The organism is Streptomyces actinomycinicus (assembly GCF_016741775.1).
Classification (GTDB): Bacteria; Actinomycetota; Actinomycetes; order Streptomycetales; family Streptomycetaceae; genus Streptomyces; species Streptomyces actinomycinicus.
The window spans coordinates 112,505-343,190 of sequence record NZ_JAERRK010000008.1; the positions used below are offsets into that span (position 1 = coordinate 112,505).

Sequence of the window (230,686 nt, forward strand, 5' to 3'; positions counted from 1 at the left end):
ACCCGGGGTTCTGCCCAGCGCAGGCCACCGCCCACCGGGGACAGCGGGGTGAGCGGGACGGGCTCGCCGCCGGGCTCGTACCGGTACAGCCGCTGGTCGGCGAAGTGCGCGAAGACGATCAGCGGCCCGTCTTCGTGGACCGCTCCGGTCCAGGGCCGGCCGCCGTACTCGATGACCCGGCTGCGCACGTTCCACGGCGCGGGCAGCACCGATTCCTCGACGCCGTCGGCGCGGCGCCGCACCAGGGCCCGGCGGCCGCCCTCGGCGGGCCGTGGCTCGGTCCACCAGATCTCGTCGCCGACGAAGTCCACCCACTCCGGCCGCCCGTCGTGCGCTGCGGCGAGTGCCGCGTCGATGGGCGACGGCCACGATCCGTACGGCGTTCTGTGCACCTCGTCCCCCACTGTCTAGGCCGTCCGCAGGAAGCGGTCCAGGACGCGCACCCCGAAGTGCAGCGCCTCCACGGGCACGCGCTCGTCCACGCCGTGGAACAGCGCCTGGTAGTCGAGGTCCACGGGCAGCTTCAGTGGTGAGAAACCGTACCCGGTGATGCCGAGCCGGGAGAACTGCTTGGCGTCCGTGCCGCCGGACATGCAGTACGGCACCACGTGCCCGCCGGGCGCGAACTCCTCGACGGCGGCCCGCATCTTCGCGAAGACCGGGGCGTCCACCGGTGCCTGCAGGGCCACCTCCCGGTGGGCGAACTCCCACTCCACGTCCGGGCCCGTCAGCGCGTCCAGCGTGGCGCCGAACTCCTCCTCGGTGCCGGGCAGACAGCGTCCGTCGACGTGGGCGACCGCCTCACCGGGGATGACGTTCAGCTTGTAACCGGCGTCCAGCATGGTGGGGTTGGCACTGTTGCGGACGGTCGCCTCGACCAGCCGGGCGGCCGGGCCGAGCTTCTCCAGCAGCCGGTCCACGTGCCCGAAGTCGGGCTCGATGCCGTAGAGGGCGGCGAGTTCGGCGAGGGCGGCCCGCACCGTCGGGGTGAGCCGCAGCGGCCACTCGTGCTCTCCGATGCGGGTGACGGCGGCGGCGAGCCGGGTCACCGCGTTCTCCTTGTTCACCTTGGAGCCGTGCCCGGCCCGGCCGCGAGCGGTGAGCTTGAGCCAGCCGGTGCCGCGCTCGCCGGCGGCGATCGGGTAGATCTCCCGGCCGGCCCCGTCGTGGAAGGTGAAGGCACCGGACTCGCTGATGCCCTCGGTGCAGCCCTCGAAGAGTTCGGGGTGCCGGTCGGCGAGGAACCCCGAGCCGTCCTCGGCGCTGGCCTCCTCGTCCGCGGTGAACGCGACGACGAGGTCACGGCGGGGCCGTACGCCCTGCCGGGCCCAGGCCCGGACGACCGCGAGGATCATCGCGTCCATGTTCTTCATGTCGACGGCCCCGCGCCCCCACACCACCCCGTCCCGGATCTCCCCGGAGAACGGGTGCACGCTCCAGTCGGCGGCCTCGGCCGGGACGACGTCGAGGTGACCGTGGACCAGCAGCGCGTCGGCGGAGGGATCCGTGCCCGCGATCCGGGCGACGACGTTGGTACGGCCCGGCGTGCGCTCCAGCAGCAGGGGCTCCAGGCCCGCCCCGGACAGCCGCTCGGCCACGTACTCGGCGGCGGGCCGTTCCCGGCAGTCGCCGCCGCCCCGGTTGGTGGTGTCGATGCGGATCAGGCCGGAGGTGTACTCCACCACCTCGTCCAGGGCCTGCTGGTCAGCCATACTGCTCCTCCACGGCGGCAGAGACGATCGTGGTGACCGCCTTGAACGTCCTGATCCCGTCGTACATGGTGGCGCTGGTGTACGCCACCTTCCGCTCCCCGGTCCGCGCCACGCCGGGGACGACGGTGGCGGCCTGGGCGAGGTGCTCGGCGTCGAACTCGACGCCGACCGTGAACGGCCCGGCCTGCACCGGCTCGCGCCGCACGGCCAGCTGTGCGGCCTCCTTGGCCGCCGCGCGGATGTCGGCCGCGGTCCGGGCGGGTGTCCGGCACACCGCCGCGTACCGGGAGACATGGTCCTTCACGGCGACCTTCAGGGCCTCGGGCGCATAGCCGAGGGCGTCCTCACAGGCCACGTCGTCGCCGGTGACGAGGACGACGGGAACGCCGTACTCGGCGACGACGTGCGCGTTCAGCAGACCCTCGCTCGCGCGGACGTCGTTCAGCCACACCCCGGTGATCTGGTTGGCGAGGTAGGTGTGGGCGAGGACGCCCTCCATGCCGGCGCCCGCGTGGTAGCCGACGAAGGCGATGCCGTCGACGTCGCCGTGCTGGACGCCCTCCACCATGGACAGCGCCTTGTGCCGGCCGGTGAGCATCTCCACCCGCTCGTCGAGCCGCTCCAGGAGCAGGTTCCGCATGGTCCAGTGGGCCTCGTTGACGAGCACCTGGTCGGCGCCGCCGTCGAAGAAGCCCTCCACGGCGGCGTTCACGTCGGAGGTGAACATCGACCGGCACCGCTCCCACTGCGGTGTCCCCGGCAGCACGTCGGCGGGCCAGGTGACACCCGTGGCCCCCTCCATGTCGGCACTGATGAGGATCTTCATGTTGCTTCACGTTACGCGCCGACCGGGGAACTTCCTATGAGGCGGACAGAAGGGAGAGCGCAATCCCGGACCCCGGCACGGTGCCCGTGTACGCCCGTCCCCGCCCTGTGCCCGCAGGGCGGCCGCCGGCGAGATGCCAGGGGAACATCGCGCAGCGGAGCGACGGGAAACGGAGCAGGCCCAGGGCGCGCGAGCGCCCGGCGCCGCCTGCCCGCGGCCACCGGCAGACGCCGGGGAATGAGCCGCGAGCAACTGCCGGACGGCATCTCAAAACGTTCATTCGAGCATGCGCACCCCGGCTCGCACACCGCTGCGACCGCGACAACGGCGAGAACGAGGGGGGCGCACAACCCCCCGCGATTCGGATTCTGCACATTATCCGACCTTCGCTGAAGCGCTTGCCCTGATCTCACGCTCCGCAGCTAGCTAGGTGCTGAGGCCGCTTCTGGCCCGGGTTCCCGACGAACCCGGCCCTTCGCGCAACGGAAGCGGTCCGGACACCTGCATGTGAGGAGTGGTCATGAAGAAGGCCTACGAGGCACCGACGCTCGTCCGGCTCGGTACCTTCCGGAAGGAGACGGGGCTCCTCGGACGCTCCGGCAACGACCGGCTGATCCTGAGCAAGAACTGACGACCGACGGTCCTTGACCCGACGTCATGACTGAACTGCACGAAAGTGCGGGGACGGGCCCCGGCGACGCGCACTTCGCGGTCTTCACGGACCGTGCGGACGCGACCGCCGTGGCCCGCTCCTTCGCCCGCCCCGGAAGCCGGACCCTCGCGCATGCGTCGGGCCGGCCCTGGCTGGTCGGCCACTGGCACGACGACGAGATCATCACGGCGCACGCCGGCGGCGCCTCCGTCGCCGTGGTCGGCTGCTGCCCGGTCGACGCCGACGAACTGCGGCGCCGCGTCGCACGGCTGGGCGATCTCACGGAACTCGGCGCACTGGCCCGATCCCTTCCCGGCAGTTTCCATCTCGTCGGCGCCCTCGAAGGACGGATCAGAGTCCAGGGCACCGCCTCCGGACTGCGACTCGTCTACCACGCGGAGATCGAGGGCGTACGGGTGGCCACGACCCGCGCCGACACGCTCGCCTCCGCCCTGGACCTGGAACCCGACGCGCAAGAACTGGCCGTGCGGCTGCTGTGGCCCGCACCGTACCCGCTGTTCGAGACGTCGATGTGGCCCGGGATCACCGCCGTTCCTCCGCAGGACGCCGTGATCGTCGCCGCGGACGGGCGCAGCGTACGGCACGCCCGGTGGTGGACACCGCCGGAGCCGGTCCGGCCGCTGTCCGAAGCGGCGCCCCTGATCCGGACGGCACTTCAGGAGGCCGTCGACGCACGCACCCGTCAGGGCGGCGTGGTGAGCTGCGACCTGTCCGGCGGACTGGACTCGACCTCCGTCTGCTTCCTGGCCGACCGCTCTCCCGCCCGAGTCGTGGCCAGTACATGGCCGGGACGCGATCCGGCGGACACCGACCTGCACTGGGCCGAGCGGGCGGTCCGGCACCTCCCGGACGTCGAGCACGTGATCTGGGACGCCGACGCCTCCCCGCTGGTCTATGAGGACCTGCTCACCATCGACGACCTCCTCGACGAGCCGACCATCGGTGTCATGGACCGCTCCCGGGTGCTGCGCCACCTGCCCGGCCTCGCCGCACGCGGCAGCCGGTTGCACCTGACCGGCATCGGCGGCGACCACGTGGCATGGTGCTCCGAGGCGTACTACCACCGGCTGCTGCGCACCCGTCCGCTGTTCGCCCTGCGCCAGTTGCGCGGATTCCGGGCGCTGTGGCAGTGGCCGCTCGGCGGCACGGTCCGGGCACTCGCCGACTCCCGGCCGTACGGCAAGTGGCTCGCCGACGCCGCCGGCCGGCTGCGGGGCCCGTTGCCACCGTCCGTCGCCACGGGGCTCGGCTGGGGCATGGCCCCGCGCCTGTTCGACTGGGTGACCCCCGAGGCCGAAGGGATGGCCCGCCGGGCACTCCTCGATGCCGCCGCGACGGCCTCCCCACTGCACCCGGACCGCGGACTGCACGCCGACCTGGAGCAGATCCGCTCGTGCGCCCGTGTCATCCGGCAGTGGGACCGGATGGCGGCCCGCGCCGGCCTGCCGATGGCCTCTCCCTTCCTCGACGACCGCGTCATCGAGGCGTGTCTCGCCGTGCGTCCGGGCGAGCGCGTCACACCCTGGCGGTACAAGCCAGTCCTCGGTGCCGCGATGCGCGGGGTCGTGCCCGAGGACTGCCTGCGGCGCGCCAACAAGGCCACGGCCTCCATGGACGCCTCCAACGGACTGCGCGAACACCGCGCCGACCTGCTGGCCCTGTGGGAGGACTCACGGCTGGCGGAGCTGGGCCTGGTGGACGGCGCGAAGCTCCGCCGCCTCGCCCTGCGGCCCGCCTCCCGCGGGCTCTCCGAAGCCATCCTCTACTCCACCATCGCCACCGAGGTGTGGTTGCGGGGGCTCGGCCGCAACCGCGCCCGTGTCCCGCAAACCTGACCGCACGCTCCGTCAGACACGTCAGAAAGGCCCTCACATGCCCCTGCGGTTCGGCGACAACGTCTCCACGGCCGAGACCGACTACGGCACCGTGCTGCTCGACGAACGGGCCGGCACCTACTGGGAGTTGAATCCCACCGCCACCCTGGTGGTGCGGACGCTGCTCGACGGTGGCGAGGAAACGGACGCGGCCGCCGCCCTGGCCCGGGAGTTCGACGTGGACCGGGCACAGGCCCGGCTGGACGTCGAGACCCTGGTACGGGAGCTGCGGAACTCGGGGCTCGCCTCGTGACGACGCCCAGCGCGCTGCAGCGCCCCGGCGGCGTACCCCTGTCCCGGCGTCTGGCCGCCCGCCTCGTCCTGCTCCCCGCCGTCGCTCTCGCCCTGCTGCCGCCCCGCCGCATCCGCGTCGTGCTCGGCGTCCTGCGGCGCGGCGCCGGGCCCGCCACCGTCGCGCAGGCCCAGGAGGCGCGCGACGCCCTGTGTGCGGCCAGCCTGCACTGTGCCGGTCCGAAGGGCTGTCTGCCGCGCTCCCTCGGAGCGGCACTGCTGTGCCGTCTCGGCGGAACGTGGCCCACCTGGTGCACCGGTGTACGCGTCGTCCCGCCCTTCACCGCGCATGCCTGGATCGAGGCGGACGGCCGTCCCGTCGGCGAAGGTGTGCCGGAGGGCTACTTCGCCCGGCTGGTGTCCGTCGGCCCGCTGCCACGGCCGACGGACCGATGACCGGCGCGACGGTCGCGCACGACGGCCCGGCCGAGGCCACCGGCGGCGGCAGGTCCACCAAGGCGGCGGTGGCCACGATGTACCGGCTCACCGCCGGGCACCGGAGCGCCGTCGCCCTCGCGACCGTACTGACCCTCGTGGGCTCCGCCCTGGGACTCGCCCAGCCACTCGTCGCCAAGGACGTGGTGGACGCGACCGGCCGCGGACAGGTGGTCTGGCCGCTGCTGGTACTCCTCGGCGTGCTGTTCGCCGTCGAGGCGGCGACGGGGGCCGCGGGACGCTACCTGCTGGAGCGGATGGGCGAAGGAGTCGTACGGCAGCTGCGTCACGGGCTGGTGGGACGGCTGCTCCGGCTGGAGATGCGGGAGTACGGCCGGCACCGCGGAGCAGACCTCGTTTCCCGGGTGACGACCGATACCACCGTGCTCCGGGAGGTCGTGTCGCAGGCCCTGGTGGACCTGGTGACGGGAAGCCTCGTCGCCGCCGGGGCGATCATCCTCATGGCGTGGCTCGACCTGCTGCTGCTGCTTCTGGTCGCCGCCACCGTGGCAGCGGCGGCCGTGGTCGTCGCCTCGCTGCTGACGGGCATCAGATGCGCGTCCGAGCACATGCAGGACTCGGTCGGTGCCATCGCCGCCGATCTGGAGCGCGCCCTCGGTTCCCTGCCGATGGTCCGGGTGCACCGTGCCGAGGAACGCGAGGCGGCGGGTATCGGTGCCCGCGTCGATGCGGCCTACGGCGCGGGGGTGCGCACCGCGAAGCTCGCCTCCGTCATGAGTTCCGCCGTCGAACTCGCCGTCCAGGGCTCGTTCCTCATCGTCCTGGTGGTCGGCGGCCTGCGTGTGGGCGGCCACTCCGGCTCCCTCGGCGACCTCGTCGCCTTCCTGCTGTACGCCTCGTACCTCGTCCTGCCGCTGTCCTCGGTCTTCCGTGCCGTCGGGCTCGTCCAGCGCGGGATGGGCGCCTACCAGCGCATCGACGAGGCGCTGCGCCTGGCTGTCGAGCCCACCGCGCCCCGGACCGCGAGGGGCCGCGCTCCCGCAGCGCGGCCGACCGGGCCGGCCGTCCGCCGCGCACACCCGGCCCTCGCCCTCCACGACGTCCACTTCGCCTACGACGCACGGCGGCCCGTCCTGCGTGGTGTGTCCCTCGCCGTCCCGCACCGGAGGTACGTGGCCCTGGTGGGCCGGTCCGGAGCCGGCAAGAGCACGGTGTTCGCCCTGGTGGCGAGGTTCTACGAGCCGGACGCGGGCACCGTGCTCTTCGACGGACGGCCCGCGACCGAACTCAGCCGCGAGGCATGCCGCCGGAGGATCGCCATCGTCGACCAGAACGCCCACGTCGTCCACGGCACCCTGCGCGACAACATCGCCTACGCCATGCCCGACGCCACCGAAGCGGATGTCCGGCGCGTCATCGAACGGGCGGGACTGGAAGAAGTCGTCGACCGGCTGCCCGGTGGCCTGTCCGCTGTCATCGGTGAACGCGGCAGCACCCTCTCCGGCGGCGAACGCCAGCGCGTCGCCCTCGCCCGTGCCTTGCTGGCCCGCCCCGCGCTGCTCCTGCTGGACGAGCCCACCTCCCACCTCGACGCGATCAATGAAGCGGCACTCACCACCGTCATGAAGGACATCGCCCAGGAGTGCGCCCTGCTCGTCATCGCCCACCGCCTGTCCACGGTGCAGCATGCGGACCACATCGTGGTGCTGCAGGACGGCCGCACCGCCGCGGCCGGTCGCCACGAGGAGTTGCTCGCCGGCAGTTCCCTCTACCGCGAGCTGGCCGCGAGCCAGATGCTCCGGCCGGGTGGACGCCCGGAAACGGCAGCCGGCGGGGCGCGGACGGCCGGAACATGTCGTCGAAGCGGGTCCGCCGCCCGGGACGCGGGCCCGCACGGACCGTCGGCCGGGCCGCCGTGACCGCCCCGGCTTCCGCCCAGGCCTCAGGCAGACACCCCCTCCGGCGGAGAACCGGAGGGGGTGTCTGCGCACGCAGCGACGGGCTCCCGCCGGGGATCCACGTCGCGGTCACGCCCCGGCGAGGACGAACCAGTGGGCCGGCAGGTCGATGCGGGTGCCGTCCTCGAGGTGCTCGGTCTGCGGCAGCACCGTCTCCCCTTCGGCCAGGACCGTCAGGCCGGCCTCGCCGAGCAGGCGCGGGATCTCCTCGTCGGGGGCGTCGGCGGGCTTGAGCCCGTGGTGGAAGACACGCCGGAGCTTGGGTCCCGGGCCGGCCGGCCCGGAGGCGGCGCGCTTGAGGACGTCCCGGGAGCCGGAGGTGAGTTCCACGACGAAGGCACGGCCTTCGCTGCCGATGATCTCGGCCACGGCGGCGGCGACCGCGGGGCGTGCGGCCGGTTCGCTCTGGTGGATGACGGCCCGCATGTAGACGTTGCTGTCGCCGAGCCGCTGGTGCAGGGCCCGTACGGCGCCGGTGTCGGTGAGGTCGAGCTGCTGGAACTCGACGGCGTCGCCGTCGGCGGCCCGGCGGGCGTGCTCGACGGCGGCCTGCGAGAGGTCGACGCCGACGGCGCGGGCGAACCGGGTGGCCAGATAGCGGGTCTGGGTGCCGTTGCCGCAGCCCAGGTCGACTATCGTCCGCCCGGGGTCGGCGTGCGGGAGGAGCAGTTCGCTGTGCGGCGCGGCGGTCAGGGAGGGATCGGCGTCCCAGATGGCGTCGCCCCGGGCGTCGGAGGTTCCGCGCCAGTAACTCTCCCAGTTGCTGCGGTAGTTGTCCGAGACGTTCATGCGATCTCCCCACGGTTCGGTTCCGTGATCGGAATATCGCGGCGGCCGGGACGAGGGCAAGGCCCGGGACGCCGCCTTCATCGGATGTACGGACTCGGGACACCCCGGCGAGGCCACGACCGGTTGCGCGCGCTCCCGGTCAGCGGCTTGAGCCGACGGCCTGTTCGAACCAGACGGTCTTGCGGTGTCCGGTGGCGCTGGCACCCCACTCCCGGGCGAGCCGGGAGACCACGCGCAGCCCGCGGCCGGACTCGTCGAGAGGGCCGGCGGCGAGCATGGCGGGCAGCGCGGGCTCGTCGTCGGTGACCTCGAACAGCAGCGCGTCGGTGCGCACGACCCGCAGTGCGACCCGGTCGCCCCCGGCGTGCCGGACGGCGTTGGTGACCACCTCGCTGACGAGCAGCTCGGCCGTCTCCACGGCGCCCGGCAGACCCCATTCCAGGAGCCTGTCGCGGACCAGCCGGCGGGCCCGGGCCACCTCGCCCGGGTCGGCGTCGAGCAGCCATTCGGCGACGTGTTCGTCGGGGATGCCGTTGAGGCGGGCCATGAGCAGGGCGACGTCGTCCTTGCGTCCGCCACGGGTGTTCAGGGCGCGGATGATCGTGTCGCAGGCGACGTCCATGGAGGCCGCGGGGTGGGCGGCGGACTCGCAGAGCGCGGCCAGCCCCTCGCCGATGTCGGAGCCGCGCACCTCGACCAGCCCGTCGGTGCACAGCACCAGCCGGTCGCCGGGCGCGACCTTGACGCGGACGGCCTCGAAGGGGACGCCGCCGACGCCGATGGGGGCACCGGTGGGCAGATCGAGGAGTTCGCTGCTGCCGTCCTCGGCGCGGACCAGCACGGGCGGGATGTGGCCGGCGTTGGCCAGCTGCAGTTCCCCGCGGATCGGGTCGTAGACGGCGTACAGGCAGGTGGCGAGGTAGTTGTCGCCGAGCCGGCGGGCCAGGTCGTCGAGCTGGCGCAGGAGCCGGGCGGGCGGGGTCTCCATGGCGGCCATGGTCTGTACGGCGGTGCGCAACTGACCCATCATCGCAGCCGAGTTGAGGCCGTGGCCCATGACGTCACCGACGACGAGGGCGGTGCGGGAGCCGGGCAGTTTGATGGTGTCGAACCAGTCGCCGCCGATGCGGCCGAGCCGGGTGCCGGGCAGGTAACGGGTGGCGACGTCGCAGCCGGCCATGCGTGGGCTGACCTGCGGCAGCATGCTGTCCTGCAGGGTGTCGGCGACGTTCTCCTGGTACGTGTACATCCGGGCGTTGTCGAGCACGAGGCCCGCCCGGGCGGCGAGTTCGGCGCCGGTGGTGCGGTCCATGTCGTCGAACTGCGGCCGGTCGGGGCGGCGCATCAGCACCATGAAGCCGAGGACGACGTTGCGCGCCTTGAGCGGGACGATCAGCAGGGACCGGCCGCCGATGAGCGGTCTGAGGTCGCGCTTCTCGAACTCGCCGGCGATGCGGTCCGACAGTTCCCCGGTGACCCGCGGGACGACGACCGGCTCGCCCGTGACCATGCACTTGTAGAACGGTGTGTGTTCGGGGAAGGCGAAGGCCTCCCCGACCGGCACGGTGTCGTCCCAGCGCCCGGGTTCGTCGTTGTGCTCGACCCAGACGCGGAACATCACGGTGCTGGCGTCCGGCGGCCCGTCCGAGAAACCCTCGCCGGCCAGCACGGCGGCGCGCAGATGAGTGCCGGCGAAGTCCGCGAACCGGGGTACGGCGGCGCTGGTGACCTCGCGAATGGTCTCGCTGAGGTCGAGGGAGGAACCGATGCGGGAGCTGACCTCGTTGAGGAACTCCAGCCGTTCGCGGACGGCGGCGTACTCCAGGTCCTGCTCGGCCCCGGACGGGATCACGGGCGCGGCAGCCCGCTGCTGCGGCACCAGGGGCACGGCCGGGGTGCGTCCGGCGCGCCGGGGCACGCCCCAGTACGGGGTGACCGGCACCCGGTCGAACTGGCTGAACTCCAGCACGGGGTAGCCGAGTTCCAGCACCTGGGAGACGATGCGGCCGCTCAGGCCCGGGCCCATGTTGGGCAGGATCTCGGGCAGGTGCCGCTCGAGTTCCTCGGAGGCGGGCAGCTCGGTGTGGCGGGCGAAGCCGGGCGCGATGCGTTCGGCGGTCTCGTCGTCGTAGCCGCGTTCGTCGCGCAGCCGGGTGGCGTCGGCGGCGAGCACCAGCAGCCGGGAGGTGCCCGGGCCGACCAGCGGGTAGGCCCACCACAGCACGTCGAGCCGCTCGTCCCCGGGCGCCGGCCCGGGCGGGGTGAGCCGGGCACGGCCGGCGGTGGCGAAGGCGCTGTGCCCGCCGAGCGAGGCCTCCAGGTCGGGACCGGCCCCGTCGTACTCCTCGTACGCGTCGGGCATGGCGTCGCCGCGCGCGTCGTCGGGCAGGGCGCCCGAGACGGGCAGCAGGTCCGCCGCGGGGTGTCCGACGGCGTCGTCCCGGCCCACCCCGAACAGGCGCCCGGCGCCGCTGCTCCAGTGGGACACCAGGCCCTCGCTGTCGACGACGACCACCGCAAGCGGAATGCGGCCCGCCGCGCTGTCGCCGCGTCCGCGAGGTGTGTCCCGCTCGCTGCCACGGTCCATGGCCCAGGCCCTCTCTCCCCACGGCTGTACGCAAAACGATCTGTGCCGCCCGCCACTACCGTAAGGCGGCGGCCGGTCGCGATGTGTGGCAATTCTGGAATTGGTTTCAGCTGATCGCCCGGTCGCGCGGCCCGGCGCCCCGCTCAGTCCTCGTGCCCGAGCTGCAGGTCCCGCTCCGTGCGGCCACCGCCCGCGACCTGCAGAACCGTGGCGACCGGCGGGTAACCTGCGGCGATGACGGTGTACTCGCCGGACGAGAGGTCGACGAACCGGAACGTTCCGTCGGCTCCGGTGGTGAGGGTGTCGACGACATTGCCGGCGGCGTCGAGGAGGGTCACCCGCGCGTCCTCCACGGGACGTCCGCCGCCGGCCCGCACGGTGCCCTTCAGCACGGCGCCGCCCGCGAGTTCGATGTCCTGCCGGGTCTCCCGGGACGCCTGGACGCTCACCGGGAGCGCGGCGGGCCGGAATGCGGGGGCGCTGGCGGCCAGGGTGTACTCGCCGGCGACCAGCTCGGTGATGACGTAACCGCCCTCGCGCCCGCTGCGGGTGGCGGCGACGACCTCGCCGTGCACGTTGGTCAGGGTGACGGTGGCGTCGCGGACGGGGCTGCCGTCGGCGGTGAGCACGCTGCCGGCGAGCCGTCCGGCGCCGCCGAGGACGACGTCGAGGTCGACGGGGCGTTCGCCGACGGTGACGGACACGGCCTGCGGCTGGTGCCCGCCGGCGGCGGCGATCAGCACGTACGACCCGGAGCCGGGCGTGCTGAGCGCGTACCTGCCGTCGTCGGTGCTGGCGCCCCGCCCGATCTGCTGTCCGGCGACGTCGATGAGGGTGAGTGCCGCGCGCGGCACCACGGTGCCGTCGGGGTGCTGCACCGTGCCGCAGACGGGGATTCCGGCGGGGTACGGCGAACGGGCCTGCGGGATCGGAGCGTTCACGGTCTCGGGCTCCGTTTCTGCGGTGTGGTGGGACACCAGGGGTTTCTCCTTGAGGAAGAAGGCGATGACCAGGCCGAGGACGAGCACCGGGACGAGGTAGAGGAAGATCCGGGGCATCGCGTCGGCGTAGGCGCGGATGTAGGCGTCGCGCAGCGCCGGGGGAAGCGCGTGCACGAGCTGCGGGGTGAGGGAGTCGGGGTCGGGCAGTCCGGTGCCCGCGCGCGGGGGCAGTTCCCGGCGCAGGGAGTCGGTGAGCCGGCCGGCGAAGAGGGTGCCGAAGACGGCGGCGCCGACGCTGCCGCCGATCTGCCGGAAGTAGTTGTTGGCGCTGGTGGCGGTGCCGAGGTCGGCGGGGCGCACGGAGTTCTGCACGGCGAGGACGAGGACGGGCATCACCAGGCCGATGCCGGCGCCGAGCACGGCCATCCAGATGCTGTAGTGCAGCCGGGGCGTGCCGGTCTCCAGCCGGGACAGCAGCCACATGCCGACGGCGGAGACGGCGCCGCCGAGCACGGGGAAGATCTTGTAGCGGCCGGTGTGGCTGATGAGCTGGCCGCCGATGATCGAGGCACCGACGATCCCGGCCATCATGGGGAGCATCAGCAGCCCGGACTCGGTGGCGCTCGCTCCGTCGACCATCTGCAGGAACGTCGGCAGGTAGCTGGCCGCGCCGAACAGGGCGACGCCGATGACGAGGCCGACCAGACCGCTGACGTTGAAGACGGAGTCGCGGAACAGCCGCAGCGGGATGAGGGGTTCGGCGGCGAAGCGCTCGGCGACGAGGAAGAGCACGGTGGCGGCGAGGGCGCCGCCGCCGAGGCCGATGATCTGTCGCGAGTCCCAGGCGTACTCGGTGCCGCCCCAGCTGGTGAGCAGCACCAGGCAGGTGGAGGCGGTGGCGAGGAGCAGCGCGCCGAGCACGTCGAGGCGGGCCCGGATCCGCGGCCGGGGCAGCTTCAGGACGAGGGTGACGACGGCCAGGGTGACCAGGCCGAAGGGGACGTTGACGTAGAAGCACCAGCGCCAGGAGAGGTGGTCGGTGAAGTAGCCGCCGAGCAGCGGTCCGGCGACGGAGGCGAGCCCGAAGGCGGCGCCGATCAGGCCCATGTAGCGGCCGCGTTCCCGCGGCGGCACGATGTCGGCGATGATCGCCTGCACGCCGATCATCAGCCCGCCGGCGCCGACGCCCTGGAGGGCGCGGAAGGCGATCAGCTGGTCCATCGTCCCGGCGCGGCCGGCGAGCGCGGAGCCGAGGACGAAGACGGCGATGGCGAACTGGAAGACGCCCTTGCGGCCCACGAGGTCGCCGAGCTTGCCGTACAGCGGCAGGCCGATGGTGGAGGTGAGCAGGTAGGCCGTGATGGCCCAGGACATCCTGTCCAGGCCGTGCAGTTCGCCGACCACCTTCGGCAGGGCGGTGGCGACGATCATCTGGTCCAGGGCGGCCAGTAGCAGCGCCAGCATCAGCCCGACGAAGACCAGCCGGACCCGGCGGGGCGGGAGCCCGGCGGCCGGTGCGGGCGGGGGCGGCGGAGCGGCGGCGGGCTCGTTCTCGGCGGCCGGTGCCACGGCCGGCTCGTGCTTCACCAGAGTCGTCCCGCCCACGTACCGCTCCCCTCGTCGCAGCTGTCACAATTCCCGCATAAGGCGACAACTGCGAACAACTGCGGCGAGTTACGGCACCGTCCCGGACAGCGCGGAGTTCCACTCGAACCGGTGAAGGGGTCAACCGGAGGTCAACGCCCTTTCACCGGCGGGCCCTTGGGGCTACTTCTCGACCTCGGCGGCGAGGTTGGCGAGCAGGGCGTCGTAGATCCGGCCGAGGCCCTTGGGGGCGAACGTCTTCTCGAAGAAGCCGCCGATGCCGCCGGCGCCCTGCCAGGTGGTGGTGACGACGACCCGGGACCTCCCCTCGCCGGCCGGCGTGACGCGCCAGGTGGTGACCATGGAGGAATTGCGGTCCTTCTCGACCAGTTCGCCGTCGGTGGGCTCACCGACCTCGAGGAGGCAGTCGCGCACCCGCTTGCTGGTGGCCTGGAGCTTCCAGTGGACGAGGGTGCCCTCGCCGTCGCCGCCCTCGCGCACCTCGTACTCGCTGAAGTGCTCGGGCAGCAGCTTCTGCCGGGTGCCGCGGTAGTCGGCGAGGGCGTCGAACACCTTCTCCGCGTCCGCCGCGACGACCCGCTCCGTAGTGGCCTCGACCTGCGCCATTGCGTTCCTCCACGACCTGGTTCCTCGGGGTTGGGGCAAGCCAACCACCCCGGCGCCCGGCCGCCCAAATCGGGGTCCGCACGATCATGGGAACAGATGTTCTATTCTAGGGCCAGCGCTACCGAGGAGGCGTCATGCGCTGGGAGAACCTCGCCGTGGAGCCCGCCGGGCCCGCGGAGTCCGCCGAGCACGGCCGGACCGCCGACGCCGCGCTGTTCGGCGCGGACGCCGTCACCACTCGCACGTTCGACACCCCTGAGTTCCGTGGGATCACCTTCCACGAGGTCCGGGCGCGCTCGGTGCTGAACCGGGTGCCGGGTGCCTCGCGCATGCCGTTCGAATGGACGGTGAACCCCTACCGGGGCTGCTCTCACGCCTGCGTCTACTGTTTCGCCAGGAAGACGCACAGCTACCTGGACCTGGACACGGGCATCGGCTTCGACACCCAGATCGTGGTCAAGGTGAACGCGCCGGAGGTGCTGCGCCGCCAGCTGGCCTCACGGCGCTGGCAGGGCGACCACGTCGCGATGGGCACGAACGTCGACTGCTACCAGCGTGCCGAGGGCCGCTACCGGCTGATGCCGGGCATCATCTCCGCGCTCACCGAGCACGCCAACCCGTTCTCGATCCTGACCAAGGGCACCCTCATCCTGCGCGACCTGGACCTGCTGGTCCGGGCGGCTGGGGTGACGGACATCGGCATCTCGGTCTCGGTCGGCTTCCTGGACACCGGGCTGTGGCGCACGGTGGAGCCGGGCACGCCCGCGCCCGAGCGCCGGCTGGACGTCGTCCGCACCCTCGGGGAGCACGGCATCGGCTGCGGGGTGCTGATGGCGCCGGTGATCCCGTTCCTGAGCGACCACCCGGCCCAACTGCGGGCCACGGTACGTGCGATCGCGGCGGCCGGGGCCACCTCCGTCACCCCGCTGGTGCTGCACCTGCGCCCGGGTGCCCGCGAGTGGTTCACGGCCTGGCTCGGGCAGCACCATCCGCACCTGGTGCGGCGCTACGAGCGGCTGTACGCGGAGGGCGCCTACGCCCCCAAGTGGTACCAGCGCCGGATCACCCGTCAGGTCCACGAGCTGGCGCAGGAGTACGGCATCGGCCCCACGCGCGCGGGGACGGCCCGCCGGATCCGCCCGCCCGAGCCGGCCGAAGCCCCCACCGGGCCCGAACCGGTCCAGCTCAGCCTGATGTGATCACTTCCGTGGGCGTTAGGGGGCATCCCGCGGCCCAATTGGGTCAAGTATCGCTGTAACGCGTTCTTCAGGGCCCCCACTCCGGGACGATCCGGCGAGAACCGTGAGCCTCGCGGTTCGCCGAAACCTCCGTCCCGGGAGGACCTTGATGAGAACACGCGCAGCCGTGCTGTGCGCAGCCGCCGCCGTGGTCGCGGGCTCGGTCACCGCCGTTCCCGTCCGGGCGGCCACCGCCGCCCCCGTGCCGAAGCCCGCCTGGAAGAAGTGCGGCACCAGCGACTACCCCCGGCTCCAGTGCGCCTCCCTGAAGGTGCCGCTGGACCACGCGCATCCGTCCGGCCGGAAGATCACCCTCGCCCTGTCCCGCGTCCCGCACACCGCGAAGACCTCCCTGGGCCCGCTGCTGGTCAACCCGGGCGGGCCCGGCGGCAGCGGGCTGACGCTCGCCGGGCTCGTCGCCTCGGCGCTGCCGAAGAGCGTGGCGTCCCGGTACGACGTCGTCGGCTTCGATCCGCGCGGGGTCGGCGCCAGCAAGCCCGCCCTGACCTGTGCCTCCGGCCACTTCAAGCCGGTACGCCCGGACGCCGTGCCGCGCACCCCCGCGCTGGAACGGGCGAACCTGGAGCGAGTGAAGTCCTTCGCCGCCGCCTGCGGCCGCAAGTACGCCGACGTGCTGCCGTACATCGACACCGTGAGCGCCGCCCGGGACATGGACGCCGTCCGGCAGGCACTGGGCGCGAAGAAGATCAGTTACTTCGGCTACTCGTACGGCACCTACCTCGGCGCGGTCTACGCGAAGCTGTACCCCGAGCGGGTCCGTCGTCTGGTGCTGGACTCGATCGTCGATCCGACCGGGGTCTGGTACGACGACAACCTCGCCCAGGACTACGCCTTCAACGACCGCCACCGCGCGCTGATGGCCTGGATCGCCCGGTACGACGGCACGTACCGGCTCGGCAAGGACCCCCGGCAGGTCGAGGCCCGGTGGTACGCGATGCGGGCCGCCCTGGCGAAGAAGCCGGCCAGGGGCAAGGTCGGCGCCGCCGAGCTGGACGACACCTTCGTCCCCGGCGGCTACTACCACGGCTACTGGCCCTACCTGGCCGCCGCGTTCGCGGCCTGGGTGCACCACAAGGACACCGGGCCGCTGCTGGAGGCGTACCGGAGCTTCGCCGCCGTGGACGGCTCGGGCGACAACGGCTACAGCGTCTACACGGCCGTGCAGTGCCGGGACGCCTCCTGGTCCCGCTCCTGGGACCGGTGGCGCGCGGACACCTGGGAGGCGTACCGGAAGGCGCCTTTCATGACCTGGAACAACACCTGGTACAACGCGCCCTGTGCCTTCTGGCCGACGCCCCCGCGGCAGCCGGTGAACGTGGCCAACGGCAAGCTGCCGCCGGCCCTGCTGTTCCAGGCCACCGACGACGCGGCCACGCCCTACGCGGGCGGCGTGACCGTCCATCAGCTGCTGGCCGGCTCCAGTCTGGTGGTCGAGGAGGGCGGCGGGAACCACGGCATCACCCTGGACGGCAACAAGTGCCTGGACACGTACCTGGCCGCCTATCTGGCCGACGGCACGGTGCCGCGCGGCCGCGGACCGGTCGACGCGGTCTGTGCCAAGTCGCCCGACCCGAAGCCCCTGACCGCGAAGGCGGCGCCGGCGTCGCCCCGCAGCTCGGCCCTGCACGGTCTGCTGGGCTTCGGCCGCTGACCCGTCCGCCGAGGGGGCCCGGCCGAAGGGCCGGGGCGCCACGACCGGCCGCGCCTCGCGGCCTCCGGCCGGCTCGCCCTGCACGAGGGGAGCCGGCCGGACCGTAATCCACGGGCGTCGCCGGGGGCCGGTCCCTAGGATGCCGTCATGGACCGGTCCACCATCCGCATCCGCCCCATGGCCCTGACCGACTGCGAGCGTGTCTCCGAGATCCGGATACGCGGCTGGCAGCAGGCCTACCGGGGGCTGATGCCGCAGGCGTATCTCGACGGGCTCAGCGTCTCGGCGGACGCCGAACGGCGGCGCGCCCGGTTCACCGGTCCGGACGGCTCCGTGACGAACCTGGTCGCCGAGCAGGACGGCACGGTGCTCGGCTGGGCGGCGTACGGCCCGTACCGGGACGGTGACGTGCTCACGGACGACGCCGAGCTGTACGCGGTGTACGTCGACCCGGCCCATCTGGGCTGTGGCATCGGCCGGGCCCTGCTGACCGCCTCGGTCGAGCGGTGCGCGGGACGTCCGCGGATGCTCCTGTGGGTGCTCAGGGAGAACGCCTCGGCCCGCCGCTTCTACGAGCGCGCCGGGTTCCGGTTCGACGGGGCCGAGGAGCCCTTCGAGGCCGGCGGCGTGCCCGTGCCCGAGGTGCGGTACGTGAAGACACCCGTCGGCTGACCTGGCGTCACTTCGGCTGCTGCTGCGGGATCCGCGCCAGCGCGTGCACCGCCGCCTCCGCGAGCGCCGGGTGGGCCAGGGCCTCGTTCAGCACCCGCCGGGCGCGGGCGTCGCCCAGCGCGCCCAGGCCTTCCACGCAGGCGAGCGCGACCCGCCGATAGGGGTCGTGCGGGCGCAGCCGCCGCTCCAGGGTAGTGATCAGCGCGGGCACCGACTCGGGGGCCCGCAGGGCGGCCAGGAGCCGTACCGGGTGCAGGGCGTAGGCGACGCGCAGTTCGTTGGTGGCGAGCGCCGCGGCGGCCCGGGCCGTGCGCGGGTCGCCGAGCCGGGCGAGGGCGTGGGCCGCGGAGGCACAGCGCGGCGGATCGCGGTGGTTGAGCAGCAGCACGAGGGACTCGAAGGCACGCCGGTCGCCCACGAGCCCGAGACGGAAGGCGGCCAGCTCCCTGGCCCACAGGGGCTGTCCGGGTGCGGTGAGCACCTCCGCCAGCTCGTCGTGGTCGCCGGTGGCCAGCAGCCGGTCGAACGCCACCGGGCCGCCCGACTCCTGCCGCAGGCGCTCGGCGAGCGCCCGCTCGGCCTCGTCCCGTTCCGCCCGGGTGTCAGTCACAGCCGAGGGATTTCAGCTGCCGGTGCAGAACGCCGTGCTCGATGAGGCCGAAATGATCCATTTCGGTGATATTGAAGACGACTCTCGCAGCTGGGGCACCGTGCCGGCGCACAGCATCCTCCATTTCGCGCAGGTGTTCTCCATAGTCGGCGGAGAGAACGATGTTGACTTCGTTCGAGATTGCGGCCACGCGAGCCACCCGTTCACCGAACTGGTCGTATCCGGTCGGATCCCAGTAGTGCATCATGTCGTCCGCGAGTTGCCGCACCTGACCGAAATCCTTCGCCGCGATCCTGCTGGCATAGGTGCACAACGCCCGGAACCCGTCGAGATCCGGAGCGAGATCAACCAGTTTCTTCAGAGCGGGAAGCGGATCCCGCCGGTCTGCGGCGGCGAACAGTCGCGAAATGGTCATGGTCGAACGATTCACATTGGGATCGAGCAACAGGGCCCCGAAGAGGGACGGCCGCCAGCCGTCGGGGTTCGCCGTCCAGTGCTCCGCGAGTTGCAGCACCAGATCGGCACCCAGCGAGAACCCGACCAGGACGATCCGTTTCTCCGGATGGTCATGACCGATCCGCCGCACCAGGCCCGCCACCATCTCCACGTGGTCCTTCGCGGGCACCGGTGGCAGATGACCGGCAGAGCGGGGTGCGTAGCCGGCCAGGTTCACGGCGATTCCGTGCGTTTCGTGCGACTCCAGATACCCCTGGTAATCCGTCGCGTCCAGTCCCAGTCCGTGAAAGAACACCGTCACCGTACGCGAATCGGCCACACGTTCCAGGTAGCTCAGCTGTCCGAAACTCTGGTACGTCAAGCTGTCTGAAGGCAGAAGGGTTGCCATGGAATGGGCCACTCTCTTGATGGGGCGGATCGGGAACGCACTGTCGGAGACCTCAGACCATAGTCCAGTACCCGTTCCGCCAGGGCAGGAATCTGATTCTTCAGCCGGAGTCGCGCGGGCGCGCTTCAGCTTCTGCAGCCACGGGTAGAAATGCATCCACCTGAGAGATTCCTGCACGACTCGCCCGCGTCACCGCACTACAACCGCGGGCAGCACTGATGGAACGTCACGATCCATTTCGTCGGGTAGATCCCTGGGGCCGGGGGGAGCGTGCTTCTTTGGAAGGTTCCTTGAGCGAGTCGGAGGCGGCACAGCTGATCTTCGATCACTCGATGTCCCGGAACCGAGTGGGACGCGTCGGGGTGGAGCTGGAGTGGTTCGTCCTCCCGCTGGCCGACCCCGCCCGCCGGGCGGACGGCAGGGAACTGGCCTGCTTCACGTCCCTGTTGCGGGAACCGCTGCCCCACGGCAGCCGGATCTCGTGGGAACCCGGCGGCCAGGTGGAACTGAGCGGAGCCCCTCAGGACTCGCTGGCGCGGTGCGTGGACGCCGTGGCCGCGGACGTCGCCGTGCTGCGGAGCCGGGCGCTCGCCGCGGGACTGCACCTGCTGGGCGCCGGCCTCGACGGCCGGGCGCCCCGGTTCACCGTACCGCTGCCGCGCTACCAGGCCCTGCGCCGCTACTACGCGCGCCACGGGCAGAGCGGGGACACCCTGCTGTGCAACACCGCCTCCGTGCAGGTGAACGTGGAGGCCGGGGACGGCTCGGACGGCTGGCGCGGCCGGTACCGCAGGTGGCTGATCACCAACGCCCTCGGCCCGGTACTGATGGCGATGTTCGCCAACTCGCCGGTACCCGGGGCGCCGGACGGTCAGGGGACCGTGCTCTCGGGCCGGCAGTCGCTGCGTTTCGGGACCGACCCGTTCCGTACCGGGCCGCTGCCCCTGGGCGGTGACCCGCGTGGCACGTGGACCCGGTTCGCCCTCGACGCCAAGGTGGTGGCCGTCCGCCGGTGCGGGCAGGCCCCGCCGGCACCTCCCGACGGCGCGGCCCGTACCGGCGCGGCCCCGGACCCGACGGCCGGCACGGACCCGGACGCGGACCCCGGCGCGGTCTGGGAGCCCGCTCCCTCGGGGCTGTCCCTGCGCCAGTGGCTGCGGGGAGCCGGGCCGCGCGCGGTCCGCTCCGCGGACGTCTTCCTCCATCTGAAGTCCCTGGTGCCGCCGGTGCGCGCCTGCGGACACCTGGAGCTGCGCATGATCGACGCCCAGGACGGCGACGACTGGATCGTGCCCGTGGCCGTCGTGGCGGCGCTCCTGGACGACGAGGGAACCTCCGACGCGGCGGCCTCGCTCGTCCGCGCGCACCGCCTGCACCCCACCCGGCAGTACTGGATCGACGCGGCGCGACGGGGCCTCGGCGACCCGGAACTGGCCGCCCTGGTCCGCACCGTGATGGACCTGGCGCTGCCGGGGCTGCGCCGGCTCGGCGTCTCCCCCGGCCTGTACGGCGCGGTGGCGCGCTTCGCCGAGCACCACACCGCACGCGGGCGCGCCCCCGCGCACGCGCGCCGCGCCGCCTTCCTCCGTCCCCCTGTCCCCGAAGGAGTGACCGGTTCGTGATATCCGCCCGCAAGGAGTCGCTGCGCCAGGCACTGACCGACATGCTCCACCATCAGCAGGGCAATCACGGATGGGCCGTCTTCCACGAAGGCCTGGCGGAGCTGGCCGCGTCGGAGCGGTCGTCGGCGCTGGACGAGGTGCTGTCGGCGGTGTGGCGTGAGCGGCCGTACATCAGTGACGCGCACGCCATCAGTCTGCTCGGCGCCTCGGTGCGGCATCTGCTGCTGCAGGACGGCGCTCCGGCGGGGGTGTTCGACGCCGGCACGCCGCTCAAGGAGCGGGTCACCGTGCTGGCGGACCTGCTGCACGAACGGCACGCCGCCGTCGTACGGCTGATGGACGGACGCTCCAACTCGTACACGGGCGCACGGCGTTTCCTGCTTCCGCAGCTGGTGATCGGTGCGTTCGCCGAGGCGCGCGGTCTGGACCGGGTACGGCTGCTCGACCTGGGCACCAGCATCGGGCTGCTCCCCCGACAGCTGAACAACGAGGTGGTCTTCGACCGCTTCGCCGGTGATCTGCGCTGGCACCCGGCCGCTCCCCCGTTCCGGCACATCCCCCTGGAGTTCGTCTGCGGGGTCGACCGGCCGCCGCTGCCGACGCTGGAGTGGGTGCGCACCTGCCACGGGCCGTCCGACTACTACGAGCAGCGGTTCGAGGAGGTGCTCTGGTCGCTGGACAGGTCGAAGGAGGCCGAGGAGCGGGTGCTGCTGCGCCCGCTGGACCTGCTGGACTCGGCGGCGCTCGCCGGTCTCCTCAAGGCCTTCCGCATCAACGTCGTCACCTGCAACTTCGTGCTCTACCAGTATGCCGAGGAGGTCAGACGGCGCCTGGTCGAGACGGTCATGGGCGCCTTGGCGGTGCCGGGCATGCTGCTGGTCATGGATCCCAGCCACGGGCTCACCCGGATGGGCTGCACCGTGCACGCCTACCGGGACGGAGGCACCGAGCCTCTGCACATCGCCGACGTGTCCGACGCGCACTTCGTGGGGGACGTGCACGTCCGGGCGGGGTTCGGCGCCCTGACGGGCTGACAGGACGGGGGGGGACCGGTGATCCACAGCTCGGTGCTGGTGGAACGGGTGGTCGCGTTCGCGGCCCGGCACAAGGCCGCGGTGACGGTCGTCGGGGGGCTCGTGGGCTCCGCGGTGGGCATCTACAGCGACGAGGCGCGTGCGGTGCTCGCCTGGACGTGGAGCCATGTGATCGCCGGCGGCACGCTGGTGATCCTCGCGGTCACGGCGATCTTCACCGTGGCCTGGTGGACCCGGGGCATCGCCGAGCGCCGGCGCGAACTGCGGCGCGAGGTGGTGCGGAACTTCTTCGACATCCACGCGGACGACTTCGAGGAGGACCTGCCCTCGGACGACGCCGTCATCGGCCGGCAGCTGTGGTACCTCGAGGGCGGCGCCGAATCGCCGGACCTGGTGGTGCTGTTGCACGGTCTGGGGCTGGACGCGGACGACTTCCGCCCCTTCATGAACGTGGCCCGCCAGCACACGGTGGCCATCACCCTGTTCGGGCACAACGCGGACGAGGCCCGGGACGCCCGGTACCGCCCGATCGGCATGGCGCTGCACGCGGACCTCATCAGCGGCGCCATCAACAACCTGCAGCGGCAGTATCCGTACAAGCGGCTGACGCTGGTCGGCTTCTCCGTCGGCTGCGACTTGCTCTTCCGGCTGGCCGAGCTGTGGCGGGACCATCCCGAGCGGCAGCCGAAGATCAGGTCGGTGCTGCTGCTGGACCCGAACATCAACCACTCGACGATGGTCATCTCCAGCAAGGTGGCCCGCCTCAACCCGGAGCAGCCGCTCGCGGAGCTCAAGCGCATCGCGCAGATCCCGGAGGAACTCGTGGAGTTCCAGAACGTCTGCGAGTACCTGCACAAGATCAGCGGCAAGGACCTGAGCCAGGTCCAGCGCTACGCGGCCGACCTGTGGGACTACTGGGAGCCGGACGGCCACTACGACCTGTTCTTCCGGCGCCTGGAGCGCATCCGGGCCGTCAGCGACCTGACCCGCGTGTTCTTCTCGATGCACTTCGAGCAGCGGTTCAACGACGTCGTCGCGCGCGCCCGGCAGCGGGGCATCCGGCAGGTCTTCGACTTGCGGCGGGTGGACCACTTCGAGTTCTGCGAGGACGCCTTCCTCAAGCGGGAGATCGGCGCGCTGCTGCGCGGCCGCTGATCCCGGCGGCCGCGGGAGGCAGATCACAGAGCCGGCTCCGCACGGGGGCTGGCGCGCTCGTTACCCACCGGTTAAGCTCATACGAGCGAGTACCCCTCGCACATCCGCTGGCGACGGTTTGGTGACGCAGCCGCCGCGAGCGAGGTCGGTTCGGTACACCGTGTACCGCAGTACGACCCGGCTTCGGGACAGAGCCGGTCGGAAGTTCCGCCGTTCCCGGGCGTGTGCACGCCCGTGGGACCGGCAGCACCGGGCGTGTGCGCTTGCAGCCCGGCAACACCCGCATTCATTCCGCACCGTGGTGCGCCTTCCGGCGCACCCGGCGCGCTCCTCGTCGTCACCCTCATTCCTGGAGTCCCGCGATGGCCACTCCCCTGTCCGACTCATCTCTGTCCCCGCTCCGGACGATCGCCGTGGTCGGCCTCGGCACCATGGGCACCGGCATCGCCGAGGTCCTCGCCAAGGCCGGCCGTGAGGTGATCGGCATCGACATCAGCGAGGCCCAGGCCGCCCAGGCCCTCGGCACCCTGGAGGCGGCCACCGCCCGTGCCGTGGCCCGCGGCCGGCTCACCGAGCAGGAGCGCGGCGAGGTGCTGGGCCGTGTCCGCACCACCACCGACCTCACCGCGGCCGCCGCCGCCGACCTCGTCATCGAGGTGGCCCCGGAGTCGTACGAGATCAAGCAGCAGATCTTCCGTGAGCTGGACGGCATCGTCCGCCCCGAGACCATCCTCGCGACCGGCACCAACGCGCTGTCCGTGACCCGGCTGGCCGCCGACTCGGCCCGTCCCGAGCGCGTGCTCGGCCTGCACTTCTTCAACCCGGCGCCGGCGATGCGGCTGGTGGAGGTCGTCTCCTCGGTGCTGACCGCGCCGGGGGCCGTCGCCGCCGTCACCGACCTCGCGGTCGAACTGGGCAAGGAGCCGGTCGCGGTCGGCGACCGCCCCGGCTTCGTCGCCGACGGGCTGCTCTTCGGCTACCTCAACCAGGCCGCCGCGATGTACGAGGCGAGGTACGCCTCCCGCGAGGACATCGACGCCGCCATGCGGCTCGGCTGCGGCCTGCCGATGGGCCCGCTCGCCCTGCTGGACCTCATCGGTGTCGACACCGCCCGCCGGGTCCTGGAGGCCATGTACGCCGAGTCCCGGGACCGGCTGCACGCCCCCGCCCCGATCCTCAAGCAGCTCAGCGAGGCCGGCCTGACGGGCCGCAAGGCCGGGCGCGGCTTCTACACCTACGAGGCACCGGGGAGCAGCGCGGTCGTGCCGGACACGCTGACGCCGGCGCAGGGCGGCTCGCAGGCCCCCGGCCGCGAGGTGCGCTCGGTCGGTGTCGCGGGCTCCGGCACCATGGCCTCCGGCATCGCCGAGGTGTTCGCCAAGGCGGGCTACGACGTCGTCCTGGCCGCCCGCAGCGTGGAGAAGGCCCAGGCGGCGAAGGCCAGGATCGGCAAGTCCCTCGCCCGGTCCGTCGACAAGGGACGGCTGACCGCGGAGGCCGCCGCCGGGATCCTGGACCGGGTCGTCCCGGCGGGCTCCTACGACTCCTTCGCCGACGTGGACCTCGCCGTCGAGGCGGTCGCCGAGGACCTGGAGATCAAGCGGCAGCTGTTCGCCACGCTGGACAAGGTGTGCAAGCCGGGCGCGGTCCTGGCCACGACCACCTCGTCCCTGCCCGTGGTGGCCTGCGCCCGCGCCACCTCGCGCCCGCAGGACGTGATCGGCATGCACTTCTTCAACCCGGCGCCGGCCATGAAGCTGGTCGAGGTCGTGCGCACGGTGCTGACCGCCGACGACGTGCACGCGACGGTCCGTGAGGTGTGCGGCCGGATCAAGAAGCACCCGGTCGACTGCGGGGACCGCGCGGGCTTCATCGTGAACGCGCTGCTCTTCCCGTACCTCAACAACGCCATCAAGATGGTCGAGGAGCACTATGCGTCCCTCGACGACATCGACGCGGCCATGAAGCTCGGCGGCGGCTACCCGATGGGGCCGTTCGAACTCCTGGACGTGGTCGGCCTGGACGTCTCGCTGGCCATCGAGAAGGTGCTGCACCGCGAGTTCCGCGACCCGGGACTGGCCCCGGCGCCGCTGCTGGAGCACCTGGTGGCCGCGGGCTGCCTCGGCCGCAAGACCGGCCGCGGCTTCCGCGAGTATGCCCGCCGCTGACGGCGTCGGCGACTGGTTCCGGACGGACGCGGACTGGGGCGGACTGCTCGACCCGGGCGGCTCGCCCCCGCCCGCCCGGCCCGGCGGTCCCCCGCCCTCCGCGGACGGGGGACATCCCGGACCTGCGCATCGAGCTGCGCACATGCAGTACGTTCGGGTCATGTCCCAGCCCGCCAAGTCCTCACGTACACCAGCTACGCCCGACGCGCCGGAAAGTGCCGCAGGCAGTCGCGCCGCCGCCCAGCGGCTCAAGATGCGCCGAGAGCTGGCGGCCGCAGCCATGGAGCTGTTCGCGACCAAGGGGTACGAGGCGACCACCGTCGACGAGATCGCGGCCGCCGCCGGGGTCGCCCGCCGCACCTTCTTCCGTCACTTCCGTTCCAAGGAAGAGGCGATCTTCCCGGACCACGACGACACCCTGGTCCGTGCGGAGGCGGTGCTCAACGCCGCTCCCGCGCACGAGCACCCGCTCGACACGGTGTGCCGCGGCATCAAGGAAGTCATGAGGATGTACGCGGCCCGGCCCGAGATCTCGGTCGCCCGCTACAAGCTCACGCGCGAGGTGCCCACGCTGCGCGAGGCCGAGATCGCCTCCGTGGCCCGCTACGAGCGCCTGTTCACCCGCTATCTGCTCGGCCACTTCGACGAGCACGCGCACGCCGACGACGCCAACGACGACCCGCTGCTGGCCGAGGTCGCCGCCTCGGCCGTGGTCACCGCCCACAACCACGTGCTCCGGCGCTGGCTGCGCGCGGGCGGCCAGGGGGACGTGGAGGCCCAGCTGGACCACGCCTTCGCCATCGTCCGCAAGACCTTCGGCAGCGGCATCGGGGCCGGCCGCGGCCCGGCTGCCGGGGCGTCCGGGGCGAGCGCGCCGGCGACGGTGTCCGCGCACGGCGAGGTGCTGGTCACGGTCGCCCGTACTGACGCCCCGCTGGACGAGGTCATGCGGACCATCGAGGAGGCGCTGAAGGAGCGCTGAGAGCCTCGCCCGCCCTGTGATGACGGCCACCCCTCGGGGTGGCCGTTTTGGCATGCCAGGAGCCGATTTCAAGCGGATTTCAAGGCGCGTTCGATCGATCATCGCTCATTTGTTACGTAAAGATTTCATCTGAGGCCAACTCCTGGCACTCAGTGCCTTGCCACCTGACACGCGGTGTCATACGTTGAAGGAGTCCGGGCGGCCGGCGAGCAGAGACCGTTCGCTCGCCGGCTGTCCCCGCAAGCTCATGGCCTGCGCGCCCGGACGCCTGCGTCACAGGCAACCTCCCGCGCCACAAAGCGCTGCCGAAGCACCACTGAGCCGAACCGACGGCACACCCTCGAAAACCCTCAGCAGCACTCATCGCAGCACCGACGATCCCCCAGCGCCCCTCCCTCAGGGCGCTCACCGCCGGAGGCAACACCGTGACCGTGAAGGACATCCTGGACGCGATCCAGTCGAAGGACGCCACGTCCGCCGACTTCGCCGCCCTGCCGCTCCCCGAGTCGTACCGCGCGATCACCGTGCACAAGGACGAGACGGAGATGTTCGCGGGCCTGCAGACCCGCGACAAGGACCCGCGCAAGTCGATCCACCTGGACGACGTCCCCGTGCCCGAACTGGGCCCGGGCGAGGCCCTGGTGGCCGTCATGGCCTCCTCGGTCAACTACAACTCGGTGTGGACCTCGATCTTCGAGCCACTGTCCACCTTCGGGTTCCTGGAGCGCTACGGCCGCACCAACGAGCTGGCCAAGCGCCACGACCTGCCCTACCACATCATCGGCTCCGACCTCGCGGGCGTCGTCCTGCGCACCGGCCCCGGCGTCAACGCCTGGAAGCCCGGTGACGAGGTCGTCGCCCACTGTCTGTCCGTCGAACTGGAGTCCTCCGACGGCCACAACGACACGATGCTCGACCCGGAGCAGCGCATCTGGGGCTTCGAGACCAACTTCGGCGGCCTCGCCGAGATCGCCCTGGTCAAGTCCAACCAGCTGATGCCGAAGCCGGGCCACCTGAGCTGGGAGGAGGCCGCCGCCCCGGGTCTGGTCAACTCCACCGCGTACCGGCAGCTGGTGTCCCGCAACGGCGCCGGCATGAAGCAGGGCGACAACGTCCTCATCTGGGGCGCGAGCGGCGGCCTCGGCTCCTACGCGACGCAGTTCGCGCTGGCCGGCGGCGCCAACCCGATCTGTGTCGTCTCCAGCGACCAGAAGGCGGACATCTGCCGGTCCATGGGCGCCGAGGCGATCATCGACCGCAACGCCGAGGGCTACAAGTTCTGGAAGGACGAGCAGACCCAGGACCCGAAGGAGTGGAAGCGCTTCGGCAAGCGCATCCGTGAACTCACCGGCGGCGAGGACATCGACATCGTCTTCGAGCACCCGGGCCGCGAGACCTTCGGTGCCTCCGTGTTCGTCACCCGCAAGGGCGGCACGATCACCACCTGCGCCTCGACCTCGGGCTACATGCACGAGTACGACAACCGCTACCTGTGGATGTCGCTGAAGCGCATCATCGGCTCCCACTTCGCGAACTACCGCGAGGCATGGGAGGCCAACCGGCTCATCGCCAAGGGCAAGATCCACCCGACCCTGTCGAAGACCTACTCCCTCGAGGACACCGGCCAGGCGGCCTACGACGTCCACCGCAACCTGCACCAGGGCAAGGTCGGCGTGCTGTGCCTGGCCCCCGAGGAGGGCCTCGGGGTGCGCGACGAGCAGATGCGCGCGAAGCACCTCGACGCGATCAACCGCTTCCGGAACATCTGAGGACACCCGAGGTCATAGATGACTGAGCGTCAGAAGGACCGGCCGTGGCTCATGCGCACGTACGCCGGCCACTCCACGGCGGAGGCGTCCAACGAGCTGTACCGGCGCAACCTCGCCAAGGGCCAGACAGGGCTGTCGGTGGCGTTCGACCTGCCGACCCAGACCGGCTACGACTCCGACCACATCCTCGCCCGCGGCGAGGTCGGCCGGGTCGGGGTGCCCGTCGCGCACCTCGGTGACATGCGCCGGCTGTTCCAGGACATCCCCCTGGAGCAGATGAACACCTCGATGACGATCAACGCCACCGCCATGTGGCTGCTGGCGCTCTACCAGGTCGTCGCCGAGGAGCAGGGCGCGGACATCACCAAGCTCCAGGGCACGACCCAGAACGACATCGTCAAGGAGTACCTCTCCCGCGGGACGCACGTCTTCCCGCCGGGGCCGAGCCTCCGGCTGACGACGGACATGATCGCGTACACGGTCTCCCACATCCCGAAGTGGAACCCGATCAACATCTGCAGCTACCACCTGCAGGAGGCCGGGGCCACGCCGGTGCAGGAGATCGCGTACGCGATGTCCACCGCCATCGCCGTCCTCGACGCCGTGCGCGACTCCGGCCAGGTGCCGCAGGAGCGCATGGGTGACGTGGTCGCCCGCATCTCCTTCTTCGTGAACGCGGGCGTCCGCTTCGTCGAGGAGATGTGCAAGATGCGGGCGTTCGGCCGCATCTGGGACAAGGTCACCCGTGAGCGGTACGGCATCGAGAACCCCAAGCAGCGCCGGTTCCGGTACGGCGTCCAGGTCAACTCGCTCGGCCTGACCGAGGCGCAGCCGGAGAACAACGTCCAGCGGATCGTGCTGGAGATGCTGGCCGTCACCCTCTCCAAGGACGCACGCGCGCGTGCCGTGCAGCTCCCGGCCTGGAACGAGGCGCTGGGCCTGCCCCGGCCCTGGGACCAGCAGTGGTCGCTGCGCATCCAGCAGGTGCTCGCCTACGAGAGCGACCTTCTGGAGTACGAGGACATCTTCGAGGGCTCCAAGGTCATCGAGGCGAAGGTGGACCAGCTGGTCGCGGACGTCCTCGCGGAGATGGACCGCATCCAGGAGATGGGCGGCGCGATGGCCGCCGTGGAGTCCGGCTACCTGAAGTCGCAGCTGGTCTCCTCGCACGCCGAGCGCCGGGCCCGGATCGAGTCCGGCCAGGAGAAGATCGTCGGCGTCAACGTCTTCGAGGGCACCGAGCCGAACCCGCTCACGGCCGACCTGGACACCGCGATCCAGACGGTGGACCCGGCGGTCGAGAACCGGGTCATCGAGTCGCTGCAGCGCTGGCGGGACACCCGCTACCAGCCGCCCTTCAACCACCCGCGTCCCTGCAAGGCGCTGGAGCGGCTGAAGGAGGCGGCCAAGGGCACCGCCAACCTCATGGAGGCCACGCTGGAGTGCGCCCGCGCCGGTGTCACCACCGGCGAGTGGGCGGGCGCCCTGCGCGAGGTGTTCGGCGAGTACCGGGCACCCACGGGAGTCTCCTCGGCACCGGTCGCCGTCCCCGTCGAGGCCGGCTCCGCCCTCGCCGGGGTCCGCGCCAAGGTGGACGCCACCGCCCGCGACCTGGGCTCCGGCAAGCTGCGCTTCCTGGTCGGCAAGCCCGGCCTGGACGGGCACTCCAACGGCGCCGAGCAGATCGCCGTACGGGCCCGTGACGCCGGCTTCGAAGTGGTCTACCAGGGCATCCGGCTGACGCCCGAGCAGATCGTGGACGCCGCCCTCGCCGAGGACGTGCACGCCGTCGGCCTGTCCATCCTCTCCGGCTCGCACGCCCAGCTCGTCCCGGACGTGCTGGAACGCCTCCGTGTGGCCGGTGCCACAGATATACCGGTGATCGCCGGTGGCATCATCCCGAATGGTGACGCCGAGCAGCTCAGGGAAGCCGGAGTGGCCGCGGTCTTCACCCCGAAGGACTTCGACATCACCGGAATCATCGGCCGCATCGTCGACGAGATCCGGAAAGCGAACAAGCTCGACCCCCTGGAGGTCCCCGCATGACCACGCCCGTCAACCGTCTGCGTCCGCGGCGCTCCTGCCTCGCGGTCCCGGGAAGCAACCCCCGCTTCCTGGAGAAGGCGCAGGGCCTCCCCGCCGACCAGGTCTTCCTGGACCTCGAGGACGCGTGCGCCCCGCTCGCCAAGCCCGAGGCGCGGCACACGATCGTCAAGTTCCTCAACGAGGGCGACTGGACCGGCAAGACGCGGGTCGTGCGCGTCAACGACTGGACGACCGAGTGGACGTACCGCGACGTCGTGACGGTGGTCGAGGGCGCCGGCCAGAACCTCGACTGCATCATGCTGCCGAAGGTGCAGACGGCCCAGCAGGTCGTCGCCCTGGACCTGCTGCTCACGCAGATCGAGAAGACGATGGGCTTCGAGGTCGGCAAGATCGGCATCGAGGCGCAGATCGAGAACGCGCAGGGCCTCAACAACGTCAACGAGATCGCGCAGGCCTCTCCGCGCGTGGAGACGATCATCTTCGGCCCGGCCGACTTCATGGCGTCCATCAACATGAAGTCGCTGGTCGTGGGCGAGCAGCCGCCCGGCTACCCGGCGGACGCCTACCACTACATCCTGATGAAGATCCTGATGGCCGCCCGCGCCAACAACCTCCAGGCGATCGACGGTCCCTACCTCCAGATCCGCAACATCGACGGCTACCGCGAGGTCGCCCGGCGCGCCGCGGCCCTGGGCTTCGACGGCAAGTGGGTGCTGCACCCGGGCCAGGTCGAGGCGTCCAACGAGATCTTCTCGCCCTCCCAGGAGGACTACGACCACGCCGAGCTGATCCTGGACGCGTACGACTACTACACCTCCGAGGCGGGCGGCAAGAAGGGCTCCGCGATGCTCGGCGACGAGATGATCGACGAGGCCAGCCGCAAGATGGCCCTGGTCATCTCGGGCAAGGGCCGGGCCGCCGGCATGCAGCGCACGTCGAAGTTCGAGATCCCGGAGGCCTGAGCGCGATGCAGTTCGGACGCACCTACGAGGAGTTCGAGGTCGGGGCGACGTACAAGCACTGGCCGGGCAAGACGGTCACCGAGTACGACGACCACCTGTTCTGTCTCCTCACCATGAATCACCACCCGCTCCACATGGACACGAACTACGCCGAGAAGACGACGGACTTCGGCAAGAACGTGGTGGTCGGGAACTACATCTACTCCCTCCTGCTCGGCATGTCCGTCCCGGACATCTCCGGCAAGGCGATCGCCAACCTGGAGATCGAGTCGCTCAAGCACGTCGCGCCGACCTTCCACGGCGACACGATCTACGGCGAGACGACCGTGCTGGACAAGTGGCCGTCGAAGTCGAAGAACGACCGCGGCATCGTCTACGTCGAGACCAAGGGCTACAAGCAGGACGGCACGCTCGTGTGTGTCTTCCGCCGCAAGGTCATGGTGCCCACCGAGACGTACATCAAGGAGCGCGGCGGCGAGCAGCCGGGCCGCCCGGAACTCAAGCAGCAGGAGAAGTAGGCCATGGCCCGTCTCGCCCAGACCGCCGGTCTGACCGACGTCCAGCAGGAGATCCTCTCCACCGTCCGGGACTTCGTCGACAAGGAGATCATCCCTGTCGCGACCGAGCTGGAGCACCGCGACGAGTACCCGCAGCAGATCGTGGACGGCCTGAAGGAACTCGGCCTGTTCGGTCTGATGATCCCCGAGGAGTACGGGGGCCTGGGCGAGTCGCTGCTCACCTACGCGCTGTGCGTGGAGGAGATCGCCCGCGGCTGGATGTCGGTGTCCGGCATCATCAACACCCACTTCATCGTCGCGTACATGCTCAAGCAGCACGGCACGCAGGAGCAGAAGGACCACTTCCTGCCGAGGATGGCGGCCGGCGACATCCGGGGCGCCTTCTCGATGTCGGAGCCGGGCCTGGGCTCCGATGTGTCGGCCATCACGTCGAAGGCGGTCAAGGACGGCGACGAGTACGTCCTGAACGGCCAGAAGATGTGGCTGACGAACGGCGGTACGTCGTCCTTGGTGGCCGTTCTCGTCCGGAGTGACGAAGGACACCCCGAGGGCACCGCGCCCCACAAGTCGATGACCACCTTCCTGGTCGAGAAGGAGCCGGGCTTCGGCGAGGTCCGCCCGGGCCTCACCATCCCCGGCAAGATCGACAAGATGGGGTACAAGGGCGTCGACACCACCGAGTTGATCATGGACGGCCTGCGGATTCCGGCCGACCGGGTACTCGGAGGGGTGACCGGCCGAGGTTTTTACCAAATGATGGACGGCGTCGAGGTCGGCCGGGTCAATGTGGCGGCGCGTGGCTGCGGTGTGGCCCAGCGCGCCTTCGAGCTGGGCGTGCAGTACGCCCAGCAGCGGCAGACCTTCGGCAAGCCGATCGCCCAGCACCAGGCCATCCAGTTCAAGCTCGCGGAGATGGCCACCAAGGTCGAGGCCGCCCATGCAATGATGGTCAACGCGGCACGCAAAAAGGATTCCGGGGAACGAAACGACCTCGAGGCCGGGATGGCGAAGTACCTCGCCTCCGAGTACTGCAAGGAGGTCGTGGAGGATGCCTTCCGGATCCACGGCGGCTACGGCTTCTCCAAGGAGTACGAGATCGAGCGCCTCTACCGGGAGGCCCCGATGCTGCTCATCGGTGAAGGTACCGCCGAGATCCAGAAAATGATCATCGGGCGCAGGCTGCTCGAAGAGTATCGGTTCCAGGGCTGATTGTTCGGATTCGGGGTGTTTTCTTCGAGAAGAAGATCACACCCCGTATGCGGCCTTCAGCCGCCGACTCGGCAGACTGGCTTGCCCAGTTGCAGCCCGCGCCCGGTACGATCCCGGGAAAGCCGCCGTCCCCCGTCAGAGCGCGGCATCATCCGCTACGAAGGTCATCCATGCCCCACAGCCAAACCTCTGCACCTCGCGACAGCCGAGCCGGCGTACGCCTTGCGCGCGGAGCATCGCCGTGGCTTCTTCCGACCGTCGCCACCGCGGCCCTCAGCCTGGCCCGTGCTCGCCGTTCGGGCGTGGCCAAGGCCGTCGCCGTGCCCGCCACCGCGCTCGCGGCGGGCATGCTGTGGTTCTTCCGCGACCCCGAGCGCGAGATCACCCAGGGCCGGGTCATCTCGCCCGCCGACGGTGTGGTGCAGAGCATCATGCCGTGGAAGGACGGGCGCACCCGCGTCGCGATCTTCATGAGCCCGCTCAACGTCCACGTCAACCGCGCGCCCCTCGCGGGCACGGTGACGTCGGTCGAGCACATCCCCGGCGGCTTTGTTCCGGCTTTCAACAAGGAGAGCGAGAACAACGAGCGCGTAGTCTGGCATTTCGACACCGAACTCGGCGACATCGAGATGATCCAGATCGCCGGCGCGGTGGCCCGCCGCATCGTGCCGTACCTCCCGGAGGGCACGAAGGTCGAGCAGGGCGACCGTATCGGTCTGATCCGGTTCGGCTCGCGTGTCGACCTCTACCTGCCGGAGGGCGTGGAGGTCGCGGTCGAGGTCGGTCAGAAGACCGTGGCTGGGGTGACTCGCATTGACCGTGATTGATCCGGAAACCCAGGCGGGCTGGGTGCCCGAGGCCGATGAGGTGGACGAAGAGGAGGAGATGCCCCTCTCTCTCCGCCTGTCGATAGCGGACACCCTCACCCTGGGCAACGCCACGTGCGGCTTCATGGCGGTGTACTTCACCACCACCGGGATCCTCATCCCGCACCTCACCGGCAGCCAGGAATCCGGCATGGCCCGCCACAGCGCGGCCACGGCGGTCATCCTGATGCTCTGCGCGGCGGTGTTCGACCTGTTCGACGGCCTGGTGGCGCGGAAGCTGCGCTCCTCCCCCATGGGTGCGGAGCTGGACAACCTGTCCGACCTGATCAGCTTCGGCCTCGCGCCGGCCTACTTCGTGCTGGTCTACGGCATGGTCGCGGATGACGCGCACCAGAGAGTGGCGGCGCTCGGGGCAATCGTGGTGCTCCTGGCCGTCGTGCTCCGCCTGGCCCGCTTCTCGTGCGTGACCATGAAGGACGGCATGTTCCAGGGCATGCCCTCGCCGTTCGGCGCGCTGACGGTCGTCTCGATCGTGCTGCTGGAGCTGCCGTTCGTGGCGACGCTGCTGGCGATCCTGGGCACGGCCTGGCTGATGGTGAGCCGGGTCGAGTACCCGAAGCCGCGGGGCCGCCTCGCCGGCGCGATGCTTACCTGGATCGTGCTGTCCATGGGCCTGCTGGCGGCCTGGGCCTTCGACGCGCCCAGCGGACAGCTGCTGCTCCAGACGGGCTGCGCGCTGCAGCTGGTCATGGGCGCGGTGATCCCGCTGTTCGCCACGGCTCGGCGGGTGAACAACTTCCGCGACAACCGTCGTGAGGCTCGGGCGGCGCAGCTGCCGTAGAGCGCTTGAAAGACGAGGGGCCCCTTACCCGGGTTGGGTAAGGGGCCCCTCGCTTGTGCGCCCGCCCTGGGGGCTCCGCCCCCGACCCCCCGCCTTCCCACCCGCCCAGCCGACTCGGCCGGCTGGAAAGGTGCCGCGCAGGGGCCGGTCGGCCAGGGAGGCGCCGCGCCGGGGTTCCGGTCGGCTGGAAAGGTGCCGCGCCAGCGTCCCGGTCGGCCAGGAAGGCGCCGCGCCGGGGCCGGTCGGCTGGACAGGGGTAGCGCTGGGCGGCGCGGTCGGCTGGGCGGGTGCCCTCTCGGCCTGCCGAGTCGGGTGGTGGGTGGGCAATGGGCCGGGGGTCTGGGGGCGGAGCCCCCAGGGGCCTCAGGCCAAGCGGTCCTCAGCGATCCGGGCGGCGACCCGTTCAAGGATCGGTCCGGCGTCCGCGATGCACTTCGCCACGTCCGGCTCGACGGACGTCAGGGGGTAGGCCTGGGCAATGCCGGCCCGGAGCAGTGCCTCCGCCGGGAGGGCAAGCCGGCCGCAGACCGCCACGACGTCCTTGCCCGCGGCCCGCGCCGCCGAGGCCACCCCCGCCGGCGCCTTCCCGTGCAGCGTCTGCTCGTCCAGCGACCCCTCACCGGTGATGACCAGCGAGGCCCGCTCCAGGGCGGGCGCGAAGCCCAGCACGTCCAGCATGACCTCGATGCCGGGCCGGAAGCGGGCACCCAGCAGGAGGGCGCCGTAGCCGATGCCGCCCGCCGCACCCGCGCCCGGGGACGCCGCGTACTCGGCGGCCCGCGGCCCGGCCTCCGCCTCCAGCACCTTCGCGAAGTGGGCCAGCGCCGCGTCCAGCGTCTCTACGTCCTCCGGCGACGCGCCCTTCTGCGGGCCGTACACGGCGGGCGCGCCCTTCGGCCCGGTCAGCGGGTTGTCGACGTCGCTTGCGAGGACCAGCTCGACCGAGGACAGCCGCGGGTCGAGACCGGACAGGTCCGCGCGGGCGAGGTCGGCCAGTCCGCCGCCGCCCGGCGCCACCGGCTCCCCGTCCTCGTTCAGGAACCGGGCGCCCAGCGCGGCCAGCATGCCCGCACCGCCGTCCGTCGTGGCGCTGCCGCCGACGCCGAACACGATGGTGCGCGCGCCCGCGTCCAGCGCGGCGCGCAGGAGTTCCCCGGAGCCGTACGTGGACGCGGTCAGCGGGGCGAAGACACCGGCCGGCAGCCGCTGGAGCCCGCTCGCCTCGGCCATCTCCACGACCGCCGTGCCGTCGCGCAGCGCGAACGCGGCCGTCACCTCCTGGCCGAGCGGTCCGGCGACCCGGACCTCGTGCCGCTCGAAACCGGCCGCGACCGCCGCGTCCACGGTCCCGTCGCCGCCGTCGGCCACGGGCAGCGCCTCGACCTCGAGGTCCGGCACGACCCTGCGCAGCCCGGCCGTCACCCGCTCGGCGACCTGCACGGCCGTCAGCGAGCCCTTGAACTTGTCCGCGGCGATGAGCACCCGACGGGTCTCGTTCACTGCAGCGTCCGCCACCTTGTCTTCCCCTTGCTCTCCGGGCCCCGCACACGTCGGGGCCAGTCGCGCCGCTGTGACCATAACCGCAGGACACCCCCGCCGTCATGCGCCGCCCGAACGGTGGGAAGCCGCGGGGAGCCGGCCGGGCAGAACGGGTACACCCCTGCCATGGGTACCCAGGGCACCGGACCGGACCTCGCCGACCGCATCCTCGGCGGCTGGCTCGGCCGGATCGCGGGCAACATGCTCGGCAAGCCGGTCGAACAGGGCGAGGTGTGGACCCGCGACCGCATCGACCGCTATCTGCGCCGGGCCGCGGCCCTGCCGCTGACCGACTATCTCCCCGAGCCCGCCGACCCGGCCGAGGCCGCCGTGCTGCGCCCGGAGTGGCGCCAGTGCGTGCGCGGCCGGATCCACGGCAGCTGCCGGGACGACGACGTGGACTACGCGATCCTCGGCCTGCACCTGCTGGAGACGCACGGCTTCGGCTTCAGCACCGAGCAGGTCGGCGACCTGTGGCTGCTCAGGCTGCCGTACCTGCAGACGTTCACGGCGGAGCGGGCCGCCTACCGCAACCTGGCGAACGGGATGAAGCCGCCGCTGACGGCGACGTACGACAACCCGTACCAGGAGTGGATCGGCGCGCTGATCCGCGCGGACGTCTACGGCTGGACCTGCCCCGGTGACCCCGTCCGGGCCGCCGGTCTGGCCCGCCGGGACGCGGTGCTGTCGCACACCGGCAACGGCGTCTACGGCGCCATGTGGGCCGCCGCGCTGGTCTCGGCGGCCTTCACCGCCCCGGCCGTGCGGGACGCGCTGCAGGCCGCGCTCGGCGTGATCCCGGCGAGCAGCCGCCTCGCCCGTACCGTCCGCCGGGTCGCGACCCTGCACGAGACGCGGCTGCCCTGGGAGGAGACGCTGGCGACCGTGGCCGCGGAGACCGCCGGACTCGGCTGGATCCACACCGTCCCGAACGCGGCCGTCCTCGTCGCCGGGCTGCTGTACGGCGACGGCGACTTCACCCGGACCATCGCCCTGACCGTGCGCGGTGGTCTGGACACCGACTCCAACGGCGCGACAGCCGGTTCGGTGGCCGGCGTGCTCACCGGCGCGGCCGCCATTCCGGCCCAGTGGCAGGACCCGCTGGAGGACACGGTCCGCAGCGCGGTGTTCGGCTTCGACGGCGTACGGATCAGTGCGCTGGCCGAACGCACCCTGCGCCTGGTGACGAGCGGGACGTAGCGGCGGAGCGGCTGGTTACCCTTCCTGGATGACCACCACTCCTGACTTCGCCGCGTACATCGCGGGCCTGCCGCGCGTCCTCGCCGGTGCCGCCGCGCTCTTCCGGGACGCCGAGGGCCGGGTGCTGCTCGTCGAGCCCAACTACCGTGAGGGCTGGGCGCTTCCGGGCGGCACGATCGAGTCCGACGACGGGGAGACCCCGCGGCAGGGCGCCCGCCGGGAGACGCTGGAGGAGATCGGGCTCGACCGGGAACTCGGCCGGCTGCTGGCCGTGGACTGGGTGCACGGCGCGGGCCTGCCCCCGCTGGTGGCGTACCTGTACGACGGCGGGATCCTCACGGAGGCCGATCTGAAGGCCGTGCGCCTGCAGGAGGAGGAACTGCTGTCCTGGCGGCTGGTCGCCCGTGACGAACTCGCCGCGCACCTGCCGGAGGTGCTCGGCCGCCGCGTGCTGACCGCCCTGGACGTCCTCGCCGACGGCTCGGGCACGGCGGAACTGGAGAACGGCCACCGGGTGGCATGACGGCCACCCCGCGCCCCCGGGCGGCCCCCCTCCACAGGCCACCTCGCACCAACCGCTCAGCCTTCCCACCCGGACCGCTCAGGCCTCGCCCCGGCCGCTCAGCCGGACGGCCTGCGGCCGTTTATCCGTTCGCCGCGGCACGACGCCCCGCCCTACCCTCGGTGCCATGACCAAGCCGCTCGTCGCCGTCTTCACCGGGGCCGGCATCTCGACCGACTCCGGCATCCCCGACTACCGCGGTCCGAACGGGCTGTGGCGGCGGGATCCGGAGGCCGAGAAGCTCGTGACGTACGAGTACTACATGGCGGATCCGGAGATCCGGCGGCGGGCCTGGCGGATGCGGCGCGAGAACGCGACGACGGCGGTCGAGCCGAACGCCGCGCACCGGGCAGTCGTGGAGCTGGAGCGGTCCGGCGTCCCGGTGCGGGTGATCACACAGAACGTGGACGGCCTGCACCAGCTCGCCGGGATGCCCGACCGCAAGGTGCTGGAACTGCACGGCAGCGCGCGGAGCGTGGTGTGCACGCAGTGCGGGGCGTGCGGGCCGATGGAGGAGGTCCTGGCCCGGGTGGACGCCGGTGAGGACGACCCGGCCTGCCTGGCGTGCGGGGGCGTCCAGAAGTCCGCGACGGTGATGTTCGGCCAGCGGCTGGACCCCGTCGTCCTGGGCCAGGCCCTGTCGATCAGCAAGGCGTGCACGGTGTTCGTCGCCGTCGGCAGCAGTCTTCAGGTGCAGCCCGCCGCCGGCCTGGTCGGGGTCGCCGCCGACAACGGCGCCCACCTGATCATCGTCAACGCCGAGCCGACGCCGTACGACGAACTCGCGCAGGAGGTCGTCCGCGAGCCGATCGGCACCGCCCTGCCCGAACTCCTGCGCCGCCTGCGGAGCCAGGAGACCTGGGGCCGGGCGCCGTCCGCCGGGCCGGGGGGCTGAGGGCCGGGGGCCTGAGGGCCGGGGGTGGCGGGTCTGTTCCGTAGTGCCACGTCGCACGGCGAGCCCGGCCGGACCGCGAGGTTCGTCGCGGTCCGGCCGGGGCTGTGGTCACCTGACGTCGACGACCTTCATGTTGTACGGGAAGCCGGAGGAGCCGCAGTTGAGCGTCGCCGCCTTCTCCATGCCCCGCGTGCGGTAACCCTCGGTGCCCTTGTAGGGGCCCCGGGCGCCGCCCGGGCCGCCGCAGTACGCCTGCACGTTCCAGGTGCCGCTGCCCGACCTGCACCAGCCGACGGCCACGTGCTCATTGGTGTGCGACACGTACGCGGTACAGCCGGTCGGTCCGCCCGGTACCGCCTGTGCCGACGGCGCGATACCCAGCGTCACGCCCGCGCCCAGCAGGCCGATCGTCGACGCGGCCGTTGCGAACCTCTTGAGTGTGCTGGTCATGCACTCCCCCGTTCGGATTCGAAAGGATCTTCTAACCCGCGCGACGGTAGTCGGGCACAGGAACAGGCGCGTCATTCCGGAGGATGAGCAAGTAGCCGCTCCTTGTGGTGTATTGCCCGCCCACCCCCGCTGACCGGCACCCGCGTCAGGCGTCAGAAGAGGGCCGTTCCCGCCTCGAAGTGGAGCAGGCGGCGTTTGCGGTCCAGGCCGCCGCCGTAGCCGGTGAGGTCTCCGCCCGCGCCGATCACTCGGTGGCAGGGCACGATGATGCCGACCGGGTTCTTGCCGTTGGCGAGGCCGACGGCGCGGGACGCCTTGGGATTGCCGAGGGTTTCGGCGAGTTCGCCGTAGGTGCGGGTCTCGCCGTACGGGATGCGGGTCAGCTGCTGCCAGACGCTGCGCTGGAACAGGGTGCCGTGCAGGCGGAGTTCGACCGTGAACTCCTTCAACTCGCCCGCGAAGTAGGCCGACAGCTGCTCCTCTGCCGCCGCGAAGGGGGCGTCGTCACGTGCGCCGAACGTCTCCTCGGGAGGGCGGTGGCGCTGGTCGGTCATGTAGAGGCCGCACAGGGCGCCGTCGTCGGCGACGAGGGTGAGCGGGCCGTAGGGGCTGTCGATGACGGTGTGCTGCTTCATGTCGTGGTCCTCAAGCCGGCAGGTGGTTGATGGGGTGGGTGTCGGTCGCCCACAGGTACTGGACCGCGTACGCCCGCCAGGGGCGCCAGCTCGCCGCGCGGGCGGTGAGCGCGGCCGGGGTGGACGGCAGGCCCAGTTCCGCGGCGGCGCGCCGGACGCCGAGGTCGGTGGGGAGGAAGGCGTCGGGGTCGCCGAGGGCGCGCATGGCGATGACGTCCACGGTCCACGGGCCGAAGCCGGGCAGCTCGAGCAGTCGCGCGCGCGATTCCGCCCAGTCCGCCTCCACACCCAGGTGCAGGGTGCCGGCCGCCAACCGGCTCACGAGGGTGGTGAAGGTGGTGCGCCGGGTGCGGGGCATCGCCAGGGTCCCTGGATCGACGCCGGCCAGCGCCTCGGGGGACGGGAAGAGGTGGGTGAGGCCGCCCTCGGGGTCGTCCAGGGGCTTGCCGTGCGCGGTGACCAGGCGGGCCGCGTGGGTGCGGGCGGCGGCCGTGGACACCTGCTGCCCGAGCACGGCACGGACGGCGAACTCGGCCTCGTCGACCGTGCGCGGCACCCGGCGGCCGGGCGCCTTGTCGACGAGCGGCGCGAGCAGCGGGTCGGCGCGCAGCCGGTCGTCCACGGCGACGGGGTCGGCGTCCAGGTCGAGCATGCGGCGGCAGCGGCTGATGGCCACGGTCAGGTCGCGCAGGTCGCTCAGGGTGAGGCGGCAGGCGATGTGGTCGGGGCGGGGGGCGAGGGCCACGATGCCGTGGCCGTACGGCAGCCGCAGCGTGCGCCGGTAGGCGCCGTCGCGCCACTCCTCGACGCCGGGTACCGCCGTGGCGGCGAGGTGGCCGAAGAGGTTGGACGGCTCGAGCGGGGCGCGGAACGGCAGCCGCAGGGTGAGCGCGCCCGGGGTGCCCGTGCCCGTACCGCTCCTCGGTGCCCGGGAGCGCAGGTCGCTCGGGGACAGGGCGAAGACCTCGCGGACGGTGTCGTTGAAGGTGCGGATGGAGGAGAAGCCGGCCGCGAACGCGATCTCCGCCATGGGCAGCGGTGTGGTCTCGATGAGCAGCCGCGCGGTCCGGGCGCGCTGGGCACGGGCCAGCGCGAGGGGTCCGGCGCCCAGCTCGGCGAGCAGCTGCCGCTCCACCTGCCGGGTGCTGTAGCCGAGCCGGGCGGCGAGTCCGGGTACGCCCTCGCGGTCCACGACACCGTCGGCGATCAGCCGCATGGCGCGGGCCACCAGGTCGGCGCGCTGGTTCCACTCCGGGGAGCCCGGGCTGGTGTCCGGGCGGCACCGCTTACAGGCGCGGAACCCGGCCTGCTGGCAGGCGGCGGCGCTCGGGTAGAACGTCATGTTCTCCGGCTTGGGCGGCACGACGGGGCAGCTCGGCCGGCAGTAGATCCGGGTGGTCAGGACGGCCGTGAAGAACCACCCGTCGAACCGCGCGTCCTTGGACTGCACGGCGTGTACGCAGCGTTCCCGGTCGAGGTGCATTCCCCTGTGCATTCCGGTGTGCGTTCCTGCGTGCGTCCCGCTCCGCACACTGGTCCGCGTCCCGGTCTGAACGCCTGCCTCCGTCCCGGTCTCCGTCGCGGTCTCCGTCGCGGTTTCCGTCCCCGCCCCCGCCGCCGGCCGAGTGCCGGTGCCTGTCCGGCCGCCCGGCTGCTTCCCTGGCCGACGGGCTGTGCGAATGCCTTCGTGCATTCCTGTCTGCATGCCTCCAGCATCGGCCACCGGGGTCCCCGCGGCTGGCGGAAATCCGACACCTACGTGGGCCTGGCCAGCAGCCCGACGCGCGCCGGTCTTCGGCAGCTACGGCTTCCTCTGGTCCCTCGGCTAGTCCCTCGGCTAGTCCCTCGGCTGCACGCTCGGTTCGCTGCTCGGCGAGCCGCCGGTGCGGGCCGGCGGAGCCCGGACCCGGTCAGCCGGTGTGCCCGTGGCGGAATCTGGTGATCCAGTCGGCGGTGGCCCGCAGTCCGCCGAAGGTGTAGAAGTGCACCTTCACCTCGCCGTGGCGTCCGGCGTCGTACCGCTCGGCCAGGGTGTGCAGGAAGCGGTCCGGACCGGTCGTACCCATGAGGTTGGTCAGCGAGAACCCGTACTTGCGGGCCACGGAGGCGCTGGTGCCGATGCCGAAGCGGGTGGCGTAGCCGAGCAGCCGGCGCACGCCGGCCGGGCCGGGGACGCCGATGCGGACGGGCAGGTGCACGCCCCGGGCGCGGAGGGCCTCGAGCCAGGCGAGGACGGGGTCGACGTCGAAACCGAACTGGGTGATGACGTCACCGGTGAACCGGTGGGCGCCGATGGCCGCCGCCTTGTCCGTGAGCGCGGACCACAGGACCCGGTCGGCTATGCCGGGGTGGCCCTCCGGGTAGCCGGTGATGCCCACGTGCCGGACGCCGTGGTGCTGGAGCAGCCCGGTGCGCAGCACGGCGAGCGCGTCCTCGTAGGGGCCCTCGGGCCGGGCGGGGTCGCCGCCGACCACGAACACGTTCCCGGCCGTACCGTCCGCGGCCAGCCCGGCCAGGAACTCCTCCAGGGCGGGCCGGGAGGGCAGGCGCCGCGCGGAGATGTGCGGTACGGGCACGAAACCGAGCCGTTTGACCGCGCGGGCGGCGGTCAGCCGTACGCCGGTGTCCTCACCGGCCAGGAAGGTGATGTTGATGCGGGTGCCCGGCGGGATGCTGTCGCGCGCCTCCTCCAGCCCCGGTACGTCCTTGCCGGTCATCTCCAGGGAGAAGTCGTCCAGCAGGGAGCTGCTCCGCCCCGGGCTCCCGGCGCCGTGCGGGCGGGGGGTGCTGCCCTCGGGCGGGGCGCTGAGAGCGGGGTTCATCGTGCTCCTCGTACTGCTCGTACGGCTGTGGTCCTGACGCCCGGCCGATGATGTCACGCGGTCCGCCGGGACCGGGGACCCGGGGGCGGGGGGCCGCGGGCCCGGTTGTGGACCGGCCGGCCGGGCCTGCTTTGGTCCTGGTCACCGGACCATCGGCCCGGGCAGGGTGGTGTTCCCGATCACCGAGGAGGTTCTGTTGAGCACGTCGTCGATCCCCGGTCCCCGAGTGGTGGGGGCCTGACATGCGATTCCGGCATGCGGAGGCGATCCGGACCGGGTTCCCGGAGCTGGCCGCCGGCGCGCTGTACGCCGGCGGCGTCGGCACGGCCGTGGACACCGGGCCGCGCGCCGCCGAGTACACCGCCCGGGCCGCGGCCCGGCTGGCCCACGCCACCGAGGGTGAGTTCCCCGAGGTGCTGGCGTGGCGGCGGGCGTTCACCAGGATGGGGCTGAAGCCGACCCAGTACCGGTCCGCCTCGGAATCACTGCTGCGCCGGCTGCGCAAGGTGGGATCGCTGCCGCGCATCCATCCGCTGGTGGACCTGTGCAACGCCATCTCGGTGGCGTACGCGGTACCGGTCGCCGTTCTCGACGTCGACCGGATCGCCTGGCCGCTGCTGGAGGTGCGCCCGGCCGCCGGGGACGAGACGTACACCGCGTTCGGCGGCGCCCTCGAACAGCCCGCGCCCGGCGAGGTGACCTTCGTCGACTCCGCGGGGCGGGCGCACGCCCGGCGCTGGACCCATCGGCAGAGCGGCCTCTCGGCGGTCGGTGCGCACACCGGCCGGGTGCTGGTGGTGACGGAGGCCGTGCACGACGGGGGCGCGGAGGTCGTGGCCGAGGTGCTCAAGACGGTCGAGGAGGAGGTGGCGGCGCACTGGGGGGTCGCCACGCAGTCGGCCGTGCTCGCCCCGGACGCGCCCGAGTTCGTCTTCGGGGTCTGACGCGTCCGGGTTCGTCTCTGACGCGCCCGGGTTCGTCTTCGGGGCCTGAGCCGCTCCCGGGCGGGCCGGGAGGAGATCCGAGCCGGGCCCGCAGGCCCGTGGCGGTCCGGCGGCGCAGGCGAGCAGCGGTGACCGCGGAGCAGCAGTGACGGCGGAACAGCAGTGTCCGCGGAGCAGCGGTGACCGTGGAACAGCAGTGACGCGGAACAGCAGTGACCGCGGAGCAGCGGTGACCGCGGAGCAGCGGATGGCAGCATGGCCACGGTGAGCGAGGAGCGGAGGCCGGCGGTGTCGACGGGGGCGGTCGAGGCACGGGGGGCAGCTGGGGGCGCCGGGGAGGTCGCGGTGCGGGGATCCGACTTCCTGCAGCTGGCGGTGGCCGACGTCCCGGCCCTCGGGAAGGCCGAGTGGCTGGCCGGGCGGTTGCGGCAGGCGATCGGCGACGGCCGGCTGGTGGTGGGCAGCAGGCTGCCGCCCACCCGGGTGCTCGCCGCGGACCTCCGCGTCTCCCGCGGGGTGGTGACCGAGGCGTACCGGCGGCTCGCCGAGGACGGCCAGGTGGAAGGCCGTCGGCGGGGCGGCACGGTGGTGGTCGCGGCACCGTTCGCAACGAAGGCGGGCGTGCGCGGGGGCACGCGTGCCGCGCAGGCGGGGTCCGGTGCTCCGCTGTTCCTCCGCGAGCCCGGTGCCGAGGTCTTCGACGCGCTGCGGGCCGCGCCCGCCGCCGTCGACCTCACTCCCGGCCGCCCGGACCTCACCGCCTTCCCGCGTGCCGCCTGGCTGCGTGCCGAGCGTGCCGTTCTCGGCGAGCTGTCGGCCGACCACCTCGGCTACGGCGATCCGCGCGGCACACCCGCGCTCCGGCGGGCCGTCGCAGACTGGCTGGCGCGGGTACGAGGCGTACGCGTGGAGCCGGACGCGGTGCTGATCGTCGCGGGCACCGCGCAGGCGCTGACACTGTTGCACCCGGTGCTGCGGGCGGACGGCGTCGACGCGGTCGCGGTGGAGGATCCGGGGTCGCTGGGGGCCCGCCAGCACCTGCTCGCCGGCGGTCTGACCACCCCGCCGGTGCCGGTCGACGAGGACGGTGTGCGGGTGGACGCACTGCGGGCGACCGGCGCCGGGGCCGTGCTGCTCACGCCCGCCCACCAGTTCCCCACCGGCGTGGTGACCAGCGGTGAACGCCGGCGCGAGCTGCTGGGCTGGGCGCGCGACGGCGGGCTGATCCTGGAGGACGACTACGACGCCGAGCACCGTTACGACCGGCCGCCGGTCCCCGCGCTGCGGGCGATGCTGGCCGACCGGGTCTGCTACATGGGCAGCGTGTCGAAGCTGCTCGCACCGGCGCTGCGGATCGGCTGGCTGGTGGCACCGGCCCGGTACCGGGCGCGGCTGGTCACCGCCAAGCGCTTCAACGACCTGGGCAACGCGGTGCTGCCGCAGCTGGTGCTCGCCCGGCTCATGGAGTCCGGTGAACTGGAGCGCCGTCTGCGGCTGTTGCGCCGGCGCCACCGCACGCGCCGGGACGCCATGATCACCGCGCTCGCCGGGCACCTCCCGGGTGCCCGGGTGCACGGGGCCGCGGCGGGCCTGCATCTGACGGTGACGTACGAGTCGGACGTGCCCGACACGGAGTTCGCCGCCGCGGCGCTCGCCCGAGGTGTGAAGTGCCAGCCGCTGTCCTGGCACCGGCAGGTGCCGGGACAGCCCGGCCTGGTCCTCGGCTACGCGGCCACCCCCGCGGGTGTCATCGCCGAGGGCGTGGCGCTGCTCGGCGAGACACTGCGTTCACTGGGCCGGCCGCTCGCCCGGCCCGCGGCCCGCCGCTTCCTGACGGGACGCCAGGGCCCAGATGACGAAGACGTCGATCGCCATCATGACCAGCGACCAGATGGGCTGGTACGGCAGGAACAGGAACTGCGCGATGAGGCTGAGGGAGGCGAGGAAGATACCGGCGAAGCGGGCCCACGCCATGTCCTTGAGCAGACCGATGCCGGTGATCAGTACCAGAGCACCGATGATGATGTGGATCGTGCCCCAGCCGGTGAGGTCCCACCGGTAGACGTAGGTGCCGACGCGGGCGTAGACGTCGTCCTCGACCACGGCGGCTATCCCCTGGAAGACGGCGAGGATGCCGCCGCACAGCATCAGGGCCCCGGCGAACGTGACACCGCCGGTCACCCAGCCGGTGCCCTGGTCCGCGGGCTGCCGCGGCGGCCATGAGCCGCTCGACGGGGCCGGTCCGCTGGGCTGCGCTGCCTGGCTCATGAGCGTGTCCTTTCTGCCTCCCCCGTTCCGTACGGTGCCCGCTCCCGGGGAGCCCACGGGCACTTCGAGCCTGGTGCGCCGGGCCTCCGCCCGCACCGCGGGCTACGCCGTCCGGGTGATGCCCGACGCCACGGCGGGCCGGTGCTCCCGGGGGCGGCGGCGGGCGAGCACGAACGCCGCCGCCCCGGCTTCACCAGGTCACCGGCAGGCGCAGCGGGAAGCGGCGGATGGTCCCGGCGTCCCACTCGATGTCCTCCGGCTCGACGGACAGACGCAGCTTCGGGAAGCGAGTCAGCAAGCCGGTGACCGCGCTCTCCAGCTCCGCCCGCGCGAGGGGTGCGGCGAGGCAGTGGTGGCCGCCCCAGCCGAACGTCATGTGCGGGCGTACCGGCCGTTCCAGGTCGAGCGTGTGCGGGTCCGGGAAGACGGCGGGGTCGCGGTTCGCGGCCAGGTAGGACACGTGCACGTAGTCGCCGGCGCGGATCGTGGTTCCCTCGACCTCCGTGTCCTCGAGCGCCAGCCGGGGGATGCCCACGCCCTTGCGGAAGGGGATGAACCGCAGCAGCTCCTCCAGCGCGCCGGGGAACCGGCCGGGGTCGCGAGCGAACTCGGCACATTCCGCGGGCCGGGTCAGCAGCAGGTAGGCGATGTTGCTGATCTGGCAGGTCGCGGTGTCGTTGCCGCTGAGGATCAGCGTCACGGCGAGGACCGCCAGCTCGTCGTCGGTCAGTGGTTCCTCGCCCTCCGGCACGGGGGCCGTGGCCATCGCGCTCAGCAGGTCCTCGCCCGGTGAGCCGCGCCGGGCGGGCACCAGTTCGGCGAAGTAGGCCCGCAGGCCGGCCTTGGCCTCGGCCGCGTCCCGCCGGGCGTCCGGCGAGGTGGCCAGCAGCCGCATCGTCAGCTCCCGCAGCCGGTCGCGGTCGGCCTCGGGCACGGCGAGCAGCTCACAGATGGTCAGGTGGGGCAGTGGGACCGACAGATGGGTCACCAGGTCCGCGGGCGGTCCCGCCTCGTCCATCGCCGAGAGCAGCCCGGCCACCACCCGGTCCACGGCCGGCCGCATGCGTGCCACCCGGTCCCGGGTGAACGCCTGGGCCGCCGCGTGCCGCAACCGGGTGACGTGCGGCGGGTCGGTCACGTTGATCGACTCCGGGGACACGATGGGCTCGGGCGTCATCCTCGGGTAGTCGCGCCCGACGATCGCCGCCCGGCTGAACCGCGGGTCGCACGTCACCTGACGCACTCCCGCGAAGCTGGTCACCAGCCACGCCTCGGCCTCGCCGTAGGGCAACCGGATCCGGCTGACCGGGCCCTGTTGCGCCAACGAGGCCAGCGCGGGGTCGTACTCCAGCGCGTCGGCGAAGTCGAAGGGACAGTCGAGCACCGTGTCGTGGGACGACATACAGCCTCCTTTGAGCGCTGCTGGGCACGCCACTGAGCGCTGCCGGGCACGCCACTTCCGAGGGCGTCGGCATCGGGCGCACGGGCCGTCCACGAGACGCCTGGACAACGTTGTCCGAGGGAGCCGGCACCGCGTCGGTGACGCACAGAACCGGTCCCCCGGCCGACCTCGTGCGGGTCACGCACCGGAGACGTACTGGCCGAGGCGTGCGCAGCGGCACCGCGCCCGGTGGGCCGCACTTCCGGGCCCAGGGCACCCGTGCGCACCCGCTGGAGGTCAGCCCTCCCAACTATGCGGCAGTCCGGCGCACCTCGCAGCACGGGCGCCCCGGGCGACGGACCGTCGGCTCGGCCGGTCCTTCCTCGGCTTCCCGACGACGGGGCAGGCCCGTGGCCTCCGGGACACGAGGACACCAGGGCCGGCGCGGCCGGCGAGGCCGGGCGGCCGGGGGCCCCTCAGCGGAGCTGCGCGGCGAACGCCTCGTACGCCCGCTCGTCGAAGAGGACGAAACGGGCCTCCTCGACGGAGGTCGGTGCGCTCCGGACGGCCGCCACGGCGATCCGGGCGGCGTCCTCCATCGGCCAGCGGTAGACGCCGGTAGAGACGGCCGGGAACGCGACCGTACGGGCGCCGAGTTCGTCGGCGACGCGCAGGGACTCGCGGTAGCAGGAGGCGAGCAGGTCCGAGCGGTCCTCGGTGGCGGACCAGACGGGGCCCACGGTGTGGATCACCCAGCGGGCGTCCAGGTCGCCGGCCGTGGTGGCGACCGCCCGGCCGGTGGGCAGCCCCTTGCCGTACCGGGAGGCGCGCAGGGCGCGGCAGTCCGCCAGGACGGCGGGGCCGCCACGGCGGTGGATCGCCCCGTCCACGCCACCGCCGCCGAGCAGGGAGGAGTTCGCCGCGTTCACGATCGCGTCGGCGCTCTGCCGGGTGATGTCGCCCTGGACGAGGGTGATGGTGGTCATGTCTGCCTCAGTCTCCGCCAGACGGCCTTGGCCGCGTTGTGGCCCGACATGCCGTGCACGCCGGGGCCGGGCGGGGTGGCCGAGGAGCAGATGAAGACCGCCGGGTGGGGGGTGTGGTACGGGAACAGGGAGATCTTCGGGCGCAGCATCAGCTGGAGGCCGGAGGCCGCGCCGCAGGCGATGTCGCCGCCGACGTAGTTGGCGTTGCGGGCGGCCATCTCGGCGGGGCCGGCGGTGGCGCGGGCGAGCACGCGGTCGCGGAAGCCGGGTGCGAAGCGTTCCAGCTGGCGTTCTATGGCGTCGGTGAGGTCCCCGGACCAGCCGTTCGGCACATGGCCGTAGGCCCAGAAGACGTGCTTGCCCTCGGGGGCGCGGGTGGGGTCGGCCACGCTGGGCTGCACGGTGATCATGAAGGGTCTGTCGGGGGCGCGGCCCTCGCGGGAGGCGGCGCGCAGGGCGGCGCCGATCTCGGCCCGGCTGGCGCCGATCTGGACGGTGCCGGCGGTGCGGGCCTCGGGCGCGGTCCAGGGCACCGGCCCGTCCAGCGCGTAGTCGATCTTGAAGACGCTGGGGCCGTAGCGGTAGTTCGCGTAGTAGTCGCCGAAGCCGGCGATGCGGGCGAGCGCGGCGGGCGAGGTGTCGAAGACGTAGGCGCGCGCCGGCGGCAGGTCGTCCAGGCGCTTGACCTCGTAGTCCGTGTGGATCTCGCCGCCGAGGTCCGTCAGGTAGGCGGCCAGGGCGTCGGAGACGGACTGGGAGCCACCGCGGGCCACCGGCCAGCCGCGGGCGTGCGCGGCCAGGGCGAAGACCAGTCCGACGGCGCTGGTGGCCGGTCCGCTGAGCGGTGCCATCACATGGGCGACCAGGCCGGCGAAGACGGCCTTGATCTGCTCGTCCTTGAAGCGGCGCATCAGCCAGGTGGACGGCGGCAGCCCGACGAGGCCGAAGCGGGCCAGGGTGACGGGGTCGCGCGGGAGCGCGGTCAGTGGCAGGGACATGAAGTCCCGGGCCAGGGTGTCCCAGCGCGCGAGGAGCGGCTTGACCAGTCTGCGGTACGAGCCCGCGTCCCGGGGTCCGAAGGAGGCGGCGGTCTCGGCCACGGACCGGGACAGCACGGCCGCGGTCCCGTCCGGGAACGGGTGGGCCATGGGCAGCGGGGCGTGCAGCCATTCGAGGCCGTAACGCTCCAGCGGCAGGGCGCGGAACGCCGGGGAGTTGATGCCGAGCGGGTGGGCGGCCGAGCACGGGTCGTGCCGGAAGCCGGGCAGGGTCAGTTCCTCGGTACGGGCGCCGCCGCCGACCGTGGAGTGGGCCTCGAACAGGGCGACGGAGAAGCCGCGGCGGGCCAGCTCCACGGCAGCGGTCAGCCCGTTCGGCCCCGCACCCACCACGACCGCATCGAGCATCGACGGCACCTTCGGACCCCTTCGTCAGCCGACGGCCATTCGGGATCAGGATATGCCCGGGCGCCGACGGTCCCCCGGCCCGGGTGTCCCCGGGAGCGTCAGGAGCCCGTGCCGTCCGGGCACCGGTGCTCCCCCGGCCCGGCCGGTCCCGGGAGCGTCAGGAGCCCGTGTTCAGCAGGCCGGCGATGCGGCGGGCGGTGGCGGCGTCGCGGGCGGCGGTGAACGGCAGGGCGTTGCCGCCGGTGATGCGGAAGGGCTCGCCGGTCAGGGTGAGGTGGGTGCCGCCCGCCTCCTCGACCAGGAGCAGACCGGCCGCGTGGTCCCAGGCGGCCTCCCAGGAGAAGGCGACGGCGTCCAACCGGCCGCTTGCGACGGCGAGATACTCCAGGCCGGCCGAGCCGCATGGGCGCGGGGCGAGGCCGTCGGTCCACAGGGCGCGCAGCGCGCCCTTCTGCTCGTCGGTGGTGTAGTCGGGGTGGGAGGTGGCGACGACGAGGTCCCGGCCGGGTGCGGGCGGGCCGGCGAACAGCCGCTGCCCGTCGAGGAAGGCGCCCCGGCCGCGGACGGCGGTGGCGAGCTGGTCGCGCGCCGCCGCGTAGGTCCAGGAGGCGATCACCGTGCCCCGGTGGGCGAGCGCGACGAGCGTGCAGAAGCCGTCGTCGCCGTGCACGAACTGGCGGGTGCCGTCGACCGGGTCGACGATCCAGACCGGCGCGTCGCCCTGAAGCGCCTCGTACACCGCGGGGTTGGCGTGCACCGCTTCCTCACCGACGACCACCGATCCGGGCAGCAGGGCGCCGAGGTCCTCGGTGAGCCGCAGCTCGGCGAGCCGGTCGGCGTCCGTGACCAGGTCGTGCGGCCCGCTCTTCTGGTCCACCTCGTGCTCGGCTAGGCGGCGGAAGCGGGGCAGGATCTCGGCCGCGGCGGCCTTGCGCACCGCTTCCTCCACGTCGGCCGAGCAGCGCGCGAGAAACTCTTCGATGGTTTCCGTTCCTTCGAACATGTCCCCCATGAGAGCACGCCCCACTGACAATCCCCGCCCCGCCGGTGAACGTCAGGTGGATTCGAGATGAAATGCGGGGGTTCGGGACCGGCTGTCAGCGGCCGACGGCGTACCCCTGCATGCCGCGCGGGTTCGCCGCCGCCGACAGGACTCCGGTCTCCGGGTCCCGGGCCACGGCGCACAGGCGCCCTTCGGACCAGGCGGGGCCGACGGTGACGTCGTGACCGCGGCGCCGCAGTTCCTCGGTCACCCCGGGGTCGGTGCGGGACTCCACGGTCACGCTGCCCGGGCGCCGGCCGCGCGGGTGGAAGGAGCTGGGGAAGCTGTCGTTGTGCCAGTTCGGGGCGTCGACGGCGCCCTGCAGGTCGAGACCGCCGCGGACGGGGGCGCCGAGGGCGACGGCGAGGAAGAAGTGCAGCTGCCACTGGTCCTGCTGGTCGCCGCCGGGCGTGCCGAACGCCATGACCGGCACCCCGCCGCGCAGCGCGAGGGACGGGGTGAGGGTGGTGCGGGGACGGCGGCCCGGGGTGAGCGAGTTGGGCAGGCCCTCCTCCAGCCAGGCCATCTGCAGGCGCGTGCCGAGCGGGAAGCCCAGCTCGGGGACGACGGGGTTGGACTGCAGCCAGCCGCCGCTGGGCGTGGCCGCGATCATGTTGCCCCAGCGGTCCACGACGTCGAGGTGGCAGGTGTCGCCCCGGGTCGTGCCGTCGGCGGCCACCTGTGCCTCGCCGGTGGCCTGCGCGACGGCGGGCCGGCCCGGCAGCGGCGCCACGGTCGGCTCGCCGGCACCCATCGGATCGAAGCCGGGCTCCCGGGCAGCGTCGACGCGCGTGTACGCGGGCAGCCGGGGGGCGCGCCCGCCGGGGCTGCCGGGGCGCAGCTCGTGGACGGCCTTCTCGCCGACGAGGGCCCGCCGCCCGGCGTTGTAGCCGTCCGACAGCAGGTCCGCGAGGGGCACCTCGGCGGCGTCCCCGTACCAGGCCTCACGGTCGGCCATGGCGAGCTTGCAGCCCTCGATCAGCAGGTGGACGTAGTCGGCGGAGCCGTGGGCGGGCAGCTCGGCCGGGAGCAGGGCGAGTTGCTGGAGCAGTACGGGGCCCTGGCTCCAGGGGCCGGCCTTGCACACCGTCCAGCCGTCGAAGTCGTAGGTCACCGGTGTCTCGTAGGTCGCGGACCAGTCGGCGAGGTCGGTCCCGGTGAGGGTGCCGGTGTGCCGTTCGCCGCTGGTGTCCGTCGTGGGCCGCCGGGACTGCCGCACCAGGGCCTCGGCGATGAAGCCGGTCCGCCAGGCCTCGCGCGCGGCGTCGATCCGGGCCTCCCGGCCGCCCGCGCGTGCGGTCTCGGTCAGCAGCCGCTTCCAGGTGGCGGCGAGCGCGGGGTTGCGCAGCAGGGCGCCGGGCCGGGGCGGGCGGCCGCCCGGCAGGTACACCTCGGCCGAGGACGTCCACTCGGTCTCGAACAGCCGCCGTACGCTCTCGACGGTCGCGCCGACGTTCTCGACGGGCGCGTGCCCGTGCTCGGCGTAGCCGATGGCGTACTTCAGCACGTCTTCCAGGGACTTGGTGCCGTGGTCGCGCAACAGGAGCAGCCAGGCGTCGAAGGCGCCGGGAACGGCGGCGGCGAGCGGTCCGGTGCCCGGTACGAGGTCCAGTCCGAGCCCCCGGTAGTGCGCGGCCGTGGCGCCCGCCGGGGCCACGCCCTGCCCGCAGAGCACACGCACGGCACCGCCCGCCGGGGCGAGCATGATCGGCACCTCGCCGGCCGGGCCGTTGAGGTGCGGCTCCACGACGTGCAGCACGAAGGCCCCGGCCACGGCCGCGTCGAAGGCGTTGCCGCCGTCCTCCAGGACCGCCATCGCCGACTGGGCGGCCAGCCAGTGCGTGGCGGAGACCATGCCGAAGGTGCCCTGGAGGGTGGGCCGGGTGGTGAACCGCATCTCTCACCTCGTCGTCCGTGCCGACCGGTCACGCCTGTCCCGCCGGTCCACTGCTCCCAGGGTGCCCCGGCACGCCCCGGGAGTCCCGCCCCCGCACCGATCAGGATCCTGGAACCTCCTTGAGCGGGACAGAGGTTGATGCCGTACCAGAGGGAAACGCCCGGAGTGCCGCGAAGGGGAGCGGACCTTGACAGGGGTTCGCGTCCGGCGGAACGTGATGCTCTTCCGAGATGTGACGGGGGGACCTTGGACGTCATCTCGCTGGCCGAACTGGTGGAGTTCGTCGTCGCGGTGCCCGGTCAGCACAACCTGACGGGCAGTCTGGAGGACTTCGCCCGCCTGTTGCGCGAAGAGAGCCTTTCCAGCCTCGATTCGGCCTGTCCCGGAGCCTTCGCGTTCCTCGTCTTCCATCCGGCCGCGGACGGCCCGGTGGGGGACTACGTACGCCGTGGGACGCTGGCGTCGGACACCGGCCCCCGTGTCCTGGCCTTCTTCACCCTCGACCCGGACGCCGTCGCATCCCCCCCGTTCCCGTACGTCCCCGGTGTGCGGGTGAACACCGAGGTGCACGTCGCGTACGAGGTCACCAGGGCGCTGTTCGCTCCGCACACCCCACCCGCGCTGCCCGGTGTGGTCCTGGTGGGGCAGCTGTCCGGCACGCACGACGCGATCTACGTGCCCCTGGGGGACCTGCCGGACGAGGACGGGGTGCGTTCCCGGCTGCGGAGCGTGTTCACGCTGGCCGGCCAGGCGCTGGAGGGCCCGGCCGGCCGGGAGGGCTTCGCGGACCGCACGGCGAAGGCGTTACTGGCCCAGGGCGTCCCGTGCCGGCGTTCCGGGCGGCGCAGCATCGGCGAGTGGCTGGCCGGCGCCTACCACCTCCTGGCCCGCCACGGCCTGGAACTGATGACCGTGCTCGGCGGCACGCTCGCCGGAAGGAACTGACGTGCTGCTCCCGGGGCTGCCGCGGCCCCCGCGTGCCCTCCACCGCATCGCCGACGCCTTCCTGCACGAGTTGCGGGCCTACGGCCGCCTCACGTCCCCCGGGGACGGCCTCGGCGCCGCGTCGTGCAGCGCCTACGTCGAGCAGCGGGCCACGGTGGCCCATGGGCTCTTCACGGTTCTCGAGGGCACAGCGGGCCTGCGGTTCGCGCGCGAGGAGCGGATCCCCTTCGTCTACTGCCGCAGCGGCTGGCCCGCCGACGCGCCCCCCGCGGGGTACACCGGGGACTCGCCGGCCGTCCGGCCCGGCGTCCTGACCGCCTCACTGGCCGAGGCGTGGCTGAACCGTGCGGCCGGCAACGGCCTCGCCCGCGTCGTCAAGGGGGCCCTGTGGCAGCTGCGGCACGCCGGTCTGCACGGCGCGCTCGCGTTCGTCCTCGACCTGCACGGGTCCGGATTCGTGACCGGTGGTGACCTGGGCCGGGCTCTTCATCTGCTGGTACGGGGCCGGTCGCAGGTCTCCTCCGACGAGGAGGCGGTGACCGCCTTCCTCGGCGAGCGGGACGCCGACGCCGCCTCCTGGCCCGGACTGGCCCTGCAGACCGGCTGGATCGGCCCGGACACGCCCCCCGTGGACGCGGACGTCATCGACGCGTTGCTCGCGCGTGGCGTCACGGAGATCGACCGGGTGCGGGGAGCCGCCGACTTCGACGACTGGCACATCGGTCACGTACAGCTGTACGACCTGCTGTCGACGATCAAGGGCCTGGCCGAAGCCTGGTGCGGACCCGGCCGGCTCCCCCTGGCCTGGCGGGCCAAGCTGAAGCAGTGGGAGGAGATGACGTGCGACTCGATGGGGGTCATCGGGCTGGCCTGCGACCACACCGCTCCGATCCCCTCCTGGGACGGCACCGAGGCCTCGTACATGAACACGATCCGCGAGCAGTACGAGGCCTGTGCAGGCCCGCACTGGCGCAGCCGCTTCTGCCGGGAAAGGCTCCTCGTACCGGACCGGTTGCGTCCGCTGGTGCTCGGACCCGCCGGTGCGGCGGACATCCCCGGGGAGTGGCGGGGGCTCAGCCGCCGGACCATCCGGCCCTGGATGGCCGCCTTCCGGGGCGCGGTACGCCCGGACCGGTGGCGTGCGGTGCCCTGCCCGCCCGCGCGCCTGGCGGACCACCCGGACGTGCGGGCCGCCTTCGGCAGGCTCGGCGTCGTCGACCGGGCCGAGCAGCTGCGCCTGATCCGCACACACCTGTTCAACGGACTGACCGGGGAAGACGCGCCGGCCCACACCCCGGGGCCTGGCGGAGAGGAGGAGGAAGCCGCCTTCTCCGTCTTCCGCATCGACCTCCTGGCGCTGCTGCCTCCCACGTCGGAACGGGTGCGGACGGGGGAGGTCCTCCTGGACGGCCTGCTGCGTGCGCAGCACGACTTCGTGGACGAGGAATGGCGGGGGCGTCCGGAGCCCGAGTCGTTTCTGCGGATGTACCCGTACGCGGTGCCGGTCCTGCACCTGGCTGTCGCCGAACGGCTGGACCGCGGTGAGACCGAGCGGGCGCTGGACGGGCTCGTGGACCACCTGGTGCTGGAGCCGACGCTGGGCGTGGCGTGGCAGGCCATGTCCGCCCTCCTGGGAAGGCTCGGCCACGAGCAGGAAGCTCGGGCGGCCGGCATGTGTGCGCTGGTCCTCACCTGAGCACGTCCGGGGAACACCGCGCGCGTGCGCCGCGTTGATCCCGTGCGGCAGGAAGGGAGGCCCAGGCAGTGCACGGTGAGTACAAGGTGCCCGGCGGCAAGCTCGTCGTCGTGGACGTGGACGTCGAGGGCGGCGTGCTGCGGCACGTGCGCGTGGCGGGCGACTTCTTCCTGGAGCCGGACGAGGCGCTGGACGCGGTGAACCGGGCCCTGGAGGGCGCCCCGGCGGACACCGAAGCGGCGGGGCTGGCCGCGCGGATCGACGCGGCGCTGCCCAGGGGCACGGTGATGTACGGCCTGACCCCGGAGGGTGTCGGGGTCGCGGTGCGCCGGGCGCTCGCGCACGCCACGGACTGGACGGATTACGACTGGCAGCTGATCCACGAGGGCCCGCAGCCGCCGGCCCTGCACATGGCACTGGACGAGGTGCTGACGGCCGAGGTCGCCGCGGGCCGGCGCCCGCCGACGCTGCGGGTGTGGGAGTGGGGTGCCCCGGCGGTGATCATCGGCAGCTTCCAGTCGCTGCGCAACGAGGTGGACCCGGAGGGCGCCGCCCGGCACGGCATCGAGGTGGTGCGGCGGATCTCCGGCGGCGGCGCGATGTTCGTGGAGCCCGGCAACACGATCACCTACTCGCTGTCGGTGCCCGAGTCCCTGGTGCAGGGCCTGTCCTTCCAGGACAGCTACGCCTACCTGGACGACTGGGTGCTGGGCGCCCTCGGCGACATGGGCATCCAGGCCTGGTACCAGCCGCTGAACGACATCGCCACCGACCAGGGCAAGATCGCGGGCGCGGCGCAGAAACGGCTCGTGGGGCCGGACGGGGGCCCGGGTGCCGTGCTGCACCACGTGACGATGTCGTACGACATCGACGCCGGCAAGATGGTCGAGGTGCTGCGGATCGGGCGGGAGAAGCTGTCCGGCAAGGGCACGAGCAGCGCCAGGAAGCGGGTCGATCCGCTGCGGCGGCAGACGGGGCTGCCGCGCGAGGCCGTCATCGAGCGGATGATCGAGTCGTTCCGGGGCCGGTACGGCCTCGTGGGCGGCGAGGTGACCGCGGACGAGCTGGCGCGTGCGCGGGAGCTGGCGCGGACGAAGTTCGGGTCCCCGGAGTGGACGGCACGCATCCCCTGACCGGACATAAGGGGATATACAACACGGTGTTGGTGAGCCTGAGTTACCGGCCGGGCACGTAGCGAGTTGGCACTTCCGCCACACAGGCCGGCATGTGACACTGTCGTCCCCGTCCACCATGCGGACCCCTCCGCACCACCTCCCCCACGAGAAGTGCGCTGTGCGTTCCCTTCCTCTGCCGCTCGCCCTCACCGCGCGTCTGACCCCGGTGGTGGTGCTCGCGTGCGCCGGCTGGGTGCTGTCGTCCGGCCCCGCCGCCACGTCCTCCGCCGCCGCCGGGCACCAGGCGCCCCGGAAGACGCCCGCCGGTTCCTCCTCCTCCGCCGCCGCCCCCTCGGCCGGCGGGGCGTCCAAGACCTATACCGGTGCGCCCGCCCCCTGCGGCAGCGTGCCCGCGTCCACCGTCAAGTCCCTGGTGCCGGGCGCGAAGACGGCGGGCAAGGAGATCCCGTCGACGGACACCGCGCTGCGCCGCACCTGCTCCTGGAACGCGCTCCAGGGCTACGACTACCGATGGCTCGACGTGTCCTTCGAGATCAGCGCGTCGGACCAGGAGGCCCGGAAGCAGTACGAGGCCCGGGTCGGCGAGAAGAGCGGCGGCGGTGCCGTGCCCGGTCTCGGTGACAGCGCCTACTCCGTCGTGAACCTCACCACGGAGGACAAGCAGCAGACCCGTGAGGGCACGGTGCTGGCCCGTGTCGCCAACGCCCTGGTCGTCGTCACGTACAACGGCAGCGACTTCGAGAGCAAGAAGGCCCCCGGCGCCGACGAGATCAACAAGGGGGCCATCAAGGCGGCGAAGGCCGCGGTCGCCGCGCTGGCGGGCGGCAAGGGCTGACCCGCGCGGGCCGCCGGCGGGGTCAGACCGCGCGCCGGTGCCCGCCCGAGGCCAGTGTCAGGGCCAGGTAGAGCACCAGGGAGGTGCCGAGGCCCACCGCCCAGCCGTAGTCGGCGAGGGGGGACAGCGCCGGGACGGGACGGCCGTCGATCAGGGGCTCGAAGCTGGCGCCGCCGACCGCGAGGACGCCGCCCACCAGGAACGCGACGACCGCCCGCCAGTTCCAGCCGCCCGCGTACCAGTACCGGCCGCCCGCGCGGTACAGGTCGGCGAGGTCCAGGCGGGTGCGGCGCAGGAGCCAGTAGTCGGCGACGAGGATGCCCGCGACCGTGCCGAGCAGGCCGCCGACCAGGCCGAGCCAGGTGAAGATGTAGCCCTGCGGGTCGGAGTACAGCTTCCAGGGGAAGATCAGCACGGCGAGCACCGCCGTGATCAGCGCGCCGGTGCGGAAACTGACCTTCCGCGGCGCCACGTTGGAGAAGTCGAAGGCCGGGGAGACCAGGTTGGCCGCGATGTTCACGGAGAGGGTCGCCACCAGCACGGTGACCAGGGCGTAGAGCAGACCGACCACGTTGTCGGTCTTGGCGGCGAGCTGCACCGGGTCCCAGACCGGCCGGCCGTACACCGCCTGGGAACCGGAGGTGACCAGCACCGAGAGGAACGCGAACAGGGTCATCGTCGTGGGCAGGCCGAGGGCCTGGCCCCAGGTCTGGGCTCTCTGGCTCCTGCCGTAGCGGGTGAAGTCCGGGATGTTCAGCGACAGCGTGGACCAGAAGCCGATCATGCCCATGAGGGAGGGCCAGAACAGCTTCCAGAAGCCGCCGCCCCAGCCGAGCCGCGACGGCTGGTCGAAGAGCCGGCCGACGCCGCCGGCCTTGTCGCTCATCCACCACAGCATCACGAACGCGCCGACGAGTACGAAGGGCGCCGCCCAGTTCTCGAAGCGGCGGATGGTCTCCATGCCCCGGTAGATGATCGCGACCTGGATGACCCAGAAGATCGCGAAGGACAGCCACATGGTCCAGGCGTAGCCGCCGATGTGCGCGGCGTTCGACCAGCTGTCGCCGATCAGTTTCCCGGCGAGGAAGTAGATCGCCTCGCCGCCGATCCAGGTCTGGATGCCGAACCAGCCGCACGCCACCAACGCCCGTACCACGGCGGGCAGGTTGGCGCCGCGCACGCCGAAGGAGGCTCGGGCGAAGACCGGGAAGGGGATGCCGTACTTGGGACCCGCGTGCCCGGTGAGGAGCATCGGCACCAGCACGATCAGGTTGGCGAGGGCGATGGTGAACACGGCCTGCTTCCAGTCCATGCCCACCGCGATCAGCCCGGAGGCCAGCGTCCACGACGCGGTGTTGTGGGCCATGCCGACCCACAGTGCCGAGAAGTTGTACGTGGTCCAGGTCCGTTTCGCGGCGGGGACCGGGAGCAGGTCCTCGTTGGCGTAGGGGCCGCTGGGCGGCGGGGTGCCGGGAGCGAGTTCCACGCGCCCGTCGTTGAGGGTGACTTGGCCGGACATCGGTATGGCCGTGGGAGCGGTGTCGGTCATGGGCTGGCCAATCGGGGAGAGGCGGGCAGGGCACCAGCCCCCTCCCCGGGGACGGCGGGGAGGGGAGACCAGGAGGGGCGTGGGGGGCTCGGACCCGGCGGCCCGGGTCAGGAGTTGACGGCGGGGATGACCTGCCGGCCGTAGGCGTCGATGGTGGCTTCCTGGGCGTCGTGCATGTCGTACACGGCGAACTGGTCGACGCCCAGGGCGCGGAGTGCGGTCAGCTTCTCGATGTGCTTCTCGACGGGCCCGATCAGACAGAACCGGTCCACGATCTCGTCGGGCACGAACCGGGTGTCCGGGTTGCCGCTGCGCCCGTGGTGGGCGTAGTCGTAGCCCTGCCGGGCCTGGATGTAGTCGGTGAGTTCCGCGGGGACCCGGGCGGAGTGCTCACCGTACTTGGCGACCAGGTCGGCGACGTGGTTGCCGACCATGCCGCCGAACCAGCGGCACTGCTCGCGGGCGTGGGCGAGGGCCTCGGGCGAGTCGTCCTCGGTGACGTAGGCGGGGGCCGCCACACAGACGGTGACCTCGGACGGGTCGCGTCCGGCGGCGACGGCCGCGTCCTTGACGGCCTTCACCATGTATTCGGTCAGGTACAGGTCGGCCAGCTGGAGGATGAACCCGTCGGCCTCCTCGCCGGTCATCTTCAGCGCCTTCGGGCCGTACGCGGCCATCCAGACCGGGAGTTCGGCGCCCTCCTCGATCCACGGGAAGCGGATCTTCGTACCGCCGAGGTCGGCCTCCTCGCCGCGGCCGAGGGCGCGGATGACCTTCATGGCCTCGCTGATCCGGGCGAGGGTGTTGGGTTTGCGCCCCGCGACGCGCATGGCGGAGTCGCCGCGGCCGATACCGCAGACGGTGCGGTTGCCGAACATGGCGTTGAGGGTGGCGAAGGTGGAGGCGGTGACCTCCCAGGTGCGGGTGCCCGGGTTGGTGACCATCGGGCCGACCTTCAGCGTGGACGTGTTGGCGAGGATCTGGCTGTAGATCACGAACGGCTCCTGCCACAGCACGGCGGAGTCGAACGTCCAGCCGTAGCCGAAGCCGTTGCGTTCGGCCCGTTTCATCAGGCTGATGACGCGGGAGGCCGGCGGGTCGGTCTGCAGGACGAGTCCGAAGTCCATGGGGGCCGCTCCTAATCGAGGTACTGGCAGGTGGAGCGCGGGGTCCAGACGCCGTGGCCGGCGCGTCCGGTGTACTCCCGCCGGTCGATGACGGGCACGCCGCGCGAGAGGACCGTCTCGACCCGGCCGGTGGTGCGCTTGCCCTCGTACGCCGAGTAGTCGACGTTCATGTGGTGCGTCTCGGCGGACATCACCTGCTCGGCGTGCGGGTCGTAGACGACGACGTCCGCGTCGGCGCCGGGGGTGATGGTGCCCTTCTTCGGATACATGCCGAACATCCGCGCCGGGGTGGCGCAGGCGATCTCGATCCAGCGGCGGCGCGAGATGTGCCCGTCGACCACGGCCTGGTGAAGCAGGTCCATGCGGTTCTCCACCCCGGGCAGGCCGTTGGGGATCTTGGAGAAGTCGCCGCGGCCCAGCTCCTTCTGGCCGGTGAAGCAGAACGGGCAGTGGTCGGTGGAGACCACCTGGAGGTCGTTGGTGCGCAGCCCCTGCCACAGCCGGGCTTGGTGTTCCCTCGGCCTGAGCGGTGTGCTGCAGACGTACTTGGCGCCCTCGAAGCCGGGTTCGGCGAGGTTGTCGGTGGACAGGAACAGGTACTGCGGGCAGGTCTCGCCGAAGACGGGGCGCCCCTCGTCCCGGGCGCGCGCCAGTTCGGCCACCGCCTCCATGGCCGAGACGTGGACGACGTACAGCGGGGCCCCGGCGACCTGGGCGAGCCGGATGGCGCGGTGGGTGGCCTCGGCCTCCAGCAGGGCCTTGCGGACCTCGCCGTGGTGGCGGGGGTCGGTCTCGCCGCGGGCCAGCGCCTGCTCGACCAGTACGTCGATCGCGATGCCGTTCTCGGCGTGCATCATGATCAGTCCGCCGTTCTCGGCGGAGCGCTGCATGGCGCGCAGGATCTGGCCGTCGTCGGAGTAGAAGACGCCCGGGTAGGCCATGAACTGCTTGAAGGACGTCACGCCCTCCTCGACCAGCAGGTCCATCTCCTTGAGCGTCTCGTCGTTGACGTCGGAGACGATCATGTGGAAGGCGTAGTCGATCGCGCAGTTGCCCTCGGCCTTGGCGTGCCAGGTGTCCAGGCCCTCCCGCAGGGTGCGGCCGACGCTCTGCACGGCGAAGTCGACGATCGTCGTCGTGCCGCCCCAGGCGGCGGCCCGGGTGCCGGTCTCGAAGGTGTCGGAGGCGAAGGTGCCGCCGAAGGGCAGCTCCATGTGGGTGTGGGCGTCGACGCCGCCCGGGATGACGTACTTCCCGGTGGCGTCGATGACGTGTTCGGCGCCGAACGCCTCGGCGGCGGGGGTGCCGGACGCCGCGAGGGCGGCGATGCGGCCGTCCTCGATCAGGACGTCGGCGTGGATCTCGTCCGACGCGGTGATGACGAGACCACCGCGGATCACTGTTCGGCGGCTCATGGGGCCCTCTCCTTCGTGGTCGTCTGCGGGTGCGTTGTGACTGGTCGCGCAGTTCCCCGCGTCCCTGCCGGCACGGGTGCGAACGGAGTCGTCAGGGCGCCGTCAGCGGTCCGTAGGCCCCCGGCGCGCGGTCGCGGTAGAACTGCCAGCGGTCGCGGACCTCCCTCAGCTTGGCCAGGTCCAGGTCCCGGACCACCAGTTCGGTCTCCTTGTCGCTCGCGACCTCTCCTACGAACTGGGCCTCGGGGTCCACGAAGTAGGTCGTGCCGTAGAAGTCGTTGTCGCCCAGGTCCTCCACGCCGACCCGGTTGATCGCGCCGACGAAGTACTCGTTGGCGACGGCCGCCGCCGGCTGCTCCAGCTGCCACAGGTAGCGGGAGAGGCCGCGGGAGGTGGCGGAGGGGTTGAAGACGATCTCGGCGCCGGCGAGGCCCAGCGCCCGCCAGCCCTCCGGGAAGTGGCGGTCGTAGCAGATGTAGACGCCGATCCGCCCGGCGGCGGTGTCGAAGACGGGCCAGCCGCTGTTGCCCGGGCGGAAGTAGAACTTCTCCCAGAATCCCTGCACTTGGGGGATGTGGGTCTTGCGGTACTTGCCGAGGTAGGAGCCGTCGGCGTCGATCACGGCCGCGGTGTTGTACAGGACGCCCGGCTGTTCCTCCTCGTACATCGGCAGGACCAGGACGATGCCCAGCTCGCGGGCGAGGGCCTGGAAGCGGCGCACGGTCGGGCCCTCGGGGATCCGCTCGGCGTACTCGTAGAAGGCCTTGTCCTGGACCTGGCAGAAGTAGGGGCCGTAGAACAGCTCCTGGAAGCACAGGACTCGGGCGCCCTGCGCGGCGGCGTCGCGGGCCGCCTGTTCGTGCACCTGGATCATGGATTCCTTGTCGCCGGTCCAGGCGGTCTGGAAGAGGGCGGCACGGATCACTCGGCTCATCGCGGCCTCCGGTAGCTCGGTGTGCGGTGAGCCTAGAAAGCCCGGGGAGCCGGTTCGACTGGCAGCGTGTCACGTCCGCGGGCGGTCGGCGTGTCACCGTGTCACGTCTTCGTCGGCCCATGTTTCACCGCCGTTTTCCCAGGTCGTGGCATGTTTCACCCCTGTTGCGCATCGTGTGCGAGGAGCGCGATGTGCACGGAGGCCGCCTGTTCGAAATCGTCCAGGTCGACACCGAGGCGGGTCTGTATGGCCTCCAGACGGCGGTACAGCGCGGGCCGGGAGACGTGGTGGAGCTGGGCCGTGCGGGACTTGTTGCGACCGGTCGCCAGATAGGTGCGCAGCACGTTCAGCAGCTCCGGTTCCGCCTCCCGCAGCAGCCCGTCCAGCTCCCGCTCGGCGAAGGACTGCACCTGCGGGTCGTCGCGCAGCAGGCGGATCAGCCCGCGCAGGTGCACGTCCTTGAGGCGGACGACGGCCGGCAGGTCGAGCACGGCGGCGCTGTCGGCGACCGCGTCGGCGACGTGCCGGGCCTCGCGCAGCCCGGCGGGCACGTCGTCCCAGGCGGTACGCGGACCGGCGGTGGCGACCACCGCGCCCTCCGCTGCGCCACCCGTGCGCAGCCGGGCCGCGAAGTGCGCGGTGAGCGCCTCGGCCTGCTGGTCCCGGGCGAGGCTGAGCAGGACGGCCAGCACCCCGTCGGCCAGCTCGGCGACCAGTCCGGGCAGCCCCAGCACCCGTAGCAGCCGCTCCACCTGGACCGGATCCCCGCCCGGTACGACGAGCGGCACGAAGGTCCGCCGGTTGACGGGCAGTCCGGCGGCCCGGGCCCGCGGCAGCAGTTGCCGGGCGGGCACTACCCCGGAGACGAGGTCGGTCAGCAGGCTCTGCGCGGACTGTTCCTCCCAGCTGTGCACGGAGGTGCCGCCGAGCATGCGGTGCAGCACCAGCGCCTCGGCGGCCCGGTCGGCGAGCAGTTGTCCGGTGGCGCTGTCGCCCCGGTGGCCGCACAGCAGCAGCCGTCCCCAGCGCTCCCCGCGGCCGCCCAGTTCGGCCTGGATCCAGCCGTCGCCGGCGGTGCCTCCCCCAGTGCCTGAACGGCCTGGCAGGTACCCCCATGCCTGCCGGGCGATCCGCTCCCAGTCGCGCAGCACGTCGTCCACGGCGGACCGCTCCCCCGCCGTGCCGAGGACCCGGTGGGCGAGGTTGGTGACGACGACCGGGCAGCCGCTGTGCCGGGCGATCTCGTCGAGCAGCCGTTGCAGCGGCGCTCCGGACGTGATGAGGCCGGTGAGGTCGGTCCGTACGCTCTCCGACAGGCTGATCGCGGCGAACTTCCGCCGCACCAGCCGGGACTGCACCTCCTCCGTCAGCTCCGCGAAGGGGAACGGCCGGTGCAGCACCACCATGGGCAGCCCGCACCGCTCGGCGGCCCGCCGCATCACCTCGGGCGTGGTGGGAAAGGCCCGCCCGAGGCCGAGGACGACGGCCGCGGCCTCAGCGCGGTGCAGGGAGCGGACGTACTCGGCCTGCGCGGCCTCGTCACCGGCGAGCAGCACCCCGGTGGTGAGGACCATCTCGCCGCCGCTGAGCATCACTCCGACGTCGGCGGCCTCGGCGACGTGCACCCAGCGCACCGGCCGGTCGAGCTGTCCGGCGCCGGCCACCACCTCCGGCTCCCCGGCGAGCACGCGCTCCAGGGTGAGCACCTGGCGCACGGAGAGGGCGGGCTCGGGGGGCTGCCACCCGGTGTGCCGGGACGCGGAGGTGGTGGTCATGGCCGTACACCTGTTCTCTCGTGCCTGCTCGCCCACGTGTGGTGCGGGTGCCTCAGCCGGTCGGATAGGTGGTGCGCAGGGCGTGTTCCAGGATCGCCGCGCCCTCCTCGGCCTCGGCGACGGTCAGCGACAGCGGCGGGGCGATCCGCAGCGCACTGGTGTCGTGTCCGCCGCCCTTGCCGATGAGCAGTCCGCCCTCCCGGGCCCTCTCCAGGACGGCGGCGGCGCCCCGCGGATCCGCCTCGTCGGTGCCGGGCCTGACCAGCTCGATACCGATCATCAGCCCGCGGCCGCGCACCTCGCGTACGCCGGGCAGCTGGGCGCCGACGGCCCGGAGCCGCTCGATGAGGAGCCCGCCCACGCGCCGGGCGTTGCCCTGGAGGTCGTGTTCCAGGAGGTAGTTGAGGTTGGCGAGGCCGCCGGCCATGGTGAGCTGGGTGCCGCCGAAGGTGGAGATGCTGTTGGCGTCCAGGCAGTTCATGATCTCGGCGCGGGCGATGACCCCGCCGATGGACAGCCCGTTGCCGATGCCCTTGGCGAAGGTGACGAGGTCCGGCGGGCCGCTGCGGGCGTGCGCCTGCCAGCCCCAGAAGTGCTCGCCGGTACGGCCCCATCCGGTCTGCACCTCGTCGGCGATCCACAGGATCCCGTGCTCCTGGAGCACTTCACGGAAGGCCGCGTAGAGCCCGTCCGGCGGGCCGGTGAAGCCGCCGACGCCCTGGACGGGTTCGGCGATCAGCGCGGCGGGTGGCCGGGTGTGGCCGAGGACGTCCCTCAGGTCGGCGACGCAGGCGTCGATGAAGGCGCGGTCGTCCAGATGGGCGTAGGGCCCGCGGGTGCGCACGCCCCCGTGGACGTACAGGGTCTGCAAGGGGGACAGCGAGGTCGGGGACCAGCCGCGGTTGCCGGTGATGCCGACGGTGCTGAAGGACCGGCCGTGGTAGCTGTTGCGCATGGCCAGGACGGTGTTGCTGCGCCGGTGGGCGGTGGCGAGCAGCAAGGCGGTGTCGTTGGCCTCGGTCCCCGAGGTCGTGAAGAACACCCGGGCGTCGGGGATGCCGCTCAGCTGGGCGATGCGTTCGGCGAGTTCGACCATGGGCCGGTTGAGGTAGAGGGTCGAGGAGTGAATGATGCGGCCGGCCTGCTCGCTGACCGCCTTGGTCACCTCGGGCAGCGCGTGCGCGGTCATCGTGGTCAGGATGCCGCCGAAGAAGTCGAGGTATCTGCGTCCGGCCGAGTCCCAGACGTGCCGTCCCTCGCCGTGGGTGATCTCCAGGGGGGCGTCGTAGTAGAGGGCGAGCCAGTCGGGCAGGACCCTGCGGTGGCGGGAGTAGAGGTCGTTCACGGCTGGACCAGCCCTTCGTAGGCGTCGGGACGGCGGTCACGGTAGAAGGCCCACTGCTGCCGCACCTCCGCGATGAGGTCGAAGTCGAGGTCGCGGACGAGGAGTTCCTCCGCCGTGTCGCCGGCGGTCTCCCCGACGAACTGCCCGCGCGGGTCGACGAAGTAGGACGTCCCGTAGAAGTCGTTGTCTCCGTACTCCTCCTGTCCCACCCGGTTGATGGCGGCGACGAAGTACTCGTTGGCGACGGCCGCGGCCGGCTGCTCCAGCTGCCACAGGTAGGCGGACAGGCCCCGGTGGGTGGCGGACGGGTTGTAGACCAACTGGGCGCCGTTCAGCCCGAGTTGGCGCCAGCCCTCGGGGAAGTGCCGGTCGTAGCAGATGTAGACGCCGACCTTGCCGACGGCGGTGTCGAACACGGGCCAGCCGAGGTTGCCGGGCTTGAAGTAGTACTTCTCCCAGAAGCCCTTGACCTGCGGGATGTGGTGCTTGCGGTACTTGCCGAGGTAGGAGCCGTCGGCGTCGATCACGGCGGCGGTGTTGTAGTAGAAGCCGGACTGCTCGACCTCGAAGACCGGTACGACGATCACCATGCCGGTCTCGCGGGCGAGGTCCCGCATCCGGCGGACGGTGGGACCCTCGGGCACCGGTTCCGCCCAGCGGTAGTGCTCCGGCTCCTGGACCTGACAGAAGTAGGGGGCGTTGAAGACCTCCTGGAACCCGATGATCTTCGCTCCCCGGCGGGCCGCCTCGCGGGCGTGCTCCTCGTGTTTCGCCACCATGGACTCGGTGTCGCCGGTCCAGGTGGCCTGGACCAGAGCGGCGCGGACGACGTTGGCCATGAGCTGCTCCTTCGACGGGACGTCAGAGCCTCTACGCACGTAGAAACGGCCCGTAGAGGCACGAACGTAAGCCTCCCCGAGGCCCTTGCCAAGACCATCGTCGTCAACCCGCGGAGTCGATCACGTTTCACACTCCTGCGGGTGACCGGATCTACCGGGCATGAGGACAGAACGGGGCATTGCGCGACCATTCCGACCTGCTGCGGTCACGTGGCGTGTCCGGCGACGCGCAGTGCGTGCAGGAGGTCCCAGTGCCGCTCGGCGGAGACGGCGAGCGCCGCCTCCAGCAGCAGCGGGACGAGGCGCCGGGGCCCGGCGGCGGCACAGCGGGCCGCCTCCTCGGCCGTGCGCACGCGCACGCAGGCGTCCAGCAGGGCGCGCACCTCCCGGTGCCGGCCCGCGCCGTCCAGATGGAGCAGGGCCGCGCCGATCTGTTCGGCCGGGCGCGCCACGCCCTGCCGCAGCAGCTGCCGTCCGTCGCCGTCCCGTCCGGCCGCGGCGAGCGCGTCGGCGGTCTCGACCAGCCGTTCGGCGGGCAGTGAGGCGGCCTCCCAGAGCAGTGTGGCCCAGTCGGCGCCGAGTCCGGCCCGGTGCAGGGCGTCCGCGAGCGGCGGCAGCCGGCCGGCGGGCCACCGGGCGGCCTCGACCAGTAGCACGTGCGCCTCCCCGGTACGACCCTCGGACCGCAGCCGCGCCAGCCGTTCCACGACCAGGCCGACCTCCTCGCGGACCGCCGCGTCGGCCACCCGGTCGCCGGACGCCCCCGCCTCCCGGGCCACCTGCCGGGGCGGCTCCCCGGCTCCGGCGAACCTGGCTCCGCGCGGCGTCCCGCGCCCGTCGGCCGCTGGGGCGACGGCGGCCGCGGGTGCCTGCGGTGCGACGGCCGGCCCCGCCCCGTCCTCGTCGGCCAGCCCTGCGAACCGGGCACTGCCGCGGCGGCGCCTGCGGGGTGCGGCGGGCGCGGCGGCGGGCGGGCGCGCACCGGAATCGTCCTGGGGGGCCCGGGCACTCTCCCGCCCCCTCTCCGACGCCGCGAGTCTCGCCCGGAGTTCGGCGCAGCGCGCGGCGGCCCGCCGGTGGTCGTCGTCGGCCCAGGCGAGGTCGAGGCGCAGCGCCTCGGCCTCCTCGGCGGAGGCCGGTGCGGACAGCAGGCGGCTCAGCTCGGCATGGCGTTCCGCGGCGCCGCGCAGCTCCCGGAGCATGTCCTCGAGCCGGCCGGCCAGGGCGTCCCGGGCACCGGGCCGGGCGTCGCAGGCGGTGAGCGCGGCGGCGTGCAGTGCGCGGGCCCTTTCCCGTTCGGCGGACGCGGCGGCGGGACCGTACACCCCGGCCAGGTCCTCCAGCAGGGCCTCCAGGACGTCCCATGGCGGCACCTCACGCCCGTCCAGACAGGCCCGCATGCCGTCGGGGTCGCGTCGCCAGAAGACCCCGCTCCAGCCGGCGCCCTGGTCGAGGCGGGCCAGGAGGCCGTCCAGGTAGCTCGCGAACTCCCCCATACCTCCGGAGAGTTGATGCTCCGCCATCGTCCAGCTCCCACCCGGCCGCCAGCACTTCGCCAGCCAGGCAACACCAGTTGTGTTACGGGACTGCTACGGAGAGTTTTCCGGCAGGGCGCGGGCAGCGCACCAAGGAGGCTCGGGGCAGCGGCCGGCGACCGCCCCTCGGGCGCGTCAGGCGGCCACCAGTGCGCACCGCGTGACCAGTTCGTCCATCGACAGGCCGAGGACCCCGGCGAGGGCGGCCACCGTGAAGAACGCCGGTGTCGGCGCGCGCCCCGTCTCGATCTTGCGGAGCGTCTCGGCCGAGACGCCCGCCTCGGCGGCGACATCGGCCATGCTCCGGCCGCCGCGCGCCTCGCGCAGCAGCCGCCCGAGCCGCTCGCCGCGTTCACGCTCTTCGGGGGTGAGGGGGGTGCGCACCATGCCCCCATTCTGCCTGCCGGGCGCGCCCATTCAAATACCGGTATAGTAATTGGCATGGTGGAACTGAAGACGGACACGTCGATCGACGCGATGCACGCGGCGGGCCAGGTGGTCGGCCGGGCCCTGACGGCCGTGCGGCGGGCCGCACGCGTCGGTGTCTCGCTGCTGGAGCTGGACGAGGTCGCCCGGGAGGTGCTGCGCGAGGCGGGCGCCTCCTCACCGTTCCTCGGCTACCGGCCCTCCTTCGCCCCGACGCCCTTCCCGGCGGTGATCTGCGCCTCGGTGAACGACGCGATCGTGCACGGCATCCCGGACCGCTACCGGCTGCGCGACGGCGACCTGCTCTCCGTCGACTGCGGCGCGGAGCTGGACGGGTGGGTCGGCGACTCGGCGATCAGCTTCGTGGTGGGCCTGCCGCGCCCGGCCGACGTCCGGCTGATCGAGACGGCCGAGCGGGCCCTGGCCGCGGGCATCGAGGCGGCCGTGCCCGGCAACCGCATGGGCGACATCGCACACGCCATCGGCCGGATCTGCCGTACGGCGGGCTACGGCATCCCGCAGGGCTTCGGCGGCCACGGCATCGGCCGCCGCATGCACGAGGAACCCGAGGTGCCGAACGAGGGCCGCCCCGGCCGCGGCTTCCCGCTGCGCCCCGGCACGGTCATCGCCATCGAGCCCATGCTGATCGCGAGCGGCGACGACGCGTACCACGAGGCGGGCGACGGCTGGACGCTGCGGACGAACGACGGCTCCCGGGCGGCCCACGTGGAACACACGGTGGCGATCACGGAGAGCGGTCCCCGGATCCTGACGGCACGGGAATCCGGCTGAGGCGGGCGGAGAACGGCCGCCGCGCCCTGACGGCACGCGGAGAGCGGTCCCCGGATCCTGGCGGCGGGGACGTCCCGTCGCGGCGCGCCGGGGGCAGCGCGACGGGCCGCGACGCGCCGGCGGCCGTCGCGGCACCGGCACACCGGCCCCGGTGGGCGAACATGCCCGCCCCCACGGATCGTGACATCGTGGGCATGAGCAACCCGCCCCCGGGTTACCCGGCCGCTCCGCACGTCGCCAGCGAAGGAACGGAACGCCATGACCGACGGCTACCCTCCTGACCCCTTCGGTGAATACCTGGCCCGCTTCTTCGGCGGAGCCGTGGGCGGAACCGGCCGGCCCCGTCACATCGACATCGGCCGCCTGCTCAGCCAGCCGGCCCGGGAGCTGGTCAGAGGAGCCGCCCAGTACGCCGCCGAGCACGGCAGCCGGGACCTGGACACCCAGCACCTGCTGCGGGCGGCGGTGTCCGCCGAGCCCACCCGGAGTCTGCTCAGCCGGGCGGGCGCGGATCCCGACTCGCTCGCGACGGAGATCGACGACCGGGCCGGCCCTATCCAGCACCCGCCGGGCGAGGTGCCCCCGCCGACCTCGCTGTCGCTGACCCCGGCGGTCAAGCGGGCGCTGCTGGACGCTCACGACATGGCGCGGGCGAGCGGCGCCGGGTACATCGGCCCCGAGCATGTGCTGAGCGCGCTGGCCTCAAACCCCGACTCGGCGGCCGGGCACATCCTGAACGCGGCCCGCTTCTCGCCGGGTGCCCTGCCGCCCGAGGCCCCGGAGAGCACGCAGCCGCGCCCGGAGCGGCAGCGGCCGACCGGTACGCCGACCCTGGACAAGTACGGCCGCGATCTGACCGAACTGGCCCGGGAGGGCCGGATCGACCCGGTCATCGGCCGGGACACGGAGATCGAGCAGACCATCGAGGTGCTGTCGCGGCGCGGCAAGAACAACCCGGTGCTCATCGGTGACGCGGGCGTCGGCAAGACGGCGATCGTGGAGGGCCTGGCCGAGCGGATCGTCGACGGGGACGTCCCGGACATCCTGGCGGGACGCCGGGTCGTGGCCCTGGACCTCACCGGGGTCGTGGCCGGCACCCGCTACCGGGGCGACTTCGAGGAGCGGCTGAACAACATCGTGGAGGAGATCCGCGCCCACTCCGACCGGCTGATCGTGTTCATCGACGAGCTGCACACCGTCGTCGGGGCGGGTACCGGCGGCGAGGGCGGCGCGATGGACGCCGGGAACATCCTCAAGCCCGCCCTCGCCCGCGGCGAGCTGCACATCGTGGGCGCGACCACGCTGGAGGAGTTCCGCCGGATCGAGAAGGACGCGGCGCTGGCCCGCCGGTTCCAGCCGATCCTCGTGCCCGAGCCGACCGTCGAGGACACGATCGAGATCCTGCGCGGGCTGCGCGACCGGTACGAGGCCCACCACCAGGTCCAGTACACCGACGAGGCACTGGTCGCCGCCGTCGAGCTGTCGGACCGGTACCTCACCGACCGGCGGCTGCCGGACAAGGCGATCGACCTGATCGACCAGGCCGGCGCACGGGTCCGGCTCGGTGCCCGGACGAAGGGCACGGACGTGCGCGCGATGGAGCGCGAGGTCGAGCAGCTGGCCCGGGACAAGGACCAGGCGGTCGCGGACGAGGACTACGAGCAGGCCAAGCAGCTGCGCGACCGGATCGCCGAGCTGAAGGAGCGCATCGCGCAGGCCAGCGACGACGACAAGGCCGACGAGGGGCAGCTGGAGGTGACCGCCGAGGCCATCGCCGAGGTGGTGTCCCGGCAGACCGGCATCCCGGTCAGCCGGCTGACCCAGGAGGAGAAGGAACGGCTGCTCGGCCTGGAGGGGCACCTGCACCAGCGGGTGGTCGGCCAGGAGGAGGCCGTCGCCGTGGTCTCCGAGGCGGTGCTGCGCTCCCGCGCCGGGCTCGCGAACCCCCACCGGCCGATCGGCAGCTTCCTCTTCCTCGGGCCGACCGGCGTCGGCAAGACCGAGCTGGCCCGGGCCCTGGCGGAGGCGTTGTTCGGCAGCGAGGACCGCATGGTCCGCCTGGACATGAGCGAGTACCAGGAGCGGCACACCGTCTCCCGGCTGGTCGGCGCCCCGCCCGGCTACGTCGGTCACGAGGAGGCCGGACAGCTCACCGAGGTGGTGCGCAGGCACCCGTACTCGCTGCTCCTGCTCGACGAGGTGGAGAAGGCCCACCCGGACGTGTTCAACATCCTGCTGCAGGTCCTGGACGACGGCCGGCTCACCGACTCCCAGGGCCGGACCGTGGACTTCACCAACACGGTGATCGTGATGACCAGCAACCTGGGCTCCGAGGCGATCACCCGGCGCGGCGCCGGCATCGGTTTCGGGCCGGGCGGTGCGGATGCCGACGAGGAGGCCCGGCGGGAGCAGATCCTCAGGCCGCTGCGCGAGCACTTCCGGCCGGAGTTCCTCAACCGCATCGACGAGATCGTGATCTTCCGCCAGCTCACCGGTGAGCAACTGCGGCAGATCACCGATCTGTTGCTGGAGAGCACCCGGCGGCTGCTGGACGGGCAGGGCGTCCGGGTCGAGTTCACGAGCGCGGCCGTCGACTGGCTCGCCGAGCGCGGCTACCAGCCGGAGTACGGCGCCCGGCCGCTGCGCCGCACCATCCAGCGGGAGGTCGACAACCAGCTGTCCCGGCTGCTGCTGAACGGCACGATCGGCGCGGGCAGCCGGGTGACGGTGGACGCGAAGGACGGGCGGCTGGACTTCCGCGTCGAGGAAGCCCGGCCGCCCGCGCCGGAGTTGTGACGCCGAACCGGTCAGCACGGTGCCCGGACGGTCCACCACGGTGCCCGGACGGTCCGTCCGGGTGCCGGAACCCACAGGCCACCGTGCACCCGGGGTGCACCCGTCGCCGTGCACCCGGGGTGCACCCGGGGCTCCGGTCTTCCGCTACGGTGCCGGATCCACCACCATCGCCGAGCCGCCGCCGCGTCGTACCTTCTCGGCGGCGGCCAGCCACCTGCCGTCGGGGAGCCGCTGCACGCCGGTGGCCGCGCCGATCTCCGGGTTCTGCTTGAAACTGTGCCCGATGGCCTCCAGCCGGGCCTTCAGGTCGCTGTCGTAGAGGGCCGGTTCGAGTTCGGTCTGGGCCGCGTTGCGCTGGCTGGCGCGGGGTGCGGCGATCGCGTCGACCAGCGGCTGGTGCCGGTCCAGGAAGCCGGTGAGCGTCTGCAGCACGGTGGTGATGATGGTCGCTCCGCCGGGCGAACCGAGGGCCACGACCGGCTTGCCGTGCTTGTCCAGGACGATCGTCGGCGAGATCGAGGAGCGCGGGCGCTTGCCCGGGCCCGGCAGGTTCGGGTCGTGCACCGCCGGGTTGGCGGGGGCGAAGGAGAAGTCGGTCAGCTCGTTGTTGAGCAGGAAGCCGCGGCCCGGCACGGTGATGCCGCTGCCGCCGGTCTGCTCGATGGTGAGCGTGTACGCGACGACGTTGCCCCACTTGTCGGCCACGGTGAGGTGGGTGGTGTTCTCGCCCTCGTACGTCGTCGGGGCCGCGGTGCCGCCGTGGCGGCAGGCCGCCGGGTGGCGCGGGTCGCCGGGTGCGAGCGGGCTGCCGAGAACCGCGTCGTCCTTGATCAGGCAGGCCCGCGAGTCGGCGTACCGCTGCGACAGCAGCTGCCTGGCCGGTACGTCCTCGAAGGCGGGGTCGCCGACCCAGCGCCCGCGGTCCGCGAAGGCGATGCGGCTGGCCTCGATGAAGCGGTGCAGGTACTGCACCTCGCTCGCCCTCGAGAGGTCCGTCCCCTCCAGGATGTTGAGGGCCTCACCGACGGTCGTGCCGCCGGAGGAGGACGGCGCGATGGAGTACACGTCCAGGCCGCGGTACGCGGTCCTGGTGGGCGCCTGCAGCTTGGCGCGGTAGACGGCGAGGTCCTTCTCGGCGAGTTTGCCGGGGCGGGCGTTCCAGCCGGAGGCCGGGTCCACGGGCGGGTGCTCGACCGTCTCGACGATGTCGTCGCCGATGTCGCCCCGGTAGAGCGCGCTGGTGCCCTTGCGGCCCAGCTCCTCGTAGGTGCGGGCGAGTTCGGGGTTCTTCAGCGTCGAGCCGACGACGGGGAGCTTGCCGCCCGGCAGGAACAGCTTCGCGGTGTCCGGGAAGTAGCGGAACCGGGTCTCGTTGGACGCGGTCTGCGCGCGGAAGGTGTCGTCCACCGTGAAGCCGTCGCGGGCGATCCGCTCTGCCGGCTTCAGGACCGTACCGAGCCGCTTGCTGCCCCACTCGTCCAGCACCGTCTGCCAGGTGGCGGGCGTGCCCGGGGTGCCGACGCTCAGGCCGCTGCTGACGGCGTCGGCGAAGGCGAGCGGCTTGCCGTTCTCCGTGAACAGGTCGGAGTCCGCGCTGAGCGGTGCGGTCTCGCGGCCGTCGACGGTGTGCACCGTGCGGGACTTGGCGTCGTAGTAGACGAAGTAGCCGCCTCCGCCGATGCCGGCCGAGTAGGGCTCGGTGACGCCCAGGGCGGCGGCGGTGGCGACGGCCGCGTCGACCGCGTTGCCGCCGTGTTGGAGCACCTCGATGCCGGCCGCGGAGGCGTCCGCGTCGACGCTGGACACGGCGCCGCCGTAGCCGACGGCCACGGGAACCTTCGTGGGTTTCTCGCTCGTCGTCGCGGCGGGCGGCGCCGCCGCTCCCACCGACACCACTGCGGCCGAGACCGCGAGGACCGCCAGTTTCCGCGTACCAGGACGACCCATCCGAACCTCCCGTCGGGACAGTCCGCGCAGCGTAACGAGATTGCCGTACCACCGACAGTACGCCTCGGGGTCCTGCCACACGACCGTCACACCTCGAACACGGGTACGTACCGGTCGCCCCGGCCCGCTACCATGCGCGGCCATGAACGACGACGTGCGCAACATCGTCCTGGGCGTCATGGCCGCAGGCGTCTCCGCCTCGCTGGGCTGGCTCGCCCGTACGTACCTGTGGCGGCGAAGACTGCGGCGCAAGCAGGTCTTCTTCGGGCTGCCGGACCACTCCGAGTCGCTTCTGGTGGTCAACCGCAACGCGGGCGGGCCCGAGTTGTCGGTGATGCGGCACGACGTGTTCGCCCTGCTGGAGCTGTCCGCCCTCATCAAGGACTGCAACGCGCACGCGCAGGTCGTGGCGCACGACGCCACCCAGCAGGGGTTCGGCGAACGCACGGAGTTCTGCCTCGGCGGTCCCGCCTCGAACCGCCGGATGGCGGCGCACCTCTCCTCCCTGCTGCCGGGTGTCCGGATCAACGTCGAGGCCGAGGCGGGACCGGAGCTGGGTGCCTTCCGGATCGGCGGGAACGACTACCGCATGGACGGCGGCAAGAGCGAGTACGTGCTGCTCGCCCGGCTCACCGCGGGCGGGCGGCACGACGCCCGCCCGGTGTTCCTCTTCTGCGGCCAGCGGGCCATCACCAACCAGGCCGCCACCCGCTACCTCGCCCGGCACCACGAGCGGCTTGCCCGCAAGCACGGGAACGGCTCCTTCGTCCTGCTGCTGAAGGTGGTCAACTCGCAGGCGTACGGGCCCGACGTGGTCGAGCTGGTCGCGGACGTCACGCGGGCGGCACAGACGCCGCTGCCGGAACCGGCCGCCGCGGCGGCAGACTGACGGTTCAACAGTCTCCGCGATCAACAATCTTTACCCGTACGTAACTTACCGACGGGTTACTTGCGGTAAGGCGGCGCGGTTACCGTCGGGTCACTTTGCACTGACACGAGTGAAGGAGTGACCCATGGGACACGGGCGCACCACCCTGCGCACCTCCGCCGCGGGAGCCGTCTCGGCGGCGCTGATCGCCGGCACCGTCGTCGCCGTGGCGCCGGCCGCCGAGGCCGCCCCGTCCGTGCGCTTCGTCGACATCACCGGCGACGGCGGCACCGTGCTGAAGGCCAACGTCCTCACGCCCCAGGGTGCCGACGGCACGCGCAGGTACCCGCTCATCGTGCTGCCCACGAGCTGGGGTCTGCCGCAGGTGGAGTACCTGGCCCAGGCCCGGAAACTCGCCGACTCCGGCTATGTGGTGCTCGCCTACAACGTGCGGGGCTTCTGGCAGTCCGGCGGCCGGATAGAAGTGGCCGGTCCGCCCGACACAGCGGACGCCTCGAAGGTCATCGACTGGGCCCTCGCCCACACGCCCGCCGACGCCGACCACATCGGCATGGCGGGGGTGTCCTACGGCGCCGGGATCAGCCTGCTCGCCGCCGCGCACGACAAACGCATCAAGGCCGTGGCCGCGCTCAGCGGCTGGGCCGACCTGATCGACTCGATCTACTCGGGCCGCACCCAGCACCTCCAGGCGGCAGCCGTCCTGGACGGCGCGGCCACCCTCACCGGCCGTGAGAGTCCCGAACTGCGGGCCATCTTCGACAACCTGTACTCCTCGAACCTGTCGAAGGAGCAGGAGATGATCGACTGGGGGCGGAAACGTTCCGCCGCGACCTACGTCGACCAGCTGAACAGCAACGGCGCCGCGGTCATGCTGGCCAACGCCTGGGGCGACACCGTCTTCCCCGCGAACCAGTACGCGTCCTTCTACGAGAAGCTGACCGTCCCGAAGCGGCTGGAGCTGCGCCCCGGCGACCACGCGACCCCGGAGCTGACCGGCCTGTTCGGACTGCCCAACGACGTGTGGACGGACGCCGAGCGCTGGTTCGACCACTACCTCAAGGGCGCCGACAACGGCATCGAGCGCGAGCAGCCGGTCCGTCTGAAGCCCCGCAGTTCGGGGGGATACGAGGGCTACCCGGACTGGAAGTCGGTCACCGCCACCCGGAACAAGATCGCCCTGCCGGGCTCCCCCACCATCCACGCGAACGTCGACTCCGGCGCGGACGGCGGGATCGTCTTCCTCTCCAGCATCCTCGACCAGGTCGCCCAGCTGCCGCCCATGGCCTCGATGCCGCTGCTCCCGCGCCGCTGGGCGGCCGTCTGGCAGTCGGAGCGGTACGGCAGCGCCCAGCGGGTGCGCGGCACCGCCACGCTGCACACCACGCTCACCCCGACCGCCGAGAGCGGCACCCTCGTCGCCTACCTGTACGACGTGGGCCCGCTCGGACTCGGCAAGCTGGTCACCCACGCGCCCTACACCTGGCACGGGCGGACGCCCGGCGCGTCCTTCGACGTCGACCTGGACCTGTACTCCACGGCCTACGACGTCCCCGCCGGGCACCGCCTCGCGCTGGTGGTCGACACCGTCGACCCGCTGTACATCGAGCACAACCCGTCCGGCGCGCAGCTGACCTTCTCCTCGCCCGCGGACGACCCGTCGTACGTGTCCGTCCCACTCGGCGAGCAGTGATCTCCGGCTGCCGCCGGACGAGCCTGGCCCGTGTGAACTGCCGCCCCCTACGGTCTCGGGGCCATGGGGGGCTCCCCACCCGGCAGCAGCGCCCCAGGGCCGGCCGTGGCGGGAACCACGGCCTCGGTCTTGGGGCTGCGCTGCTCACGGCGGGACACCCAGCCGGCGAACCACGAGAGCAGCATGCACATCCCGATGTAGATCGGCGAGATCACCATCACCACGGGGATGAAGGGCAAATCGTAGTCGAGGTTGGAGGCGATGAGTTTTCCGGCATGGAGGAACTCCTCGTAGGTGATGAGAAAACCGAGGGAGGTGTCCTTCAGGGCGACCACCAGCTGGCTGATGATGGCCGGCAGCATGGCACGCACGGCCTGGGGGGCGAGCACGTGCACCATGACCTGTGTCTTGCGCATCCCGAGCGCGAACGCGGCCTCCCGCTGCCCCCGTTCGACGGCGTTCACGCCCGAACGGAAGACCTCGGCGAGCACCGAGCCGTTGTAGAGGGTGAGCCCGGCGACCAGCGCGGGCAGCGGCTGGACCTTCAGCGCCACGAAGATGAAGAAGATCATCACCAGCACCGGCATCGCGCGGAAGAACTCCACGACGAGCGTGGCCGGCCAGCGCACCGTCCGGTGGTCGGACAGCCTCCCGGCGGCCAGCAGCCCGCCGAGGGCGAGGGAGAGGACGGCGGCGAACGCGAACGCCTTGAGGGTGTTGCCCAGCCCGCGCAGCAGCAGCTCCTGGACCCCCTCGTACGCGAAGGGCATCCACTTGGTGTACGTGAACTGGCCGGTGTCGAAGAGCAGGTACAGGAGCCAGGCGACGAGGGCGAGGATGACGGCCGTCGACAGCACACCGTAGACGGCATGCCGGCGGCGGGTGTGCGGGCCGGGGACGTCGTAGAGCGCGGTGGCCTCGGTCATCGGGCGACTCCGTACTTCCGCTCCAGCAGGTTGAACAGGGCGCTGATGGCGAGCGTGATGATCAGGTATCCGACGGCGATCCAGACGAAGGTCCACACGATGTTGTAGCCGAGTTCGTTGATCGTCTTGTACGTGCCCAGCAGCTCGGTCACGCTGAACGCGCCCGCGATCGCGGAGTTCTTGGCGAGCGCGATGAGGGTGGAGCCGACGGGCGGGATCACCGACTTGAACGCCTGCGGCAGCACCACCAGCGACAGGGTCTGCCCGAAGCTCATCCCGAGGCTGCGGGCCGCCTCGCCCTGGCCCGTGGGCACGGTGTTGATGCCGGCGCGCAGCGCCTCGCAGATGAACGCCGAGGTGTAGCAGCCGAGGGCGAGGACCGCGAACACGTCGAAGGGCAGGACGAGTCCGAACCGGGGCAGCCCCAGCAGCACCGCGAAGAAGAGGAGGGTGAGCGGGGTGTTGCGCAGCACGGTGACCCAGGCGGTGCCGAAGACCCGCAGGGAGCGGACGGGCGCGACCCGGAAGGACGCCATCACGAAACCCAGGGCGAGGGCCAGCAGGGAGGCGTAGAGCGTCAGTTCGAGGGTGCCGAGGAAACCTTCGGCGTAGGTATGGAAGTTGTCGGTCAGTACGTTCACGCCGTCCTCGCTCAGCTCGCCGGGTAGCGGTCGATGGGCGGCGGTTGCGGGGCGGGCACGCCGGACAGGCCGAGCGTCGCCTCGTACGCCTTCTTCCAGTCGCCGTTCTTCTCGCGTGCCTCCAGTGCGTCGTCGAGGGCGAAGCGCAGCGCGTCGTCGCCGCGCGGGAGGCCGATGCCGTACGGCTCCTCCGAGAACGGCCTGCCGACGACCTCGAGTTCGGCGGGGACCTTGGCCGCGTAGCCGATGAGGATGGCGTCGTCGGTGGTGACGGCGTCGACCTGGTAGGTGAGGAGGTTGTCGACGCAGACCGAGTAGGTGTCGTAGGCGACCAGGACCGCCTTCGGGTAGTCGGTCCTGATGCGCTGGTACGGGGTCGAACCCGCCGCGGAGCAGACGCGTTTGCCGGCGAGGTCCTGGGGGCCGTGGATGTCGTTCTCGTCCTTGCGTACGAGGAGGGACTGGCCGGCCAGGTAGTAGGGACCGGCGAAGCCGACGAGCTTCTTGCGGTTGTCGTTGATGGTGTAGGTGCCGACGTAGTAGTCGATCTGGCCGTTCTGCAGGGCGGTTTCGCGGTTGGCGGAGGCGATCGTGCGGAAGTGGATGCGCCCCGGCGGCAGGCCGAGGGAGGCGGACATCATTCTGGCGATCTCGATGTCGAAGCCGGAGTAGGCGCCGGTGGCCGGGTCCTTCTCGCCGAGGTAGGGCTGGTCCTCCTTGACGCCGACGGTGAAGTAGCCGCGCCTCTTCGCCCGGGTCCAGGTCGGCGAGTCCGGGAGGCGGAAGTCCTTCGCCACCCGGTAGTGCGGGAGCTTCTCGGCCGCCGGGCCCTTACCCGGCGGGCTGCCCTCCTTTCCGCAGGCGGTGGCCAGCAGGGCGAGGAGCACACACAGGGCGCGGGGCGCACGGGTGGTACGGAACACGGGTCGCACTCCCCGGGTCAGTGCTTGAGGATCTTGGACAGGAAGTCCTTGGCGCGGTCGCTATTCGGGTTCGTGAAGAACTGTTCCGGGCTGCGGTCCTCGACGATCCGGCCGTCGGCCATGAAGACGACCCGGTTGGCCGAGGCCCGGGCGAAGCCCATCTCGTGGGTGACGACGATCATGGTCATGCCGTCGCGGGCGAGCTTCCGCATGACCTCCAGCACCTCGTTGATCATCTCGGGGTCGAGGGCGGAGGTGGGTTCGTCGAAGAGCATCGCCTTGGGCTCCATGGCGAGCGCGCGGGCGATGGCGACACGCTGCTGCTGGCCGCCGGAGAGCTGGGCGGGGAACTTCGCGGCCTGGTCCAGCAGGCCGACCCGGTCGAGGAGTTCACGGGAGCGGCGGTCGGCGTCGTCCTGCCTGCGTCTGCGGACCTTGACCTGGGCGAGGGAGACGTTCTGCAGGACCGTCTTGTGGGCGAAGAGGTTGAAGGACTGGAAGACCATGCCGACCTCGGCGCGGAGCCGGGCGAGGGCCCTGCCCTCCTCGGGCAGCGGCTGCCCGTCGAGGGTGATGGTGCCGGACTGGACCGTCTCCAGCCGGTTGATCGTCCTGCAGAGCGTCGACTTGCCCGACCCCGACGGGCCGATGACCACGACCACCTCACCCTTGCCCACGGTGAGGTCGATGTCCCTGAGGACGTGCAGCTCCCCGTAGTACTTGTTGACGTTCCGGAGTTCGATCAACGGATCGACGGCCATCCGCAGCCCTACTCACTCTCAGCTGTGTCGTGGTTGCCGCAACCTATCCAGCCGTCAGAGGAGTTGACGGACGACACGCACCTTCCGGGCATTAGCCGTATTTACGCCAGCGGGGTGGCGCGGCGGCCGGCGGGGCTCAGCCCTCGGCGATCTCGGCGTACAGCTGGGACAGCTCTGGCACCCCGCTCGCCGCCCACTCCAGACCGGCCGGCACGACGTCGACCGCGCGGCCGGAGACGAGCCGTACGACGGGGTCGCCGTCGGGGCGGAGCTGCCAGGCGGCGCCGGGCACGGTCCGCACCACGACCGTGCCCAGATACAGTCCGGCGTCATGGCCCAGCCAGGACAGCATGTCGGCGTCGTCCCGCCAGCGCGGGTCCATCTGGTCCAGCGCCTCCAGCGAGTCCGGGGTGTCGTCGAGGCGGACTCCCGCCCGGGCCGCCTGCGAGCGCAGCAGCTCGCACTCGGACAACAGCGCCGCGACCGCCTCGGGGTCGGCGGGCAGCGCCACGTCACCGCTCTTCTTGTGCCCTGAGCCCAGGAACGGAAGGTGCATGGACACAGCGTGGCATCACACGTCCAGGTCGACCACCACGGGCGCGTGGTCGGACGCTCCCTTGCCCTTGCGCTCCTCGCGGTCGACGTAGGCGTCCTTGACGGCCTTCGCGAAGGGCTCGTTGCCGTAGACCAGGTCGATGCGCATGCCGCGGTTCTTCGGGAAGCAGAGCTGGCGGTAGTCCCAGTACGTGAACGGGTGGTCGTACTTCAGCGGGCGCGGCACCACGTCGCCCAGGCCCGCCTCGCGCAGGGAGGCGAGGGCCGTGCGCTCGGCCGGGGTGACGTGGGTGGAGCCGACGAAGGCGGCCGGGTCGAAGACGTCGTCGTCCGTCGGCGCCACGTTGTAGTCACCGAGCACGGCGAACGGGCGGCTGCCCTGCGCGTCCCCGTGCACGGCCGCCTTCAGGGCCTCGAACCACTGGAGCTTGTACGCGTAGTGCGGGTGGTCGACCTCGCGGCCGTTCGGCACGTACACCGACCAGACGCGGACCGGGCCGCAGGTGGCCGAGATGGCGCGCGGCTCGGTCACGCCCTCGTAGCCCGGGTCGCCGGGCAGGCCCTTGACCACGTCCTCGATGCCGACGCGGGAGAGCACCGCGACGCCGTTCCACCGGCCGGTCGCGTGGACCGCCGCCTCGTAGCCCAGCTCGCGCAGCGCGCCGAACGGGAACTGCTCCTCGGCGATCTTGGCTTCCTGGAGGCACAGCACGTCGGTGTTGCTGCTCTCCAGCCAGGCCAGCAGCCTCGGGAGGCGGGCGGTGATCGAGTTCACGTTCCAGGTAGCGATGCGCATGCCTCACAACCTACCCGGCGGGTGTGACAACGCCGCCGCCCGCGCGTGGACCACCGCCGGCACCCCGGCCGGCGCTCGGACCGCCGCCCGCCCCCGGTGCCGCGCTCAGACCTCCGCCGACGCGCCGGGGGTGAGCCGCTGGTGGTCCGTGCCGCCCAGGGCGCCGATCTGGCGGTCGTAGATCGGGCGGGCGAGGTCGGTGAGCAGGGCGTCGTGGACGTCGTAGGCGCGCTGCGGGCCGACCTCGCGGACGTAGTCGATGACCTCGGAGATCTTGTTCCACGGCGCCATCACCGGGAGCATCAGGGTCTCCACCGGGTGATCCGGGACGGTGAGGGCGTCGCCGGGGTGGAAGACCTTGCCGCCGTCGATCAGATAGCCGACGTTGGTGATGCGCGGGATGTCGGGGTGGATCACCGCGTGCAGCTCGCCGTGGACCTGCACGTCGAAGCCGGCGGCGGTGAAGGTGTCACCGTGGCCGACGGTGTGCACGCGGCCCGGGAAGGCCGCCGCGATCTGGTCCGCGACGGCCTTCAGGGTCCAGACCCCGGCGGCCGGGTTCGCCTCCAGGGCGGCTCGCAGCCGGCCCTCGTCGAAGTGGTCCGGGTGCTCGTGCGTGATCAGGACGGCGTCGGCGCCGGCCGCCGCGTCCTGTTCGCTGAAACCGCCGGGATCGATGACGAGCGTCCGCCCGTCCTTCTCCAGCCGGACACAGGCGTGGGACTTCTTCGTGAGCTTCATGTCTCACCATCCTGCCCAAGCCGGTGGCCCGCGTCTCATCCTGCGGGCGTGGTCTCCTCCTGGACGACCTGCTGGGCCACCCGGAACGCACGGTTAGCGGCCGGCACCCCGCAGTAGACGGCCGCCTGGAGCAGCACCTCCTTGATCTCGTCCGGGGTCAGCCCGTTGCGCAGCGCCGCCCGGGTGTGGGACGCCAGCTCCTCCAGGTGGCCGCCGGCGACCAGCGCGGTCAGCGTGATGCAGCTGCGGGTACGGCGGTCCAGGCCGGGCCGGTCCCAGATCTCGCCCCAGGCGTAGCGGGTGACGAACTCCTGGAAGTCCCCGGAGAACTCGCCGGCCTGCGCCAGTGCCCGGTCCACGTGCGCGTCGCCGAGCACCTCGCGGCGGATCTTCAGCCCGGTCTCGTACCGGTCGGGCGCCGTACCGGCGGGCCCCGCCGGTACGGCGGCCGGCGCGATCTCGGCGACCGGTGCGGGCTGCGGCGGCGCGGCCGGGACCGGCACGGCGGCGTTCGGCAGGACGGTCTGGCCGGTGTCGAACTGCTGCTGCCAGGCGCTCGAGAAGTGGCGCACCAGCAGGTCGGTGACGGCGGCCGGCTGTTCGACCGGCACCAGGTGGGAGGCGCCGGGGACGACCGCGAGCCGGGCGTCCGGGATACCGGCGACCAGGGTGCGGGCCTCCGCGGGCCCGGTGACCCGGTCGTCGGAGCCGACGAGCACGAGCGTCGGCACGCCGACCCGGCCCAGCTCGGTCCGTACGTCGAACGCGGCGAGCGCCTCGCAGGCCGCGATGTAGCACCCCGGGTCGGTGGTGCGCACCATCTGGACGGCCCACTCGGTGATGGCGGGCTGCGCGGCGGCGAATCCGCCGGTGAACCAGCGTTCGGGCGCGGTGCGGGCGATGGGTTCGAGCCCGTTCGTCCGCACGACCACCCCGCGCTGCCGGAACTCGTCGGCGGTGCCGAAGCGCGGCGAGGCCGCGACCACCGCGAGCGAGGCGAGCCGTTCGGGGTGCAGCAGGGCCAGTTCGATGCCGATCGCGCCGCCCAGCGCACAGCCCGCGTAGCCGAAGCGCTGCACGCCGAGCGCGTCCAGCGTGGCCAGCAGCCGGGCGGTCAGCTCGGCGACCGCCCCGGCCGGGTGGGCCGGGGCGCCGCCGTGCCCTGGCAGATCGAACCGGAAGACCCGCCACTGCTTGGCCAGCTCCGGCACCTGGCGGTCCCACATGTGCCATGTGGTACCCAGTGAGGGACCCAGGATCAGGACCGGAGCGTCTTCTGGCCCGTCAAAGCGGTATTGCAGGGTGTACGGGGGTGTCTCACTCACGCCCCAGACCCTCTCACGTCTCACGACTGCCCCTATGACAGGGGTTGCGACTGCACAGGTCTCAGGAGGGTTCACGGCTTCGGGAGAAGGGGATCCTCCGGCGGCTGTCGGCGCTCAGGGGGCGGCGGCTGTGGATGGCAGGTCCAGTTCGGCCCAGACGACCTTGCCGTCCGCTGCTGAGCGGGAACCCCACCTGCGCGACAGCCGAGCCACCAGGTACAGGCCGCGGCCGTGCTCGTCGAGGGTGCCGGGATGGCGGGGGCGTGGCTGACCTGTGCTGGCGTCGGAGACTTCGCAAGTGAGCGCCCGGTGCTGGATGAGCCTCAGGCGGCTCGGGCCGTCACCGTGGCGGATCGCGTTGGAGACCATTTCACCGACGAGCGACTCGACGGTCGCCACCAGCGGCTCCAGACCCCAGTCACGGAGCTGGCGGGCGGCGAGACGCCGGGCCGTCGGGACGGTGACGAGTTCGTCGGGCAGGTCCCAGGAGGCGACCTGGGCTGGTGGCAGCGCGCGGGTCCGCGCAAGGAGCAAGGTGACATCGTCGGCCGGTGCCTGAGCCGACACGTTCTCCGTCGCCCGCGAACACAAGTCCTGCAGGGAGGCACCGGGCAGCGCCAGGGCGGAGCCCAGGCGCTGCACGCCGACGTCGATGTCCTCGTCACGGGACTCGACCAGGCCGTCGGAGTAGAGGGCGAGCACACTGCCCTCGGGCAGGTCCAGTTCCACGGACTCGAACGGCACCAGGCCGAGACCCAGACCCAGTGGGGCCCCGGCGGGCAGTTCGGGGATGGTGACCCTGCCCTGTGCGTCGATGATCAGGGGTGGTGGATGCCCGGCCCGCGCCAGCGTGCAGCGTCGGGTGACCGGGTCGTAGACGGCGTACAGACAGGTGGCACCGACCACCGCGGGGGCCTGGCCTGAATCGTCGGTGTCGTCGTCGTTCAGCCGCCGGACCGTGTCGTCGAGGTGCGCCAGCAGTTCGTCGGGGGGCAGGTCGAGGTCCGCGAGCGTACGCACGGCGGTGCGCAGCCTGCCCATGGTCGCCGCTGCCTTGATGCCGTGTCCCACCACATCGCCGACGACCAGGGCCACCCGGGCACCGGACAACTCGATCACGTCGAACCAGTCACCTCCCACACCGTGGTCCATGTCGGCCGGCACATAGCGCGAGGCGACCTCGACCGCGGGACCGCCCTGCACCCGGTGGGGCAGCAGGTCTCGTTGCAGAGTGAGGGCGGCAGTGCGTTCACGTGCGTACTGGAGCGCGTTGTCCAGGCTGAGTGCCGCCCGGGTGACCAGTTCCTCGGCGAGGAGCAGGTCGTCCTCCTGGAAGGGCGTCTCCTCCCTGGAGCGACCGAACAGCGCCAGCCCCAGCACACAGCGCCGCGCGCGGATAGGCACCACCATCAAGGAGTGGACACCGCTGTCGCGTACCTTCTGCGCCCGCACCGGGTCGTGGTCGACCCAGGGGCCGGAATGGGTGTTCAGCACCGGCTCCAGGTAGGACCGGCCCGTACGTACGGCGGCCGTGAAGGGTGAGTCCGGGTGGGCGTGCACCACCTCTTCGCGGGCCCACGGCAACTCCAGGACACCCAGGTCGACGGAGGCCAGACCGGCACGGCGCATCAGCGGCGGACGGCCGCTCGTCGTGCCGATCCGAGCCGAGGGCTCGACGCCGAACGGAACCGACTCCACCAGGTCGACGAGGGCGTGGTCGGCCAGGAGGGGTACGGCGAGATCTGCCAGTTCCTGCCCGGTCTGCATCACGTCGAGAGTGCTGCCGATGCGCGTACCGGCCTCGCTGAGGATGGCGAGGCGCTCGCGCGCCCGCCGGTTTCCGGTGACGTCCACGGTCATGGAGCACACACCGGTGGGCGTGCCGTCCGCGCCCTGGAGGCAGAAGAACCAAACCGAGAACGCATGTTCACGGCGCCGGTCGGTCGGTGGCCATGCCCGGTATTCGTGCACTCTCGTGGTCCCGCTCTCCAGCACCTGCCGCATCACCACCTCGAGCGCCTCGGCCTCGACAGCGGGCAGCGAGTCCTTGAGGCCACGCCCGAAGCGCCGGTGCCAAGGCACGCCGTCATAACGCTCCATGGCGTCGCTCGCCCAGACACAGCGCAGCCGCGGGTCGTAGACGACGACGCCGATCGGGACTCGGGCGAGGAGCGACTCCCGCACCGGTCCCCCGGTCGCTCCCGAGGACAAGGAATCGATGTCCGTGACGGACACCAGCCACCGGGTGCCTGCGTCCTGCCCTCGCAGCAGCGAGACCCGCAGCGTCATCCTGAGCGTGTGGCCGTCGCGGTGGCGTATCGCTACGGTCCCCGACCAGCCAGCCTGCGCCCGGTGCTCCTCGGCGAAGGTGGACGCGCTCGTCGCCTCCTCGGGGGGCGGCAGCACATGTGTGGCGTACCGGCCCACCACCTCCCCGGCCGGGTAGCCGACGAGCTGCTGCGCAGCCTGCGTCCACCCCACCACAATGCCCTCCGCATCGAGCATCGCGATCGCGGCATCGGGCGTCTCAGGTGGGCTCACCGGCTCGGCGAGGAGGGTGTGGTCCGTGCTGGTCATCGCGGTCTGTCCCATCGGTGCGGAAGGTAGGAGCGTCGGCCTGGCCGGGCGGCCCTGTGTGCAGCCGTGGTGAACGGCGATGTCCGGGTGAGCAGCACACTGTGCGACACATGGATCAGTAGAGAATGTGTCTACTTATGATGAAATAGTCAGATATGCCGACTTCGGCGTCAAGACCCTCAAACATGATTGAAAAGTCAGGCTCACGGCCTGCAGCTCAGCCGCCACGTGGCCTCACAGGTGAACGCGCAGGTGGCGGCCCTCGCAGGCATGGCTGTCATGATGTGCAGAGTGGCAGGCACCGGCACCCGCGACCTTCACCAGGACCTGGCCCGGGCCGGGCTCGGGCACCGGTACCTCGCGCAGCTCGGGCGGTTGCCGCCAACCGACGAGTTGCAAGGCCCGCAGGGCGATCCCTCACGCGAACGCTGGTCAGTCTCGGATGCCGTCGATGTCGACGAGGACGTGGCGCGGGCCGCGGAAGATCTGGTTGTGCCGGTACGGCGGCGGGTCCTCGACCAGCCGGGGATTCTGCACCCGGCGGACGAACTCGCCGACCGCGACCTGGACCTCGAGCCGTGCGAGCGGAGCGCCGAAGCAGAAGTGGATGCCCTGGCTGAATCCGAGGTGCTGGTTGTCGGTGCGTTCGAGGTCGAGTGCGTCGGGGTCGGTGAACCGTTCGGGGTCGCGGTTCGCCGAGCCGTACGCCAGGAAGATCGGTGCCCCCTTCGGGATGGTGGTGCCGGCGATGTCGATGTCTTCCACGGCGGAACGGGTGTGCCAGAACTGGACGGACGACTCGAAGCGCAGCAGCTCCTCCACGGCGGGCACGATCAACTCCGGTCGGCGGCGAAGCTCTTCCAGCGCGTCGGGGTGCCGTAGCAGGGTGAGCACGCTGTGGGCGATGAGGTTGACCGTGGTCTCGTGCCCCGCGAAGATCAGGAGCAGGGCGTTGCTCGCGAGTACGCCCTTGGACATCCGCCCCTCCGGGCCGTCCTCGTGCACCAGTGCCGAGAGCATGCCCGGGCCGGGCTGTCGGGCGTACCGGTCGAGCAGCTCGACGGCGAACTGCCCGAACTCCCGCACGGCCTGGCGGCCCCCGGCCTGGCGGCTCCGGATCTCCTCGGAGGCGGCCTCGGGACCGAAGTCCAAAGCGTCCAGGGCCGTCTCGATCCAGTGGTGGAAGCGTCGCTCGTCCTCCAGCGGCACGCCCAGAACCTTGCAGATCACCGTCACCGGCAGGGGATAGGCGAAGTCGTCGACGGCATCGATGCGGGTCTTGCCCCTCATACCGTCCAGAAGATCGCCGACGATACGGCGGATCTCGGGCTCCAGGTCGGAGATCAGGTGGGGCGCATGGGGCGGGCCGACGAAGTGCGGCATCATCATCCGGCGGTCACGGTCATGCTCGAGCGGATCGCAGGTGATGATGCTCGGCTCGGTCAGCACTTCCCTGATCGGCTCGGCAGCGGGCTCCGCCGAGCCCTCTGCCCGAGCGGCGGCCGGGACGGGACACTTCCGTGGATCCGAACTGACCCGGGGGTCGTGCAACAGCGCCACGATCTCCCGGTAGGTGCTGACGACGTAGGTTCCGTCCGGCTGCCGCGCCACCGGCGTCTTGCGCAGTTCCTCGTAGAAGGGGTACGGATTGGCGCGGTTGGCGTAGCGGAGGGCCTGCTGCCAGGGGGTTTCCTCGACCACGAAGCTCCCCTCCTTCTTCCTGTCGATGCTGTCCGCCTACAGGCCGGCCCGGCGAGCGCGTCAGTGGTGGCGCGGCCGGAACTCGGCCGTCCGTTCGCTCGGGGCGTGTCCGGTCAGGACGACGTCGGGGACCGCCGTCGGGACCCTCGGGTCGGGGAACTCGGCCGGCACCGGCTTCATGTCGGGCGGCTGGTCCCAGCCCGGCGGCGGAGGCGGGAACGGACCGGACCGCTCGATCAGCTTCCCGTAGTACTCCAGCCATTTGCCGTGATCGAAGGTGACGGCCGCGACGATGCGGCCCCGGTGACCGTAGGCGGCGGCGAAGCGGCGGTCCGCGACGGACCCCTGGGTGAAGACGATCTCGTCGCCGAAGGGCGGCACTCCGACGGACTTGATATTGACGCCGAACTGACCGGACCAGAAGCCGGGCAGCAGCAGATGCGGACGGTAGTGGGGTTCGAGGTTCACCATGTTGTGGGCCGCGACCTCGGCGCCGAAAACGGCGTTGTCCCAGTGCTCCATCGCCAGGAACTGGTACTCGTACAGCACGTGCGGTGCACGCGCCACGTCCCCCGCCACGTAGATGCTGTCGGTGACCACCCCGTTGATGTCGAAGGCCCGGCCACCGGCGTCGCACCCGACGCCCCAGAAACCGGCCGCCAGCCCTGAGCCCTCCAGCCATTCCACGTTGCGGATCGACCCCAGGGAGGCCACCACCACATCGGCGTCGACAGTGGCGCCGTCGGACAGGTGCGCCCGCCGCACATGCCCTTCGGAGTCGCCCTCCAGTGACGACACTCCCAGCCCGCAGCGCAGGTCCACGCCGTGATCGCGCTGCATCTGCGCGGCGATCTCCCCGATCACCCCGCCGAGCGCGCCGACCAGCGGCGCCGAACCCCGCTCGACCACGGTCACCGGGATGTCGAGCTCCCGGCACACAGAGGCCACTTCCGAGCCGATGAACCCCGCGCCGATGACCACGACCCGCGACGGCGGCTCGGCCAGCGCCTTCTGCAACTGCTCCGCGTCGTCACGCGAGCGGATCGTGTGGACCCCGTGCAGCCCGGCCTCGGCAGGGTTCGGCCACTGGCGTGCGCGGGTGCCCGTCGCGATCAGCAACCGGTCGTACGGGATCTGCTCGCCGTTGGCCAGGCGTACCTGCTTCGTGGCACGGTCGAGCCCGGTGGCGGCCACCCCGAGCCGCCAGTCCGCGTCCACTTCCCGCATGCGGGGCAGTCTGGTGTGGTCGGCCGGCACCCAGCCCTTGAGCACCTGCTTGGACAGCGGAGGCCGGTCGTAGGGCTCGTACGGCTCGTCCCCGATGATGGTCAGGGACCCGGTGAAGCCCTCCTCGCGCAGGGTCTCCGCCGCCCGTAGCCCGGCCAGGGAAGCACCCACGATGACGATCCGGCCGCTGGCCCGGAACTCCCGCACCAGCTCCGCGACCGTGGCCCGCAGTGTCATGACGTCTCGCCCCGCACCGTGCCGTTCAAGCGGTCGATCACGATCGCCTGCACCGGGCACGCCGCAGCCGCCCGCTCGACCTGCAGGCGCCGCTCGTCGTCGGGGTTCGGCTCGTAGGTGAGCGCCTCCTGGCCGTTCAACCTGAAGACCTCGTGCGCCAGATACACGCACTGCGCGTATCCCTGGCACCGATTCAGGTCCACGACGATCCGCATGGGCAGACTCCTTCCGCTCTGCCTCCGCCCCACGGCGACCGTCGACCCGGTCATGCAGCCTCGGCCATGAAGCCATGGGCCGGATTTTTCAAGCCTGCCGTCAGGGCGACGGGGCCGGATGCCCCGCCCGTCGCCCCGGCCAGGCCATCGCACGAACAGGTTCGGTCCTGTTCGCTGCGCCGTTTCCTGCACGGAGACGCTTGCCGGCTGTGAGCGTGGGTGTCACCGGACGGGGGCGCTGCCTCGCCGGTGTCGGCATCAGGGTGTGCCCCGGTCATCACGCCCCAAAAAAATACTCTCTCGCCTTCCGGCGATCGCAAACCCGCCACTGCGGCGGACTGGATGCATCCGTGAGCCGGTGAAGCCACCGATCAGCGGTCCCGCTCCGGCCGCCGTCCCGCCGGCCCGGCCCGTCCTGGCGCGTACCCCGGGTGGACCCACTGCCGCGGCCAGCCGGGCCGAGGGGCCGGGGGCCGGGGGCCGGCGACGGGCAGCTCGCCCTGAAGAGCGGCATCCACGCGCCAGCGGGTCAACGGTTGCCTTCGCCACCTCGACAGTTCCATACATCGTATGGTAACAATGTAAACGTCCTTCCATACGACGTATGGAACTGCTCGCCCGGACCACACCGGGCGTCACGCATCGCCTGGCGGAACCGCCGTTGGCGCGGATCACCCCCTCGGGAAGGAAAGATCATGAACAAGCTCGCGAAGCGCATCGCCCTCACCGTCTCCTCCGTCGCGGTCGCCGGTGCCGCCGTCCTCGGTGCCGGTGGCACTGCTTCGGCCGCACCCCTTGCGTCCCCGCACGCCCAGCACCCGACCGACGGGCCCGTGGCCGCTGAGTACGGCTGGGACCACGGTGTCGGCTATCTGCTCGAGCAGGGCTACTCCTGCGACGAGACCCGCGGCTGGCACCAGGACCACCACGGCACCGACTCGACCCGGCACGACTGCGACGGTCTCTACTACCGCGATGGTCACTTCTACCGCTGGGACGGCGAGGGACACGGCTCGACGTCCGACAGGTCCTACCAGCACGACGGGAACCGCTGGGAGCGCGACGGCGGGGGCGGGCACCGCCATGACCTGAGCCGCGACGACCGGTGAGACGGGTAGCGGCCATGAGCGCAAGCAGTTCCCCCCAGGAGCACATGCCGATGAAGAAGTCCTCGAAGGCCGTGGAACGGCGGGTGGCCGTGCAGCTCGTCGTCTCGCACGCCCACTCCTTGCCCCTCTGCGTACGTCTGCGCTACGAGCCCGCTGATCCCTATGTCGTCCGTGCCGACTTCTTCGTCGACTGTGACGAGCCGGTCGAATGGGTCCTGGGGCGGGATCTTCTGGCTGACGGTCTGGAGGGTTCCGCAGGCCACGCGGACGTCCGGATCTGGCCGGCCGCAGGGCGGGGTGACGAGTCGGTCTACATCGCCCTCGGGTCTTCCGCGGGCACCGCCTTGCTCGAGGTCCCCGTGCACGACGTCTCGTCCTTCCTTCAGGACACCCAGGCTCTGGTGCCACGGGGTACCGAGTCCGGACTCATCGACTGGGATGCCGAACTGGCCCACCTCCTCCCCCAAGGCTGACCGCCCCAAGGCTGACCGCCGACCATCCATGCACAGAAGCAAAGGAATCAGTGTCATGTCCCAGTACCAGTTTCGCGTCTACACCCTGCGCAGCTCCGACGCGCTCACCGCCTACGAGAAGATCTGGGCCCAGCACATTCCCGGTATGGCCAAGCACCGGATCACCACCCACGGCGTCTGGACGGTGCCCGCGGCGCCCGGAAGCGACGCTCCCCGGCTGTACGCCCTCGTCTCCTACAAGGACGCCGACGACGTGCAGGAGCGGCTGGAGGCATACCTGTCGAGTCCTGGATTCCGCGCGGACATGGAGGGCTTCGACATCGGCCAGATCGTCGGCCTCGAGGAGACCCTCCTGACGCCCACCGTGGACTCACCCTTGCGCTGACGGTCGTCCCGCGACGAGTGACGCGGTCAGAAGGGCCGGTCTCCGGCGGCCCTGCGATGGTGGTTCCCCCACCCCACTCTTCCGGACCGCCAAACACCTTACGGAGCGGTTTTGCAGTCGAGCCCTTCCGGTCAGCCTTCCGACGGCCCTCCCCGGACGACTCGAAGCACCAGGAGTAAGACCCGATGAAGTCATCGAGAACCGTGATCCAGGGGCTACCCGTGAAGCTTGTCGGCGTGCATGCGACGTCTTTGCCCGTGATCATGAATCTGCGGTACGAGCCGAGTGATCCCTATGTGGTCCATGCCGCGTTCACCACCGGCGTCGACGGCGACGAGCCGGTCAAATGGATCATCGGGCGCGATTTGCTGATCGACGGCCTGGAGGGCCCCGCCGGCGAGGGAGACGTTCGCATATGGCCCACCGGCGAGGAGGGCTGCCGGGACTTGTACATCCTTCTCAACCCGCCGTCCGGTACGGCCCTGCTCAAGGCCCCAGCGCAGGAATTCAAGGCGTTCCTCCGGGAAACGGAGGCAGTGGTGCCCCGCGGGGCCGAGCTGGTCCACAGCGACTTCGACCGCTTGCTGGCGCACTTCCTCGCCGAAGGGTGAGTCCTGTCAGGGTGCGACCTGAGGCAGGCACACGGGGTCGAGCGGTCACCGTGCGTCGGTGTCGAACAAGCGGCGGGCATTGTGGGTGGTGAGGTCCCGCCATGTGACGGTGGCGGACGGCTGCACCGCGGAGTCGATGGAGGTGACCTGAGCGAGCACCGCGTCAATGGGCGTCCAGCAGTAGTCGCTGCCATAGAGGAGACGCTCGGTGCCGAAGGCCGCGTCGAAGGCCGGGACCTGGCGTGGGAACGGCGTGCCGGCCATGTCGTACCAGAGTCGGCCGAGCTGTTCGACGGCGCTCGGCGCGTCGACGGCGCCGCCGCCGCCGACGTGGGTGCGGAAGAGTTCCATCCGGTCGGCGAGCAGCGGCAGCACACCTCCGCAGTGAGTCAAGATCCAGCGGATCCGCGGACGGCGGGCGAGGACACCGCGCAAGAGCAGGTCGCTCGCAGTGCGGGCAGTGTCGAAGGAACTCCAGCATCGGCCGTGGCCGGCCCAGAGCAAGCTCGTCGGCGTGGGGCGCCGACGTGGGGTGAACGAAGACGACGGCGCTGCGGCGGTCCAGCTCCTCCCAGAGCGGCTCGAACCGGGGGTCACCGAGGTAGAGGCCACGGTGGTTGGTTTCCACCACCACTCCGTCTGCGCCGAGGACGTCGAGCGCGTGGGCGGCCTCGGCGAGCGAGCCCTCGACGTCCGGCAGGGGCAGGGAGGCGAAGAGACCGAACCGCTGCGGGTCCTCCGTACGGACCCGGGCGCCGAACTCATTGACCTCACGAGCACCGTGGCCGCGCCGGTACGTGACGGCGGCGAGGTGGTTGCGGCGTTGTCGGTCGTGGCGCCCGGAACCGGTTCGCCGAACCCTGAGTACGGACCGGCCGTGCGCGCGACGGCCCGTGCGATCTCCCGCTGTCTGATCGAGGACAGCGGTCGGACCATGTCCGTCGAAGCCGTGGACAGGCTCCGATAGCTTGACCGGCCCGGCCGTGCCGGCTGCCGTTGTGCCGAGTCATCGCCGCCATGTCTCTCCTGCCGAAGCTGGTGGTGCAGATGTCGAGCCCGCCGCGATGGCCATGCCCAGGGGGACCACCGGCTTCGGTCCTGTACGCGCCACCAGGACGTTGTTGGCCAGGGCGGCTCTGCTGCAGGTAGTAGGTGAGGAACAGGAACACGCCGAACATGCCCGCGCCGGTGACGAAGAGGGCGGCGAAGGAGGCGCCGCGGTTGCGGTCCAGCAGGACTCGCAGGGGCAGCAGCGGATACGCCGCCCTGTTCCGCCACCACACGAAGACGGCCACCAGCACGGCACCGGCCGCCGGCATGCCCCATGTCGCCGGCCAACCCCAGCCGTGCGTTTCGGCGTTCGAGAATCCGTAGACCAGGCCGAACAGGCCGGTGGAGGCCAGCAGGGTGCCGGGTACGTCGAGCTTGTAGGACGTGTCACGCGGAGTGCGGTGCAGCAGGGCCGCCCCACCGACGAACGCCACCACCGCGAAGATCACGTTGACGTACAGGGTCCAGCGCCAGTCCAGGTACCGGACAGCGGATGGGGGATGGGGGAACGGGCGCTGCGCCGGTCGGCGTCATACGGCTGCCGTGCAGAGGCTGTGGAGCCACCCCGCCGGGCGGGTCCTCGAGGTGACGAGGTGACGGGGGGTGGCTCCCGCATGTCCGCAGCCTGGGATCGCCCGACTGCGGGCGCGGCTCTGGGGCCGGTACCCGGGGCGAAGCGCCTCAGCGGGTGTTGCTCAATGGCCGCCAGTGTCCCGGCTGTCGCGACCGCCGGTGAGCCGGCTTTCCAGACCCGTGATCAGCGTGTCCATCACGAGGCGGAACATGTGGTCCTGGTCAGGGCCTTCAACGGCGGTGTCCGCGGAGTCAGCCCCGTCCCCGTCTCCGCCATCGTCGAAGCCGGGGGGCTTGAGGGTCGACCACTGGTGGAGCGCGCCGTTGAGTTCGGCGGCGAGGACACCGACGACGACGGCGACCATCAGCGCCGCGATCTCCGAGACCTCTGACCGCGGAACCCCGGCAGCCTCCACGATCGCGGTGAGCGCGGTCCAGAACGGGTCGTCGGCCTGGATGAAGTCGGGCTGGTGGCTGAACGAGTAGGCCATCAGTTCGGGGTGACGGTGTGCCAGGGTCCGGAAGTCCGTGGCGAGCAGGCGGATGCGCTCCTGCCAGGGAGCGTCCTGGAGCGTCACGGTGCGGAACTGGGCGCCGACCATTCTTGTCACGCCGCGCAGCACCGCTTCCTTGTTCGGCACGTGGTGGTACAGCGACATCGGGTTCGCGTCGAGGGCGGTGGCGAGTTTGCGCATGGTGAGCGCCTCGACGCCGTCCGCATCGATCAGCCGCAGGGCGGCGGCGTAGATCCCGGCCTCGGTCAGAGGCACGTCTCTCTTCCTCGTTCCCCGCGGGGGACGCCTCACCTTCTTTTCCATACCTCGTACGGTATCAGTTCCGTACAGGGTACGGAAATGAGCCGCACGTCACAGCCCCACCCGCCCCCATAGGGTTGCACCTCTCTTTCCGTACCGCGTATGGTTTTGGTTCCATACGGCGTATGTTTTGCATATGGCGCCCCGGCATCGACCCGAGCAGTGCGCCCTCGCCCATTCCCCTCCACGCAGAGGAGCAAGCCATGACCACGCACTCCGTGAACGACCTTCGCCCCATCCGGTCCCCGCGTGGGATCCCCCTCCTCGGCAACACGCCGCAGATCCCCAGCACCAATCCGGTGGAGTACTTCGGTGAGCTGGCCAAGCAGTTCCCCGAGGGCATTTACGGGATGGACATCGCCGGCATCGAGCAGGTCTTCGTCTACGACCCGGACCTGATTGCCGAGGTCTCCGACGAGACACGGTTCTTCAAGCAGATCGAGAAGACGCCGCTGCAGCACGTCCGGGACTTCACGGGCGCGGGCCTGTTCACGGCCCACCAGCGCGAAGAGGAATGGGGCATGGCGCACCGGATCCTCCTGCCGGCCTTCAGCCAGCGCGCCATGAGGAACTACTTCGGGCAGATGCTGGAGATCGCCCAGGACCTGGTGGGCAAGTGGGAGAGCAGGGAGGGTCAGTCGGTCAACATCACCGACGACTACACCCGGCTGACGCTGGACACCATCGCCCTGTCGGGGTTCGGCTACCGGTTCGGCTCCTTCGCCGAGGAGGAGCTGCACCCCTTCCTCAACGCGCTGCTGGAGTCGCTGATCGAGTCGCTGCGGCGCTCCCAGGAGCTGCCGGTGATGACCAGGCTCCGCAAGGCCGACGCCAAGAAGTACGGCGAGAACATCCGGCTGATGCAGGACCTGGTCGGCAGTGTGATCAAGGAGCGCCGTGAGGGGAAGGGCAGCGCCGAGGAGGACCTGCTGGGCCTGATGCTGGACGCGGTCGACCCGGAGACCGGCGAGCGGCTGTACGACGACAATGTCCGCGACCAGGTGGTGACGTTCCTGATCGCCGGTCACGAGACCACCAGCGGTCTGCTGTCGTTCGCCACGTACTCGCTGATGCGCAACCCGCACGTGCTGGCCCAGGCCTACGCCGAGGTGGACCGGTTGCTGCCCGGCGACACCGTCCCGGACTACGACACGGTCATGCAGCTGGACGTCATCCCGCGGATCCTGGAGGAGACCCTGCGCCTGTGGGCTCCCATCCCGGCGATCAGCAAGGCCCCGCTGGAGGACACCGTCATCGGCGGCCGCTACGAGCTGAAGAAGGGAACGCGGGTCAACCTCCTCATGGGCCCGCTGCACACCCACCCCAACGCGTGGGACCGACCGCACGAGTTCGACATCGACCGGTGGCTGCCGGAGAACCGCGTCCAGCAGCACCCTCACGCCTACAAGCCGTTCGGCAACGGCGTACGCGCCTGCATCGGCCGGCAGTTCGCGCTCACCGAGGCGCGTCTGGCCCTGGCGCTGGTGCTGCAGAAGTTCAAGTTCTCCGACGTCACGGACTACAAGATGGACGTCAAGGAGGCGCTGACCCGCAAGCCCGGCAACTTCGAGCTCATCGTCCGTCGCCGTCAGGAACACGAGCGGACCGTCTTCGGCGCCGCGGACCTGCAGACCGGCGACACCCAGGCGCAGGCCGCGGTCAGCGGTGTCGGGGTGAACCTGACCGTCGCCTACGGCTCCAGCCTCGGCTCGTGCGAGGACCTGGCCCGCACCATCGCCGACCGCGGCGAGCGCTCCGGCTTCGGCACCACCCTCGTCAGCCTGGACGAGCTGGGTGACAACCTGCCCACCGAAGGCCTGCTCGCCGTCGTCGCCGCCAGCTACAACGGCAAGGCCCCCGACAACGCCCAGCGCTTCGACGACCTGCTCGCCGCCGGACTGCCCGAGGGTTCACTGGCGAATGTGCGGTACGCGCTGCTGGGCGCCGGCAACACCCAGTGGGTGGCCACCTACCAGGCGTTCCCCAAGCGGATCGAGGAGGGTCTGCTGGCCGCCGGCGCCACCCCGGTCGTCGAGCGCGGCATCGCGGACGCCGCCGGTGACTTCGACGGCATGGCCACGCGGTGGATGGACAACCTGTGGGCCACTCTGGCCGAGGAGTACGCCGCCGACACCTCCCAGGCGACCGGCCCGCGCTACCAGGTCCAGCTGCTCACCGAGTCCGACGTGCGCCCCGCCATCGTCTCCGAGCAGGCGTACCCGCTCACCGTGGTGGCCAACGAGGAACTGGTGGCCGACGCGACCGGCCTGTGGGACTTCCAGATCGAGCCGCCGCGCCCGTCCGCGAAGTCCATCACCTTCGAGCTGCCCGAGGGCGTCACCTACGACACCGGCAACCACCTGGCCGTCTTCGCCAAGAACGAACTCGCCCTGGTGGAGCGCGCACTGAGGCGGCTCGGCGTCGAGTACGACCAGGTGCTCCGGCTCGACCAGCCGGCCGGTGGCCGCACCCACCTGCCGGTCGGCACCCCGGTCACCGCCGGCATCCTGCTCACCGAGTTCCTTGAGCTGCAGGACGTGGCCACCCGGTCCCAGATCCAGACGCTGGCCGAGTACACCGAGTGCCCGTGGACCCGGCCGCAGCTCCAGGCGTACACCGCCGACACCCAGGAGGCCGAGGAGCGCTACCAGAAGGAGATCCTCGGCAAGCGCATCTCGGTGCTGGGCCTGCTGGAGCGCTTCGAGGCGGTCGAGCTGCCGCTGGCCGTCTTCCTGGAGATGACGGGCCCCATCCGTCCCCGCTTCTACTCCATCTCCTCCGCCCCGTCCGCCGACCCGCGCCACGTGCGCCTCACCGTCGGCCTGCTGGAAGGCCCGGCCCTGTCCGGCGACGGTCAGTACCGCGGCACCTGCTCCTCCTACATCGCGGCCCTTGAGCCCGGTGACGTCGTCTACGGCTACGTCCGCGTGCCCTCCCCGACGTTCGCCCCGCCCGCCGACCCCGCCACGCCGCTGATCCTCATCGGCCCCGGCACCGGCATCGCGCCGCTGCGCGGCTTCCTGGAGGAGCGGGCGACACAGCACGCGAACGGCACCCAGGTGGGCCTGTCCCAGGTGTTCGTCGGGTGCCGCCACCCGGAGCACGACTACTTCTACCGCCAGGAGATGCAGGACTGGGAGCAGGCCGGCATCGCCCAGGTGCACACCGCCTACTCGGCGGTGACCGGCCACCCCGCCCGGTTCGTGCAGAACGCGATCGCGAACGCCGCCGACACGGTGTGGCAGGCCATCGAGGACGGCGCGTACATCTACGTCTGCGGTGACGGCCGCCGCATGGCCCCCGCCGTCCGCGAGGCACTCGCCGCCATCCACCGCCAGAAGACCGGCAGCGACGACGAGGCCGCCCAGCAGTGGCTCGCCCGGCTCGAAGCGGACGAGCGCTACCAGCAGGACGTCTTCGCCTGACCGTCGCACGCCGTCAGGGCGCGCCGGCCCCCAGCCGCCGGGAGGCGTGCGGACGTCCTGCCTCCCCGCACCCCTCCCGGCCCCACCAGCCACTCAGACACCCCATGGCACCCATGGCCCGGACCACCGGGCCGTGCCGCTCAGAGAAAGCAGATCACCATGGACACCATGCTCGCCGGACGCTTCCACCTGGACAGCAGGAAATTCGCCGTGGAAGAGGTCCCGGTCCCCGTGCCGGGCCCGGGCGAGGTCCTCATCGAGGTCAAGGCCGCCGGCGTCTGCCTCTCCGACGTCCACCTGCTCGACGGCTCCCTCGTCCCCCTGTTCGCCACCTCCGACACGGTCACCGTCGGCCACGAGGTCTCCGGTGTGATCCACACGCTCGGCCCCGGCCTCAAGCGCGGCCTGCCCGTCGGCACCCGCGTCACCCTGGAGGCCGGCAAGACCTGCGGCACGTGCGCCGGATGCGTGCGCCACCGCCCCTGCACCCAGATGCTCACCGCCGGCATCGACTACGACGGCGGCTGGGCCGAGTACGTGATCGCCCGCGCGGAATCCCTCATTCCGATCCCCGACAGCCTCCCCTTCGACCAGGCCGCGATCATCCCCGACGCGGTCTCCACCCCCTACGCCGCCGTCGTCGCCACCGCGGGCGTCCGTGCCGCCCAGTCCGTCGGCGTCTGGGGCGTGGGCGGAGTCGGCGCACACAACGTACGCCTCGCCCGCCTGGTCGGCGCGGCCCCGATCATCGCCGTCGACCCGTTGCCCAGCGCCCGCGAGCGCGCCCTGGCCTTCGGCGCGGACCTCGCGCTCGACCCGGCAGCCCCCGACTTCGCCGACCAGGTCCGCGCGGCCACCGGCGGACGCGGCCTGGACTTCGCCTTCGACTGCGCCGGCGTCCCCGCCGTCCGCGACCAGGCCGCCTCCGTGCTCGGCCTGGGCGGCTCCCTGATCCTGGTGGGCATCACACCCCGACCGCTGACCATCACCGAGGGCCTGACCTTCAACTACCTGCAGAAGCAGGTGCGCGGCCACTACGGCGGCTTCCCCGAGTCCGTCTCCGAGCTGGTGCGGCTGACCGCGGCCGGCCGCCTCGACCTGGCCCCCTCCATCACCGACCACATCCCGCTCATCGAGGCCGCCGACGCCGTCCACCGACTCGAGAACAAGATCGGCGACCCGATCCGCCTCATCCTCGTCCCCTGACGCCCGTCAGCAGGACGACAAGCCACCCTGGGCAGGGGTGAGTGGGCGCCGGTGCGTGAGGGAGCACCGGCGCCCACGGCTTTCCGGCAACCATGGAGAGAAAGAACCATGCAGACGACCGACACCCCGGGCCGTGCTGTGCAGCGCAAGGATGCTCACTCCAACCGCCGACGCATCCTCGCGAGCGCCCGGCAGCAACTGCTGGAGGACCCGGACGCGAGTCTCGACAGCATCTCTCAGGCGGCCGGCGTCGCCCGTCGCACCCTCTACGGACACTTCCCCAGCCGGCATGCGCTGATCGCCGACCTGACGCAGGAAGCAGGCCATGAACTCCGGCAGGCGTTCGCCAGGGCCCGTACCGCGGATGCCGGCCCGGTCGAGGCGATGACACGGATGGTGCTGCAGGCGTGGACGGTGGGCGACCACTACCGCGTGCTCATCGCCTTGGGACGGCGCCGCCCGGGTGAGGACGAGATGCGCACCACCCTGGCACCGGTCCGCGCAGAAGCCGTCGCAACCCTGCGGCGCGGTCAGCGCGAAGGAGTGTTCGCGAACCACCTTCCAGCCCCCGTCCTCGCCCAGGCACTGGAGGCACTGATGCTGGCCCTCGCCGAGGAGAACGCCGCATGCCCGGGGACCGATCCCAGGGGCGAGGCCGCGGCCACCGCGTTCCTCGTCGCCGCCGGCGTGGCACCACAGCGGGCCGCGCTTCAGGTGCAGGGGGTCATCGGGCGAGATCGGGCAGCGGGCGTCGGGTGACCTCGTGGGCGTCGTCCGCAGCGAGGCCGAGCATGCGCAGGACCATCTCGGCCAGGTCGGAGGCGGCCTCGTCGCCGTCGAGGTCCGGGCGGTCCAGCCGGAGAGCCACGAGGGACAGCAGGGTGCCACCCAGGGCGGACAGGGCAGTGGTCGCGTTGCCGCAGGTGAAACGGCCTGAGGCGATGCCGATCTCCAGGTCGTGCAGGGCGCGTGGGGCGAGGCCGCTGTCGGAGTGGATGTGGGCCAGGCCGCGGTCGCGCAGGATACGCATGAGTTCCGGGTGGGAGTCGGCCATCCGGGCGGTGAGCCGGAAGCCGGCCGCGACCAGCTCAGCGGGGTCGTCGATGCCTTCCACGCGCGCGTCGATGACCTGCCCGAACTCCTCCAGGGCGTCCGTCACCGCCGCGTCGAACAGCTCCGTCTTCGACTCGAAGTGGTTGTAGAAGGACCCGAAGCCGACATCGGCGCGCTCGGCGATGGCCTGGATGCTGGCGCTGGTGTCCCCGGTTTCCGCGAGGATCTGCCGGGCCGCGCGGACGAAAGCCTGGCGGGTCTCGGCACGGCGTCGCTCGAAGCGGTTCCTGGGCGGGGCTGACGTCGGCATACGGCCGAGTGTAACCGCCGCCACGATGACGCTGCCATTACTGATGAGATCCTCAATTATTTGGGCTGCACCTATTGACGATGAGAAACGGCAGAGTTGATGATTTCCTCATTACGGCAGTGTTGCTTGGAGGACACCATGTCCCACATCCCCGTTAACAAGGGCGGTCCTCTGACGCCCCACCAAGACCTCCACAGTGAGCAGGGGGCCCTGCGCGGTGAACACCCCGGACGGGCCCGGAATCCGGTGATCAAAGTGGCGGACCTCGCCTGGCTGGAGTTCGAGAAGCCGGACCTGGACCGGGCCGAGGTGTTCGCCCGTGACTTCGGCTTCGCGATCGCCGCCCGCACCGATCAGGAGCTGTGGCTGCGCGGCACGTTCGCCGGCTCTCCCTGCATGGTCATCCGGCGTGGGCGCGCGTCCCGCTTCCTCGGGCCGGCGTTCCGCGCGGCCGAGCGGGCGGATGTGGACCGGCTGGCCGCCGCCGTCGGACACACCGTCCGGGACGTCGACGTTCCCGGCGGCGGTCGATCGGTCGCCCTGTTCGATCCCTCGGGACTTCCGGTCCGGGTGGTGCACTGCGCCGAACCGCTGCCCGCGCTGCCCGAGCAGGAGCCTCTGATCCTGAACTCCGGCACGGACCACCGTCGCACGAACTCCACTCAGCGACCCCCGCGGGAGCCATCGCGCATTCAGCGCCTCGGTCATGTGGTGCTGGAGACCCGGTCGTTCATCCGCACCCTGGACTGGTACCTGGACACCCTCGGCATGATCGTGTCCGACTTCCTGTTCCTGGACGGGCAGCGCCAGCGCGGGCCGACCATGGCGTTCATCCGCTGCGACCAGGGCAGCCTGCCCGTGGACCACCACACCCTCGCCCTGCACCTCGGGCCGGGCACCGGCTACGTCCACTCCGCCTACCAGGTCACCGACCTCGACTCCATCGCCGCCGGCGGGGAGTACCTGGCCGAGCGCGGCTACCAGCGCAGCTGGGGAATCGGCCGGCACATCCAGGGCAGCCAGCTCTTCGACTACTGGCGCGACCCCGACCGCGTCATGCTGGAGCACTTCGCCGACGGCGACCTGTTCTCCTGCGACCTCGAACCCGGATGGGCGCCGATGTCGGCGAGCGGCCTGGCCCAGTGGGGGCCGCCCGTCACCCGCGACTTCCTGGGCACCAGCCCCTCCCCCGCCAAGCTCCGCGAGGTCATGACGGCCCTGCGCGACGACAACGAACTCGACCCCGGACGCCTGCTGGGCCTGATGAAAGCGATGACCTCATGAGCATCAACGTGCTGCGCACCTCCGACGGTTGGTGGGCCGTCCTCCCCCAAGCTCTCGACTCCGCTCGTGCAGGGGAGACCCCCACCGAGCGCGCCGTCCGCATCGACACCAAGGCGGTCACCACCGCCGAACTGCTCGCCGACCGGGCCGCCGTCCGGGAGGCCGCCGCCTCCGGCGAGAGCGGCACGCCCGTCGCCGACCTGGTGGCGCTGCCCCCGGTCACCACCCCCTGCCGAGTGATCGCCCAGATGGTCAACTACCGCAGCCACGCCAAGGACTCGGGATTCACCGGTGACATCCCGCCCACCTTCTTCCGCAAGGCGTCCGGCTCGGTCAGCGGTCCCCACGACACGATCGTCCGCCCGTCGCACGTGAAGTTCCTCGACTACGAGGTGGAACTCGGCCTCGTCATGGGCGCACCCCTGCCGGTGGGCACGGTCGTCGAGGAGCAGGACCTTCCGTCGTACGTCGCCGGGCTCGTCCTCACCAACGACGTCAGCGCCCGCGACGTCCAGCTGACCAAGACCCAGTTCTACGAGAGCAAGTCCTACCCGACCTTCACGCCGACGGGCCCGTACCTGGCCCTGCTGGAGCCCGGGGACTTCGACCATCTGCTGAACCTGCGGCTGCGGCTGAACGTCAACGGCGTACCGCGCCAGGACCGCACCCTGGCCGACATGATCGTGCGGCCCGCGCAGGCGCTCACCCTGCTCGCCCGCTTCCAGACCCTCGACCCGGGCGACCTGCTGCTGACCGGTACGCCCGGCGGCACCGCCCTGAAGGCCCCGCCCAAGCCGGTCGAGAAGATCGCCGCGCTGCTGCCGCCCGCGCTGAAGTGGAAGGCGTTCTTCAACGGCCAGGCCAGGAACCCCCTCTACCTGCGCGACGGTGACCTCGTCACCGCCACCATCGCCACCCCCGACGGGCGGATCGACCTGGGCGAGCAGCGGACCGCTGTGGGAGCCGCGACGTGAGCGCCACGGCCCGCAGACCGGTGGTGATCATCGGTGCGGGGCCCGTAGGAGTCACGGCCGCGCTCCTGCTGGCCCGTCACGGAGTGCGCAGCCTGCTCCTCGAACGCCACCCCGATGTCTACCCCCTGCCGCGCGCCGTCGTCGTGGACGACGAGGTCCACCGGATCCTGCAGAGCGTCGGCGTCCACGAGGAGTTCGCCGCCATCGCCCGGCCGGCGCCCGGGCTCCGGCTGCTGGACGCCCGGCGCCGCGTGATCAGCGAGTTCCCGCGGTCCATGCAGGGACTCCACGGCTTCCCGCAGCTGAGCATGTTCAACCAGCCCGAGCTGGAACGTCTGCTGCGGGGCGCCCTGGCGCGCCGCCCGGAGTGCGAGCTGTGGAGCGGGGTGGAGGTCGTGTCCGTCACCGAGTCCGACACGCCGAACACCGACGCACCCGACGATCCGACGGGTCCCGTCCGCGTCACCTTCCGCCGCGGCGGCAGCGACGAGGAGGAGCACCTGTGGGCCGATGCCGTCCTCGGCTGCGACGGGGCGGGCAGCCTCACCCGTGACGCCATCGGCGCCGCCTGGGAGAACCTGCACTTCCAGGAGAGCTGGCGGGTCATCGACGTGCGCACCAGCCGCCCGGTGCGGACCTGGGAGGGCGCCGAGCAGATCTGCTGCCCCACCCGGCCGGCCACCTTCATGCGCATCGGCGAGGACCGCTACCGCTGGGAGTTCCGGCTGGCCGACGACGAGAACCTGGAGGGCCCGGGCGGATGGGAGCGCCTGCGCGAGCTGGTCGCCCCCTGGGTGGACCTGCCGGCCTCGCAGAGCGACGACTTCGAGGTGATACGGCAGGCGCAGTACACCTTCCAGGCCCGTCTCGCCGACCGGTGGCGCAAGGGGCGTGTCTTCCTGCTGGGCGACGCCGCCCACCTGACCCCGCCCTTCGTCGGGCAGGGTCTGTGCTCCGGCCTGCGCGACGCCAACAACCTCACCTGGAAACTCGCCCGGGTCCTCCGACAGGGCGCGCCCGAGGCACTGCTGGACACCTACGAACGCGAACGCAAGCCGCACGCCCGCCATATGATCCGCGTGGCCGTGGCCGTCGGCTGGGCCATGACCGGCGGACAGGACCGCGGTGCGGCGTTCCGCCGGGCCGTCGTGGGCACGGTCTGTCGCATCCCCGGCGTGACCGAGGCGGTGAGCCGTGACCTCAGCCCCGCTCTGGCCGCCGGCCCGCTGGTACGGCGCCGACCAGGACTGGCCGGCCGCGGGCTGGCCGGCACCTTCTGTCCGCAGCCCTGGATACGGCACCACGGCAGGCGGGCGCGTCTCGATGACGTCGTCCGGGACGCCTTCGTCGTCCTGACCGCCGTACCGGCCACGGCGCAGATGACCGCGGTGACCGCGGCACTGGGCGCCCCGACGATCCACGTCGACGACCTGGACGACGACGGCACGCTGGCCACCTGGCTGGCACGCGGCCGGGCGGACGCCGTCCTGCTGCGCCCCGACCGCGTCGTGATGGACACCGTTCCCTCCGGATCCGGCCACTTCCCGGACCCCACGGCGTGGGCCTCCCTGCTCCACACGGCCCGCCGTACCACCGATGCCCGATCCGTCTCCCTGCCGAGGAGCACCGCACCGTGACCACCCCGCATCCCACGCCGCATCCGGAACCGTTCCTGCCGCCCGACACGAGAACGGCCGCCGGCAGCCGCATCGCGGACTTCGCCCGCTGGGCCACCCGGCACCAGGGCGCCGAAGGGATTCCGGACCCGACCGACTACCACGCCCTGCACCGCTGGTCCGTCACCGACCTGGAGGGGTTCTGGGCGGCGGTGTGGGAGTACTTCGACGTCGACGCCGCCACTCCGTACGAGCGGGTGCTCGCCGAGGAGACCATGCCCGGCGCCGACTGGTTCCCCGGCGCCACCCTCAACTACGCCCACCACGCACTGCGCAACCTGCACCCGGACGCCCCCGCGATCACCGCAGTGGACGAGACCGGAGCCGGCTACGAGATCACGGGCCGGCAGCTGCGCGCCCAGGTCGCCTCCGTCGCGGCCACCCTGCGCGACCTGGGCGTCGGACCCGGCGACCGGGTGGTCGGCTACCTGCCCAACACCCCCCACGCCGTCATCGCCTTCCTCGCCACGGCCAGCATGGGCGCGGTGTGGTCCGTGTGCGGTCAGGACTACGCACCCAAGGCCGCCGCCGACCGCTTCGCCCAGCTCGAACCCACGGTGCTCATCACGGCCGACGGCTACCTCTTCAACGGCACCCGTCACGACCGCCGCGCCGCCTCCCTCCAGCTCGCCGCCGCCCTGCCCACGCTCAAGGCCACGGTTCTCGTGGATCACCTTGGCCTTGCGTGGCCCGCGACCCGGGCCGCGAGGCTGACGGTGCCCTGGGAGGACGCGGCCGGCCGCACCGAGTACCTCGGGATCACTCCGGTTCCGTTCGACCACCCGCTGTGGATCGTCTTCTCCTCCGGCACCACCGGCCTCCCCAAAGGCATCGTGCACGGTCACGGCGGCGTCCTGCTGGAACACCTCAAGATCCTCGGCCTGCACTGCGACCTGGGCGCCGGTGACCGCCTGCTGTGGTACACCACCACCCACTGGATGATGTGGAACCTGGTCGTCTCCACCCTGCTGACCGGTGCCGGCACCTGCACCTACGACGGCAGCCCCGCGCCGGTGGCACGCCCGGACGTCCTGTGGGAACTGGCAGCCCGCCACAAGGTCACCGTCTTCGGCACCAGTCCCCAGTACCTGCTGGCCATGGCCAAGCTCGGCGTCGACCCCGCCGTGCACGACCTGTCGGCGATCCGCGTCATCGGCTGCACCGGCTCCGCCCTGCCGGCCTCCGCGTACCCCTGGGTCCGCGACCACGTCGGCGCAGACGTCCAGCTGGCCTCCACCAGCGGCGGCACGGACGTCGTCTCCGGCTTCGCCGGCAGCGCCCCCACCACCCCGGTGTGGGCGGGTGAACTGTCGGCTCCCAACCTCGGCGTGGCGCTCGCGGCGTACGACGACGCGGGACGGCCGGTCACCGACCAGGTCGGCGAACTGGTCGTCACCCGGCCCATGCCGTCGATGCCGCTGCACTTCTGGAACGACCCCGACGGCAGCCGCTACCGCGACGCCTACTTCAGCGCCTACCCGGGCAGGTGGCGGCACGGGGACTGGATCACCCTCACCTCCCACGGCTCCGTGATCGTGCACGGACGCTCCGACGCCACGCTCAACCGCAACGGCGTACGGCTGGGCAGCGTCGACATCCACGACATCGTCGAACGCCTCCCCGAGATCACCGAGGCCCTCGTCATCGGTGCGGAGGAACCCGACGGCGGCTACTGGATGCCGCTCTTCGTGGTCCTCGCCGACGGGATCGAGCTGGACGAGTCCCTGCGCGAGAAGATCCGCGACGCGATCCGCACCGGCACCTCCCCCCGCCACGTCCCCGACGAGATCCTCGCCGTACCGGCCATCCCGCACACGAGGACCGGCAAGAAACTCGAGGTTCCCGTCAAGCGCCTGCTGCAGGGCGCCCCCGCCGAGCAGGTCCTCAACCCCTCCGCGGTCGACGACCCCGACCTGATCGCCCACTTCGCCGGCCTGGGAGCCGAACGCCGCCAGGCCCGCCGCCCGCACACCCCCGAAGGCGTCTCGTGATCCTCTCCGCTTCGCTGACCTGTCTCATCGCGTCGATCTTCGCCCTGCTGGGCGCGGCCAAGATCCTGGCCCTGGGTCCGATGCCCGAGCTGGCCGCCCACGCCGGCTTCACCACCGCGGCCTACCGGGTCATCGGCACGCTGGAGCTGGCGGGCGCCATCGGCGTGGCCCTCGGCCCGGTCGTACCGCTGTGCGGCGGCCTGGCCGGCATCGGGCTGCTGATGCTGCTCGCCGGTGCCGTGACCACGCATGTGCGCAAGGGCGACGGGCTGGCCAGACTCCTCCCCGCGGTGACATGCGCGGCCCTGGTCGCCTGGTATCTCGTACTCCTCGCCGGCCTCTGACCCGTTCCCGGGGGCCGTCGGCGGCCACTCGTCTGTTAGCGAGCCCACGGTGGGGCTGGCAGACTGACTCTGTGGTTCCGCTGATGGCCGCGGCGGATCAGATCGCGTCCTCATCGCTTACCGGCGCCAGTGTGGTGTCAGTCTGCGCACTGCTCTTCACCGTCGCGTCGTTCTGGTGGCTCAACGCCCGACAGGGACGCCTGCAGGCGTGGGAACCTCATTCCTTCGCGGCGATGGTCCACGGTTCCACGGCACGCCTACGACTGCCGCTCGTCCTGCACAACACCGGTCCCAAACCGATCGTCGTGCAGGACCTCATCCTGACCTTTCCTGATGAGCCCGCCTCTCATCTGCCACTCCTGTGGGTGTCGTCCCCGTCCCGGCTCCAACCGGGGCCCGACGAGGAGGCGAAGCTGCCGGCGGGATTCGTCGTGCCCGGCAGAGAAGCGCAACAGCTCTTCCTCGAGTTCGAGGCACCGTTCTCCGGATTCCTCCCGGAGGCCCGTGACTACAAGGCCCAGCTACAGGTGCGGGTCGGCCACCGCAAGGGATGGCGCCCCCTGCTGACGTTCATCCTCAGGGCCGCCAACATCATCGATCCGGATCGCTACACCGTCTACGACAACGCACCGGTCGAGCTGACGAAGGAAGACCAGAAGAGAGCGGATGCCGCGCTCCTCGAACTGCTGGAAGAGCACGGGGACGGCTCCCCTCCGGGCGGCAGGAGACAAAGAGACCCGCCTGATGACGGCGACGCCGACACGAGCGGCTGATGCGCAGTCCCGAACCGGCACAGCGGGCGTTCTCTCCGTGGTCGTGGCCCACCGCAGGAAGCGACCAGAGGCGTTCCGGTTTGCAGAAGCGAAGGCCGTGATCTGGCCTTTGCTCAGCTGGACCCGGTGTTCGTACGAGCGTGCGTCGGCGCCCTGCGGTTCCCGTCCGGCGACGGGTCGGCCGGGCCGGGCAGCCCGCTGCGGGCGGCTTCCGGGGCCGGGCGTCCGAGGGCCGGCTCGGTGCTCTCGCCGAGGAAGCCGCCCGACTGGTGCTGCCACAGCTTGGCGTAGGCACCGTCCGCCGCGAGCAGTTCCTCGTGGGTGCCCTGCTCGACGACGCTCCCGCGGTCCAGGACGACGAGACGGTCCATGCCGGCCACGGTGCTCAGGCGGTGGGCGACCACGAGGGCGGTGCGTCCGTCCATCAACCGCCACAGGGCGTCCTGGACGAGGATCTCGCTCTCCGAGTCCAGTGCGCTGGTCGCCTCGTCGAGCAGCAGGATCGGGGCGTCCCGCAGGATGGCCCTGGCGAGAGCGACGCGCTGGCGCTGGCCGCCCGAGAGTTTCACCCCCCGTTCCCCCACCAGAGTGCCGAAGCCGTCGGGGAGCTGGTCGGCGAACTCCGTGACGTGCGCGGCCGCGGCCGCGGCGTGGATCTCCTCGTCGGTGGCGCTCGACCGGGCGAAGGCGATGTTGTCCCGCAGGCTGCGGTGGAACATGGCGGGTTCCTGCGGGACGTAGGCGATCAGCGAGCGCAGGTCGGCCTGGCGCAGCCGGCTGATGTCCTGCCCACCGATCAGGATGCGTCCGTCGTCGATGTCCGACATCCGCAGCAGCAGCCGGGTGAGTGTGGTCTTGCCGCCGCCGGACCTGCCGACCAGACCGATACGTGCGCCTGCGGGCACGTCCAGGTCGAGTCCCAGGAAAATCGGCTTCGCGCCCCTGTGGGCGAAGGTGACCGCCTCGAAGCGGATGCCGGTGTCCCGCGGTGCGAGCGGTTCGGGTTCCGCCGGGTCGAGCACGGTGGGCGGATCCAGCAGCAGCTCGGTGAACTGCGCGGCCTCGGTCATCGAGCTTTCCAGACGCCGGTAGATCTGGTTGAACTCGAACATGATCTGGGTCGCGTTGGAGTAGTAGGTGAAAGCGACGACGACCTCCTCCACCCCTTGGTCCGAGCCCCCGAAGGCGATGGCGACCAGCAGACCCAGCACGTTGGTCAGCACGGACATGGGGGCGATCAGAGTGTCGACGCGCAGGTTGCCGTAGTCCCACGACCTGAGCGTCAGGCGCCGGGAATCCGCGACGCGGCTGCGATGTTCGCCGGCCTCCCTCCCCTCGGCCGCGAACGCCCGGATGGTCTCCATGTTCCCGAGGCTGTCGGCGACATGACCGGAGACCCGGGCGATCGCGGCCTCACGGTCGTTGACGAGTCTCTGCCGGCGGCGGATCAGAGGTGTCGCGGCCACCACGGTCAGCGTGATCATCACCAGCAGGCCGACGACGAGCATCGGTTCGTAGCTCCACAGCACCACGGCCCCGAACACCAGGGGGACGAGACTGCCCACGATCCGGTACGTCACCGTGTCGACGAAGTCCTCGAAGCGCTTGCCGAAGCTCAGCACCCGTTTGGTCAGGGAGCCGGCGAAGTTGTCGTGGAAGAAGGCCGCGTCCTGGGCGAGGAGTTCGTCCATGCCGCTCACGTACAGGTGCTCCATGCCGAGGGCGTCCACGCGGTTCAGGCAGTGCTGCCCGACCCGCCACACGGCCTCGGCCAGCAGCAGCGTCACGCCGAAGCCGAGCACGTACGGCAGCGCCGAGCCGAGGGTGAGACCACCGTCGTCGGCGGCCTGGCCTGCCAGTTTGGCGATCAGCAGGGGGGCGACGTAGCGGATGCCGATGTTGCCCACGGCCGGCAGCAGCAGCGCGGGCAGGGCCAGTCGTCGTAGGTGCAGCAGTTCTCGGCCGTAGCGGTGCAGTGCCAGGACGACCGCGCTCCTGCCCGGCGCCGGCCCTCGCAAGTCTGTGGTCCCCATCACACTCCCGAAGGTTCGGAAGTCGGAAGTTTCCCGTCGGGGGAGGTTCTCAGTCCAGGCATTTACCGCGGACCGGCGAGAACCGGACATCGCTGCGTGCCCGTGCGAAGCCGGTCGGGGGCGGGGTCAGCAACCGTGTGGGCCGGGGGCGGACTCGGAGGCCACCTCGCCACACGGGCCTGCCCGCCATGAGTATCTCGTCCGTCCGGCCGGCCCGGGACGGCCGGATACAGTGCGCGCGACGGCAGTCTGTTCGCCCAAGGAGGGGAAGCGTGACCGACACCAGCGAAACCCGATCCGCCGACAGTGCGGCGCACGCGACTCAGCAGAGCCGACTGCACCGCCTGATGCGCTACCTCCCGATGATCGCCCCCGTCCTGCTGTGGACCGTGCCCTGCTGGCTGCTGCTGCACACCGGCCAGCACTGGCCGCTCCCTGTCACGCTCGCCGGCACCGCCCTGTTCGCCCTCGGCCTGATCGGCATGCCGCTCGCGATGGTGCGCGGCCACGGCCGACGCCAGCAGGACTGGGCGGCGATCATCGGTGACACCCTGCTGGGCACCAGCTGGGTTCTGTTCACCTGGTCCGTTCTGCTCGGCGTCTTCCTGCGGCTCGCCCTGACCGTGGCCGGCGTGGGCGACGGCCAGGGCCGGGCCCGGATCGTCACCTGGGCGGTCCTGGGAGCAGCCACGGTGCTGCTCACCTGGGGGTACGCCGAGGCCCGCCGGGTACCACGGGTACGCCGCCTGGACGTGCACCTTCCGCGCCTGGGGGCCGGGTTGGACGGCACGCGCGTCGTCCTCATCACCGACACCCACTACGGCCCGCTCGACCGCGCCCGCTGGTCGGCGCGGGTCTGCGAGACGGTCAACACGCTGAAGGCCGACCTGGTCTGCCACACCGGAGACATCGCGGACGGCACGGCCGAACGCCGCCGCGCCCAGGCCGCCCCGCTCGGCACCGTGCGGGCCACCCGGGCCCGGGTCTACGTCACCGGCAACCACGAGTACTACGGCGAGGCCCAGGGCTGGGTCGACCTGATGGACGAGCTGGGCTGGGAGCCGCTGCGCAACCGCCATCTGCTGCTCGAACGCGGTGGTGACACCCTCGTGGTCGCCGGCGTGGACGACGTCACCGCCGAGTCCTCCGGTCTCGCCGGCCACGCCGCCGACCTCGCCGCAGCCCTGCACGGCACCGATCCCGGCCACCCCGTCCTGCTCCTGGCCCACCAGCCCAAGTTCATCGACCGGGCGGCAGCCGGCGGCGTCGACCTCCAGCTCTCCGGCCACACCCACGGCGGCCAGATCTGGCCCTTCCACCATCTGGTCCGCGTCGACCAGCCCGCCCTCGCCGGTCTCAGCCGCCACGGCACCCGCACCCTCCTCTACACCAGCCGTGGCACCGGCTTCTGGGGCCCGCCCTTCCGCGTCTTCGCCCCGAGCGAGATCACCCTGCTCGTACTCCGCTCCCCGCAGCGGCCCCCCACGCCGTAGCGCCGGGCAGGCGAGGCCGGTGCCCTGCGACCGGCACGTCGCGTCATTGCGAAGGAATGCGGAACTCGAATTCGGGACGGTCCCACGGCACGGCGGGCGGGTTCGCGAGGGCGGTCCCGGTCCGCACGGCACCGACGCGGTGGTAGAAGTCCTCGGCGGGGAGATGCGAGACGACCTTGACACGGTCGAGCCCGGCGGCGCGGGCCTCGGACCGCATGTGTGCGACGAGCAGCCGTCCGACACCACGTCCTTGCGCTTCGTCGGCGACGAACAGCAGGTCCAGCTCCGGTGGAGCGAGGACGAGCGAGTAGAAACCGATGACCCGGCCGCCGTACTCGTCGGCACCGACGGCTACGAAGGCGCGGTGGGCTTCGAGGTAGTCAGGACCGACCCGGTAGCCCGCCACCGCGGCTGCGTACTTACCCTGGTAGGCGCCCGAGCCACGCACGATCCGCGTGAGCCGTCTGGCGTCCCGCGCGACCGCCCTCCGTATCGTGACCGGCCGGCTGACCGGGGAAGTGCGTGAACCCATCGGGAAAGTATTGCGCACCGGGGAGTGCCTTCCGGCGGCGGGCCGGCTGCCCGGGCCGGCCGTCCGGCCAGGTGGCCGGGTGCGTACCGGCCGGTCGGCGGGGACGGTCCGGACTACTGGCGGATACCGGGGGCAGTGGTGCGCGGGGACGCTTGAAAAAGATGACGTGCTGTGTGTCGGCCGTCGGTTCCACGCCGTGGAGCCCGCGGCGGTGCCAGTCCCCCGGCGGCTGCCGCCGGACGGACGTCACCACGACACTCCAGGGCCGACTAGGAGGGCAGCCGCATGCCGATCCGCCTGACACTTGTGTGCGCGAGTCCAGCAGACACGGCCTCCCCTCACGCCCCGCTCGGTGAGCGCGAACTGTACGGGGCAGGGGCCACCGTCGCATCGCTGTCCGCGCACACGTCGGTCGTGAGGTCGCCTTCGGCCGGCTCCGCGCTGACCGCCGCGGCTCTCGGCCTGGAGGCCACCGTGGAGCCGGCGCTGCGCGACATCGACTACGGCACGTGGCGCGGCCGCACGGCCGCCGGCATCGCCGCCGCGGACCCGCACGGCTACAGCGCCTGGCTCACCGACCCGGACGCCGCTCCGCACGGCGGCGAGACGGTGCACCAGCTGTGCCGCCGGACCGCGCACTGGCTCCGCACCCTGCCCGTGGACTCGGGCCGCGTCCTGGCCGTCGCCGATCCGGCCGTCGTGCAGGCCCTGCTCGTCCACGCCCTGTCCGCACCGGTCCGGCTCTTCGGGAGACTGCGGCTGCCGCCCCTGTTCGTCGTCTGCCTGACGGGGTGCGACGGCGACTGGACGGTCCGGTCCGCCGACGCGTCCGCCGACCGCGGCCCCGGCCGGCACCTCTCGCTGCCCCTCACCTCACTGGACCCCTCCTGGCGCACGGCCGGCGACCGCTCCGGCCACTACGCGGAACATGCCGCCTGAACCCGGCCCGTACGCTTCCGCCAGCCCCCGACCGACCAGCCGTAGCCGTTCCGGCCGGTCGGTCGGCCTGTGCCGCCCGACAGCGGTGAATGGCCGTTGCCCGCCAGGTGGCGCACCCTCGGTGGTACGCACCGGACGACGGGCAGGTGAGGAGCTGAGCGCAGGTGATCCGGGTACTGGTGGTCGACGACGAGGCCCTGGTCCGCACGGGCTTCACCCACATACTGAATGCTGCGGACGACATCGAGGTGGTGGCGGCGGTGCCCGGCGGCCAGGCCGTCGCCATGGTGCGGGACAGGCACCCGGACATCGTCCTGCTGGACATCCGGATGCCGGACGTGGACGGGCTCAGTGTCCTGGCCGATCTGCGCCGCATGCCGGACCCGCCGGTGGTGGCCATGCTCACCACGTTCGACGCCGACGAGTACGTGACGACCGCCCTGCGCTCGGGTGCCGCCGGGTTCCTGCTCAAGGACACCGACCCCGAGCAGCTGCCGTATCTGGTCCGCTCCCTCGCCGAGGGCGGGTCGGTGCTGTCGTCCAAGATCACCCGGACGGTGGTGGACGGCTACCTCGACCAGGGCGAGCGTGAGCCCGCCCTGCGCCTCGCCGCCCGGCTGACCGAGCGCGAGCGTGCCGTCCTCGTCCTGATGGCGGACGGACTCGCCAACCCGGACATCGGCGAACGTCTGCACCTGAGCACCGGCACGGTCAAGGGCCATGTCAGCGCGGTGTTCACGAAACTGCAGGTCAGCAGCCGCGTGCAGGCCGTACTGATCGCCGAGCGCGCGGGTCTGCTCGACCCCTCGCGGGCGGGTGACGCGGAGTGAAGTACCAAGGGGTGCCGCCGCCGCTGCTGGACGCGGTCCTGGTGCTGCTGGCGCTGGTGGACACGTGGGGCAACGTCGACCTCGGGCAGGAGCTGGCCGTCGCCTGCGCGCTGCTCGGGGCCTTCGCCCTGCTGCTGCGCCGCCGCCTGCCGCTGACGACCTTCGTGCTCACGCTCCCGACCACTCTGGTCACCGATGCGGTGTTCGCCACTCTGGCCGCGCTGTACACGCTCTCCTCGCTCAGCCGCCACCGCGGCCTGCTGGTGGGGTGCGCCCTGACCTACTCGATCATCGACTTCCTGCCGTGGCCGTGGTCGACCCTGCGGGTCGGTGAACTCGCCGGCCCCAACCTGGTCCACCTCATCTACACCCTGGGCACGGCAGCCGCCCCCGTCTTCCTGGGCCAGCTCGTCCAGGCGCACCGCGAACTGTCGCTCCGGCTAGCCGAGATCACCAAGGCCCGCGAGCACGAACGGCTGCTGACCGCGCAGAGCGTGCTGGCGAAGGAGCGCGCGCAGCTCGCCCGGGAGATGCACGACGTGGTCTCCCACCAGGTCAGCCTCATCGCCGTCCAGGCCGGGGCACTCCAGGTGGCCGGCGGGGACGCCGAGACGAAAGAGGCCGCGGCCACCATCCGGCGCCTCAGCGTGCAGACCCTCGACGAACTGCGGCACATGGTCAGCGTGCTCAGGGCCTCCGGCAGCCGGCCCACGGAACTGACCCCCCAGCCCTCCCTCGCCGACCTGCGCACTCTGGTCGAGGGCAGCGGCATCGACGCGGACCTGGTGACGGACCTGCCGGACAACGTCCCGGCGACGGTCCAGCGCGCCGTCTACCGCACCGTCCAGGAAGCCCTGACCAACGTCCGCAAACACGCTCCGGGGGCCAGGGCCACCATCCAGGTGCGCCGCGCGGACGGCACCATCCGGACCACCGTCACCAACACCGCCCCCGTCCGCCCCGCTCTGCCCCTGCCCAGCGCCCACCACGGCCTCATCGGCCTGCGCCAGCGCGCCGAGCTGCTCGGCGGCACCATCAGCTCGGGACCCACCCCCGACGGCGGCTACGAACTCCTCCTGGAACTGCCGGCCACCGACGCGCCGTGACCGCGACCCGGCTCCCCCCCGGCCGCCGGAACGAAAACGCCCGGCGCCGCCCGCGCGACGAGCGTGCTTCACCGCTCGTCACCGCTCGTCACCGCTCGTCACGCCCGCCCGTGCCGCCCCGGCGAGCGCGCAGAGGCCGGGGCCTGATGGCATGCCTGCCCCGAGCCCGGCGCGGTGCGGGGCGGCGCCGGGCGGTGAGGGGCCGGTGGAGCCTGTCCGGGATACGGGGCACCGTTCGCGTCACAGGTCGTCCGGTGTGCCGAGACCCGTCAGGGCGCCGACCGGGTCGAGGTCCGGGGTGCCGCGGGGCCACCAGTCGTCCTGGCCGGGCTCCGATTCGTACGCGTACCACAGGCCGTCGTGTCCGAGGCGGAGCTGGACGTGGTCGCGGGGGTGGGTGAGGCGGTTGCGCCACGGGCGGAACGCCGGGAGGTCGGCGGCGAGCAGCAGGGGGCGGGCCCGGTCGAAGCGGCCGGCCGGCGGGTCCCACGGCTCCTCGAGGACGGCCAGTCCCTCCGGGCCGCCCTGCCGCCAGGCCGCGACGGCCCGCGCGAGGTCGGCCGGCGTACGGCCCACGGCGTCGGCGAGCGTGGCGTAGAGCGTGCGGGTCGCGGCGGTGAGCCCGGAACCGGGGCGGGCCGCGGCGAGCCGCACCGCGTCCTGCCACAGGGTCAGCCCGCCGACCGGGTCGCGACCGGTGCCGAGCAGCGCGTGGGCGCGGGCGGCGGCGTCGGTCGCCAGCTGGTCCAGCGCGAACGGGTCCGGGCCGCCCGGGGCGGACGGGTACACCGGAGGCTGCCCGGGGTGCGGCGGCACCGGCAACGGCGGCGGCAGCGGCGGGAGCCGGCGGGGCGCCAGGGCCTCGGCGGCACGGACGCCGGGGAGGGGCTCCGGCTGCCTCTCCTGCGCGGCACGGGCCGCACGGGCCGCGCTGCGCCGGGACAGCGCGTCGAGCAGTTCCTTCTCGCCCCGGCCGCGGAGCAGGAGCAGCACGAAGGGGTCGGTGTCGAGCAGACGTGCCGTCTGGTAGCAGAGGGCCGCTGCGTGCTTGCAGGGGTGGCCGGAGTCGGGGCAGCTGCAGCGGGGGGCGAGGTCGCCCGGGCCGGGCAGCAGGGGGGCACCGCAGTCGGCCAGGGTGTGCGGCAGCTCCTTGTCGAGCAGCGCCGCGATGTGCCCCGGCCGGTCGGCTGCCGCGTCCAGGAACCGCTCCCAGTCCTCGTCCGCCAGCGTCCGTACCCGCACCTGCACGCGGTACGGACGGGGCCGGCTCCCGCGCACGTACGCCAGCACGAGTCCCGGGATGACGGTGATCGCGTCCACATGTCCCTGGTCCGCGTACCCGCGCCCACGCGCCAGCCGCTTCGGATCCAGCGCGCCCTGCTCCAGCGCCTCCACCCAGGCATTGCCCCACCAGGTCGCCGCGAAGGGGGTGCCCTCCGCGCCTCCGGCGCCGGCCGCACGGGGCCCGAACGCCGGGAAGGTGCGGCGCAGCTCGGTGTCACGGTGCGGGGTGGCCATCGTGGGCGGCACCTGGGAGACCGGTACGGTGCCGCCGGAGGCAGGCCGATCCGGCGTCGGGGACGAGGGCGCGGGGGAACTACCCGGCCTCGGGGACGAGGGCGCAGAGGAAGTACCCGGCCTCGGGGACGAGGGCGCGGGCGTGTGTTCGGAGGCCGCGGGCGCCAGGGCCTCTGGTACCGGGACCGCTGGTGCCGGGACCTCGGGCGCCGTGGTCCCGGACGCCGAAAGGGCCGGAGGCAGAGTGTCGGGCGCCGAGAGGCCGGACGCCGAGGTGTCCGCCGGGATGCCGGGCGCGGAGAAGTCCGGCACCGGGGTGTCGGGCGCCGGGAGGCCGGGCACCGGGGTGTCCGTCGGGGTGCCGGGCGCGGAGAAGTCCGGCACCGGGGTATCGGGCGCTGGGAGGCCGGACGCCGGGGTGTCCGCCGGGATGCCGGGCGCGGAGAGGTCGTCAGGGGGTGCGGTCGCCCCGTCGACGGAGTCCTCCTGTTCCCCCGACGATTCCGCCCAGCTGGGCATGCGGAAGGCGGTGGCCAGGAAGTGCCGCATGTCCTGCGCGGTCCTGGCCCTGGCGGTACGGGTCTCCTGTCCGGGTTCCGACGACGTGCCGGACCCGGAGGGACCGGGACGCGTCGGTGCGCGCCGGTCGCCTCGAGGCGCCGCCGCCTCCTCCGCGCGCCGCGCTTCCCGCCGTGCCGCGCGAAGTGCCTCGCGAGCGACGTCGCCCGGGCGCCCGCCCGCCGCACCAGCCCGAGCGGACGGGGACGAGGGACGCGAGGCCGACCCGTGGGTGCCCTCAAGGGCGTCCCCGGGAGCGCCCTCAAGGGTGTCGTCAGGGGAGCCCTCAAGGGTCCGGCCCGCCCCTTCCCGCTCCGCGTCCGCCCGCTCGCGAGCCGCTCTCAAGGCACGGCGGGCACCGTCGGCGGGGCGGGCAGCGTCGGCGGGGTGGCCTGCGTCGGTGGGGCGGGCAGCGTCGGACGGGCGAAGGGCGACAGCCGGGCGGGCGGTGTCGGTCCGGTGGGCGGTGTCGGCCGGGCGGCCTGCGTCGTCGGGGCGGGCACCGTCGGCCGGGCGGGCGGCATCGACCGGACGGGCGGTGTCGGTCCGGTGGGGGGTGTCCGGGGCTGTCATGGCGTCCTCCGCAAGGAGACGAGGTCGGACAGCTCGCGGTCCGTCAGTTCGGTGAGCGCGGCCTCGCCCGAGCCGAGGATGGCGTCGGCCAGCGCGCGCTTGGCGGCGAGCATCTCGGCGATGCGGTCCTCGACCGTGCCCTCGGTGACCAGGCGGTGGACCTGGACGGGCTGGGTCTGGCCGATGCGGTAGGCGCGGTCGGTGGCCTGTTCCTCGACGGCCGGGTTCCACCAGCGGTCGAAGTGGATCACGTGGCCCGCGCGGGTGAGGTTCAGGCCGGTTCCGGCGGCCTTCAGCGAGAGGACGAGGACCGGGGTCTCACCGTTCTGGAAGCGGTCGACCATGCGCTCACGCTCCGGTACCGGCGTACCCCCGTGCAGGAGGTCCACGGGGACCGCCCGGGCGGACAGGTGGGCGGTGAGGAGGCGGGCCATGCCGACGTACTGGGTGAAGACGAGCGCCGAGCCGTCCTCGGCGAGCAGGGTGTCCAGCAGCTCGTCCAGGAGCGCGAGTTTGCCGGAGCGGGCCGCGAGCCGGTCGGCGCCCGCGTCCTCCTTCAGGTACAGCGCCGGGTGGTCGCAGATCTGCTTCAGGGCACCCAGCAGTTTCAGGACCAGGCCGCGGCGGGCGATGCCCTCGGCCGTCTCGATGGCCAGCATCGACTCGCGCACCACCGCCTCGTAGAGCGCGGCCTGTTCCCGGGTGAGCGGCACCGGGTGGTCCGTCTCGGTCTTGGGCGGCAGCTCGGGGACGATGCCCGGATCGGACTTCTTGCGGCGCAGCAGGAACGGCCGTACCAGCCGGGACAGGCGCTCCACCGCTTCCGCGTCCTCGCCGTTCTCCACCGCGCGGGCGTGCCGGGCGCGGAAGGACTTGAGCGGGCCGAGGAGTCCGGGCGTGGTCCAGTCGAGCAGGGCCCACAGTTCGGAGAGGTTGTTCTCCACCGGGGTGCCGGTGAGCGCCACGCGCGCGGGGGCCGGGATGGTGCGCAGCGCCTTGGCGGTCGCCGAGTAGGGGTTCTTCACGTGCTGGGCCTCGTCGGCGACGACCATGCCCCAGGGCTGCTCGGCGAGACGGGTGGCGGTGGAGCGCATGGTGCCGTAGGTGGTGAGGACGAATCCGCCGTCGAGGCCGTCCAGGGTGCGGCCCTGGCCGTGGAAGCGGCGGACGGGGACGCCGGGCGCGAAGCGGGTGATCTCCCGCTGCCAGTTGCCCAGGAGGGACGCGGGGCAGACCACGAGGGTCGGCTCGGGGCGGGCCCGCTTCAGGTGCAGCGCGATGAGCGTGATCGTCTTGCCGAGGCCCATGTCGTCGGCGAGGCAGCCGCCGAGGCCGAGGGAGGTCATCAGGTCGAGCCAGGCCAGGCCGCGCAGCTGGTAGTCGCGGAGGGTGGCGTTCAGGCCGGCGGGCGGAGCGGCGGGGTGCAGGCCCGCGGTGAGACGGTCGCGGAGGGCGGCGAGGGCGCCGACGGGGACGACGTCGACGGTCTCGCCGTCGACCTCGGCCTCTCCGGTGAGCGCCACGGAGAGCGCGTCGACCGGGTCGAGGAGCCCCAGTTCGCGCTTGCGGGCCTTGCGGACGAGCGCGGGGTCGACCAGCACCCAGCGGTCCCGGAGCCGTACGACCGGGCGGTGGGCCTCGGCGAGGGTGTCCATCTCGGCCTCGCTGAGCGGATCACCGCCGAGCGCCAGCTGCCAGCGGAACCGGAGCAGGTCCTCGCTCTCGAAGAAGCCGGTGCCGTCGGTCGCCGAGCCGGGTGCCGGGCGGACCACGGCGGCGGCGGTCAGGTCGCGGGCGAGGTCCCGGGGCCAGTGCACGGCGACCCCTGCGCCGGCCAGCCTGCTCGCCGCCACGCCGAGCAGCTCGCCCAGCTCCTCCTCGGACAGGGCGAGTACGTCGGGCACGTCCTGGTCCGCGAGGCGGTCCAGGGGTGCCCACACCCGGGCCGCGCGGCGGACGGCGAGGGCCGCGTCGACCCGCGCGCGGGGTCCGAACGCGGTGTCGGCGTCCCCGGCCCACAGCGCCGCCGCGTCGGCCACGAGCGTCGGGTCGGCGAGGCTGTGCACCTGCACGATCGCCGCCCCGGCGGCACGCATGCCCTCGCGGGCACCGGCGTCGAAGACGTCGTACGAGGACAGGTCCAGGCGGAGCGAGATCCGTACGCCCGCGTCCATGCCGGCGGCGACCTCGGCCGCCCACTCGTGGGCGTCGGGCAGGGCCTGGGGCTCACGGGCGGCGAACGGCCTGCCGACGGTGCAGGGGGCCGCGGGCGTGCGCGGCAGGGTGTCGGCGACCGCGTCCAGGAAGGAGCGGACCAGTGCTTCCGGCTCGGGCAGCCGGAGCGCGCCCGGGCCCGGGAGGGGCACGGCGTGGCCCTCGGGTGGCAGGGCCGCGGCGATCGCCCGCAGGTGGGCGATGTCGTCCGGTTCCAGCGGGCCGGCCCGCCAGGCGTCGTGCCCGGCCGGGGTCAGGCCCGGCAGCAGCCGGCCGCGGGCGACGAGCCGCAGCGCGTGCAGGGCGGCGGCGCCCCAGCAGGCGGTGGCCGGGTGGGCGGCCGGGTCGTGGCGGGCGCGGACCAGCAGCGGCAGGGCCTCGGCGAGCGGCAGGGTGAGGGCGGGCACCTGCCGGCGGCGTACGCCGGCGCCGTGGCGTCGTACGACCGTCAGTTCCTGCACGTCGCCCTGCTCGGGCAGCGGGTCCCCGGCGGGGTCCCAGAAGGCGAGGCGGCCCTCGCGCGGCAGGGGCGCGGGCAGGTAGACGGACGCGAGGCGCACCGGCACCGGGTGCCCGGCCCCGGTCCCCCGGGAGTCCCCCGGACCCCCCGTGCGCTCGGCCACCGCAGCCGTGCCGCTCATACGTCCTGCCACCTCCCGCCCCTGCATCGGATCAGACGTCTCCGACTCTACGGGCGGGGTCTGACAATCGGCTCCGGCACGGGGGCGGGGCCCCTCGCGGGGGGGGGCGGCTCCCCCGACACCGCGCGGGGCGGGAGCCCCGGGCCGAAGGGCGCTTCCCGGCGCCCCGGACGGGGCCCTTCCCGGCGGGCGAGGGGTCATTCCGGGGGCCGAGCCCGGCCGAAGGGCGCGTGTCGGAGCCCCGTGCGGAGCCCCTTCCTGTACGGCGGGGTGAGGGGTGTCCGGGGGCTGCTGCCCCAGGGCCCGGTCAGGGGACCGTGCGGGAGACCACGAAGACCATCGGGCGTTCGGGCTCGGACAGGTTCACGACGACGTCCTGGGTGGGTGCCGGGTTCTTCTGTGCGTGGGTCAGACCCCACCAGGGGCCGGGGCCGGTGAAGGTCCAGCCGCTGACCTTCCGGTCGCGTTCGCCGACCGTGATGTCGTCCTTCTTCAGCCGGTCCCGGCGCACGCCCATGGCCTCGAGGAAGCTGTCCAGGCCGGCGGGGTTGGTGCGGAACTGCACGTACAGGCGGCTGGTCTTCCAGTTGTTGGTCTCGTAGTAGGCGATGTCGTCGGCGGGGTGCGGGACGGTCACCTGGTAGAGGCGGCGCTGCACCTTCGACGGCCAGCCGGGGGTGAGGCCGGTCGCCGAGTACTTCGCCTCCTTGTCCTTGCCGCTGTTGCGGCTCTGGTTCGCGGAGATCACCAGGTAGCCGGCCGGGACGCCGATGAGCAGGACGATGATCAGCAGGGTGAGCGCCCTGCGCCTGGCCTTGTGGCGCGGGTCCTCGGCGGGCCGGTGCGGCTCGTCCGGCGGCGGGGTCTGGCGGGGCAGCGGCCCGGTCATGCCGTGTCCCGGTCCCGCCGGGCCTGGGCGTACCGCTCGTAGCGCTCGTACCGCTCCACCCGGCGGCGCTTGGCCCGGCGGAACCGGCGGGCGACCAGCCGGGCCAGGTCGGCGGCGCCCACCATGCCCGCCTCGGGGCCGAGCTGGGCGCGGGTGATGCGGGCCTCCGGGCGGTAGCCGCGACCGGTGAGGTGGCGTTTGAAGGCCTCCCGGGCCGGGCCGATGAGCAGGTCGTCGGCGGCGCTGACGCCTCCGCCGATGACGAAGCAGGAGGGGTCGAGGGCGGCGGCGAGGTTGGCGATGCCGACGCCGAGCCACTGGCCGATGTCCTGGAGCAGCTCCACGCACATCGCGTCGCCCTCGCGGGCCAGCTCGGTGATCATCGGTCCGGTGATGTCGCCGATGTTGCCCTTGACGTGCTCGATGATCCCGTACGCGACCGGCGAGTCGGCGGCGGCCAGCTCGCGCGCCTCGCGGACCAGCGCGTTGCCGGAGCTGTACTGCTCCCAGCAGCCGCGGTTGCCGCACGGGCAGCGGTGGCCGCCGGGCACGACCTGCATGTGACCGAACTCGCCGGCCACCCCGAACTTGCCGCGCTTGACCTGGCCGTCCTCCAGGATGGCGCCGCCGATGCCGGTGCCGAGGGTGATCATGACGAGGTGGTCCTCGCCGCGCCCGGCGCCGAAGCGCCACTCCGCCCAGGCGGCCGTGTTGGCGTCGTTGTCCACCAGGACCGGCACGGAGAGGCGGCTGGCGAGGCGGTCCCGGAGGGGTTCGTTGCGCCAGGACAGGTGGGGGGCGAACAGGACGCGGTTGCGATCGGCGTCGACCCAGCCGGCCGCGCCGATGCCGACCGCGTGCACGTCGTGCCGGTCGGACAGGTCCAGGACCAGTTCGGCGATGGTGTCCTCGACGACCTTGGGGCTCTTGGACTTGTCCGGGGTCTCGGTGCGGAGCATCTCCAGGATGTTGCCGTCGGCGTCCACGACGCCCGCCATGACCTTGGTGCCGCCGATGTCGATGCCGACCGTCGGCACCCGGGGTGCGGTCAGGTGGGAGCGGCGTTCCCTGGTCCCGACCGTACGGAGCACAGGTGCCCGGCGGGAGCCGATGGGGGCGGTGAGGTCGCGGTAGGTGCTCATCGTTGGTCGATTGTGCCGCACGCTCACGCCGGGTGCCGCGCGGGGCAGGGGGAGAAAGCGCGCGTTCGCCGCCGGGCGCGGCGTGCGAGGGCCGGCCACGCGTTCGTCGCCGCGGGCGGCGTGCGAGGGCTTCCCGCGCGTTCGTCGCCGGGCGCGGCGTGCGAGGGCCTGCCGCGCCCCCGCGGCACAGCCGCGCATCGGCACCTCCCGCGCCCCTCAGCCCCGCTGCAGCTCGTGGCGCAGAGCGTCCAGGTCGGATCCCCCTGCCATCTGCCGGGTCAGTTCGTCCAGGGTGATCTCGTCCCGTGTGTGACGGCCCGCCATCGTGCCGCGCCGCAGGAGTACGAACCTGTCCCCCACCAGATACGCGTGATGCGGGTTGTGGGTGATCAGAACGACGCCCAGGCCCTCGTCCCGTGCCGCGGCCACATATTTGAGGACCACACCGGACTGCTTCACGCCCAGTGCCGCGGTCGGCTCGTCCAGCACCAGGACCTTCGCGCCGAAGTGGACCGCGCGGGCGATCGCCACGCACTGGCGTTCGCCGCCGGAGAGGGTTCCGATGGGCTGGTCGACGTCCCGCAGGTCGATGCCCATGCGGAGCAGCGCCTCGCGGGTGGTGCGGCGCATGAGGCCGGTGTCCAGGCGCTTGAAGGGGCCGACGCCCTTGCGGGGCTCCGAGCCCAGGAAGAAGTTGCGCCAGACCGGCATCAGGGGGACGACGGCGAGGTCCTGGTGGACGGTGGCGATGCCGCGGTCCAAGGCGTCGCGGGGGGAGGCGAGGCTGGTCTCCTCGCCCTCGATGCGCAGGGTGCCGCCGTCGTGCCGGTGCAGGCCGGCGATCACCTTGATCAGGGTCGACTTGCCCGCGCCGTTGTCGCCGAGGACGCAGGTGATCTCGCCCGCGCGGACCTCGAGCGAGACGCCCTCCAGGGCGCGGACGCTGCCGTAGTGCTTGCTGACGCCGGTCAGCTCGACGAGTGTCACTTGGCGGCCTCCGCGCGCTTGCGGACCCAGGCGTTGAGCAGGGTCGCGAGGAGCAGCATCGCTCCGAGGAAGAACTTGAACCAGTCGGGGTTCCACTCGGCGAAGACGATGCCCTTGCTGGTCATGCCGAACAGCAGCGCACCGACGGCCGAACCGACGGCGCTGCCGTGGCCGCCGGTGATCAGGCAGCCGCCGATGACGGCCGCGATGATGTAGATCAGCTCGTTGCCCACGCCCTCGCCGGACTGGACGGCGTCGAAGGAGAAGAGCAGGTGCTGGCCGGCGATCCAGGCGCCGAGGGCGACGCCCGTGTAGAGGCCGATCTTGGTCCTCGCGACCGGGACGCCGACCGCGCGGGCGGCCTCCTCGTTGCCGCCGACGGCGAAGATCCAGTTGCCGGTGCGGGTGCGCAGCAGGATCCAGGAGGCGAGGGCGACCAGGCCGAGCCACCACAGGACGGTGACCTTGACCGCGACGCCGCCGACGGTGAACGTCGAGGCGAAGACGGCGTGGGCGCTGGGGAAGCCCTCCATGTCACCGATGGTCTTGGTGGAGACCGTGCCGTCGATCAGCTTGGTGAAGCCGAGGTTCATGCCGGTCAGCATCAGGAAGGTGCCGAGCGTGACGATGAAACTGGGCAGCCCGGTGCGGGTGAGCATGAAGCCGTTGAAGGCACCGATCGCGAGGGTGACCAGCAGCGACACGCCCACGCCGACCCAGGTGTTCGCCGTCATCTGGTAGCTGAACATCGAGGAGATCAGCGCCGAGGAGGTCACCAGGACGCCGGCGGACAGGTCGAACTCGCCGCCGATCATCAGCAGGGCCACGGGTACGGCCATGATCCCGATGGTCGAGGAGGCGTACAGGACCGTGCTCAGACTGGGGGCGCGCAGGAAGCCGTCGGCGGCGAGGGCGAAGAAGACGAAGACGGCGAGGGCGCCGACGAGGGAGCCCAGCTCGGGGCGTGCGAGCAGCTTCCGCAGCGGCGACCTGCGCAGAAGCCTTTCGTCGGCCGGTGCGACCGCCTTCTCGTCGCCGGCGGGTTCGGCGGTCGTGGTCATCGCGTGCCCCGCTCGGTGTACGCCGCCAGTGCGGACGCCTGGTCCTTGGTGATGATCTGCGGGCCGGTGAGGACCGGCTTGCCGCCGCCGAGGACGTCGCCGTTGTACTTGTACAGCCACAGCAGGTCGACGGCCTGGTAGCCCTGGAGGTACGGCTGCTGGTCCACGGCGAAGCCGAGGGTGCCGCTCTCGAGCGAGGCCGCGACCTTGGCGTCGAGGTCGAAGGTGTCGATCTCGGCCTTGCTGCCCGCGTCCGTCTTCGCCTTCGCGGCGGTGTCGGCGTAGGGCGCGCCGAGGGTGACGACGGAGTCGATGGACTTGTCGGCCTGGAGCTTGGCCTCGATCGCGGACTGCACGTCGGGCATGTTGGTGCCGTTGACGTACAGCTTCAGCAGGCTGCCGCGGAAGGTCTCGGCGACGCCGTCGCAGCGCTGCTCGTGACCGACGTTGCCCTGCTCGTGCAGGACGCACAGGGCCTTCTTGCGGCCGCGCTCGTTCAGCTCGTCGCCGACGGCCCGGCCGGCGATGGTCTCGTCCTGGCCGATGTGGGTGAGGGCGCCGAAGGCCTTGGACTCCTCGGAGCCGGAGTTCACCGTGATCACCGGGATGCCGGCCTTCTCGGCGCGGGCCACCGCGGCCTTCATGGCGTCCGGCTTGGCGAGGGTGACGATGATGGCGTCGACCTTCTTGTCGACGGCCGCGTCCACCAGCTGGGCCTGCTGCTGGGCCTCGTCGTCGTGCGAGTACAGGAACTTGATGTTGTCCTTGCGGGCGGCCTGCTCGGCTCCGCTCTGCACGATGTCCCAGAAGGTGTCGCCGTCTCCCGAGTGGGTGATCATCGCGAACGTCCAGCGCGGGGTGTCCACCGCCGCCCTGTCCTGGGCGGCGGCGGCCTTGCGGGCGTCCTCCGCCCGCTTGCCTCCGGTGCTGCTGCACGCCGCCAGGGACACGGAGAGTGCCCCCGCCAGCGCTATGCCTACCCAGGTCCGAAACCGTGCCACGAGGCCGTGCCCTTCTTGCTGTTCTCTTCCGACATGCGCAAGGGGCGGGCGACCTCACCGTGGGTGTGTCCCGGCGGCGACCTCACCAGCCCCAAACGCTTCAGTATCGAACACAGGGAACGCCCATGACACGGCCGGGGACGACATACCGGTCACATTGTCCGGACATTGCGACGAACGCCCGGGGGTCCCGTCAGGGGCGGACGAGCAGCTGGAACTCGAAGGAGTACCGGCTCGGCCGGTAGGTATGGTCGCCGAACTCGACGGCCCGGCCGGTGTCGTCGAAGGTGGTGCGCTGCATGGTGAGCAGCGGGGCGCCCTCGGCCTCGGCGAGCCGCTCGGCCTCGGCTGCGGTGGCACCGCGGGCGCCGATGGACTGGCGGGCACTGTGCAGGGTGATCCCGGTGGACCGCATGAGCCGGTACAGGCCGGTGGCCTCCAGCTGCTCGGTGTCCAGGTCGAGCAGGCCCGGCGGCAGGTGGTTGATCAGGTACGCCATCGGCTCGCCGTGGGCGAGCCGGAGCCGCTCGATGCGGTGGACGTCGCCGCCCTCGGTGACGCCGAGCGCGGCGGCGACCGTGGCGGAGGCCGGTACGACCGTGTTGACCAGCACCTTCGTGGCGGGGCGCTGACCGGCCGCCTCCAGGTCGTCATAGAGGCTGCTCAGCTCCAGCGGGCGCTTGACCTGGCTGTGCACGACCTGGGTGCCCACGCCCCGCCGACGGACGAGGAGCCCCTTGTCGACGAGGGACTGGATGGCCTGGCGGACGGTCGGCCGGGACAGGCCGAGCCGCGCGGCCAGCTCGATCTCGTTGCCCAGCAGGCTGCCCGGAGTGAGGCTGCCCTGCTCGATGGCGGCCTCCAGCTGCTGGGAGAGCTGGAAGTACAGCGGCACCGGGGAGCTACGGTCCACGCGGAGATCGAGCGGCACGGTCGGGTCCACATCTGGTTTCGGCACGGGCCCGAGCGTAGCCCCGTGCATGGTTGACGGGAAGTTGTGTAGTCCGGTTGTCCGGACATACACATTGACAGGGTACGGGCTCCGCCCTCACTTTGTTTCCATGCGCATCGGGGTCATCGGTACGGGCCGCATCGGCACCCTTCACGCGAGGACGCTCAGCCGGCATCGCGAGGTCGGATCGCTGATCCTGACGGACGCGGATCCCGCGCGGGCGCAGGGGCTGGCCCACCGGCTGGGCGAGACGGCGGCGCCCGGCGTGGACGAGATCTTCAAGTGGGGCGTGGACGCCGTGGTGATCACCACGGCCACCGCGGCCCACGCCGAACTGATCGGCCGGGCGGCACGCTCGGGCCTGCCGGTCTTCTGCGAGAAGCCCATCGCCCTCGACCTGCCGGGCACGCTCCACGCCCTGGCCGAGGTGGAGACCGCCGGGACCGTGCTGCAGATGGGCTTCCAGCGAAGGTTCGACACGGGCTACGCCGGCGCCCGGGAGGCCGTGCGCACGGGCCGGCTCGGCCGGCTGCACACCGTACGCGCCATGACCTGCGACCAGTCACCTCCCCCTGCGGAATGGCTGCCGCAGTCCGGCGGGCTCTTCCGGGACACGCTGATCCACGACTTCGACGTGCTGCGCTGGGTGACGGGCCGCGAGGTGACCGACGTGTACGCCACCGGCTCGGACGCCGGTCCCGCGATGTTCCGCGAGGCCGGTGACGTCGACACGGGCGCGGCGCTGCTCACGCTGACCGACGGCACCCTGGCCACGGCCACGGCGACCCGGCTGAACGGAGCCGGCTACGACGTGCGCATGGAGCTGGCCGGGGAGCAGGACACCGTGGTGGTGGGCCTGGACGACCGTACGCCCCTGGCGTCCACCGAACCGACCGGGCCGCCGCCCGCCGACAAGCCCTGGCCGGGGTTCCTGGAGCGGTTCGGGCCCGCCTACACGGCCGAACTCAACGCCTTCGTCGAGGTCGTGCGCGGCGAGCGGGCCAACCCCTGCGACGGCACGGAGGCGTTGCAGGCCCTGCGCATCGCCGAGGCCTGCGAGATCTCCCGTCGGGAGCGGCGGCCGGTGGCCCTGGCGGAGGTGCCGGACCGCGAGCGGCCCCCCTCCGGCTGAGCGGCGGCGGCAGGCACGGCCGTCACCCGCCCCCACAGCTTGGGGGCCGGGCCGGTGACGGGACGGCGCTCACGGCGGACCGCTACTGCCCGTCGTCCCCGGCGTCCTCCAGCCACCCGGCGTCGTACGCGAGGAGGGCGATCTGCACGCGGTTGTCGAGGCCGACCTTGGCGAGGATCCGGGACACATGGGTCTTGACGGTGGCCACGCTCATGAAGAGTTCGGCGGCGATGCCGGCGTTGGCGAGGCCGCGGCCGACGGCGACGGCGACCTCCCGCTCGCGGTCGTTGAGCACCGCGAGCCGTTCACGCGCGCGCGTGTGCCGGGTGTCGGCGGCGGCGCCGGCCGCGTGCCGCATCAACTGCCGGGTGACGGCGGGCGACAGCACGGGGTCGCCCGCGGCGACGCGGCGCACCGCGGCCACGATCTCCGCGGGCGGGGTGTCCTTGAGCACGAAACCGGCGGCACCGGCGCGCAGGGCGTGCAGCACCTGTTCGTCGGCGTGGAAGGTGGTGAGCACCACGACCTGCGGGGCGTCGGGGCGCGCACGCAGCCGCCGGGTGGCGGTGAGTCCGTCCACCATCGGCATGCGGATGTCCATCAGGACGACGTCCGGCCGGGTGCGGCCCACCAGTTCCTCGGCCTGCGCCCCGTCGGCCGCCTCCCCGACGATCTCGATGTCCTCGGCCCCGCCGACCATCAGCGCCAGGCCGGCGCGTACGAGGGGGTCGTCGTCCACGAGGAGGAGTCTGATCGGCGTCGCAGTCATGGGACTACGAAATCACGCTTGCCGAGCCCGCGTTTCACGGCCGGTGTCACGGCTCCTCGCCGGCCCGGAGCAGCACGCCGCGGCCGGGCGCGCGGGCGAGGGGAGGCCGACTGGCGTCGGCCGCACGGCTGGAGCCGACCGCGATCCCCCTCCCGGGGACACCGAGCGGCCCGGTGCCACACCCACGCCCGTACGTCCGCTGAACCGCGGCCGGTTCAACCCCACCGCAGCCACGCCCGTACGCCCGCTGAACCTCGGCCGGCTCAACGCCACCGCACCCACGCCCGTACGCCCGCTGGACCTCGGCCGGTTCAGCCCCACGGCAGCCACGCCCGTACCTCGAACCCGCCGTCGGGACGCGGGCCGTGCTCCAGGTGGCCGCCCGCCAGGGTGGCCCGTTCCGTGAGGCCGATCAGGCCCTGGCCGGAGCCGGGGACCGGCGGCACGTCGGCGGGTGGGCCGGGGTTGGTGACGGTGATCGTCAGGCCTTCGCCGGGGGCGCCGGTGAGGCGGACCGTGACCTCGGTGCCGGGAGCATGTTTGCGGGCGTTGGTGAGGGCCTCCTGGGCGATGCGGTAGGCGGTGCGGCCGACGGAGGCGGGGACGGCGGCCGGGTCGGGGACGCGGTGGTCGAGGGTGACCTTCATGCCGGCCTCGCGGGACTCGGCGACGAGCGCGTCGAGCGCGGCCAGCGTCGGCTGGGGGCGCCCGCCGGACGGCTCGTCGGCCTCGCCGGCGCGCAGGACGCCGATGATCTCCCGCAGGTCCTGGAGGGCCTCGTGGGCGCTCTCCCGGATCACCCCCGCGGCCCGCGCGATCTCCTCGCGGGGCGCGTCCGGCCGGAACTCCAGCGCGCCCGCGTGCACGCTGAGCAGGGTGAGCCGGTGGGCCAGTACGTCGTGCATCTCGCGCGCGATGGCCTCACGAGCCAGCCGCTGGGCCTGCTCGGCACGCAGCCGCGCCTCGGTCTCCGCCCGGTGGGCCCGGTCCCTGAGGCTCAGCATCAGCATCCGCTTGGAGCGGACGAACATGCCCCAGCCGGTGATCGACAGGGTGAGCAGCGCGGTGAACGCGACGACGCCCGCGTAGGGCAGGTCGGGGTCGGGCCGCAGCCAGTAGAACAGCGGCACCAGCGCGAGGTCGGCGCCGCCGATCCAGGCCACGTACCGGAAGGGGCGGTGGACGGCGAGCGTGAACAGGGCGACCATCGCAGCGCCGCCGGAGGTGTTGGACAGCAGGCCGACCGGGATCATGGCGACGGCGAGCCCGACCGGCCAGCGGCGGCGCAGCCAGACGGCCGCGCAGGACAGTGCGCCCAGCGTCTGGTCGAGGACGGCGAGGGAGTGCGGCAGACCGGGTTCGTCGGGCAGGGACTGGGCGGCCGCCAGGCCGAGGAGGACGGCCAGCAGGAAGCAGGAGAAGTCGACGACCCAGTCGCGCGCCGTGCGCTTCGGCCGCCGGCCGGAGGCCTCCCCCGCGGCCGGCTCCAGCTCGTGGATCAGGGCGGAGGGGAACAGCCAGCGGCGGACGGCGAACTCGTGCGGCGTCCGTATCCGCTCCTCGTTGCTCACGGTCGACAAATCTACGCACGGATCACGCCGTGCCGCTGCGGGTGCACGGGATCACCGACCAAAGTCGCGGCACCGTGGACTTTCGGTGCGGCCGTACCGGGACGGGACAGCCTTGTGGCGGTACGGGCCCCGCCCCACGGCCGATGTCCGAGGGGTGGCCGCGGGGCGAGGATCGAGCCGTGAAGCAGGTACTGGAACTTCTCGGATTCTTCGCCCTGGTGCAGGGCGTGATGGGCCTGGTGCACGAGTTCACCGACTGGGACGTGGGTCTCGTGCAGCGGCTCGGCTTCCTGGACGGCTACGGGGTCTACGCGAGCGCCGCGCTCGTGGTGCTCGCGTTCGCCCTGTTCGCCGCCGCGGAGAGCCGGGGGTCCGGCTGAACACGTACCGGCCCGCGGGCCGGACGCGCCTTTCCCGGGCTCGGGGCCGGCCTCAGCAGTCGTAGTCGATCAGGTCGAACGAGGCGTAGTGGTCGGAGGTGTAGTAGTCCTCCTCGTACTGCGTACCCGTGACGATGCGACGGGCTCCGCGGGTGGAGGAGCCGGGGGTCTTCACCGTGTACTCGTGGTAGTAGCCGGTGCGCTGCTGGGGCAGGACGCCCTCCCGGTTCTGGAAGACGCTCCCGTCCTGCGAGTACGGGAAGGGGCCGCCCTGGTCTATGAGGCGCAGGGTGGTGTAGGCCTGTGAGGGGAGGTCGCCGTAGCAGATGCTGCCGACCGACGCGGTCGCGGCGTCGGCCGTGCCGGCGGAGACGGCGCCGCCGACGAGCAGGGCGGACAGGAGTGCGGCTGCGGCGCCGATGCGTGCGGTGCGTGGGGGGAATCTCATGCGTTCATCATGACGCGCGTAGACGTTGACATGTCAACGCCAAAGTTGAAGTTTTTCCCATCAAGTCCGATGAGTTCGCGCGCAGTTCACCTGCCACGGCCCGGCGGTGTGACTTAGGGCCCGTTCGGGCGGACGTGGGCGCGGGACGGGCCGGTCTGCGGGGGCGGGCGCGGAGCTGTGGTGTGAGGTGGGTCGGCGGTGGCCGCACCCCTGGGCGGCCACCGCCGTCAGGCCACGGGACGAAGGGCGTAAGCGGATGCGACGGGTGTCGGGTGGGCGGAGACTGCACGGGCCTCGCGGGTCGGCGCTGTCGGCGGTGCTCGTGCTGGGCCTGGTGTCGTCGTCGGGTTGCGGGACGCTGCCCCAGCCCTACCGGCCGCCCGGCGGTCTCTACGGCTCCACGGGCGGCCGTACCTTCTACGTCAGCGCGCACGGGGACGACGGCGCCGACGGGATGAGCCCCGGTTCGGCGTGGCGCACGCTGCACCAGGCGGACCGGGTCCGCTACCGGCCCGGCGACCGTCTGCTGCTCGAGGGCGGGGCCCGGTTCGAGGGCTCGCTGCGGCTGGACCGAGGAGAGGCGAACCGGCCCCGGCAGCCCGTGATCGTGGGGTCGTACGGCCGGGGGCGGGCGACCGTCGTGCCGTCCCGGGGTCCGGCCGTCGAGGTGGTGGACACCGCGGGCGTGGAGGTGCGCGACCTGATCGTGCGGGGCGGATCCGCCGAGGCGCTCCAGGACGGCGGCATCAGTTTCTACAACGACTCGGCGAGTCCGAAGCGGCCGGCGCACATCGTGGTGTCCGAAGTCGACGTGTCCGGCTTCCGGCACGGTGTCCAAGTGGGCGGAGAACGCCGGGGCTTCCGCGACGTGCGGGTCACGCACAGCGTGCTGCACGGCAACCGGGACGCCGGGCTGATCACCTATCGCCTGGCACCGGCGGAGGACGGCGCGGAGCAGAGCTACGCGCACGCGAACGTCGTCGTGGACCACGTGGAGGCGCACGACAACACGGGCGATCCGCACAGCAACGACCGCAACACGGGCAGCGGCATCGTCCTCGGCTCCGTGGACGGGGGCGCGATCCGCAACTCCGTCGCGCACGACAACGGATCGCGCTCCTCGGCCGTGGCCGAGGAGGGCCCCGAGGGCCTGTGGGGACACGACGCCAGGAAACTGGTCATCGAGCACAACGTGTCGTACCGCAACCACTCCAACAGCGAGGCCGACGGCGACGGGATCGGCCTCGACCTCGGCACCAGCGATTCGGTGATCCAGTACAACCTGTCCTACGAGAACGACGGAGCCGGCTTCCTGCTCTACTCCTCCGACACCGAGCGGCCTTCCGCCCGGAACGTGATGCGGTTCAACGTCAGCTCCCACGACGCCCGCAAGCTCGATGCGTACGGCGGGTTCTACATCGGCGGCTACGTGCGCGACGCCCGGATCCTGCACAACACCGTGGTGACGGCGGCCCAGGGCTCCCTCCGCACGCCGGCCGTCGTGATCACCGCGGGACCGCGGTCGGTGTCCTTCTGGAACAACCAGTTCGTCACCGACGGGACCCCGCTGGTGGCGGCCGCCGGCCCGCTCTCCGGGGTGGCGTTCCAGGGCAACCAGTACCACGCGCCGAACGCCCCGCACGCCGTGGAGTGGCAGGGGTCCTTCTATTCCTCGCCCGGCGACTGGTGGGAGGAGACGGGCCAGGAATCCGTCGCGGGGACGACGGTCGGGATCGACGACGACCCGTGCTTCGCCGGTGGCCCGGCCGTCCGCTCCCTGCCCGCGGTCCGGGCGCTGGTCCCGGCCTGTCGCACGGCCCGGCCGGCCGCCGTGGACCTGCGGGCCCGGTTCGGTGTCGATCCCGGGCCCGTCGACGTGCTGGGCCACCGGCTCGGACGGCGGCCCGTGCCGGGTGCCGTCCAGCCTCAGGCGGACGCCGGGGCGTCCGGGGAGGGCTGAACCGGGGCGTCCGGGGAGGGCTGATCCGGGGCGTCCGGGGAGGGCTGAGCCGGGGTGTCCGAGGAGGGCTGGGCGGGGGCACCCAGCCGGCCCAGGGCCGCGTACCGCCAGCCGGCACGCGTCCATACGTCGGGGTCGAGACTGTTGCGGGCGTCGAGCAGGACCGGCCGGCAGACCAGCGGGGTGAGGGCGTCCGGGTCGAGGGCGCGGTACTCGGCCCAGTCCGTCAGGTGCAGCACCACGTCGGCGCCCTCGCAGGCCTTGTCGACGCGTGCGGCGTAGTCCAGCTGAGGGCAGGCGGCACGCGCGTTGTCCACGGCCTGCGGGTCGTGGACGCGGACCACGGCTCCCTCTCGGTGCAGCCGTGCGGCCACGGCGAGGGCCGGCGAGTCGCGGACGTCGTCGCTCTCGGGCTTGAAGGCCGCGCCGAGCACGGCGATGCGCCGGCCGGTCAGCTCGCCGCCCGCCAGACGGGTGGCCAGCTCCACCGTGCGGCGGCGCTGCCGCAGGTTGATCTCGTCGATCTCGGCCAGGAAGGCGACGGCCGGGCCGACTCCGAGTTCGGCGGCCCGGGCACGGAAGGCCCGGATGTCCTTGGGCAGGCAGCCCCCGCCGAATCCGAGTCCGGCGTTCAGGAACGACCGGCCGATGCGGTGGTCGTACCCCACGGCGTGGGCGAGGACCGTGACGTCGGCGCCCGCCGCGTCGCACACCTCCGCCATCGCGTTGATGAAGGAGATCTTCGTGGCGAGGAACGAGTTCGCCGCCATCTTCACCAGTTCCGCGGTGGCGGTGTCGGTGGCGACGTAGGGCACGCCCGAGCGGATCAGCGGGGCGTACACCTCGCGCAGGACGTTCTCGGCGAGACGGGAGCCCGTGCCGAAGACCAGCCGGTCGGGCCGCAGCGTGTCCATGACGGCATGGCCCTCGCGCAGGAACTCCGGGTTCCAGGCCAGGTGCGCCTCGGGCGCTCCGGCCGCCCGCAGCCGGGCGGTGAGCCGCTCCGCGGTGCCCACGGGCACGGTCGACTTGCCGACGATCAGGGCGCCGGGAATCAGGTGCGGGGCCAGGCCGTCGACGGCCGCGTCGACGTGCCGCAGATCGGCACCGAGCCCGTCGGGGCGCTGCGGTGTGCCGACGCACAGGAAGTGCAGGCCGCCGAAGCGGCCCGCTTCCCGCAGGGAGGTGGTGAAGCGCAGCCGGCCCGACGCGGTGCCGCGGGTGAGGAGTTCCTGCAGACCCGGCTCGTAGAACGGCGTCCGGCCGGCCGCGAGCGCGGCGGTCTTGGCCTCGTCGATGTCGACTCCGAGGACCTCGTGCCCGATCTCGGCCATGCAGGCGGCGTGCACGGCGCCGAGATAGCCGGTGCCGATGACGGTCAGCTTCATGCGTTGCTCCGGGGGGTGGCGTGGGCGTGGGGGCGGATCGGCCCGGCCTTGTCCCCGGGTTCGGCGAGGGCGGGACCGGGGACGCCGGGGGTTCGGTAACCGCGGGGGTTGTTCGTCTGGAAGCGCCAGGAGTCCTCGCACATCCGGTCCAGGTCCCGGGTCGGACGCCAGCCCCAGACGGCGGCCGCGGCGGAACCGTCGGCGACCAGTTCCGGCACGTCGCCCGGGCGCCGGGGACCGATGCGGTACGGCACGGGCCGGCCGGCGGCCCGGCCGTACGCCTCGATCAGCCCGAGCACCGAAGTGCCCCGCCCGCTGCCGAGGTTGAGCACGTGCAGTCCGGGCGGCGCGGGACGTTCCAGAGCGATCCGGTGCCCCTCGGCCACGTCCATGACGTGGATGTAGTCGCGCACACCCGTGCCGTCCGGGGTGGGCCAGTCGTCGCCGAAGACCGTGACGTGCTCGCGCAGGCCCGCCGCGACCTGCGCGATGTAGGGCATGACGTTGTCCGGCACCCCCAGCGGGTCCTCCCCGAGGAGTCCGGACGGGTGGGCGCCGACGGGGTTGAAGTAGCGCAACGCGTGCACGGTGAACTCGGGCCGGTGGGCGCACACGTCGGCGAGGACCTGTTCGCACATCCACTTCGAGCGCGCGTACGGGTTGACAGGGGCCAGCGGGTCGTCCTCGGCCAGGGGCATCCGCGTGGCGGCGCCGTACAGGGAGCACGAGGAGGAGAACACCAGCCGGTGCACGCGGTGTTCGCTCATCACCTCGAGCAGCGCGGTGGTGCCGCCGACGTTCGTGTCGTAGTACTCCGCGGGCATCCGCACCGACTCGCCCACCGCCTTGCGGCCGGCGAAGTGGATCACGGCGTCCACGGGGTGCGAGGCGAAGACGCCGGAGAGGGCGTCGCGGTCGCGGACGTCCAGGACGTAGGAAGCGGCCAGGGGGCGGCCGGCCACCGACTCGACGCGGTGGAGCGCCTCGGGCAGGCTGTTGTGGTGGTTGTCGACGACGATCACGTCGTGACCGCGCGCCAGAAGCTCCGTGCAGGTATGGCTGCCGATGAATCCGGCGCCTCCGGTCACCAGGATCGTGCGGGGCTGTGACATGGCGGGACACCTCCGTTGGGCATCGGGGGGCAGGGGTGAAGGCGGGCGGGACGAGGGGCGCGCGGTGCCCCGCGGACAGCGCGTCCCGCCGGTGAACGGCGCGGGGCGGGCGCTCAGGCGAGCAGCCCCGCCAGGTACTGGGGGAAGATCAGCAGGGCCAGGACCAGCGGTGAGGCGGTCAGGGCGGTCAGAGCGAGCGGGGCGCGGACGGTGGCCAGGGCCCGCCGTCGCCGGGTGTTCGCGGTGCCGGCGGTCTCCAGGGCGTGCAACAGCGACACCCAGCAGGCGACCACGGTGTAGGTGCCGGCGCCCAGCAGGCACAGGAAGACGTAGCCGAAGGCGGGACCGCTGAGTTCGCCGATGAGACCGGCGCTGCCGAGACACGCCGCGATGAGGACGTACGGCAGGACGAGACGGAGCGGCAGGGGCGCGACGGACTGCCGCGACTTGGGGGTGACCTTGAAGGTCAGGCTGCGCGGCCGCAGCCGGACCCAGACCGCCGCGAGCGTTCCCCAGGCGACGAACGGCCAGCGTGCCAGGGCGAACAGCCAGTTCTCCCAGCTGACCAGGGGCGCCCGGCGCGGGCGCAGCAGACCCCGGCGGCGCAGGAGCCAGGTGAGCACCATCAGCCACAGGGACATCGACCAGTAATGGAGCAGGAAGGAACCGTAGTTCACCCGCACCCACGGCACGCCCGTCACGGCGGCGACGGGGGCCAGCACCAGGGACGCCGCGGTCGACAGGCCGAGCAGCGGGTAGTAGCTGAAGGCGAAGCCGAAGCGCAGCCGCAGCTTCCAGGGCAGCCGGGACACGTGCCGGGGGAAGAGGCCCAGCATCAGGGTCACCAGGCTGCGCGACCACTGGAACTCCTGGGTGATCATCGCGGCGAAGGTGGCGGGGCCCTCGCCGTGTGCCTCCGCCTCGATGGCGAAGGCACCCTCCCAGCCGGCGGAGTTGAACAGGAACGTGGTCGAGAAGTCCTCCGCCAGTTCCGGGCCCAGGCCGCCGATGTCCCGCAGCGCGGCGGTACGCACGGCGTAGTGGGACCCGATGCAGGAGGGCGCCAGGCCGTCGTTGTGGCCGAGCTGGAAGGGGCCGTGGAAGACCCCTTCCCGGTGCAGCCTGCCGCGGGCCGCCCAGGACTCGTCCGCGTTGGTGTCGCAGATGCTGGGAGCGGCCACGTAGCCGATCGCCGGGTCGGTGAAGGGGCGCACCACCTCCGCCAGGTACGTCGGCTCCGGCACGTGGTCGCAGTCGAGCTGGGCGACCACCTCGTAGGTGTCGTAGCCGTGGCAGTCGTAGAACCAGGCCAGGTTGCCTTCCTTGCAGCGGGTGCGGCGCGGCCAGCCGGCGCGGTGGTAGCCCGTGACACCGCGCCGGCTGGACAGGTGCACGCCGTGCGCACGGCACCAGTCCTCGACCTCCGGGGCCGGGTCCTCGTCGCACAGCCACACGTCGTAGGGGTGCGGAAACCGCTGGGCGAGCATGGCGGTCAGGGTCTTGCGGGCCACCGGCCAGGGCTCGGAGGGTGCCTTGGTCACCACGAAGGCCACGGACAGCCGCGGCACCGGCAGGTCGGGGCTGACACGGCGCAGGCGCAGGACCGCGATGACGAACGCCAGCGGCAGCAGGGTCAGGTAGAACAGCAGCCCGCTGTTGACGGCCAGCGCGGTCAGCGACGTGCGGTGCTGCGGCTGGAGCCACCACTGCCAGAAGAAGAGCGTGCTCAGGCCCCAGCCCGCGACCAGGAGAAGGACGAAACGCCGGTCCGCGGGCTTCAGCGCGGGCCGGAAGGTGGTGGGGGCGACCCGGCGGGCGAGGCGGCGGCCGGAGAACACGGGCCCGTCCGGGGTGATCCGGGCCACCTTGCCGTTCGACAGCCGCTCCAGGTCGCGGGCGAGCTGTTCCGGCTCCGGGAGCGTGCCCGCGGCGCGGCCGGCCTGAGGGACGAGCCGCGGCGATGTGGATGCAGGGGGTGTCATGGCACCGGTTTCCTTTGCGGCGGTACGACCCGCGTCACCGCGCCGGGCCGACGGCCGCGAGCGGCTGTGCCGGGCGGGACCGGAACCAGGACACCGTCGCCCGCAGGCCTTCCTCCAGGCCGGTCTCGGGCTTCCACGCCAGCCGTTCGAGGGCCCGGTCGATGACGGGGCAGCGGCGCACGGGGTCGTCCGTGGGCAGCGGAAGGTTCCGCACGGACGAGCTGGAACCGGTGATGTGCAGGACGAGCCCGGCGAGTTCCGCGACGGTGCGCTCGTCGGGATTGCCCAGGTTGACCGGTCCCGGCTCACGCGAGTCCAGCATCGCCACGATGCCGCGGACCAGGTCGTCGACGAAGCAGAAGCTCCGGGTCTGCTGCCCGTCGCCGAAGAGGGTCAGCGGCTCCCCGGCCAGGGCCTGCCGGATGAAGCTGGAGACGACCCGGCCGTCGTGCGGGCGCAGACGCGGACCGTAGGTGTTGAAGATGCGGACGATGCCGGCGTTCGTCCCGGCGTGCCGGGCGTAGGCGGCGGTGACAGCCTCGGCGTAGCGCTTGGCCTCGTCGTACACGCTGCGCGGGCCGACCGGGTTGACGTGGCCCCAGTACTCCTCGGGCTGCGGGTGGATCCGCGGGTCGCCGTACACCTCGCTGGTCGAGGCCAGTACGAAGCGGGCCTCGTGCCGGCGGGCGAGGTCCAGGGCGTGCTCGGTGCCGCGGCTGCCCACGGCCAGGGTCTGCAGGGGAAGCCTCTGGTAGTCCGCCGGAGAGGCCGGACTGGCGAGGTGGGCGACCGCGTCCACCCGGCCCGGCACCTCCAGGCCGGTGCTCACATCCGCGTGCACGAACGTGAATCCCCGCTGGTCGCGGAGAGCGGCGATGTTCTCGGCACTTCCGGTGGACAGGTTGTCGACGCAGACCACGTCGTCCCCTCTGCCCAGCAGGGCCTCGCACAGATGAGACCCGACGAATCCCGCGCCTCCGGTCACCACGACACGCATGTTTCTCCCATTGATGTCTCGACAGCTGGTCAATCCGGATGGAGACAGGAAGAAAAGATATGAAATGCACCGATATGAAGATCCAACCTGCGATGGAGATACACCGCCAACCGGCCCAGTCAGGGGGGTCCTGCGGTTGCGCATCTCCGGTCGGCTCCGCGCTCGCGGGACGGCCGACCGCACCGATGGGGTGAACGACGGGCTCCGCGCCCGTGTCGGCGAGTCGAACGCCACCGCCCTGCGTCCGGTGTCGGACGCAGGGCGGTGGCGGACGCGCGGGGCGGTGTCGGACGCAGGAGGGTGGCGGGCGCAGGAGGGTGGCGGACGCAGGTGGACGGTGGCGGGCGCAGGAGGGTGGTGGCGGACGCAGGAGGGTGCGCCCGGGCGAGGCCGGTCGCCGGTTCAGCCGGAGTGCGTCGAGAACAGTCCGCCGGTCGGGCCCTGTTTGTCGCCGCCCTGGGCCTTCTTCAGGGCGTTGGCGAGGCTCTCGATGGTGAGGGACTGAAGGATCACCCGGCCGTTGCCCTCCAGGGTGGCCAGGGACAGGCCCTCGCCGCCGAAGACGGCGTTCATGATCCCCTGCCGGTTGAGGCCGCCGACCCGCTGGACGCCGTACCGGATGCCCTCCTCGAAGGCGACCACGCAGCCGGTGTCGACCTCGATACGGCCGCCGAAGTCCGCCGGGTTCAGGTCGATGAAGTTGCCGGCGCCGGCGATGATCACCGTGCCGTGCCCGGTGAACTTCTCCAGGACGAAGCCCTCGCCGCCGCTCGTGCCCGTCCGGCCGCCCTGGAAGGCGATGCCGAAGTCGACGGTGGACTCGGCGGCCACGAAGGCGTCCTTCTCGGCGAACCACGCGCGCGTGCCGTCCAGCTCCAGGGCGCGCATCTCGCCGGGGAGCACTCCGGCGAAGCCGACCGTGCCCTCGCCGCCCTGGGCGCTGAAGTACTGGAAGGCCAGCGACTCGCCGGCGAGCATGCGCTGGCCGACCTGCATCGCCGTACCCATGGCCTGGCGCAGCATGCCGCCCATGCCGCCGCCGGAGCCGCTCTGCTGCTGTCCGCCGCCGGAGGGGCCGGACAGTCGCGTCTCCATGGTCACGTTGGTGGTCTTGAACAGGAACTTCCCGGCTTCGCAGTACACGGTCTGGCCGGGCCGCAGGTTGACGACCGCCATCTGCATGGCGTTGCCGACGATTTCTTGCTGAAGGGTCACGTGGGAGACAACGCGGGAGGTGGACGGAAGAGTTCCGGACCGGTGGGGCGGGGGTCCGTGCGGGTGACGCGTGGGGCGCCCCGGTGCTGTCCTGCCGGGGCGCCCCACGCGCGCGTGCGGGCGGGGATCAGCCGCCCAGCTCCTGGTGGCGGGCGGCGAGGCCGCTCGCGCCCTGCTCGGTCAGGGAGCCGAACAGGCGCAGGCGGGAGATGCCGCCGTCGGGGAAGATGTCGATCCGCGCGTGCGTGCCGGCCGCCGGCTCGGGCAGGACGAAGCGGTGGTTGGTGTCGGGCTGCATGCGGGTGCGCGGGAGGATCTCGGTCCACTCGCCGTCCTCGCCGTCCTTGACGGAGACCGAGGCCCAGCCGGCGCTGTTGCCCTTCAGGTAGGCGGTGTCGATCTCGATCGCGCGGATCTGCGCCTGGGCGGCGAGCCGGTAGCGGATCCAGTCGTTGCCCTGGTCACGGCGGCGGCGGGTCTCCCAGCCGTCGTCCATCTTGCGGGAGCGGCCCGGCTGGATGGTGTTGCCGGCCGGGGAGTAGAAGAGGTTGGAGGCGTCCTCGACCCGGCCGCCGTTCTCCAGGGCGACCACGTCGAAGGTGCCGAGCGCCGCGAGCCACTCCGGGTCCGGGACGACCTCGCCGTACACCCGCAGGCGGGCGATGCCGCCGTCGGGGTGCTGGTTGATCCGCAGGTGCGTGAAGCGCTGCTCGGCGGTGACCTCGAAGCCGTTGGCCGCGTGGCCGCCGACCGCGGTGCGCGGGACGAGGGTCGTCCACTTCACGTCGTCGCCCAGCAGTTCCTCCGGGGACGGGGAGCCGGGTACGGACGCGCCCTCGACCGAGACGGCCTGCGGGTAGTTGCCGCGGAAGTGCGCGGTGTCGACGACGATCCCGCGGATCACGCCGGGCGCGCCGAGCCGGACCAGCGCCCAGTCGTGGTCCTCGGCGGTCGGCCAGGGGTGCTCGGCCGAGACGCCGCGCCGGCGGCGGGTCTCCCAGCCGTCCATGATCTTGCCCTTGTGCCCGAAGTGCTCGGGGTCGAACTCGGCCGGCTCGGGCACCAGCAGGTTCTCGCGCTGGGCGAAGAACTCGTCGTTGGCGGCGATGACACCGGCGCCGAGCTGCCGGTCGGCGAGGTTGACGTACTGGGTGAAGGGGAAGTCGGCGGTGCGGTAGTCCGCGTACGGGTCGCCGCCTCCGTAGGGGTTCGCGTCGCCGGTGAAGCTCGGTATCGCCGTCACGGTGATCAAAGGGTCCTTTCCGGAGTCGGCCGGGTGCGGGTGCAGGGGGTGGCTCTACTGGGGGCGGCTGAGCAGCGTGCCCTTCGGCTCGGTGAACTCGCCGTCGGAGACGATGCGCTCGCCGCGCAGCCAGGTGGACTTGACGACGCCGCACAGGGTCTTGCCGGCGTACGCGGTGACCCGGTTGCGGTGCTGGAGGCCGGCCGGGTCGACGGTGAAGGTCTCGTCGGGGGCGAGGACGGCGAAGTCCGCGTCACGGCCGGCCTCGATGGCGCCCTTCTGCCCCAGGCCGACCAGGGCGGCGGTCTGCGTGGACATCCAGCGGACCACGTCCTCCAGGCCATGGCCGCGCCTGCGGGCCTCGGTCCACACCGCGGACAGGCTCAGCTGGAGCCCGGAGATGCCGCCCCACGCGGTGGCGAAGTCGGCGGTCTTGAGGTCGGCGGTGGAGGGCGAGTGGTCGGTGACCACGCAGTCGATGGTGCCGTCGGCGAGGGCCTCCCACAGGAGGTCCTGGTTGGCGGACTCACGGATCGGCGGGCAGCACTTGAACTCGCTGGCGCCGTCCGGGACCTCCTCCGCGGTGAGGGTGAGGTAGTGCGGGCAGGTCTCCACGGTGATCCGGACGCCCTCGGCGCGGGCGGCACGGATCAGCGGCAGCGCGTCGCTGGAGGAGAGGTGCAGCACGTGCACCCGGGCGTTCAGCCGCCGGGCCTGCGCGACCAGGTTGGCGATGGCCGTGTCCTCGGCGTCGCGCGGGCGGGAGGCGAGGAAGTCGGCGTACCTGGGTCCGCCGTGCTGCGGCGCGGCGGCCAGGTGGTGCGGGTCCTCGGCGTGCACGATCAGCAGGCCGTCGAAGCCCGCGGTCTCCGCCAGGGACTGGGCGAGCTGGTCCTGGTCGAGGTGCGGGAACTCGTCCACGCCGGACGGGGACAGGAACGCCTTGAAGCCGAAGACTCCGGCGTCGTGCAGCGGGCGCAGGTCCTTGACGTTGTCGGGCAGGGCGCCGCCCCAGAAGCCGACGTCGATGTGCGCCTTCTCGCGGGCCACGGCCTGCTTGGTGCGCAGGTTCGCGACCGTGGTGGTCGGCGGCAGGGAGTTGAGGGGCATGTCGACGAGGGTGGTGATGCCGCCGGCCGCCGCCGCGCGCGTGGCGGTCCAGAAGCCCTCCCACTCGGTGCGGCCCGGGTCGTTGACGTGCACGTGGGTGTCGACCAGGCCGGGCAGCAGGACGTGGTCGCCGACGTCCTCGAGCCGGGTCGTGGCCGGGACCTCGGCGTCGTACGGCAGGACGGCCGTGATCTTGCCGGCGGACACGGTGACCGTGGCGGCCCGCGTCCCTTCCGGGGTGATGACGCGCGTCGAGCGCAGGACCAGTTCAGCGTCGGACACCCGAACCCCTCTCTGTACCGCCGTTTTACGCCCAGGAAACGGGATTTACACCTACGAAACGGATTTCAACGTTCTGTTGAAGGAGTCTTCACTCCGTCTTCCCGGTCGTCAAGAGGCAGACTTCCCGGTGACGCCCGACCGGCCCCCGCTCTGGACGTTTCCACAAAGCGGAATTAGAATTCCAGCAAGCAGAACGTAGCTACGTACAAGCGGGGAGTCAACCGGCTGCCGGGTAGGCTTCTTCCCTCCTGTCAGTCCCGAAAGGAACGCGCCGTGCCGACGTCCAGCGCCAGCACCACCGACTCCGCCAAGCCCTCCGCCGCCGGCGGTGTGCAGTCCCTGGAGCGCGCCTTCGACCTGCTCGAGCGGATGGCGGACGCGGGCGGCGAGGTCGGCCTGAGCGAGCTGTCCGCGGCGAGCGGGCTGCCGCTGCCCACCATCCACCGGCTGATGCGCACGCTGGTCGCCTGCGGATACGTCCGGCAGCAGGCCAACCGGCGGTACGCGCTCGGGCCCCGGCTGATCCGGCTCGGCGAGTCGGCCTCCCGGCTGCTCGGCACCTGGGCGCGGCCGTACCTGGCGCGGCTCGTCGAGGAGACCGGCGAGACGGCCAACATGGCACTGCTCGACGGGGACGAGATCGTGTACGTCGCGCAGGTGCCGTCCAAGCACTCGATGCGGATGTTCACCGAGGTGGGCCGCCGGGTGCTGCCGCACTCGACCGGCGTGGGCAAGGCGCTGCTGGCCGGTGTGCCGGACGACGAGGTGCGGGCCCTGCTGGCGCGCACGGGCATGCCGGCCGCCACCGAGAAGACCATCACCACGCCCGAGGGCTTCCTGGCGGCGCTGGAGGACGTACGGCGCGCGGGCTACGCCGTCGACGACAACGAGCAGGAGATCGGGGTGCGCTGCCTCGCGGTGTCCGTCCCGGACTCCCCCACGGCGGCCGCCATCTCCATCTCCGGACCGGCAGGGCGGGTCACGGAGGCGGCGACGGACAAGATCGTGCCGGTGCTCCAGCAGATCGCCGCCGAACTGTCGGCGGCCCTGGTCAGCCAGACCGGCGGATGACCACGAGCCCGGCGCGGGCGAGCCGTACGCCCCGCCGGCCACGCGGAGCGGCCGGCGTGACGTGAAGGGCCCGACGCGAGTGGCCTGGACTGAAGGGCCCGGCATGAGGGCCGGAACGTGAAGGGCACGGTGTGAGGGCCGGAACGTGAAGGGCACGGCGTGAGGGCCTGGGCGCGAAGGGCCTGGCGTGGAAGCGGGCCCTCAGTTCCGTGGGGGCTCGCCGAAGAGGTCCACGGCGTCGCGTACCTGCGACAGGCCCCGGTTCAGCGCGCTCATCGAGCCGATCGCGCCGGCTATCAGCAACAGGGAGCCGCGCAGGCGGGGGATCTCCGGCAGGCCGCCGGCGGCCATCGCGGCCAGGGCGGCCAGTTCGTCCTCGGCTATCGCCCGGTCGGGGAAGTCCGCCGGTAACGCGGCGAGTTCGCGGCGCAGCCGGGACACCGCGGTCCGCAGTTCCGCCACCCTCGGGTCCTCGTCGCTGCCGGTCACTGGCCTCTGCCCCAAGCTCCGCAACACAGCCCTCCCCCAGGCACGCCGTCGTGCGCGGGTCAGTAAACGCCACCCGCTGCGGGAGCGCCACAGCGCGGACCGAAATTCAGCCCAAGGGAATCGGCACCGGAAGAACGGCCGGTTCCACCGCCTTCGGGTATGCAGGACCCATGACGGACAACCAGGACCTTCAGGCGGATGTCGCGGGGCTGCTGCTCGCGGCCGGCGGGGGCAGACGGCTCGGCGGACGGCCCAAGGCACTGCTGACGCACCGGGGCCGGCCCCTGGTGGAACTCGCGGCCGGAGTGCTGCGCACGGCCGGGTGCGGCCGGATCCACGTCGTCCTCGGCGCCCGCGCGGACGAGGTGAGAGAGCGTGCCGAGTTGGCCGGCTGCGTGGTCGTGGACAACCCGGAGTGGTCCGAGGGCATGGGCTCCTCGCTGCGCACGGGGCTGGCCTCGCTCGCCGGTACGGGCGCCCGCGCGGCCCTGGTGTGCCTGGTCGACCAGCCCGGCATCGGGCCCGCCGCCGTGGCCCGGGTGCTCGGGGCGTACGAGGACGAGAAATCGCTGGTCTCGGCCACCTACCACGGGCTGCGCGGACATCCGGTGCTGTTCGGCGCGGCCCACTGGACGGGGATCGCGGAGACGGCCACCGGGGACCGGGGGGCGCGGGCCTACCTGACGGCACACGAGGGCGGGATCCGGCTCGTGGAGTGCGCGGACGTCGCCGAGCCCTACGACATCGACACCGAGGCCGATCTGAGCCACCTTGAGTGAACGGGGTGGCACTGGGCGCCACCTTGCCTCGACTCAGAGAATCTCGACATCAACAAACCATTGAAGTTCCACGATGAGGAAACTACTATCCACTGTTCAGAAGCGCCTGCCCGCACAGTCGGCGCTGACTGCCCTATTCGTGCCACTTGGCACCCGGTGCCACCGCTGAAGGAAGTGACAGCTCATGTCCGCACCAGCGCCGTCCCCGCTGGCCATCGTCGACGCCGAGCCCCTGCCCCGGCAGGAAGAGGTCCTCACGGACGCGGCGCTCGCCTTCGTGGCGGAGCTGCACCGGCGGTTCACCCCGCGCCGTGACGAACTCCTCGCCCGCCGGGCCGAGCGCCGCGCCGAGATCGCCCGCACCTCCACGCTCGACTTCCTGCCCGGGACGGCCGCGGTCCGCGCGGACGACTCCTGGCGGGTCGCCCCGGCCCCGGCCGCGCTGAACGACAGGCGCGTCGAGATCACCGGCCCCACCGACCGCAAGATGACCATCAACGCGCTCAACTCGGGCGCCCGGGTCTGGCTCGCCGACTTCGAGGACGCCTCCGCGCCCACCTGGGAGAACGTCGTTCTCGGCCAGGTCAACCTGATCGACGCGTACACCCGGAACATCGACTTCACCGACGAGCGCACCGGCAAGTCCTACGCCCTGCGGCCCGACGAGGAGCTGGCCACGGTCGTCATGCGCCCGCGCGGCTGGCACCTCGACGAACGCCATCTCGTCGACCCGGACGGCACCCCGGTCCCCGGCGCCTTCGTCGACTTCGGCCTGTACTTCTTCCACAACGCCCAGCGGCTGCTGGACCTCGGCAAGGGCCCGTACTTCTACCTGCCGAAGACCGAGTCGCACCTCGAGGCCCGGCTGTGGAACGAGGTGTTCGTCTTCGCGCAGGACTACGTCGGCATCCCGCAGGGCACCGTCCGCGCCACCGTCCTGATCGAGACCATCACGGCCGCGTACGAGATGGAGGAGATCCTCTACGAGCTGCGCGACCACGCGGCGGGGCTGAACGCCGGCCGCTGGGACTACCTGTTCTCCATCGTGAAGAACTTCCGTGACGGCGGCGCGAAGTTCGTCCTGCCGGACCGCAACGCGGTGACGATGACCGCCCCGTTCATGCGGGCCTACACCGAACTCCTCGTCCGCACCTGCCACAAGCGCGGCGCGCACGCGATCGGCGGCATGGCGGCCTTCATCCCGTCCCGGCGCGACGCCGAGGTCAACAAGGTGGCCTTCGAGAAGGTCCGCGCCGACAAGGACCGCGAGGCGAACGACGGTTTCGACGGCTCCTGGGTCGCCCACCCCGACCTGGTGCCGATCGCCACGGAGTCCTTCGACAAGGTCCTCGGGGACAGGCCGAACCAGAAGGACCGGCTGCGCGAGGACGTGCACGTCGAGGCCGCCGACCTGATCGCGATCGACTCGCTGGACGCGAAGCCGACCTACAACGGCCTGGTCAACGCCGTCCAGGTCGGTATCCGTTACATCGAGGCCTGGCTGCGCGGGCTCGGCGCCGTCGCCATCTTCAACCTGATGGAGGACGCGGCCACCGCCGAGATCTCCCGCTCGCAGATCTGGCAGTGGATCAACGCGGGCGTCGAGTTCGAGAACGGCGACCGGGCCACGCCTGAGCTGGCCCGCAAGGTCGCCGCGGAGGAACTCGACGCCATCCGCAAGGAGATCGGCGAGGAGGCGTTCGCGGCCGGCCACTGGCAGGAGGCGCACGACCTGCTGCTCCAGGTGTCCCTGGACGACGACTACGCCGACTTCCTCACGCTGCCGGCGTACCAGCAGCTCAAGGGCTGACCGGCACGCACTGCGAACGCTGCGGGCGGCCCCGGGTCTTCCCCGGGGCCGCCCGGTCGCGTACGAGCCCCTTCACGGCCGTCGGCCCCGTGCGGCTCCGGCTCACCCCAGGTGCGCCGACCAGTCCTGTTCCGCCGCCGGCTTGCCGTGCAGATCGGGGACCCGCTTCAGCCAGGCCGGGCGGCCCGCCTGTGTCCTCGCCGCGCGGGCGGCCTCCTCGGCCGCGAGTTCCTCGCGGCTCGGGAAGTCGGTGGGCAGCCACTGGGGCGAGAGCCGGACGCGGTCCAGCAGGTAGCCGACGTAGGCGTCGCGGACGTCGCCGGGCGTGGCGAACCCGGCGTCCTCGGCCAGCCAGGCGTCCGGCACCTCGGCGACGATGCCGCGCAGCAGTTCCTCGGTGACGCGGGGCGCGAGTTCGGCGTCGGCGGCGCGGACGTCGGGGCCGTAGTGGCCGAGGGCGTGGTAACGGAAGTCGTACTTCTTGCCGGGCGTGGTGGTGTCCCAGCGGTGGTGGAAGACGAGGGCGGCACCGTGGTCGATGAGCCACAGCCGCGGGGGTGCGGTCCCGAGCGTGGGCCAGACCATCAGGTTGGAGCTGTGGACCGTACGGTCGACGTTGGCGGTGAGCGCGTCCAGCCAGACGATCCGGCCGGCCTCCAGCGGGTCCACCGGGAACCACCTGGCGATCTCCGGCGTGAAGTCCCGGGCGCCCGGGAGGTAGTCCATGCCGAGGTTGACGCCGGCGCTGGCGCTGTGCAGGTCGCGCACCTCCTGGTGCGGTTCGGCGTCGGCGACGGCGGGGTCGAAGTGGACGAGGACCAGCTCCGGGAAGCGCAGGCCGAGCGCGCGGGCCAGCTCACCCACGATGACCTCGGCGACCAGGGCCTTGTGTCCCTGTGCCGAGCCGGTGAACTTCACGACGTACGTGCCCAGGTCGTCGGCCTCGACGACTCCGGGGACGGAGCCGCCGGACCGCAGCGGCTCCACATAGCGGGTTGCGGTGACCTCGGACAGCATCCCCTCAGGCTATATGCGGAGCACCTGGGGGTCCGAGCGGCGTAGTCGGCCCCGGCCCCCGGTGGACGGGCGGCAGGAGGTTGATGTGACATCCCTCACGCAGGGGTCGGCTACTAACCAAGCTGACTAGTAGACGCCCCTCCGGCGACATATGGGATTTGTCCGTCTTGCCAGGCGTGCCGGTGTGCCTTCGCGGGCAGGTACGGCGCCCGGCCGCTCGGCTCCCGTATCCGGCGTACGGGCGGCGTTCCTGACGGGGTGACAGCAAACAGCAAACGTCGCGGACGCGAAGACGACAGTTCGTCGCGCTGATGACAAGGGGCGTGGGGAGCTACGAAGCCCGATAGTGGACGAGCCCTTTGCGCTCCCTGTGAAGGGATCCCGAGAATGAGCGCCCGGCGATCACCGAGTGAGGGTTCACGCATGGGCAAGCATCGCAAGACGCAGTACTACCGGCGCATAGTCGTCGCCACCGTCGCCGTCGGCGCCGTGGGCGTACCGTCCGTCGCCCTGGCCTGTTCCGACTGGCCGTACGGCACGGACGAGCGGACCACCGTCGCCGCGACGAGCACGCCCACGGCACCGTGGCAGCACGGCCAGCGCCACCACCGCCATCACCACCGCAACGGTCATGTCGCGCACGCGCCGCGGCCCACCGCACCCGGCACGCCGAAGGCCACCGCACCGGCCGCGCCGAAGGCCACCGCTCACCCGAGCGCCACGAAGAAGACCACGGCCCCCGAGCCGCGGCGGACCACCGTGCCCCGCACACCCGCGGCCACCACCGCTCCGTCCACGGCCCCCGCCGCGCCGAGCACCCCGAAGCCCACCGCCACGGCGTCCGGCGTCACCGCTCGCATCGTGCAGCTCGTCAACGCCGAGCGCGCCAAGGCGCAGTGCCGGCCCCTGACCGTGAACCCGGAGCTGACCAAGGCCGCGCAGGCGCACAGCGCGGACATGTCGGCCCACCGGAACATGTCGCACACCGGGTCCGACGGTTCCTCCCCCGGCGACCGCATCACCGGCGCCGGCTACACCTGGAGCAGCTACGGCGAGAACGTCGCCTACGGCTACACCACCGCGGAGCAGGTCATGGACGCCTGGATGTCCAGCCCGGGGCACCGGGCCAACATCCTCAACTGCGGGTTCAAGGAGATCGGCGTCGGCCTCGCGCAGCCCGGCAGCTACTGGACCCAGGACTTCGGCACCGCCCGGTGATCCGCGCGGGTCAGGCCCCTGCCAGCGGGTTCGGCAGGGGCAGGTAGCGGGCCTCCGCCCCGTCGGCGCCGGTCCAGCGCAGCAGCAGGTTGGTCTTCCCCGGCAGGGTGGGCGCGCCGAGCAGCGCGGGGATCTCGGGCAGGTCGTGCCGGGCGAGTTCACGTCGGGCGGCGGGCCAGGGCTCCAGGCCCGGGTGGTGCTCGGCGAGGGCGGCGGCGATCTCGGTGAGGTGGTTGACGACCAGGCAGTACACCAGCCGTTCCCAGCCGGCGGCCCGGGTCACGTCCGGCAGCAGCTTGGCGCCCTCCGCGTCCCGGAACAGGGCCTGCACGGGCGTACCGGTCCCGTCCACGGCGACGAGGGTGTTCTGCAGATGGGCCTCGACGACCACCCCGTGGTCGTCGAAGGCGGTCAGGACGGGCGGTACGACGTGCCGCAGGTACGCCTCCCACCAGCCGGCCGGGTCGGCCGTGGCGGCCAGCGGGTTGCCGTCGAAGCCCTCGGCGAGGCCCGCGGCGAGCAGCGGGGTGGCGCCGGGCAGCAGGTGGCCGCGCAGGCCGTCCCGGACGAGGACGGCCAGTTCCTCGAAGGCGAAGGCGGCGGTGCGGTAGCCGCGGTCGCTCAGCCAGGCCGCGGGCGGGCCCATCGCCGCGAAGGCGTGCCCGGCCGCGAGGTCGGTGCGGCGCAGTCTGCACAGGTCGTGACGCCACAGCCGGCGGATGTCGTTGGTGATGCGGACATCCAGGCTGAACTTCAGGAACAGGTCCCGGCGGGGCTCGTACACCGTGCGGACCGCGGCCGTCGGCCAGGTGTCGAACCCCGTCGTGCCGAGCCGCAGCAGACGGCCGTCGGCGAACGCGGGGGCGAGGTCACCGGCCACGAGGCCGAGCTGCCAGGGGTGGGCGGGCAGCAGCCGGTAGCCGGGCGGGGCCGTGCCGAGGGCGTCCAGGGCGGTGGTGTCGCCCTCCTCGGCCACCTGGTCCTCGCGGACGCCGAGCAGCACCAGTCCGAAGCGGGCGTGGGCCTCAGGGGCGTACGGCAGCCAGGACGCGACCGGGCCGCCGCCGCGCGCCTTGGGTGCCGGGTGACAAGGATGGCCGGTGAGCAGCGACTGCTCGGAGCGCAGGTAGGGGTCCGCGGGGGCCGTGGCCCGCTCGCGGGCGGTGAGCAGGGCGGCGACCGCGTCCCGGCTGTCGATCATCTCGGCGGGCAGGTCACCGCCGGGCAGCCCGGTGTGCCGGCGCAGTTCCTCGCCGACCAGTTTGACCAGCTCCGTGTGGCCGATCCGGCGCCAGGCCCCGGCCGCGAACACCTCGGGCTCCGCGGGGCGCCGCCCCGCGCGCACCCGCAGCAGCCGGCCGTCCGGCAGCCGGTGGACGCGCCGGTCCCCGACGCCCGGGAGCGGCTCGGCCACCTCCCGCAGCAGGCAGTTGAGCAGCGGCGCTGCCGCATAGGCGTCGGCGCGCCGGCCGGCCTCGGCGGTGGGGGGTGTGAGGTCCACGCGTTCCATTCGTCCGTCGTCCACAGGGCCCGCGGCCGTCCCTGCGCGCGCCGGGTGCGCCGCGCGGGAGCCGGTGATGATCAGTATGGCTGTCGTCCCCGGCAGTCCCCGACAATCGTGCCGTGCCCGCGTACCCGAGGAGCCGACCGTGCACCGTCCCACCACCGCCGAGGCCGAGATCGCCGAGGAGCTGGCCACCGTCCGGCCCGGCCTGCTGCCCCGGTACGCGGCGGAGCTGCCGGGTGCCCGCGCCGCCGTGCTGACCCGGTTGTGGCGGGCGCTGGCCCATGAGCCGCTGCCGTGGCTCGCCGGCCGGGTGCCCTGGGCGCACGGCCTCGCCCTGCGCCTGGCCGACGGCCGGACCCTGCGGGGGCCGCACACGGACCCGTACGCCACGAGCGCGTACGTCACCGCCGTACGCCTGGACCGGGAGCGGTACGAGGATCCGGCGCGTCTGATGACCGCGCTCGCTGTGCCGCGCGCGTCCGGGCTGGCGGCGGAACTGGCGCACAGTGTCGCCTCGCTGGCGCTGTCCCGGGCCGGCGCGGACCACCCGAAGGAGTGGCCGGAGCAGGACTGGGAGTGGGAACAGCGGGTGGTCGACGGTCACCCCTTCCACCCCAACTGCCGCTCCCGTCCCGGCTTCTCGGTGGCCGACCAGCTGGCGTACGGCCCGGAACACGGCCCGGTGGTCGAACTGGGGACGGTGCCGGTACCGGCGGCGGACTGCTCGGTCTCCGGCGACTGGCCGGCCGAACTCCGCTCCGGCGGGCATCTGTTGGTGCCTGTGCACCCGTGGCAGGCCGCGCATGTGCTCCGGCGGCCGTACGACGTCTGGCGCCCGGCCCGGCCGCTGATGTCCCTGCGCACCCTGGCGCTGCCCGGTGGCCCGCACGTGAAGACCGCGCTGAGCGCCCGGCTGACCTCGTCGGTGCGGGACATCTCCGGCTACTCGGTGCGGGCCGCGGCGACCCTGTCCGCCTTCGCGGAGGACCTGGCGGCGCGCACCGACGGCCTGCTGCACGTCACCCGCACGCTGGGAGCGGTCACCGCCCTCTCCCCCGACCTGGCCGCGCTGCTGCGGGAGTCGCCGGAGGTGTACGCGGCGCCGGGGGAACGCGTGCTGCCGGTGGCCGCGCTCGCGACCACGGCCCTGCAGAAGTCGCCCGCCTGGCTGGCCTCGTTCACCCGGCTGGCGCTCACGGTGGGCCTGCGCCTGCTGGACCTCGGCGTGGCCCTGGAGGCCCACGGCCAGAACCTGCTGGTCGTCCTGTCGGCCGACGGCGCTCCGCTGCGCCTGGTCTACCGCGACCTGGCCGACATCCGGATCAGCCCCGCCCGCCTGTCCCGCCACGGCATCCCCGCGCCCGGCCTCAGCGGCCGCCTGGTCACGGACGACGAGACGACGCTGCGGCGCAAGCTGTTCGGATCCCTGGTGGCAGGTGCCCTGGCCGCCACGGCGGGCTCGGGCCCGGCCCTCGCCACCGCGCTCCGAACCACCCTGCCCGCCTTGCCGCACACCCCCGACCTGGCATCCCTGTACGACACCCCGGTACCGACGAAGGCCCTGACCCTGATGCGCCTGTCCCCCGACCGGGCCGGCGACCTCTGGACGACGCTGCCTCATCCCTGCGCGACGGATTTTCCGGCCGCCGGCTGATTTTGCGTCATATCAGCAGTCCTGAAATCGCGTTGGCCTCAGCACGACCGTCCGCAGGGTGTACCTCTGGGGGGTCAGCCCGGACACGAGAGCCTTGAGGGCAGCAGATGACTGACGTCGACAGCAGTGACAGCCTGATGACGCCGATACAGCCGGAACAACTGGAACCGGGGGCCGTGATCGCGCAGTCGCTGGACAACCAGTGGGTCCCCGCACAGCTCACCAAGGACATGATCGAGCGCGGTCAGTCCCTGGACCAGGTCGGTCACCGGCGCGTCCGGGAGGTGCGGGCCGAGTACTTCCGCAGCCTCATCAACGCCAGCCAAGTCGTGATCAACCGCGCCTACTTCTACAACAACGACGCGATCAGCCGTGACCTGATCGAAGAGGGGGAGGCTCGCGCGGCGCATCGAAGACTTCTCGCTTCGGGGGCGATCGTCCCCTTCCTCCTGGGCGAGCGGCACCCGGCCGAGGAGCCGCCCGGCCACCTCCACCTGCGGCGTGAGGGCTTCACCGCCTGGCAGGAGACGCTGGCGGGCCTGGCCGCCGCCGACCGGGTGCGCTGTGTCCGCATGTCGTGGGACGAGTCCGCGGGCGACCAGGAGAACCGGGACCGCACCCGGATGCGGCTCTACCAGCCCTTCACCGAGAAGGTCCAGGGGCTCACCGCCAAGGACATCGACATCCTCGCCGCCCACGTCGGCGTCGCCCGCGAGGACGCGGACCGGTTCGGCGAGCGGCTGGGCGAGGTGGTCGGCTTCAGCAACGGCCTCAGCGTGCGCAGACAGCCGGTCGTGCGCAACACCCTGTACGAGCAGTTCGTCTCCGTCCCGGGGACGAACGTGGCGGAGGGCAGGTACGACCGGGGCAAGCCCTTCGCGGCGGAGATAAAGCAGCTCCTGGACCTGATCTACAACGTCAACCTCGCCGACGCCCTGGGGCGTTACCCGCTCACTCCGGTCGGCAGCCTGCGGCGCGTGGTGCTGCAGGAGGCCCGCGAGGCCAGGGCCGCCACGGTGGGCGTCGTCCAGGATCCGGAGCAGTTGCTGACGTTCCTGCGGCGCCAGACCTTCGCCGCCGTTCAGGACCGGCTGACGCCGGAGGCGGTGAACGACCTGACGCTGCACGACATCTGGCGGCTGCGCCAGACCTCCGCCTGGAACGCCTACATCCGGGCGTTCGGGGAGCTGACCGCTGCTCCGGAGGCGTTCCACGACGGCGTCGGACAGGTCTTCGACGGCTACGTCCGGCTCAACGCGGAGATCCTGAGGCTGGCGCGGGAGCGCCGGCAGGCCCGGCCCACGGCGTGGCGTCCGGTGGTCGAGGTCGTCGTCACGGTGGGCGCGGCCGTGTTCACCGCCGTCAGCGGCAACGACGTCTGGGAGGTGGCCGGTTCGATCCTGCCGCTCACGGTGAGCGGCTCGCTGACCGGTTCGGTGCAGCTGGTGCTGCGCAACCGCATGGCCGGACGGCAGGAACAGAGGTTCGCGCGCGAGATCGCCACCGTACGACTGGCGAGTGAACGAGAATGGGCACAGTTCCACGACCTGGTTCGGCGCCTGCCCGGCTACCGGGACTCCGTGGGCACGGCCCCGACGGGCACGGCCTCGGCGACCACCCAGGACAACGAAGACCTGCCGGAATACTGACGAGCCGGAGAACGCCCTTGCACAGCCTGCCGAGTCCCCGATGAACCGGTACGAGGCCCTTCGCCGGGAGGCCCCGGAGTGGTTTCGCGACGACCCCGAGGGGATCCGGATCCTCACGGACGCGGCACAGATCCGCGCGGCCCGGCGCCAGGTGGCCACGGCTCGCGGCAGTGGCCGCGGCGGACCGTTCGCGGCCCTGTGGGCGCGGGTGCGGGCCGCGCTGCGACCGGTCCCGGTGGGTGTGGTGTCGGCCGGACGCTACCTGTGGTACCTGCGTGACCCGGTGCGCTTCCCGGACGGCCGCCTGGGGCTGTACGACCGGATCCTGCCGCCCCCGGGCTCCTCGCCCGGGGTGGTGATCCTGCCGCTGGTCGGCCCCGAGGGGCGGGTGGTGCTGATCGAGCACTACCGGCACGCGACCCGGAGCCGGCACTGGGAGGTCGTACGCGGCTTCGGGCAGCCGGGTGCCACGCCGACGGAGAACGTCACCCGGGAGCTGCGGGAGGAGATCTCCGCCACCCCGACCGCGGTGATTCCCCTCGGCGAGTTGCACCCCGACACCGGCCTGCTGGCCCACAAGGTCGCCCTCTACGCCGTGCGGGTCGACGGCATCGGTGAGGTCGACAAGGGCGAGGCGATCCACCGGGCGATCACCGTGACGGCGGCCGGGGCGGAGGAGATGGTGGCCGACGGGCGGATCACCGACGGCTTCACCGTCGCCGCGCTGTACCGGGCGCGTATCGCGGGCCTGTTCGGACCGGGGACGCCGGACGTGGCCGGGGCCGGGACGCCCGACGGCGGCACCTGAGCGGGGCCGGGCGGCCGGCGGAGACGGTGACCCGGCATTTTGGAGTCTGGCCCGTCTGATCAATAAGATCCGGCGATGATCAGAAGACAACGGCTGGCAGCGGGCGTCTGTGCTCTGCTCGCCGCCCTGACGGCCGGGATCGCGTTCCCGGCCGGAGCGGTCGCCGACGAGACGGACCAAGCCGCTCCGAAGGTCGAACTGGTGCTGGACGTCAGCGGTTCCATGCGGGCCCGCGACATCGACGGCGGCACCCGGATGGCCGCGGCGAAGCAGGCGTTCAACGAGGTGCTGGACGCCACCCCGGAGGAGGTCCAGCTCGGCATCCGGACCCTGGGCGCCAACTACCACGGCAACGACCGCAAGCAGGGCTGCAAGGACACCGAACAGCTCTACCCGGTCGGCCCGCTCGACCGGACCGACGCCAAGACGGCCGTGGCCACGCTGGCACCGACCGGCTGGACCCCGATCGGGCCCGCGCTGCTGAAGGCCGCGGACGACCTGAACGGCGGTTCCGGCACCCGCCGTATCGTCCTGATCAGTGACGGCGAGGACACCTGCCAGCCGCTCGACCCGTGCGAGGTGGCCCGGGAGATAGCCGCCAAGGGCATCGGGCTGACCATCGACACCCTCGGCCTGGTGCCGGACGCCAAGACCCGCGATCAGCTCAGCTGCATCGCGGACGCCACCGGCGGCACCTACACCGACGTGCGGCACAAGGAGGAACTCTCCGACAGGGTCGGCGAGTTGGTGGACCGGGCGGCCGATCCGGTGGTCACGCCGGTCGCCACCGAGGGAGCGGGCAGCTGCGAGCGGGCGCCGGCCCTGAAGTCCGGGCTGTACACCGACCGTGCCGAGTTCGGGCAGCAGCGCTGGTACAAGGTGGACGTCGAGCCCGGCCAGGAGCTGCGCGCCTCGGTGAGCGTGGCGGACGACCGGGCCGTCGGCCCGAACTACGGTGTGCTGCTGCGGGCGGTGACGGAGCACGGCCGGGAGATCGTGCGCGGCGAGGCCGCCGGCACCGGCCGCACGGACGTCGTCTCCACGGGGCTGCGCTACCCGAAGGCCGACAGCGACGACGACACGGCGACCGCGGAGACGGTGTGCCTCCAGGTCACCAGCTCCTTCTCGGCCGCGGCCGGGGTGAAGACCACGCCCGGTCTGCCGTTGGAGCTGACCGTGGACGTCGTGGACGGGCCCTCGGGACACCATGACGTGGCCGCCTTCGGGCTCGGCCGTGGCTGGTGGCTGCTGGGTGCCCTGGTGCTGATCGGCTTCCTGGCGGGTCTGCTGTGGGGCTGGCTGTCGCGTTGGCGGGTCGCGGTCTGGAGGACGAACTGATGCGTATCACACGTGCGCTGGGCGCCGCCCTGCTGACGCTGGGGCTGGCCGCGGGGCCGGCCGCCGCCGACACCTCGCCCTCACCGAGCGCCTCCGGCGACGACAAGGCGCCCACCCGGGCGGGCACCTCGTTCCGTACGGCCACGGAGATCGAGCAAGGGCAGAAGGCCACCGCGTCCGGTTCCACCGGCGACTACCTGTACTGGTCGTTCCCCGCGGACACCGGTCAGCGGCCGACCGTCGAGGCGACGGTGAAGCTGCCGGACACGCACGGGGCCGAGACCTGGCAGCTCGACGTGTACGACGGGCTGCGGCGCCGGCAGGCCTGCCAGTACGGCGCCGCGACCCGCACGGCCGCGCAGGACGCGGGCTCGGTCGAGCTGGCCTGTGTGCTGCGTACCGTGCGCGGCTGGTCGGAGCCGTGGGCGAACGACCCGCTGCCGGGCACGTACTACGTCCGGCTGACGGTCGTCGGCCTCCGTGCCGCCGATCTCGGTCAGCCGGTGGGTGCCGAGGTGCGGGTCGGCTCCAAGGACATCGGCGGGGGCGCCGCGGTGGACGGGGCGCTGGGCAAGCCGCTCGTTCCCGGGATCGCCGTCAAATCCGAGAAGGAGGACGACGGTTCGAAGGGCGCGGTGCTGTCCAGTTTCGGCTCGGACGACGGCTGGTCGTCGGGGTGGTGGTCCGACCGGTGGGTGTGGACCGGGATCGGGGCGGTGCTAGCTGCGCTCGCCGGGATCGGGGGGTATGCGTTGACGCGGGGGTCCGGGCGGCCGTCGTAGCAGCGTGAAGGCCCGCCCGCCGGCGGGCCTTCTCCTTTGCCCGCCCGCGGGCTGGGAGGTGCACGCCGGGGGTTGGAGCCGTCGGGCCGCCGGAGGCCAGAGCCGTCGGGTGGCCGGGGGGCTGTCAGTGCCCGACGCCGGCCACGCCTGGAGCCGGCATGTTCGCCTGGGTCATGTCCCCAGATCCTCCGTCACCGGCAGGCACTCGGCGAGCAGGTCGACGACGTCGCGCCAGGCTCGCTGCGCGTGCCGTGGGTGGTAGCCGACGCCGGGGCGCACGGTGTGGTCGACCGGCGGGTGGTGGAACGCGTGCAAGGCGCCGCCGTAGACCGTGAGGCGCCAGTCGACGCCCGCGGCCTGCATCTCGGCTGTGAATGCGTCCCGTTGCGAGGGCGGCATGATCGGGTCTTCCGACCCGACCCCGGCCCACACCGGGCAGCGGATGCGCGCCGCCTCGCCCGGTCGGCCCGTGGTCAGTGCGTTGACCGTCCCGATCGCGCGCAGGCTGACGCCGTCACGCCCGAGTTCCAGCCCGACGGCGCCCCCGGTCCCGTAGCCGACGGCGGCGATCCGGTCGGGGTCGGTCCGCGGTTCGGCGCGCAACACGTCGAGCGCCGCATGGCCGATGCCCCGCATCCGGTCGGAATCGGCGAGCAGTGGCATGCAACGGGCCAGCATCTCCTCGGGGTCGCCCACATAGCGCCCGCCGTGAAGGTCGAAGGCCAGCGCGGTGTATCCCAGTTCGGCGAGAGCATCGGCCCGGCGGCGCTCGACGTCGCTGAGTCCCATGCCCTCTGGTCCGAGCAGCACCGCGGGCCGGCGGTCGACACCGGCCGGGAGCGCGAGGTGCCCGATCATCGTCAAACCGTCGGCCGGGTACTCGACCGTACGCGTCGTGATCGTCGTCATGAGACCGGACTGTAGTGATCGTCGGGCCCGGTCCGGCCGGTGTTCTGCCGCTGGCAGAACACCGGGGGGCATCCCTCTGAAATACGGCGAGGGCTCACGAGAACCGTCACAGACCCCGTCCCCACGGCAGCGCCATCGGATCACCTGCCTACGCCACGGTCGAAGGGCGGCCGGGGAGGCCGTCGGTGGGGGCAGGGTCATGCCTCGTGCAGGGCCACCGGAGGCCGGGGGTGCGGGCCGACGGGTCCGGCCGGCGTCGGCGGGGTCATGCCTCGTGCAGGGACTTGGCCAGTGTGGTGTCGCCCGTCACCGTCACGCGGCCGTCGCGGATCGCCGCCGGCAGGTCCAGCTCGCCGCGTGCGACGGCCGCACAGGTCTCCGCGTCCATCGTCAGCCGTGCGTCGGCCCCGTGGGGCGCGAGGCCGTCGGCGTAGAACGGGCCGTTCCCGGCGCCGACGTGCAGATGGAAGTCGCCCTCCTCCAGGTGCACTTCCACGGTTCCCTCGCCCTCGAGGGCCCGCAGCAGCGGCAGTGCGAACCAGTGGGCGCGGACCGCGTCGGTGGGCCTGCGGTCGCCCAGCTCCGCCTCGCCCCACCGGCCCAGTGCCTGCAGCACGGGCAGCAACTCATGCCCCCGCGAGGTGAGTTCGTAGACGTACGCGGCGCCCGGCGGGGGCAGGCGACGGCGGGTCGCGAGGCCGTCGCGCTCCATGTCCTTGAGCCGTGAGGCGAGTACGTCCGTGCTCACGCCGGGCAGGTCCGCGTGCAGGTCCGTGTACCGGCGGGGCCCTGCGAGCAGCTCCCGGACGATCAGCAGGGTCCAGCGGTCGCCGACGAGGTCGAGGGCGCGCGCTGCGGAGCAGTACTGGTCGTAGCTTCGGCGAGGTGGCATGCGACGCAGTCTAGACATGTTGTTGGACTTTCCAAGCTCTCACTTGGTAAAACCAAGTAACACGAGTTCCCGGAGGGGCGCATGGAGTTCCGGCAGTCCAACAAGCTCAGTGAAGTGTGTTACGAGATCCGCGGCCCGGTGATCGAGCACGCCAACGCACTGGAGGAGGCGGGGCACAGTGTGCTGCGCCTGAACACCGGCAACCCCGCGGCCTTCGGCTTCGAGGCGCCCGAGGAGATCCTCCAGGACATGATCCGGATGCTGCCGCGGGCCCACGGCTACACGGACTCGCGCGGCGTCCTCTCCGCCCGTCGCGCGGTCGCCCAGCGCTACCAGACGCTGGGCCTGGCGGTGGACGTCGACGACGTGTTCCTCGGCAACGGCGTCTCGGAGCTGGTCTCCATGGCCGTACAGGCACTGGTCGAGGACGGCGACGAGATCCTCGTCCCCGCGCCGGACTTCCCGCTGTGGACGGCCGTCACGACCCTCGCCGGCGGCAAGGCGGTGCACTACCTCTGCGACGAACAGGCCGACTGGAACCCGGACCTGGCCGACATGGCGTCGAAGATCACCGACCGCACCAAGGCCGTGGTCATCATCAACCCCAACAACCCGACCGGCGCGGTCTATCCGAAGGAGGTCGTGGAAGGCATCCTCGACCTGGCCCGCCGGCACGGGCTCATGGTGTTCGCCGACGAGATCTACGACCAGATCCTGTACGACGACGCCGTCCACCACTCGGCCGCGGCGCTCGCCCCGGACCTGGTGGTGCTCACCTTCTGCGGTCTGTCCAAGACCTACCGGGTGGCCGGCTTCCGGTCCGGCTGGCTGGTGGTCACCGGCCCCAGGCAGCACGCCAAGGACTACCTGGAGGGCCTGACCATGCTGGCCTCCATGCGGCTGTGCGCCAACGCGCCCGCCCAGTACGCCATCCAGGCCGCGCTCGGCGGACGCCAGTCCATCCGCGAACTGACCCTGCCCGGTGGCCGGTTGCACGAGCAGCGGAACGTGGCCTGGGAGAAGCTGAACGAGATCCCGGGCGTGTCCTGCGTCAAGCCCAAGGGCGCGCTGTACGCGTTCCCGCGCATCGACCCCAAGGTGCACGCGATCCACGACGACGAGAAGTTCGTCCTGGACCTGCTGCTGCGCGAGAAGATCCAGGTCGTCCAGGGCACCGGTTTCAACTGGCCCTCCCCCGACCACTTCCGCATCCTCACCCTGCCGCACGCCGACGACCTGGAGGCGGCGATCGGCCGGATCGGCCGGTTCCTGGGCGGGTACCGGCAGTAGCCCACGTGGCTCGTTTCGCTCAGGTGTGCGAAGATCACCCGGCAGACGACCGGGGGCTGCGCGTGGAACGGGCCCATGAGCCGCCGGTGCGCGCCCGACCAGCGCCGCACCGCCCGCCCCCCCTGGTCCGGTTCCGGCAGACGACCGGTCCGTGCCGGCAGACCACCGGTCCGGTCCCGGCAGACCATGCAGATCAGGGGGAGCATCAGTGTTCTCGTACGGACAACGCCGTACGGCCGTCGCCGTCGTGTGCGCGGCGCTGCTCGGCCTCGCGGCCCCGGCCGCCCGGGCCGACGCGCCCGCACCGTCCGGGGCCCGGGCCGGGCAGGAGGCACGGCAGGCCGCGCAGTTCTGGACCGCGCAGCGCATGGCCGACGCCCGGCCGCTGGACACGGTGCGCGACACGCCCGCGGCACCGGGCACGTCGGCCGCGGCCGCGGCCCGGCCCAAGGGCACGCTGTTCAAGGGCACGCGGCTGGTCGGCACGTTCTTCGGGTCGGACGGGCCGCGCGGCACCACCTGGCACTGCACCGGCAGCGTGATCGACACCCGGGCCCGCGACATCGTGCTCACCGCGGCGCACTGCGCGCTGAACATGAAGAGCGACTACATCTTCGTCCCGAAGTTCGTGAAGGGCGCGGCCCCCGACCGGCAGCCGTACGGCATCTTCCACATCCAGCGGATCTTCATCGACCCCCGGTACGTGCCCGACCGCGGCTCCACGACCACCAAGAAGGCCGCGTCCGACCTGGACACCGCGTTCGCCCGGGTCTCGGCCAACCAGCAGGGCAAGTCCCTCCAGGACGCGGTGGGCGGCGGACTGACCTTCACCCGGCCCACCGGTTACACGCACCGGGGCGTCACCGTCGTCGGCTACCCCTCCTACCGGCACAACGGCGCCGGACGCGCCGTCAAGTGCACGGTGCCGACCAAGCAATTGCGCGGCTACCGGCAGATGTCGATGACCTGCGGCGGCTACTACGGCGGGGTCTCCGGCAGCCCCTGGATCACCGACTACAAGGACGACGCCCGCAGCGGACACGTCATCGGCAACCTCGGCGGCTACAACGGCGGCGGCAACGACGCCAACGTCGACTACATCAGCTACGCGACCACCTTCGGCGCCGAAGCCGCGAACCTCCTCGCGAACGCCGTCACCGATCAGGCCCCGCCCGCCGACCTGCCCCCGTACCGGGGTCTGAAGGGCACCTTGCCCGGCGGCGCGGCACGCTGGCGCAAGGCCGCGCTCACGGCGACCGGCGAGTACACCGGCGACCGGCACGGCGATCTGCTCGTCGTCTGGTCCGACGGCGCCGTCACCCTGTACCCCGGAGACGGCAAGGGCGGGTTCGGGGCCGAGAAGCAGCTGCGCAAGGCCAACTCGACCTGGACCCACGCCAGGACCGTCACCGGCGGCGCCTTCGCGGGCGGCACCCGGTCCGCGCTGCTGGTGCGCTGGTCCGACGGCGAGGTCACCCTCTACCCGCAGCCCGGCCCGTCCGGCCTCGGCCGCGAGGTCCGGATGGCGCCGCCCGGCTCCGCGTGGAAGAACGCCGTCCAGTTCGCCACCGGCCCCTTCGCCGACGACCAGGGCACCGGCCTGCTGGTCCGGCGGTCCGACGGCTCGCTGACGCTGTACACCGGGGTCGGTGCCGGCGGCTTCGGCACCGGCACACGGCTCGTCGGGGCGAACGGCACCTGGACCAAGGCGACCCTGCTGACCGGCGGCGACTTCGGCGGCACGGGCGCCGGGGACCTGTTCGTGCGCTGGTCGGACGGCTCCCTCGACACCTACACGGACCTCTCTGCCGCGGGGCTCGGCACCAGGACCCGGGTGCGCGGTCCGAACGGTCTGTGGAAGCACGCCCAGGTGATGACCGCCGGCGGCCTCCGTTCCGGCAGCCGCGCCGACGACCTGGTCGTGCGCTGGTCCGACGGCGAGACCACGCTGTACGCCGGCACCGGCACCAAGTCCCTCGGCACCGAGTACACACTGGTCCATCCCGGCACCTGACCGTCAGCGGCGCGACCGTCTCGCCCGGCTTCGCCGAACGGGGGACCGGCATCGCCGATCGGGACCGGGAACGCCGAACGGGGGATCGGCATCGCCGATCCGGACCGGGCCGACCCGGGGCCGGCTTCACCGACCCGGAGACCCCGGAGCGCCGAACCGGGGACCGGCTTCACCGACCCGGAGACCGGGAACGCCGAACCGGGGACCGGCATCGCCGATCCGGACCGGGCCGACCCGGGGCCGGCTTCACCGACCCGGAGACCGGGAGTGCCGACCGGGAGCGCCGAACCGGGGGCCGGCTTCACCGACGCGGGGGCCGGCATCGCCCACGGCTGCGCGCGGCGCCCGTTCGCGTTCCCCTCGAGAGCGGGCGCCTCCCCGGGAGAACGGCCGTCTGGCGCACCCCGTCCTGCGTGCGGCCGTGCCCCTGTGACACCCTGCCGTCCATGGGTGATCTCTTCCTCGTCCGGCACGGTGAGACCGAGTGGTCGCGGTCCGGCCGGCACACCGGCTCGACCGACGTGCCCCTCACCGAGCACGGACGGGAGGAGGCACGCCGGCTGGTGCCGTTGGTCCGCTCGCACCGGATCGGGGCGGCGTTCGTCAGCCCGTTGCAGCGTGCCCGGGAGACCGCGCAGCTCATCGGCGTCCCGGACGCACGCGTCGACGCCGACCTGCGCGAGTGGGACTACGGCGGCTACGAGGGCGTGACCACCGTGGAGATCCAGCGGGAACGGCCCGGCTGGTTCCTCTTCACGGACGGGGTCGCGCCGGGCCCGCCGGACCACCCGGGTGAGACACCGGAGCAGGTCGGAGAGCGCGCCGACCGGATGCTGGCCAAGGTGGACGCCGCCCTCGCCCATACGGAGGGCGCCGTCGTACTGATCGCCCACGGTCACTTCCTCCGCGTGCTCACCGCCCGCCGCCTGGGCCTCCACCCCCAGCACGGCGCCCTCTTCCAGCTCGCGACGGGCACCCTGTGCCGCCTCGGCACGGAGCACGGACGCCCGGTGGTGGCGGGGTGGAACATCCGGCCGGAGGAGGGCCGGACCTGAGAGCACCCCCGGCGCCGTCCGGCCTCCGGGGCGGCCGCAGGGCCGGCGGGGCGCACGCGGCCGGGGCCGGGGCTGGGGCCGGGGCTGGGGCTGGGGCTGGGGCTGGGGCTGGCCGCAGGGTCGGCGGGGCGGACGCGGCCGGGGCCGGGGCGGGGGCCGGGGTGTTGTCAGTCCTCGCTCGTACGCTTCGAGTGGGTCGTCCAGTGGTGGTGGCCCGCGACGGAGGACGGCGTCGGAAGGAGAACAGCCGTGTCCCGAACGCCGACGGCAGCACAGCGCCGGGTGATCGAGGCCGCCGACCCGGTCACCGGTCGGCTGCGCGGTACGGAGTCCCAGCTCGCGGCACTGGTGAAGCGGGGACTGGCCTTCCGGCATCCCCGGCCGCCGCACGACCACTTCCTCACCCCGGCCGGCCATCGCATACGTGAGGCGGTTCCCGAGGTGCCGGCCGGACCCGCGCCGGACACCGGCGTTTTCACGGCGCGCGTGGGCGGCGAGGAGGAAGCGGCCGAGCCGGGGCCGGCCCGGCGGCGCGAGGTGCACAGTGCCTGGCAGGGGCTGCTCGAGCTGCGCCGGATGACGAATCCCGACGGTGCCGTGGACCGGCCGTGCGGCTGGGAGCGGACGCATCTGGTGCGGGCCGCGGCGCTCGCACTGGAGGCGGCCGGACACCGCCCCGCCGCCGGAGACCACTCCACCGGGGAGGACCGCTCCACCAGGGAGGACCGCTCCACCAGGGAGAATGGCTCCACTGGGGAGGGCCGCTCCACGGGGCGGGCCGCGGGTGGTTACCGGGTCCGGGCGACCCCGCAGCCGGAGGCCGTCGCCGTGTACGCGCCGGACGGGGAGACGCTGGCGGCCTGCGCGGCGACGCTGGAGCGGGCCGGCTGGCAGGCGGGCGAGTACACCGAGCCGCGGACGAGAGCCCGCTATCTGCTGGCCTCGCCGCGCCGCGCCTGACCGGCATGTCAGGATCGGTCGACCGGAGTTCCGCACGCGAGAGAGGCAAGCAGTGGCCGAACCGTTTTCCGTCCGTGTGACCGTCCGCGGCTACGAGACCGACACGCAGGGACACCTCAACCAGGCGGTGTACCTCAACTACGCGGAGCACGCCCGCTGGTCGCTGCTCCAGGCGGCCGGGATCAGTCAGGCCGGGCTCGTGGGCCGGGGGGTGGGCCCGGTGGCGCTCGAGACGACGATCCGCTACCAGCGCGAACTGCTCGCCGGGGACGAGGTCGACGTGACCTGCGAATTCGAGTGGGGCGAGGGCAAGACCTTCCGCATACGCCAGGAGATCCGCAAGACCGACGGCACGCCGGCGGCCGAAGTCACCGCGGTGGGCGGCCTGCTGAGGCTTGACGAGCGCAAGCTGGTCGCCGACCCGCGTGAGGTCTTCGAGGAACTGGCCGCGGACCCGTCCCTGTTCGGCCTGTAGCCCACGAAGGAGCCCGGCCGTCGGACGGCTGCGGGCCGGTCCTCGGCGTAGTCGGCCGCCCGCGCCCCGGCGACGCGGCTGCCCGCCGCCGGCTTCGTCGCCCGGCCCGTCAACTCCCGCTGAATGCCGCGCTGTTGTCCCGCACCCACTGCCGGTAGGTGTGCGCCGCCCGGCCCAGTACCTCGGACACGTCGGCCGTGACCACCGCGTTGCGGCCACGGCGGACGTACTCGAGGCCGGTCAGGACGGCCTCCGCCCGGGCGTCGTCGAAGCCCCAGGCGGTGCGGAGGAATTCGCGGGTCCCGTCCGGCGAGAGGTCGTTCGTGGGGACCGGGCGGCCGAGAGCGGAGGCGAGCACCGCTGCCTGCTCCGGGACGCTGATCGCCTCGGGCCCGGTCAGGGTGTACGTCCGTCCCGAGTGCCGGCCGTCGAGCAGGGCCTGCACCGCCACCGCGGCCACGTCACGCGGGTCTATCACCCCGGAGGCCCCGTCCCCGGTGAGGTTGGGCACCGGCTCCCCCGCCCTGAGCGCCGGCAGCCAGGTCAGCGTGTTGGACGCGAACGTCGACGGCCGCAGGACCGTCCAAGCGGCCCCGCTCTCCCGCACGGCCTGCTCGCCCTCCAGGTGCCACAGGCCGGACGGGCCGACCTCGGGTTCGCCGGTCCCGATGGCGGAGAGCTTGACCAGCCGGCCCGTCCCCGCCGCGCGTGCCGCGGCCACCAGCGCCCGGTCGTGCCCGGTGGCCGGGCCCGGGACCCCGACGAGGAACGCGGCCGTCACCCCTGCCATGGCGTCCGCGAGGGAGCCGGGGTCGCCGTAGTCCCCGCGGACCGCCTCGACGCCCGCCGACACCCGGGCCTTCCGCGGATCGCGGGTCAGGGCCCGGACCTTCTCGCCGCGCTCCGCGAGCTGTCGTACGACTTCACTTCCGATGGTGCCCGTGGCACCCGTCACCAGAATCATGGGTCAACGGTGCCCCGGGCGGGGCGGCCGGCTCTTGGAAAATCCGGCACACCTGACCCCGCCCGCCGTGTGCGCGGGACCCGTACGGTGGGGGAATGCCGAACGCGACCGCCGAGCAGGCCCTGATCACACCCGAGGCGCTGCGCCCCTGGATCGCCGGTGTGCGCAGCCCGCACCTGACCGGGCCGGCCGGACAGGCCTTCGTACAGCTGCCCGACGCCCTGCCCAGGGTGGTGCTGCGCGTCACGGCGGACGGGCACCGGGACGTACTGGTCCTGGGACCGCGGGTGCGCGCCACGTACCACGAGAGCAAGGCGCTCGTCTCCTGTGTGGAACTGCGCCTGGCGCCCGGCACGGCCCGGCCGCTGCTGGGCGTCCCCGCCGCCGAACTCCTCGGGGCAGCCCTGCCGTTGGAGGTGCTGCCGGGCGGTGCGGCACGCCGGCTCGCTGCCGGACTGCGGTGGCTCGGTCCCGAGGAGGTGGTGCCGTACCTCGCCGAGGCACTTCCCGGGCTGCTGCCGGCCTCCGCGGACCCCTCGTACACGGCGCTGCTGCGGGCCGGGGCCGAGGCCCTGTCGGTCCGCGCCGACCGCACGCCTGCCCAGGTCCGTGACGTCGCACGCGAACTGGCGCTCAGTGAGAGGCAGTTGCGCAACGTGTTCGCGGACGGCGTCGGAGTCTCCCCGAAGCAGTACGCCCGCATCAACCGCGTCCGCACGGTACTGACCCGCGGCACGGGCACGCCCTGGGCCGAAGTCGCCGCCACCACCGGCTACTACGACCAGTCGCACATGACGTCCGACTTCCGGGCCGTGATGGGGGTGCCGCCACGTTCCTTCTTCTCGGGCCGGCTGCCCCTGCCGACGCCTTGCCGGGCGACGCGGCGGCCCTGACTTTGGGGCCGGTGTGTCACCCGTTGGGCGGTACTGCCGCGGACCCGGGCGTCGGGAGACTGGTGGTCCTTGATCATCCACACGAATGGAGAACAGCGCGTGCGCCTGCGTGTCTGGTCGGCCGGAGCGGTTCTGGCAGTGGCAGCCGTCGTCCTTCCCACCGTGAGCCCGGCAGCGGCACACACCGGCCAAGCGGGGCCCCCGCCGTGCCCGGGTGGCTCGGTGTGCTTCTACTCCGGCTCCGACTACCACGGCACGAGCTGGGAGTGGACGGCCGGCAGCGGCTACCGCGACCTGCCGCCGGCCCTGCACGACAACGTGGGCTCCTTCGTGGCGGGCACGGACGCCTGCTTCGTCAACTGGGATCCGAAGGAGACCCGGCAGGTGCACAACGGCGACTGGCGGCGCGCCTACGGCTCGGACTTCGGCGGCCGTGTCGACGGCGTCAACGGCGGCACCTGCTGAGCCGGCCATGACGCGTGCGTCACCCCGGCGGTGCCGGGGTGACGCACGGGGGCAGGTGATCGTGGCGGCATCCGCGTGAGCGGTGTGCCGAGCCGGCACCGGCCTCAGTGGACAGCGGCGATCTCTTCCCCCGCCTCCATCGGATGGGTGACGTCCTGGGCCTCACGGCCCTTGCCGAGGTGGTTGAAGAGGAGGTTGAGCACGACGGCCGTGACGCAGCCCGTGGAGATGCCCGAGTCCAGGACGATCTTCGCGGTCTCGGGGAACGCGTGGTAGAACTCCGGCGCGGTGATCGGGATGATGCCGACCGCGAGGGACACCGCGACGATCAGGACGTTGTTGTCCCGGTCCAGGCCGGCCCGCACCAGGGTCTGGATGCCGCTCGCGGCGACCGATCCGAAGAGGACGACGCCCGCGCCGCCGAGCACCGGGCGGGGCACGACCGCGATCAGTGAGGCGGCCATCGGGCACAGGCCCATCAGGACCAGGAAGCCGCCGCCCGTCGCGACGACGTACCGGCTGCGGATCCGGGTCATCGCGACCAGGCCGATGTTCTGGGCGAAGGCGCTGCACATGAAGCCGTTGAAGAGCGGGCTGAGCGCGGAGCCGAGGGTGTCGGCGCGCAGGCCGGCCGCGATGGTCTTCTCGTCGGCGGGCCGCTCGACGATCTCACCCAGGGCCAGCATGTCGGCCGTGGACTCCGTCATCGAGACCACCATCACCACGCACAGCGAGAGGATCGCGGCGAGCTGGAACTGGGGGGCGCCGAAGTGGAAGGGGGTGGGGAAGCCCACCACGTCGGCGTGGGCGACGGGGCCGAAGTCCGTGGCGTCGAACGGTATCGCCACGAGCGTGCCGACGACCAGGCCGAGCAGGACGGCGATCTGCTTGACGAAACCGCGGGTGAACCGGCGCAGCAGCAGGACGATCAGCAAGGTGGCGCCGGCGAGGGCGAGATAGGTCGTGGAGCCGTAGTCGTCGGCCTTCGGGTCGGGGCCCTGGGCCCAGCCGAAGGCGACCGGCAGCAGGGAGACGCCGATCAGGGTGATCACGGAGCCGGTGACGACCGGCGGGAAGAAGCGGATCGCCTTGCTGAAGAAGGGAGCGGCGAGGAAGCCGAGGAGGCCGGCGACGATGACCGCGCCGAAGATGATCGGCAGGGCGTCGGACTTGTCGTCGGTCGAGGCGACGACCGCGGTCATGGGGGCGACACCGGCGAAGGTGACTCCGTTGACGAAGGGCAGCCTGGCACCGATCTTCCAGATGCCGAGCGTCTGGAGGAAGGTGGCGAGGCCGGCGGTGAACAGGCAGGCACCGGTGAGGAAGGTCAGGTCGGTGGCGGACAGGCCGATGGCCGCGCCGACGATGAGCGGTGGGGCGACGACTCCGGCGTACATGGCAGCCACGTGCTGCAGGCCACTGGTCGCCATTTTGAGGGCGGGGAGTTTCTCGTCTACGGGATGGGCGGCCACGGCGGCTCCTCCGGTCGGGTAACACGTCTTCGTCGGCGTGGGTTCTGGAGGTGGTGCGGGTGGGCAACGCGGTGCCTCCCTGCCGGGCCGAAGCCGAGTGGTGGGGGGAGGGACCGTGACGGGGGCTGCTGGAGCGGTTGGTGAGCGGTGCGGAGGTGACCGTCTCCGGGGTGCGCGCATGGGCACACACCCCGGAGACGGCTGCCGTGGATCCCGCTCGGACCCACGGTCCCGGCCGGGAGCCGTCCCTCCCGGCCGGAGTCTGCGAAATCTCTGCGGCGGACCGGCCCCGGGGCGGACCGGCCGTGCCGCGGTTCAGGCCTGCGCGGCGATCCGTGCCAGGCGCCGGGCCTCCTCGCGGGTGCTCGCCGCGACGGCATCCTCGTCGACGGTGAGCAGGCGGCCGTTCTCGACGATCTGCCGGCCGCCCACGAAGGACGCGGTGACCGGGGCCGCCGCGCCGAAGACCAGGGCGGTCACCGGGTCGGCGATGGAGGCGTGGGCGAGCGTGTCCATCTTCCACAGCACCAGGTCGGCCAGCTTCCCGGCCTCCAGCGAGCCGGTCTGCCCGGCCCGACCGAGGACCTGGGCGCCACCGTGGGTGCCGAGCCGGAGCGCCTGACGGGCGTTCAGCGCGGCCTCGCGGTGGGCGCCGAGGCGGTTGATCAGCAGGGCGTTGCGCAGCTCGGTGTGGAGTTCGCCGGACTCGTTGGAGGCGGTGCCGTCGACGCCGAGACCGACCGGGACGCCCGCCTTGAGCATGTCGGGGACGCGGGCGATGCCGGCCGCGAGGCGGGCGTTGGACGACGGGCAGTGGGCGACACCGGTCTTGGTGCGGGCGAAGGCGGCGATGTCGGAGTCGGTCATGTGGACGCAGTGCGCCATCCACACGTCCTCACCGAGCCAGCCCGTGGACTCGAAGTAGTCGGTCGGGCCCATGCCGAACAGCTCGTGGCAGAACTTCTCCTCCTCCACGGTCTCCGAGCCGTGGGTGTGCAGCCGGACACCCAGCCGGCGGGCCAGCTCGGCGCCCTGGCGCATGAGTTCGGTGGAGACGGAGAACGGGGAGCACGGGGCGACGGCCACCTGCGTCATGGCGTCGAAGGAGGCGTCGTGGTGCTTCTTGACGGTCTCCTCGGTCGCCGCGAGCGCACCCTCCAGCGTCTCGACGGCGAAGTCCGGCGGCAGGCCGCCGTCCTTCTCGCCGCGGTCCATCGAGCCGCGGGCCAGCGTGAAGCGGACACCCGTCTCGGCGGCGGCCCGGATGATCGAACCGGACAGGTCGCCGCAGCCGCGCGGGAAGACGTAGTGGTGGTCCATGGCGGTCGTGACACCGCCGCGGGCCATCATGGCGAGCGAGCCCTGCGCGGCCGCGTAGGTCATCTGCTCGTCGATGCGTGCCCAGACGGGGTAGAGCGCGACGAGCCAGTTGAACAGGTTGTGGTCGGTGGCCAGGCCCCGGGTGATCCACTGGTAGAAGTGGTGGTGGGTGTTGACCAGGCCGGGCGTGGCCAGGTGGCCGCTCGCGTCGATCCGGCGCACCACGTTCTCCAGGCCTTCGGGGGCCTGTCCCGCGCCGACCGACTCGATCCGGTTGCCGGCGAGGACGAGGTGCCCGGAGGCGTACTCGGTGTCACCCGCGTCCACGGTCGCGATGGCGCAGTTCTCGATGACGATGCGCTGGGCTGCCGATGGTGCCATGGTGCTTCCTTGTCTTTCAGTGGCGGCCCGTGGAGGGGGAGGTGTCCACGGGGAGGGCACGGCAGGACCCTAGGGCGATTCGAGTGCCGGGGCCGGTCGGCGGCTCCGGGTGCCGAGATGGTGGAAGAACAGATTGAGCAGGACTGCCACGAGGGCGCCGGCGCTGATGCCGGAACCGAGCACGGTCTGCGCCCAGGCCGGGAAGTCGGCGTAGAAGGCCGGTGCGGCCAGCGGGATGATGCCGGCGCCGAGGGCCACGGCCACCAGGATGATGTTGGAGCTGTCGTCCAGGCCCGCCCCGGACAGCGTACGGATGCCGCTGACGGCGATCGAGCCGAAGAGCACGATACCCGCGCCGCCGAGCACCGGCATGGGGACCAGCGAGACGACGGCGCCGAGGACCGGGAACGCACCGAGCACGAGCAGGGCGCCGCCCGCGACGGCGACGACGTAGCGGCTGCGCACCCGGGTGAGCGAGACGACACCGACGTTCTGTGCGAAGGCGGAGGTGGGGAAGCCGCCGAAGACCGGGCCGAGCAGGGTGGCGATGCCGTCGGTGCGCAGGCCGCGGGTGATGGTTCCCGCGTCGGCGCGGCGGTCGCAGATCTCGCCGAGGGCGAGCATGCCGGCGCTGGACTCGGTCATCAGCACCAGCATCACGATGCACAGCGACAGGACGGCCGCGGGCTGGAACTCGGGCGCGCCGAAGGCGAACGGGGTGGGCAGCGCGGCGACGGGCGCCGACTTCAGTCCGCTGAAGTCGGCCATGCCGAACGGGATCGCGGCCAGGGTGCCGATGAGGAGCCCGAAGAGCAGGGCGATCTGTCGGACGAAGCCGCGGCCGAAGCGCTGGATCAGCAGGATGACGGCGAGCGTGAACCCGGCGAGCGCGAGGTGCCGCATGGCTCCGAAGTCGGCGGCGGTCCTGTCGCCGCCCTGCGCCCAGCTCACCGGCACGGGCATCAGCGTCACACCGATCAGGGTGATGACCACGCCGGTGACCAGGGGCGGGAAGTACCGGAGCAGCCGGCCGAAGAACGGGCCGAGCGCCAGGCAGAAGACGCCGGCGACCATCACCGCGCCGTAGATCGCGGGGAGTTGGTGGCCCTTGCCGTTGGTCTCGGCGATGGCGAGGATCGGGGCGATGCCGGCGGAGGAGGCGGCGTTGACGAAGGGCAGCCGGTTGCCGACGAGGCCCTTGACGCCGATGGTCTGCAGGACGGTCGCGACGCCGGCGATGAGCAGGCTCGCGGCGATCAGCCGGGTGCGGGCCGCGATGTCGAGTCCGCAGGCCTGGCCGATGATGAGCGGAGGAGTGACAACGCCCGCGTACATCGCGGCGATGTGCTGGAGTGCGGCGGGGACGAGCCGCGAGAAGTGGAGCTTCTCGTCCACCGGGTGCACGGACGTGACGGCGTCCTCGGTGTGCACCGGCGGGGTGGAACACGGGGCTGTGGCGGGCCCCTTCGCAGGCTGTGCCATTTCGTTCCCTCCGGTGTTGCGCGCCCCCGGCCGGCGGGCCGGGGGCGGGGGCGCGCGTCCCGCGTCAGAGGTTGGTCATGTCGACCGGGATACGGGCCTCACAGCCGTCCCGCAGGATGGTGGCCTCGATGAGGCCGTAGGGGCGGTCGGCCGCGTAGTAGACCTCGTTGTCGTTCTTGAGTCCGAACGGCTCCAGGTCCACCAGGAAGTGGTGCTTGTTCGGCAGCGAGAAGCGGACCTCGTCGATCTCGCCGCGGTTGTTGATGATGCGCGAACCCATCTGGTAGAGGGTCTGCTGCAGCGAGAGGGAGTACGTCTCGGCGAAGGCCTGGAGCATGTGCTTCTTGACCTGCTCGTAGGACTTCTCCCAGTTGGGCATCTTCTGCTCGTCGTCGGTCCAGTTGAACCGCCAGCGGCCGGAGACCTGGGTGGCCAGGATGCGGTCGTACGCCTCCTGGAGGGTGGTGTACTTGTCCTTGATGTAGCCCCAGAACTCGGAGTTGGTCGAGTTCATCACGACCAGGTCCTTCAGGCCGGAGACCACCTCCCACTTCTCGCCGTCGTAGGTGATCTGGGTGACGCGGACCTCCTGGCCCTTGCGGACGAAGGAGTGCTTGACCTCGTCGGCGCCGATGAACTTGGAGTTGGCGTCGGAGGTCTCGATCCGCTCCCAGGCGTACTCCTCGATCCGGATCCGGGCGCGCTGGATCGGCTCCTGCGAGGTGACGAAGTGGCGGGCGAGGTGGATGCCGAACTGCTCGGCGGACTCGATGCCGTATTCCTTGGCGAACGCGTACACCGTGTTCTTGGTGGTGTCGGTCGGCAGGCAGTTGGCGTTCGAGCCGGAGTAGTGGACCTCTTCCAGGTCGCCGCTCAGCGCCACGGACACGTTGAGGTCCTTGATGTGGTGGGTCGCGCCGTCCCGCGTGATCTTTACGACTCGGTTCTCGGCCTTGCCGTACTGGTTCTGTCCCAGGATGGTCGGCATTAGCTAGCTCCCTCGGTAAACGGAGTAGCCGAACGGGTTGAGCAGCAGCGGTACGTGGTAGTGCTCGCCCGGCTTGACGGCGAACGTGATCGCCACCTCCGGGAAGAACACACCGGGTCCGCTGTCCCGATTCGCGGGGGCGTCCTGCTGCGCATCGGCTTGCTTCTTCTCGAAATACGGCTCGACGGCGAAGTCCAGCCGTACGTGGGTCGTCCCTTCCGGCAGCGCCGGCAGGTCCTTGCACCGGCCGTCGGCGTCGGTCGCGGAGCCACCGAGGGGCTGCCAGTCCCTGTCGCGCCCGGAGCGGGCGGCGAGCTGGACGGCGACGCCCTCGGCGGGGCGGCCGATCGAGGTGTCCAGGATGTGTGTGGACACGGAGGCGGTGGTGCTGGTGCTCATGGTGTCAGGCGTCCTCTTCGACGAGTCGGGCCAGTCGGATGCGGTTGATCTTGCCCAGCTCGGTGCGGACGATCTCCCGCTCCTGCTCCGGGGAGTTGCCGATCCGCTCCTTGACCGCGTCCCGCATCTGCTCGCCGGTCCGGCCGCTGGCGCAGATGAGGAAGACGTGCCCGAACTTCTCCTGGTAGGCCAGGTTCAGTTCGAGCATCTCCGTCTTCAGCTCGTCGGAGGCGCCGGCCATGCCGCGCTGCTCGCGGGCGGAGGTCGGGTCGCCGGGCTTGGGGCGCCCGATCGGCGGGTGCCCGGCCATCGCCTCCTGAAGGTCCGCGGTGGTCAGCTCGGCCATGGCGGCGTCGCCGGCGTTGTAAAGGTCCTCCGCGGTGGCGTACGGGCGGCCGGCGAGAAGTCGCCTGGCCCACTCGGTGGAGGCGCACGCCTCGTGGAGGGCGGCGAGCGCCGCCGGCTCCTCCAGGTCGTTGAACCGGGCCAGGCCCGGGGGCGTGGAAGTCGAAGTCACGGGAGCCTCCGTGGCCGGATTCGGCCTTCGTGCTGAACGGGCTGCCGATAGCTAACGCCCCCGGAAACGCCACGTCAACACTTTGTTGAAAAATCCGCGTAACAAGAGGGACCCGGCGGCTGGGGCGGCAGCCCCCGAAGGGGCGCGAGGAACGGCGCGATCAGCCACCGCCATGCAGCAGCCGCCCGACGACACCCGTGGCACCCCCGAGGCACACTCGGCCGCCCCCGGCCGAGCGCCTACGCACCCTTCTCCCGGTTGAGGTAGTTGTAGACGGTGAAGCGGCTGACGCCGAGCGCGCTCGCCACGGTCTCCACCCCGTGGCGCACGGCGAAGGCGCCCCGCGCCTCCAGTATGCGCACCACCTCCTGCTTCGCCTTTCGGTCCAGGTCGGCCAGCGGCCGGCCCTGCCGGCGCTCCATGGCGGCGAGGATGTGGTCGAGGGAGTCGGCCAGCTGGGGCAGGCGTACGGCGACCACGTCGACGCCCTCCCAGGCGAGGACCACGTCCTCGGCGCCGGCCTCGTCGGGCGGGATGATCTCCCCGCCCATGGCGTCGACCAGCGGCTTCACGGCCGCGATGAAGGGCTCGTCCCCGGTCATCTATCGCCCTCCCCGCTCTCGTCGCCGATCACGTTGACCTGCAGCGAGACCCGGGTGGCACCGGCCTCCAGGCTCTTGCGCAGCAGCGCGTCCACGGCGGTGAGCACGCGGTCGGCGCCACCCTCGGCCGTGTTGCCGAACGGGCCGACGTCGACGGCGTCCAGCTGGGCCGTCTCGATGACCTCCCGCGCCGCCAGGGCGTGCGCGGGCGCCTCGTCCAGGTCGAACGGTTCGGTCGTGAACTCCACTCTCAATCGCACGCGCACAACCTAACGCCCGGGACGGCCCTGCGGGCAGCCCTGCCGGACCACGTGACGGACCCCCCTTGACAAGCGGCGACACACGGCGGCAATCTTCCATTACGCAGAAACGAACTTCCGTAATACGGAATCTGGACAACGGAAGGGAGCGCGGCCCGAATGGGATTTGCAGACCAGCGCTTCAACGTCAACCTGTCGATCCTCTTCACGGAACTCCCGCTCCTGGAGCGTCCCGCGGCCGCCGCCGCGGCGGGCTTCTCCGCGGTCGAGCTGTGGTGGCCCTGGATCGACTCCCCCACCCCCGAGCAGTCCGAGCTGGACGCCCTGAAGAAGGCGATCGAGGACGCGGGCGTGCAGCTCACCGGGCTGAACTTCTACGCCGGTCAGCTGCCGGGCCCCGACCGCGGTGCCCTTTCGGTGCCCGGCGCGGAGTCGGAGAAGTTCCGCGCCAACATCGATGTCGCCGCCGGCTTCGCGGCCTCCCTCGGCTGCAAGGCGCTCAACGCGCTGTACGGCAACCGCGTCGAGGGCGTGGACCCGGCCGAGCAGGACGCGCTCGCCCTGGAGAACCTGGTCCTCGCGGCGCAGGCGGCCCACCGGATCGGCGCGATCCTGCTGATCGAGGCCCTCAATCAGCCCGAGTCGCCGCTGTACCCGCTGGTGTCGGCACCGGCCGCGGTCGGCGTCGTCGACAAGGTCAACGCGGCGACCGGTCTCGGGAACGCCACGTTCCTCATGGACCTGTACCACCTGTCCATGAACGGCGAGGACCTGCCCGCGGTCATCGAGCGGTACGCGGCGAAGACCGGGCACGTGCAGATCGCCGACAACCCCGGCCGCGGCGCCCCCGGGACGGGTTCGCTCCCGCTGGAGGAGCTGCTCGGCCAGCTGAGGAAGGCCGGTTACGACGGCTGGGTCGGCCTCGAGTACAAGCCGGGCGACCGCCCGAGCGCCGAGGCCTTCGACTGGCTCCCGCGCGAAGCGCGCGCCGCGCGCTGAACCCCCGACTTCGCCAAGCAGTGCAGAGAGGCACCCCTGATATGAGCAACCTCCCCAAGATCGCCTGGATCGGCCTCGGCATCATGGGCTCCCCCATGTCCGAGAACCTGATCAAGGCGGGTTACCAGGTCACCGGCTTCACGCTGGAGCAGGACAAGCTGGACCGGCTGGCCGCCGCCGGCGGCACCGCGGCCGGCTCGATCGCCGAGGCCGTGCGCGACGCCGACGTCGTGATCACCATGGTGCCCGCCTCCCCGCAGGTCGAGGCCATCTCCTACGGCCCCGACGGCATCCTGGAGAACGCGCGGCAGGGCGCCCTGCTGATCGACATGTCCTCGATCACCCCGCAGACCTCCGTGGACCTCGCCAAGGCCGCCGCGGACAAGGGCATCCGGGTACTGGACGCCCCCGTGTCGGGCGGCGAGGCCGGTGCCATCGAGGCCGTACTGTCGATCATGGTCGGTGGCGAGCGGGCCGACTTCGACGAGGCCAAGCCGGTCTTCGACGCCCTCGGCAAGACCATCGTGCTGTGCGGTCCGCACGGCTCCGGCCAGACCGTGAAGGCGGCCAACCAGCTGATCGTCGCCGTGAACATCCAGGCGTGCGCCGAGGCCGTGGTCTTCCTGGAGAAGTCCGGCGTGGACCTGCAGGCCGCGCTGGACGTCCTCAACGGCGGCCTCGCCGGCTCGACCGTGCTGACGCGCAAGAAGGACAACTTCCTCAACCGCGACTTCAAGCCGGGCTTCCGCATCGACCTGCACCACAAGGACATGGGCATCGTCACCGACGCCGCCCGCAACGTCGGTGCGGCCCTGCCGGTCGGCGCCGTGGTCGCCCAGCTGGTGGCCTCGCTGCGCGCCCAGGGCGACGGCGGCCTGGACCACTCGGCCCTGCTGCGGGCCGTGGAGCGCCTGTCCGGCGCCCAGGTCTGACAGCCCTCCCCCAGACTTCCGGGCCGCGGCGCCGCTGACACCTGTCCTGTCGCGCCCAGGCGGCGCCGCGGCCCGGAATCTACTTCAACAAACTGTTGACGCTCAGATCGCCCCACTCCTAGGCTCCACGAAGCGGAAACAGGTTTCCGCTGACACCCGCACGGAAGGTCCACGATGTCGAAGCGCGTGCACACGGCGCGAACTCTCACCACGGAGTCCGGCGCCCCGGTCGCAGACAACCAGAATTCCGCCTCCGCCGGCATCGGCGGCCCGCTCCTGATCCAGGACCAGCAGCTGCTGGAGAAGCTCGCGCGTTTCAACCGCGAGCGCATCCCGGAGCGTGTGGTGCACGCCCGTGGCTCCGGCGCGTACGGCCACTTCGAGGTGACGGACGACGTCACCGGCTACACCCACGCCGACTTCCTCGGCGAGATCGGCAAGCGCACCGAGGTGTTCGTGCGCTTCTCGACGGTCGCCGACTCCCTCGGCGGTGCCGACGCGGTCCGTGACCCGCGGGGCTTCGCGGTGAAGTTCTACACCGAAGAGGGCAACTACGACCTCGTCGGGAACAACACCCCGGTGTTCTTCATCAAGGACCCGATCAAGTTCCCCGACTTCATCCACTCGCAGAAGCGGGACCCGTTCACGGGCAAGCAGGAGCCCGACAACGTCTGGGACTTCTGGGCGCACGCCCCCGAGGCCACCCACCAGGTCACCTGGCTGATGGGCGACCGCGGCATCCCGGCGTCGTACCGGCACATGAACGGCTACGGCTCGCACACCTACCAGTGGACGAACGCGGAGGGCGAGGCCTTCTTCGTCAAGTACCACTTCAAGACGAACCAGGGCATCCGCAGCCTGTCCGCCGAGCAGGCGCAGGAACTGGTCGGCAAGGACGCCAACTCCCACCAGACCGACCTGCTCCAGGCGATCGAGCGCGGCGTGCACCCGTCCTGGACGCTGTACGTCCAGATCATGCCCGCGGCCGAGGCGGCGGACTACCGCTTCAACCCGTTCGACCTGACCAAGGTCTGGCCGCACAAGGACTACCCGCTGCAGCGCGTGGGCCGCCTGGTCCTCGACCGCAACCCCGACAACGTGTTCGCCGAGGTCGAGCAGGCCGCGTTCTCCCCGAACAACTTCGTGCCCGGCATCGGCCCGTCCCCGGACAAGATGCTCCAGGGCCGCCTGTTCGCCTACGCCGACGCCCACCGCTACCGTCTCGGTGTCAACCACACCCTGCTCGCCGTGAACGCCCCCAAGGCGGTTCCGGGCGGCGCCCGGAACTACGGCCGTGACGGCTACATGGCGGTCAACGGCCAGGGCCGCGGTGCCAAGAACTACGAGCCGAACTCCTACGACGGCCCGGTCGAGACCGGCCGCCCGCTGTCGGCTCCGCTGGCGGTCGCCGGCCACACCGGCACCCACGAGGCTCCGCTCCACACCAAGGACGACGACTTCTTCCAGGCGGGCGAGCTGTACCGCCTGATGTCGGAGGACGAGAAGTCCCGCCTGGTCGCGAACATCGCCGGCGGCCTCTCGCAGGTGTCCCGCGACGACGTGATCGAGAAGAACCTGGCTCACTTCCACGCCGCCGACCCCGAGTACGGCAAGCGCGTGGAGGAGGCGGTCCGCGCACTGCGCGAGGACTGAGACCGGGCAACCACGAAGCAGCGTACGGGATCTGACGGGAGGTCATGATCCCGTGCGCGGCCCGCGCAGTACGCCGGACGGCCCGGATGAGGGGTGGTCGCCGGGCGGAGGGCGCGGGCAGGGCGAGGACCGCGGTGGCTTGCGAGCCAGTGCGGTGGTGAAGGATCCGGGTCCCCTTTTCGACCAGAGGGAAGGGGTCCGGCTCCGTCGCGGCCACCGCGGTCCCAGCCAGCCCCCGGCGACGGGGGCCACCCGCTCCGTCCGGCGGCGCGAATGTCCTGTCGCGCCCAGCCTCGCGCCGTCGGACGGCCACCATGTGACACCGAAGCGCCCCCTGCCCGGGGGGCGCTTCGTGCCGTTCCGGCTCCGGCGTGCGCGCCGGCCGCATCCGCAGGACGCTGATGCCATGGCGAATCCGACTCAGTACCCGCACATCGTGGTCCATGCGCCCGCCCTGGACGGCTCCCGGCGGGTCACCGAGGGGGACGTGATCCTGGGGATCGCGTCCCACCTGGACGACGTCGTGGAGATCCTCCGGCTGGCCGACCTGGACCGCATCGAGGTGGAGGAGAACGACCTGATCGAGTGGCAGGGCGGCGGCCCGGACGACTGGCCCGGGCTGTCGGAGCACGAGCTGTAGCGGCGAACGCGTACGTCATGGGCCGTAGCCGGGTCACGCAACCCTCAGATGAACCTCTGAACGGCGCGGACCCAGGCTTCGGCGGCCCCCCGGAGCGGGCACACCACCGGCACACGGGTCCCGTCGGCACGGGGCGGCGGGACCGGCGACGGGGGGTGTCCCATGGACCGTACGACGACGATTCCGCCGGACCCGTACGCGGTCGCCCTGCTGCGTGGCGGCGCCCGCGCGGCCGTGACCGTCGCGGTGGTCGGACTGCATGTGCGCGGAGTGGTGGAGGCCGGCCGGCCGGGCACCCTGCGCAAGTCCGCGACCGGCGGTGCCGGACCCGTCCGGCATCCGCTGGAGAAGGCGGTCCGCACCGGCCTCTGCCGGCCCGCCGGACCGCGGGAACTGCCCGACCGCGCGGTGGTGCGGCGGGCCCTGGCCCGGATCCGGGCCGGTCTCGCCGCCGAAGGGCTGCTGCGCACCCTGCCGCCCGGCCGCACCCGGGCCGCCCGCCGCGAGCTGGCGGCGCTGCGGGAACGCCATCCGCCGGCTGGGACGACGGCGACGGCGGCAGCAGCCACGGTCACGGCGGCGGGCACGTCACGGCGGTCATGATCACGGGGGTGGTTGCGGGGGCGGCGGGTTCGACTGAGGGCCCGCGCGTGCGGGGACGGGGAAACCGAGGTCGGTGCGCACGCGGACGGGCGAACCGGGGATCGGTGCGCGCGGGGTCAGGGAGACCGAGGCCGGTACGCGTGGGGACGGGGAGACGGAGGGCCGGCGCGCGGGCATGGCGAAGGGGCGGCCCGCCTCCCCTGGGCGGGCCGCCCCTTCTCGCGTCAGGCGGGTCAGACCTTCAGCGGCTTGATGGACGTCGGCGCGTGGCCGGGCTCGGTGGCCAGGTCCTCGAACTCGCTGATGTCGCTGATGTCCATGGTGCGGCTCATGGAGATGTTGGTGATCCGCTCCAGGATGGCCTCGACGACGACCGGCACCTGGTACTCGGCGGCCAGCTTCTTGGCCTGCTCGAAGGCGGCGCCCAGCTGGTCCGGCTCGGTGACCCGGATGGCCTTGCAGCCCAGGCCCTCGGCGACCTTGACGTGGTCCACGCCGTAGACGCCGATCTCGGGGGTGTTGATGTTCTCGAACTCCAGGTTGACCTGGAAGTTGATGTCCAGACCGATCTGCGCCTGCCGGATCAGGCCCAGGTAGGCGTTGTTCACCAGCACGTGGACGTAGGGGATCTTGTGCTGGGCGGCGACCGCCAGCTCCTCGATCAGGAACTGGAAGTCGTAGTCGCCGGAGAGCGCGACGACCGGGGCGTCCGGGTCGGCCTTGGCGACGCCGATCGCCGCCGGGATGGTCCAGCCGAGCGGGCCGGCCTGGCCGCAGTTGATCCAGTGGCGCGGCTTGTAGACGTGCAGCATCTGCGCGCCGGCGATCTGGGACAGGCCGATGGTGGTGACGTACCGGGTGTCCGGGCCGAAGGCCTTGTTCATCTCCTCGTACACGCGCTGCGGCTTCATCGGCACGTTGTCGAAGTGCGTACGGCGCAGCAGGGTGGCCTTGCGCTCCTGGGTGGAGGCGACCCAGTCGGCGCGGTCGGGCAGTTTGCCCTCGGCCTTCAGCTCCTTGGCGACCTCGACGAACAGCTCCAGCGCGGCCCTCGCGTCGGAGACGACCCCGTAGTCCGGCGGGAAGATCTTGCCGATCTGGGTGGGCTCGATGTCGACGTGGACGAACTTGCGCTCGCCGCGGTACACGTCCAGCTTGTAGCCGGTGTGGCGGTTGGCCCAGCGGTTGCCGATGCCGAGGACGAAGTCCGACTCCAGGAAGTTGGCGTTGCCGTAGCGGTGCGAGGTCTGGACGCCGACCATGCCCGCGTTCAGCTCGTGGTCGTCGGGCAGCACGCCCCAGCCCATCAGGGTCGGGATCACGGGGGTGCCGGTCAGCTCGGCGAACTCGACCAGCAGGTCCGCGGCGTCGGCGCCGAGAACGCCACCGCCGGCGACGATGACGGGGCGCTCGGAGGCGAGCAGGAAGGAGATCGCCTTCTCGATCTGGGCGCGGGTCGCGGCGGGCTTGTAGACCGGCAGCGGCTCGTACGTCTCCGGGTCGAACTCGATCTCGGTGAGCTGGACGTCGATCGGCAGGTCGATGAGGACCGGGCCAGGACGACCGGAGCGCATCAGGTGGAAGGCCTGCTGGAAGACGCCGGGGACCTGCGCGGCCTCCAGGACGGTGACCGCCATCTTCGTGACCGGCTTGGCGATCGAGGCGATGTCGACGGCCTGGAAGTCCTCCTTGTGGATCACGTGGGTGGGCGCCTGGCCCGTGATGCACAGGATCGGGATGGAGTCGCCGATGGCCGAGTACAGGCCGGTGATCATGTCGGTGCCGGCGGGGCCGGACGTGCCGATGCAGACGCCGATGTTGCCCGGCTTGGTGCGGGTGTAGCCCTCGGCCATGTGCGAGGCACCCTCGACATGGCGGGCGAGGGTGTGGTTGATGCCGCCGCCCTCTTTGAGGGCCTTGTAGAACGGGTTGATCGCAGCGCCCGGCACACCGAAGGCGTCGGTGACGCCCTCGCGCTTGAGGATCTCAACTGCCGCGCGGGCAGCGGTCATACGAGCCATCGAGTACTCCTGCTTCGGCTGTCGGATGCGTACTCCCGTCGCGCCCCGCGGCGAGCACGGTCTCCAGATTTTCCAAACTTCCGCATTGCGGAAATTAACTTCTACTATCTGGAAGCAATGTAGAAGGGTGCGCGAAGGTCGTCAAGAGCGGTCCGGACAGCGGAAAGCGCCGGACAGGAGCGGCGCGGAGGGAGCACCATGGGAGCGCCGTCCCGACGCGACGCCTTGGAGTGGGCCATGCCCGAGAGGATTCCGGTGCGCTGTCCGGTCTGCCGGCGCGCGCACATGTACAGCGCGCCGGCGTACCCGTGCGCGTGCGGGGCCCCTGCCGCGCCGCGCCTGGATCCGACGGTGGAGCCGACGGTCGCCGCGCACCGCGCGTGGGACGACGAGTGGCTCACCGTGCCGTGCACCGCCTGCGGGCGCGGCAACCAGTGGCCGCACCCCGAGCTGGGCTGCCCGTGCGGCACGGTGCTGCGCGTCCCGGTGGCCGGCCCGGCTGATCCCGCCCCGGCACCGGGCGACCCGGCGGACACCGCCCCAGCACCGGCCGACCCGGCGGACACCGCCGCCGCGCCGCACCCCACCGAGGCCTCGGAACCGGCCGGATCGCGCCCCGCTTTCCAGCCGCGCCCCATCCGCACCGCCCGCGACGCCGTGACCACCGCCGCGCTCTACCTGCGCTGGCTCGGCTACCGGGGCATCCGCCGGGCCGACCAGCGGCCGCCGAACGGCATCGGGCTCGCCGCCCGCGGACTGCTCGCCCAGGTGGACCCGACCGTACGGCCGGCCGCCCCACGGGACGTGGAGTGCCTGTGGCTGACCGCGATGACGGAGTCCGCGGACTGTGTGTACTTCTCCCTCGCCGGCTTCAGCGACGACGCCCGGACCGGCGCGGACGCGCTCGGCGTTCCGCTGTTCGTACTGGACCTGGAGGGCGCCCCCCAGCCGGTGAACGAGTGCGCCGGCACGCTGCACGCCGAAGGCGCGCCGGACCCGGGGGCCCGGACGCGGGACGGACGGACCTGACCGCCCCGCGGGGCGGGTGCGCAGACGGTTCCCGGGCCGGGTGCGCCGCCGACGGCGCGCTCGTCCACCCGGGAACCGCCCTCGGGCATGAAGCGAATGCTCGGTTACCGCGGTTTCACACCTGGTACATCTCCCGCAGTTCCACCTTCCGCACCTTTCCGGACACCGTCATGGGGAAGGAGTCGAGGATCCGCAGCCTGCTGGGGATCTTGTAGTGCGCGAGCCGGCCCTCGCAGAAGGCGCGGAGTTCCTCCAGGGTGAGGGGGGCGGCCGGGTCGCGCGGGATGACGCAGGCGAGGACCTCCTCGCCGTACTTCTCGTGCGGCACCCCGACGACCTGGACGTCCTGGATCTTCGGGTGGGCGTAGAGGAACTCCTCGATCTCGCGCGGGTAGACGTTCTCTCCGCCACGGATGATCATGTCCTTGATGCGGCCGACGATCTCGACGTACCCGTCCTCGCGCATCACCGCGAGGTCGCCGGTGTGCATCCAGCGGCCCGCGTCGATCGCCTCGGCGGTCTTCTCCGGCTCGTTCCAGTAGCCGAGCATCACGCTGTAGCCGCGGGTGCACAGTTCCCCCGCCGTGCCGCGGGGCCGGGTCACGCCGGTGGCCGGGTCGACGACCTTGACCTCCAGGTGGGGCAGGACGCGGCCGACGGTGGCGGTGCGGTGCTCCAGGTCGTCGTCGATCCGCGTCTGGAGCGACACCGGGGACGTCTCGGTCATGCCGTAGCAGATGGAGACCTCCGCCATGTGCATCTCGGCGACCACCCGCTTCATCACTTCCACCGGGCAGGGCGAGCCGGCCATGATGCCGGTGCGCAGGGTGGAGAGGTCGTAGGAGGCGAAGTCGGGGAGGTTCAGCTCCGCGATGAACATGGTCGGTACGCCGTACAGGGAGGTGCAGCGCTCCTGCTGCACCGCCTCCAGGGTGGCCGCCGGGTCGAAGGACGGGGCCGGGATCACCATGCAGGCGCCGTGCGAGGTGGCCGCCAGGTTGCCCATGACCATGCCGAAACAGTGGTAGAAGGGCACCGGGATGCAGATCCGGTCCTGTTCCGTGTAGGCGACCGACTCCCCGACGAAGTAACCGTTGTTGAGGATGTTGTGGTGGGACAGGGTGGCGCCCTTGGGGAAGCCGGTCGTGCCCGAGGTGTACTGGATGTTGATGGGGTCGTCGCAGGACAGCTCGCCCGCACGGACCCGGAGTTCCTCGCGCAGGCCGGGCGTGCCACGCCCGAGCAGCTCCTGCCAGCTCGGGTCCCCGATGTACACGACCTCCCGCAACTGCGGGCAGGCGCCCCTTACTTCCCCGACCATCGCCCGGTAGTCACTGGTCTTGTGACGGAGGGACGCGAACAGCAGCGAGATGCCGGCCTGGTTCAGGACGTACTCGACCTCGTGGGTGCGGTAGGCCGGGTTGATGTTGACCATGACGGCGCCGATACGGGCGGTGGCGTACTGCACCAGCACCCACTCGGCGCAGTTCACCGCCCAGATGCCCACCCGGTCGCCCTTGGCGACGCCGCTCGCCAGCAGCGCGCACGCCAGATCCTCGACGTCGGCGGCGAACCGGGCGTAGGTCCAGCGCCGCCCCGACGGCACGTCGACCAGTGCCTCGCGGTCCGGCCAGGCGGCCACGGCCCGGTCCAGGTGGGCGCCGATGGTGTCGCCGAGCAGGGCGGTGGCGCCCGTTCCGTGCGTGTACGACAGTGCCGAGGTCACCGGAAGTCCTCCTCGCGGTACTCGTTCGCCGAGCCCGCGGCCGTGGCCTCGCGCAGCTCGATCCGGCGGATCTTGCCGGAGACGGTCTTGGGCAGCGCGCCGAACTCCAGCCGGCGGATGCGCTTGTAGGGGGCGAGCACGTCCCGGGAGTGCTCGAAGAGCACCTTCGCGGTGTCGGGTCCGGGCGTCCAGCCCTCGGCGAGGACGATGTACGCCTTGGGCACGGCGAGCCGCAGCTCGTCCGGTGCGGGGACGACCGCCGCCTCGGCCACCGCCTCGTGCTCCAGCAGCGCGCTCTCCAGCTCGAACGGGCTGATCTTGTAGTCGGAGGCCTTGAAGACGTCGTCGGCGCGGCCGACGTAGGTCAGGTAGCCGTCCTCGTCGCGGGCGGCGATGTCACCGGTGCGGTAGTAGCCGCCCGCCATGGCCTCGGCGGTGCGGTCGGGGTCGCCGTGGTAGCCGGTCATCAGGCCGACCGGGCGCTCGGAGAGGTCGAGGGCGATCTCGCCCTCGGCGGCGCCGGGCGCGCCGGAGACCGGATCGAGGAGTTCGACGCGGTAGCCGGGGCTGGGGCGGCCCATCGAGCCCGTCTTCAGCTGCTGGCCGGGGCTGTTGGAGACCTGGACGGCCGTCTCGGTCTGGCCGAAGCCGTCCCGGACGGTCACCCCCCAGGCCCGCCGTACCTGCTCGATCACCTCGGGGTTCAGCGGCTCGCCCGCGGCCAGCACCTCGCGGGGCGGGGTGCGCAGCTGGCCGAGGTCGGCCTGGATGAGCATGCGCCACACGGTTGGCGGTGCGCAGAAGGTGGTGACGCCGGCCCGGTCCATCTCGGCCATCAGCCGGGCCGCGTCGAAGCGCGTGTAGTTGAAGACGAAGACGGTCGCCTCCGCGTTCCACGGCGCGAACAGGTTGGACCAGGCGTGCTTGGCCCAGCCCGGCGAGGAGATGTTGAGGTGCACGTCGCCGGGGCGCAGGCCGATCCAGTACATGGTGGCCAGGTGCCCGATCGGGTACGAGGTGTGGGTGTGCTCGACCAGCTTGGGGTGGGCGGTGGTGCCCGAGGTGAAGTAGAGCATCAGCGGGTCGTCGGCCAGGGTCGGCCCCTCGGGGACGAAGTCGGCGGGCGCGGCGTACGCGTCCTCGTAGGGCTCCCAGCCCTCCTCCGGCAGGCCGCCGACCGAGATCCGGGTGTAGGCGCCGGGCACGCCGGCGAACTTTGCGGTGTCCTCGGCCCGGACGACGACGTGCTTCACCCGGCCCCGTTCCACCCGGTCGCGCAGGTCGGCGGGGCCGAGCAGCGGAGTGGCCGGGATGACCACCGCGCGCAGCTTCATCGCGGCCAGCGCGGTCTCCCACAGCTCGGCCTGGTTGCCGAGCATGACGAGGACGCGGTCCTCGGCGCCGACCCCGCGCTCGTGCAGCATGCGGGCCACCCGGGTGGAGCGCTCGGCCAGCTCGGCGAAGGACAGCCGGGTCTCGGTACCGTCCTCCTCGACGATGTGCAGCGCCGTGCGGTCGTTGCCGGCGGCGATCACGTCGAACCAGTCCAGCGCCCAGTTGAAGTGCTCGGGGCGCGGCCAGGCGAACCCGTCGTAGGCGGTGGCGTAGTCCTCGCGGTGTTCCAGCAGGAAGTCCCGGGCCCCGCGGAACATCTCGGTCGCCGTCATCCACGTCCTCCTCAGTGCCGGACCATTGCCGGGCGGCTCTCTGGCATCGTCTAATCCGTGATGCAGGTCTCACTACCCCCGAACGGGGGTGTGGACGACCGAAGGGGCGAACAGGTGACGGCAGATGCGGTGGGGGCGGTGGAGATCGGGGGCGCGCTGGCCCGGCTGCGGCGTGCGACGGGGCTTCCCGTCGCCTTCGGCGGTCTGGTGGAGTCCGGCCGGCCGCAGATCCGCATCAGTGAGCTGAGCGGCACCACCACGGCCGCGCTGCACTCGCTCGCGGTGACCTCCGGCAGCGGCCTCGGCGGCAAGGCGGTGGCGCTGGCCCGGCCGTGCGCGGTGGCGGACTACTCCAGCTCCCGGCAGATCAGTCACGAGTACGACGTGCCGGTGGCCGCCGAGGGCATCCGCTCGGTGCTCGCGGTGCCGGTGGTGGTGCGGCGCCGGGTGCGGGGGGTGCTGTACGGCGCGCTGCGCTCGGCCCGGCCGCTCGGTGACCGCACGCTGGGCGCGGCGGTGGCGGCGGCGCGGGACGTGGAACAGGCGCTGGTGGTGCGGGACGAGGCACAGGGGTTGCTGGCGGCGGTCCGGCCGGAGCCGGCCGGCACCGGCCGGGGCGCCCCGTGGGAACAGGTGCGCGAGGCGCATGCCGCGCTGCGGGCCCTGGCGTCCCGGATCACCGACCCGGGCCTGCAAGCCGAACTGCTGGCCGCGTGCGGACTGCTGACCGCGACACCGCGGGCCGGGGGCGTGACCCTGGCGCCACGGGAGCTGGACGTGTTGTCCTGGGTGGCGGCGGGGTCCACCAATGCGGCGGTGGCCGAGCGGCTGGGCCTGCGACCGGAGACCGTCAAGGGGTATCTGCGCTCGGCGATGCGGAAGCTGGGCGCGCACACACGAGGGGAGGCGGTGACAGCGGCCCGCAGGGCGGGGCTGCTGCCGTAGCCGGAGGCGGCGAGGAAACTTTTCCATTCATCTGGCGGCGCCTTGAATTTCCCTATGCTTGACCGTTTGTTATTTCCCTCACCACGGCTTCCGTCCGAATTTCAAGGATCGTTGCCTAGAATTTGGCCCGGACACGACACACGAGGGGAGCGGTGACCGTGCGACGGGACTTCCAGGAGCCTGCCAGGATCCGCCCCGACCTGGTCATCGGCCGCGAGGAGTTGTTCGCCGGCGCCCGTGAGCAACTCGCCTCGGGGGGCAGCGTGCTGCTCCACGGCCCTGCCGGAATAGGGAAATCCACCATCCTGCGGGCATTGGCCGAGGAATACGGCGCCGCCGCGCGCACCGTGTTGCGCTGCTCCGCCACCGAGTCCGAATCGCACCTTCCGTTTCTCGCCCTCGCCGACCTGCTCGGTCTGGTCCTCGACGACGTCGCCCCCCGGCTGCCCGCCGCCCAGCGCACCGCCCTGGAGTCGGCGCTCACCGGCCGCGGCGAGTCCAGCCTCCAGCGCGACGGCCTCGCCCTGCGCCTGGCGGTGCTCTCCGCGCTGCGCACCCTCGCCGACCGCGGCCCGGTCCTGGTCGTCGCCGACGACCTGCAGTGGCTGGACCCGGCCAGCGCCGAACTGCTCGGCTTCGCCGCCCGGCGCCTGGAGGGCACACCCGTGCAACTGCTCTGCGCGGTCCGCACGGAGGCGCAGGAGAGCCAGGAGTACGACCGCCACCTGCGCGCCTGTCCGCCGGACACCCTCGCGGTCCGGCTGGGCCCCCTCTCCCGGGCCCAGGTCGCCCAGCTGCTCGACCACCGCGGCCACGGCGGCCTGCCCCGCTCCACGGTCCGCGACATCCACCGCACCAGCGGCGGCAACCCGCTGTTCGCGCTGGAACTCGGCCGCGCCCTCGCCGGCAGCCCCACCCCGCCCCGGCCCGGCGAGCCGCTGCCCGTGCCGACCTCGCTGCGCGCCCTGGTGCTCAGCCGCCTGGACATGCTCTCCGTCGAGGCCCGCCGCACCCTGCTGGTGGCCAGCGCCGGCGCCCGCCCCACCCCCGCGCTGCTGCACGCGGCGGGCCGGGAGAACGCCGAGGCCGAGTGCGCCCAGGCCGCCGAACTCGGGCTGCTGGCCACCGAGCCGGACGCCCCGGCCGTCCGCTTCGCGCATCCGCTGATCTCCGCCGCGCTGTACGCGGAGGCGCCCGCCCAGGAGCGCCGGGCCGCCCACGCGGCCCTGTCCACCGCCGCATCCGACCCGATCGAACGGGCCCGGCACCTGGCCCTGGCCACCACCGGCACCGACCCCGAGGTCGCCGCCCGGCTCGCCGAGGCCGCCGCCCTCGCCCGGGACCGCGGGGCGCCTTCGGTCGCCGCCCAGCTCGGACTGCTCGCCGCCCGGCACACCCCCGCCGACGGCAGCCCCGGCCAGGAGGAGCGCCGGCTCACCGCCGCGGAGGACGCCATCACCGCCGGCGAGGTCGACCTGGCCCGGGACATCGCCCGGGAGGTGCTGACCCGGGCGACTGTGCCCGCCGACCGGGTGCGGGCCTGGATCATCGTCATCGACACCGCCGGCCACACCATGGCCGAGGTCGACGCCGTCTTCCCGCAGGCGCTCGCCGACGCCGGCGACGACCCCCGGCTGCTGGCCCTGGTCCACTACCAGCTGGCCTGGCGGGCCCTCATCGTCGAGGGCGACTTCACCGAGGCCCGGCAGGCCGCCGCGCACTCCGCCGAGCTGGCCGCACGCGGCGGCGACCGGCGCACCGAACTGCTCTCCCTCGCCTTCCAGGCGCAGACGGAGACCCTGATGGGCCATCCGGAGGCGCCCCGCACCATCAAGCGGGCCCTGACGGAACCCCAGGACCCCCGGGTGACCTGGCATCACAACGGCGCCGGCAGCGCCCGGTTCCGCTGGCTGGTGATGAGCGACCAGCTGGCCGAGGCACGGGCCACGGTCACCGCCCTGCTGCGCGAGGTCCGCAAGCGCGGCTCGGTGGAGAGCGAGGTGCACTTCCTGCGTGGCCTCGCCGAGACCGAACTGCGCGCCGGGCACTGCGGGCGCGCGCTCGACCTGGCCCGCGACAGCCTGCGCCTCGCCCGGGACTCCGGGATCGGCGAGACCGCCTCGGCGATGCTCACCTCGCTCGCGGAGGCCTCCGGCGGCGACGTGGACCGGGCACTGGCGCTCGCGCGGGAGGCGGTGGAGCACGCCGAGGAGGACGGCGACCAGATGTACCTCTCCCGGGCCCTGGGCGCCCTCGGTTACGCCCAGCTGGTGGCCGGGGATCCGGCGGGCACCGTCCGCTCGCTGCGCCGGGTGCGCCGGCTGGAGCTGGGGCTCGGCATCACCGACCCGGCCCGGGGCCGCTGGCAGGGCGACCTCGCCGAGGCGCTCGTCCGGATCGGTGAGCCCGCCGAGGCGCAGGACGTCATCGACACCAGCCGGGAGCACGCACTGCGGCTCGGCCGGGGAAGCGTGCTGGCCGTGCTCGACCGGTCCGAGGCCCTGGTCCGCGCGGCCCAGGGCGACCTGGAGGCCGCCGTCGCCCAGCTGACGTCCGCTCAGGACCGGCTGACCGGGCTCGGCTACGGCCTGGAGGAGGCACGGGCCGCGTTCGCCCTGGCCCGGCTGCGCGGCAGGCGCCCCGGCTCACCGGCGTACGACGAGGCCACCCGGATGTTCCGCCGCTGCCGGGCGCTGCCCTGGCTGCGCCAAGTGGACGAGGCCCTCACCCCCGAGCCGGAACCCGCGCCGGCCGTACCGGACGCGCTGGACGCCCTGCACGTGCTGGCCGCGATGGAGCGTCAGGTCGCCTCGCTCGTCATGGAGGGCGCCACCAACCGGGAGATCGCGGCCCGGCTGTTCATCAGCGTGAAGACGGTGGAGGCGACCCTGACCCGGGTCTACCGCAAGCTGGGGATCCGTTCGCGCGTCGACATCGTCCGATTGGCCGCAGGTCGACGGGCGCGCTGAGCGGCGCGCTAGTTAACTGATCCGGACCGAGGGTTTTCCCTCACCCAACCCCCTAGGGGGTTCCCTCATTGGGAGCCGAGGGTTCCGGGTCCTAGCGTAAAGGGCGTGCCGCTCGCCCGGGCACATGGGGGTCGGTCCCGCGACCCCCATGCACAACCCACCCGCGCGATCCCCCACCGGTGCAACCCCCACTGAGGAGACTCATGTTCGGGCCCAGACGTGCCAGAAAGACCGCCGCGACCCTGGTGGCCACCGCCGCCGCAGCGGCGACCGCGCTGATCGCCGCCCCCACGGCGAACGCCGCGCCCCAGCCCATCGTCGGCGGTACGACCACCACGACGACCGCGTACCCGTTCATGATGCAGATCACGGACGCGTCCCAGAACCAGTTCTGCGGCGGCACCCTCGTGGCGCCCAAGAAGGTCGTGACGGCCGCGCACTGCATGGTCGGCGAGAGCACCGGCAGCGTCCGCGTGGTCGGTGGCCGGACCTACCTGAACGGCACCAACGGCACGGTGAGCCGGGTCAGCAAGATCTGGATCAACCCGGACTACACGGACGCCACCAACGGCGACGACGTGGCCGTGCTGACCCTGTCGACGTCGATGCCGTACACCGCGGCGAAGTACGTCTCCTCCTCCCAGACGAGCGTCTACGCGGCCGGCACCACGGCCCGGATCCTCGGCTGGGGCACCACATCGGAGAACGGCAGCTCCTCCAACCAGCTGCGGACCGCGACCGTCCCGGTCGTGTCCGACTCCAGCTGCCGTTCCTCCTACGGCTCGGACTTCGTGCAGTCCGACATGGTGTGCGCCGGCTACAGCGCCGGCGGCGTAGACACCTGCCAGGGCGACAGCGGCGGTCCCCTGCTCATCGGGGGCGTCCTGGCAGGGATCACTTCCTGGGGCGAGGGGTGCGCGGAGGCGGGTTACCCGGGTGTCTACACCCGGCTGACCGCCTTCTCGGACCTGGTGACCGCACAGGTCAACTCGTGACCCGGAAGACTTCCCGAGCATCCCTCGGGTGATTGCCAGGGTGCGTTGCGGGCCACCACGAGCGGCCCGCAACGCACCCTATCCATGCACGGTGCGCTCCCACGCCTCGAGCGGGTGCACCCTCACCGTCGTACGACGTCACCGAAGCGGATGTCGTACGACGCCTCCGGGTGCATGACGCGCAGCAGCCGCTCGCCCTCCTCGGTCACCTGCTCCCGCTGGGCCTTCGTCAGCGCGCCGAACGGCTCGACCACCAGGGTGCCCGGGTCGAGTTTCCACAGGCCGGCCAGGAAGCCGTCGACCAGCAGGGTCCGGTGGGCCTGGTTGCCCGTCCAGCTCCGGCCCCGGTGGGCGGCCGGTACGACGCGGGCGCGGTCGGCGTGGGAGAGCAGGAGATTGTCGAACTCGGGCAGGAAGCGGGGCGGGGCCGGGACGTCCGGGCCGGGGCGCGGGGCGTCGGGCAGGTCGAACAGTTCCACGCCGTTCGGGTCGCGGAACGTCAGCAGCCGGGGGCGCAGCCGGTCGAAGGCGGGCCGCAGGCGGGTGAGCCCGGCCCAGGTCTGCATGTCCTTCACGGAGGCGGGGCCGAAGGCCGCGAGATAGCGCAGGATCACGGACTCCGGTTCCGGAGCCGGTCCCGCGGGGCGGCCCAGCCAGTGCTCGGCGGTGGTGAGGGCGACCTGACCGCTCTCCCCCCACAGGCCGCGCGGGGTGACCTGGACGAGCGGGAGCGTGCAGCGGGCGGCGACGGCGAGGGCCCCGGGGTCGGCGTCCGGCCAGACGGCGCCGAGGGCCTGGCGCAGCTGGGCCATGGTCCGCGGTCCGGCCTCGACCAGGTCGCGGGCGACGGCGGCGAGGCGGTCCAGGTCGACGCCGGCCAGGCCGGAGCGGAAGTTCACCAGTTCGCGGTCGCGGGCCGGCTGGACGAAGGGCCGCAGGGCGAGGCAGTCGTCGGCGGTGTGGGTGTGGATCGTGGAGCGCAGGGTGACGATCCGGACGACCTCGCGGCCGGCCATGAGCGTGGACAGCCGCTCCGGCGCGAAGCCGTCCAGGCGGGCGGCGAGGGCGTAGTACGGGGGCCGGACGTTCTGCGCCTGGAGGCCGACGAGGTGCCCCACCGCGTCCAGGACGGACCTGCCGGACCGGCGCAGCAGGAGCTGCCGGGCGAGCGTGGCGCGGTTCAGGGCGCGGGCGTCCAGCACGGGCGCCGCCGCCGTGCTCGTCGCGCCGCTGCCACGGGCACTGCTGCGCTGTGCGCTGCTCTTCGTCATGGCCGCACGCTAACGCCCGTTGCGGACACCCGGTGTCCGCAATACGCGAAGCGCTCCCGCACCGGGCCGGGCACCCGTCCCGGGAGACCGTGGACATCCTGCTCCCACCCCCGCTGAGTGATCACGCGGGCAGAGCGAGGAGGTCAAGAAGATCTCGTCGTGGGCAGCCGTCCTCTTCGCGCCCACCCTCGTCGGCACGATCTAGGCATGGACTTCCGGCACATGCCGGAGCTGGGCCGGACCTTCGGATACCCCTTCGCCGTCGGGCTGATGGGAGTGGTGTGTCTGACGCTGTACCTCGTCTTCGAGAAGCGGGACTGGCTGTGGGGAATGTCCGTGGTCCGTGCGGTGTCGTACCGGTGGACCGGGGACTCGGCGGAAGGGGCGGGAATGAACGAGGCGTTGGTGCTGGGCGGCGGCGGTGTGGGCGGGATCGCCTGGATGACCGGGCTGCTGGCGGGGCTCGCCGATGCCGGGCGGGACCTGACGGGGGCCGAACTGCTGGTGGGTACGTCCGCCGGGTCGGCCGTGGCGGCCCAGCTCGGCAGCGGGCTGGGCCTGGACGAGCTGTACGCCCGGCAGGTGGAGCCGGCACTGCAGGCCGCGGAGATCATGGCCGAGATGGACCTGGAGAAGTTCGCCGCGGAGATCGGCGCCGCCGCCGCATCGGCCGCATCGGTGGCGGAGTTGCGGCGCGCCGTCGGACGGGTGGCACTCGGGGCGCGCACGGTCTCCGAGCCCGAGCGGCGCGCGGTGATCGAGTCCCGGCTGCCCTCCCACGGGTGGCCGCGGCGGGCACTGAAGATCGTGGCGGTGGACGCGGAGAGCGGTGAGCCGCGGGTCTTCGACCGGGCCTCGGGCGTACCGCTGGTCGATGCCGTGGCGGCGAGCTGCGCCGTGCCGGGCGTATGGCCCCCGGTCACGATCGGCGAACGCCGGTACGTGGACGGCGGGATACGTTCCGTCGCCAACGCCGACCTGGCCGCCGGGGCCGGCCGGGTGCTGGTGCTGTCCCCGATGGGCGGCACCGAGCCGTTCCCCAGCGAGCAGCCGCTGGAGCGGTCTGTGGAGGAGCTGCGTGCCCAGGGCGCCGAGGTCGCGGTCGTCGTTCCCGACGAGGCGTCGGCCGCGGCGATCGGCGACAACGCGCTGGACCCGGCCACCCGCCGCCCGGCCGCCGAGGCGGGCCGGGCACAGGGACGCACGCTCGCCCTCCCCTGGGGGCAGGACTGAGCCTGCACACGCCCACGGCAGAGGGCTGACCAGACACACGCCCACGGCACAGGGCTGACCACGCACACGCCCCTGGCACAGGGCTGACCCCGGCCTGTGCCTGCCGGCCCACGGCGACGGCGGGCCGGCAGGGCTGGCGCCGGTTCAGGGTCTGGGATCGCACACGGACGGTACCCAGGTCAGCCCCGGGGTGTCACTGAGGGTGTCCAGGGAGCGCAGCAGCGCGTCCAGGTGCCGGGAGTCGGCGAGGAATTCGATCGTCGCCTCGGCGAACGCGTCGCGTACCGAGGGCGGCATCGCGTCGGAGGCGTCGAAGCAGTGCACCGCGCCCTTGTCCAGCAGGACGGCGGCGAGGGAGCGCTGCCAGGGGGAGATGCTCCCGGGAGCGGGCTGGGCGCCGGTGTGGACGGAGAAGCCGGACTCCGCGACACTCCAGGCGCGTTGGGCGTCTGCCGATGCCAGGTAGCGGATCAGCCGCTCGGCCTGCGGGGTGCTGTGCAGCAGGGCGACCAGGTCCCCGGAGACCTCCCACGCCTGGTTGGCGGGTGCCCCGAACAACAGCCGCGCCGACGGCTCGTAGCGGCCGTCGACGCGCTTCCAGGGGGGCTTGCTGCGGATGAACGACGCCTGGTGCTCCAGCGTGCAGCCCCGTGGGCTCGCGGCCACCGGTCGCGACGCCTCCCCGTACGGCGTCTTCAGGGCCCGCCGGACGAGGCCGGGGTCGCCGTCGGCACCTACCAGGTCGCGCCAGGTGGTCCACGCCTTCCTCACCTGTGGCGACCGCCAGGGCAGATCGCCGCGCGCCCACTCCTCGTAGACGCGCGGGCCGGACTGCTGGAGCAGGATGTCCTCGATCCAGTCGGTGCCGGGCCAGCCACTGGTGGCGCCGGACCCCATGCCGACGCACCACCGGGCCGGCTGCTCCACCGCCTGCCTGCGCTGCTCCTCACCCACGTCTGCCGGGTACCAGACGATGCTCTTCACATCCGCCTTGAGCGGGAACCAGTAGACGTGCCCATCCGCGAGCGGCGTGGCCCAGGACGTGCCGAAGTCGGCACCGCGCACGAGACCTTCGAGGGGCACGAGGTGCTTCTGCCGGGCGTACTCGGCCAGTTCCCCCGGGCCGGTGAGCACCACCACGTCGGGCGGCGTCCCGGCCTCCACGTCCGCCCCGAGCACCTGGCTCTCGGCGTTGCTGCCCTGGTAGTCGACGTGGATGTGGTACTTCCGCTCGAACGGTTCGATGACCGCCTTCCGAAAGTGCGATTCGTCGTCGGCGGTCCAGTTGGCGAGGAGGGTGACGGTCGGTTCCTGCCCGAGGGCGCGTACGCCGATCACGACGGCCGCCGCCAGGACGGCCAGGCAGCTCGCCACGACGGTGACGGTGCGGACCAGACGGCGGGAGGAGCGGGACGGGGGGCCGGGGGCGGCCGTCACGGGGCCGCCGGGGCAGGCGCTCACCGGGGCCTGAACCGGTAGTCGGCGATGTGCCGCCGCAGGCCTGTCTCGGCCAGTGTCATGAGCAGGATGCCTCCGATCAGGATCCACACCGCCGCCGCCGCGCGGAAGCCGGTGTGCGCCAGGTACGAGGCGGTGTCCTGACCCGCCTCGGGAATCCGCCGTCCGGTCAGTGAGCGGTCGAGCAGGACACGGGTGTCCGTCATGCCCTGCTGGGTCCATACGGTGAACAGCACGGCGGTGACGACTCCGCCGGCCAGCAGGACCAGGGCGCCGAGCAGCTGGCGGTTGAAGCGGCGCCGGAAGCGGCGGCGGAGGAAGAGCTGGGTCTCCAGGAGCGCCGCGGCGAGGGCGAGGCCCAGCAGCAGGGTCACGACCCAGACGAGCCACATCATCGGGCCGAACGAGGTCTGCTGCTGCACGGCGTGGCGCTGCTGGCGTTGCAGGGCCGTCAGGCGGGCCTGGATCCCGGAGTGCTCCTCCGTCAGGACGCTGGTGGCGTAGCTCAGGTAGGCCTCGCGCAACGCGCTGCCGTCGGGCTGGAGTTGGGACTGCTGGACCTTGACCGCGTAGACGGTGATCAGTCCGGCGATGGTCTGCAGGGTCTGCCGGCCTCCCGTTCCTCCGACGTCGTCCGCGGCGGCGGCCGACAGGCTCTCCACGGCGACGGAGATCTGCCTCTGGAAGTCGCTGGTCGGTGCCGCCGAGTTGGCGGCCTTCTGGGCCTGGCCGAGGGCGTACTGCGCGGTGTCGAGGGAGAGCACGGCCGGGGCGCTGGAGGTGCGCAGCGGGTTCGCGTCCCCGTGCACGCCCTGGTACGACAGGAACAGGGACAGCGTGAGCAGGGCCGACAGGGTCAGCAGCAGGCGGTGGCGGACCGCGAGGTCGTGGGCGGTCGTACTGCCGCCCTCCGGCGGAGGCTGTCCGACGCCGAGGAGCCGGGCGAGCGGGCGGCGCGGCGAACGCCCTGGTGCACGGCGGTCGGCCGGGACGGTGCGCCGACGCGACCGGACCCCCGGCCCCGCGGCCACGCCGGCGCCGGCGCCCGGCGCGGTGCCGGCACTCGGAGCGGGGGCGGCGCCCGGGGTGGGGGCGGCGCCCGAGATGGGGGCGGTGCCCGAGATGGGTTCGCCGCCGGCGTCGCTGCCGGGCTTCGTGCCTCTGCCGGTGCTCATGCGGACCCCCTCAGCAGCCGCCCGCAATCGCCCCCGCAGTACACGGAGTCGGCGGGACCGAGCCAGGTGCAGTACGGGCACTCGACGAGTCCGTCGGCACGGCCGGGGAACGGGGGTCCGGCGACGCCGGGCGGGGAAGGAACGCCCGCCCCGGCACGAGCCCCGGCCCCGGCACCAGCACCAGCACCGGGCCCGTCGCCGGGCCCGGCACCGGGTGATCCGGAGACGCCGTCCCCGCGGCGCACGGGGACACCGGCCCCGCGCGAGGGGGCAGCACTGTCGCTCTCCGGCCCCGCAGCGGCCCTCCCGTGCCCGGGCGGTGCAGGCGCTGCCCCTCCCCCGGCCCCGGACGTCGAGCCGCCCCCCGGGGCCCCGGAGGCCTCGGTTCCGGTCGGCGTCGGTGGTGTCGGGTGTGCGGCCGACGGCTGCTGCGAGGCCGTCGTCAGGGCGCTGGAGAGGATCAGGTGCTGCCAGTCGACGCTCTTGAGGCCGGCCCGGACCCGGGCGGTGCCCGGTGCCGCCTCGATCTGCCGGAGCGCGGTGAGCAGCTGGGTGTCGCCCAGTTCGGCGGCCAGGGCGAGCGCGTGGGCGAGGGCGCGGTCGGCCATGGCGTTGCCGTCCGGGCCGCGCAGCCAGGCGCGGTAGGCGCGCACGACGGCGGCGCTCGCCTGCTGGTACAGCTCGTGCCGGCGGACGCCGGGATGCTGCCGGGAGGCGTCGAGCGGGTTGTCGGTCCAGCGCACCAGGACCGGCTGCGGCGGGGGCAGCCGTACCGGCCGGCCGAAGTCGGGCACGACGATCTCCACGGCGGCGAGCTGCAGGTCCTCGCCGGTCTCCCGGCCGGTCGGGTCGGCGGTCAGGACGACCTGGAAGTGCCGTACCTCGTCGCCCCAGGCGCGGGTGACGTACTCCGCGCCGCGCCCGCCGGAACCGGCCGTGACGGGCAGCAGTTCCTGCTCGCTGGGCACCACCTGTTTGACCTGGCGGATCACCGTGCCCGGGGTGGGGGTGAGCCGGATGCGCAGCTCGGGCACCGCCGTGCCGAGCAGTCCGGCCACCAGTTCCTCGTAAGCCGTGGTCAGTTCGGACTCGGCGCGGACGGCCCGGGCCCGGCCGTGCAGCCGCTTGGTGATGCGCAGCAGCAGCTCGGCGTCCCAGTCGTCGCCGATGCCCCAGGCGTCGCAGACGAACCGGCCGTCGCAGGCGTCGAGCGCGTTGTCCAGGGGCATGGCGGCCCGGTGGTCGTGTTCGTTGTGTCCGTCGGTGAGCAGCAGGACGTGTTTGACGGGGGCGGGGTGGTCCTTGAGCAGCCAGCGGGCGAGGTCGAGCCAGCTGCCGATGGCGGTGCCGCCGTCGGCGTCCAGGATCCGGATGGAGCGTTCTGCGGCCTGGCGTTCGGCGGGTCCGGCGACTGCGAGCACCGGGCGGCCGGGTCCGGGGTGGACCAAGGTGGCGTCGAACCGCCCGGAGAGCACGGCGAACGCGGTGCCGTCGGGCAGCATCCGGACGGCGGCCACGGTGGCGTCCTTGGCCGCGTGCAGTTTGGCGGCCGGGTGGAGCATCGAGCGGGAGGTGTCGACGATCAGCACCTCGGCCAGCGCGGGTCCGGTGCCGGTGACGGGCGCGCCGGCGTGTTCCGGGACGTCCGGGCCGCGGACGCCGATCTCCAGGATGGCGTGCATGTCGCGGTCGGTCCCGCGCCGGGCCGGGTCCGGCACGGCGGGCAGTTCCTTCTGCTGACCGACCGCGAGCGTCACCTCGGTCTCCTCGGCCACGGTCATCGGTGCTTCTCCCAGTGGGGTCGTGGATGGGTCAGAACGTGGTCATCGGCCGGACCGCGTGGGCCAGGTCGAGCAGGCGGCCGTGCCGGCCCGCGGTGCGGGCCTGCGCGGCCAGCTGCCGGAAGGACTGCTCCAGCAGGGTGCGCAGGCTGTCCTCGTCGCCGGGCCCGAGGAGGTCCCCGGCCGGGAACTCCGGTCCCCAGCCCTGGTCCGGCCGGCTGTGCAGGGCGTTCTCGCGGACCTCGGCGACCAGCCGGGCCCGGGACTCGCCGGCCGCGGCGCCGCCGTCCAGACGGAGTCCCGGCAGTCGGCGGGCCGCGTCCCGCAGGCCGGCCGGGGTGGGCGGGCTGCCGCGCAGGACGCCCGCGCGGATGCGTACGGCCGCGATGCGGGCGGCGTCGTGGTGCCGGGAGGTGGCGGGGACCTCGTCCAGGACGTGGACGGCGGCGTCCCGGTCGTCTCCGGCCAGGTGGCCGCGGGCCAGGCCGAAGGCGGCGGCGGTGTGCGCGGAGTCCCGTTTCCAGACGGCCTCGTAGAACCGCATGGCCCGGGCCGGGCGTCCGCCGCTGGTGTGCTCGGCGCAGTAGCCGAGGGCGAGTTTGGGCACGTACTCGCCGGGGAGCGCGCGGTGGACGGCGTCGAAGCAGACGCCGGCCCGGTCCACCTCGCCCCTGCTGAGGTGCAGCACGCCGTGGTGCCAGGCGATGCGCCAGTCGTGCCCGGCGCGTTCGCCGAGCTGGGTCTCGGCCTCGGCGAGCCAGCTCTCCGCCGCCTGCTGCTCGCCCTTGCGGAGGTAGGCCCTGCACAGCCACAGCGCGGTCTCGGGGGTGCCGAGGCGGGATTCGTGGGGCCACTGCCGGGCGACCCGGTCGGGGGCGTCGGGCGGGAAGGTGTCGAGCAGCAGGGCGGCGCCGTCGCCGGGATCGGGGACCGGCTCGGGGAGGGCGCCGGCGACCTCGGCGGCAGGGGGCGGGGAGACGTCCAGGGCGACGGGCTGTTCACCTGGGCGCGCGGTCCAGTGGTCCAGGGAGGGTATCGCGCCGAGTCCGGCGTCCAGGCTGGCACCGGTGGCGCGGAACCGGGTGGAACTCTCCGGCAGCTGCTCGCCGAACTGCAGGGAGCGGAACTCGCGCAGGACCTCCCAGAGTTGGCGGGACATCTCGGCGGCCGAGCGGAACCGGGCGCGGGGTTCGGCGTGGGTGGCGCGGTCGATGAGCCGGCGGAAGGAGTCGGGGGCGAGTCCGCGGGCGGGTTCGATGCCGCGGGCGAGGGTCTCGAGGGTCATGCCGACGGTGTAGAGGTCGCTGTCGACGTGCCAGCCGCGTCGGTCGATCTCCTCCTTCGGCGGGGCGAAGCCGGCCGTGTAGACGTAGGCGGAGGTGCGGTCGCCGATGGCGCGGACGGCGCCGAGGTCGATGACCTTGATCGCCCGGCCGAAGTGGATGACGTTGGCGGGCTTCATGTCGCAGTAGAGGAGCCCGCGTTCGTGCATGTACTCCAGGGCACCGAGGATCTTGCAGCCGTAGGTGAGGACGTGGTCGAGGCGGGGGCGGCCGTGGAAGATCCGCTCGGCGTCGTCGGCGTCGAAGAGCTGCTGCAGGGAGCGTCCGCCGATGTAGTCCATGACCAGGTAGCCGGTGGGTGAGCTGCCGGGCACGTGGTGTTCGGCGTAGGTGATGATGCGGACGATGTCGGGGTGGTGGAGGTCGGTGAGGGAACGGCGTTCCTCGACGGCGGTGCGTCGGGCGAGGGCGTCGTGGACGTTGATCTGGCCCTTGAGCGCGACCCTGTGACCGTCGGCGCGGGTGTCCTCGGCGAGGTACACCCAGCCGAGGCCGCCGTGGGCGAGGCAGCCGAGGACGCGGTAGTGGTCCGCGACGAGGTGGCCGGGGGCGAGCTGGGGCAGGAACGAGTAGGGCGTGCCGCAGCGCGGGCAGCGGCCGCTGGCGCGGGCGGGCTGGCCGCCGTAGCCGACGCCGATGGTCATGGTGCAGCCGTCGGCGCCGCAGCGCCGGCCCCCGGTGGGCGGGCGGGGGTTCTCGACCAGCACTTCGTCGGGGACGGGCACCTCGGGCAGTACGACGAGTCCGTGCTGGTCGAGGTCGCCGACGCCGGCGACGGCGTGGACGGTGGCCGGGCCGGGGGTGTCCGCCGCGGGGGCGGCCGGGGGCCGGGCCGGTGGTGCGACGCGCGGTTCGGCGTGCCGGTGGCCGCAGGTGTCGCAGTAGCCGGTGCCCATGATGTGGCCCGCGCAGCCGGGCCGGACACACGAGGTCACGAAGCGCCTTCCTTTCCGGATGCGGTGGCGGAGCAGAAGCCGACGAACCGCTCCACGGCGGCCTCGGCCCGCTCGATGTCGCAGGGACTGTGCCGCAGCAGCGACAGGGCGTCCTCGTAGAGCCGGTATGCCTCCATGACCCGGTCGCCGTGGGCGGCGGCCCGCTGCCGGCACAGCGGCCACTCGGCGCCGACCCGGCCGAGGAGTTCGTCGCGGCGCCGCAGCCGGGCGTCGAGCAGTTCGATGGCCTCCTCCAGGCGCCGCCGGCGGCGGCCGACGGCGGCCTCGAAGGTGAACAGCAGGTCGGCACGCCCGGGTTCGCGCTCCTGTTCCGGAGTGTGGGCGACCCAGGCGCGCAGCATCACGGTGCGCCGCACGCCGGCCGAGGCCCGCTCCAGCAGCCGGCGGTGGCCGGGGCCGGGCAGCACGCGGTCCCGGCGCGCCTCGAGCGCGGGCCCCAGCTCGTCGGTGACCCGGCGCAGTTCGGTGTGCAGGCGGACCCAGCGCTCGCGCAGCGGGCGGTGGACGAGCGTCTCGGCGGCCCGGTCGGCGCTGTCGCCGGGGCGGAACACCAGCAGCAGCCGGGCCCCCTGCCGGGCGAGCCGGTCCGACAGGCCGAGCAGGGCGTCCGGTTCGGCCGCCTCGTCCACGGCGACCAGGACGGCGGCCAGGGGGAGGCGCAGCGTGCCGAGCCGTTCGGGCCGGGGGTCGTCGCGGATGCCGAGGCGTTCGGCGATCCGGTCCATGACCTCGGCGGCCGTGAGTCCCTTGACGTCCAGGGCGAGGTCGTGGGCGCCGGCGGGCGGTACGGTCTCGGGCGGGTCGTGGCTGACGGCGCTGGTGTTGCGGTGGGTGCGCAGTTCCCGGTCGGCGAGGGTGACGGCCCGCTGCAGGGTGAAGGCGCGGTCGCCGGTGGCGGGGACGACGGTGACGAGGACCGGCCAGCCCTCGCCGCGGAACCAGGCGGTGAGTTCGGTGGCGAACGGGACGTCGAGCCGGCCCGCGGCGGCGCTGGTGCTGGTGCGCAGCCGCGGGTCGACGGCCTCGGCGCCGTCCGTCCAGGCGGCGACCTGCGGGAGATGGCTGAGGATGGTCTCGGTCGGACTCATGTAGCTGAAGACGGAGCCCGGCCCCTCGTCCACGCTGAGGACGATGCCGATGACCTCGTCGGTGGCGTGGTCGACGACTCCGCCGCCGCTGAAGCCGGGGGCGGCGCGTTCGTCGGGGGTGAGCGGCCGCAGCTGCACCTGGCTGTCCCGGCCGCGGGCGGCGACCAGGGTGGCGCCGTGCCAGCGCCCGCCGTCGTCGCCGGCCGGGAAGCCGTACATGCTGACGGGTCCGTGGGGAGCGGCGAGCCGGTAGAGCCGGGTCGTGTGCTCGGCGGGCAGCGGCGCGGCCAGCCGCAGCAGTGCGAGGTCGCCGATGCGGTCACCGAAGGCGTCCGCGCGCGGGGGCACGTGCTCGTCGGGAAGGACGGTGGCGGCGACGGCGGCGAGGCCGGGTACGCCGACGAGGCGGACGGCGTAGGACCGGCCGGGATCGACCACGTGGCCGGCGGTGAGTACCCGGCGGGGGGCGAGCAGCACCCCCGCGCCGAGCACCCGCCCGTCCGGCGCCTCGATGCGCGCGATCCAGGACGGCGTCCGTAAGCGCGATGTGACGACTCGCTCCCCCGTGCGCGTCATGCCCCCGAGGTTACTCCGCGTACCCGTCCGGTACTACTGGTGTGCGCGGGGTCGTTGCGACGACGAGATCACGGCCGCCCTGACCTCCGGGGCCGACCCGCCTGGAGGCCCTGCCGGCCGCCGGCCTCGCCGGGCGCCCCCCGCGCCGCGGACCGGGCCTGGACCCCGCCGAGCGCCGCCAGCACCGCCGAGTCGCTGACCTGCTCGAAGTCGTCGTACCACTGGCCGACCGCACAGAAGCCGGCCGGGCGGCAGGGGCAGACGACCTCGTCCGCCTCGTTGGCGAGCAGATCGAGGGAGCCGGGGGCGCCGACCGGCACGGCGAGGACGAGGCGGGCGGGGGCGCGGCGGCGGACGTGGCGCAGGGCCGCGCGGGCGGTGGCGCCGGTGGCCAGTCCGTCGTCGATCACGATCACCGTGCGGCCCTCGAGGTCGGGCGCCGGCCGGCCGCCGCGGTAGCGCCGCTCGCGGCGGTGCAGTTCCTCTCGCTCGCGGGCCACCGCCGCGGCGAGGGAGTCCTCGGTGAGGCCGAGCCCGGCGAGGGTGCCGGCGTCGAAGAGCGGCGGGTCGTCCGCGGCGAGCGCGCCGACCGCGAACTCCCGGTGGTGCGGGGCGCCGATCTTCCGGACGACGAGCACGTCGAGCGGGGCCCCGAGGGCCCGGGCGACCGGTTCGGCGACCGCGACCCCGCCGCGGGGCAGGGCGAGGACGAGGACCGGGGCGTCCAGTGCGCCCTGTTCGCGCAGGCCGACGAGGATTCCGGCGAGTTTCCGGCCGGCTTCGGCACGGTCCCGGAAGCGCATGGGTGGTCCTTCCGCCGGGTTTGCCGCCCCCCTGCAATCCATGGTGCTACGGCGGCATCCCCCACCCCGAGAATTCAAACAAATGCTCTATACACACAGTGTATAGTCCGGGCATGCCTCTACTGACCGAAACGATCCCGGCCCCTGACCACGCGACCAGGAAGATGCGCGGCACGCCCCGAAGGTTGCGTCTTTCCGCGCTCGCGTCCGCGGCGGCCTGTCTGGCCCTCACGCTGTCCGGCTGCGCCCAGGTCGACACGACGGCGCCCAGTACCGTGCGAGCCGAGGCGGCGCACGGGGCACCGGCGAAGTTCGGGACCGTCGACTGCCGACAGGCCAAGTGCATCGCGCTCACCTTCGACGCGGGGCCCAGCGAGAACTCGGCGCGGCTGCTGGACATCCTCAAGGAGAAGAAGGTGCCGGCGACCTTCTTCCTGCTCGGCAAGCGGCACATCGAGAAGTACCCCGAGCTGGTCAAGCGGATGGCGGACGAGGGCCACGAGGTCGCGAGCCACACCTGGGACCACAAGATCCTCACCCGGATATCCGACGCCCAGATACGCCAGGAACTGAAGCGCCCCAACGACGCGATCGAGCGGCTCACCGGGCACAAGCCGACGCTGATGCGCCCGCCGCAGGGCCGTACCGACGCGAACGTGCACGAGATCTGCAAGGAGCTGGGCCTGGCGGAGGTGCTGTGGAGCGTGACCGCCAAGGACTACACGACCAACGACTCGGCGCTCATCACCCAGCGCGTCCTCGATCAGGCCTCCCGGGACGGGATCATCCTGCTGCACGACATCTACGAGGGCACCGTGCCGGCCGTCCCGGGCATCATCGACGCGCTGAAGGCCCGCGGGTACGTCTTCGTGACCGTCCCCCAGCTGCTGGCGCCCGGCAAGGCCGAGCCCGGCACGGTGTACCGCCCGTAGACCAGCGGGCCGCGGGGCGGCACGGTCGGGCAGGCACCGGCGGCGAGGGGTGCCGCGGCACGCCGTGTGCGTGTCCGGTGGTGTCGTCGGTGCGGCACGGGCGCCGGGAAGCCCGGCCGCGGTACGGCGCCTCGTCCGCCGGCTGTTTCCGGGTACGACTCCTCACGGACACCGGAATACGCCGCCGGACCGAGACCTGCGGTCATTCCGCAGGTGACCGGCGGTCATTGCCTACGATCGTGCCGTGCCCACCATCTCGTTCGAACGCACGGCCCCCCTCCCGCTCGAGGAGACGTGGCGCCGGCTCACGGAGTGGCCCCGCCACGCCGACGCGGTCCCGCTGACCCGCATCAGGGTCCTCACGCCCGCGCCGACCCGCGAGGGCACACGTTTCGTGGCCCGCACGGGCGTGGGCCCGCTCGCCGTCGCCGACGTCATGGAGGTGACGGTCTGGCGCCCGCCGGCCGCCGGTGAGGGCGGCCTGTGCCGGCTGGAGAAACGCGGCCGGATGATCCTCGGCTGGGCGGAGATCGAGGTGCGGCCGGGTCCCGGGGGCCGCAGCCGGGTGGTGTGGCGGGAGGAGCTGCGGGTGCGCCTGCTGCCCCGCGCCTTCGACGGCGTCCTGAAGTCGGCGTCCCTGCTGATGTTCGGCCGCGCGGTGAACCGGCTGCTCAGGCGGGCGTGAGCCGGTCCCGGCGGTCAGTCCTCGCGGCCGGACCAGCCCTTGCGGCCGGTCCCTCGCAGGCCCGCTCGCTCCTCGCAGGCCCGGTCAGTCCTTGCGGGCCCGCTCAGTCCTTGCGGGCCCGGTCACTCCTCGCAGGCCCGGTCAGTCCTTGCGGCCGGTCACCGCGACCGTCACGCCCAGGCCGATCATCGTCAGACCGCCCGCTCCCCCGACCGCGGCCAGGCGCCGGGGTGACCGGGCGAACCAGTCCCGGGCCGCGGAGGCGCCCAGCCCCCACACGCTGTCGGAGATCACGGCGATGATGTTGAAGACCAGTCCGAGCAGCAGCATCTGCGCCGGGACGTGCCCTGCGTCGCGGTTCACGAACTGGGGCAGCACGGCGGCGAAGAACACCATCGTCTTGGGGTTGGCGACGCCGACGGCGAACCCTTCCCAGAGCGTGCGCAGGCTGCCGTGCGCGGGGCCGCCGGACTCCGCGACCGCGGCCCCCAGGGAACCGCGCTGCCGCCACGCCTTGACGCCGAGGTGGACGAGGTAGGCGGCGCCCGCCAGCTTCAGCGTGGTGAAGACGACGACGGAGCGCTCCACGACGGATCCGACGCCGAGCGCCACGGCCGCCACGAGGAGGTACGCGCCGAGCGTGTTGCCGGCCACGGTGGTCAGCGCGGCGCGGCGCCCGTGCGCCAGGGCCCGTCCGATCACGAACAGAACGCTGGGGCCGGGCACCAGGATGAGCAGGAAGGAGAGGGCGGCGAAGGCCGCCAGCCGGTCGGCGGACACCATGCCGTCATGCAACACAGTGGGGGCAGCGGACCGCAAACGGATTTCCCGACGGACCGGCCCGCTCGCGGACCCGTCCGCACGGCCCACGCGCACCCGGCGGGCTGCTCACGAAGGCGAGTGGGGCGCCGGCCTGGGCGGCGACGGTGCGGTCCGGCTCGGGGTGGCCGCCGAAACCGCCGGCGTACGACCCGTCGGGCCGGACGAGGAGGGCGCGGCCCCGCAGCCGTGCCGGTCCCTGTGCGATCCGCGCGACCGCCGCCGCCTCCCCACGAGCGGCGGCGGCCGGCGCGGTCGCGACCACCGGCCGGGCGGGACCGTCCGCCCGGACCGGGGTGACGAGGATGTCGATGACGCCGCCACAGGTCAGGCCGACGGCGAAGGCATCCTCGTCGCTGTACCCGACGGGCTCGAGGACGGTCTCCCCGTCCTCGAGCGCCTGCCGGCACAGCTCGTACACGGCGCCCTCCACGCATCCGCCGGAGACCGAGCCGATGGCCGTGCCGTCGGCGTCCACCGCGAGGGCGGCGCCGGGCTGGCGTGGGGCGCTGCCCCCGACGGCCACCACGGTGGCCACGGCGAAGTCACGGCCCTGCTCGACCCACCGGTTGAGTTCGTCGGCGATGTCCAGCATGTCTCGGTCTCCTGGCGGTGTTGCGCGAGGGGTGCGGCTCCGGCTACTTCACGCCGAGCCAGCCCTCGATGGGGTGAAGGGCGAAGTAGACGAGGAAGATGACCGTCAGACCCCACATGAAGGCGCCGATCTCGCGGGCCTTGCCCTGCGCCGCCTTGATGGCGACGTAGGAGATGACGCCGGCGGCGACACCGGTGGTGATGGTGTACGTGAACGGCATCAGGACGACGGTCAGGAAGACGGGGATCGCGGTGGCGCGGTCGGCCCAGTCCACGTGCCGGGCGTTCATCAGCATCATGGCGCCGATGACGACCAGGGCTGCGGAGGCCACTTCCTGCGGGACGATCGCGGTGACCGGGGTGAAGAAGAGGCAGGCCGCGAAGAACAGGCCGGTGACGACCGAGGAGAGACCCGTGCGGGCGCCTTCGCCGACGCCGGTGGCCGACTCGATGAACACCGTCTGGCCGGAGCCACCCGCCACACCACCGATCGCGCCGCCGGCGCCGTCGATGAACAGCGCCTTCGACAGGCCCGGCATACGGCCCTTGTCGTCGGCCAGTTCGGCCTCGGTGCCGACGCCGATGATGGTGGCCATCGCGTCGAAGAAGCCGGCGAGGACGAGGGTGAAGACGATCATGCCGATCGTCATCGCGCCGACCTTCTCCCAGCCGCCGAACTCCACCTGCCCGAGGAGCGAGAAGTCGGGCATGGAGACCGCGCCGTGCAGCTCGGGCGCTCCGTTGGCCCACTGCTCGGGGTCGATGACGCCGAGCCCGTTGAGGACGGCGGCGACGACCGTGCCGGAGACGATTCCGATCAGGATCGCGCCGGGGACGTTCCGGGCCTGCAGCATGAAGATCAGCAGCAGGGTGCCGGCGAAGAGCAGCACCGGCCAGCCGGCGAGTTCACCGGCGGGGCCGAGGGTGACCGGGGTGCCCTTGCCCTGGTGCACGAAGCCGGACTTGTAGAAGCCGATGAGGGCGATGAACAGGCCGATGCCCATGGTGATGCCGTGCTTGAGCGCGAGCGGGATCGCATTCATGATCATCTCGCGCAGGCCGGTGACGACCAGCAGCATGATGACGACGCCGTACATCACGCACATGCCCATGGCCTGCGGCCAGGTCATGTTGGGGGCGACCTGCGAGGAGAGGACGCCGGAGACGGAGAGGCCGGCGGCGAGGGCGAGCGGCACCTTGCCGACGAAGCCCATGAGCAGCGTGGTGACGGCCGCGGCGAGCGCGGTCGCCGTGATCAGCGCCTTCTGGCCGAGCGTGTCCCCGGCCGCGTCCTTACCGGACAGGATGAGGGGGTTGAGCAGGAGGATGTAGGCCATCGCCATGAAGGTGGTGATGCCGCCGCGCACCTCACGCGCGACCGTGGATCCTCTTCTGGATATGTGGAAGTACCGGTCGAGCCAGGACCGCCCGGCCGGGACGCGGCTGCCATCGCCCGCGTCGTCGGCTGCGGTCCTGGGCTCCACTGACTGCTGGGTCATGGTGCCAACTCCCAAGGTTCAAAGGGGCACCCGCGAACCGCCTTTGCGGACACGGGATTTGGGATTGGACGACCCGGGGGACGGCCCGAGACGAACGAATTTCCTGTACTTCAAGGACCGCGAGCGGAGCGGAACTCAAAGGTGGTTCCTCCGGGCGGCGCGGCGGAGTGTGTGACGTTCCCTGCGCCGCCCGGAGAGCTTTCGGTGTTACGCGGTCCCCGTCAGGTGCTCGGGCCGCACCGGAGTGCGGTCGAGTTCCAGCCCGGTCGCGTCCCGGATCGCCGCGAGGACGGCCGGTGTGGACGACAGGGTCGGGGCCTCGCCGATGCCGCGCAGCCCGTACGGGGCGTGCGGGTCGGCGAGTTCGAGCACGTCGACCGGGATGGTCGGCGTGTCGAGGATGGTGGGGATCAGGTAGTCCGTGAAGGAGGGGTTCCTGACCTTGGCCGTCCTGGGGTCGACGACGATCTCTTCCATGACGGCCATGCCGAGGCCCTGGGTCGTGCCGCCCTGGATCTGGCCGAGGACGGAGAGCGGGTTGAGGGCCTTGCCGACGTCCTGGGCGCAGGCCAGTTCGACGACCTTGACCAGGCCCAGCTCGGTGTCGACCTCGACCACCGCGCGGTGTGCGGCGAAGGAGTACTGGACGTGTCCGTTGCCCTGGCCGGTGCGCAGGTCGAAGGCCTCGGTCGGCCGGTGCCGCCACTCCTCCTCGACCTCCACGACCTCCTCCTCCAGGACGTCGGCCAGGTCGCCGAGGACCTCGCCGCCCTCGGTGACGACCTTGCCGCCCTCCAGCAGGAGTCCGGCGGTGGCCCAGGCCGGGTGACAGGAGCCGAACTTGCGGCGCCCGATCTCCAGGACCTTCTCGCGGACCAGCTCGCACGAGTTCTTCACGGCGCCGCCGGTGACGTAGGTCTGCCGGGAGGCCGAGGTCGAACCCGCCGAGCCCACCCGGGTGTCGGCCGGGCGGATGGTCACCTGGGTGACGCCGAGTTCGGTGCGGGCGATCTGGGCGTGGACGGTGACACCGCCCTGGCCGACCTCCGCCATCGCGGTGTGCACGGTCGCGACCGGCTCACCGTTGATGACCTCCATGCGCACCCTGGCGGTGGAGTAGTCGTCGAAGCCCTCGGAGAAGCCGACGTTCTTGATGCCGACCGCGTAGCCGACGCCCCGTACGACGCCCTCGCCGTGCGTGGTGTTGGACAGGCCGCCGGGCAGCTGCCGTACGTCGGGGCCCTCGCTGGACTCCCACTGGCGCTCGGGCGGCATGGGCATCGCCTTGACGCGGCGCAGGAGTTCGGCGACCGGGGCCGGGGAGTCGACCGGCTGCCCGGTCGGCATGAGGGTCCCCTGCTCCATGGCGTTGCGCTGCCGGAACTCCACCGGGTCCATGCCGAGCCGCTTCGCCAGCTTGTCCATCTGCGCCTCGTAGGCGAAGCACGCCTGGACCGCGCCGAAGCCGCGCATGGCGCCGCAGGGCGGGTTGTTGGTGTACAGGGCGATGGCCTCGATGTCGACGTCGTCGACGGCGTAGGGGCCGACGGAGAGGGAGGAGGCGTTGCCGACGACCGCCGGGGAGGCGGAGGCGTAGGCGCCGCCGTCCAGGACGATCCTGCACTTCATGTGCGTGAGCTTGCCGTCCTTGGTCGCGCCGTGCTCGTAGTGGAGCTTCGCCGGGTGGCGGTGGACGTGCCCGAAGAAGGACTCGAACCGGTTGTAGACCATCTTCACCGGCTTGCCGGTGCGCAGCGCCAGCAGGCAGGCGTGGATCTGCATGGACAGGTCCTCGCGGCCGCCGAACGCGCCGCCTACACCGGAGAGCGTCATCCGCACCTTGTCCTCGGGCAGGCCGAGTACGGGCGCGATCTGGCGCAGGTCGGAGTGGAGCCACTGGGTGGCGATGTAGAGGTGGACGCCGCCGTCCTCCTCGGGCACGGCGAGGCCGGACTCGGGGCCGAGGAAGGCCTGGTCCTGCATGCCGAAGGTGTACTCGCCCTCGACGATCACGTCGGCCCGCCTCCGGGCCCGGGCCACATCGCCGCGGACGATCGGCTGGCGGTGAACGATGTTGGGGTGCGGGACGTGCCCGCAGTGGTGGTCGTCGCGGCCCTCGTGGACGAGGATCGCGTCCGGGGCGGTCGCGGAGGCCTCGTCGGTGATGACCGGCAGCTCCCGGTACTCCACCTTGATCCTGGCGGCGGCGCGGCGGGCCGTCTCCGGGTGATCGGCGGCGACGATCGCGACCGGCTCGCCGTGGTGGCGCACCTTGCCGTGCGCGAGGACCGGGGTGTCCCGGATCTCCAGGCCGTAGTTCCTCACCCCGGTGGGCAGGTCGTCGTAGGTCATGACGGCGTACACGCCCGCCGTGGCCAGGGCCTGGGAGGTGTCGATCGACACGATCTCGGCGTGCGCGACGGTGGAGCGCAGGATCTGGCCCCACAGCATGTCCTCGTGCCACAGGTCGGACGAGTAGGCGAACTCGCCGGTGACCTTGAGGATGCCGTCCGGGCGCAGCGTGGACTCGCCGACGCCGCCCCTGGCCCGGGAGCCCTGAGTGATCTTCGAGGGAGCGCCGACGGGGGCACCGCCCCGCACGGACGGGATGGGAAGCTCGGGGGAGGGCATCGTCAGACCTCCTCGGACCGACGGGCGGCCGCGAGGCGGACCGCGTCCATGATCTTCTCGTAGCCCGTGCAGCGGCACAGGTTGCCCGACAGCGCCTCACGGATGTCGGCGTCGGACGGGTTCGGGTTGCGCTCCAGGAGTTCGTCGGAGGCGACGAGCAGACCCGGGGTGCAGAAGCCGCACTGGACGGCGCCGGCGTCGATGAACGCCTGCTGGACCGGGGAGAGTCCCGCGTCCTCGCCGGTCCCCGGGCCGGTGCCCTCGGCCTGCCACCTCCTGGCCTCGTCCAGCGGGGTGCCGCACGCGCCGGTCGCGCAGCCGCCCGCGGCACGCTGCCGGGCGAACTGCGCGAGGCCCTCGACGGTCACCACGTCACGGCCCTCGACCTGGCCGGCCGCGACCAGGCAGGCGCAGACCGGCACACCGTCCAGGCGTACGGTGCAGGAGCCGCACTCGCCCTGCTCACAGGCGTTCTTGGAACCCGGCAGACCGAGGCGCTCGCGCAGGACGTAGAGCAGGGACTCGCCCTCCCAGACGTCGTCGGCCTCCTGCGGACGTCCGTTCACGGTGAAGTTGACGCGCATCACGCGGCTCCCTCCGGTGCGGGGCGGGCGCCACGGTAGGACTCCCAGGTCCAGGTGAGCGTCCTGCGGGCCATGACGCCGACCGCGTGCCGACGGTAGTTCGCGGTGCCCCGGACGTCGTCGATCGGGTTGCAGGCGGCGGAGCACAGGTCCGCGAACCGCTTGGCGACCGACGGGGTGATGATCTTTCCGGTGTCCCAGAAGCCGCCCTCCTCCAGGGCCGCGTTCAGGAAGTCCTCGGCGGCCCCGGCCCGCACCGGGGTGGGCGCGGCCGAGCCGATGCCGGTGCGCACGGTCCGGGTCGCGGGGTGCAGGGCGAGACCGAAGGCGCACACGGCGATGACCATGGCGTTGCGGGTGCCCACCTTCGAAAACTGCTGCGGGCCGTCGGCCTTCTTGACGTGCACGGCGCGGATCAGCTCGTCGGGCCGGAGCGCGTTGCGCTTGACGCCCGTGTAGAACTCGTCGACCGGGATGAGCCGGGTGCCGCGGGCCGCCGACTCCACCTCCACCTCGGCGCCGGCCGCGAGCAGGGCGGGGTGGGCGTCGCCGGCGGGCGAGGCGGTGCCGAGGTTGCCGCCGACGCCGCCGCGGTTGCGGATCTGCGGGGAGGCGACCGTGTGCGAGGCGAGCGCCAGGCCCGGCAGCTCGGCACGCAGGTTCTCCATGATCTTCGTGTACGGCACGGAGGCGCCCAGCCGTACGCTCTCCGCGCCGGTCTCCCATTCGTAGAGATCGACGATCCGGTTCAGGTCGAGCAGGTACTCCGGCCGGCGGTGGTCGAAGTTGATCTCGACCATCACATCGGTGCCGCCCGCGATCGGCACAGCGGTGGGGTGCTCCGCCTTGGCGGCGAGCGCCTCCTCCCAACTGGCGGGACGAAGGAAGTCCATGACCGGCTCTCTTCTTCGTGGGTCGTTCAGATTGAGCCAATCCGTCTGCGGCTGGCGCGGCTCGTTCATGTCCTGTTAACGCGGAGTGGACTCAGTACACCGCCCCGTACTCGGGCGGGGTCAGTCACCGAAACCATGAAGGAGTTCGCTGGCCAGGCCGAGCATCTTGTAGATTCGTATGAACGGGGGCCCTCAGTAGCCTCCCGGATTTCCTGGAAAAACGCAGGAAACAGCACGGAGACCCCGGAATGCGCGCCCACGCGTCCCGTTCCGGGCGGCTCCCACGTCACCTTCCATGATCCATCGTAGGTTTCGAGACAAAGAACGGCGGCGACGAGATGCGGCTGCGCGCACTGCTGGACACCGATGCGCTGGGCCTGCGGCTGCTCGGCGGCGAGGACGAGCTGGACCGCTCGGTCCGTGGGGTCATGACCACCGACCTGCGCGACCCGAGCCGCTACCTCTCCGGCGGTGAGCTGGTCCTGACGGGCCTGGCCTGGCGCCGGGACGCCGACGACTCCGAGCCCTTCGTCCGCATCCTGGTGCAGGCCGGGGTCGCGGGGCTCGCGGCCGGCGAGGCCGAGCTGGGCGATGTGCCGGACGACCTGGTGCTGGCCTGCGCCCGGCACCGGCTGCCGCTGTTCGCGGTGCACGAGTCGGTGGCCTTCGCGACGATCACCGAGCATGTGGTCCGGCAGGTCTCCAGCGAGCGCGCCGGGGACCTGGCGGCCGTCGTGGACCGGCACCGCCGGATGATGACCTCGGGACCGGCGGGCGGCGGCCCGGACGTGGTCCTGGACCTGCTCGGCTCCGACCTGGACCTGCGGGCCTGGGTGCTCTCCCCCACCGGCCGCCTGATCGCCGGCTCCGAGGTCACGGGCCCCACGCTGCCCGCCGAGACCTGCGCGAAGCTCGCCGCCGAGCACCTGGCAGCCACCCGGACCGGCCGTCGCGGCCCGCACCGGGTGCTGCTGGCCGGCAACACGTACTCGCTGTTCCCCGTCCGCTCCTCCGGCCGGGCCCCGCAGCCCGCCCGCGACGTCCGCCAGACGGTCCTGTCCGACTGGCTGCTGGCCGTGGAGGCGGACGCGGGCGACTGGCCCGCGGAGCGGCTGGACCTGCTCCAGGGCGTCACCCAGCTGATCGCCGTCGAACGGGACCGCCGGGACGCGGCGCGCACGGTGCGGCGCCGGCTCGCCCAGGAGGTGCTGGAGCTGGTGCAGACGGGCGCCCCGCCCGCCGAGATCGCCGCCCGCCTCCGGGTGGCCGCGCCGGTGCTGCTGCCGGGGCTGGGGGCCGCCCCGCACTGGCAGGTCGTGGTGGCCCGCGTCGAGTGGGAGGGCCAGGAGGCCGAGGGCGGCCCGGTCGCCCAGTCCCTGCTGGAGGAGGTGCTGGTCGACCCGCTCGCCACCGGCCCGGAGCCCTCCGACCGCATCGCCGTCGCGCACACCGGCGACGAGGCGATCGCCCTGGTCCCGCTGCCCGCGGTCACCTCCGAGCACGACGGATCAGAGAGCGGCCTCCTCGCCGACTCGCTCCTGCAGTCGGTGCGGGAGCCACTGTCGGCGGGCCTGGACGACGACGGCCGGCTCACCCTGGGCGTCAGCGCCGCCGTGCACTCCGCGGAGGGCCTGCGCGGCGCCCTGGAGGAGGCCCGGCACGCCCGGCGGGTCGCCGCGGCCCGCTCCGGCCGGGTCTGCGCGGCCGGGCACCAGGAACTCGCCTCGCACGTGCTGCTGCTGCCGTTCGTCCCGGACGACGTCCGCCGCGCCTTCACCGCCCGCCTGCTGGACCCGCTGAAGGACTACGACCGCCGGCACCGGGCCGAGCTGATCCCCACCCTGGAGGCGTTCCTGGACTCCGACGGCTCCTGGACCCGCTGCGCCACCCGGCTCCACCTGCACGTCAACACGCTGCGCTACCGGGTCGGCCGGATCGAGCAGTTGACGGGACGTGACCTCTCACGGCTGGAGGACAAGCTCGACTTCTTCCTCGCGCTGCGCATGAGCTGAGGTCAGCGGGGGCGTGCGGGGCCAAACCCGGTCACGCCCGCACCCCACTACTTTGTGAAATCTTTCACCCAGCCTCTTGGCCCGGCGCCGCGATAGGTGCTGGAATGCCGCCACCACTCAACAGCTCGATGGCGTGCTCGGGGAGGGCAACGTGGCGCATCCCGCCATGTCTGGTAACGGAACCACCGGTGACGATCCGCTCCAGACCGCGGTATGGCGGTTGCGCAGCCGGGCCTGCTGGGCCGACGCGGCGGCCCTGCTGCCGGCCGACCGGCCCGCCACGGCGTTGCAACGGGCCACGCTCCTGGTCGAACGGTGCCTGTACACCGAGCGGGGCTGGGAGGAGGCGGAGGACGCGCTGCGGACGGCGGAGGCGCTGGCCCACACCGACGACGAGCGGGGGGCCGCCGCCTGCGAGCGCGGCCAACTGGCCTACACGGCCACCCTGCACGGCGTCCGGGACCGCGCCGACGAGGCGCGGGCCGCGCTCGGGCGGGCGGCGGCGCTGATCCCTCCGGGGGCGGCCGGGCGGGCCCTGCTGGACTTCCGCCGGGGGCTGATCGCCGAGAACCTGACGCGGTCCCCGCAGGCCGCCCGTGCTGCCTACCGGCGCGCCCACACGGGTGCCGCCGCGCACGCCGACCCGCTGCTCCTGTCCTTCACCTGGCGGCACCTGGCCGGAATCGCCCTGCGGGACGGCGAGTTGGCCGAGGCGCGGCACGGCTTCACCGAATCCCTGCGGATCCGGGAGGAGTTGGGCTATCTGGTGGGCACGGCCCCGGCACTGGCGTCCCTGGCGGACACGGAGGAGGAGCCGGAGGCGTCCCGGCTCCGGGAAGAGGCACGACGCCTGTTCCGCCTCCTGGGAGGCGTCCCGACCTGGCTGGCCCACCACCTGGCACCCCCGGCCCCGGGAGCGGCGACGGCGTGAGCAACCGCGGAGACCGTCACCGGGCACCCCGGTACCGATCGACCGCAGAGCCCCCCGCATCTTCCGGCCCACGCCACCTGCACCCACTCAAGGGGCGCGGGGAACTGCGCGACAAGCCACGACACACCCGCAGCCGCATCCTTCCGGCCCAGGCAACCTGCACCCACCCAAGGGGCGCGGGGAACTGCGCGACAAGCCACGACACACCCGCAGCCGCATCCTTCCGGCCCAGGCAACCTGCACCCACCCAAGGGGCGCGGGGAACTGCGCAACGAGCCACGACACACCCGCAGCCGCATCCTTCCGGCCCAGGCAACCTGCACCCACCCAAGGGACGCGGGGAACTGCGCGACGAGCCACGACACACCCGCAGCCGACGACGCACACCCACGGAACCGCCCACCAGCCCCCGCAGCCGACGACGCACACCCGCGAACCCGCCCACCAGCACCCCCAGGGGCCGCGGGGAACTGCGCGACAAGCCGCCACACCGCAGCCGGCAACGGCCCCCGCCTCGGCGGCGGCGCACGGCGACCGCTCAGCCCGCTCCGGCGAAGTGCTCGGCCACCAGCCCCCGCACCACCTCGATGTCGCACGCGGCCAGCGCGTCCAGCAGAGCCATGTGTTCCGACGCGTCCGCCACCAGCTCGGCCCGGCTCTGCCGCACCGGCGGCCACTGCGAGCGGCGGTGGAGGTCCTCGGCGATGCGGACCAGCTGCTCGTTGCCGGCGAGGCCGAGCAGCGCACGGTGGAAGGCCCGGTCGCACTCGGCGTACGTCGCCGCGCAGCCGGTCGCGGCGGCGCGGACCGTCTCCTCGGCGAGCGGCCGCAGCTCGGCCCACCGCTCCCCCGGCACGGTGCGGGCGAGCCGCAGCATCACCGGCACCTCGATGAGCGCACGCACCTCCGCCAGCTCGGCCAGCTCCCGCGCCCCGCGCCGGACGACCCGGAAGCCGCGGTTGGGGACGACCTCGACGGCGCCCTCCTGGGCGAGCTGCTGCATGGCCTCCCGCACGGGCGTGGCCGAGACGCCGAAGCGTTCTCCGAGGACCGGTGCCGAATAGACCTCACCCGGGCGCAGGTCGCCCGTGACGAGCGCGGTGCGCAGCGCGTCGAGGATCTGCCCGCGCACCGAGGAGCGCTGCACGGCCGCCCGCGGCGCCGGAACCGGCCGCTCGCCGTGCGTGTGCTCGCCCCGCGCCGCAGCGGGCACCGCGCCGTCCCGTTCCCGTGCGGACTCGCCGGTCCGGGCCGCCGGACGCTGCTGCGCAGGCACCCGGGCGGCGCTCTGCGGCACCGCGGAGCCCTGCACGCCCTGCTTCACGGGTCCTCCTGGCGGCTTGTCGGCACTTGGGGTCATTAACGACGGGTTGTCGGTTGTCCGTCAAGCACCATAGGCGGACCGGACGGCAGCGCAAACTCCGAACGAGAGGGCCAAGGGCAGCCTTACCTTAATCACCACGGTCTCTGATCGAGGACGCGCCGGAGGGCCGGAGGCCCGTCATGCCCGCTGCCGCCTCGCGGCGGACGGCGGGCCCGCCCGGCTTCCGGTCACCGCCCCCTGCTCCCGCGCCGCCGGGTCCCACGGCCGCCCGTGACGCATGTCTCGTACGACTGTCCCCTAAGCCTAAGATCATCGCCGCGCGCCCGCCCGTCCCCGCGGACCGCCCGCGCCCGGCATCGGCCCTGCCCGGCCCGGCCCCGCATCGGCCCGGCGGCCGAATTCACGGCTTCCTCATCCGCCGCAGGAACTTTCGACGGAACCACCCGTACGGGTAGTCTTAATCGAACTCAACTCCCGCCCCTCACGCGGCAGTTCGAGCAGAACGCCGCCCTGGGCATCCCCCTCGCACTTCATTGGCGGCCTCTTGCCCCGAAACCCCCTGAGGGCCGTCGGGAGTGGGCCACTATGGCGGGCGTTACGCCCCATCCCAATGCAAGGGACCCCTGATGAGATTGACCGACATATCGCTGAACTGGCTGCTTCCCGGCGCCGTACTGCTCCTGGGCATGCTGGTGGCGGTGGCGGTGCTCGCGCGCGGCAAGCGCTCCTCCGGGGAGAACGCGAGCGCGGACGACTCGTGGGAGCGAAGCGAGGAGCGGCGGCGGCGCAAGGAGGCCATCTACGGCACGGCCTCCTACGTGCTCCTGTTCTGCTGTGCGGCGGTCGCGGCCGCCCTGTCCTTCCACGGGCTCGTCGGCTTCGGCGAACAGAACCTGGGACTGACCGACGGCTGGCAGTACCTCGTGCCGTTCGGTCTGGACGGTGCGGCGATGTTCTGCTCCGTGCTCGCGGTGCGCGAGGCCAGCCACGGTGACGCGGCACTCGGCTCCCGGATACTGGTCTGGCTCTTCGCCGCGGCGGCGGCCTGGTTCAACTGGGTGCACGCACCACGAGGCGTGGGGCACGCCGGCGCTCCGCAGTTCTTCTCCGGCATGTCGCTGTCGGCGGCCGTGCTCTTCGACCGGGCGCTGAAGCAGACCCGCCGGGCGGCGTTGCGCGAGCAGGGCCTGGTGCCGCGTCCGCTCCCGCAGATCCGGATCGTCCGCTGGGTCCGGGCACCCCGCGAGACCTACAAGGCCTGGTCGCTGATGCTCCTGGAGGGCGTGCGCAGCCTCGACGAAGCGGTCGAGGAGGTCCGCGAGGACAAGCGGCAGAAGGACGAGACCCGGCAGCGGCGGCGCGACCAGCAGCGCGTGGAGCGCGCCCAGCTGAAGGCGATCAGCCGCGGCCACCGCGGCTTCGTCGGCCGGGGCACGGGCCGGCAGGTCGAGGTCGAGGTGCAGGCGGTCGAGCGCGGCCCCGCCCCGGCTACCGCGGAGCCTGCCATATCGACCGCGGAGCAACTGCCCGTACGCGCTCGGCCCTCCCTGCGGCCGGTCCGCCACGGAGCTGACCCGGTGACCGTCGACCTCACCGCGGAGGACGACACCATGGCCCTGCCGCGGCTGGACTCCTTGGAGCGCAAGCTCAAGGACCTGGAGCAGCAGTTCGGCTGACCGCCCGGTGACCCGACGACGCGGGCCCGCGGCCGGACACCCCGGAACGAGGGGTGTGACCAGGCGGGTCACACCCCCGTCCTGTCACCGTCCCGGCTCAGGCGGCCTCGGCGCCGAGTACGAACCACACCGACTTGCCCACCCTGTGCGGCCGTACCCCCCAGGAGTCGGCGAGGGACTGCACCAGGACCAGGCCCCGGCCGTGGGTGTCGTCGTTCGTGTCGGGGGCCCGCGGCTCGGGTCTGCGGCCCACGAAGTCACGTACCTCCACGCGCAGTCCACCGGGTTCCACGACGGCCGTGAGGACCGCGTCGTCGTCGGTGTGGACGAGGGCGTTGGTGACCAGTTCGCTGGCGAGCAGTTCGGCGATCTCCGAGCGGCCGGGCTTGCCCCAGTGCCGCAGCAGTTCGCGCAGCTCCCGGCGGGCTTCCGGCACCGCCCTGAGATCGGCCCGGCCAAGCCTGCGCCGGAACCGCCGCGCGTGATCGGTGATGGTGTCGGCCTGTTCCCCCGTATTCGCCGAGGAGGCCCCTGCGGTCATGGGACCGCCCCCTCGTGCCTGCCTCTTCATGACCCCCGCCTGCACGCCGCCGGACCCTGCCCCTCCTGGTCGAACACGTTCACGGGGGGATGCTTGCCCAGCGGGCTCACGGGCAGTCATCGGGTGTGCCCGATGACCGGTGGTTCGGCCACGGCGGCGGCTCACCGCACCGGCGCCACGGGGCCGCGATCCCCGTCCAGCGGGCCCCCGGACCCCCGCCGGGCCGCCACTGACGCCCCGTGAAGGCAGCGAAGCTGCGCCCGGCACGGGCGGTCGGCATACCGTCACGGGTCGTGAAACTGGCCGAAATCCACTCCCTCCGACGCGTCCGCGGAGCCGTCGGCACCGGTGGTGCCGACGGGGGGGGGACACCTTCTCCTACGGCCGGGGCACGTTGCGCAGGTTGGAGCGGGCCATCTGGAGCATGCGCCCGACGCCACCGTCCAGCACCATCTTCGAGGCGGACAGGGCGAACCCGGTGACCATCTCCGCGCTGATCTTCGGTGGGATGGACAGGGCGTTGGGGTCGGTGACGATGTCCACCAGGGCCGGTCCCTTGTGCCGGAAGGCGTCCTTGAGCGCCCCGGCGAGCTGCTTGGGCTTCTCCACCCGGATCCCGTAGGCGCCGCAGGCCCGGGCGACGGCGGCGAAGTCGGGGTTGGTGTTGGCGGTGCCGTAGGAGGGCAGTCCGGCGACCAGCATCTCCAACTCGACCATTCCGAGGGAGGAGTTGTTGAACAGTACGACCTTGACCGGCAGGTCGTACTGGACGAGCGTCAGGAAGTCGCCCATCAGCATGGAGAACCCGCCGTCGCCCGACATGGACACCACCTGCCGGCGCCGGTCGGTGAACTGGGCGCCGATCGCCATCGGCAGCGCGTTCGCCATCGATCCGTGCGAGAACGAACCGATGATCCGGCGGCGGCCGTTGGGCGAGATGTACCGGGCGGCCCAGACGTTGCACATCCCGGTGTCGACGGTGAAGACCGCGGAGTCGTCGGCGATCTCGTCGAGCACGGCGGCCACGTACTCGGGGTGGATCGGGACGTGCTTCCCGACCTTCCGGGTGTACGCCTTGACCACACCCTCCAGCGCGTCGGCGTGTTTGTTCAGCATCCGGTCGAGGAACCGCCGGCCGGTCTTCTCCCGCACCCGCGGGATCAGGCAGCGCAGCGTCTCGCGGACGTCGCCCCACACCGCGAGGTCGAGCCGGGACCGGCGGCCGAGCACCTCGGGCCGGACGTCGACCTGGACGATCCGCACGTCGTCCGGCAGGAAGGCGTTGTACGGGAAGTCGGTGCCGAGCAGGATCAGCAGGTCGCACTCGTGCGTGGCCTCGTAGGCGGCGCCGTAGCCGAGCAGTCCGCTCATACCGACGTCGTACGGGTTGTCGTACTGGATGAATTCCTTGCCCCTGAGGGCGTGGCCCACGGGGGACTTGATCTTCCCGGCGAACTCCATCACCTCGGCGTGGGCCCCGGCCGTGCCTCTGCCGCAGAACAGGGTGACCTTCCCGGCCGCGTCGATCATCTCCACCAGCCGGTCGATCTCGGCGTCGCCGGGCCGGACGGTGGGCCGGGAGGTGACGAGGGCGCTCCGGGCCGCCTTCTCGGGGGCGGGTTCGGCGGCGATGTCGCCGGGCAGCGCGACCACGCTCACCCCGCTGCGGCCGACCGCGTGCTGGATGGCGGTCTGCAGCAGCCTGGGCATCTGTTTCGGGCTGGAGACCAGCTCGCAGTAGTGGCTGCACTCCTGGAAAAGCCGGTCCGGGTGGGTCTCCTGGAAGTAGCCGAGGCCGATCTCGCCGGACGGGATGTGCGAGGCGAGGGCCAGGACCGGAGCCATGGAGCGGTGGGCGTCGTAGAGGCCGTTGACGAGGTGCAGGTTGCCCGGACCGCAGGAGCCGGCGCAGGCGGCCAGCTTCCCGGTGATCTGAGCCTCGGCGCCGGCCGCGAAGGCCGCGGTCTCCTCGTGGCGTACGTGGATCCAGTCGATGGCGGAGTTGCGGCGGACGGCGTCCACCACCGGGTTGAGGCTGTCGCCGACGACGCCGTAGAGGTGGCGCACTCCGGCGCGGACGAGGATGTCGACGAACTGCTCGGCGACGCTCTGCTTGGCCATGGCTCTCGTCTGCCCCTTCGCTGTCCCGGGATACGGCCGCCCTCCCGTTCCATCAATCCACAGGGGCTCCCGTTACGCCTCCCACACGGCCGCCGCCGTACGGTCGTCGGCGTACCCCTTCACCCGTACCTGGGCGTCGGCGAGGAACGCGGCGAGGCCCGGTGGCGTACGGCCGGACCAGCGGCGGGTCAGATAGGCGCAGAGGGCGGGCTCGCCGCGCAGCGGGTCGGCGAGGCCCGCGCTGCACATCACCAGGGCATCACCCGGCCGGGCTACCGAGGCGCGGAACCGGAAGGGCTCGCGGGGTGGCGGGACGGGGTCGCCCGCCCGGGGATGCGGGGCCGGGGCGGGCTCGTAGGGGCTGGGCGGGGTGGGGATGCCGAGATCCATCGTCAGCCGGTCGCCCTCGGGCGTCTGCTCCGGCGGGGAGCCGGAGCCGGTGACGGGGGCTCCGGTGGTGCCGGCGGGCGGCACGGTCGGCTCGATGTCCTGCCAGGCGCCGTCCCGCAGCCGGAACAGGCCGCCGTCGCCGACGCCGAAGAACACGCGGGTACGGCAGTCCGGGTCGGCCGGCAGGAGCAGACAGCGCAGGCTCGCCGTGTACTCCTCGGGGGCGAGGCCCTGTTCGGCCGCGCTCGCGCGGAGCCTGCCGATGCTGCGGTCGGTGAGCCGGTGCAGGCCGGACTTCAGGTCGCCGCGGCGGGCCGCGCGGATGTCCGCCACGAGCCGCTGGTGGCTGCGGCCCACGGCCCGCCCGATCCACCGGCACGCCTCGGCCGCCGCCAGGTGCGCGCCCGGCGTGGCCCGCGCACCGGTGGCCATCGCGACGAGGACCAGCGCCTGCTCCCCCGCCCCGAACCGCGCGGTGAGCAGGGCGTCGCGGCGCGGCTCGCCCCGGTAGCGGGCGGAGTCGCCGCGCAGCGACACGGCCCGCAGCGTGCACGCCCCGTACCGGGCGCCGTCCAGGACGGTGTCGGAGACCAGTTCGTCCAGTCCGTCCGGGTCGGCGAGGGGGAGCGCGGTGGGCTCGGGGTCGTAGGTGGGCGGCCCGGATCCGACGTAGTCGACGGAGGCGGCCGGGTGCGTGGATGCCGACGACGCCGTGGGTTCGACCGGCTCCGGCGCCGCAGGAACAGGAGGAGGAGGAGGGGGAGGGGGAGGGGGAAGAGGAGGGGGATCGCGGGGGTCCTGGGGCGCCGGGGTGGGCCCTGCGGGGCCCGCGGGCGTTCGGGAGGGCTGCGGTGGGGTCGTGGGCGCGGTGCGCTGTGCGGGTACCTCCGCTTCCCGGAGCGCCGGTCCCTGCGTACGGGTACCGCCCCCGTCCGCGCCCCCGTCGTCCCGCCAGTCCGCGTCGTCCCGCCTGCCCCCGTCGTCCCGCCGGTCCGCGGCGCCCGGCCCGCTCCTGTCCTCCCGCCCGTCCGCGTCGTCCCACCCGTCCGTCGCCGGTGTCGCGGGCGGCCGGCCGGCCACCGCGTTCCGCGCCGAGGCGAAACGGTCGTCCAGGGAATCGGGCGCTGCCGTCGGACCCGTGTCCTGGGTGGAGTCGTCGTACAGCTGCCCCCACCAGTCGTCCTCGGGACGGACAGGTCTTCCCCCCTGTTGGCTCATGCCCGTAATTGTCCACCGCACGGGCCCCGGGAAAACGGGGCATCGGGAAAATCCGGCGCCCCCGGCCGTCGCGAACGTCATGTCGGGTGAGCGACTGAACAGACGTACGAGGGGCCGCTGATGGCCGCCGGGCGGCCCCACCCCCCACGGGAGGACCGCCCGGCGACGTGTGAAGTGGCCCGGCCCCGGATCCCCTCCGTGTGCGTGGACACGTCCGGGCCGGGCCACGGTCCGTGCTGACCGGGCGTCCTCGACGGAGGCCGGTCGGCAGGCCGGATCATGGCTGGTTTTCCTGGGACGCGGCTGGGGGCCGGGGTCATGGCCGGGCGTCCTGCGGTGCTGCCACCTTGGCAGAGTCCCCACCGGTACGGCGATGATGTGCGGCGGCGGGTTTGCGCCGTGGCCGGTTTCCGCCAGGCCGTGCCGCTTCCGTCGGTCGGTGCACAGGGAGGGACGCAAAACGATGCTGGCAGCGATAGGGCTGGACGACACGCACGAGGCGGCGTACCGGGCGCTGGTGTCCCTGGGCGCGGCCGACGTGGCCGATCTGGCGCGGCGCCTGACGCTGGCCGAGCAGGACACCGAGCGGGCGCTGCGCCGGCTGGAGCGGCAGGGCCTGGCGGCCCAGTCCTCGGCACGGCCGGGCCGCTGGGTGGCGGCGCCGCCCGGGGTGGCACTGGGCGCGCTGCTCACCCAGCAGCGGCACGAGCTGGAGAAGGCGGAGCTGGCTGCGGCGCTGCTCGCGGAGGAGTACCGGGCGGCGGCGGCCGAACCGGCGGTGCACGATCTGGTCGAGGTGGTGACCGGCGCCCCGGCGGTCGCCCAGCGTTTCCTCCAGCTCCAGCTGGGCGCGGCCGAGGAGGTGTGCGCGCTGGTGACCGGCAACCCGGTCGTCGTGTCCGGCACGGAGAACGAGGCCGAGGCGCAGGCGGCCGGGCGCGGGGTGCGCTACCGGGTGGTGGTGGAGCGCGCGGTACTGGACCTGCCGCACGGGCTGACCGAGCTGTCGGCGGCGCTCGGCCGGGACGAGCGGGTGCGGGTGGTGGACCGGGTGCCGACGAAACTGGTGGTGGCCGACCGCTCGCTGGCGATGGTGCCGCTGACCTCGCGGACGGCGGAGCCGGCGGCGCTGGTGGTGCACGCCAGCGGGCTGCTGGAGCTGCTCGCGGGGCTGTTCGAGTCGGTGTGGCGCGAGGCGCTGCCGCTGCGCCTGGGCGTCGCGGGGGTGCCCGAGGAGCGGCCGGACGGCCCGGACGCCACCGACTTGGAGGTGCTGTCGCTGCTCCTGGCGGGGCTGACCGACGCGAGTGTGGCGAAACAGCTCGGCCTGGGCCTGAGGACCGTACAGCGCCGGGTGCGGCGACTGATGGAGCTGGCCGGGGTGACGACCCGCATGCAGCTGGGCTGGCACGCCTGGGAACGCGGCTGGGTGACCCGGGAAGAATCTCGCTGACCTGCGCCCGCGTCCGTTCCCCGGGCGCGCGGCCGCGACCGGCGGGCACCGCAGCACGCGGTGGACCCCGCCGGAGGCATGCGGTCAGCGGGCCGGGCGCGGCGAACCCCGCCGGAGGCATGCGGTCAGCGGGCCGGGCGCGGCGAACCCCGCCGGAGGCATGCGGTCAGCGGGCCGGGCGCGGCGGACCCCGCCGGAGGCGTGCGGTCAGCGGGCCGGGGCGCGGAGGACCAGGGTGCGGGCGTGCGGTCGGACGGACTGGGCGCGGTGGAGCGGGGCGGGGGCGTGCTGCCGGCGGGTCAGGGCGTGGTGGACCACGTCGGCCACGGCGGCCATGCCGGTGTCGTTGAAGTGCAGGTGGTCACCCGGGTCGTAGCGGGGCCGGATGCGTAGCGGGTCGGCGGGGTCGCGGACGGCGGCGTCGGCGTCGGCGACCGCGTCGAACGCTCCGCCGGTGCGGATGAAGGCGTTCACCCGCTGCCGTACGCCCTCGCGGGCGGCGGTCCAGGCGGAGTAGCCGGCGAACGGGGTGAGGGTGACGCCGACGACCCGGATGCCGCGGGCGTGGGCGCGGGCGACGATGGCGCGGTAGGCGGCCGCGTAGGCGGCGGCGTCGTTCGCCTGCGGGGTGCCCTTGACGTCGTTGACGCCCTCCCAGACGACCAGGATCCGTACCCCGGCCCGGTCCAGGGCGTCTGCGTCCAGGCGGGCGAGGGCGCTGGGGCCGGTGCCGTCGCGCAGCAGGCGGTTCCCGGCGATGCCGGCGTTGAGGACGCCGAGCCGGTGCCGGCGCAGCCGCTGGGCCAGCCGGTCGGGCCAGCGGCGGTTGGCGTCGGGGGTGGAGCCGTTGCCGTCGGTGAGGGAGTCGCCGAACGCGACGATGCTGCCGGCGCCGGCCCCCCGCACGTCGACGCCGGTGACGTAGTACCAGCGGCTGGTGGTGAGGGTGTACGCGGTGCCGTCCGTGTCGGCCGCCCGGCCGGCGCCGGACCGGGCCAGATAGCTGGTCTGCAGGGCGGTGCGGTGGTAGGTGGCGGGACCGGAGTCGTCCGGGGTGTACACGGTGACGAGCAGGTCGGTGCCGGCCTGGACCGGCAGCGGCACCGGGTCGGTGACCGTGTCCGCGCCGGGCGGGACGACGGTCTCGGGGACGCCGTGGAAGGCGGCGGTGCGCACGGTGCCGGGCACCGCGTCGGCACCGGCCGCGCGGCGTACGGCGACGGTGACGGCGCCGAGGCGCAGGGGCCTGGTGCCGAGCCGGTTGCTGAGGCGGACACGGACGGCGATGCCGCCGGTGCTGAGGTGGACGACGTTGCGGACGGCGGCCCCGGGCAGCGCCTCGGCCACGCCGGAGGGCGCGGTCTCCCAGCTGCCGGTCCAGGGCAGTACGGCGGGCTCGGCGACGGCCGGCGCGGTCAGCACCGGCAGCAACGCCGTGCAGAGGACCGTGAGGACCCGTACGACCTTGGTCATGTGTGCCCGCCCTTCCCCGTGGTGCGCCGGAGGTGACCGTGCCACACGGCCGGGCCGCGCCGCCGGAACATCGAGTGCGGTCCACCCGCTCGGCGCAACCGGGTCCGGGACGGAGGTCCAAGGCCTGTGCGCCGGTGCGCGGTCCGCGCGGACGTGCTCGCCCCCCGCCCTGACCGGATTCGACGGGGCCGGGCGGACGTGTCCCCTGCCGCAGCGCCCCGGCCGGACGACCACCCTGGACCTGCAGCGGCCCGGCCGGCCGGCCACCGTGCACCCCACGGGGTCGGTCACATGGGGTGATGCCCGATGTGCGCCGCCGTGGCACTCGGGCGGTCCTGGTCCGCGGAGCGGTTCAGCGCGCCCTCCAGGGTGAGCAGCCAGACCTTGCGCTCGATCCCGCCCGCGTATCCGGTCATCGAGCCGTTCGCGCCGATGACACGGTGACAGGGGCGCACGATCAGCAGGGGGTTCGCGCCGATCGCCGTGCCGACGGCGCGAACGGCCGCGCGGGGGGCGCCGATCCGTGCGGCGATCTCACCGTAGGCGGTGGTGGCGCCGTACGGCAGCTCGTCCAGCGCGGCCCACACCCGCTCCCGGAACTCGGTGCCGTGCGCGCTCAACGGAAGCCGGAACTCCTTGAGTTCGCCGGCGAAGTAGGCGGCGAGCTGCTGCGCGGCGGCCCGGAACGGGCCGGCGTCGGGCAGCCAGCCGTCCTGCACGGCCCGCCGGCCCTTCTGGCCGGGCACGGACAGCGAGGTGAGGGCTCCGTCCGCGTCGGCGGTGAGCAGCAGCCGCCCGACGGGAGAGTCCAGACGGGTGTAGTACTCGGCGGTCATCGGCTCAGTTCTCCTGCCACGCGCAGATGTTGTACGGCGTACGAACGCCAGGGGCGCCAGGTGTCGGGGACGTGTGTTCCCGGCGGGGCCACGTCCGGATCGCCGAGGGCGCGCACGCGCAGCTCGGCGACGGTGGCCGGGCTCATGCCGGGCAGGGCGAGCAGCGCCGCCTCGGCGTCGTCCCGGTCGGCTCCCGGGTCCAGCCGTACGGTGCCGTCGGCGAGGGCGGCGGCGAGCGCGCCCAGCGGTCCGCCGGGCTCGGCCCCGGCGAGGACGGCGGGCTCCGGGAAGAGGTGGGTGATGCTGCCGCAGGGCGCGTCGAGCGCCTTGCCGTAGCGCCGCACCAGCTCCTGGGCGCCCTCGACGCCGGTCAGGGCGCGTACGGCGGGCTCCAGCGGGTCCACGGCGCCGGGTGAGCGCAGGCCGGGGCGGGCGGCGACCAGCGGGGCGAGCCGCGGGTCGGTGCCGAGCCGTTCGTCGACGGCGTACGGATCGGCGTCCAGGTCGAGCAGCCGCCGCAGCCGCTGCACGGCCGTGCCGAGGTCCCGGGGGTCGGTGAGGTGGAGCCGGGCGTCGAGCCAGCCTCCGGGGTGGGTGCCGGTGCCGGAAGCCCGGGTGCGTTCCTGGACGGCGACCAGCGCGGTGCCGTACGGCAGTCGCAGGCTGCGCCGGTAGGTGCGGCTGCCCGGGGTGCCGGTGACCTCTTCGACGCCCGGCACGGCCTCGCGTGCGAGCTGGTCGAAGACGGCGGCGGTCTGGTAGGGGCCGCGGTGGGCGAGCCGCAGCGGGATGCCCGCGCCGGGCGCGGCCCGGCGGGTGCCCCGGCCGCGGGGGGCGGCGGCCCGGACCTCGGTCGGGGTCGCGTCGTACACCTCGCGGACGGTGTCGTTGAACTGCCGGACGCTGGCGAACCCGGAGGCGAAGGCGATCTCGGTGATCGGCAGGCCGGTGGTCTGCAGCAGCACGCGTGCGGTGTGTGCCCGCTGGGCCCGGGCCAGTGCCACCGGTCCGGCGCCCAGCTCGGCGGTGAGCTGCCGCTGCACCTGCCGGGCGCTGTAGCCGAGCCGGGTGGCGAGTCCGGCGACGCCCTCGCGGTCCACGACGCCGTCGGCGATCAGGCGCATGGCGCGGCCGACCACGTCGGCGCGGGCGTTCCAGTCCGCCGATCCCGGTACGGCGTCCGGTCGGCACCGCCGGCAGGCCCGGAAGCCCGAGCCCTGGGCGGCGGCGGCCGTCGGGAAGAACCGCACGTTGTGCCGTTTGGGTGTCACCGCCGGGCAGCTGGGCCGGCAGTAGATTCCGGTGGTCTCGACGGCGAAGAAGAACGCGCCGTCGAATCGGCCGTCCCGGCTGCGCACCACCTCGTACCTGGTGTCCTCGTCCATCACGTGGTCCAGTGTGGGCCGCGGGCGGGGCAGCGGCTAGCGGGAATCGGACGTGGAGCTGGGTGCGCCGGTGCGGTCGCCGCACCGGCGCGGGGCCGTCCGGTCCCAGTGCCCGGGCCGTCTAGTTCCAGGGCCTGCGCTTGGCCTCGCCGGCCGCCTTTCCGGCGGCCGCCTTGCGCTGCCAGTCCTTCCGCAGCTCGGAGCGGAGCCGGGCGTCCGCCTTGGCCACGGTCCACTGGTTCTCCCGGACGAGCTTGCGGTAGCTCTCCAGCCGCCGGTCCGGGAGGTCGCCGTTCTCGACGGCGGAGCGGACCGCGCAGCCCGGCTCGGTCTCGTGGGCGCAGTCCTGGAACCGGCACCTCTCGGCCAGTTCCTCGATCTCGGCGAACACCCGGCCGACGCCGGTCCCGGCGTCGTACATGCCGACGCCCCGGAGGCCGGGCGTGTCGATGAGCACCCCGCCGGAGGGCAGCGGGAGCAGGTTGCGGGTGGTCGTGGTGTGCCGGCCCTTGCCGTCGACGTCACGGGCCGCCTGCACGTCCATGACGTCCGCGCCGGCGAGCGCGTTGGCGAGGGTGGACTTGCCCGCGCCGGACTGGCCGAGCAGGACGCTCGTGCCGGAGCCGACGAGCGCGACGAGGACGTCGAGCCCGTCGTCGTGCAGGGCGCTGACGGGGACGACGGGCACGCCGGGCGCGCTCGTCTCCACGTCGTGCACGAGGTGGGCCAGGGTGACCGGGTCCGGCACGAGGTCGGCCTTGGTGAGGACGACGACGGGCTGGGCTCCGGACTCCCAGGCCAGGGCGAGGAACCGTTCGACGCGGCCGAGGTCGAGTTCCACGGCGAGGGACACGGCGACGACGGCGTGGTCGACGTTGGCGGCGAGGATCTGCCCCTCGGACCGCTTGGAGGAGGTGGAGCGGACGAAGGCGGTGCGGCGCGGCAGGTACGCGCGGACGTAGCGAGGGTTGCCGCCGGGGTCGACGGCGACCCAGTCACCGGTGCACACGACACGCATCGGGTCGTGCGGGGTGACGAAGGCGGTGTCGGCGCGGACGAGGCCGTCCGCGGTGACGACGTCGCACTGGCCGCGGTCGACGCGCACGACCCGGCCGGGCAGCAGCCCCCGGGTGTCGTACGGGGTGAACGCGGAGGCCCAGGCCTCGTCCCAGCCGTAGGGAGTCAGCACGGGGTGCACAGCGGAGGTGGAAGTCAAGGGAGACCCTTCACAAGGGTGGCCCCGGGCGGGCGCGTGGGTGCGCGGTCGGTTCAGCCGGTGGCCACGGAGGTGGACTTGAGGTGTTCCTGGGTGGGGGCGGAGCCCGGCACGGTGACAGCCATCGTCGGCACCTCCTCGTTCTCACTCGTTCGTGCGCACACCACCTCGGCGTGCCCGGCAACTCTAGCCCGCGGTCGGGGCCGTGTGTCAAAGCGTTTTCCCCGGGCCGGGGAGCCCCCGGTCCGGGTGCCGCTGTCAGCCGGACGCGCAGGGCCGGCCGTTGAGGGTGAAGGCGGACGGGTCGCGGTTGGCGTCCGTCCAGGAGCCGATGAAGCCGAAGGACAGGGTGCCGTGCGCGGCGACGGTCCTGTCGTAGTCGGCGGCGAAGGCCGTGACGTGGGGGCCGTCCTGACGGGCCGTGGCGTCCCACATCTGGCGTGCCTGCTGGCCGTCGCGGAACGTCCAGGACACCTGCCAGCCGTTCAGGGCCCGGTCGGTGACGACGGTGACGGTGGCCTGGAAGCCGTCGGTCCACTGGCTGACCAGGTCGTAGCTGACCCGGCAGGCGGTGGTCCGGGTGGTGGCGGGGGCGCTCGTGCGGGGTGCGCGGCGGGTCGCGGAGGAGGTGCCCTGGGGTTCGGGGCCGGGCTTCGTCCCGCGGGGCGGCCGGCTGGTGCCGCTCGTGGAGGGGGTGGCGGACGGGACGGTGGTCCGGGCGGGGGCGGCGTCGATGCCGGGCAGTTCCGGGTCGCCGACCGGCTGCCGGGCGTCGCGGGCGGCGGCGGTGTCGCCGCCGGAGCCGTCGAAGGGCATCAGGGACGCGCCGAGTGCGAGCGCCGACAGCACGACCGCAGTGGCGACGAGGCCGCGGCGCAGCATTCTGGTGCGGCCGGCGTCCTCCTTCGGATCGGCGGTGTCGGGGTCCTCGGTGCCGGGGCGGCCCGTGCCGAGCCGGACCTCGGTGGCCCGGCGGCGCCGCTCCAGATAGGCGAGGCCGCCCCAGCCGATCACCCCGCCGGCCAGCGCGGCGGGCAGTCCGCCGCCGTGCAGGCGCAGGCAGGCGGCGGCCTCGGCGCACTGCACACAGGTGGCGAGGTGCCGGGAGAGGTCGCCGGGTGTCTCGGCGAGGGGCGAGCGCGTGACCGCGTCCAGCAGACGGGCGTAGCTGCGGCACTGCGCGTCCATCGGGGAGTCCAGGTGGGCGCGGTGGCAGCGGTCCCGGAAGAGGGTGCGGACCTGGTCGAGTTCACCGGCGGCGGTGGCCGGGTCCAGGCCGAGCCTGCGGGCCACGGTGGGCAGGGGCAGCGACTCCACCTCGGCCAGCCACAGCAGGGCGGCGTCGGCCTCCTGCTCCTGCATGTCCCGCAGGCCGCGCAGCGCGATCGGGCGCCCCAGCGGCGGTCCGGCGAACCGGGCGGCGTTCTCCGAGTGGAGCCACAGCCTCAGGTCGGGGTCGAGCTTGTGCCCCTGCCCGTCGGCCTCCCACTCGGCGGCGGTGCCGCGTACGGCGGTGAGCAGCGCCGGGACGGTCGGGAGCCGTGCGGTGCGGCGGCCGGCGCCGCGCACGTGGGTGCTCGCGGCGGCGCGCACCTCGCGCATGCCGAGCGTGAATGCCTCGGTGGCCAGCTGATGGGCCGTCAGGGAACCGGAGGTGCACAGATCCGCGTACGAGAGCACCGCGTCCCAGCACTCCGCGAACAGCGCGGCCTCGGCGTCGTCCTGGGGGGTCGGCAGGTCGGGCATGGGACTCCTGCATCCACGAGCGAGGTCAACTCTCCATAGGGGGAAGGGAGTTGCGAGGAACCTCGCGGCAGGGCACAGAGCTTTCCATGCCGCCGACACAACTGACAAGCGGCCTGTTCAGATCCGGTCACCGACGGTGTCAGGACGGGTGCGCGCCGCGACGGGCCCCCCGGGCTCCGGCCTCCTGTACGGATGCGGACGCGGTTCGGCTCACCGCACTCCCCCGGCCGTCCCGGCGGCCCGCTCGTCCGCGGGCAGGCTGTCCATGAAGGAGCTGACGGAGAACACCGCGCGGCCGGGTCCGGGCGGGCCGTAGCCGGGCGGCGAGGACAGGCCGAAGTCGTCCATCGTCTGCCGGTAGGCCTGGAGCAGACGGATGTGGTACTCCAGCGGCGCGCCCTGCGGGTTGGCCTTGCCGAGCGGGGTGGTGGGCTCGGGGCACCAGGTGGTGAAGCGGGGGGTGATGCCGTGCGACATGAAGAAGCGCAGGCCCTCGGTGGTGGAGGCGATGGCCTCGTCGACGGTGGTGAAGCCGAAGGGCTCGGCCATCTCGACGCCCGCGACGAAGTTGGGGATGACGTTGCGCGGGCCGAAGACCTCCGCCGAGTCCAGGATCCGCTTGTGCCACTCGTCGCGGCCGACGTACCTCTCCTTGCCCGGGCAGTACAGCTCGAACAGGCGGCGGTCCCACACCTCGTAGTTGGGGTGGTAGATCTGCACGCCGTAGTCCTTGAACCGCTGCACGTCGTCGCGGGGCAGCGCCTGGGCGACGACCTTGCCGATCCAGCGGCCCGGGAAGCGCTCCTCGATGGCCTTGGCGTAACGGCCGTAGAAGTCGGCCTCGCCCCGGCCCGCGACCGTCTTGGTGATGGCGCCGCCGGTGAGGGTGTAGGCGGTGGAGGCCTTCTGGGTGTCGTACCGGTCGATGATCTCCAGCGCCTCCAGGACCTCCTCCACGTCCTTGACGCCGGTGTAGGGCCGTCCGGCGGCCTTGTGCTGGCGCCAGTTGTGGTTGATGTCGCAGTACTGGCACTCCTCCTTGGCGCCGAAGTACTGGCAGACCCGGAAGACGGTCAGGTAGATGAGGTAGCCCCACTGGATGGTCGGGGCGACCTCCATCACGGACTTCCCGTTGGAGAGGGTGTGCCGGTAGTACTCGGGCATCGGCGGCACGCCGACGTCGGCGATGCGCTTGCCGTCGAGGTACAGCCCGAGCAGCCCTTCCTCGTCGGCGGCGACCCGGTACGGCGAGGCGGGGTTCACCCGTACGGAGACGACCGTACGCCTGAGGCCGTACGGGCCGCCGGTCAGGATGATCTCCTCCGGGGGCCGGCGCAGCGCGGCCTCGCCCAGCTCGGGCAGGGTGCCGTGGTCGAAGGAGAAGATGAAGTACGACTTCGGCTTGACGTCCCCGGCGGCCTGGTCGGCGGTGTCACTGAGTGCGGATCTGTCGAAGGCGACACCACCGCGGAGCAGGTCCTCCTTGAAGACGGCCTCCCGCGGCACCTGCGGGAACCGCTCCATCAGATCCTCGACCAGCGCGGTACGACTGCCCATCCGTCTGTCTCCTCCCGGCTCAGGCGTACGTCCCTCACCGTATGCCCCCGTCGGCGGCTCAGCCGTGCCGGGTCCCCGCCCGCCGCGCGATGTGCTCCGGTACGGCGATCCCCGCGGGCAGCGCCGGATCGGCCGCGGGCTCGCCCCAGGCGGCGGCCAGCGGCAGGACCCCGGCCCACAGGCCCAGTCCGGCGTCGGGGCCGTCGCCGTCGTCCGGGGCGCCGGAGCGGGTCTTGACGGACGCCTCCTCGAGGGAGAGGGCGAGGAGGGTGGTGGCGGCCAGTTCCTTGCGGCTGGGCTGCCGGGCATAGGCCCACTGGCCGGGCGTCGCGTGCTCGGTCAGCAGGCGCAGGCCCGCGAGCTTCTCCTCCGGGTCGGTCACTTTGCGGGCGGTACCGTGGACCATGGCACTGCGGTAGTTGACGCCGTGCTCGAACACGGACCGGGCGAGTACGAGCCCGTCGACGTGCGTGACCGTCACACACACGGGGGTGTCCCCGGCGAGGCTGCGGCTGGCCACGGAACCGTGCAGGTACAGCCACCGCTCGTCCCGGCCGTACACGGTGGGCACCACCACCGGCCGCCCGTCGAGGACGACGCCCAGGTGGCAGACGAACCCCGCGTCGAGGATCGCTTCCAGTTCGGCCCGGTCCAGGCTGCCCTGTTCCCGCAGCCGACGGTGCCGGGTCCGGTCGGTGACGGGCAGGGCGGGAGGCAGCGGTTCCGAGGTCATGGCCCCGCACACTACCGATACCGCATCGAAGAGGCCAGAATATTACGGAATAAGCAACACAAGGGAGCTTGCGCGACGAATTTCGCAGCACAGTGCCCGGAGCCTCCGGTCTCCCCTGCGTCACGCCGCCCGGTTCAGGGCCGTGTGATCGACCGCGTGCCGCAACTCCTCGCCCGCCGCCAGCCGCTCGGCCTCCTCCACCACGGTGCGGCCGAGGCGGGCCAGCTCATTGCCCTGGGAGCCGGCCAGGTGCGGGGTGAGGAAGGCGTTCGGCAGGTCGTAGAGCGGGGAGTCGGCGGGCAGCGGCTCGGGGTCGGTGACGTCCAGGACGGCACTGAGGCGACCGGTGCGCAGCTCCCCGGTCAGCGCCCGGTGGTCGACCAGGGCCCCGCGCGCGGTGTTGACGAGCACCGCACCGGAGGGCATCAGCGCGAGTTCCCGGGCGCCGATCAGATGCCGGGTCCCGGCGGTCTCCGGGGCGTGCAGGGTGACGATGTCGGCGGTGCGCAGCAGTTCGTCCAGCGGCAGCAGCGCCACACCGAGGCGGGCGGCCTCCGGTGCGTCCACGTAGGGGTCGGCGAGCGTGACGGTGAGGTCGTACGGGCGGAGGAGTTCGATCAGGCGGCGGCCGACGCGGGAGGCGCCGACGACGCCCACGCGGCGGCCGAAGTTGCCGAGGCCGGGGACGATCTCCCCGTAGGGGTGGGCGGCGCGCCGGGCGCGCAGCCGGTCCCGGGAGGCGAAGACGTCCTTGCCGGCGAGCAGGATCACGGCGAGCGCGTACTCGGCGACGGGCAGGGCGTTGGCGGCGGCGGCCGAGGACACGACGATGCCCCGCTCCCACACCCCGGGAGTGGTGAACCCCTTGACCGAGCCGGCCGCGTGCAGCACGGCCCGCAGTCCGGGCGCGGCGTCCAGCACGGCGGGGTCCAGGCGGGGGCAGCCCCAGCCGGTGACGAGCACCTCGGTGCGGGCCAGGGCCGCCCGCACCCGGGGCCCGGTGAAGTCCTGCACCACCAGGGCGGGGTCGATGTCCAGGCACGCACGGAGCCGGGCCAGCAGGTCGGGCGGGAAGAGGTGCGGCACGTTCTGGGCGGTCATGGCGAACAGCGCCTGGGGACGCTCGGGCAAGGAAGGGCCTTCCGGCTCGGTGCGGCACGGGCAGCAGGACACGCAGGACGGCAAGCGTTCTCTACGGTAGATCGGGGCGCTTGCCGGGGCCAGGGAACACGCAACTCTCCGGACCGGGCGCCG

At 72.5% G+C, this 230,686-nt stretch carries 189 protein-coding genes and 5 pseudogenes (1 of these 194 only partly in view); 86 read left to right on the top strand and 108 right to left on the bottom strand.

The genetic code is table 11. The features are described from left to right. The 3 genes in view from JK359_RS18265 to JK359_RS18275 are tightly spaced (at most 15 nt apart) and all read right to left on the bottom strand, a layout consistent with a single transcriptional unit that may run on beyond the window. Nucleotides 1-392, bottom strand: partial view of a S9 family peptidase gene (locus JK359_RS18265; protein WP_372445426.1) — the 5' end (the start) only. The gene continues 1,603 nt to the left of window position 1, outside the view; only the first 392 of its 1,995 coding nucleotides appear in the window; it begins with the start codon at nucleotides 390-392; its stop codon lies beyond the left edge, outside the window. Between the two features lie 15 nt (nucleotides 393-407). Beyond that, nucleotides 408-1,712: a M20/M25/M40 family metallo-hydrolase gene (locus JK359_RS18270; RefSeq protein ID WP_201836851.1), complete on the bottom strand. Its 1,305-nt coding sequence runs from the start codon at nucleotides 1,710-1,712 to the stop codon at nucleotides 408-410. Next, on the bottom strand, nucleotides 1,705-2,538 hold the full coding sequence (locus JK359_RS18275; protein WP_201836852.1) for a M55 family metallopeptidase: 834 nt from the start codon (nucleotides 2,536-2,538) through the stop codon (nucleotides 1,705-1,707). The genes JK359_RS18270 and JK359_RS18275 overlap by 8 nt, the downstream gene beginning before the upstream one ends. A gap of 520 nt (nucleotides 2,539-3,058) precedes the next feature. Between JK359_RS18275 and JK359_RS18280 the strand changes: the two genes are divergently transcribed. From JK359_RS18280 to JK359_RS18300, 5 genes are read left to right on the top strand one after another with little or no spacing between them, the layout of a single operon-like run. Continuing rightward, complete coding sequence (locus JK359_RS18280; protein ID WP_107102704.1) at nucleotides 3,059-3,169, top strand: keywimysin-related RiPP; 111 nt, start codon at nucleotides 3,059-3,061, stop codon at nucleotides 3,167-3,169. 26 nt (nucleotides 3,170-3,195) lie between these two features. Further along, a complete protein-coding gene (locus JK359_RS18285) occupies nucleotides 3,196-5,046 on the top strand; it encodes a lasso peptide isopeptide bond-forming cyclase (protein ID WP_201836853.1) in 1,851 nt (616 codons plus the stop codon). Between the two features lie 37 nt (nucleotides 5,047-5,083). After that, on the top strand, nucleotides 5,084-5,338 hold the full coding sequence (locus tag JK359_RS18290; RefSeq protein WP_201836854.1) for a lasso peptide biosynthesis PqqD family chaperone: 255 nt from the start codon (nucleotides 5,084-5,086) through the stop codon (nucleotides 5,336-5,338). After that, entirely contained in the window at nucleotides 5,335-5,772 is a 438-nt protein-coding gene (locus JK359_RS18295) for a lasso peptide biosynthesis B2 protein (protein ID WP_201836855.1), read from the top strand. Before JK359_RS18290 ends, JK359_RS18295 begins: the two co-directional genes overlap by 4 nt. Next, nucleotides 5,769-7,691: an ABC transporter ATP-binding protein gene (locus JK359_RS18300; protein ID WP_201836857.1), complete on the top strand. Its 1,923-nt coding sequence runs from the start codon at nucleotides 5,769-5,771 to the stop codon at nucleotides 7,689-7,691. Before JK359_RS18295 ends, JK359_RS18300 begins: the two co-directional genes overlap by 4 nt. A 108-nt stretch (nucleotides 7,692-7,799) precedes the next feature. Here the strand turns inward: JK359_RS18300 and JK359_RS18305 are convergent, their stop codons facing one another. From JK359_RS18305 to JK359_RS18320, 4 genes are all read right to left on the bottom strand, one after another. Beyond that, nucleotides 7,800-8,519 carry a class I SAM-dependent methyltransferase gene (locus JK359_RS18305; protein ID WP_201836858.1) on the bottom strand — a complete coding sequence of 240 codons (720 nt, stop codon included), beginning with the start codon at nucleotides 8,517-8,519 and terminating at the stop codon, nucleotides 7,800-7,802. A gap of 139 nt (nucleotides 8,520-8,658) precedes the next feature. Beyond that, entirely contained in the window at nucleotides 8,659-11,106 is a 2,448-nt protein-coding gene (locus tag JK359_RS18310) for an ATP-binding SpoIIE family protein phosphatase (RefSeq protein WP_201836859.1), read from the bottom strand. 143 nt (nucleotides 11,107-11,249) lie between these two features. Beyond that, nucleotides 11,250-13,652, bottom strand: a complete 2,403-nt coding sequence (locus tag JK359_RS18315; RefSeq protein WP_201836860.1) for an MFS transporter — start codon at nucleotides 13,650-13,652, stop codon at nucleotides 11,250-11,252. 162 nt (nucleotides 13,653-13,814) lie between these two features. Then, a complete protein-coding gene (locus tag JK359_RS18320) occupies nucleotides 13,815-14,258 on the bottom strand; it encodes an SRPBCC family protein (RefSeq protein ID WP_201836861.1) in 444 nt (147 codons plus the stop codon). 134 nt (nucleotides 14,259-14,392) lie between these two features. Here JK359_RS18320 and JK359_RS18325 point away from each other — a divergent pair, with 134 nt between their 5' ends. The 3 genes from JK359_RS18325 (at nucleotide 14,393) to JK359_RS18335 (ending at nucleotide 17,840) form a co-directional block, all read left to right on the top strand. Further along, nucleotides 14,393-15,457 carry an Rv2578c family radical SAM protein gene (locus JK359_RS18325; RefSeq protein ID WP_201836862.1) on the top strand — a complete coding sequence of 355 codons (1,065 nt, stop codon included), beginning with the start codon at nucleotides 14,393-14,395 and terminating at the stop codon, nucleotides 15,455-15,457. A gap of 148 nt (nucleotides 15,458-15,605) precedes the next feature. Then, on the top strand, nucleotides 15,606-17,168 hold the full coding sequence (locus JK359_RS18330) for an alpha/beta hydrolase (protein WP_201836863.1): 1,563 nt from the start codon (nucleotides 15,606-15,608) through the stop codon (nucleotides 17,166-17,168). A gap of 147 nt (nucleotides 17,169-17,315) precedes the next feature. After that, entirely contained in the window at nucleotides 17,316-17,840 is a 525-nt protein-coding gene (locus JK359_RS18335; RefSeq protein ID WP_201836865.1) for a GNAT family N-acetyltransferase, read from the top strand. Between the two features lie 7 nt (nucleotides 17,841-17,847). Here the strand turns inward: JK359_RS18335 and JK359_RS18340 are convergent, their stop codons facing one another. Beyond that, nucleotides 17,848-18,450 (bottom strand): adenylosuccinate lyase, encoded by a 603-nt coding sequence (locus tag JK359_RS18340; protein WP_201836867.1) that lies wholly within the window; start codon nucleotides 18,448-18,450, stop codon nucleotides 17,848-17,850. Further along, complete coding sequence (locus JK359_RS18345) at nucleotides 18,443-19,294, bottom strand: alpha/beta fold hydrolase (RefSeq protein ID WP_201836869.1); 852 nt, start codon at nucleotides 19,292-19,294, stop codon at nucleotides 18,443-18,445. The genes JK359_RS18340 and JK359_RS18345 overlap by 8 nt, the downstream gene beginning before the upstream one ends. A 290-nt stretch (nucleotides 19,295-19,584) precedes the next feature. Between JK359_RS18345 and JK359_RS18350 the strand changes: the two genes are divergently transcribed. From JK359_RS18350 to pssA, 12 genes are all read left to right on the top strand, one after another. After that, nucleotides 19,585-20,916: a glutamate-cysteine ligase family protein gene (locus tag JK359_RS18350; protein WP_201836871.1), complete on the top strand. Its 1,332-nt coding sequence runs from the start codon at nucleotides 19,585-19,587 to the stop codon at nucleotides 20,914-20,916. Further along, a complete protein-coding gene (locus tag JK359_RS18355; RefSeq protein WP_201836873.1) occupies nucleotides 20,913-21,950 on the top strand; it encodes a hypothetical protein in 1,038 nt (345 codons plus the stop codon). The genes JK359_RS18350 and JK359_RS18355 overlap by 4 nt, the downstream gene beginning before the upstream one ends. A gap of 18 nt (nucleotides 21,951-21,968) precedes the next feature. After that, nucleotides 21,969-23,105 (top strand): alpha/beta fold hydrolase, encoded by a 1,137-nt coding sequence (locus JK359_RS18360; RefSeq protein WP_201836875.1) that lies wholly within the window; start codon nucleotides 21,969-21,971, stop codon nucleotides 23,103-23,105. A 362-nt stretch (nucleotides 23,106-23,467) separates the two neighbouring features. Next, nucleotides 23,468-25,273, top strand: coding sequence for a 3-hydroxyacyl-CoA dehydrogenase family protein (locus JK359_RS18365; protein ID WP_201836877.1), 1,806 nt, complete (start codon nucleotides 23,468-23,470; stop codon nucleotides 25,271-25,273). A 160-nt stretch (nucleotides 25,274-25,433) separates the two neighbouring features. Continuing rightward, the gene (locus JK359_RS18370; protein ID WP_236678052.1) at nucleotides 25,434-26,255 is read left to right on the top strand and encodes a TetR family transcriptional regulator; all 822 of its coding nucleotides are present in this window, start codon (nucleotides 25,434-25,436) and stop codon (nucleotides 26,253-26,255) included. Between the two features lie 431 nt (nucleotides 26,256-26,686). Beyond that, nucleotides 26,687-28,024: a crotonyl-CoA carboxylase/reductase gene (ccrA, locus tag JK359_RS18375; RefSeq protein WP_201837190.1), complete on the top strand. Its 1,338-nt coding sequence runs from the start codon at nucleotides 26,687-26,689 to the stop codon at nucleotides 28,022-28,024. A gap of 18 nt (nucleotides 28,025-28,042) precedes the next feature. Beyond that, entirely contained in the window at nucleotides 28,043-30,070 is a 2,028-nt protein-coding gene (locus JK359_RS18380; RefSeq protein ID WP_201836881.1) for an ethylmalonyl-CoA mutase, read from the top strand. Beyond that, entirely contained in the window at nucleotides 30,067-31,032 is a 966-nt protein-coding gene (locus tag JK359_RS18385; protein WP_055537694.1) for an HpcH/HpaI aldolase/citrate lyase family protein, read from the top strand. The genes JK359_RS18380 and JK359_RS18385 overlap by 4 nt, the downstream gene beginning before the upstream one ends. A gap of 5 nt (nucleotides 31,033-31,037) precedes the next feature. Next, nucleotides 31,038-31,550: a MaoC family dehydratase gene (locus JK359_RS18390; protein ID WP_019757884.1), complete on the top strand. Its 513-nt coding sequence runs from the start codon at nucleotides 31,038-31,040 to the stop codon at nucleotides 31,548-31,550. Nucleotides 31,551-31,553: 3 nt separating this feature from the next. After that, nucleotides 31,554-32,759 carry an acyl-CoA dehydrogenase family protein gene (locus tag JK359_RS18395; protein WP_201836883.1) on the top strand — a complete coding sequence of 402 codons (1,206 nt, stop codon included), beginning with the start codon at nucleotides 31,554-31,556 and terminating at the stop codon, nucleotides 32,757-32,759. Between the two features lie 170 nt (nucleotides 32,760-32,929). Next, nucleotides 32,930-33,586: a phosphatidylserine decarboxylase gene (locus tag JK359_RS18400; RefSeq protein ID WP_201836885.1), complete on the top strand. Its 657-nt coding sequence runs from the start codon at nucleotides 32,930-32,932 to the stop codon at nucleotides 33,584-33,586. A 22-nt stretch (nucleotides 33,587-33,608) separates the two neighbouring features. Then, on the top strand, nucleotides 33,609-34,427 hold the full coding sequence (pssA, locus tag JK359_RS18405; RefSeq protein WP_201837191.1) for a CDP-diacylglycerol--serine O-phosphatidyltransferase: 819 nt from the start codon (nucleotides 33,609-33,611) through the stop codon (nucleotides 34,425-34,427). Nucleotides 34,428-34,790: 363 nt separating this feature from the next. Here the strand turns inward: pssA and JK359_RS18410 are convergent, their stop codons facing one another. After that, the gene (locus tag JK359_RS18410) at nucleotides 34,791-35,927 is read right to left on the bottom strand and encodes a glycerate kinase (protein WP_201836887.1); all 1,137 of its coding nucleotides are present in this window, start codon (nucleotides 35,925-35,927) and stop codon (nucleotides 34,791-34,793) included. A 165-nt stretch (nucleotides 35,928-36,092) separates the two neighbouring features. On the opposite strand from JK359_RS18410, the gene JK359_RS18415 reads away from it, so the two are divergent. The 3 genes from JK359_RS18415 to JK359_RS18425 all read left to right on the top strand — a co-directional run bounded on the left by JK359_RS18415 (nucleotide 36,093) and on the right by JK359_RS18425 (nucleotide 38,623). Further along, nucleotides 36,093-37,166: an ADP-ribosylglycohydrolase family protein gene (locus tag JK359_RS18415; protein WP_201836889.1), complete on the top strand. Its 1,074-nt coding sequence runs from the start codon at nucleotides 36,093-36,095 to the stop codon at nucleotides 37,164-37,166. Between the two features lie 28 nt (nucleotides 37,167-37,194). Further along, a complete protein-coding gene (locus tag JK359_RS18420) occupies nucleotides 37,195-37,689 on the top strand; it encodes an NUDIX domain-containing protein (protein WP_201836891.1) in 495 nt (164 codons plus the stop codon). 166 nt (nucleotides 37,690-37,855) lie between these two features. After that, nucleotides 37,856-38,623 (top strand): SIR2 family NAD-dependent protein deacylase, encoded by a 768-nt coding sequence (locus JK359_RS18425; protein WP_201836893.1) that lies wholly within the window; start codon nucleotides 37,856-37,858, stop codon nucleotides 38,621-38,623. 108 nt (nucleotides 38,624-38,731) lie between these two features. Here JK359_RS18425 and JK359_RS18430 read toward each other — a convergent pair whose 3' ends face one another. The 4 genes from JK359_RS18430 to JK359_RS18445 all read right to left on the bottom strand — a co-directional run bounded on the left by JK359_RS18430 (nucleotide 38,732) and on the right by JK359_RS18445 (nucleotide 42,425). Then, nucleotides 38,732-39,073, bottom strand: coding sequence for a hypothetical protein (locus tag JK359_RS18430; RefSeq protein WP_201836895.1), 342 nt, complete (start codon nucleotides 39,071-39,073; stop codon nucleotides 38,732-38,734). Nucleotides 39,074-39,225: 152 nt separating this feature from the next. Then, nucleotides 39,226-39,708, bottom strand: a complete 483-nt coding sequence (locus tag JK359_RS18435) for a methylated-DNA--[protein]-cysteine S-methyltransferase (RefSeq protein WP_201836897.1) — start codon at nucleotides 39,706-39,708, stop codon at nucleotides 39,226-39,228. A 10-nt stretch (nucleotides 39,709-39,718) separates the two neighbouring features. Further along, nucleotides 39,719-41,191 carry an AlkA N-terminal domain-containing protein gene (locus tag JK359_RS18440; RefSeq protein WP_201837193.1) on the bottom strand — a complete coding sequence of 491 codons (1,473 nt, stop codon included), beginning with the start codon at nucleotides 41,189-41,191 and terminating at the stop codon, nucleotides 39,719-39,721. A 427-nt stretch (nucleotides 41,192-41,618) separates the two neighbouring features. Beyond that, nucleotides 41,619-42,425, bottom strand: coding sequence for a methylenetetrahydrofolate reductase (locus JK359_RS18445; protein ID WP_201837195.1), 807 nt, complete (start codon nucleotides 42,423-42,425; stop codon nucleotides 41,619-41,621). A 347-nt stretch (nucleotides 42,426-42,772) separates the two neighbouring features. Between JK359_RS18445 and JK359_RS18450 the strand changes: the two genes are divergently transcribed. After that, entirely contained in the window at nucleotides 42,773-43,474 is a 702-nt protein-coding gene (locus tag JK359_RS18450) for a B3/B4 domain-containing protein (protein ID WP_201836899.1), read from the top strand. A gap of 255 nt (nucleotides 43,475-43,729) precedes the next feature. Continuing rightward, nucleotides 43,730-45,268 (top strand): annotated as a pseudogene (gene pdxR / locus JK359_RS18455) (MocR-like pyridoxine biosynthesis transcription factor PdxR); the annotation flags it as partial. On the opposite strand, the gene JK359_RS39170 reads toward pdxR, so the two are convergent. From JK359_RS39170 to JK359_RS18480, 6 genes are all read right to left on the bottom strand, one after another. After that, nucleotides 45,263-45,742, bottom strand: coding sequence for a DUF7144 family membrane protein (locus JK359_RS39170; protein ID WP_236678086.1), 480 nt, complete (start codon nucleotides 45,740-45,742; stop codon nucleotides 45,263-45,265). The pseudogene pdxR and the gene JK359_RS39170 overlap by 6 nt on opposite strands. 190 nt (nucleotides 45,743-45,932) lie before the next feature. Beyond that, nucleotides 45,933-47,144 (bottom strand): cytochrome P450, encoded by a 1,212-nt coding sequence (locus tag JK359_RS18460; RefSeq protein ID WP_201836901.1) that lies wholly within the window; start codon nucleotides 47,142-47,144, stop codon nucleotides 45,933-45,935. Nucleotides 47,145-47,599: 455 nt separating this feature from the next. Next, nucleotides 47,600-48,109: an O-acetyl-ADP-ribose deacetylase gene (locus JK359_RS18465; RefSeq protein WP_201836903.1), complete on the bottom strand. Its 510-nt coding sequence runs from the start codon at nucleotides 48,107-48,109 to the stop codon at nucleotides 47,600-47,602. Beyond that, nucleotides 48,106-49,524 (bottom strand): phytoene desaturase family protein, encoded by a 1,419-nt coding sequence (locus JK359_RS18470; protein ID WP_201836905.1) that lies wholly within the window; start codon nucleotides 49,522-49,524, stop codon nucleotides 48,106-48,108. Before JK359_RS18470 ends, JK359_RS18465 begins: the two co-directional genes overlap by 4 nt. A gap of 148 nt (nucleotides 49,525-49,672) precedes the next feature. After that, nucleotides 49,673-50,518 (bottom strand): inositol monophosphatase family protein, encoded by an 846-nt coding sequence (locus JK359_RS18475; protein ID WP_201836907.1) that lies wholly within the window; start codon nucleotides 50,516-50,518, stop codon nucleotides 49,673-49,675. Between the two features lie 94 nt (nucleotides 50,519-50,612). Further along, a complete protein-coding gene (locus tag JK359_RS18480; protein ID WP_201836908.1) occupies nucleotides 50,613-52,454 on the bottom strand; it encodes a gamma-glutamyltransferase family protein in 1,842 nt (613 codons plus the stop codon). A 246-nt stretch (nucleotides 52,455-52,700) separates the two neighbouring features. On the opposite strand from JK359_RS18480, the gene JK359_RS18485 reads away from it, so the two are divergent. The 4 genes from JK359_RS18485 (at nucleotide 52,701) to JK359_RS18500 (ending at nucleotide 57,066) form a co-directional block, all read left to right on the top strand. Continuing rightward, nucleotides 52,701-53,399, top strand: coding sequence for a hypothetical protein (locus JK359_RS18485; RefSeq protein ID WP_201836910.1), 699 nt, complete (start codon nucleotides 52,701-52,703; stop codon nucleotides 53,397-53,399). Between the two features lies 1 nt (nucleotide 53,400). Continuing rightward, a complete protein-coding gene (locus tag JK359_RS18490; protein ID WP_201836912.1) occupies nucleotides 53,401-55,095 on the top strand; it encodes a hypothetical protein in 1,695 nt (564 codons plus the stop codon). Nucleotides 55,096-55,163: 68 nt separating this feature from the next. After that, nucleotides 55,164-56,228 carry a lipoate-protein ligase LplAB gene (gene lplAB, locus JK359_RS39895; protein WP_201836914.1) on the top strand — a complete coding sequence of 355 codons (1,065 nt, stop codon included), beginning with the start codon at nucleotides 55,164-55,166 and terminating at the stop codon, nucleotides 56,226-56,228. A 160-nt stretch (nucleotides 56,229-56,388) separates the two neighbouring features. Further along, entirely contained in the window at nucleotides 56,389-57,066 is a 678-nt protein-coding gene (locus JK359_RS18500) for a hypothetical protein (RefSeq protein WP_201836916.1), read from the top strand. 22 nt (nucleotides 57,067-57,088) lie between these two features. On the opposite strand, the gene JK359_RS18505 is transcribed toward JK359_RS18500, so the two are convergent. The 9 genes from JK359_RS18505 to JK359_RS18545 form a co-directional block, all read right to left on the bottom strand. Continuing rightward, entirely contained in the window at nucleotides 57,089-58,615 is a 1,527-nt protein-coding gene (locus tag JK359_RS18505) for an NCS1 family nucleobase:cation symporter-1 (RefSeq protein WP_201836918.1), read from the bottom strand. Nucleotides 58,616-58,722: 107 nt separating this feature from the next. Next, a complete protein-coding gene (locus JK359_RS18510) occupies nucleotides 58,723-59,742 on the bottom strand; it encodes a TIGR03842 family LLM class F420-dependent oxidoreductase (protein WP_201836920.1) in 1,020 nt (339 codons plus the stop codon). A gap of 11 nt (nucleotides 59,743-59,753) precedes the next feature. Next, the gene (gene hydA / locus JK359_RS18515) at nucleotides 59,754-61,157 is read right to left on the bottom strand and encodes a dihydropyrimidinase (RefSeq protein WP_201836921.1); all 1,404 of its coding nucleotides are present in this window, start codon (nucleotides 61,155-61,157) and stop codon (nucleotides 59,754-59,756) included. Between the two features lie 91 nt (nucleotides 61,158-61,248). Beyond that, a complete protein-coding gene (locus JK359_RS18520; protein WP_201836922.1) occupies nucleotides 61,249-62,091 on the bottom strand; it encodes a nitrilase-related carbon-nitrogen hydrolase in 843 nt (280 codons plus the stop codon). Between the two features lie 155 nt (nucleotides 62,092-62,246). After that, complete coding sequence (locus tag JK359_RS18525; RefSeq protein WP_201836923.1) at nucleotides 62,247-63,866, bottom strand: PucR family transcriptional regulator; 1,620 nt, start codon at nucleotides 63,864-63,866, stop codon at nucleotides 62,247-62,249. Between the two features lie 52 nt (nucleotides 63,867-63,918). Beyond that, the gene (locus JK359_RS18530) at nucleotides 63,919-65,211 is read right to left on the bottom strand and encodes an aspartate aminotransferase family protein (protein ID WP_201836924.1); all 1,293 of its coding nucleotides are present in this window, start codon (nucleotides 65,209-65,211) and stop codon (nucleotides 63,919-63,921) included. Next, entirely contained in the window at nucleotides 65,208-66,050 is an 843-nt protein-coding gene (locus tag JK359_RS18535) for a nitrilase-related carbon-nitrogen hydrolase (RefSeq protein ID WP_201836925.1), read from the bottom strand. The genes JK359_RS18530 and JK359_RS18535 overlap by 4 nt, the downstream gene beginning before the upstream one ends. A 206-nt stretch (nucleotides 66,051-66,256) precedes the next feature. After that, a complete protein-coding gene (locus JK359_RS18540) occupies nucleotides 66,257-67,546 on the bottom strand; it encodes a hypothetical protein (protein ID WP_236678056.1) in 1,290 nt (429 codons plus the stop codon). A gap of 174 nt (nucleotides 67,547-67,720) precedes the next feature. Beyond that, the gene (locus tag JK359_RS18545) at nucleotides 67,721-67,972 is read right to left on the bottom strand and encodes a helix-turn-helix domain-containing protein (RefSeq protein WP_201836927.1); all 252 of its coding nucleotides are present in this window, start codon (nucleotides 67,970-67,972) and stop codon (nucleotides 67,721-67,723) included. A gap of 54 nt (nucleotides 67,973-68,026) precedes the next feature. Here JK359_RS18545 and map point away from each other — a divergent pair, with 54 nt between their 5' ends. Both map and JK359_RS18555 read left to right on the top strand, forming a co-directional pair. Further along, on the top strand, nucleotides 68,027-68,803 hold the full coding sequence (gene map, locus JK359_RS18550) for a type I methionyl aminopeptidase (protein ID WP_201836928.1): 777 nt from the start codon (nucleotides 68,027-68,029) through the stop codon (nucleotides 68,801-68,803). A gap of 258 nt (nucleotides 68,804-69,061) precedes the next feature. Further along, on the top strand, nucleotides 69,062-71,599 hold the full coding sequence (locus JK359_RS18555; protein WP_201836930.1) for an ATP-dependent Clp protease ATP-binding subunit: 2,538 nt from the start codon (nucleotides 69,062-69,064) through the stop codon (nucleotides 71,597-71,599). A gap of 144 nt (nucleotides 71,600-71,743) precedes the next feature. Here JK359_RS18555 and ggt read toward each other — a convergent pair whose 3' ends face one another. Further along, nucleotides 71,744-73,546, bottom strand: coding sequence for a gamma-glutamyltransferase (gene ggt, locus JK359_RS18560; protein ID WP_201836932.1), 1,803 nt, complete (start codon nucleotides 73,544-73,546; stop codon nucleotides 71,744-71,746). A 142-nt stretch (nucleotides 73,547-73,688) separates the two neighbouring features. On the opposite strand from ggt, the gene JK359_RS18565 reads away from it, so the two are divergent. Together JK359_RS18565 and JK359_RS18570 are read left to right on the top strand one after the other, a co-directional pair. Continuing rightward, nucleotides 73,689-74,435, top strand: coding sequence for a hypothetical protein (locus JK359_RS18565; RefSeq protein WP_201836934.1), 747 nt, complete (start codon nucleotides 73,689-73,691; stop codon nucleotides 74,433-74,435). Between the two features lie 124 nt (nucleotides 74,436-74,559). After that, nucleotides 74,560-76,125 carry an alpha/beta fold hydrolase gene (locus tag JK359_RS18570; protein ID WP_201836936.1) on the top strand — a complete coding sequence of 522 codons (1,566 nt, stop codon included), beginning with the start codon at nucleotides 74,560-74,562 and terminating at the stop codon, nucleotides 76,123-76,125. A gap of 47 nt (nucleotides 76,126-76,172) precedes the next feature. On the opposite strand, the gene JK359_RS18575 is transcribed toward JK359_RS18570, so the two are convergent. The 12 genes from JK359_RS18575 to JK359_RS18630 all read right to left on the bottom strand — a co-directional run bounded on the left by JK359_RS18575 (nucleotide 76,173) and on the right by JK359_RS18630 (nucleotide 88,750). After that, a complete protein-coding gene (locus tag JK359_RS18575) occupies nucleotides 76,173-77,051 on the bottom strand; it encodes an amino acid ABC transporter permease (RefSeq protein WP_201836938.1) in 879 nt (292 codons plus the stop codon). Further along, the gene (locus JK359_RS18580) at nucleotides 77,048-77,692 is read right to left on the bottom strand and encodes an amino acid ABC transporter permease (RefSeq protein WP_201836939.1); all 645 of its coding nucleotides are present in this window, start codon (nucleotides 77,690-77,692) and stop codon (nucleotides 77,048-77,050) included. The genes JK359_RS18575 and JK359_RS18580 overlap by 4 nt, the downstream gene beginning before the upstream one ends. A gap of 11 nt (nucleotides 77,693-77,703) precedes the next feature. Continuing rightward, complete coding sequence (locus JK359_RS18585; RefSeq protein ID WP_201836940.1) at nucleotides 77,704-78,615, bottom strand: glutamate ABC transporter substrate-binding protein; 912 nt, start codon at nucleotides 78,613-78,615, stop codon at nucleotides 77,704-77,706. 17 nt (nucleotides 78,616-78,632) lie between these two features. Continuing rightward, complete coding sequence (locus tag JK359_RS18590; protein WP_201836941.1) at nucleotides 78,633-79,376, bottom strand: amino acid ABC transporter ATP-binding protein; 744 nt, start codon at nucleotides 79,374-79,376, stop codon at nucleotides 78,633-78,635. A 136-nt stretch (nucleotides 79,377-79,512) separates the two neighbouring features. Then, nucleotides 79,513-79,932 carry a DUF6278 family protein gene (locus JK359_RS18595; RefSeq protein WP_201836942.1) on the bottom strand — a complete coding sequence of 140 codons (420 nt, stop codon included), beginning with the start codon at nucleotides 79,930-79,932 and terminating at the stop codon, nucleotides 79,513-79,515. Nucleotides 79,933-79,947: 15 nt separating this feature from the next. Continuing rightward, entirely contained in the window at nucleotides 79,948-80,727 is a 780-nt protein-coding gene (locus JK359_RS18600) for an exodeoxyribonuclease III (RefSeq protein WP_201836943.1), read from the bottom strand. Between the two features lie 105 nt (nucleotides 80,728-80,832). Next, the gene (locus JK359_RS18605; protein ID WP_201836944.1) at nucleotides 80,833-81,468 is read right to left on the bottom strand and encodes an MBL fold metallo-hydrolase; all 636 of its coding nucleotides are present in this window, start codon (nucleotides 81,466-81,468) and stop codon (nucleotides 80,833-80,835) included. A gap of 35 nt (nucleotides 81,469-81,503) precedes the next feature. Next, a complete protein-coding gene (gene pcaDC / locus JK359_RS18610; RefSeq protein WP_201836945.1) occupies nucleotides 81,504-82,793 on the bottom strand; it encodes a bifunctional 3-oxoadipate enol-lactonase/4-carboxymuconolactone decarboxylase PcaDC in 1,290 nt (429 codons plus the stop codon). Nucleotides 82,794-82,907: 114 nt separating this feature from the next. Beyond that, nucleotides 82,908-85,385 carry a SpoIIE family protein phosphatase gene (locus tag JK359_RS18615; protein ID WP_307788170.1) on the bottom strand — a complete coding sequence of 826 codons (2,478 nt, stop codon included), beginning with the start codon at nucleotides 85,383-85,385 and terminating at the stop codon, nucleotides 82,908-82,910. 417 nt (nucleotides 85,386-85,802) lie between these two features. Further along, nucleotides 85,803-87,071: a cytochrome P450 gene (locus tag JK359_RS18620; protein ID WP_201836946.1), complete on the bottom strand. Its 1,269-nt coding sequence runs from the start codon at nucleotides 87,069-87,071 to the stop codon at nucleotides 85,803-85,805. Between the two features lie 60 nt (nucleotides 87,072-87,131). Then, nucleotides 87,132-88,535 carry an NAD(P)/FAD-dependent oxidoreductase gene (locus JK359_RS18625; protein ID WP_201836947.1) on the bottom strand — a complete coding sequence of 468 codons (1,404 nt, stop codon included), beginning with the start codon at nucleotides 88,533-88,535 and terminating at the stop codon, nucleotides 87,132-87,134. Then, nucleotides 88,532-88,750 carry a ferredoxin gene (locus tag JK359_RS18630; protein WP_201836949.1) on the bottom strand — a complete coding sequence of 73 codons (219 nt, stop codon included), beginning with the start codon at nucleotides 88,748-88,750 and terminating at the stop codon, nucleotides 88,532-88,534. Before JK359_RS18630 ends, JK359_RS18625 begins: the two co-directional genes overlap by 4 nt. A 695-nt stretch (nucleotides 88,751-89,445) precedes the next feature. Here JK359_RS18630 and JK359_RS18635 point away from each other — a divergent pair. The 4 genes from JK359_RS18635 (at nucleotide 89,446) to JK359_RS18650 (ending at nucleotide 91,328) form a co-directional block, all read left to right on the top strand. Continuing rightward, the gene (locus JK359_RS18635) at nucleotides 89,446-89,859 is read left to right on the top strand and encodes a hypothetical protein (RefSeq protein WP_201836950.1); all 414 of its coding nucleotides are present in this window, start codon (nucleotides 89,446-89,448) and stop codon (nucleotides 89,857-89,859) included. A 14-nt stretch (nucleotides 89,860-89,873) separates the two neighbouring features. Next, on the top strand, nucleotides 89,874-90,332 hold the full coding sequence (locus JK359_RS18640) for an SsgA family sporulation/cell division regulator (protein ID WP_236678057.1): 459 nt from the start codon (nucleotides 89,874-89,876) through the stop codon (nucleotides 90,330-90,332). Nucleotides 90,333-90,387: 55 nt separating this feature from the next. Then, entirely contained in the window at nucleotides 90,388-90,717 is a 330-nt protein-coding gene (locus JK359_RS18645) for an NIPSNAP family protein (protein ID WP_201836951.1), read from the top strand. A 221-nt stretch (nucleotides 90,718-90,938) separates the two neighbouring features. Then, nucleotides 90,939-91,328 (top strand): SsgA family sporulation/cell division regulator, encoded by a 390-nt coding sequence (locus JK359_RS18650; protein ID WP_201836952.1) that lies wholly within the window; start codon nucleotides 90,939-90,941, stop codon nucleotides 91,326-91,328. Nucleotides 91,329-91,373: 45 nt separating this feature from the next. Here the strand turns inward: JK359_RS18650 and JK359_RS18655 are convergent. The 3 genes and pseudogenes from JK359_RS18655 to JK359_RS18665 form a co-directional block, all read right to left on the bottom strand. After that, nucleotides 91,374-92,106 (bottom strand): annotated as a pseudogene (locus JK359_RS18655) (amidohydrolase family protein); the annotation flags it as partial. Nucleotides 92,107-92,385: 279 nt separating this feature from the next. Next, nucleotides 92,386-92,860 (bottom strand): annotated as a pseudogene (locus JK359_RS39180) (MFS transporter); the annotation flags it as partial. 213 nt (nucleotides 92,861-93,073) lie between these two features. Beyond that, complete coding sequence (locus JK359_RS18665; RefSeq protein WP_307788172.1) at nucleotides 93,074-93,721, bottom strand: TetR/AcrR family transcriptional regulator; 648 nt, start codon at nucleotides 93,719-93,721, stop codon at nucleotides 93,074-93,076. A gap of 248 nt (nucleotides 93,722-93,969) precedes the next feature. On the opposite strand from JK359_RS18665, the gene JK359_RS18670 reads away from it, so the two are divergent. From JK359_RS18670 to JK359_RS18680, 3 genes are all read left to right on the top strand, one after another. Continuing rightward, complete coding sequence (locus JK359_RS18670; protein WP_201836960.1) at nucleotides 93,970-97,191, top strand: bifunctional cytochrome P450/NADPH--P450 reductase; 3,222 nt, start codon at nucleotides 93,970-93,972, stop codon at nucleotides 97,189-97,191. Nucleotides 97,192-97,350: 159 nt separating this feature from the next. Continuing rightward, entirely contained in the window at nucleotides 97,351-98,397 is a 1,047-nt protein-coding gene (locus JK359_RS18675) for a zinc-binding dehydrogenase (protein WP_201836961.1), read from the top strand. A gap of 108 nt (nucleotides 98,398-98,505) precedes the next feature. Beyond that, nucleotides 98,506-99,156 carry a TetR/AcrR family transcriptional regulator gene (locus tag JK359_RS18680; RefSeq protein ID WP_201836962.1) on the top strand — a complete coding sequence of 217 codons (651 nt, stop codon included), beginning with the start codon at nucleotides 98,506-98,508 and terminating at the stop codon, nucleotides 99,154-99,156. Here JK359_RS18680 and JK359_RS18685 read toward each other — a convergent pair. After that, nucleotides 99,122-99,760 carry a TetR/AcrR family transcriptional regulator gene (locus JK359_RS18685; RefSeq protein ID WP_201836963.1) on the bottom strand — a complete coding sequence of 213 codons (639 nt, stop codon included), beginning with the start codon at nucleotides 99,758-99,760 and terminating at the stop codon, nucleotides 99,122-99,124. The two genes, JK359_RS18680 and JK359_RS18685, sit on opposite strands and share 35 nt — an antisense overlap. Nucleotides 99,761-99,898: 138 nt before the next feature. Here JK359_RS18685 and JK359_RS18690 point away from each other — a divergent pair, with 138 nt between their 5' ends. The 6 genes from JK359_RS18690 (at nucleotide 99,899) to JK359_RS18715 (ending at nucleotide 106,802) form a co-directional block, all read left to right on the top strand. Further along, complete coding sequence (locus JK359_RS18690; protein ID WP_201836964.1) at nucleotides 99,899-101,044, top strand: VOC family protein; 1,146 nt, start codon at nucleotides 99,899-99,901, stop codon at nucleotides 101,042-101,044. Beyond that, the gene (locus JK359_RS18695) at nucleotides 101,041-102,018 is read left to right on the top strand and encodes a fumarylacetoacetate hydrolase family protein (protein WP_201836965.1); all 978 of its coding nucleotides are present in this window, start codon (nucleotides 101,041-101,043) and stop codon (nucleotides 102,016-102,018) included. The genes JK359_RS18690 and JK359_RS18695 overlap by 4 nt, the downstream gene beginning before the upstream one ends. Next, complete coding sequence (gene mhpA, locus JK359_RS18700; protein ID WP_201836967.1) at nucleotides 102,015-103,655, top strand: bifunctional 3-(3-hydroxy-phenyl)propionate/3-hydroxycinnamic acid hydroxylase MhpA; 1,641 nt, start codon at nucleotides 102,015-102,017, stop codon at nucleotides 103,653-103,655. Before JK359_RS18695 ends, mhpA begins: the two co-directional genes overlap by 4 nt. Then, entirely contained in the window at nucleotides 103,652-105,685 is a 2,034-nt protein-coding gene (locus tag JK359_RS18705; RefSeq protein WP_201836969.1) for an acetoacetate--CoA ligase, read from the top strand. The genes mhpA and JK359_RS18705 overlap by 4 nt, the downstream gene beginning before the upstream one ends. Then, nucleotides 105,682-106,029: a DoxX family protein gene (locus JK359_RS18710; protein ID WP_201836971.1), complete on the top strand. Its 348-nt coding sequence runs from the start codon at nucleotides 105,682-105,684 to the stop codon at nucleotides 106,027-106,029. Before JK359_RS18705 ends, JK359_RS18710 begins: the two co-directional genes overlap by 4 nt. A 71-nt stretch (nucleotides 106,030-106,100) precedes the next feature. Then, nucleotides 106,101-106,802 carry a hypothetical protein gene (locus JK359_RS18715; protein ID WP_201836973.1) on the top strand — a complete coding sequence of 234 codons (702 nt, stop codon included), beginning with the start codon at nucleotides 106,101-106,103 and terminating at the stop codon, nucleotides 106,800-106,802. A gap of 113 nt (nucleotides 106,803-106,915) precedes the next feature. On the opposite strand, the gene JK359_RS18720 is transcribed toward JK359_RS18715, so the two are convergent. Continuing rightward, complete coding sequence (locus tag JK359_RS18720) at nucleotides 106,916-108,835, bottom strand: ABC transporter ATP-binding protein (RefSeq protein ID WP_201836974.1); 1,920 nt, start codon at nucleotides 108,833-108,835, stop codon at nucleotides 106,916-106,918. Between the two features lie 272 nt (nucleotides 108,836-109,107). On the opposite strand from JK359_RS18720, the gene JK359_RS18725 reads away from it, so the two are divergent. Further along, nucleotides 109,108-110,328 (top strand): metallophosphoesterase, encoded by a 1,221-nt coding sequence (locus JK359_RS18725; RefSeq protein WP_201836975.1) that lies wholly within the window; start codon nucleotides 109,108-109,110, stop codon nucleotides 110,326-110,328. 43 nt (nucleotides 110,329-110,371) lie between these two features. On the opposite strand, the gene JK359_RS18730 is transcribed toward JK359_RS18725, so the two are convergent. Next, the gene (locus JK359_RS18730) at nucleotides 110,372-110,860 is read right to left on the bottom strand and encodes a GNAT family N-acetyltransferase (RefSeq protein WP_201836976.1); all 489 of its coding nucleotides are present in this window, start codon (nucleotides 110,858-110,860) and stop codon (nucleotides 110,372-110,374) included. Nucleotides 110,861-111,274: 414 nt separating this feature from the next. On the opposite strand from JK359_RS18730, the gene JK359_RS18735 reads away from it, so the two are divergent. The 3 genes from JK359_RS18735 to JK359_RS18745 all read left to right on the top strand — a co-directional run bounded on the left by JK359_RS18735 (nucleotide 111,275) and on the right by JK359_RS18745 (nucleotide 113,735). Continuing rightward, on the top strand, nucleotides 111,275-111,799 hold the full coding sequence (locus JK359_RS18735; RefSeq protein WP_307788173.1) for a histidine phosphatase family protein: 525 nt from the start codon (nucleotides 111,275-111,277) through the stop codon (nucleotides 111,797-111,799). A 164-nt stretch (nucleotides 111,800-111,963) separates the two neighbouring features. Beyond that, nucleotides 111,964-112,629 carry a response regulator gene (locus JK359_RS18740; RefSeq protein WP_201836978.1) on the top strand — a complete coding sequence of 222 codons (666 nt, stop codon included), beginning with the start codon at nucleotides 111,964-111,966 and terminating at the stop codon, nucleotides 112,627-112,629. Continuing rightward, nucleotides 112,626-113,735 (top strand): sensor histidine kinase, encoded by a 1,110-nt coding sequence (locus JK359_RS18745; RefSeq protein ID WP_201836979.1) that lies wholly within the window; start codon nucleotides 112,626-112,628, stop codon nucleotides 113,733-113,735. Before JK359_RS18740 ends, JK359_RS18745 begins: the two co-directional genes overlap by 4 nt. 240 nt (nucleotides 113,736-113,975) lie before the next feature. Here the strand turns inward: JK359_RS18745 and JK359_RS39185 are convergent, their stop codons facing one another. The 8 genes from JK359_RS39185 to JK359_RS18785 form a co-directional block, all read right to left on the bottom strand. Next, nucleotides 113,976-116,156 carry an SWIM zinc finger family protein gene (locus JK359_RS39185; RefSeq protein ID WP_236678098.1) on the bottom strand — a complete coding sequence of 727 codons (2,181 nt, stop codon included), beginning with the start codon at nucleotides 116,154-116,156 and terminating at the stop codon, nucleotides 113,976-113,978. Nucleotides 116,157-116,380: 224 nt separating this feature from the next. Beyond that, complete coding sequence (locus JK359_RS18755) at nucleotides 116,381-119,239, bottom strand: SCO1167/SCO6262 family helicase (protein WP_201836982.1); 2,859 nt, start codon at nucleotides 119,237-119,239, stop codon at nucleotides 116,381-116,383. 307 nt (nucleotides 119,240-119,546) lie between these two features. Next, the gene (locus JK359_RS18760; protein WP_201836983.1) at nucleotides 119,547-120,128 is read right to left on the bottom strand and encodes a sugar kinase; all 582 of its coding nucleotides are present in this window, start codon (nucleotides 120,126-120,128) and stop codon (nucleotides 119,547-119,549) included. Continuing rightward, on the bottom strand, nucleotides 120,125-121,270 hold the full coding sequence (locus JK359_RS18765) for an ROK family glucokinase (protein ID WP_201836988.1): 1,146 nt from the start codon (nucleotides 121,268-121,270) through the stop codon (nucleotides 120,125-120,127). The genes JK359_RS18760 and JK359_RS18765 overlap by 4 nt, the downstream gene beginning before the upstream one ends. A 216-nt stretch (nucleotides 121,271-121,486) precedes the next feature. Continuing rightward, on the bottom strand, nucleotides 121,487-122,257 hold the full coding sequence (locus tag JK359_RS18770) for an ATP-binding cassette domain-containing protein (protein ID WP_307788174.1): 771 nt from the start codon (nucleotides 122,255-122,257) through the stop codon (nucleotides 121,487-121,489). Further along, nucleotides 122,254-123,318 carry an ABC transporter permease gene (locus JK359_RS18775; RefSeq protein WP_201836990.1) on the bottom strand — a complete coding sequence of 355 codons (1,065 nt, stop codon included), beginning with the start codon at nucleotides 123,316-123,318 and terminating at the stop codon, nucleotides 122,254-122,256. Before JK359_RS18775 ends, JK359_RS18770 begins: the two co-directional genes overlap by 4 nt. Next, nucleotides 123,315-124,319 (bottom strand): sugar ABC transporter substrate-binding protein, encoded by a 1,005-nt coding sequence (locus tag JK359_RS18780; RefSeq protein ID WP_201836992.1) that lies wholly within the window; start codon nucleotides 124,317-124,319, stop codon nucleotides 123,315-123,317. Before JK359_RS18780 ends, JK359_RS18775 begins: the two co-directional genes overlap by 4 nt. A gap of 193 nt (nucleotides 124,320-124,512) precedes the next feature. After that, on the bottom strand, nucleotides 124,513-125,250 hold the full coding sequence (locus JK359_RS18785) for a GntR family transcriptional regulator (protein ID WP_201837203.1): 738 nt from the start codon (nucleotides 125,248-125,250) through the stop codon (nucleotides 124,513-124,515). A 130-nt stretch (nucleotides 125,251-125,380) separates the two neighbouring features. Here JK359_RS18785 and JK359_RS18790 point away from each other — a divergent pair, with 130 nt between their 5' ends. Then, nucleotides 125,381-126,403: a Gfo/Idh/MocA family protein gene (locus JK359_RS18790; protein WP_201836994.1), complete on the top strand. Its 1,023-nt coding sequence runs from the start codon at nucleotides 125,381-125,383 to the stop codon at nucleotides 126,401-126,403. Between the two features lie 82 nt (nucleotides 126,404-126,485). Here JK359_RS18790 and JK359_RS18795 read toward each other — a convergent pair whose 3' ends face one another. Then, complete coding sequence (locus JK359_RS18795) at nucleotides 126,486-127,172, bottom strand: response regulator (protein WP_201836996.1); 687 nt, start codon at nucleotides 127,170-127,172, stop codon at nucleotides 126,486-126,488. 311 nt (nucleotides 127,173-127,483) lie between these two features. Continuing rightward, nucleotides 127,484-128,743, bottom strand: coding sequence for a sensor histidine kinase (locus tag JK359_RS18800; RefSeq protein ID WP_372445429.1), 1,260 nt, complete (start codon nucleotides 128,741-128,743; stop codon nucleotides 127,484-127,486). A 179-nt stretch (nucleotides 128,744-128,922) separates the two neighbouring features. Between JK359_RS18800 and JK359_RS18805 the strand changes: the two genes are divergently transcribed. After that, nucleotides 128,923-129,123, top strand: a complete 201-nt coding sequence (locus tag JK359_RS18805; RefSeq protein ID WP_201837000.1) for a hypothetical protein — start codon at nucleotides 128,923-128,925, stop codon at nucleotides 129,121-129,123. 52 nt (nucleotides 129,124-129,175) lie between these two features. Here JK359_RS18805 and JK359_RS18810 read toward each other — a convergent pair whose 3' ends face one another. Beyond that, nucleotides 129,176-129,571: a guanyl-specific ribonuclease gene (locus tag JK359_RS18810; RefSeq protein ID WP_201837002.1), complete on the bottom strand. Its 396-nt coding sequence runs from the start codon at nucleotides 129,569-129,571 to the stop codon at nucleotides 129,176-129,178. Nucleotides 129,572-129,887: 316 nt separating this feature from the next. On the opposite strand from JK359_RS18810, the gene JK359_RS18815 reads away from it, so the two are divergent. Further along, nucleotides 129,888-131,531, top strand: coding sequence for a right-handed parallel beta-helix repeat-containing protein (locus JK359_RS18815; protein ID WP_201837004.1), 1,644 nt, complete (start codon nucleotides 129,888-129,890; stop codon nucleotides 131,529-131,531). Here the strand turns inward: JK359_RS18815 and JK359_RS18820 are convergent. From JK359_RS18820 to allB, 7 genes are all read right to left on the bottom strand, one after another. Continuing rightward, a complete protein-coding gene (locus JK359_RS18820) occupies nucleotides 131,498-132,919 on the bottom strand; it encodes a UDP-glucose dehydrogenase family protein (RefSeq protein WP_201837005.1) in 1,422 nt (473 codons plus the stop codon). The genes JK359_RS18815 and JK359_RS18820 overlap by 34 nt on opposite strands. Beyond that, nucleotides 132,916-134,031, bottom strand: a complete 1,116-nt coding sequence (gene galE, locus JK359_RS18825; protein WP_201837006.1) for a UDP-glucose 4-epimerase GalE — start codon at nucleotides 134,029-134,031, stop codon at nucleotides 132,916-132,918. Before galE ends, JK359_RS18820 begins: the two co-directional genes overlap by 4 nt. 113 nt (nucleotides 134,032-134,144) lie before the next feature. Then, a complete protein-coding gene (locus JK359_RS18830) occupies nucleotides 134,145-136,013 on the bottom strand; it encodes a glycosyltransferase (RefSeq protein WP_201837007.1) in 1,869 nt (622 codons plus the stop codon). 34 nt (nucleotides 136,014-136,047) lie between these two features. Further along, nucleotides 136,048-137,010 carry a UDP-glucuronic acid decarboxylase family protein gene (locus tag JK359_RS18835; protein ID WP_201837008.1) on the bottom strand — a complete coding sequence of 321 codons (963 nt, stop codon included), beginning with the start codon at nucleotides 137,008-137,010 and terminating at the stop codon, nucleotides 136,048-136,050. A gap of 402 nt (nucleotides 137,011-137,412) precedes the next feature. Next, nucleotides 137,413-138,225, bottom strand: a complete 813-nt coding sequence (locus JK359_RS18840) for an AIM24 family protein (protein ID WP_201837009.1) — start codon at nucleotides 138,223-138,225, stop codon at nucleotides 137,413-137,415. Nucleotides 138,226-138,352: 127 nt separating this feature from the next. Continuing rightward, nucleotides 138,353-139,468 carry an allantoicase gene (gene alc / locus JK359_RS18845; RefSeq protein WP_201837010.1) on the bottom strand — a complete coding sequence of 372 codons (1,116 nt, stop codon included), beginning with the start codon at nucleotides 139,466-139,468 and terminating at the stop codon, nucleotides 138,353-138,355. A 54-nt stretch (nucleotides 139,469-139,522) separates the two neighbouring features. After that, the gene (allB, locus tag JK359_RS18850; protein WP_201837011.1) at nucleotides 139,523-140,860 is read right to left on the bottom strand and encodes an allantoinase AllB; all 1,338 of its coding nucleotides are present in this window, start codon (nucleotides 140,858-140,860) and stop codon (nucleotides 139,523-139,525) included. Between the two features lie 273 nt (nucleotides 140,861-141,133). Here allB and JK359_RS18855 point away from each other — a divergent pair, with 273 nt between their 5' ends. After that, nucleotides 141,134-141,931 carry an IclR family transcriptional regulator gene (locus JK359_RS18855; RefSeq protein ID WP_201837013.1) on the top strand — a complete coding sequence of 266 codons (798 nt, stop codon included), beginning with the start codon at nucleotides 141,134-141,136 and terminating at the stop codon, nucleotides 141,929-141,931. 201 nt (nucleotides 141,932-142,132) lie between these two features. Here the strand turns inward: JK359_RS18855 and JK359_RS18860 are convergent, their stop codons facing one another. Continuing rightward, entirely contained in the window at nucleotides 142,133-142,447 is a 315-nt protein-coding gene (locus tag JK359_RS18860; RefSeq protein ID WP_201837014.1) for a DUF5955 family protein, read from the bottom strand. A gap of 143 nt (nucleotides 142,448-142,590) precedes the next feature. Here JK359_RS18860 and JK359_RS18865 point away from each other — a divergent pair, with 143 nt between their 5' ends. Both JK359_RS18865 and aceB read left to right on the top strand, forming a co-directional pair. Next, nucleotides 142,591-143,199 carry a nucleotidyltransferase family protein gene (locus tag JK359_RS18865; protein WP_201837015.1) on the top strand — a complete coding sequence of 203 codons (609 nt, stop codon included), beginning with the start codon at nucleotides 142,591-142,593 and terminating at the stop codon, nucleotides 143,197-143,199. Nucleotides 143,200-143,383: 184 nt separating this feature from the next. Beyond that, nucleotides 143,384-145,009, top strand: a complete 1,626-nt coding sequence (gene aceB / locus JK359_RS18870) for a malate synthase A (protein ID WP_201837016.1) — start codon at nucleotides 143,384-143,386, stop codon at nucleotides 145,007-145,009. A 102-nt stretch (nucleotides 145,010-145,111) separates the two neighbouring features. Here the strand turns inward: aceB and JK359_RS18875 are convergent, their stop codons facing one another. After that, nucleotides 145,112-146,026, bottom strand: coding sequence for a HipA family kinase (locus JK359_RS18875; RefSeq protein ID WP_201837018.1), 915 nt, complete (start codon nucleotides 146,024-146,026; stop codon nucleotides 145,112-145,114). Nucleotides 146,027-146,449: 423 nt separating this feature from the next. Between JK359_RS18875 and JK359_RS18880 the strand changes: the two genes are divergently transcribed. After that, nucleotides 146,450-147,244, top strand: a complete 795-nt coding sequence (locus JK359_RS18880; RefSeq protein ID WP_201837020.1) for a CAP domain-containing protein — start codon at nucleotides 146,450-146,452, stop codon at nucleotides 147,242-147,244. Nucleotides 147,245-147,254: 10 nt separating this feature from the next. On the opposite strand, the gene JK359_RS18885 is transcribed toward JK359_RS18880, so the two are convergent. Next, nucleotides 147,255-148,754 carry an IucA/IucC family protein gene (locus JK359_RS18885; protein ID WP_201837022.1) on the bottom strand — a complete coding sequence of 500 codons (1,500 nt, stop codon included), beginning with the start codon at nucleotides 148,752-148,754 and terminating at the stop codon, nucleotides 147,255-147,257. 139 nt (nucleotides 148,755-148,893) lie between these two features. Between JK359_RS18885 and JK359_RS18890 the strand changes: the two genes are divergently transcribed. The 5 genes from JK359_RS18890 to JK359_RS18910 all read left to right on the top strand — a co-directional run bounded on the left by JK359_RS18890 (nucleotide 148,894) and on the right by JK359_RS18910 (nucleotide 154,982). Beyond that, complete coding sequence (locus JK359_RS18890) at nucleotides 148,894-150,405, top strand: IucA/IucC family protein (protein WP_201837025.1); 1,512 nt, start codon at nucleotides 148,894-148,896, stop codon at nucleotides 150,403-150,405. 107 nt (nucleotides 150,406-150,512) lie between these two features. Beyond that, nucleotides 150,513-152,054 carry a hypothetical protein gene (locus JK359_RS18895; RefSeq protein WP_201837027.1) on the top strand — a complete coding sequence of 514 codons (1,542 nt, stop codon included), beginning with the start codon at nucleotides 150,513-150,515 and terminating at the stop codon, nucleotides 152,052-152,054. Nucleotides 152,055-152,094: 40 nt separating this feature from the next. Continuing rightward, nucleotides 152,095-152,862, top strand: coding sequence for an NUDIX hydrolase (locus JK359_RS18900; protein ID WP_201837029.1), 768 nt, complete (start codon nucleotides 152,095-152,097; stop codon nucleotides 152,860-152,862). A gap of 75 nt (nucleotides 152,863-152,937) precedes the next feature. Beyond that, on the top strand, nucleotides 152,938-154,200 hold the full coding sequence (locus JK359_RS18905; RefSeq protein ID WP_201837031.1) for a VWA domain-containing protein: 1,263 nt from the start codon (nucleotides 152,938-152,940) through the stop codon (nucleotides 154,198-154,200). Next, a complete protein-coding gene (locus JK359_RS18910) occupies nucleotides 154,200-154,982 on the top strand; it encodes a hypothetical protein (protein WP_201837033.1) in 783 nt (260 codons plus the stop codon). The genes JK359_RS18905 and JK359_RS18910 overlap by 1 nt, the downstream gene beginning before the upstream one ends. Before the next feature lie 171 nt (nucleotides 154,983-155,153). Here JK359_RS18910 and JK359_RS18915 read toward each other — a convergent pair whose 3' ends face one another. Beyond that, nucleotides 155,154-155,891 carry a dienelactone hydrolase family protein gene (locus tag JK359_RS18915; RefSeq protein ID WP_201837034.1) on the bottom strand — a complete coding sequence of 246 codons (738 nt, stop codon included), beginning with the start codon at nucleotides 155,889-155,891 and terminating at the stop codon, nucleotides 155,154-155,156. A gap of 265 nt (nucleotides 155,892-156,156) precedes the next feature. Beyond that, nucleotides 156,157-156,783 (bottom strand): winged helix-turn-helix transcriptional regulator, encoded by a 627-nt coding sequence (locus tag JK359_RS18920; protein ID WP_201837035.1) that lies wholly within the window; start codon nucleotides 156,781-156,783, stop codon nucleotides 156,157-156,159. Nucleotides 156,784-156,864: 81 nt separating this feature from the next. Here JK359_RS18920 and JK359_RS18925 point away from each other — a divergent pair, with 81 nt between their 5' ends. The 5 genes from JK359_RS18925 to JK359_RS18945 all read left to right on the top strand — a co-directional run bounded on the left by JK359_RS18925 (nucleotide 156,865) and on the right by JK359_RS18945 (nucleotide 162,577). Continuing rightward, nucleotides 156,865-158,073 carry a pyridoxal phosphate-dependent aminotransferase gene (locus tag JK359_RS18925; protein ID WP_201837036.1) on the top strand — a complete coding sequence of 403 codons (1,209 nt, stop codon included), beginning with the start codon at nucleotides 156,865-156,867 and terminating at the stop codon, nucleotides 158,071-158,073. Nucleotides 158,074-158,281: 208 nt separating this feature from the next. Then, nucleotides 158,282-160,087: a trypsin-like serine peptidase gene (locus JK359_RS18930; RefSeq protein ID WP_307788175.1), complete on the top strand. Its 1,806-nt coding sequence runs from the start codon at nucleotides 158,282-158,284 to the stop codon at nucleotides 160,085-160,087. Nucleotides 160,088-160,533: 446 nt separating this feature from the next. Continuing rightward, on the top strand, nucleotides 160,534-161,142 hold the full coding sequence (locus JK359_RS18935; RefSeq protein ID WP_201837037.1) for a histidine phosphatase family protein: 609 nt from the start codon (nucleotides 160,534-160,536) through the stop codon (nucleotides 161,140-161,142). 249 nt (nucleotides 161,143-161,391) lie between these two features. After that, the gene (locus JK359_RS18940; protein WP_201837038.1) at nucleotides 161,392-162,102 is read left to right on the top strand and encodes a hypothetical protein; all 711 of its coding nucleotides are present in this window, start codon (nucleotides 161,392-161,394) and stop codon (nucleotides 162,100-162,102) included. A gap of 52 nt (nucleotides 162,103-162,154) precedes the next feature. Further along, entirely contained in the window at nucleotides 162,155-162,577 is a 423-nt protein-coding gene (locus JK359_RS18945; protein WP_201837039.1) for an acyl-CoA thioesterase, read from the top strand. Nucleotides 162,578-162,686: 109 nt separating this feature from the next. Here JK359_RS18945 and JK359_RS18950 read toward each other — a convergent pair whose 3' ends face one another. Further along, the gene (locus JK359_RS18950) at nucleotides 162,687-163,541 is read right to left on the bottom strand and encodes an NAD(P)H-binding protein (protein WP_201837041.1); all 855 of its coding nucleotides are present in this window, start codon (nucleotides 163,539-163,541) and stop codon (nucleotides 162,687-162,689) included. A gap of 95 nt (nucleotides 163,542-163,636) precedes the next feature. Between JK359_RS18950 and JK359_RS18955 the strand changes: the two genes are divergently transcribed. Beyond that, nucleotides 163,637-164,434 carry an AraC family transcriptional regulator gene (locus tag JK359_RS18955; RefSeq protein ID WP_201837043.1) on the top strand — a complete coding sequence of 266 codons (798 nt, stop codon included), beginning with the start codon at nucleotides 163,637-163,639 and terminating at the stop codon, nucleotides 164,432-164,434. A gap of 162 nt (nucleotides 164,435-164,596) precedes the next feature. Beyond that, a complete protein-coding gene (locus tag JK359_RS18960) occupies nucleotides 164,597-164,899 on the top strand; it encodes a peptidase inhibitor family I36 protein (RefSeq protein WP_307788179.1) in 303 nt (100 codons plus the stop codon). Between the two features lie 104 nt (nucleotides 164,900-165,003). Here the strand turns inward: JK359_RS18960 and JK359_RS18965 are convergent, their stop codons facing one another. The 8 genes from JK359_RS18965 to JK359_RS19000 form a co-directional block, all read right to left on the bottom strand. Next, on the bottom strand, nucleotides 165,004-166,371 hold the full coding sequence (locus tag JK359_RS18965; protein ID WP_201837045.1) for a nucleobase:cation symporter-2 family protein: 1,368 nt from the start codon (nucleotides 166,369-166,371) through the stop codon (nucleotides 165,004-165,006). Between the two features lie 315 nt (nucleotides 166,372-166,686). Further along, complete coding sequence (locus tag JK359_RS18970; RefSeq protein WP_201837046.1) at nucleotides 166,687-168,072, bottom strand: 8-oxoguanine deaminase; 1,386 nt, start codon at nucleotides 168,070-168,072, stop codon at nucleotides 166,687-166,689. Between the two features lie 69 nt (nucleotides 168,073-168,141). Beyond that, nucleotides 168,142-169,554 carry a nucleobase:cation symporter-2 family protein gene (locus JK359_RS18975; protein WP_201837048.1) on the bottom strand — a complete coding sequence of 471 codons (1,413 nt, stop codon included), beginning with the start codon at nucleotides 169,552-169,554 and terminating at the stop codon, nucleotides 168,142-168,144. Nucleotides 169,555-169,618: 64 nt separating this feature from the next. Then, nucleotides 169,619-170,542, bottom strand: coding sequence for a factor-independent urate hydroxylase (gene pucL, locus JK359_RS18980; RefSeq protein ID WP_201837049.1), 924 nt, complete (start codon nucleotides 170,540-170,542; stop codon nucleotides 169,619-169,621). A 3-nt stretch (nucleotides 170,543-170,545) separates the two neighbouring features. Next, nucleotides 170,546-170,941 (bottom strand): hydroxyisourate hydrolase, encoded by a 396-nt coding sequence (gene uraH / locus JK359_RS18985; protein WP_201837051.1) that lies wholly within the window; start codon nucleotides 170,939-170,941, stop codon nucleotides 170,546-170,548. Nucleotides 170,942-170,945: 4 nt separating this feature from the next. Beyond that, nucleotides 170,946-171,458, bottom strand: a complete 513-nt coding sequence (gene uraD, locus JK359_RS18990; RefSeq protein ID WP_201837053.1) for a 2-oxo-4-hydroxy-4-carboxy-5-ureidoimidazoline decarboxylase — start codon at nucleotides 171,456-171,458, stop codon at nucleotides 170,946-170,948. 239 nt (nucleotides 171,459-171,697) lie between these two features. Further along, complete coding sequence (locus JK359_RS18995) at nucleotides 171,698-172,060, bottom strand: helix-turn-helix domain-containing protein (RefSeq protein ID WP_201837055.1); 363 nt, start codon at nucleotides 172,058-172,060, stop codon at nucleotides 171,698-171,700. Then, nucleotides 172,057-172,320, bottom strand: a complete 264-nt coding sequence (locus tag JK359_RS19000) for a YkoF family thiamine-binding protein (RefSeq protein ID WP_201837057.1) — start codon at nucleotides 172,318-172,320, stop codon at nucleotides 172,057-172,059. The genes JK359_RS18995 and JK359_RS19000 overlap by 4 nt, the downstream gene beginning before the upstream one ends. 159 nt (nucleotides 172,321-172,479) lie before the next feature. Here JK359_RS19000 and JK359_RS19005 point away from each other — a divergent pair, with 159 nt between their 5' ends. The 5 genes from JK359_RS19005 to JK359_RS19025 all read left to right on the top strand — a co-directional run bounded on the left by JK359_RS19005 (nucleotide 172,480) and on the right by JK359_RS19025 (nucleotide 177,147). After that, nucleotides 172,480-173,319 (top strand): TIM barrel protein, encoded by an 840-nt coding sequence (locus JK359_RS19005; protein WP_201837059.1) that lies wholly within the window; start codon nucleotides 172,480-172,482, stop codon nucleotides 173,317-173,319. Between the two features lie 41 nt (nucleotides 173,320-173,360). Further along, nucleotides 173,361-174,251 carry a 2-hydroxy-3-oxopropionate reductase gene (locus JK359_RS19010; protein WP_201837060.1) on the top strand — a complete coding sequence of 297 codons (891 nt, stop codon included), beginning with the start codon at nucleotides 173,361-173,363 and terminating at the stop codon, nucleotides 174,249-174,251. A gap of 174 nt (nucleotides 174,252-174,425) precedes the next feature. Beyond that, nucleotides 174,426-175,904, top strand: a complete 1,479-nt coding sequence (locus JK359_RS19015; RefSeq protein ID WP_201837061.1) for a catalase — start codon at nucleotides 174,426-174,428, stop codon at nucleotides 175,902-175,904. 406 nt (nucleotides 175,905-176,310) lie between these two features. Beyond that, complete coding sequence (locus JK359_RS19020; protein WP_201837062.1) at nucleotides 176,311-176,544, top strand: hypothetical protein; 234 nt, start codon at nucleotides 176,311-176,313, stop codon at nucleotides 176,542-176,544. Nucleotides 176,545-176,706: 162 nt separating this feature from the next. After that, the gene (locus JK359_RS19025; protein WP_236678062.1) at nucleotides 176,707-177,147 is read left to right on the top strand and encodes a TIGR04222 domain-containing membrane protein; all 441 of its coding nucleotides are present in this window, start codon (nucleotides 176,707-176,709) and stop codon (nucleotides 177,145-177,147) included. Nucleotides 177,148-177,380: 233 nt separating this feature from the next. On the opposite strand, the gene gcl is transcribed toward JK359_RS19025, so the two are convergent. Continuing rightward, nucleotides 177,381-179,168, bottom strand: coding sequence for a glyoxylate carboligase (gene gcl, locus JK359_RS19030; RefSeq protein ID WP_201837063.1), 1,788 nt, complete (start codon nucleotides 179,166-179,168; stop codon nucleotides 177,381-177,383). A 237-nt stretch (nucleotides 179,169-179,405) separates the two neighbouring features. Here gcl and JK359_RS19035 point away from each other — a divergent pair, with 237 nt between their 5' ends. Continuing rightward, a complete protein-coding gene (locus JK359_RS19035) occupies nucleotides 179,406-180,197 on the top strand; it encodes a hypothetical protein (protein WP_201837064.1) in 792 nt (263 codons plus the stop codon). Nucleotides 180,198-180,312: 115 nt separating this feature from the next. Here the strand turns inward: JK359_RS19035 and JK359_RS19040 are convergent, their stop codons facing one another. Both JK359_RS19040 and JK359_RS19045 read right to left on the bottom strand, forming a co-directional pair. Further along, nucleotides 180,313-181,923 carry an AMP-binding protein gene (locus JK359_RS19040; RefSeq protein ID WP_201837066.1) on the bottom strand — a complete coding sequence of 537 codons (1,611 nt, stop codon included), beginning with the start codon at nucleotides 181,921-181,923 and terminating at the stop codon, nucleotides 180,313-180,315. Beyond that, nucleotides 181,920-183,590 carry an AMP-binding protein gene (locus JK359_RS19045; RefSeq protein ID WP_201837067.1) on the bottom strand — a complete coding sequence of 557 codons (1,671 nt, stop codon included), beginning with the start codon at nucleotides 183,588-183,590 and terminating at the stop codon, nucleotides 181,920-181,922. Before JK359_RS19045 ends, JK359_RS19040 begins: the two co-directional genes overlap by 4 nt. Nucleotides 183,591-183,704: 114 nt before the next feature. Between JK359_RS19045 and JK359_RS19050 the strand changes: the two genes are divergently transcribed. The 3 genes from JK359_RS19050 (at nucleotide 183,705) to JK359_RS19060 (ending at nucleotide 188,499) form a co-directional block, all read left to right on the top strand. Continuing rightward, nucleotides 183,705-184,535 (top strand): helix-turn-helix transcriptional regulator, encoded by an 831-nt coding sequence (locus JK359_RS19050; protein WP_201837070.1) that lies wholly within the window; start codon nucleotides 183,705-183,707, stop codon nucleotides 184,533-184,535. Nucleotides 184,536-184,687: 152 nt separating this feature from the next. Beyond that, complete coding sequence (locus JK359_RS19055) at nucleotides 184,688-187,504, top strand: ATP-binding protein (protein ID WP_201837072.1); 2,817 nt, start codon at nucleotides 184,688-184,690, stop codon at nucleotides 187,502-187,504. 203 nt (nucleotides 187,505-187,707) lie between these two features. Further along, on the top strand, nucleotides 187,708-188,499 hold the full coding sequence (locus JK359_RS19060; RefSeq protein WP_201837074.1) for a S1 family peptidase: 792 nt from the start codon (nucleotides 187,708-187,710) through the stop codon (nucleotides 188,497-188,499). A 122-nt stretch (nucleotides 188,500-188,621) separates the two neighbouring features. Here the strand turns inward: JK359_RS19060 and JK359_RS19065 are convergent, their stop codons facing one another. Beyond that, entirely contained in the window at nucleotides 188,622-189,770 is a 1,149-nt protein-coding gene (locus tag JK359_RS19065; protein WP_201837076.1) for a winged helix DNA-binding domain-containing protein, read from the bottom strand. Between the two features lie 130 nt (nucleotides 189,771-189,900). Here JK359_RS19065 and JK359_RS19070 point away from each other — a divergent pair. Continuing rightward, nucleotides 189,901-190,094: pseudogene (locus tag JK359_RS19070) on the top strand (CorA family divalent cation transporter); the annotation flags it as partial. A gap of 66 nt (nucleotides 190,095-190,160) precedes the next feature. Beyond that, the gene (locus JK359_RS19075; RefSeq protein WP_201837209.1) at nucleotides 190,161-191,003 is read left to right on the top strand and encodes a patatin-like phospholipase family protein; all 843 of its coding nucleotides are present in this window, start codon (nucleotides 190,161-190,163) and stop codon (nucleotides 191,001-191,003) included. Nucleotides 191,004-191,147: 144 nt separating this feature from the next. Here the strand turns inward: JK359_RS19075 and JK359_RS19080 are convergent, their stop codons facing one another. From JK359_RS19080 to JK359_RS19105, 6 genes are all read right to left on the bottom strand, one after another. Continuing rightward, entirely contained in the window at nucleotides 191,148-192,440 is a 1,293-nt protein-coding gene (locus tag JK359_RS19080; RefSeq protein ID WP_307788176.1) for an ABC transporter substrate-binding protein, read from the bottom strand. A gap of 20 nt (nucleotides 192,441-192,460) precedes the next feature. Continuing rightward, nucleotides 192,461-193,636 (bottom strand): GlnX family signal transduction membrane protein, encoded by a 1,176-nt coding sequence (locus tag JK359_RS19085; protein WP_201837080.1) that lies wholly within the window; start codon nucleotides 193,634-193,636, stop codon nucleotides 192,461-192,463. Continuing rightward, a complete protein-coding gene (locus JK359_RS19090) occupies nucleotides 193,633-195,417 on the bottom strand; it encodes a vWA domain-containing protein (RefSeq protein ID WP_201837082.1) in 1,785 nt (594 codons plus the stop codon). Before JK359_RS19090 ends, JK359_RS19085 begins: the two co-directional genes overlap by 4 nt. A 31-nt stretch (nucleotides 195,418-195,448) precedes the next feature. After that, nucleotides 195,449-197,695 carry a serine/threonine-protein kinase gene (locus JK359_RS19095; RefSeq protein WP_201837084.1) on the bottom strand — a complete coding sequence of 749 codons (2,247 nt, stop codon included), beginning with the start codon at nucleotides 197,693-197,695 and terminating at the stop codon, nucleotides 195,449-195,451. Next, nucleotides 197,692-199,380 carry a S1 family peptidase gene (locus JK359_RS19100; protein WP_201837085.1) on the bottom strand — a complete coding sequence of 563 codons (1,689 nt, stop codon included), beginning with the start codon at nucleotides 199,378-199,380 and terminating at the stop codon, nucleotides 197,692-197,694. The genes JK359_RS19095 and JK359_RS19100 overlap by 4 nt, the downstream gene beginning before the upstream one ends. A gap of 68 nt (nucleotides 199,381-199,448) precedes the next feature. Beyond that, nucleotides 199,449-200,183, bottom strand: coding sequence for a phosphoribosyltransferase (locus tag JK359_RS19105; RefSeq protein ID WP_201837087.1), 735 nt, complete (start codon nucleotides 200,181-200,183; stop codon nucleotides 199,449-199,451). A gap of 113 nt (nucleotides 200,184-200,296) precedes the next feature. On the opposite strand from JK359_RS19105, the gene JK359_RS19110 reads away from it, so the two are divergent. Together JK359_RS19110 and JK359_RS19115 are read left to right on the top strand one after the other, a co-directional pair. Beyond that, nucleotides 200,297-201,115 (top strand): polysaccharide deacetylase family protein, encoded by an 819-nt coding sequence (locus tag JK359_RS19110; protein WP_372445430.1) that lies wholly within the window; start codon nucleotides 200,297-200,299, stop codon nucleotides 201,113-201,115. A 244-nt stretch (nucleotides 201,116-201,359) separates the two neighbouring features. Next, complete coding sequence (locus JK359_RS19115; protein WP_201837090.1) at nucleotides 201,360-201,800, top strand: SRPBCC family protein; 441 nt, start codon at nucleotides 201,360-201,362, stop codon at nucleotides 201,798-201,800. A gap of 141 nt (nucleotides 201,801-201,941) precedes the next feature. Here JK359_RS19115 and JK359_RS19120 read toward each other — a convergent pair whose 3' ends face one another. The 6 genes and pseudogenes from JK359_RS19120 to JK359_RS19145 all read right to left on the bottom strand — a co-directional run bounded on the left by JK359_RS19120 (nucleotide 201,942) and on the right by JK359_RS19145 (nucleotide 208,820). Next, complete coding sequence (locus JK359_RS19120; RefSeq protein ID WP_201837092.1) at nucleotides 201,942-202,583, bottom strand: LysE family translocator; 642 nt, start codon at nucleotides 202,581-202,583, stop codon at nucleotides 201,942-201,944. Between the two features lie 115 nt (nucleotides 202,584-202,698). Then, nucleotides 202,699-203,214, bottom strand: a pseudogene (locus JK359_RS19125) (XdhC family protein); the annotation flags it as partial. Between the two features lie 43 nt (nucleotides 203,215-203,257). After that, nucleotides 203,258-204,712, bottom strand: a complete 1,455-nt coding sequence (locus tag JK359_RS19130; RefSeq protein ID WP_201837094.1) for an NCS2 family permease — start codon at nucleotides 204,710-204,712, stop codon at nucleotides 203,258-203,260. Between the two features lie 207 nt (nucleotides 204,713-204,919). After that, the gene (locus tag JK359_RS19135; RefSeq protein ID WP_201837096.1) at nucleotides 204,920-207,343 is read right to left on the bottom strand and encodes a xanthine dehydrogenase family protein molybdopterin-binding subunit; all 2,424 of its coding nucleotides are present in this window, start codon (nucleotides 207,341-207,343) and stop codon (nucleotides 204,920-204,922) included. Between the two features lie 2 nt (nucleotides 207,344-207,345). After that, nucleotides 207,346-207,927: a (2Fe-2S)-binding protein gene (locus tag JK359_RS19140; RefSeq protein WP_201837098.1), complete on the bottom strand. Its 582-nt coding sequence runs from the start codon at nucleotides 207,925-207,927 to the stop codon at nucleotides 207,346-207,348. Continuing rightward, a complete protein-coding gene (locus JK359_RS19145) occupies nucleotides 207,927-208,820 on the bottom strand; it encodes an FAD binding domain-containing protein (RefSeq protein WP_201837100.1) in 894 nt (297 codons plus the stop codon). Before JK359_RS19145 ends, JK359_RS19140 begins: the two co-directional genes overlap by 1 nt. A 338-nt stretch (nucleotides 208,821-209,158) precedes the next feature. Here JK359_RS19145 and JK359_RS19150 point away from each other — a divergent pair, with 338 nt between their 5' ends. Together JK359_RS19150 and JK359_RS19155 are read left to right on the top strand one after the other, a co-directional pair. After that, entirely contained in the window at nucleotides 209,159-210,832 is a 1,674-nt protein-coding gene (locus JK359_RS19150) for a PucR family transcriptional regulator (protein ID WP_201837101.1), read from the top strand. 166 nt (nucleotides 210,833-210,998) lie between these two features. Beyond that, nucleotides 210,999-211,763, top strand: a complete 765-nt coding sequence (locus JK359_RS19155; RefSeq protein WP_201837103.1) for a hypothetical protein — start codon at nucleotides 210,999-211,001, stop codon at nucleotides 211,761-211,763. 538 nt (nucleotides 211,764-212,301) lie between these two features. Here the strand turns inward: JK359_RS19155 and JK359_RS19160 are convergent. Next, nucleotides 212,302-213,087 (bottom strand): GntR family transcriptional regulator, encoded by a 786-nt coding sequence (locus JK359_RS19160; RefSeq protein ID WP_307788178.1) that lies wholly within the window; start codon nucleotides 213,085-213,087, stop codon nucleotides 212,302-212,304. A gap of 626 nt (nucleotides 213,088-213,713) precedes the next feature. On the opposite strand from JK359_RS19160, the gene JK359_RS19165 reads away from it, so the two are divergent. After that, nucleotides 213,714-214,763 carry a DUF2637 domain-containing protein gene (locus JK359_RS19165; RefSeq protein ID WP_201837107.1) on the top strand — a complete coding sequence of 350 codons (1,050 nt, stop codon included), beginning with the start codon at nucleotides 213,714-213,716 and terminating at the stop codon, nucleotides 214,761-214,763. Between the two features lie 97 nt (nucleotides 214,764-214,860). On the opposite strand, the gene JK359_RS19170 is transcribed toward JK359_RS19165, so the two are convergent. The 3 genes from JK359_RS19170 to JK359_RS19180 all read right to left on the bottom strand — a co-directional run bounded on the left by JK359_RS19170 (nucleotide 214,861) and on the right by JK359_RS19180 (nucleotide 219,033). Next, nucleotides 214,861-215,304, bottom strand: a complete 444-nt coding sequence (locus JK359_RS19170; protein ID WP_201837109.1) for an ATP-binding protein — start codon at nucleotides 215,302-215,304, stop codon at nucleotides 214,861-214,863. Nucleotides 215,305-215,682: 378 nt separating this feature from the next. Next, nucleotides 215,683-217,425 (bottom strand): pyruvate dehydrogenase, encoded by a 1,743-nt coding sequence (locus JK359_RS19175; RefSeq protein WP_201837111.1) that lies wholly within the window; start codon nucleotides 217,423-217,425, stop codon nucleotides 215,683-215,685. Nucleotides 217,426-217,497: 72 nt separating this feature from the next. Continuing rightward, on the bottom strand, nucleotides 217,498-219,033 hold the full coding sequence (locus JK359_RS19180) for a protein phosphatase 2C domain-containing protein (protein ID WP_201837113.1): 1,536 nt from the start codon (nucleotides 219,031-219,033) through the stop codon (nucleotides 217,498-217,500). A gap of 463 nt (nucleotides 219,034-219,496) precedes the next feature. Here JK359_RS19180 and JK359_RS19185 point away from each other — a divergent pair, with 463 nt between their 5' ends. Beyond that, the gene (locus JK359_RS19185) at nucleotides 219,497-220,486 is read left to right on the top strand and encodes a TrmB family transcriptional regulator (protein ID WP_201837115.1); all 990 of its coding nucleotides are present in this window, start codon (nucleotides 219,497-219,499) and stop codon (nucleotides 220,484-220,486) included. A gap of 207 nt (nucleotides 220,487-220,693) precedes the next feature. Here the strand turns inward: JK359_RS19185 and JK359_RS19190 are convergent, their stop codons facing one another. The 8 genes from JK359_RS19190 to JK359_RS19225 all read right to left on the bottom strand — a co-directional run bounded on the left by JK359_RS19190 (nucleotide 220,694) and on the right by JK359_RS19225 (nucleotide 230,563). Then, a complete protein-coding gene (locus tag JK359_RS19190; protein ID WP_201837117.1) occupies nucleotides 220,694-221,959 on the bottom strand; it encodes a GDSL-type esterase/lipase family protein in 1,266 nt (421 codons plus the stop codon). Nucleotides 221,960-222,246: 287 nt separating this feature from the next. After that, entirely contained in the window at nucleotides 222,247-222,795 is a 549-nt protein-coding gene (locus tag JK359_RS19195; protein WP_201837119.1) for a methylated-DNA--[protein]-cysteine S-methyltransferase, read from the bottom strand. Next, nucleotides 222,792-224,180, bottom strand: a complete 1,389-nt coding sequence (locus tag JK359_RS19200) for a DNA-3-methyladenine glycosylase 2 family protein (protein WP_201837213.1) — start codon at nucleotides 224,178-224,180, stop codon at nucleotides 222,792-222,794. The genes JK359_RS19195 and JK359_RS19200 overlap by 4 nt, the downstream gene beginning before the upstream one ends. Before the next feature lie 121 nt (nucleotides 224,181-224,301). Continuing rightward, on the bottom strand, nucleotides 224,302-225,396 hold the full coding sequence (rsgA, locus tag JK359_RS19205; RefSeq protein ID WP_201837121.1) for a ribosome small subunit-dependent GTPase A: 1,095 nt from the start codon (nucleotides 225,394-225,396) through the stop codon (nucleotides 224,302-224,304). A 258-nt stretch (nucleotides 225,397-225,654) separates the two neighbouring features. Then, nucleotides 225,655-227,142, bottom strand: a complete 1,488-nt coding sequence (locus JK359_RS19210; protein WP_201837123.1) for a cellulose-binding domain-containing protein — start codon at nucleotides 227,140-227,142, stop codon at nucleotides 225,655-225,657. Between the two features lie 210 nt (nucleotides 227,143-227,352). Beyond that, nucleotides 227,353-228,699, bottom strand: coding sequence for a radical SAM protein (locus JK359_RS19215; protein WP_201837125.1), 1,347 nt, complete (start codon nucleotides 228,697-228,699; stop codon nucleotides 227,353-227,355). Between the two features lie 58 nt (nucleotides 228,700-228,757). Further along, nucleotides 228,758-229,432, bottom strand: a complete 675-nt coding sequence (locus tag JK359_RS19220; RefSeq protein WP_201837127.1) for a pyridoxamine 5'-phosphate oxidase family protein — start codon at nucleotides 229,430-229,432, stop codon at nucleotides 228,758-228,760. A gap of 120 nt (nucleotides 229,433-229,552) precedes the next feature. Then, the gene (locus JK359_RS19225; RefSeq protein ID WP_201837129.1) at nucleotides 229,553-230,563 is read right to left on the bottom strand and encodes a hydroxyacid dehydrogenase; all 1,011 of its coding nucleotides are present in this window, start codon (nucleotides 230,561-230,563) and stop codon (nucleotides 229,553-229,555) included. Nucleotides 230,564-230,686: the final 123 nt, after the last annotated feature.

Coding starts and splice junctions, on each gene's coding strand:
- JK359_RS18955 (WP_201837043.1), top strand. CDS start 163,637: ATGCCGAACGCGACCGCCGAGCAGGCCCTGATCACACCCGAGGCGCTG.
- JK359_RS18430 (WP_201836895.1), bottom strand. CDS start 39,073: ATGACCAGCACACTCAAGAGGTTCGCAACGGCCGCGTCGACGATCGGC.
- JK359_RS18400 (WP_201836885.1), top strand. CDS start 32,930: ATGCCCCACAGCCAAACCTCTGCACCTCGCGACAGCCGAGCCGGCGTA.
- JK359_RS19120 (WP_201837092.1), bottom strand. CDS start 202,583: ATGGTGTCCGCCGACCGGCTGGCGGCCTTCGCCGCCCTCTCCTTCCTG.
- JK359_RS18525 (WP_201836923.1), bottom strand. CDS start 63,866: ATGACCACCACCTCCGCGTCCCGGCACACCGGGTGGCAGCCCCCCGAG.
- JK359_RS19210 (WP_201837123.1), bottom strand. CDS start 227,142: ATGCCCGACCTGCCGACCCCCCAGGACGACGCCGAGGCCGCGCTGTTC.
- JK359_RS18885 (WP_201837022.1), bottom strand. CDS start 148,754: ATGGAACGCGTGGACCTCACACCCCCCACCGCCGAGGCCGGCCGGCGC.
- JK359_RS19110 (WP_372445430.1), top strand. CDS start 200,297: ATGCCTCTACTGACCGAAACGATCCCGGCCCCTGACCACGCGACCAGG.
- JK359_RS18640 (WP_236678057.1), top strand. CDS start 89,874: ATGAGCGCAAGCAGTTCCCCCCAGGAGCACATGCCGATGAAGAAGTCC.
- JK359_RS19175 (WP_201837111.1), bottom strand. CDS start 217,425: ATGGCCAAGCAGAGCGTCGCCGAGCAGTTCGTCGACATCCTCGTCCGC.
- JK359_RS18820 (WP_201837005.1), bottom strand. CDS start 132,919: ATGAAGCTGACCGTCATCGGCACCGGCTATCTCGGCGCCGTGCACGCC.
- JK359_RS19145 (WP_201837100.1), bottom strand. CDS start 208,820: ATGGACTTCCTTCGTCCCGCCAGTTGGGAGGAGGCGCTCGCCGCCAAG.
- JK359_RS18330 (WP_201836863.1), top strand. CDS start 15,606: ATGAGAACACGCGCAGCCGTGCTGTGCGCAGCCGCCGCCGTGGTCGCG.
- JK359_RS18465 (WP_201836903.1), bottom strand. CDS start 48,109: ATGACCACCATCACCCTCGTCCAGGGCGACATCACCCGGCAGAGCGCC.
- JK359_RS18460 (WP_201836901.1), bottom strand. CDS start 47,144: ATGTCGTCCCACGACACGGTGCTCGACTGTCCCTTCGACTTCGCCGAC.
- JK359_RS18690 (WP_201836964.1), top strand. CDS start 99,899: ATGTCCCACATCCCCGTTAACAAGGGCGGTCCTCTGACGCCCCACCAA.
- JK359_RS19005 (WP_201837059.1), top strand. CDS start 172,480: ATGGGATTTGCAGACCAGCGCTTCAACGTCAACCTGTCGATCCTCTTC.
- galE (WP_201837006.1), bottom strand. CDS start 134,031: ATGTCACAGCCCCGCACGATCCTGGTGACCGGAGGCGCCGGATTCATC.
- JK359_RS18440 (WP_201837193.1), bottom strand. CDS start 41,191: ATGCACCTCGACCGGGAACGCTGCGTACACGCCGTGCAGTCCAAGGAC.
- JK359_RS18600 (WP_201836943.1), bottom strand. CDS start 80,727: ATGCGCATCGCTACCTGGAACGTGAACTCGATCACCGCCCGCCTCCCG.
- JK359_RS19155 (WP_201837103.1), top strand. CDS start 210,999: ATGTCTGGTAACGGAACCACCGGTGACGATCCGCTCCAGACCGCGGTA.
- JK359_RS18435 (WP_201836897.1), bottom strand. CDS start 39,708: ATGAAGCAGCACACCGTCATCGACAGCCCCTACGGCCCGCTCACCCTC.
- JK359_RS19135 (WP_201837096.1), bottom strand. CDS start 207,343: ATGCCCTCCCCCGAGCTTCCCATCCCGTCCGTGCGGGGCGGTGCCCCC.
- JK359_RS18345 (WP_201836869.1), bottom strand. CDS start 19,294: ATGGCAACCCTTCTGCCTTCAGACAGCTTGACGTACCAGAGTTTCGGA.
- JK359_RS18425 (WP_201836893.1), top strand. CDS start 37,856: ATGACCAAGCCGCTCGTCGCCGTCTTCACCGGGGCCGGCATCTCGACC.
- JK359_RS18385 (WP_055537694.1), top strand. CDS start 30,067: ATGACCACGCCCGTCAACCGTCTGCGTCCGCGGCGCTCCTGCCTCGCG.
- JK359_RS18865 (WP_201837015.1), top strand. CDS start 142,591: ATGACGGACAACCAGGACCTTCAGGCGGATGTCGCGGGGCTGCTGCTC.
- JK359_RS18950 (WP_201837041.1), bottom strand. CDS start 163,541: ATGATTCTGGTGACGGGTGCCACGGGCACCATCGGAAGTGAAGTCGTA.
- JK359_RS18905 (WP_201837031.1), top strand. CDS start 152,938: ATGATCAGAAGACAACGGCTGGCAGCGGGCGTCTGTGCTCTGCTCGCC.
- JK359_RS18900 (WP_201837029.1), top strand. CDS start 152,095: ATGAACCGGTACGAGGCCCTTCGCCGGGAGGCCCCGGAGTGGTTTCGC.
- JK359_RS18880 (WP_201837020.1), top strand. CDS start 146,450: ATGGGCAAGCATCGCAAGACGCAGTACTACCGGCGCATAGTCGTCGCC.
- JK359_RS18415 (WP_201836889.1), top strand. CDS start 36,093: ATGGGTACCCAGGGCACCGGACCGGACCTCGCCGACCGCATCCTCGGC.
- JK359_RS19045 (WP_201837067.1), bottom strand. CDS start 183,590: ATGACGGCGACCGAGATGTTCCGCGGGGCCCGGGACTTCCTGCTGGAA.
- JK359_RS18910 (WP_201837033.1), top strand. CDS start 154,200: ATGCGTATCACACGTGCGCTGGGCGCCGCCCTGCTGACGCTGGGGCTG.
- JK359_RS19140 (WP_201837098.1), bottom strand. CDS start 207,927: ATGCGCGTCAACTTCACCGTGAACGGACGTCCGCAGGAGGCCGACGAC.
- JK359_RS18975 (WP_201837048.1), bottom strand. CDS start 169,554: ATGGCACAGCCTGCGAAGGGGCCCGCCACAGCCCCGTGTTCCACCCCG.
- JK359_RS19065 (WP_201837076.1), bottom strand. CDS start 189,770: ATGACGAAGAGCAGCGCACAGCGCAGCAGTGCCCGTGGCAGCGGCGCG.
- JK359_RS19105 (WP_201837087.1), bottom strand. CDS start 200,183: ATGCGCTTCCGGGACCGTGCCGAAGCCGGCCGGAAACTCGCCGGAATC.
- JK359_RS18835 (WP_201837008.1), bottom strand. CDS start 137,010: ATGCGTGTCGTGGTGACCGGAGGCGCGGGATTCGTCGGGTCTCATCTG.
- JK359_RS18570 (WP_201836936.1), top strand. CDS start 74,560: ATGGGACACGGGCGCACCACCCTGCGCACCTCCGCCGCGGGAGCCGTC.
- JK359_RS18475 (WP_201836907.1), bottom strand. CDS start 50,518: ATGTTCGAAGGAACGGAAACCATCGAAGAGTTTCTCGCGCGCTGCTCG.
- JK359_RS18565 (WP_201836934.1), top strand. CDS start 73,689: ATGAACGACGACGTGCGCAACATCGTCCTGGGCGTCATGGCCGCAGGC.
- JK359_RS18535 (WP_201836925.1), bottom strand. CDS start 66,050: ATGGCCAACGTCGTCCGCGCCGCTCTGGTCCAGGCCACCTGGACCGGC.
- JK359_RS18275 (WP_201836852.1), bottom strand. CDS start 2,538: ATGAAGATCCTCATCAGTGCCGACATGGAGGGGGCCACGGGTGTCACC.
- JK359_RS19075 (WP_201837209.1), top strand. CDS start 190,161: ATGAACGAGGCGTTGGTGCTGGGCGGCGGCGGTGTGGGCGGGATCGCC.
- JK359_RS18575 (WP_201836938.1), bottom strand. CDS start 77,051: ATGACCGAGGCCACCGCGCTCTACGACGTCCCCGGCCCGCACACCCGC.
- JK359_RS18510 (WP_201836920.1), bottom strand. CDS start 59,742: ATGGACTTCGGACTCGTCCTGCAGACCGACCCGCCGGCCTCCCGCGTC.
- JK359_RS18775 (WP_201836990.1), bottom strand. CDS start 123,318: ATGACCACGACCGCCGAACCCGCCGGCGACGAGAAGGCGGTCGCACCG.
- JK359_RS18915 (WP_201837034.1), bottom strand. CDS start 155,891: ATGACGACGATCACGACGCGTACGGTCGAGTACCCGGCCGACGGTTTG.
- JK359_RS18280 (WP_107102704.1), top strand. CDS start 3,059: ATGAAGAAGGCCTACGAGGCACCGACGCTCGTCCGGCTCGGTACCTTC.
- JK359_RS19165 (WP_201837107.1), top strand. CDS start 213,714: ATGAGATTGACCGACATATCGCTGAACTGGCTGCTTCCCGGCGCCGTA.
- JK359_RS19085 (WP_201837080.1), bottom strand. CDS start 193,636: ATGAGCACCGGCAGAGGCACGAAGCCCGGCAGCGACGCCGGCGGCGAA.
- JK359_RS18765 (WP_201836988.1), bottom strand. CDS start 121,270: ATGAGCACCTACCGCGACCTCACCGCCCCCATCGGCTCCCGCCGGGCA.
- JK359_RS18730 (WP_201836976.1), bottom strand. CDS start 110,860: ATGGGTTCACGCACTTCCCCGGTCAGCCGGCCGGTCACGATACGGAGG.
- JK359_RS18305 (WP_201836858.1), bottom strand. CDS start 8,519: ATGAACGTCTCGGACAACTACCGCAGCAACTGGGAGAGTTACTGGCGC.
- JK359_RS19170 (WP_201837109.1), bottom strand. CDS start 215,304: ATGACCGCAGGGGCCTCCTCGGCGAATACGGGGGAACAGGCCGACACC.
- JK359_RS18895 (WP_201837027.1), top strand. CDS start 150,513: ATGACTGACGTCGACAGCAGTGACAGCCTGATGACGCCGATACAGCCG.
- pucL (WP_201837049.1), bottom strand. CDS start 170,542: ATGCCGACCATCCTGGGACAGAACCAGTACGGCAAGGCCGAGAACCGA.
- JK359_RS18450 (WP_201836899.1), top strand. CDS start 42,773: ATGCGATTCCGGCATGCGGAGGCGATCCGGACCGGGTTCCCGGAGCTG.
- JK359_RS18365 (WP_201836877.1), top strand. CDS start 23,468: ATGGCCACTCCCCTGTCCGACTCATCTCTGTCCCCGCTCCGGACGATC.
- JK359_RS18480 (WP_201836908.1), bottom strand. CDS start 52,454: ATGCGGTTCACCACCCGGCCCACCCTCCAGGGCACCTTCGGCATGGTC.
- JK359_RS18995 (WP_201837055.1), bottom strand. CDS start 172,060: ATGACCGGGGACGAGCCCTTCATCGCGGCCGTGAAGCCGCTGGTCGAC.
- JK359_RS18390 (WP_019757884.1), top strand. CDS start 31,038: ATGCAGTTCGGACGCACCTACGAGGAGTTCGAGGTCGGGGCGACGTAC.
- JK359_RS19010 (WP_201837060.1), top strand. CDS start 173,361: ATGAGCAACCTCCCCAAGATCGCCTGGATCGGCCTCGGCATCATGGGC.
- JK359_RS19130 (WP_201837094.1), bottom strand. CDS start 204,712: ATGACCCAGCAGTCAGTGGAGCCCAGGACCGCAGCCGACGACGCGGGC.
- JK359_RS18300 (WP_201836857.1), top strand. CDS start 5,769: ATGACCGGCGCGACGGTCGCGCACGACGGCCCGGCCGAGGCCACCGGC.
- JK359_RS18795 (WP_201836996.1), bottom strand. CDS start 127,172: ATGACTGCGACGCCGATCAGACTCCTCCTCGTGGACGACGACCCCCTC.
- JK359_RS18325 (WP_201836862.1), top strand. CDS start 14,393: ATGCGCTGGGAGAACCTCGCCGTGGAGCCCGCCGGGCCCGCGGAGTCC.
- JK359_RS19180 (WP_201837113.1), bottom strand. CDS start 219,033: ATGAGCCAACAGGGGGGAAGACCTGTCCGTCCCGAGGACGACTGGTGG.
- JK359_RS18310 (WP_201836859.1), bottom strand. CDS start 11,106: ATGGACCGTGGCAGCGAGCGGGACACACCTCGCGGACGCGGCGACAGC.
- JK359_RS18625 (WP_201836947.1), bottom strand. CDS start 88,535: ATGACACTGCGGGCCACGGTCGCGGAGCTGGTGCGGGAGTTCCGGGCC.
- JK359_RS18615 (WP_307788170.1), bottom strand. CDS start 85,385: ATGGGACAGACCGCGATGACCAGCACGGACCACACCCTCCTCGCCGAG.
- JK359_RS18540 (WP_236678056.1), bottom strand. CDS start 67,546: ATGGGGGAGTTCGCGAGCTACCTGGACGGCCTCCTGGCCCGCCTCGAC.
- JK359_RS19200 (WP_201837213.1), bottom strand. CDS start 224,180: ATGGACGAGGACACCAGGTACGAGGTGGTGCGCAGCCGGGACGGCCGA.
- JK359_RS18380 (WP_201836881.1), top strand. CDS start 28,043: ATGACTGAGCGTCAGAAGGACCGGCCGTGGCTCATGCGCACGTACGCC.
- JK359_RS18670 (WP_201836960.1), top strand. CDS start 93,970: ATGACCACGCACTCCGTGAACGACCTTCGCCCCATCCGGTCCCCGCGT.
- JK359_RS19220 (WP_201837127.1), bottom strand. CDS start 229,432: ATGACCTCGGAACCGCTGCCTCCCGCCCTGCCCGTCACCGACCGGACC.
- JK359_RS19090 (WP_201837082.1), bottom strand. CDS start 195,417: ATGACCGTGGCCGAGGAGACCGAGGTGACGCTCGCGGTCGGTCAGCAG.
- JK359_RS18555 (WP_201836930.1), top strand. CDS start 69,062: ATGACCGACGGCTACCCTCCTGACCCCTTCGGTGAATACCTGGCCCGC.
- JK359_RS18445 (WP_201837195.1), bottom strand. CDS start 42,425: ATGACCGGCAAGGACGTACCGGGGCTGGAGGAGGCGCGCGACAGCATC.
- JK359_RS18605 (WP_201836944.1), bottom strand. CDS start 81,468: ATGAAGCTCACGAAGAAGTCCCACGCCTGTGTCCGGCTGGAGAAGGAC.
- ggt (WP_201836932.1), bottom strand. CDS start 73,546: ATGGGTCGTCCTGGTACGCGGAAACTGGCGGTCCTCGCGGTCTCGGCC.
- JK359_RS19190 (WP_201837117.1), bottom strand. CDS start 221,959: ATGACCAAGGTCGTACGGGTCCTCACGGTCCTCTGCACGGCGTTGCTG.
- JK359_RS18595 (WP_201836942.1), bottom strand. CDS start 79,932: ATGCACCTTCCGTTCCTGGGCTCAGGGCACAAGAAGAGCGGTGACGTG.
- JK359_RS19035 (WP_201837064.1), top strand. CDS start 179,406: ATGCCCGAGAGGATTCCGGTGCGCTGTCCGGTCTGCCGGCGCGCGCAC.
- uraH (WP_201837051.1), bottom strand. CDS start 170,941: ATGAGCACCAGCACCACCGCCTCCGTGTCCACACACATCCTGGACACC.
- JK359_RS18645 (WP_201836951.1), top strand. CDS start 90,388: ATGTCCCAGTACCAGTTTCGCGTCTACACCCTGCGCAGCTCCGACGCG.
- JK359_RS18810 (WP_201837002.1), bottom strand. CDS start 129,571: ATGAGATTCCCCCCACGCACCGCACGCATCGGCGCCGCAGCCGCACTC.
- JK359_RS18920 (WP_201837035.1), bottom strand. CDS start 156,783: ATGCCACCTCGCCGAAGCTACGACCAGTACTGCTCCGCAGCGCGCGCC.
- JK359_RS18285 (WP_201836853.1), top strand. CDS start 3,196: ATGACTGAACTGCACGAAAGTGCGGGGACGGGCCCCGGCGACGCGCAC.
- JK359_RS18395 (WP_201836883.1), top strand. CDS start 31,554: ATGGCCCGTCTCGCCCAGACCGCCGGTCTGACCGACGTCCAGCAGGAG.
- hydA (WP_201836921.1), bottom strand. CDS start 61,157: ATGAGCCGCCGAACAGTGATCCGCGGTGGTCTCGTCATCACCGCGTCG.
- JK359_RS19150 (WP_201837101.1), top strand. CDS start 209,159: ATGCGGCTGCGCGCACTGCTGGACACCGATGCGCTGGGCCTGCGGCTG.
- JK359_RS18505 (WP_201836918.1), bottom strand. CDS start 58,615: ATGACCGACACCGCTCCCACGGCCATACCGATGTCCGGCCAAGTCACC.
- JK359_RS18590 (WP_201836941.1), bottom strand. CDS start 79,376: ATGGCCGTCGATCCGTTGATCGAACTCCGGAACGTCAACAAGTACTAC.
- JK359_RS18685 (WP_201836963.1), bottom strand. CDS start 99,760: ATGCCGACGTCAGCCCCGCCCAGGAACCGCTTCGAGCGACGCCGTGCC.
- JK359_RS18370 (WP_236678052.1), top strand. CDS start 25,434: ATGTCCCAGCCCGCCAAGTCCTCACGTACACCAGCTACGCCCGACGCG.
- JK359_RS18545 (WP_201836927.1), bottom strand. CDS start 67,972: ATGGTGCGCACCCCCCTCACCCCCGAAGAGCGTGAACGCGGCGAGCGG.
- JK359_RS19195 (WP_201837119.1), bottom strand. CDS start 222,795: ATGACCGCCGAGTACTACACCCGTCTGGACTCTCCCGTCGGGCGGCTG.
- aceB (WP_201837016.1), top strand. CDS start 143,384: ATGTCCGCACCAGCGCCGTCCCCGCTGGCCATCGTCGACGCCGAGCCC.
- JK359_RS18675 (WP_201836961.1), top strand. CDS start 97,351: ATGGACACCATGCTCGCCGGACGCTTCCACCTGGACAGCAGGAAATTC.
- JK359_RS18875 (WP_201837018.1), bottom strand. CDS start 146,026: ATGCTGTCCGAGGTCACCGCAACCCGCTATGTGGAGCCGCTGCGGTCC.
- JK359_RS18830 (WP_201837007.1), bottom strand. CDS start 136,013: ATGACACCCCCTGCATCCACATCGCCGCGGCTCGTCCCTCAGGCCGGC.
- JK359_RS18320 (WP_201836861.1), bottom strand. CDS start 14,258: ATGGCGCAGGTCGAGGCCACTACGGAGCGGGTCGTCGCGGCGGACGCG.
- JK359_RS18760 (WP_201836983.1), bottom strand. CDS start 120,128: ATGACCGGGCCGCTGCCCCGCCAGACCCCGCCGCCGGACGAGCCGCAC.
- map (WP_201836928.1), top strand. CDS start 68,027: ATGGTGGAACTGAAGACGGACACGTCGATCGACGCGATGCACGCGGCG.
- JK359_RS18290 (WP_201836854.1), top strand. CDS start 5,084: ATGCCCCTGCGGTTCGGCGACAACGTCTCCACGGCCGAGACCGACTAC.
- JK359_RS18420 (WP_201836891.1), top strand. CDS start 37,195: ATGACCACCACTCCTGACTTCGCCGCGTACATCGCGGGCCTGCCGCGC.
- JK359_RS19015 (WP_201837061.1), top strand. CDS start 174,426: ATGTCGAAGCGCGTGCACACGGCGCGAACTCTCACCACGGAGTCCGGC.
- JK359_RS19100 (WP_201837085.1), bottom strand. CDS start 199,380: ATGACGCGCACGGGGGAGCGAGTCGTCACATCGCGCTTACGGACGCCG.
- JK359_RS18790 (WP_201836994.1), top strand. CDS start 125,381: ATGCGCATCGGGGTCATCGGTACGGGCCGCATCGGCACCCTTCACGCG.
- JK359_RS18695 (WP_201836965.1), top strand. CDS start 101,041: ATGAGCATCAACGTGCTGCGCACCTCCGACGGTTGGTGGGCCGTCCTC.
- JK359_RS18755 (WP_201836982.1), bottom strand. CDS start 119,239: ATGAGCGGCACGGCTGCGGTGGCCGAGCGCACGGGGGGTCCGGGGGAC.
- JK359_RS18925 (WP_201837036.1), top strand. CDS start 156,865: ATGGAGTTCCGGCAGTCCAACAAGCTCAGTGAAGTGTGTTACGAGATC.
- JK359_RS18630 (WP_201836949.1), bottom strand. CDS start 88,750: ATGCGGATCGTCGTGGACCTGAATCGGTGCCAGGGATACGCGCAGTGC.
- JK359_RS18635 (WP_201836950.1), top strand. CDS start 89,446: ATGAACAAGCTCGCGAAGCGCATCGCCCTCACCGTCTCCTCCGTCGCG.
- JK359_RS19215 (WP_201837125.1), bottom strand. CDS start 228,699: ATGGGCAGTCGTACCGCGCTGGTCGAGGATCTGATGGAGCGGTTCCCG.
- JK359_RS39170 (WP_236678086.1), bottom strand. CDS start 45,742: ATGAGCCAGGCAGCGCAGCCCAGCGGACCGGCCCCGTCGAGCGGCTCA.
- JK359_RS18720 (WP_201836974.1), bottom strand. CDS start 108,835: ATGGGGACCACAGACTTGCGAGGGCCGGCGCCGGGCAGGAGCGCGGTC.
- gcl (WP_201837063.1), bottom strand. CDS start 179,168: ATGGCTCGTATGACCGCTGCCCGCGCGGCAGTTGAGATCCTCAAGCGC.
- JK359_RS18520 (WP_201836922.1), bottom strand. CDS start 62,091: ATGAGCCGAGTGATCCGTGCCGCCCTCTTCCAGACCGCCTGGACCGGC.
- JK359_RS19060 (WP_201837074.1), top strand. CDS start 187,708: ATGTTCGGGCCCAGACGTGCCAGAAAGACCGCCGCGACCCTGGTGGCC.
- JK359_RS19020 (WP_201837062.1), top strand. CDS start 176,311: ATGGCGAATCCGACTCAGTACCCGCACATCGTGGTCCATGCGCCCGCC.
- JK359_RS18270 (WP_201836851.1), bottom strand. CDS start 1,712: ATGGCTGACCAGCAGGCCCTGGACGAGGTGGTGGAGTACACCTCCGGC.
- JK359_RS19185 (WP_201837115.1), top strand. CDS start 219,497: ATGCTGGCAGCGATAGGGCTGGACGACACGCACGAGGCGGCGTACCGG.
- JK359_RS18935 (WP_201837037.1), top strand. CDS start 160,534: ATGGGTGATCTCTTCCTCGTCCGGCACGGTGAGACCGAGTGGTCGCGG.
- JK359_RS18335 (WP_201836865.1), top strand. CDS start 17,316: ATGGACCGGTCCACCATCCGCATCCGCCCCATGGCCCTGACCGACTGC.
- JK359_RS18680 (WP_201836962.1), top strand. CDS start 98,506: ATGCAGACGACCGACACCCCGGGCCGTGCTGTGCAGCGCAAGGATGCT.
- JK359_RS19025 (WP_236678062.1), top strand. CDS start 176,707: ATGGACCGTACGACGACGATTCCGCCGGACCCGTACGCGGTCGCCCTG.
- JK359_RS18970 (WP_201837046.1), bottom strand. CDS start 168,072: ATGGCACCATCGGCAGCCCAGCGCATCGTCATCGAGAACTGCGCCATC.